Origin of the sequence: Vibrio nigripulchritudo (assembly GCF_027924785.1) — a bacterium.
GTDB lineage: Bacteria > Pseudomonadota > Gammaproteobacteria > Enterobacterales > Vibrionaceae > Vibrio > Vibrio nigripulchritudo.
The window spans coordinates 1,497,619-1,728,304 of sequence record NZ_AP027050.1 but is presented as its reverse complement, the minus strand read 5'-3'; the positions used below and the strand labels follow the sequence as shown (position 1 = coordinate 1,728,304).

Sequence of the window (230,686 nt, the reverse complement as noted above, 5' to 3'; positions counted from 1 at the left end):
TTACAAAATTTAACTAAAACTTTCAGTTCGAGTGTTTTTTGACCATGCTGTCTATCCCTCTGCCCTTTGTTGTGGTTTTACTTCTGGTTGTCTTGTTTGCTTCATTGTCGCAGCGCAAAAACAAATCCTACCTGCCTGCGTTGATCTTTATTGCATGCAGTGCGGTCACAATTAGCCTGGTGGGGCTAAGGTGGACGACGGATTGGGAATGGGTCAGGAACATTCAACCCATAGTGGCATCATTAGTTCCACCTTTGACCTGGTGGTGCTTCACACACGCACTCTCTGGAAAGGGCAAGTGGCAACTTCTTCAAACCCCCGTGGTCGCCTGTGCGGCTTTGCTGATTTCTTATTCCCCAGCGCTTTATGGTTTTGTCGATGTATTTATCGTCTTGGTTTATCTGGGGTATGCGGTGGCGTTATTCCGACTCAATAAGCGTTCATCGGACGTTTGGGAAGGCGTAAAGTTTTCCCAAATGCCCGCGTTCAAAAGTTTACTTTACTTCGCCGCCGGTTTGCTCGCTTTCTCTGCACTGGTGGATATAGCGATAGTGGTCGATTTCGCTCTTTCAGAAGGGAAAAATGTGGTTGCCATCTTGTCGGTAGGGCACAGCTTAATCCTGCCCGTTCTCGCTTATGTTGTGACCGTAGCAAGTGGAAGCGTGGCGGAACCAAGTGAAGCGCTGCCTGTTGTCACTCAGGTAAAATCAACCCGTTTGGAAGAACAGGATGAAAATGAACATCAGGCAGTACTGGATGTGGTTCAGGAACTGCTTTCAGAGCACAATTTGCACGCTGATCCGAACTTAAACCTGAACAAACTGGCAAGGAAGGCTGGCATACCTTCCAGAAAAATCTCGTCTGCGGTGAATGCACTAAAGCAAAGAAACGTTTCCCAATTTATCAACGAGTACCGAATTCAAGATGCCATGAGACTTCTGGAAACCACTAATCACACCGTAACCGAAATCTACGAAATGGTCGGCTTTCACAGCAAATCGAACTTTAACCGTGAATTCAGCCGGGTAACAGAAACCACCCCAAGTCGATATCGCAAACAAGCTTAATCGAAATGGGCACCGATAATACTCGTGCCTAATATTTGTTTAGCGGCTAAATGCTGTTTCCAGAAACTGGATAATGGATTGGCTCATGGCTTTATGAAGTTCATGCCTTGAGCGCTCATTACCATCGTCGCAGACTATCCCGTCCCCTTTGTACTCTTCCTCAATGATAGCCCTGCCAGCAGGCTTGCAAATCTGCATAAAGCTGAAATGGGTTGCGTCTTCATAGCGTTCATAATGAGATAGCTGCGAAGGTATGGCACTGGCAAGGTAGTCCGATTCCAGCTCATGGGGCAGTTGTGCTGTGTTGGTTCCCGCCGCCTGAATCAGAACCGGAATAGCAATGTTACTCAGGCTGTCAGGGGAAAAGCCCCTCGCTAGCCCTAAGTCCAGCGATACCACCGCTTTGAAACGCTTGTCTTTTAGCTGGTTTTTTCCATTAGTCGGCTTATCTAACCCCATTTCTGGCAGCAATTCGCACACTCTGGGGTTTTCATACTTCTGGCATTCATTAGCGAGGTGTTGTGCGTCCACCTCGCCACCTGCTAGGTTGATAACTGTCCATCCACCCATAGAATGCCCAATCGCAGCAATGTGCTGAGAATCGATTTGGTCAGAAAAGGCTGAGTGGTCTAAAAGCCAGTTTAATGAGCGGGACATATCTTGTGGTCTTGCCCACCATTTTGCAGCCTGTTCTGGAGATGTATTAAATGTTGTTGTACCGGGATGATCGGGGGCTGCCACCACGTAACCGGATTTCACCAGTTCTGCTGCCAGCCAGTTGAGGTTTCTCCAACTGCCTCGATAGCCATGAGACAGCAACACCAATGGCGCTGGTTCAGGCTGAGTGGATTTTGCATTCTTTCGAACATCAATGCCTTCAAAAGCAATATTCTCTGCGACTCTTTCAATCGGAACGGACTGATCAACAGTGGGATACCAAAGAGTGATATGAAGATCTCGATCTTGTTCTTTCAGAGTGGTTTGCGTGAAGCCAACATCGTGACCAAAAGCCGATGTAACGGAAAGGGACAGTGCCAATTGCGCAAGGATTAAAGATGTTTTCATACTGGAGTCTCATATTAGGTGAATGAGCACTCACTATGATGGGGAAAGTAAACTCGGGCGTCCTAAATCACGATCCAGGACGCCCGAATACAGGATTTGATACCTGAGTTTACCAGGCTAACAGACCCTAGAGTGTACGCTTTACCTGTTTTAGGAACTGTTCAACTTTGTCTGGTGAAACAATTTCACTTTGATACAAAGAATGCATCCTGAACTTACACTTGCTGGCACAGGCTTCTAGCAATGCGTATTTCAGAATTTTGTATACTGGGCGTCGTAGCACAAACCTGTCAACCCACCAAGGAGCACCAAGTGTGGTGACTGCCGTAACCTTCTTCAGCTTATCTAAATTGGGGGTGATGGCTTTCATGTCTGGGGAATGGTTATAAGCATGACCGGGTACCCAAACGCGATCGAACCATCCTTTCAAAATGGCTGGAAAGTTGAACCACCAGGTCGGAAAAACGAGTACCAGATACTCTGTTTCTTCCAACTGGCGAATGTCGTCTGCGGTTTGTTCAGGCTGAAAGTTCTGGCTGTAATAGCTTCCTCGTTCAGATTCGCTAAGCGCAGGTTCAAAATTTTCTTGATAGAGGTCTTTGACCGTTACTTCATGGCCTTGTTTTTCTAGGTGCTCAATGACGTTTTTAGCCAGATACTGACAAAGGCTGGTTTTTAATGGGTGCGTAACCACGACCAGTGTTTTCATTTTCTCTCCCTGAGATTTATAGGTATACCTTTAGCTGATAATCGTTTCTACCTTAACGCTTTCGATCTTAACGCCGAAACTCCGTATTGAAGGCAGGGTGCAGTTATGGTGCTCTCGAATTACGGCACCGCTCGCATGAGGTTTGTCATGAGTGGTATGCGCGTCCGCCAACAGAGTGATGGGATACCCTAAACCAGCCGCACGGCGCGTCGTGGTATCGACGCAAAACTCTGTCGCGTAGCCGCAAACGTAAAGGTGGTCGATACTCAGATCGTCCAGTACCTCTTTTAGTTCCGTATTGTTGAAAGAGTCGGGAGTATTTTTGTTTACATACTTATCTGATTTCGCCTGAATCAGTTTTTCGTGAACTTGCCAGCCCGGGCTATGACGTTCAACGATAGAATCTGGCGCTTCGTGTCGAATAAAGATGACAGGGATATCGTTTCGGCGCGCCCATTCAGAGGCAGTATTGATCCTTTCTATGACTTCATATGCCTCGTAAGGCTGTGGTTCTGGCTCAATAAGAGCTTGTTGTACATCAATCACAATGAGTGCGGATTTCATGGGCATCCTTGGTTCTAAGGTTATTTTGACCACCACCTATTGCCGTGGCGGTCTGAGAGGCAGTTATTCCAATACCAAGCTGATGGCGATGGCAAGCATCATCACACCAACCAGAAACTCCAGTATTTTCCATGAAGTCGGCTTCTGGAACAATGGCTTAAGCAATCTGGCACCATATCCAAGGCTAAAAAAGAACACGAATGAGGCGTTGATCGCACCCAGAGCAAAATAGAGTTTTGTGGATTCATACTGGGTAGAAATCGAACCCAGCAAAACTACGGTATCTAAGTAAACGTGCGGGTTAAGCCAGGTAAAGGCTAAGCAAATCAGAACGGTTTTCTTCCATGACGATTCAGATTCTCCTGCCAGATTCATGGCATGGGATTCTTTAAACGCCGATTTGAAGCTCAGAAATGCATAGGTAAGTAGAAACGCAGCCCCGCCAAAACGGGCGACTTGTTCGATGATGGGGAATTGCTTAACCAAAACACCAAACCCCGACACTCCCAATGAAATGAGGATGGCATCTGAGCTTGCACAAACCAGACACACCAGAAAGACATGTTGTTTTTTGATGCCCTGTTTAAGCACAAAGGCATTTTGAGAACCGATAGCCAGAATCAAAGACAACCCAAGAGTAAAACCGGCTATGTACGTCGAAAGCATTTGAAATCCTTTTGTTATTGCTTATTGAAGAATAAGAATGCCTGAGAAATGACTAATTACTCAAATAGAAATTTTAATGGTATATAAGAATGTCTAAAGAAAGTAAAAATGTCCCTAAAGTATGCAGCAGATTGATTAAGAAAGGTCTTTAGGTTTTGCTATGATTTGTCGTCAAGATTTTTAGTTAAGGAAAAACAATATGAAAGCTTCTCTTATTGCCGTAGTAATGGCTCTTTTTCTCGGCGGTTGCGCCAAAACTTGGGATGGTGTGAAAGAAGATTCATCTAAGATCTGGAAAGACACCAAAGAGACGATTCACGAGGCGACAGAGTAATTGTATTTATACTCAAGTGACCTCAAGTTGCAGGGCTCAGAGCTTCATATACTGTTTCAGTTCTAGGAAGAGAATGCAGCGGAATGACGAGCCCTTTCCAAATTCTTTGACGACGACATGAGACAGTATATGAGCTCCCAAGGGCGAGTTTAACTGGCTTTCATACTTCGTTACCGATTCTTGATTTAGAACCACTAGATCTGCAAATCGGTGCCTTGCCTGAAAACCAGTTAACACTCGCTGAACCTAGCATCTTGAGGCTACTTGAGTATATGCTAAGTGCACAAACTCACTTAGCCTGATTTAACTTGCTCTAGAACCGATAGGCGTTTTTACGCTGATCGTATGTTAGCCCTTTGGTGTGTTCTCCCCGTTCACCATTGAGGACTAACTGAAAGAACCCTTTAACCACGTCGTTGGTATACACATGGAAAACACCATGCGTGTTATCGACATCCGGTCCATCCGTAAAATCAAAATACGCTGCGTTTTTCGCAGTCAGGTTATGTGCAGTTCTTCCCAGTCTGTCTTTTTGAAAGTTCGCATCAGACCATTTCAAAACACCATCATTTTCATTGATGGTGACATACACGCGTTTTCCCGCTTCAATGTTCTCCACCCAACATGCGTGGTCTGAATTATCAACGTCTGCCTGACACAAAACCACGTTATCGAAAATGCGGGTTTCATCTTCATAAAGGGCATTGTTCACGTAATTCTGGAACAGAAAATTACCGAGGCTGTAGGTCATCAGCGAGAATTTAGTGTGACAGGCTTTCAGTGCGTTTTTATCAAACGGAGCTTTAAGGTATGCGCCAAGTTTTTCGAGCGTGGCGTCTAGTGCACCGATAGACGCCAGCGCGTTTCGCTTAGCTGTTCGATACTCTTTGGTGACAAAGCCCCCCGGATTTGATGGCCAGGAAAATACGATCACTTCTACACCATAAAGCATTTCGATATCATGCGCTTTGTTTAAGCTGGATTCAAAAGACTGGTTGAATCCATGTACAAACAACACACCATTTTTTCCACTGGCTTGCATCGACTGCCGTAATTCGACCAGAGCGTGCTTCGAAGGTAAGTTTTGGTGAGTCAGTTTGGAGGGTTCTTTTAACATGTTTACCTGCCATGTATCCCCGTTTTTCTGTGCTTTCGCCAGCCGGACCTCGTTTGGTCCTTTACTGTTGAACCCTTCTCCAAAGGCTTGATGATCGCCTGTTCCGTTCACAAAGTGGCTTTTCTGAATATTTCGGTTGGTGATCACAAGCATGCTTCCTCCCTTCCCTGACGAGGTTGATAAATTGATGTTTATTTTATCAATAGGAGATAATCAGAAAGTTGCTATGCACTATTCAGGTTTTCAGTGTTTTTTCGTGCTCAAGCATGAGGATAAAAGTATTTGAGCTAATCAAGTAGCACGTAAGTATTGCCCTTTGGTTTGATAAAACTGGAACAGTTCCGCAGAATTGTTCCATATTTAAGTTCAACGTTCAGCGATACACTTTCTTAACTGTCTTGAGCTTAAGCATGGAGAAGAATATGCAGGAAAAGATTCAGAAGGTTCGCTGGGGAATTGCTGGGTTGGGCAATATCGCTCAACGATTCGCAAAGGCGCTGACGGAATATAGCAAGCAGGGTGAACTCTACGCTGTGGCAGCAAGAAGCCCAACTCGGGCAAGTGAATTTGGAAAGAACTACGGTTGTCAGCGGTGTTTTGGAAGCTATGAAGATATGGCTCGTGATCCCGGATTGGATGCGGTGTATGTGGCTACCGTTCACCCGTATCACAAGCCTGTTGTGGAAGTTTTTCTAAAGCACAAAAAGCATGTGTTGGTAGAAAAACCTGCATTTACCAATGTCGCCGACTGGCTGAAAATGCGTGCATTGGCGAAAGAAAATGGGGTTCTGCTGCTTGAAGCGATGAAGACAGTAGCGTTTCCAGCATATCGAGAATTGAAATCTTATTTGGTTACCAACCAATTTTCGTTGACTTCAATTGAAGCGGGTTTTGGCAATTATCACGACTTTGATTTGGACCTGTTTATTTTTAATCCAGATTTGTCAGGCGGCGCGACTCTGGATGTTGGCGTGTATGCGCTCTGGCTGTATTGCGATTTGTGTGACACGCTAGGAGAGAAAGTGCACTCACCTGAAGTGACTTTGAAAACCCATCACCCCGAATCCCAAGTCGATGAAGATGCTCGTTTTGAATTCCATCAAGGCGTGAAAGGGGAGATAGCCGCATCCATTGTGCAGAACCTTCCCAGACAAGCCATTCTGATAGGAAAAGGCGTCACCATTACCATTCAGGATAAATGGTGGAACCCACTAAACATTGACATTACCCATGGTACTGAAACTCTGTCTCTTACTACTCCGGAGAATGGCAATGGGTTTGAATACGAAATCGATCATTTCTCTGAACTGGTATTGCAGGGCAAGCTGGATTCCGACATTTTAAAACCTGCGATTACAGAACGGGTATTGAGGTTGATGGAAGAGGGACTCAAAACGTCTGGATACGGGCACCTAACTTAAAAAACAATGGAAAACCAAAGAAGAAAACTGGAAATATATGAAGGGATCTTTCGTGCGTACGGTCCGGGAGATTCTGCTTGTCAGCTCAGTGAACTTGCGGTGCTACTTCATGTTAGCGAACGTTATGTCCAGACACTTATAAAAAAGCTGGTGGCGCTGGGGTGGCTGAAATGGGAAGCGCAATCTGGTCGAAATAAAAAGGCGACCCTATCCTGTTTGAAAGAACCGATAGACGCGTGTTACCAATTAGCCCAACCAATGGCGGAAAGCGGCAGTGTGGATCAACTTCTGAACTTGCTTGGGTTTGGTGGACGTGATTCAGGCAAAGAGCTGGAAGCATTTCTATCGCGAAGCGATCCTGGCGTACAACGAACTCTGTACATTCCATTTCACCGAGAGCTGGAAAACCTACATCCCTTAAAGTCACTACGGCGGACTGAGCGATTCTTGGTGACTCAGGTTTGCCAGCGCCTGACCAGAATTACTCAAGGAGAGATAAAAGGGGATCTTGCCTATCACTGGCAAAGCAATGCCGACGGGACTTGCTGGCGATTTCAAATTCACAGTGGTGCCAAGTTTCACGATGGAACATCACTGACTGCCAATGACGTGGTACGTTGCCTCAGTGCTTTGATTGGCAGCCGTTACTGGTCTCGGCTCTACCAACATATCAATACCATTAAAGCCCTGTCTCCTGAAGTTATTGAAATACAGCTTAATGGCACAGACTGGCATTTACCGCGTTTGTTTTCACGAGCAGAAACGTCGATTTACAAATCGATTGTCAAAGGTGGTTTAGTGGGATCGGGTGCTTTTTCAGTTGCTGTATTTTCTCCCAAAATGCTTCGACTGGTTCGTCATACCGGCTATACCTACAAAGTTCCTTTCGTCGAACGTGTAGAACTTTGGGTTTACCCTGAATGGGCGGAAAGTAAAGTCTGTGCAGTTAACCAATTGTGCGTAAAGTTGCCTGAAAAAACGCAAAGAATAACCAGTAAAAAGCTCTCCACTTTTATTGAAATTCGTAATTCCAATTCCCTAGATGATTCAAATGAACGAATCAGTTTTGAAGATAACTCCGAGTGCAAAGCTATCTTTCAAAGCCGTCATCCTAAATCAGAGGGAGAAGAGGTGCCTTATGCTCAATACGACAAGGAATTCACCACCGTTTTCTGTAGCGTGATAGAGGAAGATGATTCATTCATATCCTGGCTTTCGTTCCTTACTTTGTTTCCGTTTAAACAGGGTGAATTCGATGTGGAGTTATGCAAAATCCGAAACACGCCAGATCTGAAAGAAGCAGAAAAGTACCTGACAAATTTGTTCCAGAGAGCGCAAAAAGAAGAAGTGCTCACCTTGCTAAAAGATGAGCCATTTCATTTAGAGATCTCACGCAAAGTCGAGAATACAATCGTCAATGGTTTTGGCTGGTGTGAACTTGGAGACGTTTGGGTATCGGATAATATGATACAAAACGGTTTTAAATAGGAATTGATGAAAGTGAAGCAGAATTCAGAAAGGTTAAATAGGTTTCTTAGTGCTGTGGTTCCAGAGCATCCACTGCCAGAAGAATCAATGGAATACTTTTCTGTTTTAGATCGAAAAGACAAAGAGCGGATTTTTTCAGAAGGAGAAACCGTATCCGATGTTCATTTTCTGCTTTCCGGTATTGGTCGCTACTTCTATCTCGATGCAGAGGGAGTTGAGCGCAACAAATCTTTAGTGCGGGCTGGAGGGGCTTTCACCAGTATCAGTTCCATCGTAGAGGGCAGCCCGAGCCCGCTTTATGCTGAAACCATTACTCCCTGCATAACCGCTTCCGTTCCATACTCCAAACTGGTCGAACTCTCAGAGTATGACCTTTTCTGGGCAACTTTCATCCGAAGAATTTACGAAAAACTGGTTTTGAAGAAAGAGCGGCGCGAAGCTGAGCTGTTGATGCTGGATGCAAAAACTCGCTACCAGAATTTTTTGGTGGAATTTGGTGACGAGAGCACTCAAATCCCGTTGCGCCATGTTGCAATGTATTTAGGCATTACCGATGTGACCCTTTCCCGGATTCGCCGAGATATGGGCTTAACATAGGTTAAGGTAGGCAAATCCTTGAACGTTAGACTGGGCGTCATTGTGTGGTCAATGAATTCTAAGGAAATGCCAATGAAAAAGTTACTTCCCCCCTATCTGTTCCTCATTTCTATTATCATCATGGCGTTGGTATGTTGGTCTTTAGGATCTCCGCATCTAATCGGGCAACCCGCCATTTTCTTCGGTGGAGCATTGGTGCTCGCGGGTATTGGTTTGGCTGCCAAAAGCAGTGCTTTATTTCGCAAAGAACAAACCAACATCATGACCTTTGGCGAACCCGACAAACTGGTGACTACCGGGGCATTTAAATACACGCGAAACCCAATGTATCTGGGGTTTACGGTTGCCCTCGTCGGATTTGCAATTTTATTTGGAGCTGCCATTTCCTCATTTGCAATCGTAGGGGTTTTTATACTAATTGCCGACCGTTGGTATATCGCGTTTGAAGAAAACATGATGCGTAGTAAGTTTGGTGAGGAGTACGAAGACTACAGCAAGTCAGTTCGACGCTGGATTTGAAGGCGTCACCCCATCTGATTTTTCCGTCCATGCTGCTTGTGTATAAAGCAGCATTTCATTCTTCACGCTAGCCATTCTTGAGCTTTTAATTAAAGTTTTGGCTTAATGCTAATCGTTGCTAATGTTTTGAATTGTAATGGTTTGAAATGCTCTCTTTTCTCCTAAAATTAAAAATTTAGCTCAACTATTTTTCTCAAGTCTCACAATCAAGTCACTTCCTTGCACTCTTTATTGAGTATGGTCGCTGCATCAATCAGTTCTTCAATTCATGTTCGATTAGACGGAATTTGCTTGCTCATCTTCGAACCGAAGAACTGCATAACAGCAACTAAGGAATCGTCGTGGAAAATAGAACGAATTGGGTGGATTACGCCAAGGGGATAGGGATCATCTTAGTGGTTTACGGGCATGTTGCTCGCGGACTGCAAAACGCCGGGATTGAAATGTCACCGACGCACTTTTCATTGATTGATAGCGTGATTTACAGCTTTCACATGCCTCTGTTTTTCTTTTTGTCGGGGCTGTTTTTCTATCAGTCTTTTGAGAAAAGGGGCTCGAAGAGGTTGATTTTCAGCAAAATAGATACGATTTTCTATCCCTATATTTTGTGGTCGATCCTTCAGGGGGGAATAGAAGCAGTACTGTCTAACTATACCAATGGCAACGTTACTTTTAGCGAAGTATTTGCGCTTCTTTGGGAGCCCCGCGCACAATTCTGGTTCCTGTATGCGCTGTTTCTGGTTTTTGTGGTCAGTACTTTCATTTATTCGTTTGCTGCCCGACCTTTGACGGCGATTCTGTTTGTTGGTACTGCTCTGATCTACGTCTTCAATACCTTTTTACCTGACGTTCAGTTACTGAACTATCTATACCAGAACTTAGTGTATTTCTTCTTCGGTATTGCTTTCAGTGTGTACTCCAGAGAGAGTGTTTTTGCGAAGCCCCAGTTCCTGTTGATCTCCTTTGTCACTTTCGTGGCATTGCAAGCTGGATACCACGGAATATTGGGTATGAACTACAGCCAACGCGGGCTGCTTTCGTTGATTCTAGCTATAAGTTCAATTGTGTTTGTGGTGTCTTTATCTATGGTCTTAGAAAAGCGCTCTTTGCGCTGGCTAAGCTATATCGGGTCAGCATCCATGGGCATTTACCTTATGCACATTCTGGCGGGGAGTGGGGTCCGAGTGGTTCTGACCAAAGTGTTAGGTATTCAGTCTTTTTCAGTCCACCTAATTGTTGGGTGTTTGGTTGCCATTGTGGCTCCTCTTATCGCTCTGAAAATCACCGAAATGATAAAACTAAGGTTTGTTTTTTCTGCACCCATCAGTAAATGGTTTGGTTCAAAAGAAGGCGAAATAAAGTCGCAGTCTGCATAGAAAAATATAATCAGCCAGCCGTTAGGGCTGGTTGAGTGATAAGCGAATTCTTAGGTACTGGTCGAGGTAACCGCATGAAACTCCGGATAAACTGGAGAAAAAGTAATGAAGGTTCCTCAGTATGGCTAATCTCTTTGACAACATTCCATCCCAACTCCCCGAAGAAATCTTTGAAGATCTGGTGAAAACAGAAAACATAAGAATTGAACGTATTCTCTCTAAAGGGCAATCATCACCTGAGTCGGGTTGGTATGACCAGGAAGAAAGTGAATGGATACTGGTTTTATCTGGATATGGCGTTATCGAATTTGAAGACGGTGAAAGTGTCACATTGCAGAAAGGAGACTACTTAAATATTCCTGCACACCAGAAGCACAAAGTTGCAGAAACCTCGCCAAACGAGACCACTGTCTGGCTAGCAATTTTCTACTGAGAAGCAAGTCGCATTCCCCATCCAATAAGTGTTGTTGTCCTAATAAAAAGTTTATCTTTCATGGGGTTATTATTACAGCGAGCTGGATGTCAGATGAAAAAAATTGGGATGAAGTTACTTGGTGGCGGCTTTGTGGTATTTTTAATTGCAGGAAGCCAGTTAGGCTGGTTTGCATCCAGCAACCCCGATTCGTTTCCCAAATTACCAAGTGAACCCGACTTCGCTGTTTCCAACGCTTTCGATGGAAAATGGGTCGGTCGTCGACTCGACGAATCCAACAGCAATATGTGTGAGCGAACAACCATTGAAGGACATGTGGTTGATGGCTTCGTCCATCTGGTTTTAACCTACAATGGCACTTCACTTAAAGGATGGATCTCTGAATCCAACCAGATCAAATTCTATGCAAGCCACCCACAATGGGACTACCGATTCTCAGGTATTGCAGAGGGCAATAAAATCCAGGGAGAATGGAACCTGCAGAATGGACCATGTCATGGCACTTGGTACATTGAACATATACTCAAGTGACCTCAATGTGCAGGATTCAGAGCCTCATATTCTGTTCCAATTCAAGGAAAGAAACGCAGCGGAATGACTTGTCCTTTCCAAGTTTTTTGACGAAGACGTGGGACAGAATATGGGCTCCCAAGGGCGAGTTTAACTGACTTTCATACTGCGTTACCGATTCTTGATTTAGAACCACTAGATCTTCAAATCGGTGTCTTGTCTGAAAGCCATTTAATTCTCGCTGAACCTAGCATCTTGAGGTTACTTGAGTATATAGGGTAACAACTTATATCGGATAGCTTGTCTAAAGTTACTATTTGTTTTATGTCGGTCTATTTGGTTTCATCTGTCTCTTAAAGCTTTATTTTTGTCTTCTATCTTCTCCTAACCTCTATTTTACTATTGTTCAGTGTAAAGACTTTAATCCTATTTTTAGTGCCTATGTCTTAAAGCTTTCTATCTCTCTTATTTATAAAGTATCGAACATTTCAAAGAATTTTTTAAAATTATTATTTTTGAAATTCAATAGGTTACTTTAGATTTAAAGGTTTAATATTAAATATTTTAATATTAAACCTTTAAATCTAAAGTCAGTCTGTGTACTATACGCCTCGTTGTCACGAATGAGACACATCGAGGCTTTTGTATTGCTTTCTGTTTCGAGTGTGGAGCATTAGTTTCAATGACAAATCTTTTGAGTTGAGAGTCTGAATGGATAAGGCTCTCTATGTGAAACATGGACGTCTTAACCAATCAAAGGTTTTAAGATGAAAAAATCTCTTATCGCTCTTTCTCTAGTTTCTGTTTTTTCTGCTGGTGCTTCTGCTGCAACTGCGGAGTTTGAATATTCTACGGTAGACGAAGTACGTAGCTATATCGAATCTAATGTTCGTAATGGTGTGCTTAATGTAAGAACAATTAACAAAGGTGAAGAAGTTATCATTACCGATAGCCAAGATGAGTTTGGTAAAGATGCGATTTCTATTGCGAAAAACCCACATGATGGAAACTATACTATTCACACCGCTTCTGGCCCCAAATTGGTCGAAGTGAATGATAAAGGTGAGATTGTTTCAATTGGTGGGGAGTCTGCTCACATCAATGTTGAAGTCGAAGAAAATAAAGAAATGACGGACAATGCGCATATTGCTGATATGAGCAATCGCATCAAAGAGCTTGAAGAAGCGGGCGAATTTGCAGGAAAAGAAATAATTAATGCTGCGTCTGCTATCGAAGGTCGCGTGGATAGCCTGGAAACACGCTTCAACGATATGGCTGAGCGTCAACACCGTCAAGAAATGCGCATCAACCAAAACGAAGGCAAAATGTCTAACGGTATTGCTGGCGTAGCGGCAATGGCAAACATCCCAACTGTATCTGGTAAAACAACTTTTGGTGCGGGTGTTGGTCACTTCAACGGTTCTAACGCGATTGCAATCGGTGCGAGCACTGGCTTCGAGAATGGTATCTCTCTAAAGGGTTCTCTGTCTTATGCAAAAGGCAAGTGGGATCAGAAAGACGTAGTAGTTGGTGCTGGTATCGGCTACAGCTTCTAAAGGTTTTTTAAAACCGAAGAACATTTCAAGGGCGCATTCGCGCCCTTTCTTATTGAGGTGACTATGTTAACAACAAAATTGATTCAAGCATCAATTGCTGGTGTGAAAGGATACACCAGAACTTTTGATTTCAATTTTTTCAAACTCACGGAAGAGGTTGGGGAACTGGCGGTTGAGATCCAAATCGCTCAGGGTAAGTTACCCGCCGAAAAAGGTGGGGATGATGGTGTTGTTGGCGAAGCCATCGATGTTGCGTTATGCGCACTGGATATCGCGTTTCTGGAACTGAATAAACAAGGAATCAGTAACATTGAAGAGATGGAAACGATCCTTAATCAGGTTGCGAGTTGCAAATTAGCCCGATGGGAAAGAAAACTGGAAAAGCTTCAGAAAGAAGAAGTAATTTCTTAGGTTGAATCAAAGTTTCTGGCAGATGTATCAATACCAACACTTGAATCTACGTGCTACAGCCCACAGTTAATGGTCGTAAGCAAATTATAAGGATTCGATATGTTAGGAAAGTTGAAAGCGTCATTGGGTATTGGAGCGGCAAAGGTCGACACTGTGTTGCAAAACATGAGCGTAACGCAGGGTGATACCTTAAAAGGCACCGTTCATATTCAGGGTGGAGACGTTGAGCAACAAATCGATGCTATTAAACTGAAGCTTTGCACTCAGGTGAAAGTAGAGTCTGACAGTGGCACAAGCTACCCGTCGTTTGTGCTAGGGCACCTACAAGCGGTAGACCCGTTTGTTATTGGTCCGGGGCAGGAAAAGCAGGTTAATTTTGAACTGAAGCTTCACGAAGAAACGCCCGTTACTGCGCTGAACGCCTTACATAATCAATGTCATGTCTGGGTAGAAACAACTCTGGATATCGATTTTGCTATTGATCCAAAAGATCGCGATTTTGTTGAAGTGAAGCCTCTGCCAGTGGTATCGAGCGTGATTTCAGCAATCGAATCAGCAGGCTTTACCATGGTAAAAGCGGATGTTGAAAAAGGGCATCTACGGGCAAACACCTTCCAGTCAAAGTCAGGCTGTTATCAGGAAATCGAATTCCGCAACAACGGATTCGTCACCAGCAAAGAAATCGAGCTTTCATTTATTCTTGATGGAAATATGGTTCATTGTCTGGCTGAAGTGGATCGCGCAATGAGTTTACGCGGCGACCAATACGTCGCTTTCAGCCTGGACCGAAATGCATCTGCCGGGCAAATTCAGGATGCAGTCTCCCGCGTATTGTCGGTATAACCTAACAAGCGAAAACACAAAAGGGCAGTTCTTACTGCCCTTTGTTCATTTCTACTACTGATTATCTCAGCTTTTTCAAAACGTCTTCCATTGTGCTGACAATGGCTTCAACTTTCGCTGCATTGGTTGCGTCTGGGTGTGGTGGTGCCAGTTTTCCTGAGTCGTTATCAAAATACTGTCCGTTAGCGTGCGCGAATTCTTCATTAAGTGAAGCTCGGGTCAGAATTTCCGCGCCGATTCGGATGTCTCCACCGGGAATGCCATAGGCGTCTTTAACCATTTTGCTGCCCAAGAGCGAGCCCGGGTTGACGGCAATAAGAACAGGAGCAGGCTTCGGTAAAGTGTTTGCCAGATGGTGGTTCCAGGCAGTGAGTGCCAGCTTACTTTGCGCATAGGCTGCGTTGTCAGAAAGCTTAGACTGACCGCTCAATGCACCAAGGCTAACAGGAGACTGGGCAGCCGAAGACAAGTTGACGACTCTGCTGTTTCCGTCAAGTAAAGGCAATAGTTCTTTCGTGATCAGGTAAGGCGCGTACGTGTTCACCGCAAAACGAATGTCCAGACCGTCTTCAGTATCGGTATGGGGCGTGGTGTAAACGCCAGCGTTGTTTATCACGACATCAAGGTGGCTGTGTTTGTTTCTAATGTCTGCTATTAAGCCTTTCACTCCACTGATCGTCGACAAATCCGCAACGTATCGCTCGAATGAACCTTCACCACCAAGGCTGGACAGCAGGGATTCGGCATCTGCCAGTTTAGATGGGTTTCGACCATGCAATAGCACGTGGTGCCCGTCCGAATAGAGCATCTTTGCCGTTTCTAAACCAATTCCATCGGTAGCGCCTGTTAGTAAGATTGTTTTTTTCATTGCGATCTGTCCGTTGTGAGAATTTCTGCATGAAATTGTAATTAGTATGTCGTAACTTGATAATAGTGTATTTAATATATTCACTTTCAAAATAATATTGAAAATAAAGCATTATGAATATTGAACATCTCAAACTGTTTTTGCGAGTAGCGGTGACTCACAACATCAGCGTAGCAGGTAAAGAACTCAATCTTTCTCCTGCTGTGGCCAGCTCTTACATCAGTAAGCTGGAAGAAGGGTTAGGTGTCAGGCTGGTGCACCGAACAACGAGGAAAGTTTCTCTCACCGAAGAAGGCAAAATTTTCCAGCCATACGCAGAAGAAGTACTGGCGAGTATTGAAGCGGCGAAAGCTTCTGTTGGGGCAGGGCAAACACATCCCGCGGGAACGCTTAGAGTCACAGCGCCTGCTTCGTTTGGCCGTATGCACCTCATGCCGGTACTTAAAGAGTTTCTGTCTCGCTATCCCGACATCCAACTGGATGTAAGGTTTTCAGATGCGATTGTCGACTTAGTGGAAGGTGGGTTTGACGTTGCGATCAGAAATGCAGAGCTCAAAAACTCCAGCTTGATTGCCCGAAAGCTTGCACCAGATAACCGTATCTTGTGTGCGTCACCTGATTATCTCAAAGAATATGGTGAACCTAAGACACCCGATGAATTAAAAACGCACCAGTGCATCCACTTGATGGGGCTCGACACCTGGCAGTTTGAGTCGGGCGATAAAACGCTGGCAGTCAAAACCTACAGCAATTTCACGGCTGACAATGGAGAAGCCGTGCGGGATGCCTGCGCAGAAGGACTAGGAGTAACTATCAATTCTACCTGGAGCGTGTACAAACACTTAAAGCGTGGCGATTTAGTGCAGATCCTTGCCGATTATCCGCTTAAGTCGGACACCGCGATTTGGGCGGTGTACCCAAGTTCACGCCAGTTAGCACCGAAAGTACGGGTGTTTATCGATTTTCTTGTCGAAAGTTACGGAACGCCTCCGTATTGGGACGACTGTCTGAACAATAAAAACGAAGAAGGAGTTTCGTCATGCTAAATGCCATTCATCACTGCGCTATTATCTGTTCCGACTACGCGGTGTCTAAAGCGTTTTATTGCGACGTATTAGGGTTGGAAGTGGTTGCAGAAAATTATCGTGAAGAAAGGCAATCGTATAAGCTGGATTTACGCTTGCCCAACGGAAACCAGATTGAATTATTCTCCTTTCCAAATCCTCCCCTGAGACCCACACAGCCTGAAGCCAGAGGGCTACGCCACCTCGCATTCTCTGTTGATGATCTAGACCCGGTTATTCGTCATCTTGAAGAAAACAATATTGAAGTGGAACCCGTGCGAGTTGACGAATTTACCGGGTGTCGGTTCACCTTCTTTCAGGATCCTGACGGCTTACCTCTGGAATTGTACGAAATTCGCTAAAATTTACTTAATATGCTGTTTAGATTGAAAAAGTTAGTCTTCTCAGAATTTTTTTAACGAGCAGTATTTATGAGAATAGTGATTATGCGTCACGGGCGACCAGAGCTCGACCTTGATGCATTGAAAAAGCAGAAGTTTTCATCCTTAAAACTGGGAGAAATCGTCGAGCAATACGAACAGTCAGCGCTTGAAAAATCTCAGACCATTCCACATTCCTCACTGGCGATTTCCCAGAGTTGTCAGTTTGCCCTAAGTAGCGACTTGCCCCGAGCCATTGGCTCGATAGAAAAGTTAGGCTTGAAAGAGATTCACGAGACCGATGCCGTTTTTCGCGAATCCCCATTGCCTTATTTTAACTGGTCGTGGCCCTTTTTATCCTTCTTCACATGGGCAGTTGCATTACGCGTCTTATGGCTGTTTGGCTTTGCTACTAATGGTGAGTCAATCAAAACTGCCAGAGCGAGGGCGCAAACCGGAGCCGGAAAACTGCATCAGTATGCGACTGAGCACGGATCGGTTTTTCTGCTTGGGCATGGCATAATGAATCGATTGATCGCCAAAGAACTGAGCTCCAAAGGATGGAAAAAAGTTGAGTCAAATGGCGAAAATTACTGGTCTTACTCGGTTTATGAACGCCTATGAAGTATCAAGTTGTTGAGTTTAAAGAAAAGTACGCCGAAGACATCACCTGTTTTTGGCGTAGCACCATGCAAGAGGTGCTCAATATCAACCCTGTCCATTCGTTTGAGTCTCATCTTCATTTTCTTAGCCACATCCTTCCTCTTTCTTATCGAATCCGTGTTGTCACCAATCATGAAGACCACGCTATTGGCTTTATTGCGTTTAACGAAAAGGAAATCAATCAGCTCTATATTCGATCCGACTATCGAAACCAGGGCATAGGGCATTATTTGGTTCAGCTAGCCAAACAACAGTCATCAGGTTGCCTCGAATTGAGGACTTTTGAAGTCAATCAACGCGCAGTTAGCTTTTACGAGTCTCTTGGGTTTGTTGCATGCGGAGGCAGTTGTGACAATGAAGAGGGGCTCCCAGATATTTTGTTTCGTTGGGTTCAATAGTGTTCTTACTCCTCTGGCTCTTCTACACGAAACCTTGCCTTTAAAGTACAAGATTCAATTTGTTTCACTAATGAGAAAAAATAAATGCTCAAAACATATTTATTCATCTACCTAATTTAAGGATTAAGTTAACTATTTGATTAATAATGCTTTGTTCATACATTTATTACTCAACCAAGCGCATTTAAATATCAAGATATAAGTATCAATTCTAAGATTTATAAAAGAGTAAATCGATTTTCTTTATTGACCACATTTTAAGTAAGGTGTAATCATTACACGTGTACAAGGTGCTAGAAGCCGACTGCATTGGCGCAGTAACCTGTACCGTGTTGTTGCCTGTCGAGCCAAATCAGGTGCACACATTGAGCTCTGATATCAGGATCAGGTCAGCCTCAAAAAATGCATAGCAAAGGTAATGAAGCCTAAATGAATTCGCTGACCCGAATTCATTTAGGCTTTTTTATTTACGGACTTTTTTACTACGAACTTTTTATTTACGAAATAGTGGAACTGGGATTACGTATGGAAACGTATCGCGTCGGATTGCTGTATTCAACAGACGGCACCTATCGAAGGATTGCAAGCAATGCGCTTCTTGGTGCGTCTTATGCCATTGAGCAGGTCAATGCAGATGAGCGCTATCCATTTCGGCTTGAAGGGGTTCATGTGAACCCAAAGGGCAATCTGGATGAGTACATAAACGGCGCGCAATCTCTGCTGAAAAGCGGTATCCGGCACATTGCAGGCACCATAACATCAAGTGCTCGCAAAGAAGTGATCCCGGATGTGCACGAGCATCAGGCATTGCTCTGGTATGGCAGCCCATATGAAGGCTACGAATGCGATGAGCATGTGGTGTATCACGGCGCATGTCCAAACCAGAATCTGCTGCAAATCCTTCGGTATGCGGTTCCTCGTTTTGGAAAACGAGTGGCGCTGCTGGGCTCCAATTATATTTGGGGTTGGGAGAGTAACCGCATTGCTCGTGATGCCATCGACAGTATTGGTGGAGAAATCATCGAGGACACCTACTATCGGTTTGATACCACCGATTTCAGGCTGTCTATCGAGAACATCAAATCGCAGAAACCCGATTTCGTAATCAATAATTTAGTTGGTGAATCCAGCTATGCGTTTTTGCATCAATTGAATGATGCATGGAGCGCCGAATCCCTCCCAGTCTTGAGCAGCAACCTCAGTGAATGTGAGTTAGCAAGCATTCGCGCCTTGCCTAACCTGCGTTTGTTCACGGCATTGACTTTTTTCCAGTCGGTGAACCCCCAATTCACTGAAAAGGTGAAAATGGCCATGTCATGCGGTGAACCGGTCTCAAGTAACTTTGTCGGCGCTTATCTTTCTATTCTGAGTCTGGCGAATGCCATCGCTATTGCAGGAAGTGACGATGTCACGTCTATTCGTGCCGTGTTAGGCAAAGTGTGTACAGACACACCAATGGGGCACACTTTAATGATTGCCAAAAACCAGCACGCGATATTGCCATGCTTTATCGGTGAGCGTGACGGTGATGACTTCAAAACAGTGAAATGTTACCCACCTATCGAACCGAATCCGTATCTGATAGCACAGCAGTTTCTTACTGACATAGAGCGTCTTACGGATATTGAAACAGTGAATAGTTCAGTCAAGCTGAGGGTAGTCAAATGATCAATGCTTCCCTTTCCATCGACAAAATCACTGTGGTTTCCCGAGACGAGCGAGCTTGTGGGCAAATCCGAAAAGCGGCAGAAAGAATGGGCATTGAATGCTACATCACTGATTCTGTCGACAATACGAAAACAGATCTACTGCTTATCGATGTGCAGCACTATTTCAGCGATATGCATACTCAAAAAGCCATTCCGCAGTCACTGCCAATTGTCGGGCTGATTGCCCACGGCTCGCCGACCGAAATTGAGCGCGCCATTGCCATGGGAGCGATGTCGGTTGTGGGTAAGCCCATTCATCAGACGGGGCTGTATGCGGCTTTTCATATGGCACTGAAGCTTTCTCAGCAACAAGCCAAAATGCGCCAAGAGCTAGAAAGTTTGAAGATGCGGCACAAGCTAAGACCTGTCGTTATTCAGGCAGTGATCGGGGTAATGGACAAGCACCAGATCTCCGAGTCACAGGCATACGAATTACTTCGCAGTTATTCTATGCAGCGAAATGTACCTGTTGAGCAGGTATGCATTGAGCTGACTCAGGGCAATGTCGCCTATGAAAGGCTGCGAGGAGAAGGCTAATGTGGAAATCTCTGCTTTCGCGACCATCTGTATGCATTTCGGTAATGATTATTGTAGTGATCGTGTCGCTGGCTTTAGGCGCGTCCATCTTTGCCCCTTACGACCCGACAGAGCAGTTCTTTGAAGGGTTAACCTTAGAGGGGGCACCTCTACCTCCAAACGAAGTCTTTTGGCTAGGAACGGATCTTCTTGGTCGGGACTTACTTTCCCGCATCATTTACGGTTCTCAGACTTCATTACTCATTGGTGTAGTAGCCAATGGGGTGGCGATTCTGGTAGGAACCACGGTAGGTGTGATTGCCGCTTATTTCAAAGGTTGGATTGGCACCGCGCTGATGCGTTTTACCGATTTGATGATGGCATTTCCTGCCTTGCTGCTGGCAATTGCACTGGCTGCCATTTTTACCCCCAGTTTGTGGATAGTGGCGATGGTGATCGCCATGGTGAACTGGGTACAGATTGCCCGAGTGGTGTATTCAGAAACTCTGGCAATCAGCGAGAAAGATTTCATCGCCGCAGAGAAAGCGATTGGCGTACCAGAATGGAAAATTCTGCTTTCTCACATCTTCCCTCATTTAGTGCCCACCATGCTGGTATGGGGAACACTGGGCATTTCAACAACCGTGCTTCTTGAAGCGACGCTGTCTTATCTGGGCATTGGGGTGCAGCCGCCCATTCCAAGTTGGGGAAACATCATTTTTGAAAACCAGACCTACTTTAGCGTTGCTCCCTGGCTGGTGTTCATCCCCGGCAGTGTGATTATTCTGCTGTCCCTTTGCTTCAACATTCTCGGGGATGCTTTGCGTGATGCGCTAGACCCAACGTTAAACGGGAGAGAAGCGGGATGAGTTACTACCTGATCAAACGATTGTTTCACGCCGCTCTGATTCTGCTTGGCGTGACATTCATTACTTATCTTCTACTGTATCTGTTACCGGCGGATCCGGCGCGTCAGATTGCGGGTCGAAGTGCCACGGCAGAAACCGTTGCCAACATACGTGAGCAGTTGGGTTTGAATCTGCCGTTTTACGAACAGTACTGGCGCTACTTAACCAATCTGCTGCAAGGCGATATGGGGCGATCATGGCTACAGAAAACCGAGGTTTCGGAGCTGATCGCGGCACGTTTGCCTGCCTCTTTGCAACTCATGGTTGCGGGGATTGGTGTGGAACTGGTTATCGGATTAAGCCTTGGCATAGTGGCGGCGCTCAAGCGCAATAGCGCGCTGGACAGAGGCTTAATGATCTTCTCTTTTGTGGGCGTTTCTTCGCCCCATTTTGTGGCTGCAATGATGTTTCTTTATCTCTTTGCAGTGCAATGGTCCTGGTTCCCGATTGGTGGGTATGGCGAATGGAAACATCTGGTTCTGCCTGCCATCACACTCGGTGTACTGGGAAGCGGTTGGTATGCGCGAATGATGCGTTCTTCAATGATTGAAGTACTGCATCAGGACTATATCCGGACTGCAAAAGCCAAAGGGCTCAGCCAAACCCGAATCATCTTCCGACATATGATTCCTAATGCGATTTTGCCGATCATCTCAATGATCGCTATCGATATAGGCATCTTCATCGGGGGCATGGTGGTGGTTGAGTCTGTATTTGGATGGCCCGGAATTGGGCAGCTAGCTTGGCAAGCGATTCAGCGTGTTGATATCCCCATTATTGTGGGCGTCACACTGGTCTCTGCAGTTGCCATCGTGTTGGGGAATTTGCTGGCTGATCTCCTCTCACCTTTTGTCGATCCAAGGATTGACCTGAAAAAACTGTAACAAGGACAAGTGTGATGAAAAAGTTAGCAGTAGCGACAGCGCTGTCTTGCGTGATGGCGTCGCCTCTCGCAATGGCAGACATCAAGCAGGGTGGCAGTATGATTGTCACGTACAAGGATGATGTTTCAACACTAGACCCCGCCATTGGTTACGACTGGCAAAACTGGTCGATGATCAAAAGCCTGTTTGATGGCTTGATGGATTACAAACCGGGCACAACCGAGCTGGTGCCAGATCTGGCAGAAAGCTACACCATTTCCGAAGATGGCAAAACCTACACCTTCAAGCTCAAGAAAGGAATCAAATTCCATAACGGCAGAGAAGTCAAAGCCGCCGACATAAAATATTCCATAGAACGAACCGTCAACCCTGCCACACAAAGCCCGGGCGCAGGATTCTTTGGCTCGCTGGAAGGGTTTGATGCCTTTAACGGTGGGCAGTCCAAAGGGTTAGCCAGTATAAAAGCAGTCGATGACTACACGGTGAGTTTCCAACTATCTCGCCCTGATGCCACCTTCTTACATGTATTAGCGATCAACTTTGCGTTTGTGGTTCCGAAAGAATCGGTTGAGAAATGGGGGGCAGATTTCGGTAAACACCCGGTCGGAACGGGTGCATTTAAGCTGGGCGAGTGGAAGCTCGGTCAACAGCTGACGTTTGTCCGAAATTCGGATTACAACAAACCCGGATTGCCTTATCTGGATGAGATACGTTTTGAAGTCGGGCAGGAACCCGTTGTGGCCTTGTTGAGGCTAGAGAAAGGCGAAGTCGATATCGCTGGTGACGGCATTCCGCCGGCTAAGTTCCTGCAAATGAAGAACAGCCCGCAATACAAACCGCTGATCATCGCGGGTGACCAGCTACACACTGGCTACATCACCATGAATGTGAAGATGAAACCCTTTGACAATGTCAAGGTGCGTCAGGCGGTGAATATGGCGATCAACAAACGTCGTATTGTCCAGATCATCAATGGTCGTGCTACTCCAGCCAACCAGCCTCTACCGCCAGCTATGCCTGGTTACTCTCAGAGTTATAAGGGCTACGCCTACGATCCAGATGGTGCTAAAAAGCTACTGGCTGATGCAGGGTTAGGAGATGGGTTCACCACTGAACTTTATGTCGCCAATACCGATCCTCAACCAAGAATTGCCCAGGCTATTCAGCAGGATCTCGCCAAAATTGGTGTGAAAACGGAAATCAAAGCTCTGGCGCAAGCCAATGTGATTGCGGCTGGTGGTGCGGCGGATCAGGCGCCAATGATCTGGTCGGGTGGTATGGCTTGGATTGCTGACTTCCCGGATCCTTCAAACTTCTATGGTCCTATTCTGGGCTGTGGTGGTGCGGTAGATGGAGGATGGAACTGGTCATGGTACTGCAATCAAAGCCTCGATGATCGCGCAGCCAAAGCAGATGCTATGGTATCTGAAAGCCAGCAGTCTGCCCGTATGAAAGAGTGGGAAAGCATTTATGTGGATCTGATGGCAGATGCTCCCTGGGTTCCTGTTTTCAATGAACGCCGTTTTACCATTCGTTCAGAACGCTTAGGTGGTGATACCAGTATCTTCGTCGATCCTGTACACATCCCGGTTAACTACGAAAATGTGTGGGTGAAAGATGTGCAATAACTCATTGATAAAAACCATCCACAGTGTGCACCACCACCATGGATGGAATAACGCCATCGAACCTGCTTTTCGCGTAGGTCGAGGCACAACGCTGGAGTTCGAGTGCCTCGACAGCTCCGGCGGTCAACTGACACGGGCATCCACTGTGGGTGATATTGCCGGGCTGGATTTCGGCAAAATCAACCCAGTGACTGGTCCTATCTATGTCGAAGGGGCAAAACCTGGTGATGTTTTAAAACTCACCATCCACGAATTCAAACCCAGCGGATTTGGCTGGACAGCCAATATCCCAGGGTTTGGTCTGCTAGCGGATCAGTTTGAAACCCCGGCATTGAATCTTTGGTCTTACGATTCTGCGACTCTGGCTCCTGCTGCGTTTAGCACTATGGCAAAAGTGCCACTCAAGCCTTTCGCCGGGACCATCGGAGTTGCTCCTGCTGCCAGCGGCGATCACTCGGTGGTTCCGCCAAGGCGTATTGGTGGAAACATGGACATTCGCGACTTATCGGCAGGGACAACGCTGTATATCCCTATTGAGGTCGAAGGTGCCTTGCTTTCCATCGGTGATACCCATGCCGCTCAAGGGGATGGAGAGGTTTGCGGAACAGCGATTGAAAGCCCGATGAATGTGGTGGTTGAGCTGGACGTTGTAGACAATCTGAAAATACAGACGCCTTATTTCACGACAACGGGCCCTGTGACCCGTCATCTCGATAGCAAAGGCTATCAGGTGACGACAGGTGTGGAACCCGACCTCATGGCAGGCGCAAGAAGTGCAGTGAGTCAGATGATTGACCTGCTTTGTGCACAGCACCATATGTCGCCGGAAGAAGCCTACATGCTTTGCTCGGTGTGTGGTGACTTGCGGATCAGCGAAATCGTGGACATACCAAACTGGCTGGTCTCTTTTTACATACCAAACGTGGTGTTTGAATAAGGTCTAAGTTGAGCTAATAGATACAAGGAAGGGGAAATGGATAAGGCATTATTGTCAGTGGAAAACCTGTCTATTGCGATTGCAGCAGGTCAACACCTTAACCGAGTGGTGGATGATCTTTCGTTTTCAATCGATGCAGGCGAAACCGTGTGTATTGCAGGTGAATCTGGCAGTGGTAAGTCCTTATCCAGCACCGCCATCATGGGGTTACTTCCTCCGGTAGCCAAAGTCTTGGGCGGGAAGATCTGGTTTGAACAACGCGACTTACTGGCTTTCTCTGAGAAGGAGATGCAAGCCATTCGTTGTGACGACATTGCCATGATTTTTCAGGAGCCAATGACCTCCCTAAATCCACTCATGACCGCCGGGCAACAACTGTGTGAGGCAATACGAGCACACAGAGAAGTCGACACAGCAGGTGCCAGAAATATGGCGATCAGCATGCTGGATGCGGTGAAGGTCCCTCACGCTCAAAAACGCTTTGGTCAGTACCCTCATGAGATGTCTGGCGGTATGTTGCAGCGCATCATGATTGCCATGGCGTTAGTGTGTCGCCCTAAAATACTGATTGCCGATGAGCCGACCACAGCTCTGGATGTGACCATTCAGGCTCAGATTCTGACTTTGTTGAATGAGTTGAAAAACGACTTTGATACGGGTGTCTTGATGATCACTCACGATATGGGAGTGGTCGCTGAAATGGCCGATAAAGTCGTGGTAATGAATCAGGGCATTGTTGAAGAGCAATCCGATGTGCGCAGCATCTTTCTTGCCCCATCCAGCAACTACACCCGCGACTTGCTGGCGGCTGTACCTAAGCTTGGGCACGCCAAGCCAGTCGATACGGTGGAACCTGCTTCTCCATTGTTAGAGGTAAAAAATCTGTGTGTGCGTTTTCCCGTGCCGTCCGTCTGGTGGCAAAAAAACAAACTGGAAGTGCGCGCGGTCGAGAATGTGTCGTTCTCGATTCAACCTGGTGAAACTCTGGGGCTGGTCGGGGAAAGTGGTTGTGGCAAATCAACCACAGGGAAAGCGCTAATGAATATGCTGTCATTTGTGGGTAGCGCAAACCTGAATGGAAACGAATTGAACGGGTTAGCGGGCCAGGATTTAAGAGCGATTCGAAAAGATATTCAGATGGTGTTTCAGGACCCATACAGTTCACTGAACCCGAGAAAAACCATCAGACAGCTATTAAGCGAGCCATTGTTGATTCATGGTATCTGCCAGCCTGACGAGGTGGGGCGTTACGTCGCCCAACTTTTAGAGCAGGTCGATATGCTGCCGAATCACATGCATCGCTATCCGCACCAGTTTTCTGGTGGTCAGCGACAGCGCATTGCGATTGCCAGAGCCATCGCTTCTCAACCTAAATTGATCATTGCTGATGAATCGGTGTCGGCGCTCGATGTTTCGGTGCAGGCACAAGTGCTCGAACTGTTGGAAAGGCTGCAAAAGGAAACGGGCGTCAGCTACCTGTTTATCTCTCACGATATGGCGGTGGTCGAGCAGGTCTCTCATCGCGTTGCCGTGATGCATGGCGGAAGAATTGTGGAGATGGGACCAAGAGACGAAGTGCTCAGCTCGCCGCGGCACAGCTACACCCAAAGACTGATGCAGGCTGTGCCAATAGCGGATGTGAACGTGAAACGCGATCTGACTTCGGTTTTATCCCAACACAAAATGCCCGATCCAATTCGCGAAACCTCCGTTGTAGATGAAGCTTTACATTACGAGCAGGTCGGCAACGGGCATATTGTTGCGATGAATTATTAGCACCTGTCACCCCAGATGGCGTCGGCATAGCTTGGAACATCGATGAATGGATTTCGGTTGCCTTGCAGTTCAAAGATGCGCTCGTTTCGTCTTCGTTCCCAGTCTGATGGCTGATCGTTCAAGTGCCATTCCAACAGCGTACAAAGGTGTCCAAATTTGGGCTTTTTAGCCGCTGTAGAACCCCGATGTAAGGTTAAATCTGGAGTGCCGCCAGTATTGCCATCATAAGCAACCGCCATGTAGAAAATCATTCTGGCAACGTCGCCTTTGACCGCTTCTGGTGGTTCAAATGAGTTGTTATCGGCGTGCGCTCCCAAGACTTCTCCATGATCCTGTCCGCCATCATCAAACAGCTTGGAGCCGCGTGAAGAGTTTACTGTAACATCGGCCGGTCTTAAGTGGTGAAGGTCGGTGTACGCCGCCTGTCCCTTGGATGGAAAGCCACGTGATTTTGCCCAGACATGCTCTCTGTTCCAGTGGTCGTTGTTTCTGCCACCTTTATATTTGGACGTTTTGCTCTGTGAGCGCTGAGTGTACAGAAGAATCACGTTATCGGTGTTGAACGGGTCTTCATCGGTGTAGTCGAGCGCTGTATACACTTTCTTATAAGAGAGCTTTTCATGATCTCGAATGATCAGGTTAAGTGCTTGATGAAGCTCTGCTCCGGTTTTTCCCTGCGCATCTGCGTAGTAACTTCCACCCATCAATTCAACCGAATCGGCGTCGCTCTTATCGTCAGGCTGAGCTTCTGAAACTGGGCTTGCGGCTAAAATACCACCCAGCACGATTGCCAGCCGATAACCTGCCTGCTGGATTCTGTTTTTCAGAATAGGTTGGTATTTGTCTTCAAATTCTGCAGAAATGACGCCATCTTCGGGCAATTCCTGATAAATCTGCTGAGTGATTTGGTAAGACTCGTTTGCCCAGTCCAGCGTATTGGAACTCTCCCATGCCTGAGTGTCGATAGCGACCAAGTCATTGTAGAGATCTTCCCCGTATTCCAGCCAGGTCATATCCGACTCATCAATCAACTTGCTGTCAAAGAAACGGTGGAGATTGGAGCTTTTACCATCATGGGTAATATTGACTTTATTACCGCCTAAATCTTCGGCGTAGGAGACGTGTAAGGGTTGGTGAACATCGCCGACAAAATGCCCTAAAAACATCAGAGCTTTGGTCTTGTCATTGAAATACAGAGGGTTACCACTCGGTTTGCCAGCCAGAATATTCTTGTATTCTTCAATTGCAGAAACCACGCAGCCTTTATCGTCACAGCGTTGCGTGAGCTCCACATTCTGAGCCCCTTTTTTTACATTGATGTAGTGATGGGGTTTCGCGCGATCAAATTCTGGGTTGCTTTTAACTTCATCTGCCCAAACACACGCTTCGGCAAAGGTAGGGTATCGAGTGTCTTTCAGCAGGGCTGCGACCTGATCCTGAGATTTTGCAGACATGGCTCGCCATGCGACGTCACAGACTACCTGATGCCCATATTTTCCAAATGCAAATGAGGCAGAAGAAGTTAACAGGCATCCTGCCAATGCAATGAAGGTGATTCCTTTATTGTTCATAGCTATCTATCCAGTTTGTTGATATTGACGTGTTGTTCGACTTATCAACAAAGAGTTTAGAAGCGGATTATTACGTGTCTGTTTGACTATTAAGACAGCTGCATATTCTTGGCAGGAACCAAAAGAAATGTGGTGTGTTGTTTCATTGTTAATACAAAAATCTGGCAGCAACAGACAGAAAAAAGCCCTCCATAGGAGGGCATTAATCATCGCTATATATCAGGGATTATTTATGTATATGTTCCCCTGATTTATTTTAATTATTGCAGAGAATGCTGATGTTCGCTGATAAGCATATCAATTTTTTCTTCTGCTCGGTTTAGTGCCTGAGCATAGCTTTCTTCAGCAGCAAATGGTTCCACCACTTCGTAGTAGCATTTCAGTTTTGGTTCGGTGCCTGACGGGCGAACCACCACACGAGAGCCGTTGCTCAGATGATAGATCAGCACATCACTAACTGGGAAGTTCAGCGCTTTTTCGCTGCCATCTTCAAATGTCTGTTTAGACAGTTTGAAGTCTTCAACACTGGCAATCGTCTGACCCGCAATGGTGGTTGGCGGGTTCGCGCGAAGAGTATCACCAATAGGTGGCGCAGACGGATCAAGCGCAATGCTGTGCTGGGCGTTAACGACCATGCCGTGCTGACGGTAAATTTCTTCTAGCTGGTCCCAAACGGTTTTACCTTGTGCTTTTAGCGCTGCTGCGAGTTGAGCAAACGCTACCAGCGCTGTTAAGCCATCTTTATCCCAGACAAGCGTCCCGACTGTGTAACCCAGCGCTTCTTCATACGCGAACAGGAACTGCTTGTCTTGCGTTTGCTCTTTCATCGCAACATTAGTCAGCCATTTAAAGCCAGTCAGGGTTTTGTAGAACGTACCACCTGCGGCTTCAGCCACTTTTGCGAGCAAGCTGGATGATACGATAGTCGCACCGACCAGTTTCTGGTTGTCATTGGCCTGATTAAGCAGGTAGTGACCGAACAATACGCCCACCTGGTCGCCAGTCAGCATTTTGTAATCGCCGTCTGCCTGGCGTGCAGCAACCGCAAAGCGGTCTGCATCCGGGTCGTTAGCACAAGCAAGCTCAGCATTGTGCTGCTTAGCTTCTGCGATAACCAAATCCATCGCCCCTTTCTCTTCCGGGTTAGGGAAGTTCACAGTAGGGAAGGTGCCATCCGGTTCGCGTTGTGCCGCCACGCTATGAACCTGAGTGAAACCCGCATCAGCCAGAAGGGTCTCAGCCATGTTGGCTCCAACACCATGCATTGCCGTGTAGGCCAGTGAAAGGTTTTCAGGCTGCTGCTTGTTTTGTAGAAGAGGGCTGGAATTCGCTGTGCTGCGATATGTTTGGTAGTAGTCTTCTTTCAGCCAAACCAGTAAGCCTTTTTCTTCAGCTTCTTCAAGTGGCATCAGGTTAAGATCTTTCGCTGCCGCGTCGTCAATTTCTGCTGCAATACCAGAATCGTGCGGTGGGATAATTTGCGCACCGTTTTCCCAGTACACTTTAAAACCGTTGTACTCCGGTGGGTTGTGGCTTGCCGTTACGACAACTGCCGCAGCAGTACCAAGATGCAGAACGCCAAACGCCACGATTGGAGTCGCCGCGACATCGTGAGTCAGATAGACCTTAATGCCCTGAGCGGCAAGAGCTGAAGCTGTGTCATGCGCGAACTGCTTGGAGTCTGGGCGACCATCGTAGCCGATTACCACTCCTTTTGATGCCGCGTCTTGTTGCGATTTCAACAGGTATTGCCCAAGACCAGTGGCAGTTTCCTGAATTACCAGGCGGTTCATGCGGTTTGGACCTGCACCTACAACGCCGCGTAAGCCAGCGGTTCCAAATTCCAGACGACCTTTAAAGCGATCCGCCAGTTCTTCGTTGTGATTACCGCTTTGAAGGGCATTCAGCTCTTCGCGAGTGCGAGGGTCAGGATCTCTTTCCAGCCATCTTGTTATCAAGTCATTCATAGTCTTGTCCTGTTAGAAATGCTTTCAGCCTAAATTAATGTATATCCAATGTCGTTCACACCTTTTTTTGTGGATTAGATCTCACAATGTGGTCGCAATCGATAAAATCGACTCTCCTCATTTTTACCGCATGATTGCAGTTTCAAGTATAGGAAAGCAGTGACATAGGAATGACCCATTTGGCGATCAAAGTCTAATTCCAAAACGTGCGATGTTGCTTAATTCTTGAACAATTGTCGTTAAGAATCTAGGGTTATTAACAAAGCCATAACAAATAGTTAGCAACTTGGAAATAATTTCAAAGTTCTATGGCGTGCTTTCCATCACAGTCCTGTGAGGAAATGCGAAGTGGATCACTGCCTATAAAAACACAAACGGAATTGGGCGGAGATCTGATACTTGCCAGTAACGCGTTGCGCTACCAAACGCGTGAAACGGCAGGTGGAAAAACAGAGGAGAAATCTTTTGAAAAGATTAACGTCTTTGTGTTTGTGGGGAGCGCTAACCCCGTCGGTGGCATGGTCTGGAAGCCAATACAATATGACTCGGGGTGTAACCCGTATTAGTGAGCAGGTTTATGACCTGCATATGCTGATCTTTTACATCTGTGTTGTTATCGCTGTCGTGGTTTTCGGTGTCATGTTTTATGCCATCTTTAAACACCGCAAATCTCAGGGAGCGGTTGCGGCCAACTTCCATGAGAGCACCAAAGTGGAAATTATCTGGACGGTGATTCCCATTTTAATCCTTGTTGCTATGGCTGTGCCTGCAACCACCACGCTGATTGAAATGGAAGACACCAGCCAGTCCGATCTCACGGTCAAAATCACGGGATCTCAGTGGAAATGGCATTACAGCTATTTCGGCGAGGATGTCGAATTTTTCAGCCTTCTTGCAACCTCTTCCAAGCAGATAGAGGGTGACGAGGTAAAAGGGGCCAATTACCTTCTTGAAGTAGACAACCCTCTGGTTCTGCCAATCAATCGCAAAGTCCGATTCCTACTGACGTCAGACGACGTTATCCATTCATGGTGGGTGCCAGACTTTGCCGTCAAGAAAGACACCATTCCCGGATTTATTAACGAAGCCTGGACCCGTATTGACGAACCCGGAGTTTACCGTGGTCAGTGTGCGGAGCTGTGTGGTCGAAATCACGGCTTTATGCCCATCGTGGTACACGCGATGGAAGAACAAGAGTTTGATGAGTGGCTGGTGGCTCAGAAGCTTGCCGCGAAGCAGGCGGCAGAAGAAGCCAAAGCAGCACTCAGCAAAGAACTTTCAATGGACGAGCTGATGGCGATGGGTGAGCAGGTGTATAACGAGCGCTGCGCCGTATGTCATCAGGCAAATGGTCTTGGTGTACCGGGTGTTTTCCCGGCAATGAAAGACAGCCCAGTCACATTGGGAGACATGACCACGCACATTGATGTGGTGTTAAACGGGGTAGCTGGCACGGCAATGCAGGCGTTTGGTAATCAGCTAACGGATGAGCAAATCGCGGCGGTGGTGACCTACGAGCGAAACGCTTGGGGGAATGACAAAGGCGACATGGCGCAGGCATCTGATGTTAACGCGTTGCGTGGCGGGGAGGGACAATGAACAGTTCAACCGATGTAAATTCTCATGAAAACGAACATGATGATCATCATGCAGCGCCGTCTGGCTGGGCTCGTTGGGTGTATTCCACCAACCACAAAGACATAGGTACGCTTTACCTCTGGTTCAGTTTTGCCATGTTCTTGACGGGCGGCTTTATGGCGATGATCATTCGCGCCGAGCTGTTCCAGCCAGGGTTGCAGCTCGTTGATCCTCAGTTCTTTAATCAAATGACCACAGTACACGGTTTGGTGATGGTGTTTGGTGCAGTAATGCCAGCGTTTACCGGGCTGGCAAACTGGATGATCCCAATGATGATTGGCGCTCCAGACATGGCGCTGCCACGCATGAACAACCTGAGTTTCTGGATCTTACCTTTTGCGTTTCTCATCTTGATCAGCTCGTTGTTTATGGAAGGGGGCGGTCCTGACTTTGGCTGGACCTTCTACGCGCCGCTTTCGACCACTTACGGACCAGACAGCACGGCATTGTTTGTGTTTTCTGTCCATATCATGGGTATTAGCTCCATCATGGGCGCAATCAACGTGATTGTGACCATTGTGAATATGCGTGCTCCGGGTATGACGTGGTTTAAGCTTCCTATGTTTGTGTGGACCTGGTTGATTACGGCTTTCTTGTTGATTGCGGTCATGCCCGTGCTGGCAGGCGCGGTCACCATGGTGCTGACAGACAAATACTTTGGTACCAGTTTCTTCGATGCGGCAGGGGGTGGTGACCCAGTGATGTTCCAGCATATTTTCTGGTTCTTCGGGCACCCAGAAGTGTACATCATGATCTTGCCTTCCTTTGGCATCGTATCGGCCATCATTCCCGCCTTCAGCGGTAAGAAGTTATTCGGCTACCACTCTATGGTTTACGCGACCTGTAGTATCGCGTTGTTGTCCTTCCTTGTATGGGCGCACCATATGTTTACCACTGGGATGCCTGTATTTGCTGAACTCTTCTTTATGTATTGCACCATGCTTATCGCGGTGCCGACAGGTGTGAAGGTGTTTAACTGGGTAGCCACCATGTGGCGAGGGGCTCTGACCTTTGAGACGCCAATGCTCTTTACCATTGCGTTCATTGTGCTGTTCACCATCGGTGGATTTTCAGGCTTGATGCTGGCGATTGTCCCAGCGGACTTCCAGTACCACGACACATACTTTGTTGTGGCGCATTTCCATTATGTGCTGGTGTCTGGTGCGGTCTTCTCGATTATGGCGGCGGCGTATTACTGGCTTCCTAAGTGGACGGGGCATATGTACGACCACAAGCTGAGTCTATGGCATTTCTGGTGCTCAGTGATTTCAGTCAATGTGCTGTTCTTCCCTATGCACTTTTTAGGGCTGGCTGGAATGCCCAGACGAATTCCGGATTACGCCATCCAGTTCGCCGACGTGAATCAGATTGTGTCGATAGGCGGTTTTGCCTTTGGTCTGTCGCAGCTCATTTTCTTGTGGCTGGTGATCAAATGCATCAAAGGTGGTGAAAAAGCGGAAGCCAGGGTCTGGGAGCGAGCCGAAGGGCTTGAATGGACAGTGCCAAGCCCAGCGCCTCACCATACATTCAGTCAGCCACCTAAAATCGACTGACAGAGGGCAGAACAATGGAATCGGCAAATCGCTCTAATCGCAAGCTTACCGGATGGTTGCTGCTGAGTGTGGTCGCCATGTTTGGTTTTGGTTTTCTGTTGATCCCGCTGTACGACATCATGTGCGAGCAGTTGGGCATCAATGGTAAACCCAGCAATGAAGCGGTCAGCAGCCCGGTCGGCATGCAGGTAGATACCTCCCGTGTTATCCGGGTTGAGTTTATGGCGCACGTAAAGCCAGACATGCCGTGGACGTTCACACCTGCCAAAAAGGTCATGGATGTTCACCCCGGAGAAGTCATACAGACACGCTACATTGCCACCAACTTAAATCAGGCGGATTTGGTTGGGCAGGCAGTGCCATCGATTGCTCCGGGGAACGGCGCGGCGTATTTCAATAAGATTGAATGCTTTTGTTTTAACCGCCAGCCTCTGGAAGGCAACAAAAGCGCCGAGCTGCCAGTGATTTTCTACATTGAGCCGACGATCCCCGATTCCATTCATACCCTGACTCTCTCTTACACGCTATTCAATATTACAGAGCCCGAAGAACAAAAAACGGTGGCTCTGATTTCACGCTCAGAAACAGATCAAGGAGCGGTGCAATGAGTACACAACACCAAAGTTATTACGTTCCATCCCACAGTATTTGGCCCATTGTTGGGGCTATCGCGCTATTTTTTATTGCCGTAGGGGCAGGGGTAACGGTGCAAAACCTGGAAACGGGCAGCGTCTTCGGGCGTGTGTTCCTGTTCGGTGGGTTTTTTGTCTTTCTGGTGATGTTCATCGGGTGGATGCGTAATGTGATTGGCGAGTCCATGTCTGGGTTCTATTCCAAACAGATAGATATCTCTTTCAGACAGGGGATGAGCTGGTTCATCTTCTCTGAAGTGATGTTCTTCTGCGCATTCTTTGGCGCACTGTTTTATGCCCGAATGGTCGCTGTCCCCTGGCTTGGCGGGGCAGACAACAATGTGATGACTCACGAGGTGTTGTGGCCAAATTTTGAAGCTATGTGGCCGCTCACGCTGACCCCTTCAGGGCAAACCACCGAAGCTATGGGGTGGCAGGGGTTACCTTTGCTTAACACCGTTATTCTTCTGACCTCATCTGTCACTCTGCATATGGCGCACACCAGCTTAGAAAAGAATCATCGAATGGCGCTGGTGGTGTGGTTAGAAATCACCATTATTCTGGCCATCGCTTTCTTGTTCTATCAAGTTGAAGAGTACGTTCATGCCTATCAGGAAATGGGGCTGACCCTGCAATCGGGGATTTATGGCAATACCTTCTTCTTACTGACGGGCTTCCACGGCATGCACGTTCTGTTAGGCACCATATTCCTTTCGGTGCTGCTGGCAAGAATTGCTCACGATCACTTTACCCCAGACAACCATTTCGCGTTTCAGGCTGGCAGCTGGTACTGGCACTTTGTCGATGTGGTTTGGCTCTGCCTGTTTGTCTTTGTCTACGTGTTGTAGGAACCATTAATACGGGCGTGGGTTGGGAACGACCCAGCCTGCTTTTAAAGCCACAAGTAAAAGCACAATAACCAAAGCGGAGAAGATCAGACGACGACCCAGAAAGTGACTGGCAGGTTTATCGCTATCGCCTTTCACCATCACCACTAAAGCGCGACCAAGGTTGAAGATAATGAAACAGAGTGTCAGGACCAGAACCAGTTTAAACAATGAGGCAGCCATGTTGACCTCCTGGGTTGCGTTGACGTTAAAACCAAAATTTTGGTTCGCCCTGATTTTAACTTTGGTGGTATTTACCGTGCTTATCAAGCTGGGTTTCTGGCAATTGGGACGTGGAGAGCAAAAGTTAGACTACGAAAAAGCACTGGCTGATCGCGCCACTATGACGCCCATTACTCTCGATGAGCTGAATACTCAAATCTTAAAGCAACCCGCCAGTCTGGAGTACAACGTTACCGGAACCCGTGTTACCGCAGAAGTACAGCCAACAAGTGACAAGCTGATATTGCTCGATAACCAGATCTGGAATGGCAAAGTTGGGTATCTTGCCCTTCAGCCTGCCAAGGTACTCTCTGGTTATGAGACGTCAGGGAAAACGGTTTTGATTGAACTTGGGTTCGTTGAAACCGGATCCGACCGACGTGTCCTGCCATACGTTGAGACGTTAACATCTATAAGCGCCACTCGGGTTGAAGGACGTGTTTACCAACGACAAATCAATCCGGTCAGCGATCAGCTTTATGCCGAAGCTGGCTGGCCAAAGCGTATTCAAAATCTAAACCTGACTGAATTGGAATCTGAGCTAGGGTTACCGCTACTTCCTTTTGTGATTCAGCCTTCCAACCTTGATATCCGACTGGAACAACCATGGCGGCCTGTTCCTCTCTCTTCTCAAAAACATTTTGGTTACTCGTTGCAATGGTTTTCCATGGCGGCGGTATTCGCATTGATTATGACCATGATTCTGCTCAAGGCGCTCGGTGTGCGTCTGTTACCCAAAGGGGAAAATGATGACAGTACAAAATCTGAATAATGTGCCGTCTCCCAGCGTTAACCGTGGGAGGCTGATATTGATTGCGCTAGTGGCTCTGTTTGCCATGCCCGCTATCGTGGCGAAGTTGATTTTGGAAATGAACTGGTATCAGCCGGGAGTAACCAATAAAGGCATGTTAGTGGAGCCAGAAAGCTATCTTTCCGATTTCAAGATGCCCGGCTCACAGGACAAGCAGTGGCAACTGGGTTATGTGCTTCCCGCTAAGTGCGGTTCTTTATGCCAGCAACAGTTGCACTTGCTTCAACAAAGCTACGTTTCACTGGGAAAGTACCAAGACAGGGTGCAGCCCACGGTTTACGTGACTTCGGAAAGTGATACCTCAATGCTCAATGACTACAGCTTTGAGCGCGTGACATCGACCAGAGCATTTCTGGCGAAATTCGAGCAACAGGAATACATCATCGTGGATCCTCGCGGACAACTGGTGATGCATTATCCAAAGGAAATCAATCCGGATCTTTTGATTCAGCAAAGCAAAGGGCTGATTGCCGACTTTAGGAAGCTACTCAAGCTCTCCCGAGTAGGGTAAGCGTGTTTTTCAGGGATTAGGGGGCGCGTATGAACATCATCAGACTGATTCAAATAAGCCTGATACTGACCTTTTTTGTCATTCTGATGGGTGCCTATACCCGGCTTGCTGATGCGGGTTTGGGCTGCCCTGACTGGCCGGGCTGTTACGGTCACATCAGTGTGCCTACTTCCGAAAAAGCGCTGTCTAAAGCCAGTCAGCTTTACCCGGAAAGCGTGGTTGAACCTTACAAAGCATGGCTGGAAATGATCCACCGTTATCTGGCTGGAACATTGGGAATGATCGTTTTCGCCATAAGCTATCTTACGCTTAAAGCCCGTCATGGTGGTCGGGTGATTCCAGTTAGTCTGTCTCTGCTTGTGGTTTTTCAGGCGGCTTTAGGCGCCTGGACCGTAACCCTCAAATTAATGCCCGTGATTGTGATGCTGCATTTGATCGGGGGCTTTACTCTGTTCAGCTTGCTTTTCCTTCTCTATGCGAGGTTGAAACAGGAAATTGGTTATGAACGAAATGAGGTAGCGCATTTTATGGTGAGCGACGGGCATCCGTCCTCGGTTACTTCAAAACATGATCCTGTTCAGGTAACCAATCCGGCACTGAAGTTTTATGCTGCGGTAGCGCTGATTGTGGTGGTGGTTCAGATTTTACTGGGGGGCTGGACATCCTCCAACTACGCCGCATTGATGTGTACTAGCTTGCCAATTTGCGACGGGAACTGGACCAGTTATCTTAACTTTGCTCAGGCTTTCGATTTCAGGCAGGCGGGTCACACCAATTATGAGTTTGGGGTATTGGATTACAGCGCCCGTATGACCATTCACGTTTCCCACCGTATTGGGGCGTTTGTTACTACCATCGTATTAGTCGGACTGGCGCATCAGCTGTTTCAGCAAACACACATTCAGTTGCGTAAAGGGGCATATTCCCTGATGGTGTTGCTCAGCCTTCAACTTATGCTAGGTATCAGCAATGTGGTATTTAACCTGCCGTTGCCTGTGGCGGTTGCGCACAACCTAGGGGCTGCATTGCTGCTGCTCTGTACGGTTTATATCAATTTTCATGTTTGGCGAAGTGTGTCGGAGCCCTTGGTTGCGCAGGAAAGGAGGTTGTAACGATGGACAAATCAATAACTCAGACTGGCGTTGAAGGTTCAACCTGGCGCGACTACTACACGCTAACCAAGCCAAAAGTGGTGGCACTGATGCTGTTGACGACAGTCGTCGGGATGATTCTGGCCACTGACGGATACTTTCCTCTTACTCAGGCTTTGATCGCCCTGGCAGGAATTGGGCTTATGGCGTCCAGTGCTGCTGCTTTTAACCATCTGGTGGATCGCCGTATCGATGCCATCATGGCGCGAACATATCAGCGCCCTCTGCCCACTGGTCAGGTAAAAGCGGTGAACGCCTTTGCATTCGCTGTGGTACTGGGTGTGTTGGGGTTTGTGGCGCTCTACTGGCAGGTAAATGAATTAACAGCGTGGCTGACATTGGCGAGCCTCGTTGGTTACGCTTTGGTATACACCCTGTATCTCAAACGAGCCACACCACAAAACATCGTCATTGCGGGAATAGCAGGCGCCATGCCGCCTTTGTTGGGTTGGACTGCGGTAACCAACGAACTGCATTCTCATGCCTGGTTGTTGGTGATGATCATCTTTATCTGGACGCCTCCGCATTTCTGGGCTTTGGCTATTCATCGCAAAGAGGACTACTCCCGTGCCGATATTCCAATGTTGCCCGTGACGCACGGTGTGGAATACACAAAGACCAGTATTTTGCTATACACCATCCTGTTGGCAATTGCGTGCCTGTTTCCTGTGTTGGTAGGCATGAGCGGTTTGCTATATCTGATTGCCTCCAGCTTCTTGAGTGCAGGGTTTATCTATAAAGCTTGGAAACTCAAATATCGTGAAGAAGAGGGGGATGCCATGCGTACCTTTATCTTTTCGATTTACCAACTGATGTTCTTATTTGTCGCGTTACTGGCAGACCATTTCCTTCGTTAAAGTATAAATATATTTTCTTATTGGCTCACTGTTGATGTTGGATTTGTGTAGTGCTTTATTCGGGCTTCAAACCTGGTTAGCTGTGTAAGGGAATAAAAATGCATGAAAATTCGCTATTTTTAAGGTTTCTTTATACAAAGTGAATGAAATTTCACTCTTAAAGAAATAGATAATTTTGTTTAATTATTAGTGCAAAATATGTTTCCAAATAACAAGGTCTTACTGATAGATTTCACACAATACCAACAGAACTAGCTGAGTTTTAATCAAATGAGTGTGAAATCTAAACTGGTGACGGCTATCGGGTTTCTGATAGCTTTCACCATCCTCGTCACGTCCGTTATCGGGTACTTCGAATTTAAAACTGCCACCACCGACGACTATCGTAAAAACCTTTCCAATAAATCTTTCCTTGTTGCGAAAGCCGTTGAAGGCAAAATGGATAAATATTTTACCGCGTTGGAAACAGTCGCAGCAGGTATGTCCATAGATGCTACGGGTGATGTGGTTATTGATGAAGCTCTTATCAATACCTTAAAACAAGGGAAAAGCAGCCTGAAAGTGCTGAACATGTATGTAGGTCTGCCAGATGGCACAACTTACGATACGAATGGCTTGATTGCCGATTTCAACGCCAAGCAAAAACAGCGTGAATGGTACATCAAAGGATTCAGTGGCGCGCAACGCACGGTGACTAACCCTTACATGGCAACCACCGGTCACTTGACTATGTCGGTAGTGATTCCGTTTCGCCAGCATGGTGACATTCATGCTGTTATCGGCTTAAGCTTGAAAATGAGCGACATCACCGAGTACATCAACGAACTGTCGGCAGAGCCTAATCTGTTTGTGTCACGCTCCGATGGATTTCTTATGGCGGCAAGCTACCCGGAGTTTATCGGTAAGAACCTGTTTGAGCTGCGCCCCAGCTACCGTCAGTTTGGATCTCATGACAAGAGTGAGCACTCGTATACTGTTCCCGACAAAGGTGACTTTTACGTGGTTTCTTCTCGAATCGAATCTTTAGGCTGGTCTGTGTGGGCTTGGGCAAACTGGGACGACATTAACGAACCTTCCAACACCATGGTATCCATCAACAGCATTGCCGGTCTAATCTTTGCGGTTATTGGCATCGTAGTGGTTTACTTCGCGGTAGAAAAACTGATGTACGGCCCAATTGGTGGCGAACCTAAAGAGATTGAAGAATTCGTTGATCGTATCGCCAAAGGGGATCTGACTAAGGTGCGTCCTTTACAGGGCAACGAGACGGGTGTATACCGCTCAACGCTCATCATGGGTGAAAGCATCAAGCAGATCATCAGTAATATTGATGCTTCTTCTGCGGCACTAACGGATCTTTCTGGTCAGCTTGAATCTTCTTCTAATCAGGTTAATCGTTCTTCAGAATCTCAGATGATGCAGTTGGAGCAGGTCGCGACAGCCATGAATGAAATGACGGCTACGGTCGCTGAAGTGGCACAAAATGCAATGCAGGCATCAACGTCTTCCAATGACGCCAGCGCGTCCTCTTCAAACGGGTTGAGTGTGGTCAGTGAAATGAACGACGACATCAACCTGCTGGTCAGTAACATTCAGAGCGTTCAGTCCTCTATTTTGGAAGTTGAAAAGGAAACCCTGAACGTAGGCGGAATTCTGGACGTGATTCGCGGCATCGCAGAGCAAACTAACCTGTTGGCGCTGAACGCCGCGATTGAAGCTGCACGTGCCGGAGAGCAGGGCAGAGGCTTTGCGGTGGTGGCAGACGAAGTACGTAACCTGGCAAACAAGACGCAGGAAAGCACCAACGAGATCCAGTCGATGATCGCTGTGTTGCAGGAGCAGGCGAAGCAATCCGTTAGCATGATGGAAGAAAACGCCGAAAACGCCAAGAAAACTCTGGTGAAATCAAATGAAGCAAGCCAGTCGCTACAAGTTATTCAAGACGAAATTGGCAAGATTCAGGACATGAACAACCAGATTGCTACTGCCGCTGAAGAACAGTCGCATGTGGCGACAGACATTAATGAAAATGTGGTGAATGTGAACGATCTGGCACGAAACACCGTTCAGGACGTTCAAAGTAATGTTCAGACGGCTATGGAGCTGAACTCCGTATCGAGTGAACTTCAGGCATCGGTGAATCGCTTTAAAGTATAAGTTAACCTCTTAACCCGAGTTCAGGTTAACAAAAGAGCCTCGAAGCATATTCGGGGCTTTTTGTGTTGAAGGTCACGTGCTTTTAGCTTGCTTGCTGCAAATACTTACTCACCAAATCGGCCAGTTCTTCCTTATAGGGTGGCGAGATAAAGCTGGCTTCGATGGCATTTAAGGTAAATTGGGCGAGCTCTTCTTTGGAAGGGGAAAGCGCATCAGAAACCGCTAAAAAATTATCTGTCATGTAGCCTCCAAAATACGCTGGATCGTCAGAGTTAATGGTGACGCACAGCCCCTTGCGCAACAAGTCCACAATATTATGCTCTTTCATATCACCAAACACTTTGAGCTTAGTGTTAGAAAGCGGGCATACAGTCAAAGGAATCCGATCTCTTGCCAGTCTTTCCACTAGCGCTTCGTCATCCACACATCGCACGCCATGATCAATACGAGTGATATGAAGCATATCCAATGCATCGGTGATGTTTTGTGCCGGTCCTTCTTCCCCTGCGTGAGCAACGGTTAAGAAGCCTTCCTTGCTGGCTTTGGCGAACACACGCTCAAATTTTTCCGGTGGATGCCCAACTTCAGAAGAATCCAGACCAACTCCGATGATTTTATCCTTGAACGCAAGTGACTCCTCTAATGTTTTGAAAGCGGCGTCCTCATCCAGATGACGCAAAAAGCACATGATGATCTGACTGCTTATTCCAAGCTCGCTGTTCGCTTTCTCTAGCGCTCTGGAAATACCATTAATGACGGTTTCAAAAGCGATACCTCTGTCGGTATGAGTTTGCGGATCAAAGAAAATCTCGGTATGTACGACGTTGTCCTGTTTACAGCGAAGTAAGTAAGCCCAGGTAAGATCATAAAAGTCCTGTTCGTGGATAAGTACGTTCGCTCCCTGATAGTAAATATCCAGAAAAGACTGCAAGTTGTGAAAGTGATACGCGTCTTTCACTTCCTGAACCGATTGAAATGGAATGGAGACATTGTTGCGTTTTGCCAGCTCAAACATCAGTTCCGGTTCCAGAGAGCCTTCGATGTGCAAGTGCAATTCAACTTTGGGTAATCTGCGGATAAATTCCTGCATAGAAACTCCTTATTGATGACCGTAAACCTCAATGAGATCTCAGGATGTTGTTATGGGAGTGTCTTTAGCATAGCTCAGTGAGTGGATAATTTTTGAGCATAAGGACGAGGTTTTAGACAAAAAAAACCAGCGTATCCGCTGGCTAAGGAAATTGAAGTGACGTTGTTAGTCGGGAAATGAACTCCTGATGCCCTGAAGCTCGTCAAAGTTCTCTAGGAATATTTCGGTGAGTTTCGGGTCGAAGTGTTTCCCTGCTTCTTGTTGGAATAATTCAAAGATTTTCTCGCTCGGCCAGGCATCTTTGTAGCAGCGTTTTGATGCTAAAGCGTCAAACACATCTGCGACGGCCGTAATACGGGCTTCAATAGGAATGTCTTCACCGCTGATTTTATCGGGATAGCCGGAGCCGTCCCATTTCTCATGGTGATACCCCGCTATATTGGCGGCGATATTGAGTATTTCTAAGTTAGACCCTTTTAGAATCTCTGCTCCCACGCTGGCGTGAGACATCATGGTGACCCATTCTTCTGTATCCAGCTTTCCGGGTTTGTTCAACACGGCATCTGGAATGGCGATCTTGCCAATATCATGCAGTGGAGAAGCGAGTTTGATCTTTTCGCACTGCTCAGGAGGCAAGCCAAATTTGCATGCCAGATAGCGCGATATTTCCGCTACGCGTTTAACGTGGCTTCCGGATTCTTTTGAACGCGTTTCGACCACTTCACCCAATCGATATGCGATCTCTTTTTGGGTGTCTCTGACCTCGTTAAGCAGAATCACTTTTTCGTACGCAATGGTGATGTTTCGGATGAAAATATCGAGGATCTCGATGTTTTCTTCGATGCTGTTTTTCGGACAGTGCACCACCAACAGACCAACGCTTTTGTTCACTTTCACCGGGATCAGAAATTCTTCATCTTTCACCTGAATGAAACGGTCTTTGGTTGATGTGACATCGTCCACTGAGCATGAGATGAACTCATTCAGGTCTTTACCGATCAGACCTTCGCCCCCTTCGGAAGAGGCCACGACTTGCCATTTTCCTTCGACTTCCTGTGCAGCAAAGTTAAAGGCATGCACCTCTCCCAAATGCAACAGGGCAGAAAGCTGAGAAAGAATACCGTCCAGCCAGTGTGCACCGTTGTCTTCCACCAGAATGGATGCGGAAGAATTAATGATGGTGTTGAGTCCTTTTTTGGTGTTCTCAATCACCATGATGTCACGGTAAGAACGAAGCGCTGCGCAAAGCGTGGTATTCAGCTTGGTTGCTGTCAGCTCAGTTTTGTTCTTGTAGTCGTTGATCTCGTATTTTTTGATGACTTCTGATTCTGGTGCGTCACCGGGTTGACCGGTTCTCAGAATGATACGACTCGTTTTGTTGCTCTGTTCGACACGCAGCCAGTCAACCAGGTCCAAACCTGCGTGGTTGGACTCCATGACTACGTCAAGAAAGACAACCGCAATGTCGTCATGTTCAGCGAACACTTCTTTGGCTTCCGCGGCGGAATAAGCGTTCAAAAAGTTGAGTTTCTTTCCTAGGTATTCGAAGTCGTTCAGTACAAATTGGGTGACTTTGTGGATATCGGCGTCATCATCGACAATGAGAATTTTCCACGTCTCACGCTCTTCAATTTCTGTTTCTTCTTCATGATCTGAAAAGAGGAATTGATCATCGTTTCCCATCGTTAACCTCGTATCTCAGTCTGTCCCTGTGTAAAGCTTTGTTATCTGACACTCTGTCCTCACGATAACGAGCAGCGCAAAAAGCTTCCTATCTGAATCAAGTGTAGACAAAGTTTTCATTTAAAGCACAAATTCTGCCCGCTCATAAAACTCATCGGGCTGAGAAGCGCCAGAGCACAGGGGTTGAGGGAGAAAATTACTTTCTATATCAAGAAAATCTACGGTCACTGTCTATACTAGATCAGAAAGCGCTAAATTAACCTCTTAGCTCATGGGGTGAACGTAACCTGTACAAGCATTTAGTGCGAATAAAAATACCCAATTCAAAGCAGCAAAAAATTTGAAGCAACGCGATGGCATAAACACCATGAAAGGATGAGGGCAGTAGATGAGCTCAAGCGTTTCAGACAGCAGTAAATCTCAAAGAATGGCGCCAACGCTGAAAACTTTAAACCGCCATAGTCTGGCAGTTCGGTTGCTGATATACATCGTGTTATGCAGTTCTATTCTGGCTGTGGTTATTACCGCCGTTCAGCTCTACTGGGATTACAAGAAAGAAGTGTATGCGCTGCAAAGCTCGATTGTGTCGCTGGAACAAAGTCTTGCCTCCTCAATATCAAACAGTTTGTGGAATCTGGATGAAGAACAAATGCAGATCCAGGCGCGAGGTATTCTGACCGCCGCCAATGTGGAATACGTCGGCATCTTCTCATTTCATAACGGTACGTTAAATTCCGTCGTCGAGTTTGGTGACCAAAGCCTTACCAACGAATACAGCCAGCTATTCAATCTCATCCACAAAGAAGAAAGGATCGGTGGACTGAGAATTGAAGCTTCCTACGACCAGATCTATGGCAAATTGTGGGAAAGGGCGATCATCATCTTAGAAACCCAACTGGTGAAGATATTCCTTGTCGCTATGTGTGTGCTTTATGTTGTTTATCATGTGGTTATCAAGCATATCAATCACATCTCCGTTTTTGTTCAGGGGCATAAATTTGAGCAAAACGGCGAAGAAAATATGCTCCAGTTGGACAGGAACGAGCACAGAGATGAACTGGACACGCTCGTTGCGTCGATCAACTCCTTGCGGCATCGGATAACCAGTGAGCTGAACAAGCGAGTGAAGACCAATTCACAACTGGAATACGAACGCGACTTTACCCGTGTGATTATTCAGTCTTCTCCTTCTTTGATTTGCTCGCTCAACGATAGGTTTGAAATTCAACTGGTGAATTCTGAGGTTGAAGAGCTGCTGGGCATTAAGGAAAGCGACCTTATTGGCAAAAGCTGGTTTGAATATTTTGTCGATGAAGATGTCGAAAAAGAGAGCGAGGATGAGCTGGTACAGAACATTCCAGAATTTGATCTGGTGTTCTCAATGGAAGATCAACACGGCAGCCAGCGGTTCTTGCAATGGCGGGTAGTGGAGAACAAAGAACAGAAACGGGTCATGTGCTTTGGAATAGACGTAACCGAGCTGACCAATGCGGAAAATCAGCTGATTTCTCTCAATCGCGAGCTGGAACAGAAAGTGATGGACAGAACTCGTTCTTTGGAAGAAGCCAATCATGAGCTCTCCGACACTCTGAGCCAGTTGGAAGATACTCAGGAATCTCTTATCGAAGCAGAGAAAATGGCGTCGCTTGGAAGCTTGGTTGGCGGTGTTGCCCATGAAATCAATACTCCACTTGGCATTAGCGTAACTGCGACCAGCTTTATTGATGAGAAAGTCCGCGTTTTGCAAAAAGGTTTCGAGACGGGAAAATTGTCGAAAAGCCAGTTTTCTGCGGCGATTGAGTCGCTAAAAGAATCAACTCAGATCTTGTCAACCAATCTGTCCCGTGCGGAACAATTGATTTCAAGCTTTAAGCAAGTAGCAGTGGATCAAAGCAGTGAGTCTGTGTATCCCTTCAATGTGAAAGAAAATCTGGAAAAAGTACTGCTTTCATTGTCCCATGAGATCAAAGTCGCCCGCGCCAAAGTGGAAGTGGAATGCCCGGACAATATTAATATTGAAAGCTATCCAAGCTGCTACATCCAGATTTATACCAACCTCATTGCTAACAGCATCCGCCACGGATTCGATGAGTGGAAAGGTGACAAAAATATCTTCATCAAGGTTGAAACTCAGGAAGATCACCTGGTAATTCTTTATCGAGATACGGGGCAGGGCGTAGACGAAAGCGTACTTAAGCGTATTTTCGAGCCTTTTGTAACCACTAAGCGCGGAAAGGGTGGCAGTGGGCTAGGGGCAAACATCATTTACAACCTTGTGAACCAGTTATTACAGGGCAAAATCGAGTGCTCCTCAGAGCTCGGAAAAGGGGCAGAATTTGTGATTACTGTGCCGCTTCAACTCAACCTTGAAGAGCAACAAGAATCTGCCTGATCGCATTCCAAACATTTCGTTACTCGCCCTCGTTGTGGTCCCCCGTCACTTAAGATTATATTAATCGATTACATGCTAGCTTGACCCGAATTATGGGGCTTACGGCTTTAAAGACACTGGAAAAGTGTTGAAGGAAAGGACGAGGAAATAAGATGCAAGTCTTGATCATAGATGATGACAATCAGTTTGCGGGAGCATTGGCAGATTACCTGGAACTGAAGGGCGTGGAATGTGATTTCGCTTACAACGGACAGAGCGGATTATCATTGGCGCTTCAAGGAGACAATGATGTCATCATTTTAGACGTAAATATGCCCAAGATGGATGGCTACGAAGTTTGCCGAATGCTACGTGAAGCACGTGTCCAGACTCCGGTACTCATGATGACTGCTTATGACACGGTTGAAGATGAGCTGGAAGGGTTCCGTAGTGGCGTCGATGATTTTGTCGTTAAACCCTGTCCAATGCCCGTTGTTTGGGCAAGGCTTCAGGCTCTTTCCAAACGTACTCAGCCAAATGTGTCTAGCAACCTGAAAATTGGCGACCTTGAGCTCGACCTGAATACACAAGAGGCGTATCGAGCTGGTAAAAAACTCAAGATGACGCCAATTGGCTGGAAGATCCTTCATTACTTAGTGTTGCAAAGCCCGCGCGTTGTCCCACGACCAGAGCTTGAAAATGCGGTTTGGCCGGATGACCCTGTCGAGCCAGGCAATCTGAATGTTCAGCTTAGTAACCTGCGCAAAGTGCTGGATAAGCCTTTCGGTGCTCCTTTGTTGCATACCCGCATTAATGCTGGCATCCAGATTAAGGAACTGGAATGAAAGCCTACTCTATCTCACTGAAAAAAGATCTTATGCAGAAGCTGGTGCTATTCGGCTTCTTCCTTGTCATCGACATGATCATTATCGCCATGGTTCAGTATTCACTGAGCCTGGAAAAAGTCTCAAATACAGCGGCGTGGATGGACGTTCGCGCTATGGTCAGGCATCTGGAAAAAGATCCGGATTCCAGTGTTACCACACTTTCTTCTACTAAAGCTTATCGCAACTGGGAAAGCCTGCCTCAACACATCAAAGAGACATTTGGTTCAGCCGACAAGGTCCATGTTGAAGATGAAACGTCAGTGATGAAAGAGATTAATGGTGAGGAATACCACATCTCCATCATGTCCCATTTACTGAATAATGGTGAATACGTCTATCTGGTGAGCCAGTATCCGGTCGAAGACATTGAGTGGTTGATTGAAGAATTTGCCAGCACCGTTATAGAGCAGAGTATATGGTCGCTCATTTGTTTCTCTGCAATACTCGTTCTGGTGGCACTTTGGTGGATGCGAAGCATAGGTGCACCATTTGTTCACCTTAACCGTTGGGCTTCGACACTTGGTACGCCGAATGAAGAGCCAAGACCCAAATACCGTTTTACTGAACTGAATGAGCTGGCAAAGCAGCTTGAAGACGCCATCGACCGAGTCAGTCGATTCAACGAACGTGAAACCCAGTTTTTACGCCATGCCAGCCACGAACTTCGCACTCCGCTCGCAATCATGCAGGCATCGCTGGACACCATAGACGAACAAATTCCTCCTTCCCGCCCATTAAAGCGCGCCCGTTATGCGCTGGATAACATGCAGTCACTGACTCAGTCATTGCTTTGGCTGGCACGAGAGTCCGGTCAGCCTTTAGAGAAAATGGATCAGGATTTAAGGGGCTGTTGTGAACAGTTGGTGGAAGATCTCGGCTATTTAAGACAGCAGAAATCCCTGTCTGTGAATGTTCAGGGTGAAAGCCAGCTAGATGCAAACCCTGACTTGCTGAAAATCGTGTTAAGTAACCTGATCCGTAATGCATTCCAGTACGCCGAACACGGCGAAGTCGGGATTGAAATCGCAGGTAAATCGGTGTGTATTTCGAATGCGGCAAACTATCAGGGAAGGCAGTCCAGCGGATTTGGGCTTGGTCTGGAACTGGTTAAACGGATTTGTCAGACTCAGCTTTGGGGCTTTGATTTTGCTGCCAAAGACGGCATGGTGTATGTCACCGTTGAGTTTGAAAAACAAAAAGTTCTTAAAGCCTAGGGTCTGTTGACCTTTCGCGGTTAAATTTTGTTCGTGTTCTATGTGGTTTAATCGCGGCGCAAGGTCTTTAGCTTAGTCATTCTAAGCAAATACCTTGCAACAAAGAGTAAAGCGCATAGAACCGAACCCTTCGGGCAGCATTTGTGGCTCCTTTCTACTGTGTTACCGCTTATTGATGTAGGGCGACTACACCGAATAAGCGCTGCCTTGTATAAAGAATCCACAAATTGCTGCAAAAATCAGCTCGAAAGGTCAACAGACCCTAACTTCATTAGAAAGAAAAACGCGCTGAATATCAGCGCGTTTTTTGTTTCCATCGGCAGTGTCTGTTCTCTAAAGAGAGGCTAGGGCACTACTTTCTTTTCCAGAATCTAAGGGTTTGGCAGATTTAATCTCGGATACTAAGACCTTCTCATCAAACGATGTTTTGTTTCTTCCGAACAGCGATGCCCTGAAGCTCTCCGCTTCTACTAAAAGTGCTTCATCAGCGTGGTAGGTTTGTTTCCACACATTGAAAGCACGATCAAACGCAATACCATCTCTACTGCTGATTGCCCTTAGAAGGTCAACTTCTGAACCAGACGACTTTCTGGATGCCTTTTCATTTAAAGCAGGTTTTGATGTGCGTTTGGCTTTAACAAGCAGTGCCAGAGTGATTAACCAGAGCGTCGCAAATCCTGCTGTCAGATAAGGCCAAATGCCTCTGTCGGTTACGGTGACTGTTTCTACTGGGATCTCTGGCTGAATCATAGGGCTAACGGCAATGGCATCACCTTGTTCCACCATGATATTCATACTGGATGCGGTGGAGGTTCGCTCTTCACCATTAATGCTGTCCCACCAACGAATATTCACTTCTGGTAGAGTGAACTCGCCCGCTTCTTTAGCTATCAATACCTGCTTGAGCGTCATGATAATGTCGCCATCATTACCTTGCGAAAATTTCGGCGCTTCGTCATATACACGAATCTGATCTGGATAATCTATCTTCAGATTAGGCAATTGCTGCTGGCTGAGATTTTTCGCGCGTAGAACCAAAGTTCTCTGGATTGGTGTACCCACTTTAGCTTTTAGAGTCGTTGCGTTGATGCGCTCCCCATCTTCATCCTGCCATAGCTGATCCAGAGACAGTGAAGGCGTCGGCAACCACGCTCCCTGATACGAATCGGGCTTTGCGTTGACCTTTAACACTATTGCCGGCGAACTCTTGTCTAGCTGAATCAGTCGAGTGCCACCGTTTCGGGCGCGTTCCACCAGTGCGCCGGTTAATCGCGGTGGATGAACGGTCAGCTGACCAGCACGTTCTGGGATCACGTAAAAAGACTGGTCCACAACAGTGGCTTCCACTCCGTCGATCACGCTTTGGTACTGGTTACTTTCTCCCTTTGGTTCGATTGACAGCCCTTCACCAAATGCTGATTCGATGTTGGTGTTTTGCAACCTTCTTAAGTCGGCTTTGATGATCAGCCTTGCGTGTAATTGAGTTCTTTCTCCTTCATACAGTTCGTCCTTATCCAGACTAGCCGTGAACTGAATGATGTCATCCTGAGTACGACCTTGTGTATTGTTGGTGACCTGAATGGCGATAGGGGCGGTTTTTGCCCCCTCAATTTCGAAGCTGGGGATAGTCAGAATGCCCGTTTTAGTGGCAGCAAGTGCGACTGTCCATTCGCTGCTGACCGAAGAGCGTCCATTGATGTAACGCTGAGCGGAACTAAAACTTGGTCTTCCCATGTAAAAGTTGGGTTGCAGTACAGAGAAATCGACCGCGTTGTTTGATGCACGTGTATTAACGGCGACTTTCAATTGAAACACTTCATCTTTGTTGACAGTTGTTTTGGTCACGGTCGCTGTCGCGACGGTGTTTGCCCATGCCGATGACACGGCGAACATGCTGATGAAAGCCAATGAGAAAAACCAACGAATTAATGACATTGTTTTGCGAATTACCATGTTTGCTCAGACCTCTGCGGTGCTGGGTTTTGCCTTTCCTGTAAAATCATTTGTGCGCGAAGCAAGTTACCTGCGTCGCCCTGTTGCTGAATCTGTTCTAACTGTCGAATTTTAGGGTCGACTTGCTCTGCATTGTCCTGTTGGGACAACTGAGCTGGTGAACGCTCCTGACCTTCCTCTTTTGAAGACATTTCATCCGAATGTTCAGATTCATTCTGTTGCGGAGTGTTCTCCGACTCATCAGCTTTACTTTGCTCTTGCTGCTCTTGCTGCTCTTGCTGCTCTTGCTGCTCTTGGGCGTCATTTGCCTGTTCTGAAGACGGTTGAGGATCGCTACTGCTTTCCTGTTGTTCATCTTGATTTTCAGGCGTGGACTGCTGTTCTGAGTTTTGTTGACTTTGTTGTGAGTCGCTTTGAGAATCCTGCTGTTGCTGTTGCTGTTGCTGTTGCTGTTGCTGTTGCTGTTGCTGTTGCTGTTGCTGTTGCTGTTGCTGTTGCTGTTGCTGTTGCTTGAGCGCGTCTTCAACAACTTTAAGGTTCTTCGCCGCGTCTTGATGATCGGGGTTGGCTTTTAGCACAGATTTGTAACCATCGATGGCTTTTTGCAGCTCCCCTTTTCTGGCATAGGCATTGGAAAGGTTGTATTGCGCATCTGTTCCTTGGACGCCTTCCAAAGTTTCGATGGCTTTGTCATAGTTTCCTGCCTCATACCATGCAGCGCCAGCCCATTCTTTTGACTGGAACTGTTCTGCCGCCTGTTCAAACTCTTTATTCTGAAAAGCTTGAAACGCTGCCTGATCGTCTGTTTGGAATGGCGCAGCTTCTGCCGGAATTGGTTGAGGTAAAACAAAGATCAACAGGGAGAATATGAGTCCCTTACGGAACAGAAACAGGCTAGCCAATACCAATACAGGCAACAGCCAGTAGCCATTGTTGATTCTGTCGCTCACTTCCTGCCCAAGTTCTTCCTGCGCTTCAGAGGCATTAACAGAGAGTCGGGCAATGGCTTCCACGTCTTTACCGTCGCCTCTGAGTGTTGAAAACACCCCACCAGTCTGACGAGCCAGATTCCGGAAACCAGAAAAGTCCGTTTTTGCGATAACCGTGTTGCCACTGGCGGATTTAAGCAGTTCGCCTCCTGGAAGCTGAATAGGCGCACCTTGCTCAGTTCCGACTGCGATGGCAGAAAGACGCCATTTTTCACCCAGAATCTCTGCGATGTCTTCTTGCTGACGTTGAGAAATTTCATCAGCGAGCAGTACGATGTCACCCGCCTGATGCCCCGCATCCGACATCAACTGAACCGCCAACTGGGCGGCAGCTGCCACATTACTTCCTTGCGTTGGCATAATTTCAGGAGAAAGGTCTGGAATCAGGCTGGCAAGTGTGCTGCTGTCTGTGGTTAATGGGCTAATAGTGTATGCCCCGCCAGCAAATGCGACTAAGCCGGTGCTGCCTTCCGTCCAGAGTGGAAGTAAGTCCAGCGCTTTGAATTTCAATTGCTGCAATCGGTTTGGCTTGATGTCGTTTGCATACAAAGAGCGCGACATATCCATAACCAGCACTCGGGCGTGGCTGACATTGAATGCTGGTCGGGTTTGCTTTTCGAAGCTAGGACCGGAAAGGGCGATACAACTCACGATCCAGAATCCGAGCCAGAACAGATGAAAATAGTGTTTTCTTTTTTGACTTACACCCAATGCCTGAGCCAGGTGTGAGGCGATAAGCCCTTTTGAGCCAGAACCCGCTTTTAGCCATAAGGCAATCGCAATGGCAGGTAAAATACCGAGTAGCCATAGTGGGTTCATCAGTTGGAAATCAGCCATGGTTTCTCCTTAGCGTTGCGAGAACCAGTGAAATGAACAGAGAAAATATCAGAGGCAGCCAAAACCATTCTGCTCTTGGTCGCCATGTCTGGCTGGCACTGGAGACGGGTTCTAATGCATTGATGGTATCGTAAATGGTTGCCAGCTCCTGACTATCTCGCGCCCGAAAGTATTGCCCGCCCGTCATGTCGGCAATCTGGATCAGCGTTTTCTCATCCAGATCCTCTGCTGTGTTGACCACACGTTCAAACAAGAAGTCTTTCACCACCATTTCGCCCGCACCCACACCCACGGTGTAGATGGTCGCGTTGTATTCTTTGGCGATGCTTGCCGCTTCAATAGGGTCGATCAAACCAGCGGTATTACTGCCATCACTCAGAAGGACCATCACCCGCTGTGGGGCGTCGCTATCAATGAAGGTTTTCGTGGCTAAACCAATTCCATCACCAATAGCCGTTTTTGTGCCTATCAACTTAAGTACAGTACGATCCAATTGCGACTTTACCGCTTGTCTGTCGAGAGTGAGGGGCGTTTGCAGATAAGCATGATCGGCAAACAGAACCAGACCTAAGCGATCGCCTTTACGTTTGGTGACGAAGTCTCCCACCACTTGCTTTACCGCACTCAGGCGATCGATGTAGTCCCCGTCTTTCTGCATATCTTCCTGGCTCATTGAGTAAGAAAGATCCACAACCAACATCATGTCGCGATGTTCAGGGAAATATTCGACGGGATCGCCAAGCCAGACAGGGCGTGCTGTAGCAGTTACAAGACCCAGCCACATGAGTAGCAAAAGGATCCGCTGCCCGCTTCGATTGGGCGTATGACCTAACTGAGTATCCGGCACGCTGGGTAGCTGGATTGCCTGAGGTTCCTGCGCTTTAGGGGCTAAAAAGTAAACCAGAGCAGGTAGAGGTAAAAGCAAAAATGCCCAAAGCCATTCAAAATCAATCATGACTTCACCTTCTTCAAATTCACTTTAGACTGAGGAGGCAATGCCTGTTTGATCCATTTTTCTGCTTCCTTTAATAGTTCCTGAGAGGGCTCTGCAGAGGCATAGAGTGCGTTGTTCCATTGTTCTGATTTTTCCGCAAAGCGAGACTGACTGTTTTGCGCATCCAAAAACTCGTACCAAGCCTCTCCAGTGAGCGGTGCAACCTGCTCTCGGGGGAAATAGCTGAGTGCTGCTTGTCTGACGATATTCATGGATTCAGACGCCGATGTAATATTTTTGATCTGCTTAAGTGCTTCGCGCTTTGCACGGACTTTTTTCTGGTACTTCTGAAAGAAATAGACACCGAGCGATAATGCGATAACAACAGCCGCAATGAGCGCCCACCATCCCCAGGCAAGTGGCCAGATGCCGGGTTCCTGAGGAAGATGAATGGGGGCCAGTGGAAGAGATTGAGTACTGCCTTGCATTCTAACCTCTGTGTAGTTGTTCCATTAGGCTTTCCCCACATGAAATGTGGCTGAAATGAATGCCTAACTTGTTAAAGCCTGATTTCAGTTTTTCTGAGCGGGACTCAAAATCTTGCTGAAAACTTTGTTTGGTTTTGGAAGATGAAAAGTCGACCCATCGACTGCGCCTGCCATCGCTAACGGCGTTTTGACCCTTGTAGTGAGTGACGCCCTGTTCTAACGGGTCAAAGATCTGAATTGCCCGGATGCGGTTGTGCTGAGCGATTTGACTCAGACGAACAAATTCATCGTCTTCAAACGATAGGAAATCACTCAACAATACGATATCGCTGCCCTTTGGGCATAAGCGATGCAGTGCTTCCAGTGAGGTTGTCCATCCAAGCCCTTCACGTTTCTCTTCGGTTGACTGCAACGATTCATTATGCGCATTGATCAGCGAATCCAGTACATTCAGAACCCCTTTCGCACGGGCGGTTGGCTTGATATCAATCATCTTATGACCGTCAGAAATCACAGCGCCTAGGCGGTCACCAGTTTGAACTGATAGCCAACCAACCAGGCTTGCAAGATGTGCAGCCTGAACAGACTTCAAAAGTAGGGAAGAGCCAAAACGCATACTGCTGCTCAGGTCAATAAACAGGATGACAGGCTGCTCTCTTTCCTCTTCGAAAAGTTTGGTGTGTACTTTTCCTGTACGTGCCGTTACCCGCCAGTCGATAGAGCGAATGTCATCGCCAGCTTGATATTGTCTGACTTCGGCGAAGTTCATTCCTCGTCCTTTCGCCCGGCTTTGATGGCTTCCGCTCAATTGTGACCACAAGCTTTTGGCAGGAGGAAGCCATTTGCAGGTCTGGCTTTTGTAGTAGAGCAGTTCTTCAATAGAAAGAAATGCACCATTGGCGTAAGGTGGCAATTGCGACATGGTTCCCCCTACGCGCTGCCAACCAGAGAGAGTAAGGTTTTCACCGCGTGGTTCGCTGTGATGCCTTGTGCCTGAGCCGAGTAACTCAGCAACATTCTGTGGCGGAGTACAGGGTAAGCCATCACCTGAACATCTTCTGGCGTCACAAAATCGCGACCACTTAACCAGGCGTGTGCTCTGGCTGCGCGATCAAGCGCGATCGTTGCGCGAGGACTCACCCCCATTTCAAGCCAGTTGGCAAGTTCATCGCTGTAAGTCTCTGGTTGTCTTGTCGCCATGATCAAACGGATGATGTATTGCTCGATAGACTCATCCATGTGCAGCGAAAGAGCGTCGTTTCGGGCTGCAAAGATATCTGCTTGGCTAATCTTAACGGGCTGAGCGGTTTCATGATTTAGCGCTTCGCCTCGGTTCAGACGCAAAATAGCCAGTTCGCTCTCGGCATCCGGGTAATCCACTTCAAGGTGAAGCAGGAATCGGTCAAGTTGCGCTTCTGGCAACGGATAGGTGCCTTCCTGCTCAATCGGGTTTTGCGTAGCAATTACCAGAAATAAATCAGGCAGAGCGTAAGTTTTACTACCAGCTGTGACCTGACCTTCCGCCATGGCTTCAAGCATTGCTGCCTGTACTTTTGCAGGAGCACGGTTGATTTCATCAGCCAGAATTAAGGAATGAAAAATAGGACCCTTCTGGAAACTAAACGTGCCTGTTTCCGGACGATAGATATCGGTTCCGGTTAAGTCTGCTGGCAACAAATCAGGGGTGAACTGAACTCGGTGGAAATCGCTTTCAATGCAGTCTGCCAGACACTTTACAGCTCTGGTTTTGGCAAGACCGGGTGGCCCTTCAACCAAAATGTGACCATCTGCCAGTAATGCAACAAGTATTTGCTTAATCAGCTCATTTTGACCAATGACTTGCGAATTTAAATGTGCCTGCAACTGCTGAAATAAGTTCATTTGCATGTCTAAAAGGGCTCCAGTTAACAACTTTGTCGACAAATCCGACTAACAAAAATGAAAAAAGTTCAGCAACAAGATATTGGTTCGTTTAGAAAAATCAAGATTAAAGGCATCGATTCATAAAACGCTTACAAGTAAATTGTAAAAATGTCAGTAAAGGTTCTGTATAATCTGCCGATACGTTACAAACTGTTACCTACTTCAGCCTAACTTTGATTGACAAAAAAAGAACGTTGAAGACTCCTCCTACCCCTAGTTTTAAATAAGGCAAATCTTATGATCGGCTCTCTCTCTATGAGCATTAAACAAAAGATCGTTATTGGTATGGCTTTCGCAGTGCTAGCTTCTACCAGTATCGTTGGCTTTATGGCTCAAAACCAAGCACGTGATGTATTAGAACATCGCCTAGTTCAAATTGAACTTCCTTCCATGCTGAACCTAGTCAGCTCTGAAGTGGATCAGGAAGTCTCTCAGCTTCTTAACGCTGCTGAGCAGATTGCTAACAACACATTCATTCAACAGGCAGTCAGTACAACAGACCGCGATCCGGCAACAGAAAAAATGCTGGTAGAACAATTAAATAATGTTCGCGCTCAGTACAATTTGAATGATGCGTCTGTTGCAAACCGTGAATCCGCGTATTACTGGAACCAAAATGGGTTCCTGCGTCAGTTAAATCGTCAACAGGATGGCTGGTTTTTCGGGTTTACTTCTTCTGGTCAGGAAACCATGGTGAGCGTATTTACTGAAGCAAATGGTGAAGTGAAAATGTTTGCCAACTATCAGATCACCAGTGGTAAAACCATGTCTGGCTTATCTAAGTCTCTGAACGACATGGTTTCTCTTCTTAACAGTTTCCAGATTGAACAGTCCGGTTTTGTCTTTCTGACTGACTCTCAGGGTAAGGTTCAGATTCACAAGCAATCTTCGAAAACCAATACCAACCTTTCTGGAATCTACGGTTCTGAAGCTTCTCAACTACTGAATAAATCTGGCTATAACATTGTTCGCTCTCAATACGACGGTGTAGACGTTTTTGTTGTTAGCCAGTACGTACCTTCAATGGACTGGTTTATCGTCGCGCAGGTGCCGGTAGATGAAGTATTTGCGGAACTTGATTCCACAGCACAGAAGATGATGATTACGACGCTAGTCGTCGCGCTGATCTTCGTAGCATTAAGCCTGATTCTGGCGGGCAGTATTACTAAACCAATTAATGTGATAGCAGAGCGTTTCCGTCAGCTAGGTGAAGGTGACGGCGATTTGGCTCAGCGTATTGAAATTAATGGTAAAGATGAAATCGCGAAGCTGTCTCAGGGCTTTAACGGGTTCATTGAAAAAATCCATAATTCTGTAAAAGAAGTGGCTGAAACCAGTAATGCGCTTCAGATTGCGGCAGAGGGTGTCGCCGAGAAATCGCACATTACCCATGACAACAGTCAGAATCAGCGCGATCAGACCATTCAGGTGGTGACGGCGATTAATGAGATGGGTGCTACCATCAGTGAGATCGCTTCAAATGCAGCAACAGCAGCAGAGACTGCAAGTGGCGCTGAATCAAATACTGAAGATGGTCGTGGCGTTGTTTTCCGTGCCAAAGACGCAATCAGCCGCTTGGCATCGGACATTGAGCACATTGGTGGTGTTGTACAGAAACTGGCAGGCACAACACAGGACATTGGTTCTATTCTGGATGTGATTCGAGACATTTCAGAGCAAACAAACCTGCTGGCATTGAACGCCGCAATCGAAGCAGCGCGCGCAGGTGAGCAAGGGCGTGGATTTGCTGTTGTAGCAGACGAAGTACGAAACCTGGCAAGCCGCACTGCGGATTCAACAGAAGAAATCCAGAAGATGATCAATCAGCTTCAGGCTGACGCACAAGATGCAGTATCTGCAATGGAAGCCGGACAGGCGGTGACCATGGAAGGGGTAGAATCTACCGATCAGGCTGTGGAAGTTCTGGGATTAATTTCTGAAAGTATCAGCGATATTTCAGACAGAAATACTCAGGTTGCAACGGCGACAGAAGAGCAGTCTACCGTGGTGCACACTATTAACGAGAACATTGAGGAAATCAATTCCATCAATGAGCTGACAACGAATACAGCACAAGAGTTGGCAGATGCCAGTGCCGAGCTTCAGTCACTCTCTAAACGACTGGACGCGATGGTGGGTAACTTTAAACTTTAAGATTCTGAGGCACTGATTGTGCCTCGTTTCTTCTGGTTCATGTGCCGAAACTGGAATCTTAAGGCAACTTGAGTATAAAATTACGGAAGTGATTTTGTAAGGTAAAGCGTTATGAGTGATTTTGAAAAAGAACTAGAAGCCATCTCAGAAGAGATGAACAGTGAGCCAGAAGTGAAGCTACCTTCTATTGAAGAGCAGCGTGAGATCGTGGCAAAACTGAAAGAACTGGAAGCCCGCGGAGAGTTGACTCCTGAAATCATGGAAGAATATTTTGGGAAGTTTGTTGAGAAGGGTGCTACCCCAATTCACTAAATTTCTTTTATTAGAGATCATATAAGACATCAAAGCGCCTGTTAGGGCGCTTTTTTATTGCCTAGTAAACAAGACCTTAAATTCGGTGCTGACTTTTCTGTCGGAAGCGACGTCACTCATTCGAAATTTTTGACAATGATTATTGAGATACATATCAATATAATTTAATCGGGCAGTAGTTTGTAAACCTTATACCCAAGTAACCTCAATATGCTAGGTTCAGCGAGAATTAACTGTCTTTCAGACAAGACACCGATTTGAAGATCTAGTGGTTCTAAATCAAGAATCGGTAACGCAGTATGAAAGACAGTTAAACTCGCCCTTGGGAGCCCATATTCTGTTCCATTTCATCGTCAAAGAACTTGGAAAGGACTCGTCATTCCGCTTCGTTCCTGATTTTGAAATAGAGAGGCTTGAACTGAAACAGAATATGAGGCTCTGAATCCTGCATCTTGAGGTCACTTGGGTATATTTATTTTTACAAGAAGATGTGCGCCAAAATAAAAAGTTTGGCGTGATTCAGTCGCAAATAAATACACACACTTAGTGATATTACTCACTTTATTATTGAGTTCTCCATTCGATAAAATTAAGCAAACAGAATTCTCAAATAAAAGATTAAGATTGTCTCAATTGTGAGATTTCTTTTGAATCAATTGGTTAGATAGGCTATTGATACGCATTCTGTTGTATTTGAAGTGCGTGCCTTGACAACGAAAAATATATTAATAACGTATAGAGCTCAATCAGATTGGCATAATAAATATAAGGAACACCGTTGTGTTTACCCTAATAACAAATAACACAATGCAATCGCAGCTGCTTCAGCGATCTTTGGAAGAATCTCTCCATATTTATATGGAAACGCTTCAATTAAAGTCGATATTGGAAAACGAAGATATTCATCTTTCTCTCCCTTCTGATAGCTTCGTTGTCATTGACATGAGCGTAATTTGTGATGAATTCTTATCCAAGTACCTGAAATATAAAAAGCGACATTTCCCTCAATGCCAAGAGGTATTGCTGAATTGTGAAAAGGAATTGGAATACAAATCGCTGATGAATTGGCCAAATCTGGTCGGTGTTTTTTATTTAGACGATTCAATAGACACCTTGTCAAAAGGTATTAATGCTATTCAGAATGGCGATATGTGGTTGAGCCGCAAGCTCGCTCAGGAATACATCGTTTATTATCGCCAGCGTCAGACCAATACCACAAACGACCTTTATTCAAAGCTCACACGGCGCGAACAGCAAATTATTCGCCACTTAGCGAAAGGTGCGACCAACACAGAAATTGCGGACAAGCTTTTTGTTAGTGAGAATACGGTGAAAACCCATCTCCATAATCTGTTTAAGAAAATTCACGCAAAGAATCGACTTCAGGCTCTTATTTGGGCAAAGGAAAACATCAGCCAGGAAGAGCTGGTTTAATTCATTTAAATTTCGCCGAATCAAGTATCTTGAGGATACTTGATTATATATGGTCTACGCTTTTCTAGAGGAAGTCCGCTGGGGGAGCGAGAGTATGGCAGACAATGAAGACAAGCCCGAAAGCTTGCGAAGCAGAGAAGCGATGGTTGATGACCTGCATGAAGAAACCTGGGTTGAGAAGATTGAATCACTTATTCTGCACTTAGAGCAGTCCAATCAAACCCTTCACAAAGAGGTGTTTGAACGCATAAAGTGGACAGATGGAATCAACTGATCTTTGTTCAAAAAAACAGAGCCCGAAAACGGGCTCTGTTTTTTTATATGCCTTTCTCTCTCAACAACCGTTTACAGGCTTTGCCATCTTTATGGAACAAATGACAGCGGTGCGGAGCGATGCCGACGTCAAAATGCATCTCTGTTTCGACTTCGATTGTGTCTGGTGCTCGGTAAATGAACTCGGAGCCGGAATGATCAAGAGTCAGATAAACTTGCGTTTCGTTCCCTAGCTTTTCTACAACCTGAACAATGCCACCGAGTTGCACTTCAGATTCTTCAGCGTCGGTAAGGTGCTCTGGTCTTATTCCCAATACCATCTGTTCTCCACCTACCAGTTCAGAACCATCAACTTGAACCCAGAATGTCTGGTCTTGTGAAGCCTGAACAAGAACACGTTCTGATTCGGCTTTTTCAACCCGTACATCTATGAAGTTCATTTTAGGCGATCCGATAAAACCAGCGACAAACTGGTTTTGAGGGTAGTGATACAGTTCTAGTGGTCTACCTACCTGCGAAACGTAACCTGCATCCAGTACAACGATTTTATCGGCCATTGTCATGGCTTCGACTTGATCGTGCGTAACGTAGATCATGGTGCAGCCCAGCTGCTTCTGCAGTTTGGTGATTTCGCTGCGCATCTGGACTCGTAATGCCGCATCTAAGTTGGATAAGGGTTCATCTAGCAAAAACACATCTGGCTGCGAAACTAAAGTTCGACCAATCGCAACACGCTGGCGTTGTCCTCCGGAAAGGGCTTTCGGCTGTCTTTCTAGCAAATGGCTAAGCTGAAGTATGTCGGCGGCTTTGGTTACGCGCTCTTTTATTTCTCCCTTATCTGCCTTTGCCAACTTCAGACCAAAAGACATATTGTCGTACAGGTTTAAATGAGGGTAGAGCGCATAAGACTGGAAAACCATACCCACTCCACGTTTGGAGGGTTCAACGTCATTCATCCGAGTATCACCAATGAACAGATCGCCAGATGTAATATCTTCAAGACCCGCGATGCACCTTAATAACGTTGATTTTCCGCAACCCGATGGACCAACAAATACGACAAACTCGCCTTGTTCTATATCCAAGTCAATGTTCTTTGAAATTAAAGTATCGCCATAGGCTTTGGATACATTCTTAAGCGTTACGCTTGCCATACTGCTTTCCTTTCTTGTAAATCTTTGAACTATAGGGATAATTCTATCTGTCGGTATTTCCAGCTATTCTAGCCGATTCTCGCACTGTCTGGGTATATTGCCCGAACAGGGATTGAAAAAGATCCTCCTGATTTAAAGGCGGACAGGGGGAGTAGGTGGGGAGGAGTACGCTCTAATCAGTCATCAACGGAAGGCTTTCCCCACCTGAGACTTCTTGGGGCTAGTCACACTAACGTCATATTTTGTGATCTTAATCTTCATATAAACTCCAAATTGATCACGAAAGTGTAATACAGCCCTGAAGGCGTAGTGATTAGGATGATGATGTTTCATTGGAGGTAACGCAGTATTAGCCTTGCACCCTACATATTAAAAAGGATAACAATATGAAAGCTCCCATTCGTGCGATTGCACTTTGCACTCTTGCCTCTATCGGAACTTTACCAGCGTATGCTGCGATTGAAGAAGGTCAGTTAACCATCTGGATTAACGGCGATAAAGGGTATAACGGTCTGGCTGAAGTTGGGAAGCGCTTCGAAGAAGATACCGGAATTAAAGTGACGGTAGCTCACCCTGATTCTTTGCAGGATAAGTTTCCTCAAACGGCGTCAACTGGTGATGGTCCGGACATTGTGTTCTGGGCACACGACCGATTTGGTGGTTATGCGGAGTCGGGTCTATTAGTGGAAGTGAACCCTTCGAAAGAGATCAAAGAGGGCATCGTTGATTTTGCATGGGATGCGGTTACCTACAAAGGCAAATACATTGGTTATCCTGTCGCTGTTGAATCTTTATCACTGATTTACAATAAGGACTTGTTGCCAGCGCCTCCGAAAAACTGGGAAGAAGTTGAAGCCATCAATGCCAAGCTTAAGAAAGAAGGCAAGTCTGCCATTATGTGGAACCTGAAGGAACCTTACTTTACCTGGCCTTTGATGGCGGCAGACGGAGGATACGCGTTTAAGACCAAAACTGGTGGTTATGACGTTAAGAATGCTGGCATCAATAAAGATGGCGTTGCTGCAGCCATGAAATTTGTGAAGTCTCTGGCTGATAAAGGCGTGATTTCTCCTGACATGGATTACTCCGTATCGGAATCTGAATTCAACAAGGGCAACGTAGCGATGACAATTAATGGTCCTTGGGCTTGGGGTAACATTGAAAAATCTGGCATCAACTATGGTGTTGCAACCTTACCTAAATTTAACGGTCAGCCATCTAAACCATTTGTTGGCGTCTTAACCGCGGGGATCAGCACGGCGTCTCCAAATAAAGATCTGGCTGTCGAGTTCATTGAGAGCTACTTACTGACTAACGAAGGGCTACGCACAGTTAACGATGACAAACCGCTTGGTGCTGTTGCTTTGAATTCCTTCCAGCAGGAAATTGCTGCAGATAAACGAATCGCGGCTACCATGACAAACGCACAAAATGGTGAGGTGATGCCAAATATCCCTCAAATGAACGCATTCTGGAGCTCGGCTAAAAATGCTGTGATCAACATCGTCGATGGTCGCCAGAGCGTTGAGTCCGCGTTAAGTGATGCAGAAAAGCAAATGACCAAGTAGATCTAAATGGCGGTACACTCAGGTATTAGGGTGTACCGTCTTTACCATTACTGACTTGATCTTATTCCATGATCACGGTGACTCAGGTCAGCAGACCTCATTATTTGTTTTTTTGCAGGTGCCAATATGCAGTCAGTGTCGAGCGCCGGACACTTCAAAGAACCGGCTTCTCCTTCCTCTTCTACAAAAGGCTCAGCAGTTAAGTGGCTGACTCTGCTTGCTGTATCTTTGCTTAATGGTTACGCAAGTGTCTTGATGTACGCTCAGGGTGAGTTTGCGTTCGCTATATTAACCGTTGTTTTAACAGCACTCGCTATCGCCATTTTTGGCAACAGAAAAGCTTATGCTCATCGTTACATTTACCCCGGTATTGCCGGGATGATTCTGTTCATCATTTTCCCTCTGGTTTATACCGTAGGCTTGGCTTTTACAAACTACAGTGCGAAGAACCAACTGTCTTTCGAAAGAGCTCAGTCGGTGCTTTTGGCACAAACCTTTCAAAGTGGCGAGAGCTATCCTTTTCAGTTGCATTCAATTGACAGTCGTTACCGGATATACGTTAAACAAGGCGATGACTGGTTAGCCTCTCCGGCTATAGATTTCACACAGCCGCCAGCACAAGCCATTCAACTGGAGCCCACTGAACAGTTACGAGGCACTAAAGAGAAGATTAAAACGGTCATCAAGTACAGAAAAACGCTATCTGACCTAACGTTTAATGCGCCAGATGGTGCTTCTTTGACCATGAATGGTCTGAGAAAAATGGGGTCAGTAGCGCCAAGATATTCGTTACTTGAGGATGGAGAATCACTTCACAACAACGAAAATCAACTGACTTACAAACCTAATTTCGATATTGGATATTATCAGCCGTATGAGAATGGAGAATATGTAGGAGACCCCGTATCGCCCGGATTCATTGTTACCATAGGAGCTGCCAACTTTGAACGTGTCTGGAAAGATGAAGGGATAAAAGAACCCTTTATAGGTATCTTCATCTGGACCATTGTTTTCTCGGTGTGTACGGTTGTATTTACTTTGATGATCGGATTGGTGCTTGCGAGTGTCGTTCAATGGGAGGCACTGAAAGGAAGAGCTATCTACCGAGTGATGCTCATTCTTCCTTATGCGGTACCGTCTTTTATCTCAATCCTGATTTTCAAGGGGTTGTTTAATCAGAGTTTTGGTGAAATTAACCTGGTACTGAACGCACTGTTTGGAATCAGTCCGAGTTGGTTCTCGGATCCGTTTCTTGCAAAAGTAATGGTTCTTACAGTGAACACCTGGCTGGGCTTTCCGTACATGATGATTCTTTGTATGGGGCTTTTGAAAGCCATTCCTGATGACCTCTACGAAGCGTCAGCAATTGACGGTGCAGGACCAATTAAGAATTTTGTTCACATCACCTTTCCTTTGATGATCCGACCGCTAACGCCTCTGCTCATTGCGACCTTTGCGTTCAACTTTAATAACTTCGTGATGATCATGTTGTTGACGGAAGGGGGACCAAATCGAATCGGAACATCCGAGCCTGCAGGTTATACCGATCTTTTGGTGAGCTACACCTACCGGATCGCATTTGAAGGTGCTGGAGGTCAGGACTTTGGTCTGGCAAGTGCTATTGCTACCTTGATCTTCCTGTTAGTTGGTGGGCTTGCATTGCTCAACCTAAGATTTACCAAGTTATCAGAGCGATAGGAGAATAATATGCCAATGGTTCAAGGAAAATCGCTCAGGTATCGAGTCTGGGCAACGCATGCCGCATTGTGGCTTTTTCTGGGGTTGATTCTATTCCCACTCGTCATGGTCATTGCGATTTCATTCAGAGAAGGCAATTTTGCTACAGGCGAGATCATTCCATCTAATCCTTCGATGGAACACTGGAAACTGGCACTTGGCTTTTCTGTTACGCATGAAGATGGTTCTGTTACACCACCGCCTTTCCCGGTTTTGCTCTGGTTGTGGAATTCTGTGAAGGTGGCTGCCGTAAGTTCCGTGTTGATTGTGGCTTTGTCTACCACATCAGCCTACGCGTTTGCTCGTTTAAAGTTTGGTGGAAAGGAAACCATACTGAAAGCCATGATGATTTTTCAGATGTTTCCTGCTGTGCTGGCGCTGGTCGCACTTTATGCATTGTTCGATAAGTTAGGGCAATACATTCCCTTTGTTGGTCTAAACACCCATGGAGGGCTTATCTTTTCGTATCTTGGAGGGATAACTTTGCATGTGTGGACGATAAAAGGTTATTTCGAGACCATTGATTCCTCACTGGAAGAAGCTGCAGCCTTGGATGGCGCGACTCCGTGGCAGGCGTTCAGGCTGGTTCTGTTACCACTTTCTGTTCCAATTCTCGCAGTGGTCTTTATTCTGGCATTCATTGCGGCAATCACAGAAGTTCCTGTCGCTTCCTTGCTTCTTTCTGATGTAGAGACCTATACTTTAGCTGTAGGTATGCAACAGTACTTATATCCACAAAATTATCTATGGGGAGATTTCGCTGCAGCGGCTGTTTTATCTGCAATTCCAATTACTATCGTGTTCTTACTCGCGCAAAGGTGGCTAATTGGAGGATTGACAGCGGGTGGAGTTAAAGGATAATAGAGGTTCGTGATTTATTCACGAGTATAATAATCTGTGTACAATCAACAAATTGGTTTGGCCGCTGATCAGTTGATTCAAGTACACAAAAAAATTACTTGGTTACGCATAGCTGGCTGTTAGCCGAGTTCCTTACATTTTGCTGACAGTTTCTTGTAACAACAGCCCGAGCTTTAAGCTTGGGCTTTTTATTTACTGCTATGGAAAGCGTGCATCCGGTAAAGCGTGTGAGCTTTCCAAATTAGAACTTGCTAAAGGAGACTTTGTGAATATAACAGGAAATCTTGACTTGCAAAGGCTGAGCGACACTTAGTAATCAACCTATCAATGAAATTGCGGCTCACTTCAATCTTATTAGTGAGAAAACTGTAAGTGAGGAGTGCTAAAGATTTTCCTTGCTGGATGGAGCCCAACCCAAGTGTTGCATCAATACGTATATGCTCTCCTGATCCAAAGCCACACGACGAAATAAATCCGCAAACACCTCATCACCTCCAAAGCACGTCTGAATGTAGTGGTTGATTTCATTGGATTGATAGCCCTCCACATACAGAGTTCTTACCCACTGATATTCCACTGACTTAAGATTCCGGATTGTCTGTTCACTTAATTTCATCATTGTTGATTAAAAGCTTCTTGCTGTTGTGTATGCTGAATTTTGTTTCCATTGGCAGGAAACTTCGTGCTTTCAGATAAAGGAAGCATCGCACATTGAAGCAAAAATTCGTTAAGAAATGATGACAGTGGGCTTAGTCGAAAATGAGGTTTTTCCGCAAATACAGTGCCTTGGAAATGAGTGGTTTTGTTAGCTACCGTGAAAGAGTTTATGAGCCAAATAAGAAAGAAAATAGCTGTGATATTGCTCACGCTTAAGAATTTTAAGAAGAGCTCACTTTTCGTGCCACAGTGATAAAGTGAGCCATACGTTAAATCAGTTATTTACCTTTAACATGGGCTTCCATCTCAGCACCAATCTGTTTTCTCATTTCCATCAAGCGAATCGCTGATTCTCTGAGTTCGATATCTTCTGGGGTAGAAGGCACCCATTCAGGGACTTGGGTGGGCTGACCATTTTCATCCACTGCCACCATGATAACGATACAGTGCGTAGTGAGTATCTTGGATGCGGATTTTGGGTCTCCCGCCTGCACATCGAGTGCAATGTGCATTGAAGAGCGACCGGTGTATATGACTTTGGCTGTTACTTCTACCAGATTACCTACTCGTATAGGGGCGACAAATCGAATGCCGCCTGCGTAGGCTGTAATGCAGTATTTACCACTCCACCCAGCCGCACAGGCGTATGCGGCGAGGTCAATCCACTTCATTACGGCGCCACCGTGAACTTTGCCACCAAAATTGACGTCTGTCGGTTCAGCCAGAAAGCGTAGTGTTATCTCTCTTTGACTATTGCTCATAAATTCCAATACCAAGTGTTAAAACTTAAGTGTAGCCCAGGGGTATTGGGGGATCTGTGATAGTGGTAACCCAGCGTAAATTAAAGCTCAATTAAATTGAAATAAATCAACAATAAATTGCATATTTATAAGCTTGATGATTATTTTTGCGGTTGATGTCATGCATTCAAATGAATGCAATATGGTAAGTGGCATCGAATATCGTACTGTCTCTACGTTGCAATGACCCTAGCACTTTTTTGGCTGGCATTCTCAGTTTGCACTAATATTCTAGTACTGAGTTTAGAAATGTATTAGAAAGAGGAATTGAGAGAAAAGTTTTATAAATCTACCTTATTAGTATGTGGGTATTTCTCGTCTCAATACTAAGAAAGAAGTTATAAAGGTATATATATAGAATAGTTTTTTTTGCAAAGTCACTTGGCAATTGTATACTCTCAAGTTTCTGCTTACTTTATTAAGTCGGTTGACTAGATAAGAATGATGCTAGAAAACAATGAGTACGGAGATACTCTTACAAAAAAGGCATTAACATAGACTGATGGAAAATTGGTATTAGTATGGATAACGCAAGCAATAAAGCTAATATAATGTTCATTACCAACAAGAATATTCAAAGTAACTATTTCAAGAGTTACGTTGAATCGCATGTGCCACTTACGGTGACAGTGGTAGATTATGATGGCTTAGAAAACGGACTTCTCACGGGACAAGAGTTCATTGCACTTGTGGATTTGAGTGTTAAGGACAACATTGATTGGATCGCCGCAGTATTGGCTAAATCTGAAGAGTTGGCGGCTGTAGTCTTGCTTAATAGTGAGCAAGACATTGAATTTAAAGAGCTAGTTAAGTGGAAGAAACTTCACGGGTGTTTTGGTGCAGGGGACGACTTAGAAAGCGTATGTAATGGATTGTTATCCATTTCTCAGGGAGAAAACTGGTTACCCAGAAAAGTGATTAATCAATTGCTGAGCTTTTATCAAAAAAATGATTCAAGCTACATGGAAGATGAAGCTATTCAGGTGGACCTGACCCGTAGAGAAATAGAAATCCTGGAAACTTTGAAGACGGGCGAATCAAATATTGAAATCGCAGATAAGTTATTCATAAGTGAGCATACTATCAAGTCACATCTCTACAATATCTTCAAGAAAATTGAGGTTAAGAACCGCCTACAAGCTATGGCTTGGGCTAAAAAACACCTGTAACGCCCTTCTTGCTTAAAAACGATGACAAATAGGCACTAGTTTAGGATGAATTGAAGTACTAAATTTAGTGCCTACTAAAATCATTCTTTTAACCACTTAAATAATTTCAATTTTTCGATAAATTATCTACCGAATTATCAATCATAATAACTAATCGCGTAGCTCTTTCTGGCTTTTATGGTTACACTTAACCTGACAGATAATATAGGTATCTATGTTCGTCTGAATGGTTAGGTGTGAATTAATAAGTAAAGAGGTACGCAATTGCGTGTACTTTAAATCAACACAACTATCGGTCAGATATGGATATGGAAAAGAAAGGGCTTGATCCGCTCTTATGAGACTGAGTTTGCTTTCTTATTTCGGTTAGCTGATATTGGGATAATAGGTGGTTCCCTTTTTGTTTTAACCTTGCTTTATGTAGGCGAGTTTAATCGTGATTACAACCTTATTGGTGTTATAGCGATCATCTCGTATCTACTGTGTGCAGAAAGTGCAAACCTCTATCGATCATGGCGTACAAATACGCTCCGGGAGCAGTGCCAACTGACTCTCCTTCCTTGGTTTGTCGCAACCGTAATTCTTCTTGCTTTAGGCTACTTCACAAAAACAGGTGTCGATTTCTCACGTGTCGTTATTGGTGCGTGGTTTGTTGTCGCACCCGTTATCCTAATGCTATGGCGATGTGTTTATCGTTTCGCATTACTTAACCTTCGTAAAAAAGGGTTCAATACCCGTCGGGCCGTAATTATAGGTTTGACTGAACACGGACTAAAGCTGGCACGCGAGATTGAGCGCAACTCTCAACACGGTGTGGTTCTGGAAGGTTTTTACGATGAAAGAAACGCTGAGCGCCTGCAGAAATCGACGTCTTACAAAATTCTAGGAAATGTTGAGAAAGCTTTGGAGCGAGCAAAAAAAGGCGAAATCGAACACGTCTACATTGCGATGCCGCTTCATGCTAACAAGCGAATCTCAGATTTCTTGGCTCGTTTTTCCGACACTACAGCCAATACCTATCTGGTTCCTGATTTCTTCACATACAACCTTCTGCATTCAAGATGGCACCACATCGGCGATGTTCACACACTGAGTGTATTTGATACGCCATTCAATGGTTTCTCTTCGTGGATCAAGCGTCTTGAAGACATCGTTTTGTCTTCCATCATTCTACTGATGATATCACCTGTGCTTCTTGCCGTAGCGTTAGGCGTTAAGCTTTCGTCTCCGGGACCTGTTTTGTTCAAGCAGGACAGATATGGTCTGGATGGAAGAAAGATCAAAGTCTGGAAATTCCGTTCAATGAAAGTGATGGATAACGGCGCGGTAGTTAAGCAAGCCACGAAGAACGATCCGCGTGTTACTCGCTTCGGTTCTTTTATTCGCCGGACGTCATTGGATGAACTTCCTCAGTTTTTTAATGTTCTTCAGGGCTCAATGTCTATCGTTGGTCCAAGGCCTCATGCTGTCAGCCATAACGAAGAGTTTCGTCAAATAGTCGATCGCTACATGCTTCGTCATAAAGTGAAGCCGGGGATTACTGGCTGGGCTCAGGTGAACGGTTACCGAGGCGAAACAGACACCATTGACAAGATGGAAAAACGTGTCGAATTTGACCTTGCGTATATCCAGAATTGGTCGTTTGGCATGGATCTAAAGATCGTATTTCTGACTATATTTAAAGGGTTCACAGGCAAAGCAGCTTATTAACGCAGAGAGCAGTAAGACTATGAAGTATTTCGTAAAACGTTCCTTATGTCTTGTGTCGGGAATAATGGCGTTGGCAAACGTTGCTCCAATCTCAGCTGAACCTTTTGTCACAGAGTCTGGTATTGAAGTTGCTCCTGGGTTCAAAGCCCGGTTTGGTCAGAATGACAACCTGTTGAGAGTGTCTGACTCAAACGATGCGACTTCAACGTCTTTCCTTGTTGTCGACCCCGGTGTGTCTTTGAAGTTTCAACCACGAGAAAACGAGTTTCTTTTATCTTACAGACTCAGTCATGGGCGTTACTTTTCTAGCTCAGAAGACAATTTCACCGACCATTTCTTTGATAGCCGCAACTTGATCAAGCTGGGTTTGCGTCATGCAATCAAAGCCGACTTGAGAGTCGCGAGTTTACATGAGGCTCGCGGTACCGGGCTTACGGAAGGTGATAATACTTCATCAGCCATTGACAGACCGCTGGAATATGTAAATCGCTCTATCGTCACGACATACATTTACGGGGCTCCGGGAGCAAAAGGAAGAATCGAAGCCAAGTTGGGTTACAGCGATTTGGAGTACAAAAATTTTCGCCATCTTGGCGGTGTTTCAGACTCCAGAAGTTCACGCTTCAAAGACTATGACAATCGTTATGCTGGACTGAAGTTTGCGTATCGTTGGTTAACCAACACAAAGGCGATTTTTGAATACGAGATTGCTAAGAAGAATTATGACTTCACTGCAAACGGTGTGCCTTCCCAAGATAGCTTGACCCACAACTACTACGCTGGTCTTGAATGGGATGTTTCTGGGAAAACCTCCGGATATGCCAAGGTCGGTATTCAGGATAAAAACTTCGACGATTCTGACCGTGAAGACTTTACTGGACTCAGTTGGTTAGTGGGGCTGGACTGGAACCCACTGTATCACTCAACCTGGAGTATTCAGACCTCACAAGTGGCTAGGGATCCTGATCAAGATGGGGATTTTGTGAAAGAAACCATCCTGAATGTTGGGTGGAAGCATTACTGGAGACCGCAGATTTATACGCGCGCAACTGCGGTAGTAAGTAATCAGGAATACACCGGTGCATTTCAGAATGGTGTGTTGCGAGACGAACGTGCAGTCGAGTGGTCTGCCAATGTGGGTTACGAGTTTAATGAAATCGTCGACTTCTTTGTTGGGGTTAAAAAGACGAACAAAACATCAAATTGGGAAGGTTACGGTTATGACCAGTTAGTCTGGTCACTTTCTGGTGCCATTGCATATTAGTTGGAGTTATGAAGAAAACATTTTTATCTTTTTTTGTCGCGATGCTCTCTTTGCTGTCCTTTCAGGGGCTAGCGGCATCATTTGCGACAACTTACCAAATCGGACCTGGTGATCGAATTCAGATAAATGTCTATGGCGAGCCGGATCTTTCTTTTAACGAGCTTTTGATTAACTCAAGTGGCACCTTCGATTACCCATACCTAGGCGAAATGGTTGCAAAAGGGAAAACAGCTCAGCAACTTAAACTTGCCATTGAGAAAGGGTTAAAAGGTGATTACCTGATTAACCCTAAAGTGATGGTTAACTTCATTTCTTTTCGTGAAATTTACGTGAATGGAGAAGTGAAGAAGCCAGGCGGTTACGAGTATCAACCTGGATTGACGGTTGATAAAGCCATTGCCCTCGCTGGTGGATTTACCGACAGAGCTGCGCGTAAAAAAATCAATATTACGCCAAATGGCGAAGGGCAGACCCAAAAAGGGGTTCCCCTTGGGCAGTCTGTTAACCCTGGTGACATCATTGTCATTGAGCAAAGTTTCTTCTAAATCATTGAAAATAAGAATTCAAAATCTATGTTAGTGAAAAGTGACGACTTAAAGCGCAATGACGAGTTCATTGATTTAAGTAAATACATTCAGCTAGTTAAAAGGAATTTACTGGCTATCGTTGTCTTTGCTGTTTTTGTTACTGCTTGTGTAACCTTTTACGTATTGACCATTACTCCTGAATTTAAAGCAACATCTACGTTGTTAATTGAAAATCAACAGAAAAAAGTCATATCAATCGAACAGGTAGTTGGTGTCGATACCAGTAAGCAGGAATATTACCAAACGCAATACGAAATCATTCGCTCAAACCGAATTGCAGAAAAAGTGATCAGCGATTTGGGTATTGGTGTGATTGAAAGTGCAAATAATGCGATTTCAAATTCTGGTGAACCTTCTGGGCTGAAAGCTTTTATTAAAAATGCTAAAGAAACGGTATACAACCTACCCGTTTTATCCAACTACATTAAAAAGCCTTTACCTGTGTTGGACGAGCAGCTAGAAGACAGCCACCGTCAGCGAGTGTTGCGTGAATTTAAGAGTAATTTGTCAGTAACTCCGGTTAAGAATACTCAGTTGGTACACATTACTTTCTTATCAAAAGATCCTTTAATGGCTGCCAATGTGGCCAATGCGGTAGGTGAAGCTTACATTCAAAACCACGTTGAGTCTCAATTAGAAGCGAACCAACAAGCCTCTATTTGGATTAACTCTCGTTTGGGTGAGTTGCAGCTCCAATTACAAGCCTCTGAGCTAAAACTGGCTCAGTTTATGGAGCGAGAAGGATTGGTGGATGCCGCTGGTATCGACAGTCTGGCTACCACAGAGCTGACCAACCTTACCAACCAATTGTCTGAAGCCAGAGATCGCCGTTTAGCGGCAGAATCCCTTTACTCTGTACTTCAGAAAAATCGTGATGCCGATCTTTCGAGCCTGTATGCAATCAAGCAGGTCTCTAATCACCCGCAGATTCGCGACATCCGTTCTAATGAAGTGGATGCGGAAAAGCGCGTATTTGAATTATCCAAGCGTTATGGACCTAAACACGACAAGATGATTCGTGCTCAGGCAGAGCTGAAAGCATTACAGAACCGTTCTACTAAGATTCTGAAGCAGCTTGTTGTTGGTATTGAAAAAGAACTGTCAACGGCGTTGGAGCAAGAACGCGGCTTGAAGAGAGAGTTAGAACTGAAAAAGAAAGAATTCCAGTCCGTAACACTCAAGAAAGCCGAGTTTGAAACACTGCGCCGTGAAGTGAACACCAACCGCCAGCTTTATGATTTGTTCCTGACTCGCCAGAAAGAAACATCGGCAACGAGTGACTATCAAAATGCAATAGCCCGCTTTACGGACCGAGCCAGTATCCCATTGGTGCCAGCTAAACCACGCAAGGTGTTGATTATCGCAATTTCAGCGGTGAGCGCATTTATTATTGGCTTAGCAGCAGCATTCATACTTGAGGCAATGCGAAATACGTTTGAGCGTCGTGCCGATGTAGAAGAGAAGGTGGGTCTTACTGGGCTTGGTAGCGTGCCTAAAATTATAGCTAAGAAGTATCGAAAATCTAAGATTGGCGCTGAATTGTTCCTCGATAAAGAACATAAAGACTTTGGCGAATCGATTCGAAGTATTCGTACCTCATTGATACTCAGCCTTATGCAAAGTAAGCGCAAGTGCGTTGCAATAACCTCTCCGATTTCTGGAGAAGGCAAAACCACGGTGTCTGTAGCACTGGCGGAGTCTTTTGCTGCTATGGAAAAAGTGCTTCTTATTGACTGTGACCTACGTAAGCCATCAGTTGGTGAGAGATTCAGTCTTAGCAATGCTCAACCGGGTATGACCAACTACCTCTTGATGGGAGCTGAGTTGGAAGATTGTATTTATCACCATGAAGAGTCAGGGCTGGATGTGATGACATCAGGTCTTTTGATACCAAACCCTCAAGAGCTGCTTGGTTCTGAACAATATAAAGAAATGATTGAATCACTGAGCGAAAAGTATGATCGAATCATCATCGATACTCCGCCAGTGAATGTAGTGAGCGATCCAATGTTGGTGGCTAACGTGACGACGTCTTGCGTCATGGTAGTGAAAGCAAACAGCACCAAGGTCAATCAACTGAATTTCGCGATTTCTCGCATGCTCAAATACAAGAGTGTGATTGAAGGTGTTGTTCTCAATCAGGATCAAAGTAAAACGCAGGATGCTTATCAGTACTACGGCTATGAGCACAGCTAGGTTATAAAAAAATGGAAAATGTAAACACACCATCAGTTGATATTACGATCCTGTCATGGGATCGGATAGACGATACTCTGGACGCTATTGATAGCGCACTTTCACAGCAAGGGATTGACCTTAAAGTGATCGTTGTGGACCAGGGTTCTAAACCTGACGGGCTGGCAAAATTGCGTCAGCATTGTCTTAAAGATTCTAGAATTCAATTAGTTTGTAATCGCCAAAACTTGGGTGTACCTGGAGGTCGAAATCAGGCATCTGACCAGGGCACAGGAGAGTTCATTGTCGCTCTTGATAATGATGCAGAGTTTGTTGATGAGCATCAGCTTGCTAAAGCTTGTGAACTAATGCGTGCTGAGCCAGAGTTAGGTGCCTTGGCGTTCCGAATCTTGCGCTTTGGGAGTCAGGAGGATGACCTGACAAGCTGGTCTTACCATGACAGTGCAAGCCAAGCCGCAGAAACCACTTTTTACACAGATCGATTTGTCGGTGCTGGTCATATGCTGAGAAGAGAAGCATTTGATGGGATAAAAGGTTACGACTCAGACCTGTTCTTCCTTCATGAAGAGGTTGATCTATCTAAGCGACTGATGAACGCTCATTACAAGATCAAGTATTCACCTGAGGTGGTGATTGGTCACAAAGTGTCTGCTGAGCATCGAGTGGCTTGGACCGGTGGTCGTTGGACGTTTGATGTCCGCAACAAAACTTATCTTCATTTCAAGTTCAGAACTTTCCTGCCAACTGCAGTTTTTCATACCGGCATCCTGGTCTGGAGAGGTATTCGTTCTGGTCTTATCTGGTCAACGTTTAAGGGGCTTTTCCAAGGATTTGGAATGGTACCAAAAGCGGTTCGTGCGTGGAAAACTCAACCAGCCGTTGTTTCTGACGCACAAGCAAAGGCATACATGGATTCCTGCTCTCCTACTCAGGGGATGACCGTTATGCAGCGAATCAAAATGCGCCTTCAAAGTGCTAAGCCTGTACCAGTAAAACCAAAGGGATAAAAACGTGGAAAACCTTGCTCCAGTCATTCCATTCAACGAGCAGATTTTGGATTCGTTGAAGCAAACTTTGCTTGATAACTTTCGACCTCATTTAGAGAATCAGGATGCGATTTTCATCGATTATCCTGTTCACCTGAATGTTGGTGACTTACTTATTGCGGAAGGTACAGAAGCGCTATTTCGTGCTTTGAATGTCAATATCGTTGCCCGCATTTCAGAACGAAATCAGGAACGTCTTTTCTATCGTGATATCTCAGAAGACACAGTTTTGGTCCTTCACGGTGGCGGTAATTTCGGCGACCTGTATCCGCATCATCAGTCGCTCCGCGAGCGAGTCATAGAGGCATTTCCAAATAACAAAGTGTTGATCATGCCTCAGTCGGTTCATTACCAGGATCCTTCTCAGTTGACTCAAAAGGTGCCGCTCTTTAAGTCTCATAACAATCTTTATATGTTTGTACGAGATGAGCACTCATTCGACGTAATGAGTGAAGCCTTCGATGATGCACACCTAAAGCTGCTTCCAGATATGGCATTCGCGATGTCAGACCGCTGGAAAGGGATTGTTCGTACTTCCGAGGGGACACTAAGCCTCAGAAGGCGAGACATCGAAGCAACAGATACTGGTGAAGATGGCGACAGATTTGATTGGGATGATCTTTTCAAACCATTTGATGAACGTTGCTACAACATCGCCAGAAGGCTTGCCAGATATGAAAATAAACTGCATTTAAATTTGGGTTTGGATGCATTCTGGAAATGGTACTCCAATCACCTGATCAAAAGGGCGGTTGAGCGATTTACATCCTATAACGTTGTCGATACAGACAGGCTTCATGGCATGATTTTGTCTTTACTTGTTGGTAACGATGTTGTCATGCGTGATAACAGCTACGGCAAACTGCGACGTTATGCTACGTGCTGGCTTGGATTAAAGTTCGATGAGGCCTACGCAGAAGACGCAAAGAAAGCTGCAAATGAATAGCCGTGTTATCAAATTGCTGTGGATTGCATTTGAAAAGTTTGGCATGACAATTGTCTCTATCGCCACGTTTTTCATTTATGCAAAGCTTCTGACTCCGTCAGTATTTGGTATGGCGGTGCTTGCACTGTCTATTGGTCAGGGGGCGGCGTACATTTTTGGCAATCTGTTTGAAGATGCGCTGGTTCAGCATAAAGATCCACAGTCGGTGCACTTTGATACCGCGTTTTGGGGAGGCATTAGCTTAAGTGTTGCCCTAAGTTTTTCGATATTGGTAGTCTGCTGGTTGCTTGCTTTAGACACAGAACTCTTTGGTCTAATTGTATTTTCGTTACTCCACATCATCTTAGTCAGCATGGCATCGCTTTATGTAGCGATACTTCGTCGTACAGGGCGATTTGATACATTGGCAAAACGTTCGATGTTATCTCGCTTAGTTGGAGCCGCTTCAGGAGTTGGTTTGGCCTTGTATGGATTTGACAGTGTCGCTGTGGTTGCCCACTCAGTGATGATTGAAGTTGTCGGTCTGGCTTATCTACTTCTGGTTTCCAACCACAGAATTGGACTGAGCTTTCAGCGCAAAGTCTTTTTTGAGCTAGGTTCTGTTGGTTGGATGCTGTGCGTTCGACGCTTAAGTTGGGACGCTTCAATTCGAGGTATTCCAATTTTGCTCGGAGTGACATCAGGGACAGCGGCAGTCGGTCTGTTCGGATTTGCATGGCGTATGGTTGAAATGCCACGTAGTGCTATTGCAAGTGGGTTGCTCAGTTACGCGTTGCCTGTATTTTCACGTCGACAAAACGAAAAAGAAGAGCTGCGTCAACTGTTCCTGGCATCCACAAAATTCACTGCCATGATAGTCACGCCATTGTTTGTTGGGTTGGCCTTAGTGGCTCCAACGTTTGTTCCCTGGCTGTTTGGTGATAAGTGGTTAGATGCGATTTTACCCACTCAGATCTTTGCCATAGTCGCCGTGATTAGCCTTGCCCGGATCTATGTTCCAGTATCATTTACTGCGGTAGCAAAACCGAGTACAGCTTTGATTTCTGATGTAGTTGCTACATTGGTAGCGTTAGCCACTACCGCATTGCTTGGTGCTACCTACGGTGCGATGGCAGCCGCATTTGGCATGCTTTTACGTGTTTTCGTAACGATGCCGTTTAGTATGAAAGGCTACAACAAAATATTCGGGCTTAGCTGGTTTTACCAGATTAAACCCGTTTCCGCTGCTTGGTTGGCTTCACTTGGAATGACGTTTGCTGTTGTAATCTCAGGGCAGTTTATTGAATCGTCATTAGCGATAATATTTTTAGCCTCCTGTTTGATCGGTGCGGCGAGCTATGTGGTTTGCATGAAATTAGTGTATCCCTCCTGGCAGCAGGATTTCCGCCAATTTCTGAATAGATAAAGTTGAAATGATATGAATAACGTCATTATTTTTTCAAACCATCTTCTTGCCTACTCAGAAACGTTTATCCGATCACAGGGAGAAGCATTAAAGCACTTCAAGGCACAGTATGTAGGGAGTGATCAAGTCGAAAAAGGACTTTCACTTCCTAGTGACCGTACTCATCTTGTTCGAACAGGCATGCTGGGAACTTTGACGGACAAGTTGTTTAAATTGGGTTTCGTGCATCCCAATTTTCTCAGAAGAATGAGAAAGCTCAAACCTGAACTGATTCATGCTCATTTTGGTCCAAATGGAATGACTGCACTATCGCTTGCAGAGAAGCTAGGTGCCCCCCTTGTCGTCACATTTCATGGTCATGACGTCATTGAATCTCCAACAATGGAAAAACATGGGCGCTTGCATATCCGGTATATGGATCGGAGATCGAGACTTGCAGACAATGTGACTCAGTTTATTGCCGTATCGAAGTGGGTAAAAGAAAGAATGGTAAAACTCGGGTTTCCTGAAAGTAAGATCATTCAGCATTACATTGGTATCGATACTCATTTTTTTTCACCAGATGAATCGACTCACCGTGAAAAGATCATTCTTTGCGTTGGGCGCATGACTGCCTACAAAGGGCAACGATTCTTAGTTAAAGCCATGTCTAAAGTTCAAAAACTTGCCCCCGATTACAAGCTGGTGCTGGTTGGAGATGGCCAAGAAAAAGCGCAGCTTGAAGAACTGGCTCAATCCAAAGGAATTCGAGTTGAGTTTACTGGTCGGCAAACACCAGAGCAGGTTAAACAATGGATGCAGAGAGCAAGCGTGTATGTTCAACCTAGCATCAGAATGCCAGATGGAGAGGAAGAAGCGCTTGCCTTAGCTATTGTGGAAGCACAGGCAGTGGGGACGCCCGCTGTGGTTTTCAATACTGGTGGAATGCCTGAGGGCATTATTGATGGTGAGACAGGAACCGTGGTTAGCCAAGAGAACAGTGACGAGTTAGCCGATGCGATTTTGAACCTGTCTTATGACCATGAGCGTTGGGACCGATACAGTAAAAATGCCATTGAGTTTGTGCGTCAGACTCATAACTTAGATAAACAGTGTGTAGCACTTGAGAGTATTTACCAGAATGTGCTGCAGCAGAATTAACAAAATTTAGTAGGGATACGTCAGTGAAACTTTCCGTAATTATTCCATCCTACCAATCTCAAGATAACTTGGGGCGTAACCTGTCGGCTTTGGCTAAGCAGATGGATAAGGTCGATGCAGAGGTATTGGTCGTCGACTGTTCTCCTGGAAATGAAGTCGACCAGATTTGTGCTCAGTACCCGTTTGTCCGTTTGCTCAAAGAAGAAAAACGTTTTAACCCTGGTGGGGGGCGTAATATTGGGGCTAAGTCAGCAAACGGTGATTATCTTGTTTTTGCCGATGCTGATGTTGTCCTGGATGAGCAGGCGCTTCAAAACGTCGCAAAACACGCTTCAGAAGGAGCGAAAATATTTGGTGGCGCGCTGGACCTCGATAAAAAAGGGGATGTAACGCTTACCTCTTACATTGAGCATTACTATTTTAATCATGAAAGCCAGTCTTCTCGCACGCCTACTGAGCGCGCGAATTTAAGCTCGGCGCTTATGATCATCGAGAAAGCACTGTTTGATGAAATAGGTGGATTCAGTGATATTCCACGTATGCAGGACACCGAATTGACGGAAAGACTGGTACGTATGGGGCATACTCTGCATTTCTTCCCTGATGTGATTGGCTATCAGATTCAGGATTCTCCCTTCAAGAAAGTCATCAAAAAAATCTACATAACAGGGAATAATCTCTTCTTCCTCCGTTATCAGAAGAAGGATGGCGGCATGAATAAATGGCTACTTGCACTGCTACTGCCTTTGATGATGCTGGCAAAAATTACTCGGATTAACCTTCGTAATCTCAAGTACGCATTCAGCCCATTCATGCTGCTCGTGTTATGTCCCATCATGTACTTTTGTGGTTTTGCCTGGATGCTGGGCTTTTATAAAGGGATATTCGTCAGTGATGGTATCGCAGCAGGTCGTTAACCATGGGCATTGCATTTTTTTCGCTGACCGTTTCTGAAATGGCGTTTGCTTTTGTCTTCGCGATTTCCGAGATGAACATAGAGTTGCCTTTGGTGGCTATTTCTTTTGCTACCTGTTTGATTGGCGTAGCAAGCCGTGTTGTTTGCTTAAAACAGATTTCTTCGTCCTGGCAGTTGGGTATTCGCCAATCTCTGAATAAAGTCGAAATAATATGAATAACGTCATTATTTTTTCAAATCATCTTCTCGCGCATTCAGAGACATTTATACGGGCTCAGGGAGAAGCTCTTACCCAATATCGAGCACAATATTTTGGTAGTGACAGAGTAGAGTCCGGGCTTCAATTACCAGAAGCGAGAACGCATATAGTGAAATCTGGGATGTTCGGAGTCATAACCGACAGGCTGCTCAAGCTAGGTATAATTTTGCCTAATCTTCTGAGCCGCTTTAAGTCTCTGCGACCAGATCTTATACATGCTCATTTTGGTCCTAATGGATTGACGGCTTTATCTCTTGCCGAAAAATTAGATACTCCGCTAGTTGTAACTTTTCATGGTTTTGATGTGATTGAACGCCCTTCATTGGAAAAGCACGGGCGATTGCACTTGCGGTATATGGATAAGCGTTTTGAACTGGCTGACAGGGCGACTCAGTTTATTGCCGTTTCAGACTCGATTAAAGAACGAATGGTACGCCTTGGGTTTCCTGAAGACAAAATCATACGTCATTACATTGGTATAGATACTGATTTCTTTACGCCCTCTGAAAGCATAAAACGAGAAAAAATCATTTTGTGTGTCGGTCGAATGATTCCAATAAAAGGGCACCGATTTCTGATTGAAGCTATGTCGAAAGTTCAAAAACTTGCCCCTGACTACAAGCTGGTGCTGGTGGGAGATGGTGAAGAAAAAGCCCATCTTGAAAAACTGGCTCACTCAAAAGACATTCAGGTTGAGTTTACTGGTCGGCAGACACCAGAACAGGTCAAACATTGGATGCAAAGAGCAAGCGTGTATGTACAACCAAGCGTCAGAATGCCTAATGGGCAGGAAGAGGCGCTTGCTCTGACTATTGTGGAAGCGCAGGCAGTAGGGACGCCGGCTGTGGTTTTCAATACTGGCGGCATGCCTGAAGCCATTATTGATGGTGAGACTGGGACTGTGGTCAGCGAAGAAAGCGTTGACGAGTTGGCCGATGCGATTGTTAACCTGTCCTATGACCATGAGCGTTGGGACCGATACAGTAAGAATGCGGTCGAGTTTGTTCATAAGACTCACAACTTAGGTAAACAGTGTGCAGCACTTGAAAGCATTTATAAAAATGTGCTGCAGCAGGATTAACTAAATTTAGTAGGGATACGTCAGTGAAACTTTCCGTCATTATTCCATCCTACCTATCTCAAGATCACTTGGGACGTAACCTGACTGCGTTGGCTAAGCAGTTGGATGTGGTTGACGCAGAGGTATTGGTTGTAGATTGTTCACCGGGGATTGAAGTCGACCAGATTTGTGCTCAGTACCCGTTTGTCCGTTTGTTTAAAGAAGAAAAACGTTTTAACCCTGGCGGTGGTCGCAATATAGGGGCTAACGCTGCAAACGGCGATTATCTTGTTTTTGTTGACGCTGATGTTGTTCTGGATGAACAAGCGCTTCAAGACGTTGCAAATCACATAGCAGATGGTGTGAAGATATTCGGTGGTGCACTGGATCTCGACAAAAAAGGAGACCTAACACTGACCTCGTATATCGAGCATTATTATTTTAATAACGAATCCCAGTCCTCTCGCTCGCCAACAGAGCGCGCAAATTTAAGCTCGGCGCTCATGATCATCGAGAAAACGCTGTTTGATGAAGTGGGCGGGTTCACTGATATCTCACGTATGGAAGATACGGAACTGACGGAAAAGCTGGTACGCATGGGTCATACACTGCACTTCTTTCCTGATGTGATTGGCTACCAGATTCAGGATTCTCCCTTCAAGAAAGTCCTTAAAAAAATCTATATAACGGGGAACAATTTGTTCTTCCTTCGTTATCAGAAGAAGGATAGTGGTATGAATAAATGGGTACTTGCGCTACTACTGCCTTTGATGATGCTGGCAAAAATTACTCGAATTAATTTTCGTAATCTCAAATACGCATTCAGCCCATTCATGCTGCTCGTATTATGTCCCGCCATGTATTTTTGTGGTTTTGTCTGGTTGCTGGGCTTTTATAAGGGGATATTCATGAATGACGGCATAGTGGCAGGTCATTACTCATGAGTATTGCAATTTTTTCAATCAGTGATCAGTACCTTAAATTTCATCGTCGTCCTTTTATCAAGGCGATAAGTGAGGAGTTGGGTAATGAAGACACACCTCTGCTTTATTTTAAAAGGCCAAAATGGTTTTTAAAGGCAGACAGTAGCTACAAGACTCCGGAAAAGATTGGCAACGTACAAGTGCTGCCTTTACTTACTTTGCTGCCTGTCAGCTGGACAATGAACAATGCACTTGCTCGCTGGCTCACGGTAACCTTGCCGATTAAGTGGCAAGTAACGAAAGCGGGAAAGCGTTCTGGCAGCAAAGTGAGTTGTCTCTGGTTTTACAAGCCAGACCAATACCTTTATCTAAAAGGGGTTGGGGTGCCGTACGCTTACACTCACTACGACAACTACGATGATGATAAAGAGTATCCGTTTTCTCATTACTCTTCTTATCAGCAGACATTGAAAGCCTGTGTGACTAACAGCGCTGCATGTTTCGCAACCAGCCATCAACTGGTCGAGAAGCTTTCTAAGCTGACTTTACATTCAAATGTACAGTATTTACCTAACGCTGTGGGCAGTGAATGGGTGAATGCATTCGACAGAGAATCTGTCTCAGAAAACGTTATTGGTTTTGTAGGTTCTATCGATCAGTCGACCGATGAGCGTTTAATTGAACAGGTTTGCGAGCGTTATCCTGACATGACCATAATGATGGTAGGAAAGGTTGGAAATGACGCCATTACGGCTCTTTCTCACAAATATTCGAATTTAACGCTGACAGGGCTAGTTCCTTACGAACAATTGCCCAATTTTATGTCCACATTTAAAGTCGGAATATGTCCCTACCGAATGTCTCCTTTCAATCAGTACCGTAACCCTTTGAAGTTATATGAATATTGCGCTGCTGGTATTCCGTCTGTCTCTAGCCAATGTGACTTTGACAAGGAAGGTAAACGACTGGTCCACGTTGTCGAAACGGATGATGAGTTTGTTGATTCAATAGGCAAGGCAATTGAATCTGATACTCCATCAACAAGAGAAAAAAGAAAAGCGTTTGCAAAACAAAACACTTGGGCAGTACGAGCAAAAGAAGCGCTCAACTACATTAAGGCAGCAGTTTAATGAAATTGGAATTTCGTCAGTTCGTTTCAAAAATTACCGTATTTGAATCAACCGATCGGGTTGTTCAACATTGTCGTCAGAATCTTGAAGAAGGAAAACGGCTCAATATTGCATTCCTGAATGCCCATGCTTTTAATCTCGGATGCAGAAATTCGGGCTTTGTCGATTCCATCATGGCGAGCGATCTGGTTTTACGAGATGGTATTGGTGTAAAGATCCTTTTCAAAATGCTGGGTAAGGAGCCTGGATACAACCTCAATGGCACCGATCTCATTCCTGTATTGCTTACTCAGGTGTATCAGGGGAAAAAAGTGGCATTGTTTGGTTCAACAAACAAAGAACTGACGGTTGCCAGACAAAAACTTGAAACTCAGAATGTACAAATAGTGACCGTTCTTGACGGCTTTAAGGAACCCAGTGCATATGTTCAACATCTTGCCGATTACGAGGTTGATTTGGTGGTGATGGCAATGGGGATGCCTAAGCAAGAAGCCGTGTCTAAAATGATATGCGAGACGTATCCAAACATATCGACCATCAACGGTGGAGCTATTGTGGATTTCATAGCTGGTAAGGTTGAAAGAGCACCTGAATGGGTGCAAAAACTCAGCTTAGAGTGGGCTTACCGGTTAATGAGAGAGCCGAAGCGCTTGTTCAATCGATATGTTATTGGAAATGTCACTTTCTTGACCCGAGCTATGATTGTGAAATTGAGTGGATAATATGTTAGTCAGCAGGAAGCGATACTCAGCAGTATTTTTCGTTTGTGCACTTTTGACGATGACTTTTTCTTCGTCAGCCAGCCAAAAAAAAACACTTCAACAAGAAGAATTTATTTCTACAGAAAATCCGGTTTCATTCGTTTACGAGTGTCATCCAGAATTATGGGACAAAGGATCGCTCAGCACGTCTGTAGAGTTCAAGCTGAAGCCTAAAAAAGGCAGGAAGCGCTGTGAAATTGCAGTTCAAAAAGGGCTTGAACGAGACAAACCCTTCTCCTTGAGTTTTCGCTTTTTGGTTAACGATACTTACCAGTATTCCAATCAGTGGCACAGCTATTTCCAAATTCATTCCTTCCCTGACAAAGGAGAAAGCTGGCGTTGCCCAATCATGGCACTAGAAACTAAAAACGGAAAACTCAGAATGTACAACCGCTGGGATCAGAAGAAGATATCCAGCACCAAACGTGGCTCCTGTGCTGCAAATGGTAATTCTATTCGTTCTCGGACGCTTTTCGAAGGTGTGAGCTACGCAGCTAATGTATGGAATCAGTTTAGAATAGAAGGCGTTTTGTCTACTTCTGATAACGAGTGCCTCAAAACTTATTTAAATGGGGTTTTGCTAAGCGAAACCTGCGGCCCAAACACATTTAACGATGCCAAAATGCCATTTTTTAAACTGGGTATTTACAAGCCAACAAGCTGGGATAAGTACCCCGAGATAAGCCTGAAAGTTAAGGATCTGGAGCTTAACTAAGTATGCTGATTCGAAGAGACTCTTTTAATTTTTTCTGTCTGACTGCACTGTTTTATCTGGTACTAGTCCGATCCACTAACATGGGTTTCGGTTACCCGGCTGCTCAACACCTATTGGGTCACATTAGCTATACACCGCAAAAGTTCATGCAGATGGCGCAGCTTGCTCTAATTGCCTTATTCTTTTTCTTTACAGGGAAAAGGTTATTGGCGCAGCTGAGGATCAGCGTTTTGGCATACATCATTATTGCGTTTAGCTTACTTTCGATTTTATTTTCTCCAAACTCAAGTCTCGCCCTTAGATATTTGATCTCAGTTTCTGTTGTTTCGATACCAGTCTTTCTCTATTACCGGTATTACGGACCAGAAGCGCTATACAATACGCTGGTCACCTTTTTTACGGCAGTCGTCGTGCTGAATGTCTTATATGTCATTGTGTTTCCGCAATACGCGATCATGAATGGTGTGCATGCGGGTTCTTGGCGAGGGCTCTTTGTTCATAAAAACGGAGCTGGTTCGTTCTTTGCGGTGATCAGTATTATATTTTTTCAGCGCTGGTGGTTTGAATCAAAACGCAGGGATATGAAACAACTGGGTTTATTCTTGTGTTGTTTGCTAATGGTTATCATGTCTCAGTCGATAACGGCGTTGCTGACAATGGTCATAGTGATGACCACTTTTTTCTTCGTACGTTTTGTAATAGCCAAACCACTGATTCGTCAGAAAATAGTATTGCTGACTTTTTACTCCGTAGGCCTTATTTTCTCAGTGACATTATTGAATGTCTTTCTGTACGACATTCTCATCTTACTCGGGAAAGACCCGACTCTGACAGGTAGAACAGGGCTTTGGGAAGTGCTATTTGGGTTGATATTTGAACGACCGTTGTTCGGGTATGGAATTGGTGTGTTTAGCCGGCCGGAAATCATGTATCAGTATTCCTCGGCGTTTGGTTGGGCGGCGAAAACTACGCACAGTTCCTATATGGATCTCGCTCTTGGTATTGGCATTCCTGGGAGCATAGCTGTATTTATCTGGATAGGTAAAAGTATGTTTTCTGCCCTCATGTCTAAGACAATAACTCACACTTATGAGCAGCAGTTAGCGGTTGCAATTGGGGTAATTACTGGCGGTTTAACTATTGCATCTGCCTCAAGTGGTGTGTTGTTAAGTAACGCTTTCATATGGGTTCTAGTTCTAAGTATGATTTTGTTCTGCCACTCAAGAGAGGTAGAGGATGAAGTTCAACCAGATTAGTTACTCATCTGTGGACTTCGTTGTTGGTTAGGTCGAACAGCCATCTGAATACGTGCAAAAAACTTAGCTTAGAGTGAACTCAGCGGTACTTTTTGTTTGTGCACTTTTGATGATGGCATTTTCTCCTGCCAGCTCCAAAAACAATTCAGTAAAAAGAATTTATTTCTACGGTAAATCCGGTTTCGTTGGTTTATGTATGCACCGACGTTATGGAACAAAGGATCTGGAGCTTAACTAAGTATGCTGATTCGAAGAGATTCTTTTAATTTTTTCTGTCTGACAGCACTGTTTTATCTGGTGTTGATCCGATCAACCAATATGGGATTCGGTTATCCTGCTGCTCAGTATTTAATTAGTAACATCAGTTACACACCGCAAAAGTACATGCAAATGGCACAGCTTGCCCTTATTGCTTTATTCTTTTTCTTTACGGGAAAAAGAATATTGGCACAGATGAGGATCAGTGTATTGGCATACATCATTATTGCGTTCAGCTTACTTTCGATTCTATTTTCTCCAAACTCAAGCCTCGCTCTTAGGTATTTAATCTCGGTTTCTGTTGTTTCGGTGCCTGTCTTTCTTTATTACCGGTATTACGGACCCGAAGTGCTATACAAAACGCTGGTCACCTTTTTTACAGCAGTCGTCGTACTGAATGTCATATATGTGTTCCTGTTTCCACAGTACGCGATCATGAATGGTATACATGCTGGTGCGTGGCGAGGGTTGTTTGTTCATAAAAACGGAGCAGGTTCGTTTTTTGCTGTAATCAGTATTATTTTCCTTCAGCGTTGGTGGTTTGAATCAAAATGTAGAGATTTAAAGCAACTGATTTTATTTTTGTGTTGTTTGCTAATGGTTATTATGTCTCAGTCAATAACAGCATTGTTGACAATGATGGTGGTTATAACCACTTTCTTCTTTGTACGTTTTGTAATAGCCAAACCCATGATTCGCCAGAAAATAGTGTTACTGGCGTTTTACTCCACAGGTCTTATTTTCCTGGTCATTTTATTAAATGCGTTTCTGTACGACATTCTGATATTACTTGGGAGAGATCCAACTCTGACAGGAAGAACAGGGCTATGGGAAGTTCTTTATGGGTTGATATTTGAGCGACCATTGTTCGGGTATGGAATTGGGGTATTTAGCCGACCTGAAATTATGTATCAATATTCGGCGGCGTTTGGTTGGGCTGCAAGATCAACACACAGTTCCTATATGGATCTTGTTCTTGGCATTGGCATTCCTGGGAGTATGGTTGTTATTGTTTGGATAGGTAAATGTATGTTTTCTGCGCTCATGTCCAAGACACTGACTCACACTTATGAACAACAGTTAGCGATTGCAATTAGTGTGATTACGGGGGGGTTAACCATTGCATCTGCGTCAAGTGGGGTATTGCTAAGTAACGCTTTTATATGGGTTCTAGTTCTAAGTATGATTTTGTTCTGCCACTCTAGAGAAGTAGAGGGTGAAGCTCAGCCGGATTAGGCACTAATTCATTAGTTTGGTATGAGTAGAGCTAACTCTTTGATCTACATGTAATTGAACACTTCTTCTTTTATTTTCTTATTTATTGTTACTAATAAAAAAATAGTACTGAGTTTTTTTATTCATTATTTTTTAAAAAATTGGACCAATATTGTCATGCCTAAAATTAGGAAAAGTCACCTTATTTAATTAACCCTTTAATATTAGGTTAGTAAACCCTAATGCTGTAGTCCTATTTTGTCATTATTGTATGTCAGGGCAGTGTCAAATTGATGTTAAGGTCAATATAATTTTTCCTGATATCAATAATCTGGCATCAAAAATAATAAGCCTTATACCTTGATGCTGGTTAACTTGTGTTGTTAATAATTGGAGACATGGAAATGACTACAACTTATGTAGGGACGACGAATACAGATGGCACAGGCTCAGCGTCAGGTCTGAATGCAGGCAACGCTGCTCTTTCTCTTATTGGAACTGGTAGCGTGTCAGCAGATGGTGTAAGCCTAGAATCCACAGGTGGCATATTGAGTGCCACAGTTCTTTCTTCTGATACCTGGAACAAAGCAGGTTATAAGGAAGCAAAAGTAGATGGCAATGATAATCTTGTTTACGTAAACAACTTTGTTGACGTAGATATTGATAATAATAATTCGCAAGGCGCTTCAATCCTGGTAGCAAATGCTAAACGCGGTACGATTGATACGGGCAACGGTAATGATGCAATTACTATTGCTGCGTTTTCAAATAGCTTGAACTGGGGCAATTTATTTGAAGTGAACAGCGGATTTGGTAACGATATTATCACTATTACCCATGCAAAGAATTCCCAATTTACTCGTTTTGAAATAGACGCAGGAGCAGGGAATGACGTTGTGGACGTATCAGGTCTATTAGGTCCAGCTGTCGGCGCAGAGCATCGTTTTGCTGATGGCGGTTCAGGTTTTGATGTACTGAAACTAAGTGGTACGGATACGGTATCATTTGAAAACTTCGAAGTAGTTCGTGGCGCAGGCAAAATTGCACCAGCAGCATTGACCATTGATGACGCATTGCTGGCGGCAAACAACGCGGAAGCAGAAGTCGGCTTCGGTCTTGTGCTGTCCAACATTGATATCACGTTGGATGGCAGCATTCTGGGTCACGACAGTTATGAGCTAACTGCGGATGAAGCAATGTATCTTGACGCTCAAGGTCTGGATGCGGATGACTTCTATTCTGTTACTGTGTACACAGAAGAGGGTGCTTACCAGATTCTGACTTCAGATTCAGACTACGCACCAGCTGTTTAACTGAGTATTACTGAGGGATCGCTTTTTCGAAGCGATCCCTTTTCATACTTAGCTCATGCACAGGTTTGAAATTATTCCCAATGTAACTTTTCGATATGCCCGTTGAATCAAAGGCATCCTATACTCAGGCTTCTTAATTTTTGGTTGTGGCTTTTCTTAACAGCGACAGACAAAAGTTAGGGTGGTTAGGAATAATTATAAAAAACTCGCAGGCAATATACGTCTATGAAACTCTGGTCAACTTTCTCAACGTACCAAAAGAAAAACTTTTTCTATTTTCAAGTTTTCTCGGTATTCGCCAATCTTCTGGTTCTCGTACTGCCAATTTACAGTTTGCAGGTATTCGATCGCGTTCTTTCTTCAAGAAGTACAGACACGTTGCTCTTTCTCGCGTTAATTGCGATTTTCTTGCTGTTAGTGCAAGTTTGTATGGACTATACGCGCCAACAGATTCTCAATAATCTGTCCTCAATTTATGACAGTTCTTTTGGTGAATTGCTGATTCAAAAGAGCTTAGGCTTATCATCTAAAAATGCTGCGGCAGCACACAAAGCCGTTCAAGATCATCAGTTAACGAAACAGTATCTAGCTTCGCCGTTCCATCGCAGTTTGTCAGACCTCCCCTGGACATTTATTTTTATTATCGTTTTGTTTTTGCTGCATCCATTACTGGGCATGTATGCGCTGCTCTCTACCGTGGTATTGGGTGCCGCCAGCGGATTACTGCTTCTCTTTACCCACAAAAATATGAAAGAGGCACGTTCGCTTTCTGTTCAGCATTCCTCTTCTGTTCAAAAGTTATTCAGTAAAGGCAAGTTGCTCAAGTCTTATCAGGCATCCGGAAAAGTCGTTGATCGCTGGAGACAAAAACAGTCAAAAACACTGGAACAGGATGAACGATCTAAGCGAATGACCAACCACGGACAAACGGTACTGAAATTTATTCGCATGTGTGTTCAGGTTGGTGTATTCGCCGTAGGTGCCTGGTTGGTGATTCAGGAACAGATTATGGCCGGTTCTCTGCTGGCTGCTTCCATTCTACTGGCAAGAATCCTCGCCCCAATCGATCAGGGTGCAAGCCAGTACTTTGGCTGGCTAGAATCAAAAGAAGCCTACAAGCGTATTTCCACCATTCTTGCTAGCCATCAGGACGACAATAAGATGGACATCGCAATGGAAGAGATTGAGTTGTCCGTAGACAAGGTTACCTATCGTGGAATCGGTGAGCGATTACTGGTTCACAACATTGGCTTCAATCTCAAGCCCGGACACTGTTTAGCAGTGAAAGGTGCTTCTGGTTCGGGTAAGTCAACGTTACTCAAGCTACTCGCTAACTACTACTCACCCACTCAGGGGCAGGTTCGAGTTAATGGCATCAATGTTGATAAGCTCGATCCAAACCGTCTGGCTCAATCGATTGGTTACTTACCTCAGGTGATAGATGTATTCGATGCCTCGGTATCCGACAATATCAGTGGTTTTGGAGATCATCTCGATCTGGATGTACCTGAAAAAGTAGTGAAAGCCAGCAAAGCGGCACTTTGCCACAGTTTTGTAGCGAAGCTTCCTCAAAGTTATGGAACGACTCTGGGGCTTGAAGGTGTGGAGCTTTCTCGCAGTGAAATGCAGCGTCTTGCGCTCGCCAGATGCTTCTATTATCAGCCCAAACTTCTCATTTTGGATGAACCAACGTCTTTCTTAGATAACGCCATGGTCCAGCAACTGGTTAAGAATCTGGATGAATGGAAAAAGGCGGGGGTAGGAATCATCTTCGTCAGTAATTCACCTCAGATGATGAAATTGGCGGATTACGTGGTTGAGCTGAAAGACGGCGTTATTCACGATGCTTTCGAAAACAAACCCAAACAGAATAAGAATAGCGTGAACATTGCTAGCCATAGCAATTATCAGGCTATTAAGTACTAGGAGCGGTGATATGAAAGATTCTCTCTCCTTAATGACAGATAACAATCGCTTAATTCGTCGTGCGTTAGTATTCCTTGTAGTTAGCTTGGGCTTCTTTGCTACCTGGACATGGTTTGCCAAACTCGATTCTGCCGCTATCGCTTCAGGTATCGTGATTGTTGAAAGTAAGCGTAAGAGCATAGAACACCTTGAAGGTGGCATTGTTGCCGATGTGTATGTCCGCGAAGGACAGCAAGTCGAGAAAGGTGCGCCTCTGATTAAGATCTCAGACATCACTTTTCAGAGCCGCCTTAAGCAGACCCAGTTAACGTGGATCAGCCGTCAGATCGAATACCAGCGTCTGCTGGCAGAGCGAGGCAATCTGGATCGGTTTGTGCCTAATCTGGAAAAGGATTTGTTTCCACATTTGGTGTTGGAAATTGAAACCTTAATCGCGAACCAGCAGTCTCTATTCGCAAGTCGTGTGGACATGCGTAACAAAGAACTGGATATTGTCGATTCGCGTTTGAAACAGACCAAAAATCGCCGAGCATTTTCTTCTCAGATGCTCGCTCAGCGCAAGCAAGCCCTCGAATTCCTTAATGACGAAATTGAGATGCACGATCAACTTCTTGCTGACGGTTTCACCTCACGTCTGAAAGTGCTGGAACTGAAACGATCAGAAGTATTGCTCGTATCTGACATCATTTCAGTTCAGGCAGAACTTGATGGTCAGATTTTGTCTGTTTCAGAGCTTGAGCAGCAAAAGAGTGCCATTCAGCAACGCAACCGATCTGAAGTCGAAACCAAAATTGCAGAAGTTCGCAATGCCCTTATCTCGCTTGAAGCAGAGCTCAAGTTAGCCAGTGATGTGCAGGCGCGAACGGTGGTTAAAAGCCCCGTTAGCGGTGTTGTACTTGGTTTGCAGGTGAACACATCAGGAGAAGTTGTAGGCGCAGGTGAAAGCTTAATGGAAATTGTGCCAGACAACGACAGCCTGATAGTCGAAGCCATAATTAACCCGACGGATATTGATGTAGTGAGAATAGGGCAGCAAGCCTTAATTCGCCTTTCTGCATTTAACTTCCGGACGACGCCACCAGTACATGGTGAAGTGGTTTACATTGATGCAGACAGAATTGAATCCAACGGCGAGGAAGTCAGTGGATTTAAGGTGAAGGTAAAGCTTAACCAAGACGAAATTTCTAAGAATCCAGATCTGGAACTTTATCCGGGTATGCCAGCGGAAGTCTATGTGCTTCTCGAAGAGAAGCGTCCGCTGGACTATCTACTCGAACCACTAAAAGTCAGCCTTCTCAGGGCATTCCGAGAGAGTTGATGACATAACTAAAATCCAATTGAAATATCGCGAGGGTAATGTCGACAGGTCTTGATATACCCACGCGAGTACATTTACCAATAACAATAAAGATATAAATTTTTTGGGCAAGGACCCAAACAGGACTAAGAAACGGAGTTGTAATGATCAAGAAATGCTTATTTCCGGCAGCTGGCTATGGAACGCGCTTTTTACCGGCAACGAAATCAATGCCGAAAGAGATGATGCCTATCGTAAACAAACCTCTTATTGAATACGGGGTTGAGGAAGCGATTCAGGCAGGAATGACGGACATGTGTGTGGTGACAGGGCGTGGTAAACACTCTCTAATGGATCACTTCGACAAAAACTACGAACTGGAGCATCAGATCAGTGGCACTAACAAAGAAGAGCTGCTGATCGACATTCGTGAAATTATTGATGCCGCGAATTTCACCTACATTCGCCAGCGCGAAATGAAAGGTCTGGGTCACGCGATTCTGACAGGACGTGAGCTGGTGGGTGACGAACCTTTTGCTGTGGTTCTTGCTGATGACCTTTGTGTAAACAGAGCGCAAGGCGTGCTCGCTCAAATGGTCGCGCTTTATAAACAGTTCCGCTGTTCTATTGTCGCAGTAGAAGAAGTGCCAGTTGAAGAAACCCACAAATACGGCGTGATCTCGGGTGAGATGATCAAAGACAAGCTCTACCGAGTTGACGACATGGTCGAAAAACCAGAGCCAGGTACAGCACCAAGCAATCTGGCTATCATTGGTCGCTATATTTTGACACCAGACATCTTCGAACTGATCGAGCAAACAGAGCCGGGTAAAGGTGGCGAAATTCAAATTACTGATGCGCTTCTAAAGCAAGCCAAAGCTGGTTGTGTTCTGGCGTACAAGTTTGATGGTCAGCGTTTTGACTGTGGTAGTGTTGAAGGTTACATCGAGGCAACAAACTACTGCTACGAAAATGTTTATTTGCAAGGGCGCTCTTCCGAGCTTGCAAAAGAAGTGACTGGTAAGAAATAATACTCTGAACCGAATTCAGAGAAATATTGAATGAAAAACTTCGATACTCAACAGACCAATCATGCCAATTTCGTGGTTGGTCTGTTTGTTTTGGTCGTGCTAAGCGTTGCTAGCCTTTCGATTTTGAAAAGTGCCGGTCTGCTTTCTGGTGATCTTGGACAGGCAGTTCAGTCACACGACCTGATTTTCCACGTCGCATTTGCCTTGGTACTGGGTGGGTTAGCTGGGCTAGCGAGTCGCGCTTCTAACAAGCCAATGGTCGCGTTATTGCTATTTTTTGTGGTAACAGACGAGTTATTGCAGATTTGGTTACCAACAAGGCAGTTTTCCTGGCTGGATATGGCTTGCAATGTTTTTGGGTGTCTGGCGGGTGTACTGATATGCCATGTCACTTTATTTGCTCATGCTCAATGGTTTAGCCGGTCGACAACCTAAAAATCGCTGTCATTGATTTCTACCTGCTATTACACTTGTGCGATGTTCTAAACGAAAAACAATGACATGCGCATCATTCACACCTCAGACTGGCATCTTGGGCAAAACTTCTACACAAAGAGCAGAAAGAACGAACATCAATCCTTTCTGAACTGGCTCCTCCAACAAATTGAACAGCATAATGTCGATGCGTTGATTGTCGCGGGAGATATCTTCGATACAGGATCTCCCCCAAGTTACGCCCGAGAAATGTATAACCAGTTTGTGGTGCAACTGCAAAAATCAGACTGCACTTTGGTGGTATTGGGAGGAAATCACGATTCAGTATCCGTCCTGAATGAAACCAAGCAAATTCTCGCCTATCTCAATACTCATGTGATTGCCAGTAGCCTAGAACAAAGCCAGGATCAGGTTGTGGAATTGGCAGACGGCAGTGGAAATGTCGGTGCTCTGCTTTGTGCGATCCCGTTTTTACGTCCACGTGATTTAGTCGTTAGCCAGTCAGGAGACTCCTCCACTGATAAAAGGTTAGCAATTGCAGATGCAATTAAAGATCATTACGCCAGTGTTTATCAGGCAGCAGTTGAGAGGCGAAAAGCGTTAGGTGTCGATGTTCCGATTATCGCCACAGGGCATTTAACGGCATTAGGTGTAAAGCAGTCGGAATCTGTACGCGATATTTACATTGGAACACTGGAAGGGTTTACAGCCGACGGCTTCCCGCCCGCTGACTATATTGCTCTGGGGCATATTCATCGCCCGCAGATTGTCGCAAAGCAAGAACACATCCGATACTGTGGTTCCCCCATTCCACTCAGCTTTGACGAATTAAAGTCGAACAAACAGGTGCTTTTGCTCAATTTTGAACATTCCCATTCTCCAGAGATCACGTCGTTAGAAATCCCAAGCTTTCAGCCAATGGCAACTGTATCCGGCTCATTAACAGAGTTGGAAACCGATCTTAAAAAATTTGTAGAGAGTAAAGAAACGGTTTGGTTGAGTATTGAGGTTGAAATCGACGACTACCTGTCAGATTTGCAGCAAAGAATTCAAAAGATGGTAGAAGATCTTCCTGTTGAAGTACTGCAGCTTAAACGAAGCCAGTCCTCAAGGAGAAAAGCGCTCAGTCAGGAACGAAATGAAACGCTGGACGAACTGAGCCCATTAGACGTTTTTACCAAACGCATTGCGCAAGAAGTATTTGAAACGGATGAAGAACTGGCTCGCAAAGCTCGGCTTGAAGAGAAGTTCATTCGCATTGTCGCTGAGGTCGAGGAGGAGAAAAAGTGAAAATACTGTCTCTGAGGCTTAAAAACCTGAACTCTTTAAAAGGTGAATGGAAGATCGACTTCACTCAGTCACCATTCACCGACAATGGTTTGTTCGCGATTACTGGTGCAACGGGTGCAGGAAAAACCACACTTCTTGATGCAATCTGTCTGGCGATTTATCACAAAACGCCTCGGCTTGGTCTGCTAACCCAATCCAGCAACGAAGCCATGACCAGAGGAGAGTCTGAGTGCTGCTCAGAAGTCGAATTTGAGGTAAAAGGAAAAGCCTACCGAGCGTTTTGGAGCATGCGTCGCTCAAGGGGCAAAGCGGACGGAAAGCTTCAAGGTGCAGAAGTGGAGCTTGCGGAGGTGGAAGGCGGAAAAGTGATCGCCTCGCAAGCGAAGAAAAAGCTGGAAGAGGTAGAGCGCATAACCGGGCTGGACTTTGACAGATTCACCAAATCCATGATGCTGTCTCAAGGTCAGTTCGCGGCTTTCCTAAATGCCAAAGAATCCGAACGTGCAGAGTTGTTAGAAGAGTTAACAGGCACCGAGATCTACGGTCTCATATCAGAACGAGTTCACCAGCATTGGTCAGAGTCAAAACAAACCTTGATTGCGTTAGAATCAAGGGCTCAAGGCGTTCAGCTGCTTGATACGGCTTATCGTGAATCGCTAAATGAAGAACTGTCTTCGCTAAAAAACCAGCATGGAACTGCGAAAAAAGAGAAAGAGTCCTTTGATCAATGCGCTAACTGGATAAAAGAAAAAACCGATTTGGCAGCGGAGCTTAGCCAAACGTCGCAATCGCTGATTAATGCTGAAACAGCACTTGCCGAAGCCAAGCCAGAGCTCGATAAACTGGCTGATGCCGAGCCTGCAGAGCAAATCAAACCACTGCATGACAAACTTTCTGACATACATAATACACATCGCCAGTACACGGAATCCCTAGAGAGCCTTCGCAAGCAGGCAACTGAGCTGGAGTCAGAATGCAAGGACGTTGATGCGGAAGTTAAGGTTTCAGAATCGACGTTGCAAAGCACTAAGGTCGCTCAACAGGCGTTAGAAGACCTGATCACACAAACGGTTATCCCTTTGGACAGTGACATTTCACAAGGAAAACAAAAGCAATCGTCCTTGCAGTCTGAAATTCATGAGAAGAACAACAAAAAGCATACACTGGATGCGTCTTACCAACAGCTCACAACCAAACTGAAAGAACAGAGTGACACGATCGCTGAGAGCGAAAAATTCATTGAGCAAAATGCAAATTTGAAAGATGTGGCTCCAAAGCTGGAAGGTTGGAAAGTCCAGCTTACAGGTCTGGAAAATTCAAGCCGCGAACTCACCGAGATTGTTTCAAATCTGTCTTCACTCGGTATTCAGCAAGCTGAGCATATTGAAAAGCAGAAAAAAATAGAATCTGAGTTGGAGCTGGCTCATTCAGAACTCAAATCGAACAAAGAAAAAGAACTTCAACTGAGTTCAAGTCATCAGGCTTTGTCTGGGGCTTCCAGCCTTGAAGAGATGGAAGCTCAACAACAAGCGATGAATCAGCAAGTTATTGTTACCCATCAGTTGCAAGGGTTTCAGGAACGCTGGTCTTTAGTCTCTAATGAGCAACAGCAACTGTCTCAAAAAATGGCTCAGCAAGAGTCTGAACTGAAGCTTCAAAATCAGCAGCGAGACAGCTTGCGGGAACAATACAAATCTCAGAATCAGCTAGCTCAGTCACTTGCTCAACTTGTGACACAGGAAGAACATCTTGCTGTCTACAGAGCTAATCTGAGAGATGACCAGCCATGTCCACTGTGCGGCAGTCTTGAACATCCGATACTTGCTGATGGTGCCGTGTCAGTGCCAGAAACTATTGCACAAAAAGAAGAAGCAGAAAGACGTTTATCCGAGTTAAAGCATCAGGGAGAAGCGCTGTCGGTCGAGATAAAATCTGTTGAGTTCCAACTTTCAGAGAATCAGAGCAAGCTGTCGGCAGGGCAAACGGAACTGGAACAACTCCAGTTGCAGTGGAACCAAAAACTTCCGGCACTAGACACAACCATTGATATTGTTACGCCTTCCAGTGCAGCAATTTTGACAGCAAGCCTAGAAGAAAAGGTCAAAGCCAGTCAGTCTCAGATCAGTCAATTAAAAGCCGCAGAAAAAGCTTTGGAAGAGTCGCAGAAGCAGACTTCCACACTGTCAGAGAAAGCAGTGCAGCTTGAAAATCAGCTTAAGCTTGAAACGAAAGACACCCAATTGATTGAGAAGAAACAACAGGATTTTGCTGAGCGTAAGCAAAAACGTGAGGCTCAACGCTTGGAGCAACGTCAGGAGCTGCAAAGTGCGATGTCTGAAGCGAATCTGAAGGTTCCAGACCAGAATGTCGAACTATGGATTAATGAGCTAAAAGATCAGGTTGACGCGTTTCAGAATAAGGAAAAATACCTTAATGATCTTCGTCATTCGGTTACCCAGCTATTGGCAGAGCAGAAAAATCTCGACTCTCAGCAAAGTGAGTTAACAGATGCTTTAAACCAGTTGCAAAAGCAGTTGGTCGAAACGTCAGATCTGCTTAATGAACGAATAGCGAAACGAGCGGAAGTGTTTGCAAACAAGTCAGTTGACGATGAAAGGCTGAAAGCTCGCGAACAAGTGGCACAGGCAGAAAGAAGCACCGAGCTGATTCAGACTAAGCACAAGTCTCTGAAAGAAAAGCAGGCATCTCTTTCCGGGCAGCAATCTTCAATCAATAAAAGCCTAAGCAATACTGTGGTTTCAAAGAGCCAGATTCAGAGTGAATGGGAACAAGCTTTGTCATCAAGCCCCTTTGATACTGTTGAGCAGTTCCAAAGTGCGTTGTTACCAATCGAGGAAAAAGCTCGCATTCAGCAGCTCAAACAGTCGTTGAATGATTCCGTTACTCAGCTTAAAGCCATTCAGGAAAGCGCTAATCAGAAACTGAGTGCTCTGAACTGCCATGAGAAAGCGCCTGAATGGATTGATATTAAGTTAGAAGACATTCAAAACCAACAGACCGAAGCCCAAAGACATCTTGAAGGGTTGACGAAACGTGAAGGCGAAATCACTCAGGAACTGGTATCCGATGACAAAAGGCGAGAAGAGCAATCTTCATTGTTTGAAGAAATTGAACAGTACCGGGTTGAGTATGATGACATCCAGTATTTGCATTCGATGATCGGCTCCCAGAAGGGCGATAAATTCCGTAAATTTGCCCAAGGTCTGACCCTCGATAACCTGATTTATCTGGCGAACAAACAACTTTCAAGGCTCTATGGTCGATATCAATTGCAAAGAAAGCAAGGGGAAGGGCTTGAGCTGACAGTATTGGATCTTTGGCAGGGCGATAATGAAAGGGACACCAAAACACTATCGGGCGGGGAGAGCTTTCTCGTGAGTCTTGCTCTGGCGCTGGCATTGTCCGATCTGGTGAGCCACAAAACCAGCATAGATTCCTTGTTCCTGGATGAAGGTTTTGGCACCTTAGATGCGCAAACATTGGACATCGCGCTGGATGCGTTAGACAGCCTGAACGCATCCGGAAAAATGATTGGTGTCATCAGCCACATAGAAGCGATGAAAGAACGCATTCCAGTCCAGCTAAAAGTGACCAAGAAGAGTGGTTTAGGTATCAGTGAGTTAGCGCCTGAATATCGCTTTAACCCTTAACTCCGACGACCTTAGAGATCTGATAAGTAATGACAAGAGATAAAACCTCTGAAACCAAAGAATTAAAGCTGGAAAATCAGTTCTGTTTTCCTCTTTACAGTGCAACCAATGCCGTCGTCAGGGCGTATCGTCCTTTACTTGATAAGTTGGACCTGACTTATCCTCAGTACTTGGTCATGATGGTGCTTTGGTCACAAAATGGCATTAACGTCAAAGAGCTAGGGAATAAACTGTATCTGGATTCAGGTACACTGACCCCGTTGCTAAAGCGGCTGGAAGGCAAAGGGCTGGTGGAGAGAAAGCGCGCGCAGCATGATGAACGAGTGCGCGAGCTTCATCTGACACAATCTGGGCAGAAATTAAAAGCACAAGCGGAATCAGTTCCTAAGGAAATGATGTGCTCGCTCGATATGGATCTGGATGATTTGATCACTATGAAGCGATTGTGCGAAAAACTGCTCAATAAAATCGGCTAGCCGTATCGGAACCTTTTGGGTATAGAATTTTCAGGGAGTGAAAATGAACACAGTATTGGTTGAGAATAAGAAGATAAGCCCTTCTAAAGTGTTGTGTGTGGGAAGAAACTACTCGGAGCACATTGCTGAGCTTAATAACAGCATTCCTGACCAAATGGTGGTATTTAACAAGCCAAACAGTTCTATTAGCACGACGCTAACCTCTTATCATCAAGAACCTCTGCACTACGAAGGTGAAATCTGTTTTGTTATCCATAACAGCCAAATTACTCATGTTGGCTTTGGTCTGGATTTAACCAAGCGCGCATTGCAGTCGGAGTTAAAATCTAAGCAACTTCCATGGGAAAGAGCCAAAGCCTTTAATGGAAGTGCTGTTTTCAGTCGATTCATTCCCATTTCCTATGCCGATATCCCAAACCTAACTCTAGAGCTGTTTATTAATTGCGTTCGAGTGCAATCTGGCGGCGTTAAAGACATGATGTTCAAACCGTTAGAAATTGTCGATGAACTGCTTGGATATACTCAACTGGAGGATGGCGATGTGATTATGACAGGCACTCCCAAGGGGGTTGGGACCGTTGAGAAGGGCGATGTGTTTCTCGCCCGAATCAAATGCAATGACAAAACTCTGATTGAAACAGAGTGGGAAGCAAAATAACTTAGCTCGCTTAAATCGGGAGTGGGGTCGAAACGTCAACTAAAACCCCAGCAGGGTCTTCTAGTAGTAAGCGTTTCTGCCCATAAAATGTGGGCTCCGGCGTTTGCAGTACAACGTAGTTGTGCTGTTCAGCAGTCTTGAACACGCCTTCTACGTCTTCAACCACCAAAGTAACAAATAAGCCACTGGCAGCTCCCTGATATCTGGGAGGAACTAGTTCATGCCCTGCGACGATCAAACCCAGCTCAACCTTGCTTTTTGGGTGAATCAATTGAATAAACCATTCACTTTCAAATCCGATTTCAAAGCCAAATAGCTCTTGATAAAACGTTTTAGACGCAAGCAAATTATGGGTGCAAAGCGTGGTCATCAGTCGATCGACAGACATTTCTAGATTCCTTCCATATTGTCCGCTCGCGGTGTGGCGAGCTTTAAGAGCAAGACAATGTTTTAGCATAATTTTATGACCGAAGTAAGAATCTCATTAATCAGATGTTAATCAATATAATAGCCAATCATGTGCAGTGATATTTGTATAACTCTTTGAAATTTTTAAAACAATTCATCAGGTTTGTAGAAATTGCGTATCACAAAATTTGTGCAGCTCCTCTCAAATTAGCCCTCTCAAACATGCGACCATGTGAATAACACATGATGTGAAAGAAAATAAATGGATGTTAAATAAACACTTTTTAGCTGTACTTTCGTTGGCTGTTGTCGGTGGTTGTTCTCACGTTCCCGATACAGAAGTCGCGGATTTCAGCCAATCCGCATCAAACATGCTTGAACACGTATCAGGTGTTGTTAATGAGTATAACGACGCGAAACTACATCGGGATTTAACCCTGCTTGCGGCAAAATACAGTGGCTCTTCCAATGCAAACCTCAAATCTTCAGAGTTCGAACCTTTAGCGGAATTCCAGTTACCCGATTCATCTCCAATTCTTGGTATTTCTAATGCTCTGAGAGAATACGCGAACGCCTTACATCGACTAGCTATAGCCAGCAATGAAGCAGACGTAAGCCTCGCAGCATTCAACTTTTATCAAGCAGCTGAATCTTCGAGCTGGAATGGGCTGAAACCGTCAGAGCAGGAAGCTGGTCTGATTCAAAGTGCGATGGCAACATTGGCGAGTGGATACAGCGAAGAGAAAAAGCAGAGGGTGCTGAAGAGCATCATCGTTTCGTCAGATCCAGCTATTTCTGAACTGAGTGACTCCCTAATGGAGCTCATCAAGAAAAATCAGATAGGCACAGCCATTTACCTCTCACGTTCGTACGTTTTGAGCGAAGAAATACAAGACTTCAACCGTCGTGCAGACATTCGACAATTACCCCTCAACAAAAGCCGTGAAGAAATAGAGCGTTTGTATGAACAATGGGAAACCATGGCGGCAACCCCTTTATTGGTCGAGCAAACACTACAGGCGATTGATACCTTTAAGTCGACACACAATGAGTTGGCGTTGAGCCTGCTAAACGAAACCTTCTCCAAAGCCACATTGATTCAAACGCAGGCAAGAATGAAAGAGGTATCCGCGCGATTTAACACCACTAAGAATCTACTGGCTAGCTGTAAAACAGGCGTAGAAGTTCAAGACAGCAAACTAGTCTGCAAAGGCGAGGCAAAATAAGATGACGGATAAAGTAATCGATGAAATACATGCGAGCCTACAAGCCTTAAACCGAGCCGCAGAGTTGGCTACAGGACAAGAGCAAATAGAAATACGAGAGCAGCAACAAGCCTTGTTTCAGCGTCTGGATCGCTGGATGTTTGAACGCACAGGCAAGGTTTCTGGCGATGTAGATTCTGCTATTGCCTTATTGAAAGATCAGCAGCAAGTTGCGGCACAAGCCGAAGAGGGTCTTAGCGATCACGTAAAACTGCTGGTCATTTCCAAGAAGGTTGTAGAAGCGATCGACAAAATTCTGGATGTGGTTTCCTGACAAACGCCTCAATCTGCTTTCAGTGTTTGTCAGGGTTGAAAATAACTACATGATCACCACGTGATCAAGCACAGCGACAACGTTAGGGTGACCTCGAACAATGATTCGAGACTCAAAAACTCCGGATGGATAGATAATTTTATACGTACTCAAGTTATCGGTGCCTTCAGGAGCGTATCGGTTTTTTCCTGGTCCACCTTTTCCATTTCCAACTCCAGCCAAATCAGAGTAGTCTCCATTGTAGTTTTGCCCGGTTGGGAGCCCATTTTTATGGAGGACACGAATGTCTGTCCATTCACTCCACACTTTATACTGAACGGCAATCTCTCCTTCTTTGGCACGGTTGTAAGACCCTAGAGAAACACTGAGTTGTTTGATTTCGCGTCCACTGGTACTTTCAAACGCAATATTGGCGTTATCTCCTCGCAGCAGCAGTGTAGAACGCCCATTTGATTCTTTCTGGTTGCTGACTGATACGCGGACATTACCAAAGTTCTTTGAGATGTTTTTGCCCCATGCACCAGCATCTGGAGAGTCAGACCCCGTAAGTTCATCGTTAGTGAAGGTCAAAGAAAGCATATTGCCAATTTGAAGACGATTTCTCACAGACCATACGTGACCATTAACCCAAGTGCCGTTTACTTTGCTATCTATACGCCAGTAAAGTGCATCTCGGGCGTCATTGACGTTAATCGCGACTGATCGCTTGCTTCCCATTAGGCTGGAAAATTCGGGGCGGTTAAGAGATGGATCAAAACCATAGGTGAGCTTGAATTCACTCGCGTTCTCATTTTCCCATTTAAGATTAATGGGTTGGTCAAAGAATACTGCCTGACCATTAAAAGGAGAATGAGTGTAGGCTGGGTGGAGACCTCTTGCAATTTGCTTGACCTGGTCTGGAGTCAAAGCATAAGTAAATATCTGGACGTCATCAACATCCATTTTCTCTGAAAGAAATTTTGTTGATGTTTCCCAAATACTTGGGTTCTTTTTGCCTGCGTCGGAATTGGTTGTTCTCATAAACCAAGGTCCATAAGATTCGGTATGTAAGTCTCGCCCTGAGCTATACCAGTAATGTGTACCACCCGGGTAGATACCTCCAAAGTTTTTAGGCAAAGGAACATCTACCATAAATCTTGCTGGATCGCTGTCCAATGCCATTGGTATGGCGTTTCCATCAACATATGTTGTGACGGTATTTGATTCTCGGTTTACCACCCAAGTGATCACGTGAGGTTTGTTATCATTGATGACAACAGCGTCGGGTGACGCATATGCGTGGACCTCATGCGGGCGTTGACTGAAATTCTGCTGAGTGAAAAACTGTCGCCCAACCAATGTCCATCCCAATCCTTTGGCTGGTTCACCTTTCGATACCACCCTATGTTGATTGCCATTGAAATAGGAGAGCGAATAGCCATCATCCAGTTTTCCCTGTCCAACCAATGACAGCTCCTGAATCGTTTTGTGCAGCTGTCCATCACCACCACGGGAAATGAAATCACCATCCTGAGTCAGCGTTAGGGAGACAGAGAAGCTTGATTTCCCCGGAGCGAGCTCATGAGGCATATAATCTCGATGAGTCATGGTGTCATTTTTCTCGTAGACCGTGTCGTAACTGCCTTCCATTAGTACTTGCTGGGTAAAACCGAGGTTAGGGTACTTAGGATTGCGGTGGAGCAGGGAAGTATACTGCTCCTTACCAGCCAGGTTATGAACCTGATCAACACGATATTTTTCTCTCGCGTAAGTTTCTAAGTCATGTCTCTGGTTAAATCGACTCTTCTTGAAAAAGGCGACTCTGGAGTCGGATATAACTTTGACATGAACCTCTGACTCATCTTTCATTCCTGAATCATCAATGATTGTGTAATGAAAGTGGTCGTCTCCCACAAAACCTTTTGGTGCTTGGTAAACCACCTCTCCATTCGGACTCCAACTAACGCTGCCAAAGGCATGAGAGCGGGAATCTACGTGATGGAGTTTGATGCTCCCACCTTTGAGGGGGCCATTGGCATCAAAGTCGTTTTCTAATACGTTAATGGATGACTTCCCATCTCGATGAACATCCAGATGATCAATATTGGCGTTCGGGCTTATTCTTGACTGCAGCGGACCAACAATCGTTCCTCTGGTTGCAGCAGGAGAGGACTTCATTACCGAAATTGCATTAGTAGGAATGAGTTCCACAGCACCCATTACACTATTGGTTTCAGGACCAATGTTGTGACCCAGGTTAAACGCATGACCGATTTCATGAAGGGTGCACCATGCTGACAGGCTGAATTCACAGAAGCTGGTAAGCCCGGCGTTCGCGCCAGAATTTCTTGGACCAGTAAAGTAGTGAAACAGCGAAAACTTCCCTTTCAATGCTTTTCGTAGTGCGCTTTGTTGCTCTCCCTGCGGCACAGAGCCGGATTTTTGCGTGATTAAGCCACCAGGGTAACTAAAACGGATAAGGGCATCTCGCGTAAAAAGATAATCCAGCAGGTTTGCTACGTAGTCCATTCCGCCAATTGCTGATTCCAGATTACTTCCAAAAATCTTGGTGTAGCTGTCTTCCGTTGCGTGGAAGGTAATATCAGCTCGCTGGAGGTAGAACTCATTTTTTCCCGGAATAGGGTTGGTTAATGAAGGCTCGGGCAATTTATGGCTGCTGGAGGTCAGCTGAAGATCAGACGGAGAGCGATTCATATCGTCCAATTGGCTTTTCGTGTTTTTTTGTTGAGTTTCTACATCCAGGTTTTTTATTTCCCAGCTTTTAATCCCCCCATAAAAGACTCGCCCGTAGAATTTATTCTGACCATCAATATATCCCACAATCATAGATTCGGGCTGCCCGATCACTTTACCTCTGTAGCTGCGCACTTCTGGAACGTAATCAAGCAGCTTGATTTGGTTGGAGTCATCTGAATTGAGCACGTAGAACTGTGCGTTTTTCTGTCTTACTGAGAATTTCTCTAGCTCAATCATATAAGGTCGACCAGCGAACTGAATAGTTTTACTAAACGTCTTAGGTAACTGCTCGAACTGATTTATTCCAGTATCTGGAATGTCGGGTTGGGTGGGTTTTGAGTTATTTCCACTGGGTGAGGTTCCGTTTGTAGGGCTAGAAGAATCACCACCACACCCAACCGATAAAGTCGCAATTAAAATGGATAGAACTAAAGGCTTTTTAATCATATTTTCAGCAAAAGCAAGGGATTAGAGCAGGCTGAAAATTATATTTGATTGAATACAGGGCTAGTGTGTAAAGCGTTAAACAAAACGCCATGCTTGATTAAGCTAGGGAAAGATGTCAGCTCCCATAAAGGGAGCTGACAACGTTTTACTTGAGGGAATACACGGATAACGTGCCACTGACTTCGTTCGCTACCAATAGAAGTGGGCGGTTAGTCGGGCTATCTTTTGCGCTTACAAACTTAAACCCTTCCGGAGCTAAATCACCGGCTTCGACATATTGACCAGTGGTCGCGACTGGGTCGGCTTCGTCATCTATCTCAAACTTTACATCAAAATCTCGGTTAACCACATAATCTACAAAGGTCGAGTTGGCTGGGGAAGTAATGTCATAAATGACAAAACCACCCATTCGCTCAAGCCCGACAAATGCGTATGTTCTGCCATCGATTTTGCCAAGAGCCAATCCTTCTGGCTCCACACCTTTATCATCGGAACGGTTGTCCATTTTGTTTTTGGTTTCGTTGGTATTCAGCATAGTCGGATAGTGCTGCGCGACGACTTTTTCAATCTCTCCTGCGCTGTCAAAGACCTGCTTTCCATTCGCATCCCAAATGGAGAATGAGCGTCCTCCGTAGGCGACCACTTTTTCATAAATGCCATCGCCATTTTCGTCGCCCATTGCGGTCGTGACTTTTAAACGACCAAGCTCCGCTTTTGCTAAATGGTTGGCTTGAGGGTGGTTGGGAGCCAGCTTTAGCTTTCCTGCACGGGTTTCTTCGCTGTAGCCAAGGCAACCATCTTCTGCATCAAACTCTTTTCCTCCTGCCTGAAGGCACGTGACTTCGTTCTCAGCATAAAACCAGTAATCTCTGGCGTCTCCTTCATTCGCGGTCACGATGTAATCATTACCTCCAACCTGATAGGCTGCGATCGTATCGGGTTGATACAGGCCATAAACGCCTTCCCACGGACGAACGTTTACCTTGCCGTCTTTGTCGCTGACATCCAGAGCATTCTTAGCCTCGCCATAATCTTTCAAACCTAAACCAGATACCTGAACGATCTTTTCTGCGGCTATGTCGATTTTGGCTACTGCGTTATTTTCTTGCAGGCTGACCCAGGCGTAACGGCTATCTGGGCTGACAGCGATGTATTCTGGCTCAATATCCTGAGCCAATGTTGTTCCTTCTGGGCTGGCATATTTAAACCCTTGGGAAATCAGTTTTGCCTTCTGGTTTTCGAATGTTTTGAATGTCATGTGAGAAGCATTCTGTGCTGGCAGACCGTTCTTCACATTTATCTTAGAAATAGATCCTTCAGGGTCAATTTTGTAGTCTTTGCTTGGCTCACCTTCATTTGCAACCAATGCAGATCGACCATCTGGGGTAAACGTCACCATATCAGGTAATGCACCCACTTCCACAGCATGTAAATACTGCGAGACGTTGTCTTTTAATCGATAGAAAATCACCACGCCCGGCGCTTGTTTGTTTTTGTTGGCAACGGCGACAGCCATAAGATCATCGTGTATTGAAATCGAGTTCGCTCCTCCCAGAGGAACGACTTTCCCGTTTTCGAGTGTCACAGTTTGCGGAAGCAGCAGCGATTTAGCGACGAGGGTATTTGCCGTGGTTGGGTTACTCAATGGCGTTGACGACAATGCAGACAGAGCAAGAATGTCGATTCGGTTTTTGGCGCCATTAACCACATAAGCCATGCCTGAGCGCTTGTCGAAATCGACAATTTCTGTTGCACCTTCACCATAAATGCCAGACTGATAACGTCCGACTAAATCCACTTGAAGAGAATTTGCCTGAGAAACAACAGACACAAAAAAAGCGCTACAAGCGCCCAAAAGAGATAGGGTCTTCATCCTGATATTCCAATATATCCATATACTTTAAGCACTGAGAACCGCAAATACGCAAGCTTCAATACCTTTCAAACTGACTGAAAAGTCAGTGGTAATTTCACAGGTGGATGACTTAGGACCAAGAACCCTAAATATATACCCAAGTGACCGCATCTTGAGGTTACTTGGGTATATCATCATTCACCGCACTAAAGTCTGTGCGGCTTTGATGACACAAAAATGTCAGTTTGATGCGGGTTTTATGATGCTTTTATTACCCGCATTAGAAATATATTTGTGACGTCGTCACTTATTTCGTAATTCACCTAAATACGTATGCCAGTTCGTACTGATGGTGTTGTAGTTGTATTCGCAGTAGCCTTCTCTTTCTTCTCGGTAATCTTTCCCTATTTCATCCAGTAATCCGGCGAATTTTTCTGGATCGCTGCCATATACCAAGCAAAGCGTCTGAAAGTATCGTTGTAAGTTAAAGCTATGTTCGCCTGCGTATTCAACCAATTGGTAATGATCGGGTTGCCCCTCTGTTTCAAAGTCAAACATGTCGGCAGCACTGATAGCCGCGTCTGCGCCGTTTTCAACGTATTCAATCATCACAATCGTCGCGAGGTTGTCTACTGCATCTTCCTCTTTACCTAAGACTGGGATCTGTTTGTCTGCGATGTAAGCGTGTCCAAGCTCGTGCAACAAAGTGTGGAGTACAGTGTCTATCGCGCCTTGTTCAGCCGTCTTACCGTACTTTTTCTCATAACTGTTTTTGGCAAAGTAATTTTGGGCTTCACTGACAAAGAAGTAAGGCATTTGGACGATGTTGGATTCAGGGTCAAAAAGAGGACCGTCGTCTGAGCCGTATTCGATGGTCAGTGGCTTATCAAAGGGAAATAAGTTTTCTCCGAAGCCGACAACTAATTCGTTAACACCACTTGAGACGAGTAGCGACTTTACGGCTTTTTCGTCTTCACTGTTGGGTTCTAAGTAGACGAGTTCAATATTGTTTTTTGCCAATACAGATGCTGAAAGAAAAGCGGTCGCGAGTAGGCTGCCATTAAGTATCCGTTTCATAGGGCTCTCTTATTTTGGGAGTTTTGAGTATAAAAGTAGCATTGACTTTTAAACTGTTGAAAGACAATATTGCGTCGAATTAGACAAAGGAGCCCTTTTATGGCAAAGAAAGGTAAAAAGGTGCAGCCAATATCAGACCAATCTGAAGTGTTGCAGCATGAACATGGTAGGGGAGTGATTCAAGATAACGCCCTGAAAGCGGTAGTAACCAGCGAACTATTTCGAACTAGAGTTGTTAAAGCGAAGAAAGGAAAAGGCAGCTTCAACCGTAAAAACAAACATAAAGGCAAAGAGCCCTATTCAAAGCAAGCTGCATAATACGCTTCTTTTGAATAGGGCTCTTTTTTTGTGGGGTATATGACTTACAGGAACAAGATGCCTGTCCAGACCAGTCCTGCAAGGAGTAAAGCAACAAAAACGGCTGCAGAACCAATGTCTTTTGCGCGTCCACTAAGTTCATTCCATTCCGAACCAAATCGATCCACCACCGCTTCTACCGCAGAGTTAAGCAGTTCAACAATAATGACAAGCAGTACCACACTGATCATGGCAACTTGCTCAAGCGGTGTAACAGGTAAGAAAAATGTCATGGTGCTAAGGAAGATTAGAAGTACCACTTCTTGACGAAAAGCAGCTTCATTTTTCCACGCCGCTTGTAGCCCTTTCATAGAATATCGAGTCGCATGAACCACGCGAGTCAGTCCGGTTGCACCTGGTTTCATTTTTTTCCTACAGTTTCCAAAAAACAAAGAACGCATTGTACCCGATTTGTGAGGTTGGGTGCTATGTTGGATTAAATTGAGGTTTATAAAGAGTTATCGGAATATTTTATTCTTTTTTCATAGGGTTAATTTCATTGACAGCTATGAGTGGTTTCTTACTCTATGTAGCACACGCTTTGGCAATGGATTCTGAAAAATAACAGGTGAGTAACGGATGAACTACGATGTCTTTAATGGGGATGCAGACGGCATTATTGCGCTATTACAACTTCGATTAAAAGAGCCCCGCGACGCGCAGCTGGTAACAGGTGTGAAGCGTGATATAAAGTTGCTTGGTAAAATTGAAGCTCAAAATGGCGATCAGGTCACGGTGCTCGATATCTCCATGGAAAAGAACATAGACGCCTTGCACAAAGCGCTTGAAGCGCAATCTCAAGTTTTCTATGCCGATCATCATCGTCCGGGTGACATCCCTGCGTCTGAATTTCTGCATGCACATATCGATACGGATCCTAATACCTGCACTGCGCTGATAATAGATAAGCTCCTCGAAGGTAAATTCAGGTTATGGGCAATCACTGCAGCTTATGGCGATAATATGATTGCAACCGCGGATGCTTTGGCAGATGAGCAGGGACTCAATGACGAGCAGAAAGCATTGCTCAAAGAATTTGGAACGCTGTTAAATTACAACGGTTATGGCGCTAAAGTGGATGATCTTCACTATCATCCAGCCGATCTTTTCAAAGCGCTACTGCCATTCAGTTCTCCGTTTGATGCCATCAATAGTGCCGAATCCCCATATCACGTTTTAAAAGCAGCTTATGAAGAAGACTTTGCGAACGCATTAGCAGCAAAGCCTGTTCATCAGTCAGATAAGCTGGCGGTTATTCAACTTCCAAATGAGCCTTGGTCTGGCAGAATCAGTGGTGTACTTGGCAACCATCTAGCGAATCAAACCCCTGACTCTGCTCATGCTATCGTGACCCAAAATGCGGATAGCACTTTTACGATCTCACTTAGAGCCCCTTTGAGTAACAAACAAGGTGCAGGGCAAATCTGTAGTGAATTTCCATCCGGTGGAGGTCGAGAAGCGGCGGCTGGTATCAATGCATTGCCAGCGAATTCTTTGAGTGCGTTTATCCAAAGGGTTGAAAGTTTTTACGCATAGGTGCAGCTTCAAAACCAATGAAATAATCTGCGGTTCTTTCTGGTCTGTTTAATGGTTACTGCAAATGGACAATGACCATGAACAAGACCGTTTTTACATCAATACTCTCTGCTAGCTTGATGACTGCGACGGGCGCAACACTATTTGCGTCAAACGCTGTCGCTCAAACCTGGACTCATGAAGGGCAGCCAGCTCAACTTGTCGAGCTGTTCACATCCGAAGGGTGTTCTAGCTGCCCTCCGGCCGACCGCTTTCTTAGCAAATTCCAATCATCTGCCAAACTTTGGAAGGACATTATTCCTGTGGCTTTTCACGTCGACTACTGGGACTACTTAGGCTGGAAAGATGAGTTTGCTCACCCTGCATACAGCCAACGCCAACGACTGTATCGCGCGTATGGCTCTCTGAGTTCGGTATATACACCGGGTTTCGTTGTCGATGGAAATGAGTGGCGCGGTTTTTTCTCCAGAAGCCAGTTACCGGCCAGAGAAGTTAATGATAGAGGTGCCCTTACTTTGAATAAAGAAGGCGATAGTTTCCGTCTGAACTATGACCAAAATGGAAGGTATACGGCTCATCTTGTGCTTTTGGCGATGGATGAACGTACAAAAATTGCAGCAGGAGAGAACAGAGGCAGAGAGCTGGAGCATGACTTTGTTGTACTGAACAAATACCAGCTTACCTCTGAGAAAAAGTGGAACTTTAATGATGTCATGGTCGCAAACAACGCTGATGCCGTTGCGGTTTGGCTGACTAAGGGGAACCAGAGTCAGCCAGTTCAAACCGTTGCGGGTTACTTCCAATAATCTTATGGATGAGTAACAGGGGAAGGGTAGGTGTCATCCGGCTTTGATAATAATCTTGCCCAAATCGCTATCAAAACGATGGAAAAAATCAGCCTTCCCCACAATACGGCGTAGATGTCTGCGCCGAGAAGCAGAATAAGCAAGGTATCCTCAATGATGCTGTGGCAAAGCCCAAGAAAACAGACCACGATAAGAGTGTCGCGTTTGGATACCTTGCCCTGTTTTACTTCATCAATAAGCAGACCAGCACCAAAGCTCAGCCCCAATGTGATGCCAATTATCGTAATGTTGGTGGCTTCTTTTCCTATGGTTAGTCCCTTCATTAATGGAGCGAGAATGAGGTGCAGCAACCGTTCTATGCCAAGCACGCGAAGTAACTTCAAAAGCATCATTAAAACAGAAATGATAAAGAAGATAGAGATCAACATCTTAAGCTGATCCATAGCCCAATCGCTCCAGCCTTCACCGAGAGGTTCGGGCTGCCATAACAGATTGACATTGGATTGCTGCCAGCCCCCAGCCTGATAAACGGAATGCGCCAGCCAGCCGATAACAAGCCCTCCTCCAACGCGAAACACTATCGTCATCCACCAGGGTACGCCAGCGGCTTTCGCAACCGCACCTTCCATAGGGAGTGAGTGTGCGAACAGAATGAGTAGCCCTAAAACCGTAATTTGAGCACCAGTAAAATCTGCCTGACCAGCGACTTCGTAAAATACAGCCATTGCTGTGTAAATATTGGTGAGAATGGCGACAGCCCAGACTAACCCCCATTCTTGTGGTAAGCCTAAAGCTTCCATAAATGGCGAGAGCAAGATTGCCAGCCATTCTGTACCTCCGAGGCTATCAAGAAGTTTAACCACGATAAGGGTAGGGACCATGATCTTCAGCAGAGTCCAGTAAACCCTTAGAATATCCTTTCCCAGTTTAATACCGCCATTCCACAACGCTTTCATTAAATCTTCCTTACTGATTGACCTGTCAACATTTTAAGGGAGTAGTCGAAAAATAATTTTAATTAATTAGGTCTATATTTTTCATAAATTTCTTTTTTAATCTGTTTTTAATAATATTGTTTCTCTGGAGTGTGAGCATAGCATTCATAGCCGTTAGCATAATCTACACCAACTCAAGGGAGGGATGTCGTAAACTGTCGCTTGAATCCCATATATAGATAAGGGTCTTTAAAATGGTACACAGCCGCCAAACTAAAGTGTTATATACCCAAGTGACCTCAAGGTGCAGGATTCAGAGCCTCATATTCTGTTTCAGTTCAAGGAAAAGAACGCAGCGGAATGACCCGTCCTTTCCAAGTTCTTTGACGAAGAGATGAGACAGAATATGGGCTCCCAAGGGCGAGTTTAACTGGCTTTCATACTGCGTTACCGATTCTTGATTTAGAGCCACTAGATCTTCAAATCGGTGTCTTGTCTGAAAAGCCAGTTAATTCTCGCTGAACCTAGCATCTTGAGGTTACTTGGGTATACACCTGAATTGTTCAGAACAACGCTTGCACGATGCTTCATTGTTGATCACAAGAGATAGAACATGGATTAAAGCTTAGAAGGGAATATAAGATGTTTTTAGATAGGCTGGACAAAGCCATTTTACGCCAGTTACAAGAAGATAGCTCGATCACTAATGTAGAGCTATCAAACAAAGTTGGTCTTTCTGCTCCTGCATGTTTTAAAAGAGTTAAGCGATTAAAAGAAGAAGGCGTCATTAGAAAAGAAGTGGCGTTGGTCAATCATGCCAAACTTGGACCTATGATCCATATGGTTGTCGAAGTGTTTATGGAGAGGGATCGCCCTGAAATGAATCGTACGTTCATCGATAAGGTGCGTAAGAGCATTGCAGTGAAAGAATGTTATAAAGTGACGGGAGAGGTGGATTTTGTGTTGCTCATTGACTCGCCAGACATGGAAAGCTACGAAGCACTATGCGAAGAACTGCTTTATTCCGACCCAAATGTAAAAAACTTCACGACGCTCATCTCAATGAACATGGTCAAGTACGACACCAAAATTCAAATTTTCGATTAAAGCCTGTCCACCTTGATTCAAAAATCAGCAAACGGTTGAGTTTGTGAGAAAAAAGTGATGCGAAGGGGTTCCAATTCTCAATACCTATGGCAATATAGAACTCGTTCAACGATGATGCGTGCATCGTATAATGGCTATTACCTCAGCCTTCCAAGCTGATGATGCGGGTTCGATTCCCGCTGCACGCTCCAGATTTTATAGCAAAGCCCACACTTCGGTGTGGGCTTTGCTTTTTGTGTCAGAAAACCATATCTCCCCCTTTTTCGCTCAGCGCGATTTTCAGCTCCCTTACTTATTTAGAAAGCTCTTATTTTTCTTAAAGGCTCATGTTTATCCAACTCGAGGTGAATTATTGAGTGTTTTATCCGTTATGTTCACTGATAAAAACACAACTGTATAGATTTATTTACTGTAAAAATGGTTTTTGTTAATGAATAAATTCGACAATACAGTTAACTTTTAGTCATATAGTCTAATTAAATGATATTAGGTGAATATAAAAATTCAGGTAATATGATCTTGGTTCAAATTTAATAATAAACTCAAATCATATGGAATGATGTTCTGTATGTGTTATTATCTCCGCGAGATAAGGAAGCACTACTGTATATGGAATGGATGTTGCCAACGAAATGGTGGCATTTGTGGAACAAGTGGAGCAACGTCATGAATAGAGACATATCTGAAAAGGCTTTAAATTATTTGTTGGCAGACAATCTAGAGGGGTACAAATCTCACCATCCCTTTGTGAAAGCGTCTTGGCTTGATGACGTTCTGCTTTCTATCCAAATGAATGCTGACCGTTGTACAGAGTTTTTAGGGCAACAGGGAAGTGTGAGAGACGATCGAGAGTATGAATTGATCATGCAACAGTCTATCAAAGCTCGAAATGCGTTTGCCTGTGGCCTTTGGATGTCGAAAGAACCTCTCTATTATCAAATGCGTTTTTTTGAGAATGCCTCTAAAGATGAAGTCTCTTATCTCGTCACGGAAGTTTATCCTCACGTAGAACATACGGATTTTGTACTTTCTGAGTGTGGGGTGTGTTGGAATGATTACTCCAAAGAAATAAAACAGTGGTTAAACTCAGTGTTTTCATGCCCTGCCGCGGTTCAAGATGCAATTGAGCGGATGATGTCTGTTGATGGCTTAGTCAGTGATTCAGACCTCGCTCACTTTCTCAATCTCCAATATTCAAACGGCGTAGACTTGTTCGAACAATTTGATTTTCTCATCAAGATATTACCAACAGATGAGCAAGGCGCATGGGTGGAGTCTGAGCTCTTAGAAGTAATGTTTACGAACCAGCGAGATTGTTTTGCTGACCATCACGGCTTTTATGAACGGTTGCCAATGACATTGGTTAAGAAAGCCTATCAGAGCGATCCGAACTTACCGTTTTGGTACAACAACATTCCATTACTTGCAAAACTGATTGAAGAAAATGATGCAGTTGCGAATGCTGCGTTAAATCATGAAGATTTTAATGGATGCCCAGACAACGAAACAGAGAAATGTTGGCAATACACCATCTTATACATGCTGATAGAAAACAAGTGTCTACGTGCACTGGTAAGACTGAAATCTCTGTATCAGGGGCGTTATAATTTCTGGGGAAAGGCGGGGAAGTGCTTCTTTGAAGAAGACAATAACAAGGTCCTTCCGCAGCTTCAAAAGTACGGTTTAGTGTCTCGGGAAGAAAGGGAGCGATTTCAGTGCTAAGTAACCTGATCTCGGGATAACCATTCCAATACCCTCAGACATAAAAAACGACGGCGCGATGCCGTCGTTTTAAGTTCAAAGAGATGACAGAATTATGCCTTCGATGTTTCTTGAGCTTCTTCTAACTCACAATCTTCAGCAATGAAACCACCCGTCTGGTGAGCCCACAATTGAGCGTAGATACCACCAGAGTTAACCAGCTCCTGGTGAGTGCCTTGTTCCACGACATTCCCTTTGTCCAGAACAATGAGTCGGTCCATGGCTGCAATGGTCGACAAACGGTGAGCGATTGCGATAACCGTTTTTCCTTCCATTAGCTCATTCAGGCTATGTTGAATGGCAGCTTCCACTTCAGAGTCCAGAGCAGACGTCGCTTCGTCCATAATCAATAAAGGCGCATCCTTTAGCAGAACACGAGAGATAGCGATACGCTGGCGCTGACCACCCGATAACTTCACACCTCGCTCACCGACTTGTGCGTCGTAACCTAAATTACCAAACGGGTCGGTCAGCGTTTCAATAAACTCATGTGCTTGTGCCTGACGAGTTGCGTTGATCATGTCATCTTCAGTAGCGTCTGGGTTTCCGTACAGGATGTTATCTCGGATTGAGCGGTGTAACAGAGACGTATCTTGCGTCACCATTCCGATCTTACTGCGTAAGGAGTCCTGGGTAACTTCAGCGATGTTCTGACCGTCGATCTTAATTTTCCCGCCCTCAACATCGTGGAAACGGAGCAACAGGTTTACCAAGGTGGATTTTCCTGCACCTGAACGCCCGACCAGACCGACTTTCTCACCCGGTTTAATATCAAGATTCAGGTTGTTGATTACACCCTTATCTTCGCCGTAATGGAAACTCACGTCTTCGAACTGAATGCCGCCTTTTTCGACAGACAGATCTTTTGCATCTTTCTTATCTTCGATGGCAATGGGTTTGGAAAGTGTGTTTGCACCATCCATCACCGTACCCATATTTTCAAACAGAGCCGTGATTTCCCACATGATCCACATAGACATGCCGTTGATGCGCAAAGCAAGTGCAATGGCGATGGCAATCGCACCTACGCTAATGGCGTTGTCCATCCAAAGGAAGATAGACATACTTGCAACAGCAAAAACCATCAGATAATTAGACACTTCAACGCACACGTCAAAGCCGGTCACTAAACGCATCTGGCGGTGTACCGTATCCAGAAAGCCCTTCATTCCTTCTTCAGCGTAAGCCGTTTCTCGTCTGCTGTGCGAGAACAGTTTAACCGTCGCGATGTTTGTGTAGCTGTCTACGATTCGTCCAGTCATGGTAGAACGTGCGTCAGCCTGCTCTGCCGCCACTTTTTTCAGACGAGGGACAAAGTAAATCTGAATGCTGACGTATGAAATAAGCCAAACCAGCATTGGCAGCATAAGTCGCCAGTCTGCCTGGGCAAGAATGACAACGATGGACGTGAAATACACAGTGACGTACACAAATACGTCAAAGGTTTTCATAACGGTTTCACGCACTGCCAGAGAGGTCTGCATGACCTTGGTGGCGACTCGCCCAGCAAAGTCGTCCTGATAAAATGACAGGCTCTGTTTTAGCAGGTAGCGGTGTGCCATCCACCGAATAGACATAGGGTAGTTACCCAACATAGTCTGGTGTGTCAGTAATGAGTACACCAACACCAGAATAGGCATGGCAACGATCAGCAGAAAACCAAACCACATCAGAGTATCTTTGTTTTCCTGCCAGAACGTTTCTGGATCGCTTTGACCGAGTAAGTCAACTAACTCGCCCATAAAGCCAAACAGAGAAACTTCGATAATGGCAACAATGGTCGCGAAAATCGCCATGATAACGAGTGGGATTTCATACCCTCTCGTGTAGTACCTACAAAAAGCGAATATACCTTTTGGGGGCTGTTCGGGCTCATCCTTTGGAAAAGCTGTGGTAAAGCTTTCGAACAGTTTGAACATAGATCCTTCCTAATAGAAAACCACTCGCCGCATAAGACGCAGGGAGTCGCGCAACTGAAAAAATATTTTTAGTTTGTTTAAGTGAAATTAATAAAGAGGAGAGGAGCTCTTCATGTATTTCTGGCTACTGGAATAAGCAACGACAAGATAAGAGATTGAAGTAGCTCAGAAATATTCTTGATTTCTCGTACACACCACAAGAAATCATGAGGGGCACACTTTACACCAATACTTTCACAATGTAATCAACTAAATGCACCGTATAGAGTGTTTTTTGAGCTTCTTTCTTCTATCTGCTACCTGACGTCTCACATCTGGCGATACTCTATTTCAATGCAATTTATCAGCATAAACATACATTAGTTAAAAACTTATTAACTTGATGCAGCCACCAGAATAATCAGAGAAATGTATTGGTAATAGTATGGTATTCAGAACATTCAAGAAAGTTATGACTATTCATTTATGATATGAGGCTGCACTAAGTAGCCTCTGATTTGCAGCTAAATTTTTGGTTAATTAATGAATTTGCAGTGTTTTGGTCAAGTTTGTCGACTAAACTTAAAAGAATTCAGTGAAAAAGCACTTAACATAGTGTTTACAATTCAAATGTGTTCCATCCAAAGTTGTCAGGGAAAACATGTTTAATTCACCAAATCATAATGTCGATGCCCTCCTGTGTAGCGAGCAGGGTGTTCAAAATGCAAACTGTGTTGTTATGGTTCCGCCAAAGGAATTTGCATTCAACGCCGAAACTGCTCAGGACAATGAGTTCCAGCATTCTGTCAATGAATCTACTGAGGTTATCAGAGAAAAGGCAATGGCAGAGTTTCGCAATATGGTGAAGACGTTAAGACAAAATGGTATTCAGGTTGTTGAGTTTGATTACCCTACAGGTCAGGCTGAAACGCCAGATGCTGTGTTTCCCAACAACTGGTTTAGTACAACTGGCAATGGTGAATTCTTCACTTTTCCAATGGCATGTGAAAACCGCCGACAGGAAGTTCGCTCCAGTGCGTTAATCGAAGCCTTAGAGCAGTCTGGCAGGCAGGTCCATTCAACGAACGAAAGCCTACTTAAGTACACAGATAAACATGCTTACTTAGAAAGCACTGGTGTTATGGTGAAAGACCATATAAACCGAACCTTGTATGCCGCTTTATCCCAACGCTGTGATCGAGAAGTTTTGGAAGACTATGCAGAACAGATAGGTTACGACAGGGTAATCAGCTTTCAGACCGCTTTGCCAGAAACAGGGCACCCTATCTATCACACCAACGTCATGATGGCGATTGGCGAGTCGTTTAGCGTCATTTGTGATGAAGTTATCCCTGAATACGAGCGCCGTTTCGTGATGAAGTCGCTGGCGAAAGATCGTCAGGTGATCAGCATCAGCATTGAGCAGATGAACCAGTTCTGCGGAAACATTCTTGAGCTACAGTCGGTGAATGGCGATAAGCTGATTGCTATGTCTTTGTCTGCGTACAATGCATTCAGCGACACACAACGTACCCAGCTATCTCAGCACGGTAAACTGCTTCCTTTCGATGTTTCTACTATTGAGACCATAGGTGGCGGAAGCGTTCGCTGTATGCTTGGCGAAGTCTTTCTGCCACCACGAGTTGCAACACTCTAGAGTCAACAGACCCTAAGCAGCCTTCATAATAACCTGGTTTTTTCCTGCGTCTTTAGCGCGGTACAGTGCGAGATCAGCCCTCTCAATTGACGAGTGTTGATCTTGCGCTGCTTTGGTCAAGCCAATACTTACCGTTACTTTCAGTTCAATGTCGTTGAAACGGTAATCCGTGTTCTCTATTTCATCTCTTAAATGCTCTAGCCTTTCGAACGCTTCCTGACTCGTTAATGCATCAAACAGAATGCAGAATTCCTCCCCTCCGTAGCGGGCAACACTGATGCCTCTGGGAGCGGAAAACAGGGATCGCATCGTATTGGCAACTTCAATAATGACGTGATCGCCACACTGATGACCATAGGTGTCATTGATGGATTTGAAATTATCAATATCGACAAAGGCCAGATAGCGGTTTGGAGAATCCACAGTCGTACTCAGGTGTCGATACAACTGAGGTTTGTTGTCCAGATTGGTCATGCCATCTTTGTTTTTGAGCTTGTGATTCAGCATAAGATTAGAAAGCGACACTTGGGTAAAATCTCGCACCAGAAGAATCAACGTTCGGTAGGTTGGCAAACTGCAACACAGATAGATAACTCCTGTGAGTTCCCCTTGGTTGATCAATGGAATGGTGTAGTGCCTAGAATCGATTTTCAGGCTTTGCGCCAGTTCATCACCATATTTTGCGGTTTTATAGCTCAAATTAGTCTGGTTACCTAAGCGACTGGCAAGTGACTCACTTTGCAGCATGACTTTAAGATTGCCATGGTAGTCAATGGAAGAAAATGCATGAGTATCGGAGTCATACAGGCATAACTGGACACCATTGTGACTGAAAAACCGCTTGAAGATGTTCTTCATCTGGGTTTTAAACTCCAGCAGGTCTGATGCCCGATTCAGCTTGGCAAGATCCTGATTAAGCTGGAAAGTGATGTAGTTAACCGCAACCGTCAGAAATAACAGGGAAGAAAAAACAATCGCGGTCAGGCTGATTTGATAGGAGCTGGCCAGAATGTCTGCTCGACCCGTTCCGGATACAAACACCCAGTCAAGATCGTTATCTGCATCGAACACCGATATTTTATTGTCTCCCTTGTAGTAATACTCAATCTTTCCGTACCGCACGCCACTGTCTACCCGATCTTCAATGCCTGCACCATAGCTGATGGAGCGAGTACCTACACGCTTAGGGTCGGGGTGAAAAACCAGTCGTTTCTCAGAAGCATCTACAACAAACACATACCCATCTTCCAGAGTTTTTAAGTCTTTGAAATGTTGAGTTGTATAGAGAAGATCAAACTCAATCCAGACGTTAAACAGTAACTTAGGATTGGAATGTTTGACGGCAAACACCCAGTGACCAGGTTCTTTTTCGTAAATCGAAGACACGTAGAATTCGTCACCATAATCGTGAAGCTTTCTCCATGTGAGTGTTTTTTCTGAGCTGTTTGTTAAAGAAGTTCCGTGATAGGAACGATACTGATCTTTCGATTCAGAATGCAGGACGATATCGGAGTAAATAGGCGTTTCCAGCAATATTTGCCGAACGATGTTTTGGTATTCGCGAAAACCCTTTTCCAGCCAAGTTTGTTCAAGAATATAGAACTTGCTGACCGTTGATTCCAAATGAGCCTGAATCAACGAGCTTGCCGTACGAATGTTGGCCTGTGACTGTCGATAAGCCAGTGCCTCTGTTTTTTGCAGTTCTAAATAAGCCAAATAGAACATGCCCGCTATCAAAAATACGATAAACGGACGTATGAATCTGATTAGAAATTTTGGTAAAGCCATAGACGTTTTTTTATTAAAATTTGGGCATAGATCCCATTTTTATTTTCGTCATATTAGACCTAAATTCATGGTGCTTCAATGCAAATTAGTGCACTGCAAACAGAATTTAACAAATCTGTACAAGAAATGAGTTGAGCTAATTTATAAATGTTAATGTGATGTATGTCTAAATTTTAAATTGGGAGTAAAATGCTCCCAAAATTGTTAATTGTGCAAAATCATAAGCGACATAGGGGTAACTAATTGTTCGCCAGAGACCTCTTCGTCGGCTTTATGGTTTAACGACGTATCGCAGATAATTTGCCAGTGTTGATTCTGGGAGTCTGGCAACTTATATCTGGCAGGTACACTGGACTGATTGATCAGGTACAAGAGTTCGTTACCGGTTTCGCCAATGCCAAGGTGGAGGGCAATCGCACTCACCACATTCCAGTCATCGTGTGACATTACCTCTCCATCGGTACGTAGCCAGGAGACTCGATTATCGTTTCGCGTATCACCGCTGAATGCCCGGACGAAAGGCATCATGTATTTTCTTCTTCCCTCAATGACGGTTGCCAGCCAGTCTTTGAAGTGTTTTTGGTTTTCCGTGAGGTTCCAGTTTAACCAGCTCAGTTCATTGTCCTGACAGTACGCGTTGTTGTTACCGTCTTGTGAATGGGAGAGTACGTCTGCCGTTAAAATATGCGGGATCCCAAAACTGAACAGCAAACTCGCCATAAAATTGCGTTTTTGCTTTTCGCGCATCGCTTTGATGAGCATATTGTTCGTTTCGCCCTCAACTCCGTAATTGGCGCTTCGGTTATCTCCATGTCCATCACGGTTACTTTCACCGTTTTTCAGATTGTTTTTGTGTTTATAAGACACCAAATCCTGAAGGGTAAAACCGTCGTGATAGGTGACGTAGTTGATGGTGAGCTTTTCAGGCCAGCGACTGGCTGAGTAAATGTCTCTGGAGCCCATTAAACGTGTAGCAAACTCTTTGAGGTAGCCTTGATCTCCTCGCCAGAAACTCCGGCTAATGTCTCGGAATTTGTCGTTACATTCATTCCAGCCGTCAGGAAAACCACCGACCTGATATCCGTGAGGACCGATATCCCAGGGCTCCGCAATGAGTTTGGTCTCTCGAAGAACAGGATCTTGCCCAACTGCCTGAAAGAAGGAAGCTTTGTGATTAAAGTGATCGCGGTTTCTGCCTAAAGTGGCGGCGAGATCAAATCGAAACCCGTCGATATGATATTCCTCTACCCAATATCTCAAAGTATCCATAACCAAATTCAGGGTTGGCTGGTGGGTGAGGTCGAGAGTATTTCCGCAGCCAGTGTAATTAGAGAACTGTCCTTCATGAGACAGATAATGAAGAGTATCCAGAGTCTTCAGGTTGAATGCGGGTCCATCAATACCCCCTTCAGCAGTATGGTTGTAAACCACATCGAGAATAACTTCGATGCCGTGACGGTGCAGTTCGCGAATGGCTGTTTTAAGCTCAATGACGGCATTTTTTTCCGCATAACGCGGGTCTGGAGCCATAAAGACAAAAGGGTTATACCCCCAGTAATTTTGCATTCCCTGCTCTAACAGGTGAGGTTCATGCATACATGCGGCAATGGGAAGAAGCTGCAAAGTGTTGATGCCCTGCTTCTTATAGAATTCCAGCATGGGTTTGCTAGCCAGAGCAAGATAGGTCCCTTGTTGTGATTCTGCTATCTCGGGGTGGAGCTGAGTCAGCCCCTTTACGTGAGTTTCAAATAAGACCAAATCTTCACGAGGTCGGTTAGGCGATGTAACACCCTGCCAGTCAAAGTCGGTTTGAATAACCACACTTTTGGCAAGCTCCCAACTTTTCTCGGACGTATAGGGAGGAACGTAGTGCAAAGGGGCACTCAATGATTTGGCGTAGGGGTCAGAAATCAGCAATTCATCATCATTGTGGTTTGTGATGTAACCGTATTTTTGACCTGGCTGTATATTTTCAATGTATACCGCTTTTATACCCCGTCGAAAACTGTTCATTGGGTAGCAGACAAATTCATCGTCAGAATCAAACAATGCGAGCTGAATGTCTTCTGCATCAGGTGCGTGAACAGAAAAGTTGCAGCCCATCGAGTCTAGGGTTGCACCAAGCGGAAAAGGACGTGCTTTATTGGTTTCCATATCTCGTTTTGTTCTTTGTTTTTGGCGGCTCGCGTTAATGCTTTCCGCTATACCTACAATTCGTACGCCGAGAACATTCCTCAGCGCTACCTATTGATATGCATAGGTTTGAGTAATAATTTAAGTATGATTTTTAATGACCGTTCGTCAACCTTACTAAGCATTATTTTTTAGAGAAGAAGTATTTCGGTTTGATGTTGCCAGGAGATTTAAATTTTTGAGTTTTATCTCGGTTAGTAGGGGTTCGACATCACAATTTGTATGGGGGATTTGGGTTAATTGATCAAAATGTGTGGTTTGTTTAGCGGACAGAGCCAAAAATCTGAAGGTGATAAATGGCTGATTTTAATGAGCTAGATACGAAAAAGAACTCGAGAGACAATTTTTCAAACAATTCACCCTAAAAATGACACAATAAAACCGTTACACTATAGCCTGTTTTCACCAGCAGCAGCCCCATATGAATGTAATGACCATCGCCATCGGTGCATCCGTAATCTGTCTCGTTTTAGTCGGGATAGGTATGATCACCATCAGCAACAAAAAGCGTGCGGAAGAGAAAGAAAAAATCGCTCGCGAAGCCGCATATAAAAAGGCGATGGAAGCATCAAAAGCCAAAGAACATCAAGAACGGGTTTATAAAGCTGAGACCGGGCACATTCCAACTCAGTTGTTTTTGGCCAAAGAAGCCGAACTGGGTAATCCAAGAGAAGCTTTACACTGGTATGAGCGTGCAGCAAATGCAGACAACGAAATCGCGATGTACAGCGTGGTTCGCTTGTGTAACCGCTTTAGTGATAATCACATGATGAACCTCAAAGGAAAGTATTGGAACAAGGTGATTGAAGCACGTGGTGGTGATAAGCAAGCCCAGTTTGAAGTAGGGTTATGTTTGCTGAAAGGGCATGGTATTGATCAGGATATGCAGAAAGGCATCGACTTGATTGAAGAAGTTGCAGAAGAAGGCAATATCGATGCCCAGCTATACATGAGCGACTGGCACGTTGCGGAATCCAACCCAAATCCCGATGCGACTCTGGCGGCTGAATGGAGCTATCGTGCGGCTCAACAAGGCTCCACTGAGGGTATGATTCGTCTGGGTCGTCATTACGCGGAAGGGCAAGGCGTCGAGCAAAACCAAACCCGAGCAACATACTGGCTTGAGCGTGCAGCTGAAACGGGAAGTGGCAGAGCACAGTACTTTGCCGGAGAGTTGTGGGCAGACACAGACTCTCGTGGTAATGCTCTGGCATACATCTGGTTCTTCTTATCGGCACATTCTGGCTTTGCAAAAGCGAAAAAGCGTCGAGACGAAATTGGCAATGCAATTGGTATCGATGCAATTGTTGGTTTACAGGGGCTAACCAAGCCTATTCAAGCTCGGATGGATGAAGGGAAAATCAAAAAACACTCCATTATTAAAGCTCTGAATAAAATGTATAAGCGTGAAGAATACTTTCCTGAAATTCATGGCGACGAGTTTGTTGTTCGAACGCTCGAGAATACAGAAGAAACCAAGCCAGCCTCTCCTGATTACACTCAGGCAATGACCTAAAAGAATGGATAGAAAAATGCCTCGCAAATTTGCGAGGCATTTTTTTAGCTTTATTTTTCTAAAGACTGACAGACCGCAGCGGTGAAGACGACATCTGTAGAACTGTTTAACGCGGTTTCTGCTGAATCCTGAATCACACCAATGATGAATCCGACCGCGACCACCTGCATCGCCACTTCGTTTGGAATCCCGAACAGGCCACACGCCAAAGGAATAAGCAGTAGAGAACCTCCCGCAACCCCTGACGCCCCACAAGCTGAAACAGCCGCGACGATCGACAGTAACAGTGCCGTCATAATGTCGATTTGAATACCTAAAGTATGAACAGCGGCGAGAGTCAGTACCGTAATAGTGATTGCTGCTCCACCCATGTTAATGGTCGCGCCCAGAGGAATAGAAACTGAGTAAGTATCTTCGTTTAGTTTAAGTTTCGAACACAGGTTCATGTTGACTGGGATATTAGCTGCACTTGAGCGGGTAAAAAATGCCGTCACACCACTTTCTCGCAGGCAGGTAAATACAAGCGGGTAAGGGTTTTGCTTGGTTTTGTAGAAAACAATCAGTGGGTTAATGACCAATGCCATGATCGCCATAGAGCCAAGCAAGACCAGCAACAAGTGCGCGTAGCCAAACAGTGCGTCAAAGCCTGTGTTTGCAAATGTGGATGCCACCAGACCAAAAATACCGAATGGTGCCAGGCGAATAATGAAGCGAACAATCTGAGATACACCATGGCTTAAGTCTTCAAATACCGCTTTTGTCGTATCTGACGCATGGTGAAGCGCCAAACCTAAAGCAACAGCCCAGGCGAGAATACCAATGTAGTTAGCGTTCATTAAAGCGTTGACCGGGTTATCAACCAGCTTAAACAGCAGGGTATGCAACACTTCGGCAATACCTTGTGGAGGCGTCGCGCCCTCTGCTCCCGCTACCAGCGTAAGAGAAGTTGGAAACGCAAAGCTCATGATCACCGCAGTCAGAGCTGCGAAGAATGTACCCAGTAGGTACAACGCAATCACGGGTTTCATATTGGTGTGTTGGTTTTTCTTTTGGTTAGCAATAGAAGCAGCAACAAGAATGAAGACTAAAATGGGAGCGACTGCTTTTAAAGCGCCAACAAAAAGTTCACCCAACATGCTGGCTTGCTTTGCTGTCTCTGGTGAAGTTAATGCCAAAGCAACACCAAAGGTGATGCCAAGAAGTATCTGTATTACGAGGTTGCCGTTTGCAAGGCGAAAGAACAAGGAGGAACTGTTCATGAGATTTCCTGTAAATCTATCGTGTTTTTATAATCATTGATGATGATATAGATAACAGTATTATTGTCTACAATATAAAAGTTATTAATGTAATAAAAATTAGATAATAATGTTAATTGTAGTTTTATATGTTGTATGTTTTGAATTATATGGTTTCTTTGATTTCTAGCCTTCAGCGTCTTACTAAACCAAAGTTAAGTTTTTTGAGAACAGATTCACCTCGCATCAGGTTGATTCGCTGAAAGAAAACTCTGAGCTGTTTAAAAAAGTACCAATAAGCAACTGGTTTTTCATCTAGTCGCGAAATCCAGACTATGCTTAATGAATAAAAAGCAGACGTTACAAGGTTATCGAATGACTATCTTAAGTAGCGTATTGAGTTGGAAAGCTAGGTTAGGCCTGTCCCGTCAGACATTGTTTCTGTTGTGCACCTTAGGTGTTCTGTTCGCGGTGCTATCGTCCCTTTCAAGCGTGTTTTGGGAACACAAGGCAAGCTCAGAAAGAAAAGAGGCCATACTTGCGTCAGTTGATACGTATTTCATTCCTAAAATACAGCAATTTGCCCTGATTCAAGACGCCGTCAAACTGGAAATGGTGGTGAAAGAGCTGTACCGCTTTGCCGAAGTGGATGGCATCAGTGTCGTTCCAGCGGTTAATGATGCACTTCGCTTAGGGCTGTTCTCGTCGGAAAGGTCGACTATCCTCACGTGGACTCTGGAACAGGACGAGTTCTTACCAGAACAAACTTTGACGATCGCACTCGCGAAGCCTGAAAGCACGGTTCAAGATATCGGTTCGATACTTCAACAGGTTCTGTCTCAGGTAGTTATTGCTCTTATTGTGTCCATGTTGGGGTACATGGTTTTAATGAAAAATGTCATAAAACCAGTTCGCCAGATGGCAAGACGAGTCGGTGAAATCGACGAAAACAATCTCCCACGCAAAATTCTCCTCCGTTCTCGGCTGTTTCAGGACGAAGTGACTCAATTTAACGAACGTTACAACAATGCAGTTGATCGCATTCGGGAAACCTTCATTCAGCTTTCAGACAGCTGTCAGCAGGCAGAGATAGCCAAAGCGCGAAAAGGCGAGTTAATGGCGACAATGAGTCATGAGATCCGAAACTCGTTGAACAGCTATGTTGGAATGGTATCGCTGCTAAAAGAAGAACCCAGTAAGCAAGAGCTTAAAGAATTCAGTGAGCTCATCCACAAGGCAACAGGGAATCTACAAGATCTGGTTAACGATATTCATGACATGTCCCAGCTCGAAAACGGTCGGCTGGACATCGTGAAGAAAGACTTCAGCATCAATGATCTGGTGGATGATATTGATGCCATGTTCCGTTCGAAAGCTACAGAGAAAGACTTACTTTTCCAATGTACTTTAGATTCCAGTATCAGCCCTCGCTTGCTTGGTGACAAAAACAGAATTCGTCAGGTGTTACGTAACTTGCTCTCTAACGCCATCAAGTACACCGATAACGGTTACGTCATTCTTGATGTTCAGCATCTGTCTTACGATGAAAGTTCAGAAACCATTCTTTTCGAAGTGAAAGACAGTGGAATAGGGATAGATAAATCCCAACAGGAAGAAATATTCGATCAGGGAAACAGTCAGGATGTGGAACGTGCGACCGCAGGTGTCCGGTTGGGGATCACGCGTAATCTCATTCACTTAATGGGTGGGCAGCTCAAACTGGACAGCGAACCTGGAATTGGCACGCATTTCTCGTTCACTTTGCGCTTTTCTCATTCCGTTGAGCAACCAGTCATTTGTGATGAAGACAACGAAAAGCCGAGAGTGTTGTTGCTGGATGATTACTGCCTGAATATGCGAATCACCTCGATTCAGTTGGATAAGATGGGGTGGGAGTCTACCTGTTGTCAGGACATCAGCCATGTAGGAACCATGCTTCGCACTGCATTAAAGAAAGGGCTTCCTTACCGTCTCTTGGTGATTGATCATGATCTGGCTTACCTTGATAGCTTTGATTTTGTGAAAAAAATCAAGAAAGACATCGGAGAACACAGCCCTGCAATTATGATGATTTCATCGTCTAAATTCGATCACAAAGAAGCGATGAAATTCGGTGTGGATGTTTGTCTGGCTAGACCCTACGAAACCAATCATTTAGAAGACAAGGTTCGGGCTATTTTTGAGCGCCCATCGGTACCCGTTGCCACCTCTGGCGAACATGAACCGTCTCCGATGAAGACGATGCTGAAAGTACTTCTGGTTGAGGATCAGGTTTCCAACCAAGTAGTGATGAAGAAGATGCTGGAGCGCCTCGGTGTTGAAGTGAGCCTTGCAGAGAATGGCAGAGTTGCCGTATCCAAGTGCGCGATAGAACATTACGATTTAGTTCTTATGGATTGTCAGATGCCCGTCATGGATGGGTTTGAAGCAACGTATTCAATTCGGAAGATGGAAGCCAGTTCCAGCCTCAGAGTCCCAATTGTTGCCTTAACAGCAAATGTTTTGGCTGAAGAGAAAAAGCGTTGCTTTGAAGTGGGGATGGACGGTTTTGTGTCCAAACCCGTTAATCTCAGCAAGTTGTCAACGGTGCTGAGAAAGCACGTCGCAAACTTCGAGTTTTTGGTAAAAGACCCCAAACCGACCGAGAAAAAATCGGAATCTCATCGAATGTTGTCTTAGTCCAATGGAGTCATATAGAAAGCCCACAGAATGAAACCTGTGGGCTTGTTGTTTTCAGACAATCATTCAACCTGGTTCTGGCATCACTCCATGGATTTCTGATGCCTGCGATGAGACTGAACGCTTCGATACATCTTGGTCAGTGACTTAAATTTTTGCCTTTGCTCTGCGAGAGTCGCACCATTGCGCTCTTGCTCTCGAAGAAGCTTAAAGTAATTATTCAGTCGCCTTTCCTCTAACTCACCATTCTGAATGGCTTTTTTGATGGCACAACCCGGTTCACTTCCATGCTGACAATCACTAAATCGACATTGCAGCGCTAATTCTTCAATGTCGGAAAAGGTGATGCTCACCCCCTGAGAACAGTCAGCCAGTTGAAGCTCTCTCATCCCAGGTGTGTCCAGAATCAAACCTCCGTTAGGTATCTGATGCATGGATCGAGACGTTGTTGTGTGTCGACCTTTGCTGTCATCTTCCCTAATTCCCGATGTTTTTTGAGAGTTTTTCCCAGAAAGCGTATTGATCAGAGTCGACTTACCTACACCGGAAGAACCGATGACGCCAACCGTGGTACCTGCTTTGCACCAGGGACGAAGCTGCTCGACGCTCAGTTCGTCTAAACCATTAATGGCGGTCACTGTCATCAATGAGTCTAGCTTCTGTGCCTGAGCAAGCAGCTCATTGGTTTGCTCGCTCAAGTCACTCTTAGTCAGCACGACGACTGGCTGAATGCCACTTTCTTTCGCAAGTGCCAGATAACGTTCAATCCGGCTTAAATTAAAGTCGGCATTCAGTGAACTCACAATAAACAGAGTGTCGAGGTTTGCTGCAATTAACTGCTCCTGAACCTTAGTTCCAGCCGCTTTTCTAGAAAGTTGGGAGCTTCGGTCAAGCAGTTTGGCAAACTGATTTTCTAAAGTCAGAAGTACCCAATCACCGACTGTCATTTCAGGAAGACTGGATGTTACAGGTAAAAACACGGAACCCTGCTCAGTCCACACCTCATATTGAGAACGGTGATGAGCAGCAACACGTGCAATACGGTGAATTTCGTAGTCTTCTAAAGTCAGTTGTTGTTGAAAAAATGGTTGCCATCCAAGTTGTGGCAAAGTGTAGTTTAAATTCATTTGTCTTCCCCAGACAACGCGCACACGAATGCGCCATATACAATGGTATTGGGGTCGAATTACATTGGATGTACGTCAGAAAAGACGCATAGACCCCGGCTGAGAATCACCGGGCAACAGAAAGGAATCGCGAATTAAAAGCTAATGAATTTATCGACGAACGTTTTCTTTTGCCGGGTGGGTATTGAATACAATCATCATGTCTCCTTATCTTTGGTAGAAATAAAACAGGAGCTCTGTTTGAGCTCCTGTGCATCATATCGCTGAAACTTTACGTTAGCAACTTAGTGATGATGATCGTGCTTGTGTTTCATGCCTGACATCACCTTCTTAATCGGCGCTTTCAGGGTTTTAACTTCGCCATTTGCAAAAGTTAAAGTCAGGTCTGCAGAATCCCCTTCTTTTAGGGACTTAGTGAGATCAAACAACATGATGTGCAATCCACCTGGCTTTAGGGAAACATCACCATTAGCAGGGATCTCAATGCTGTCTACCTGACGCATTTTCATTACATCGCCTTCAGTAATTACCGTGTGAAGTTCTACACGACCCGCCACAGGTGTTGTGGCAGATACAATGGCACGGTCTTTATCTGAAGTGTTCATGATATGCATAAATGCGGCGCTGGTTGGCGCGTTCGGTGGTGTGGCACGCACATAAGGCTCGTGAATCATCAAATCTTCAGATTTGTGGTTGTGATCATGATGCGCTGCGCCAACCATTGGAGCAAGGGTCAGAGCGGCAAGTAGAAGAGCTTTACGTTTCATCAGCTTATCCTTAATTATTCTTTATAATATCTTTCATAGCAGCCAATACAGGTGCTGGTGAAAGAGCGTGAGGAACTTTAGTAATTAAACTTCCATCGGGCTTCAAAAAGTAGAAATAGGAACTGTGGTCAAGCGTGTATTCCAACGCAGAACCTTCCAGTTCGGTCTTTCTAAAAATAACGCCATATTTGCTGGCTAATGGTTTTGTAACATCTAAAGGTGCAGAAAGCCCTTCGATGTCTTTATGAAAATAAGAAGCGTATTCGCTGGCGAGTTGCGGAGCATCTCGTTCAGGATCCAGCGAAATAAACAGCGGTCTGAACTGATCTTTATCTGCATCGTCCAGTTGATTCAGTGCGCCTGCCAGCATTGCAAGTGAAGTAGGGCAGACATCAGGGCAACGTGTAAAACCGAAGTAAATAACACGAACTCGGCTGTCAGCCTGATCGTAGAGGTTAACAGGTGTTTCGTCGGCTCCGAATAGTGTGACAGAGCTATCAGCAGATTGCGCATTCTGATTAGCTAATTCACTCTGCTGATCAAAATACACCTTTAAAGAAACGCCAAGTGCGAAAGCCACAACCAGCGCCAGTGCCCAGTTTTTATTCATGTGTCATCCTTACTGCAGTTTTTACGTTCTCATCGCCGTTACTGAGTTTACCTAACCAGGTCATGGCATCCAGAGTACAAACAGGCAACATGAGTTCACCTTCGTAGTTGCCATTCCCTTGATTTTCCAACCGGAACTTAACAACCCCCATATCCATTTCAAGCCCTTCCATCTCTAGAGTCAGAGATTGCGCGGTACTTTCCGGCCAGACAACAAAAATACGAGTTGGCTCCAGCGGTTTGGTGGAGTCGTGCTCCAGTACAATGGTGGCACCTTCTGTTTTGCAGGGTTCAGTTGAAAGCATGCAGTATTCCGCAAGATCCACTTCTTGGTCATCAGGTAAGAACTGCGCCAGTATGGTCGGGGCGAAATAACCTGCCAGCATCGCCAGAAAAATTAAAGAAACAGGAATCAGTCTTTGGAGCATGTGTGGTTAAGTTATTAATTTATAAACGCGTGAATGCTAGCACATAGAATACGGTACGTAAGGGTATTTACGTCAGAATGTGACTATCGTGTATTCATTCGAATAATAAATCGGCGAAGGAAATAAGCAAAACGATTGCGTATACTTTATCGAGAGCTGGATCGAGCTACCTGAAAAGAAAAAGGCTCTAAGCGTGAGCGCTTAGAGCCTTTGATAACAACCTTTAAGTGTGTCCTGCTTAATTCTAAAAGCTAAGCCGAACAGTGTTTACACGTGGTTTCTTATTGAATATCCACTGTGTAATCTTCAGCTTCACCGTATCTGAATGTCCCACAAGCACTATTAATTGAGTTGTAGCTCATAATAACGCGCATGGTTGTTTTCCCCTTTTTAGCGGATTCAGGGACATTGAACGTACCGTTTACGCTCCCAGCAGCGGCGGATGAAGTCGCAAATACACTTTCTCCTGCGTCTTCAAAATCACCATCCTGATTCAGGTCGATCCAAACCTTCCAGTGCTCACGATACGTGCTTCCAGAATACCCCGGAGTCAGAGTAAGGCTGTTTTGCCCCGATGTGACAGCAATGGATTTGTTGATCTTAGATTCCGTATGATCGCTGTAGACTGCAGCATTAGATTGATGCGAGAAGTTGCCTACGTCTACTTGCTGGATCCACTCATATCGTGCATTGCCACTCTTTGTGTCACAGTAACCAGTTGCAGGAGGGTTGGTGCCACCCGAGCGGATATTCACAAATTCAGCGGTAATGGGTCCCCAGTTACCTTGTGAGTCTTTCGCTCGCACATATACCATGTGCTTACCCTCGGACAAGCCGGTAGTATCAATAACCCCTGTAACCTGCTCTGTTTTTTGATTAAATCCGTCTACTGCGTTCAGCGCGATTGGTGTCGGATTATTTGCCGTTTCCCAAGGCGGAACATCAATGTAATACTCCGCCGCAGCAATGTTTTGAGAGGGTTCAGCACCATTGCGATTATTGTATCGGGTATCCGAAGCCGTCGCGGTTATAGTGAGTTGAGTACCAGCATTGACGCCAGAGCTAGACGCACCGTTACTGATATTCACTTGAGTTGTGTCAGGACCAGAAGGTGTGACATAAGGCGTTCTGACAACTTTGGCAGCGTAAATCAGAGCTTTCAGGTTGTCGGGCTTGATCTTGTTTTCGTAACTGGTGCAACTTTCAAAGAACTGTTTACCGAGTTCAAAAGTAAACGCAGCCACACCCAGCTCGCCATAGCTCACCCCATCACTAGTGCCGTCTGTTGGGTACAAACCAATGGATTGTGTAGGGTAGTAGTTGTTGAAGTACGCTAGTTTCCGACCAAGAGTCTGTAACTGAGGACCGTTTGGTGCCGCTTGCTGGGTTCCTCCCCATGGCCAGAGCATCAGTTCGCTGTAACTGTGAATATCGAGGTGAATACCGCTGGTATCCAGTGGTGCAGCATCATTGATGTTAGGACCTCGTCGGTCAGGCCATAGGTTTCTTGCGTAAGCCTCAATAACCTTGGTTTCTGGTTCAGATGCCGGGCTAGTTCCGCGATAAGTATTGTCGCATTGATTACCACTTGAACCGTTTGTGGTGCTATTCCAACTGAAAGTAAAGTTCCGATTCAGGTCTGCACCACGCTGATTGCTTGTTGGTCCACAATAATTCGTGTTGGTGTTCTTTCGCCAGGACAGACCGCTTTCTGCCATTTTTCTGCCATCGGGGTTGGACTGAATCATCAGATGAATTTCATGATGATCGAGAATCCAGGTGGCATCAGCGTCATTTCCATACCCTTCGAGTAGGTATCTGGCGAAATCCAGCGTCAGCGCAGCAGTTGTATATTCGCGAGCGTGAATCGCAGAGTTAATGTACAGCGCGGGTTTATTGCCAGCTTTAGCTTTATTCGTCAGCTTCAGCACAAAAATATCATAACCGCCATTTCTCTGAGTCTTCTCAAAGGAATCGCCGACGTCTTTCCACTCCGCCAGATTTGGGTAGGTGGTGGTAAAGCCTCTGGCTACCGAATAGCTTTCTTCAACCGTTTCATAGCAAGAATACCCTGGAATGCCTTGTATCTGACCCGTATTCAGAGGAGCAGAATTAGAGCGAGCGCGACGCTGAATATTGTCGATTCTCTTTTCCAGTTTCTCATTTCTCTTATTGATCCAGTTCTGAGCATCAGAGAACTTGAATCCCAAACGTGTGAGGTCGTTTTTCTCTTCATCCGACACTGACATGATGAAAGTCATCTTAGTCTCATCGGATTCGAGAACTTTGGATTTGAGTGAAATCAGTGCTTTTCGATACAAGTCGGGGTTTGGAGCCTTAACGGTGTAGATACTGGCAGTATCGTTCATTTCCTGACGTATCAAACTTTCGATTTTTTGTGTATCCGGGCTCGCAGCTAACGCGAGATTGGCTGCAATCATCGTCGGCAGAAGTGCAGTGACTGAAAGCAGTACTTTCTTTGTTTTTTCCGTTTTCATTATATTCTCCTGACTGAGGTGTCAGGGTAAAAGGTAAGGCTGAAATATAGACAAATGTCAGAGTATTGTGAGGGAAGCTCGGGTTTCAAAAGTGGACGCAATTTGTGCAATTTACTTTGAAAAATCAGCCGTTTGTTCCAAAAAAAGTGAGATATTGGAGGGAAGAAATTCCTCGTAAACTGGAGGTGTTTAGCTGGTGGGGAGCAAGCGGCGTAATCCTCAAATAAAAATGCCAGTCAGGTTCGCTGACTGGCATATTAGGTAAGATCTTTGGAAATCGAAATTATGATTCAGTTCGCGAACCTACTTTCTCAAGCCCCCAAACCAACCCGATACCTACCAGCATCATTACGATGGCAAGAGTCAGTTGAGACGGTTGTTGAATAACAGATTCGAATTCAAACGGAGACAGATTGTGTTGAACCAATGGCACCTGCTCCCCTTTGGAGTTAGTGCGCCAGGAGATTGTCTCTTTCCATGGCCAGATCTTCGGTAGGGTACCCAACATAAGACCTGTCAAAAACGTCAGCGTGTAGTCTCTGAAGTTTTTCAATAGCCATGAAAGAACATGAGAGAAACTTAGAATACCCACGACACAGCCCAGCATGAATAGCATCAGAACGTCGATCTGTAGCCCTTTTGCCGCAGCCAGAATAGGACCATACATACCCAGCAGCAAAAGAATGAAGCTGCCTGAAATGCCAGGAAGAATCATGGCACAGATAGCAATCATTCCTGCTATGAAGATATTCAAACTGGTATCCGCCATCTGAAGAGGGCTGACAACAGTGATGGTGTAAGCAAAGCCGACGCCTAGCAATAAGAAAACGCCAGTCACGATGTTCTTCTTCTCAACCTGTTTCAGTACATGCACAACTGAAATCAAGATCAGACCGAAGAAGAATGACCAAAGTGGAATCGGGTGTTCAACCAAGAGCCACGAGATAAGTTTGGCAAGCGTCAGAATACTAAGAATGATGCCGCTGAACAGAGTGATAAGGAACAAACCATTGATGTGGTCGAAGGCGGCTTTAAAACCTTCTCTTTTCCAAATGCCGATAATAGAAGGGTTAACACGACGAATGCTTTCCAGAAGCGTGTCGTAAATGCCTGTGATAAATGCGATTGTACCGCCAGACACGCCTGGTACTACGTCGGCAGCACCCATGGCAACACCTTTAAAAAAGGTTTTTAAAAGATTCATTTAGGTCGTTCATTCTCTTCGATAAAAGGTTGAATGGATTATGATATAGAAAACCAATGAAGAAAAGCGACATATTAATGAGGATGTATGTCAGTTGTGTTCAGAGGTGGCGCTATTTTCCGACTGAGTAATGAGTCATTTACAGTAACTTAGATTTTAGTTTTGAAAAGTTGGCACACCCATTGCATTTATACATGTGACCCTTATTAAAGCCGAGGGTCACCTAGCCAACTGACGTTGTTAGTGAACCCGATTTGTTCACAAAAAATATAAGCCAATCGCCCTATTGCGGTTGGCTATTTTTTTGCCTAAACAACCATAAAATCAATATAACCCTCTGTATTTAAAGAATATTTTTAAATATTCATGACATTTCTTTTATCACTCTCATTTTTGTGACAATGGTCGATAAAGCGACTGCAACTGCTGACAATTAAGTCAATACAATATGCGATCTGTTTTACATTTTGCAGTGATTTGCAAAATGGGAATTGCATTATGCGAAAATGAAGAAAAAACTGTGCTCTAGGGCTCAACTTCTTCCCAATTTGGATTTGAATGCACTTCACAAAAGTAAAGATGCGTTGAGTGATTAAAATGGGTTGACAGGACTTAGTCGGAAACAAATGCCCATCGAAATGCCTGATAGAAAGCATTTTTCCCGTCTTTGCCTACTGTCAGTCCATTACTTGAAATTATGTGCTCAATTGGCCAGGTCAACACTTCCTGAATCGACGCTCTAAGGAGAGACATTCTTTCGAATTGAGTTCTGTCAGAAAAGGGAAAAACAGTGCTTTTACCTGCACCAAAAATAACGGTAATCAGGCGCTGAGGTAAGGGTAGATGGGGTTGGTTGGCTAAAAGCAGATCAGGCAGGATTAACGTTCGGCTTTGCGGATCGCAAAAAATCACCTTTCTGGGTGACTTTGAGCCTAACAGAGAGGTTTGAAGCAGTTCACCTTGTAACGATTTATGAGTTTGTGAGGAGAGTGCATCATCGAAATGCAGATCTGAACGCTGCTGAATGACTGTTGGTGTAGCAAGAAACTGCGCCTCGGAATAGGCAAGCCACCATTCAGAAAGTGTAGGGTGATAGGTAGGTGAAGTTACACAGATCTGTTTTATAAGCCCTAGATCAGACAGAGCCAGTTGTAACTGGGTGGTGAGTTCCACCGGATTAATGATGATAAGCATCCCGTCAGAGCGCTTAACCACTATCATCCGGTGAAGGCAGTCAAACCCATGGCGACGAATTCTGGTATCGCAATACCAAAATCTTTTTGGGTGCCACTCAACTAGCATCAGACCTCCTTGTCCGCTTCTTTACGCTTTATGCGTAGCCCATTAAATGCAAAAGATTTTCAGCGGTTTCTATTGCCTGCTTTCTATTGGCAATCGCCAGTTTCTGGTATAGGTTACGAATGTGAGTTTTGATGGTGGTTCCTGCAACATCCAGCTCCTGCGATATCTGTTCATTGCTCAAGCCTGCGTAGATTAACCCTAGAACCTGCCATTCCCTTTGAGTTAGCGGGCTGGTTCGGACCAGTTCCGGAACATTGGGGTGATTCACCAGTTTCTCCACCAATTGTTCATCAAAGTGCACCGATCGGTTTCGGTTTCTGCTACTGATGTCCTTGAGTAGCTGCTGAATACGGTGTTTTTCTAAATCACCTATCTTCTCGTTGCTGAGCAGTTTTTGCAGCGGCGAGATCAAGATTTCACCTTCAATCAGGTAATACCCAACAAGACCTGTCTGAGTGGTCAGCTTAATGGCTTGTTCTAACGCACTTTCGGCAGAAGCCGAATCGCCAAGTTGTATCTGGATAGACGCTTCAACGATCAAGTTTCGATTTTGGTCGGTGACCAAGTTGGCTTTCAATGCCTCGCTTTGCAAAAATGCCAATGTATCTCTAGCCTTTTCAAGCATATTTAAGCTTGCGTAGGCTCTGCAAATGTTTCGCCACTGAAGCTGGCTGAAGTGGTTTCTTGCGTCTGTTGGGCGATGGACGCTACCAAGCCACTGCTCAATCTCTTGTGTTGCTCCTTTCGCCTGCCAGAAAAGCAACAGTGAAAGTGAAGCATTTGCACTCCAGTCAATGTGGTAATCAGAAAGCTGAATCAGGTGCAAAATTTGATCGACATAGCGCGATGCCTTATCCAGTTCTCCTCGTCCAATGGCAATGCGTGCAAGCATAGAGTAGCCATGAAGGTGGTTGCTTTGATCATGTTTACCCAGAACATCCAGACCTCTGTGGACGCAGTCCTCAGCTTCATCCAGTCGGTTCCAGCCCCAAAGTACCTGAGCTCGAATTCTAAGCAAAAATTCGTGAAGCGGAAGCTGGTGTAAATGCTGTTCTTCCACCAGTTTTAATGCGTTGTCCTGAACTTCATAAGCGGCCTGAACGTATCCCTGAGCGATAAGTATTTCACTCTGCTGAAGCAGTGCCCACAAAGCCTGCGGAATGATCTGATACTGTCTCGCCAGTTTTTCGGTCTGCTGCATAAGGGGTAAAGCACGGTCGAGGTGCCCTAATACGTGATTCACTTCCCCCATAACGGAAGTTGCGACTATTCGGCTGCGATAGGTTGTCGCTGAAAGCTGGCTCAGCGCTAAATCTGCCAGCGTCTGCGCTTTCTCGGGTTCATTCTGGTTAATTGCCACCTGCGCAAGTAGGGCATTGACCTGACCTTGGTCATTATTGGTGAGTTCTATATTGTTTAACTTAAGCTGTTGCTCTGCTTCTGTAAGCAGTGAGGCGACCCTATCATACTGGTGCTGGCTCTGAGCTAGCCACGCACGCAGTAGCGCAAGGCTGGGCTGGCTGAATCTTTTTTCGGGTGGTAGATACTCCAACGCTCGATCAAGCAGAGCCAGTTCACCCTTATTGAACATTGCCCAGCCGTGTTTATCCAGTACATCCACAATCAGATCATCATCTTTCGATTTTAAGGCATGACTCAGAGCTTGATCCGGATTTTTCAATGATAGCCAGGCATGAGCAGCAGAGCTATGTAGCTTATTGTCTTGTGCGGGGAGGTGGGTCTGGCGCTCGTGATTCAGAAACTCACCGAACAGGTTGTGGAATCGATACCAGTTCTGTTCTCCTTCAAGAGAATAGATGAATAAGCCGAATCGATTTAGTGTTTCGATCATTCCAAGCGCATCTTCCCGACCTGTTACCTTTGATGCCAGCACATCATTAAACGTATCGAATACGGAGCACTGCATAAGAAACTGGCGGGTTTCTGAATCCAGTAGTTCAAACACCTCTTCGAGTAAATAATCCCAAAGATGCGTATGGTTAAAATCAGACAAGGTTTCAGCAGACTGCACCAGAGACTTTTTCTGATGTTGAGCCTGCAAGGCAAAGAGCTGTAATGCAGAAGGCCAGCCTTCGACATAATGACGCAATGCGTTGGCAGTGGAGTCGTCAATCCCGTCTGCTACACGGAGTTTGAAAAAGCGAGCGGTTTCTTCGTTGTCGAATGCCAGCGAGTCGTTATCTACTTCGATCATCAGATCGCGAACTCTCAAATTAGCCACGCCCAACGGCGGCAGTGCACGGCTGGTTACGACCAGTGTAATGTTGTCTGGCAAATGTTTAAGGAAGAAGCGCATGCCTTCATGGATTTCTTCATTCTCGATACAGTGGTAATCATCCAGAACGACAAAACAGCTTTTTGTAACCTGACTGACTTCAGCAAACACCTCGCTAAACAGAGTCTTAAGGGAGGAAAACTGACGCTTTTCCGCCAGAGACTGAGATTTGCGACAAGCATTATCGGTTGCGACGTTCAATGCCCGCAAAAAGTAGTTCACAAAGCGAAAGCTCTCGTTGTCGCTGTCGTCGATGCTAAACCAGCCAACGTTTGGCTGTTCTTCCAGCCACTGAGCAGCCATCGTCGTTTTGCCATAACCGGCAGGAGAGCGAAATAGAATCAGTTTGTAGTGCGGAGCCTGTTTCAGCAGCTCAAGAACTCTTGGGCGAAGAATGGCGTTGTGCAAGCGTTTAGGGCGAGTAAGTTTAGAGGGAATCCACATAATTTTTCTTATTGATGTTTTCTACGCCGGATACTACGAGGAGGGGTTCTCACCATCCTTGATCGATCTCTTAAATCTAAAGATAGGGGATATTCTGGGGAGGACTACGCCTTAATAGTGTGACTTGGATCTTGTTTATGACTCAACTTTCCAGAGAAAATTAATGAGTAAACACATAAAAAGGGAAATTTATTGCTGTGTAAAGTGACAATAACTGCACCGTATTGATTCATTTGTCGAATAAAATTTGCTTGGGAGCTACTTAAACATTCTCAATGTTGGTTCTATTGCATTAAAAAGGTGAAGTATGTCACCATCCATGAATCGTTTGCACAAGTTTTGCTCATTGGCTCACCAATATCGTTCGCTCTACTACCTACGCCCTTAATCCTCCTCCTCCTCCTCCTTTCATTCAGGATGATGTTTTGCTCGCGTGTTCGGCTGAAGATAAACAACGCTCCGGTCTTTAGGATCAACAGCCCTTAATACGGAGCAACAAATTTTGAACCCAAGTTAGCTTTCTTGTGCTGAATTTTCGTCCGCGGATGGCTCGACTGATTCAGGTTAGCAGCGTCTGGTAGTCCGATGCGTGAGTAGCTTGGGGGGACATGGAAAACCAACAGCGAGAATTCCAAATGAAGCCGACAGAGCACGTGAATTTCAATAAAGAAGAGTTCAAAAACGCAGTAAAAAAGCATTTGGCTGCCACTTATGCGACCACCGTTGAAAATGCATCAGAAAGAGCATGGTATTTGGCGACAGGTCGAGCGCTTGCAGAATTAACTACATTTGACTTACTAGAGACAGAAAACGACCCAAAAATTAAGAATGCCCGAAGCGTTAACTATCTGTCTCTTGAATTTCTGATCGGTCGTCTTACCGGTAACAATCTTATTAGCCTTGGGCTGTATGACGTTGTCGATGAGGCCGTCAAAGAGTTAGGGCAGAACCTGACTGATATTTTAGAAAACGAACGCGATCCGGCACTGGGTAATGGTGGCTTAGGTCGACTTGCCGCCTGCTTTATGGATTCCTGCGCCGCGCAGCAATTCCCGACAGTGGGGTATGGTCTGCACTATGAGTACGGATTGTTCCGTCAGTCTTTTGAAGACTGCCATCAGAAAGAAGCGCCAGATGCATGGGCTGGAGTTGAAGGTTACCCATGGGAAGTCGCGCGTCCGGAACTGGCACAACAAGCCGGATTTTATGGTCACGTGGATGTTTACGTGAATGATGACGGCGTTGAAAAGCGTCGTTGGAAACCGGGGATGTATGTTCAGGGAATGCCTTGGGATATGCCGATTGTCGGATATCAGAGCCGAACCGTTTACCCATTGAGACTCTGGGAATGTCGTGCAATAGCGCCATTCAGTCTTGAAAGCTTTAACAACGGCGATTACTTTGAAGCTCAGCATGCGCTTATCGATGCCGGAAACGTCACTAAGGTGCTATACCCGAACGACAACCACGAAAAAGGCAAAACGCTTCGACTGATGCAACAATACTTCCATGTTCGTTGCTCAATGGCCGATATCCTTCACCGTCATCAGGCAAATGGTCATTCGCTCGAAGACTTACCAAAATACGAAACCATTCAGTTGAACGATACTCACCCGACGGTGGCGATCCCCGAACTGATGCGAGTTCTGGTGGATGAGAACGATTTTGAGTGGGATGATGCCTGGTCGATCTGTACGAAAACCTTCGCTTATACCAACCATACTTTGTTGCCAGAGGCGTTGGAAACCTGGAGCGAAGCGCTTCTGCAACGCTTACTTCCCCGTCATATGGAGATCATCTATCACATTAACCACCTGTTCCTGCACGATGTGAAAGAGAAGTGGCCGGGTGATGTCGATAAGATGCGCAAACTGTCGATCATTGAAGAAGGTACGCACCGCATGGTTCGTATGGCGAACCTTTGTGTTGTCGGATCTTATGCCGTTAATGGTGTGGCCGCGCTTCACTCTGCTCTGGTAAAGAAAGATCTGTTCCCAGAGTTCAACGAGATGTTCCCTGGGCGTTTGCAAAACGTCACAAACGGAGTTACCCCGAGACGCTGGTTGAAGTTCTGTAATCCAGAATTATCTGATTTGATTACCAGTAAGATTGGGGAAGACTGGATTGTTGATCTCGATGAGTTGAGAAAAATAGAAAAATTCGCAGACGATGAAACCTTCCAGCAAGACTTTATGCGTGTGAAGCAAGCTAATAAGCAGCGTCTGGCAGACTGGGTTAAAGAGAATATGGACATTGAGCTGGATACTAACGCCATTTTCGATGTGCAAATCAAGCGTCTGCATGAATACAAGCGTCAGCACTTGAATTTACTACATATTCTGTCGCTTTATCACCGATTGCTTAATGATCCGAAATTCGATATGGCACCCCGCGTCGTATTCTTCGCAGCAAAAGCCGCACCCGGCTACCATCTTGCAAAAGAGATCATCTTCGCCATCAACAAAGTGGCTGAGAAAATCAATAACGACAATCGCGTTAAGCACAAATTGAAAGTGGTGTTCATGCCTGATTACCGTGTAAGCATGGCTGAAATTATCATCCCTGCTGCGGATGTTTCCGAGCAGATTTCGACCGCAGGTAAAGAAGCTTCAGGAACCGGAAACATGAAGCTGGCGCTCAACGGCGCACTGACCATAGGTACGATGGACGGAGCAAACGTAGAGATTCGTGAAGAAGTGGGTGACGACAATATCTACATTTTCGGTTTAGAAGTGGATGAAGTTCAGGCGTTACGTGAGAAAGGCTATAACCCATACGACTACTACCATGCCGACCATTTACTGAAAGCTTCGCTGGATCTTCTAGTTGGGGACGAATTCACTCCGGGGCAGCCGGGACGTCTGGCAGCCACCTATGAAAGCCTGTTAGATGGAGGGGACCCATATCTGGTTCTGGCGGACTTTGCTTCCTACATCAAAGCGCATGAAGATATGGATGCGCAGTACCGAGACGAGAAAGGATGGGCGCGCAAAGCGATTCTGAACACTGCACTAGTGGGTAAATTCAGTTCTGACCGCAGTATTCGAGATTACGTAAACAACATCTGGAAACTGGAAGCAGTAAAACGTTCATAACGCTTGTTGCTGAAACTGTGGATACCGACTTTATCAAGGTATCCACAGTCAGCGAAAAAGAGGGCATAAGTCACCTCCGGAGAAAATAATGAAAGAAGTCCGAAAAACAACGCCAGAGGCTATTAAACAAGTCGCGATCAAAGCGAACATTGCAGAAAAGTACATTAATGCCATGGGGCAGGAAACCGATGTTTCTATTGATACCATTACGCATTTACTAAATTCACTCGGCTACGACGTCTCGAATGACAAGGCTTTGCTAGCATCTGCCGAGAAGAAGCACAAGAAACCGGTTCTCGAACCGATCCTCATTCTGACCGACGATCAGGATGTTCATATTGAACTGAATCTGGGCGCCAGTGCCCGAGAAAGCGAGTTTAGCTGGCGTCTGGAAACCGAAAACGGTGAGATGCTGGAAGGATATCTCCAGTCCCAGATTGTCAGCGACAAACGAAAATCAGGCGGTCCTTTAGTTTTTGCGCTGCCAAACAACCTGTCGTGGGGTTATCACAAACTTAGTATTACTCGTAAACGTCGAAAAGCACCTTATGAGATGACTCTGGTTATTGCCCCTAAGCGCTGCTACAAACAGGAACCTTTGCTGTGCGGCGAAAAAATGTGGGGACCGAGCGTTCAGTTGTACACCTTAAGAACCTCTCATAACTGGGGAATGGGGGACTTTGGCGACCTGAAACAACTCGTGAGTCAGGTAGCGGAGCGTGGTGGTGATTTCATTGGTCTCAACCCGATTCACTCTCTGTTCCCAGCTAACCCTGAAGGCGCAAGCCCGTACAGCCCATCATCTCGTCGCTGGCTAAACGTTCTTTATATTGATGTCAGTTCGGTTCCTGAATTTGCACTTAGCAGCGACGCTCAGGCACTGGTAGGAAGTGTTGAGTTTCAGCAAAGGCTACAGGAAGCCAGAGAATCTCACTGGGTCAACTATAGTGAAGTCTCAGCACTGAAGATGAGTGTCCTGCCCATTCTCTACACAGAATTTAAACGACGTCACCTTGAGAAAAATACCGACCGTGCGACTGAATTCGTTTCGTTTGTTGATCAAGGCGGACAGAGCTTGTTGCAGCAGGCGACCTTTGACGCCCTGCATGCCTATCTTAAGGAAGACGACAGTGATACATGGGGTTGGCCGGTATTTCCTGAAAAATATCGCAAATACCACAGCCCAGCGGTAAGAAAGTTTATTGTCGACCATGAGGATTTGGTTCAGCTACATCTTTACCTGCAGTGGTTAGCAGACTGCCAAATCAAAGAAGCGCAGTTACTTGCAGAAGAGAAGGGTATGCAGGTCGGATTATACCGGGATCTGGCCGTTGGTGTCGCGGATTCAGGCTCTGAAACCTGGGCAGATACGGGAGAACTGTGTCAGGACGTCAGCATAGGGGCTCCGCCAGATATTCTTGGTCCGTTGGGGCAAAACTGGGGGCTTCCACCGTTGAATCCTCAGGAATTGCAAGCGAGAAAGTTCAAGCCATTCATTGAGCTGTTACGAGCTAATATGACCCATTGCGGAGCACTACGAATTGACCATGTTCTTGGTTTATTGCGTCTTTGGTGGGTTCCTAAAGGGCATAACGCATCAGAAGGTGCGTATATCTACTACCCAGTGAAGGAGATGCTGGCACTGCTGGCGTTAGAGAGCCATCGCCACCAGTGCTCCGTTATCGGCGAAGATTTGGGAACCGTGCCTGATGAAATTGTCGAGTTGCTTTCTGAAGCGGGCATTCATTCATACAAAGTGTTCTTCTTCGAAGTGGCGGAAGACGGTGGGTACTTCTCACCTCAACACTATGCTGAGCAGTCGATGTCTGCCCTCTGTACTCACGATATGCCAACCCTGAGAGGTTTCTGGCACTGCGATGACCTCAAAATGGGTGAAGAACTGGGTTTGTACCCCGATGAAGAGCAGCTTAATAAACTGTTTGATGATCGTCTTCGCTCGAAACAAGAGATTCTGAATAGTGTAGCGTGGCATGGTTACTTACCGGAAGGTGTGGGTCGAGATGCCTCTAAAGTCCCGATGGACAGACACCTGAGTGAGGCGCTTCAAATGCACCTTGCTGCCGGTAGCAGTGCGTTACTCAGTATTCAGCTCGAAGATTGGTTAGAGATGGACAAACCCGTCAATATTCCGGGCACTGTGGATGAATACCCTAACTGGCGTCGCAAGTTGTCCTCTAATCTGGATGACATATTTGCCAAGGATAATATCCATCAGTTAGCTGAACGTTTAACAGAACTTAGAAAGCAGCGTTAAACAAAAGCCAGTAGCCTGAATGATGTTTTAGGCTACTAGCATTAATATGCATTGGCTTTCACTTTCTGGCATCCATGCTAGACTGAATCGCTTTCAATATACCTGTGCGGTAACGCTGTCTGATTCAAGCTCAGATGTTATTCATCAGGAAGGGGCTTAACCGCTCACATTTATAATCGTCAGGGGACAAGGCGTTGAATAATAAAACACAATCCAAACAAGCCTATGCCCAACTTTCGCAAGCTGCATTTGCTGATCCATTTTCTTTTCTGGGGCCGTTTAGTCAGGAAGAAGGTATCGCGTTAAGGATCTGGATTCCGGGTGCAGACAATGTTCAGTTGGTATTAGAAGATCAAAATCGCATTCCACTCGAAAGAGAAGAGAACAGCGGTTTTGTATTGAAAGGCGACATGGACCTGAACCATGTTCATTATCGCTTAGCGGTTGACTGGTCTGGCACGGAACAGATCGTCGATGACCCATATCAGTATCACGCGTTATACGCAGAGTACGAAGATTTACATACCCCCAAACAGATGTACCATCAGCTTGGTGCTCAGTTTATCTCCCTCGAACGCGGTGGAAAGCAGGTCAACGGGACTCGCTTTTTGGTCTACGCGCCTCACGCCAGTGCGATAAGCATCGTTGGTGCTTTTAACTACTGGGATGGCAGAAGGCATCCACTGCAAAAGCTGGATTACGGTATCTGGGGGCTATTTATCCCTGACCTGCCAGAAGGCACTCAATACAAATTTGAAATGAAAGGTCCCGACGGGGAAGGGCTGCCACATAAAGCCGATCCTTGGGGTTTCCATTCTGAGCAGCATCCATCATTTGCGTCACTTACTTATGATCACCGCCGATACGACTGGCAGGATGAAACGTGGCAGCAACGCCCAGTCACCCAAAAGCGAAAAGAAGCGCTCTCTTTCTACGAACTTCATGCCGGTTCCTGGAAACGAAACGAGAACGGTGAGTTTCTTAATTATCGTGAACTTGCTGACCAGTTGATCCCTTATCTGGTGGATCTCGGTTACACCCATGTCGAGCTGATGCCAGTATCAGAGCATCCGTTTTACGGATCTTGGGGGTATCAGCCTGTTGGTTTGTTTGCACCAACCAGCCGATTCGGTTCACCGGATGATTTCAAATATTTCGTTGATCAGTGCCATCAGGCAAATATTGGTGTGGTGTTGGACTGGGTTCCTGCCCATTTCCCGTCAGATGATCATGGTCTGGCGAATTTTGATGGTACGCCACTTTTCCACGATCCTGATCCTCGCAGAGGATGGCACCAGGACTGGAATTCATTCATCTATGACATGGGAAAAGAGCACGTCCGTCGCTTCCTGGTTTCTAATGCATTGTACTGGTTTGAACAATTCCATATAGACGGTATTCGTGTGGACGCGGTTGCTTCTATGCTTTATCTCGATTATTCCCGTAGCCACGACCAATGGTTACCTAATATGGATGGTGGAAACGAAAACTACGATGCCATTGCCACTCTGAAATGGATGAATGAGGAAGTGTATAAGCATTTTCCAAATGCCATGACCATCGCAGAGGAATCTACGGCATTTCCCGGAGTTTCCGCTCCCACATTTATGGGTGGTCTGGGATTCGGCTTCAAATGGAACATGGGGTGGATGCACGACAGTCTCTCGTACATTAAAGAAGACCCGGTGCATAGAAAATACCACCACGACACCATCACGTTCCCACTAGTTTATGCACACAGTGAGAACTATGTGCTGTCGCTGTCTCATGATGAAGTCGTGTACGGAAAAGGTTCCATTCACAATAAAATGCCCGGTGATGAGTGGCAGCAAACGGCTAACCTCCGAGCGTACATGGGCTATATGTATGGTCAGCCTGGGAAGAAACTGAATTTCATGGGCGCGGAATTTGGTCAGACGGCCGAATGGAATCATGACGATCAATTGCAATGGTTCTTATTGCAATTTGACCGCCACAAAGGAGTGCAGGATCTGACTCGCGACCTGAATTTCCTCTACCGGAAAGAAAAAGCGTTACACGATCAGGACAGTGACCCTGAAGGTTTTGAGTGGCGACTGCAGGATGCCAAAGATGCGAGTATTCTCGCTCATGAGCGAATCAGTGAGTCTGGAGAGCGTATCTTGATTGTCTCCAACTTTACGCCTGTTCCACACGAGCGATTTCGGCTTGGTGTTCCCAATGAAGGGGCATACGAATTGGTACTGAATACTGATGACACTAAGTACAACGGCAGTGGGTTTGATGTTCACTCAGTTGTTCAAACGGAAAAAGTGGAAAGTGAAGGGCTGGAGCAGTCACTGAACTTGCGAATTCCGCCGCTTTCGACGGTGTTCTATAAGCTAAAATAAGTCGCGTTGTAACCAGATGAAAATAAAAGAGCGAGCCAATTGGCTCGCTCTTTCTTGCTTGCGGGATCTTAAACTCGGAATTGACCTAGCAGACGGCTTACCTGATTACCAACTTGGTTCAGGTTCTCTGCTGAGTCTGTGGTTTCCATGGACTGAGTAAGTGTCTTATCGGAGATATCAGACATGGTATTCACATTTACGCTTACTTCATCAGCTGCGGTAGCCTGCTGACCGGCTGCGCTTGAAATCAGACCGATAGAGTCGTTGATTTGAGCGATAAAGCCGTCGATGGAAGTCAGTGCTTCTTCGGCAGACTGAACTTGAGCAGCGGTTTCTTCTGCATTTGAGCGGCTCTTCGTCATTGCCTGACTCGCACTTTCAGAGCGTTGTTGCAAGCTAACGATGATGTTCTGAATTTCTTCCGTCGATTCCTGCGTTCTGGATGCCAGAGAGCGAACTTCATCAGCTACCACCGCAAATCCACGACCCTGTTCACCTGCACGAGCAGCCTCGATAGCGGCGTTCAGTGCCAACAGGTTGGTTTGTTCTGCAATGCTTCTGATAACATCCAGAACTGTACCAATCTGCTCACTGTCTGAGCGGACTTGCTCTACGGTGTCACTTGCGTCAGAGATTTGTTGGGACAGACTTTGCATCGAAGTAGCTGCTTCAACCACAACGCTTGTACCTTGTGATGCTGCTTCAGCAGTAGACTGTGAAAGCTCCGCCGCTTGCTGAGCGCTATTGCTCACTTCTTGCGCACTTGCTGACATCTCTGTCATCGCAGAGGCTGCCAGTTGAGCCTGAGATTGCTGCTCACGCACTTCCTGTTGCGTACTGCTTGCTTTCACTGTCAACTCTTGCGCAGAGGTAAGCATGCTGGAAGAAGCGGTATTCAGTTCAGTGACGGTTTTTTGAAGTTTCTCGGCAAACGTATTGTAGTTACTCGCCAGCAATGCCAGTTCGTCACTGCCGTTTACAGGGATACGAATGGTCAGGTCACCTTCACCCTGCGCAATGTCTTTAAGCACATCGTTAGTAGACTGAATTTTGCTGGTAATGGCTTTTGTCACCACAAAAGAGACGAGAATACCAACAATCACCGCCGCTGCCGCTAGCATAAACAGCAATGATGTTGATGTTTCCGTATTTGATTTGGCGTGATTGGCGGCGTCGCCCATCGAACCACCTATAGAAGCTCTAAGTTCGGCAACCTTGAGCGCAATTTGAGGACCTACGGTATCTAAAATCTTGATACCATCGTTTCGGTCATAAATCATTTGCGAAACGCTATTTGCAGCAGTCTCATACTGATTTAATAGCTCCTTGGCTTCAGTAGTTAGGCGACGACGCTCGGGATTCTCAAGCGTTCCGAGTAGTGTGTCTAACTCTTTCTCTGAAGCATTGAATTCTTTGTTGAAGCGCTCTACCTGTGCAGGCTGGTTTTCAACTAGGAACTTGGATACGTAAAGACGGGAAAGTAAAAGAGCACGTATCGCACGTCCGGCATGGTAAGCCGCCACGACGTCACCGTCGCGTTTAGCTGTGTCCATTACCTTGGTCAGTTTACGTTCAATCTGTGGACCGTTAGCATTGAGTGTACCGTTAACAAGATCGTTACGGCTGTTCATATTGGTGACCACTGTACCTTTGAATGTGGAAAGGTAAGTAGCCTTCATTTCTTCAATGGATTTCAGCATTTTTACCCGCTCAGGATTTTGAATCTCCTTGTAAGCGCGAGTCATGTCTTCAGTCCATGATGCAGCTTGCTGATCGAATTTATCAACAAACTCCTGTTTCCCCGTTTTTATAAAGTTCTTAACCGTTAAGCGCAGGCCGTAAACACTGTCAGTTACTTCCGCTGCTAGCTCAGTATCTGGGGCTAAATCAAAGGAAATCTTATTCATATCCTGTGACAACCCATTTAACAGATTTGAGCTCACTACAGCGATAGCTATTAATATAGCAATCAGCACAGCCGGCGTTATCGATAATTTTTTAGCAATAGAAATATTGTCCAAACCCATTGTCTTTTCTCCGTAAAAGATAAAGCCGCATTTATTATTCTTCTCATAACTAAAGTAGCAAAAAATGGAACATTCAACATAAAATATGAAAAATATTCTCTGAATAATGGAATAAGCGTCTACATATCATTAGCTTATGATATAAGTTGTATGGAAAGCAATCTAATAGTGGAAAAATATCAAGATTGAGCTAGCTGAAATAATAATCATACGTAAACCAAAATATGAAAATATATTAACAGAATGGTTTTTGCCTATAATTTCGGCGTTATTAATTGTGCTTTTGTATGAAATAACGTTCGCTATATTTACCGAATGATAGTACCCAACAACATCAAAAACGAGTCAAGGTGTATTGTTTTCATAAAAGTTTATTTCATTTAAAGGTCATGGCTTATTCAAGAAAAATACCAATAATAATCATTTGACCTGAATTAATTTGAAATTTTGTTTAAAACATACTTCAGCGCAATCTTTAGCCTGTGATTTGCAAAGAGACTTGGGTATATACTGGTTCAACTCATAAGAAAAACCTGGAAGACAGTGGGCAGAAAACCATATGGAATATCAAATAGAAGCGGTATCGCTGCATAAGCGATTCAAGTCTGTTGTTGCCGTTGAAGAGGTCAGCTTCGGTGTAAGGCAAGGGACATGTTTTGGCTTACTGGGTCCAAACGGAGCAGGGAAAACGACGACACTGGAAATGCTAGAAGGAATAATGCAGCCTACAGGCGGCGAAATTCGATATCGCGGTAAGCCCATCACTAAAGACGTGTATCACCGACTTGGCATCCAATTTCAAAATACGGCATTGCAGGATTACCTTACAGTAGAAGAAACACTCAAGATGTTTGGCGCGTTTTATAGCCGTTCCATGCCTTATGACGAGTTAGTCTCCTTATGTCAGTTATCGGATTTTGTTTCTCAGGATCACCGAAAGCTTTCAGGCGGGCAGAGGCAAAGGCTGCTTCTGGCATTAGCACTCATTAACGACCCAGAGCTGATCTTTCTGGATGAGCCAACGACGGGGCTCGATCCTCATAGCCGACGCTTATTCTGGGATTTGGTGAATAAAATCAAAGCTAATGGCAAAACAGTGTTGCTTACCACGCATTATATGGATGAGGCACAATATCTGTGTGATGAAATAGCCATTATGAACAAAGGCAACATCATTGCGATGGATACGCCGGACAACCTTTTGACTCAACATTTCTCTGGCGCACTTATCAGCCTGCCAGAATCGCATACCGCTAACGCCTCTTTGAATGGCGAGTCGGTGCATTATTCGGAAGGGCGCTGTTTTATTCAGTCAGAAAACGTAGAAAAAACGCTCACAAACTTAATGTCATCCAATATTTCTCTGGAAGGTTTGCAAGTTAAATCCGCAAATCTGGACGACCTGTTTATAAAGCTGACCGGGCACACGCTAATAGAAGAGGAAAGCGAAAATGTTTAGCCGATTTTTAGCCGTGCTTGTCGCACGAAATTATGAGTTTATGCGAGATCGAAGTGCATTGGGTTGGAATTTGGTTTTTCCAATATTAATGGTGATTGGTTTTGCGTTTGTCTTTTCGGACGAAAATAAGGTTTTGTATAAGGTAGGTGTAATAAATCTGTCACATGAAACTTCGACACCATTTCAAGAATTGAAATATTTAGAGTTTATAGAATATAAAGACAGTAAAAATGCTGAGCTTAAATTGCAACAACACAAGATTGACCTGTTGGTCGATTTTAACCAGAAAGCATATTGGATAAATCAATCCTCTTCGAGTGGATACATTGTTGAAAAATTACTCTTAGGACAACAACCTGAATTTATAAAGTACACAATAGACGGAAAAGCCATTCGATATTTAGATTGGGTGGTTCCAGGTATTTTAGGTGTAAATATGATGTTCTCGTGTTTGTTTGGTGTTGGATATGTGATTGTTCGTTACCGGAAAAACTCGGTACTAAAACGGCTCAATGCGACACCTTTGAGAGCCATCGAGTTTTTGTCTGCTCAGGTTTTGTCCCGTCTCGTCATCGTTATGTTTATCAGCTCAGGTATATTCCTAGGTAGCCACCTGATTTTCGATTTCTATATGCTTGGCAGCTTTTTTACTCTGTTTCTGGTGGCATTCCTTGGAACGTCTTCCATCATCTCTCTTGCGCTGTTAATTGCCTGCCGTTCTGAATCTGAAGAATTCATCGGGGGAATGCTCAATTTGATTTCCTGGCCAATGATGATGCTATCGGGTGTTTGGTTCTCACTTGAAGGCAGTCCTCAGTTTATTCAGGAAATGACCAAGATTTTCCCGTTGACGCACATGCTGGAATCCGCCAGAGCAGTCATGCTGGATGGCGCAGGAATCGCAGATATATGGGGGCACCTTGTAACGCTTGCCCTGATGACGGTTGTCTTTCTTCTTGCTGGAGCTTACTTCTTCAAATGGCAGGGAGAAGCCCGTTAACGCTTCATTGATACGTTCAGTAGAAACTTCTCATCCTAATTGACTGAGTACCAAGAGCCCACATCGAAAGAGATGGCAATTTGGCAAGATGATGGCTATTCAGTGAGGATTTAACCAAACGGAGGTGTTTTCGCCTCCGTTTTTGATCTCAGATGAAAAATATCACCTATATTTAAATTATTTGAATCATACCTTTGGGCTATTTCGAAAAGGATTTTTGGGGGTGGCAAATGAGCGAGATACTCATTGTGGACGATGTTGCTGAGAATTTGCATGTATTGCGAAAGATATTGGTGACAGAAGGCTACAAAGTGCGGGCAGCAACATCGGGAGAGCAAGCCATTCAGGGAATGTTGACGAACACTCCTGATATGGTTCTGATGGACATCAATATGCCTGAAATGAGTGGGATTGAAGCATGCAGAGAAATCAAGTCTCACCCTGCGCTGAGCGGTATCCCGATCCTTTTCGTTAGTGCCCATTCTGAAATAGATTTTGTTGTCGATGCGCTCAATGCTGGTGGTGTGGACTACATCTACAAGCCCTATCGAAGTGAAGAGGTGACAGCCAGGGTAAAAACACACCTGAATTTGGCAAAATCCCATCAGGCAATGGTGAACCGCGAAGTGGTCGCGGCCATAGGTGAAATGGTTTCTGGGGTTGCCCACGAGCTGAATACCCCGCTAGGTGTTGCCACAACAGCGTCTTCACACCTTTCTGACCTGTTGCAGACTGTCATTCGTTCCTCCCAGAATCAGACTTTAACCGGCAAAGAACTGAATGAGTTTTTTAAAGCAGCGGAATCGAGCCTGGAAATGAGCAGTCGGAACATCGCCACTGCCTCCAAACAGGTTGATGCCTTTAAAACTGTGGCGGTGGATCAGCTTGAACATCGGGTCAGAGCAGTAAAACTGAATCACTATTTGATGCAATGTGCGTCGTTACTTCGACCAAAGCTGGAAGAGCAAAATATCGAGATGGAAGTGTTCAGCGGTGAGGATGAAATCGATATTGACCCAAGCCCTATTTTCCAGATTGTATCCACGTTGTTGACCAATTCGATACATCACGCCTTTGAGAATATATTCGAAAGGGTCGTGAACCTGAACGTCAGCATTGAAGATCAAGAACTGTGCATGGAGTATTGGGATAACGGCAACGGTGTGTGTACCGATGTTCTGACGAACCTGTTCAAACCGTTCTTTACGACCAAAAAAGGAAGCACTCGCCACATTGGGCTGAGTGCCTCGGTTTTATATACTCTGGTGACCATCAACCTTCACGGAACTCTGTTTGCTTCCAGTGGAGATCGTGGTCTGTATTATGATATCCGCATTCCTATAAGCAGCCTTAGTTAACGGAACAGCACTTTTTTGAGAGGAGTCTTAGACAGGCTCCACACAAACAATACGCTGCAAATGAGTGTTCCGCTCACCAATACAAAATCTCGGGTAAACGCTTCCAATCCTGCAAAACGGACCAGATTGTCGACCAGAATCTGAATAGGAAGATGTGCCACGTAGATACCTAGCACCAGCTTAGAAAGGCTCATCACCCAATCGCGACGTCCCCAGTCTGGATTTGCCAGCAGGATGAAGAATAATCCTGTTGCCCAGATTGGTGTGCCCGCTAGAAAATCATGAGTATTAAATGGCGTTCCATAGGCAGTCAGAATCTCGGCTTCTCCCATATGGAGTGACAATCCAGCCAAAGCTACGATGATGGCAGACTGAATATTCATCGTCAGATTCAATCGACGGATTTCAAAGCCAATCAGTACCATTAATGTGCTGAAAAATGGTCCATTCCGCGTGAAAATTGGGAATTCTATTCCCGTGACTTCTCGATAGCTTCCAGCCAGAACACCAAACACATAAAGACCGCCAGCAATCAGGATCAGTCCTCTCGTCCAGTTAAAGTGCACGCCCACGGCAATAATTGCCACGGCACAAAGCAAACCGGGGATAAACCATAAGTGTACCAGCCCTCCTTCAAAGAAAGTGTTTAGAGGGTTTTGCAATAGCCATTCCCAGTACCCACTGCGTTCTGCAATATACCCATCTGTTAAGAAGGCGTGCCAGTTAAATGGCATCAGCAGGCAAATGACACTCCACACTAACCAGACCTGAATCAAGGGCAAACTGTAGTTTTTGAGTGTGGTAAAAGGATCGCGGCTTAACTTGGGTTGAATAAGAAACCCTGAGAGCAAAAAGAAGAAAGGCACAGCAAAACGGGAAAGCTGATTGAGAGCGTAACCCGTCCAGATTACCGCATCGCTGGCGTTTGGGTGATTTAGCGATTGGCTATGAAGAAATATGATAGCAAACATGGCTATCAGTCGACCCAGCTCCAAACTGGCAATTTTATTGGAATGAACTAACGACATAAAGAACTCACTCTTAGGGTTTATTTCTCGATTTTACCCAGTATTTCATTAGGTTACGCTGAGCCACGTCATAAAACGAAATGGGTTAGATTAAGAGTTCTTAATGAAACGAAAGTTGCCAGATGCGGATAAATTGACATTCACATCAAGCCAAAATGAGTCAGCATTGCAATTCCGACAGAGCAGGTGAGTAATGAGCCTACTGTAGTCAGTGCAATGATGTTGGCGGCTAATGTGGGGTTTCCTCCCATAGCCCTTGCCATCACATAGCTTGCAGCCGCGGTAGGTGACGCCGTCATAAAGAACAGCAACCCTAACTCCATCCCACGATACCCCAGTAATAATCCGCCTCCGACTATAATCAGTGGGCACAAAAAGAGCTTCTGAACCGCGGAAAACCAGGTGGAGTTGATTTCTTTTTTGAGCGAGCGAAGGTTGAGGGAACCGCCAGTACAAAGAAGAGCCAGTGGTAACGTCATGTCTGCAAAGTAACCGCCGGCATGTGAGACGATTTCAGGAATGGGTACGGACAGTGCGTAACATACAAAACCCAGCAGAATAGCGATGATCAGTGGATTCTTAGTGATCGATTTTCCGAACATGGAAAAGGCTTTCAACTTCGAATCCTGTTGTTTTGGGCTTAATGCAATGACCGCCAGAATATTGTAGAGAACGGTAACGGCACCTACATAAAGCGCTGCGTTTGCGACGCCTTGTTCCCCATACATATTTGCCATGTAGGCCAAGCCAATAATAGCTAAGTTAGAACGGAATCCGCCTTGGATAATAACGCCTATGTCACTGGAATCTTTAAAGAACATTTTGGTTGAAGCAAACATGAACAGAAAAAACACCAGATTCGCGGCCAATCCATACAAGGTAAATGGAAGACTTTTTCCCACATCGTAATCGGACTGAACAATGCTCAGAAACAATAACGCTGGTAGCGTGACCTTAAAAACGAGCTTTGAAGCCGTTTCTATAAACTCTTCGTTGATCAGATTCGCTCGTTTCAGAAAGACACCAAGCACCAACATTAAACAGATAGGTCCGGTGATACTGGCAGAAAAAGCGAGCTGTTCGAGCATAAAGACTTCCTAGAAATATGCGATGTGCAAAGTGATTTGGATACAAATGTATCTTCTCGGTAACAGAGATGCCATCGTTTCGCGGTTTTGGTGCCCAATGACAAGCAAGAATCACAAAGATGTTTAAACTATCATTATATCTTTGAGTAATAATTTCAATAAGATGTCATATCATTTAACCATTCTTAGCGTGGTTGAGATTAAATACAGGTTGTAAAAAAGAACGACTGTGCTATTAATAAATAGCGCGAATTGATTCGTTCGCTTTGTCACTTTTGAGAGTTCTGATGAGTAAAGGCAAACTGACCAAAGAAAACATACTGAAAACCGCATTCCATGTCGCCAGCCAAGACGGCTTGGAAAGCCTGACGATTGGTGAGTTAGCCAGGCATTGCAGTATGTCCAAAAGTGGTCTTTACGCGCACTTTAATTCTAAAGAGAACTTGCAGGTTACCGTGATTGAGTATGCGAACCTGATTTTTGCGCAGCGGGTCGTTGAACCTGCAAGAACAAAGTATTCAGACGATATAGAAGCCAAAATCCGGCTGCTGCTTGAAAATTGGCTGACCTGGAATCACTCCTTTCAGGGGAGCTGCATGTTTCTTGATGCATGGCGTAGCGATGCTGAAGAGGGAAATGCTATCCAGAAGAGCCTGGTTGCTGGTATTGAGAAATGGCTTCATTACCTTGAAATCCAGGTCGAGAAAGCCAAGGAGCAAAACATTTTTATGGTCGATCTGGATGCAAAACAGGCAGTTTTTCAGCTCTACGGTGCTTATCTGAGTAGTCAGCTGTTTTATTCTGTAGAGGGAGAGCAAGTGAGCCGTGAACGTTTCTGGTTGAGCGTGAATTTCCTGTTTGATCACTGGCGGAAATAGCAGGGTCTTCAGACCCTAAAACCAAAGACCAAATAAAGACAAGACTGGTTAACCAGTCCATTTTTTTAACTATAAATAGTACGAGCGTTCTATTTTAAGGGAATGACAACACCATGAGTGAGAAGATTTATTTTAACGCATCCAACAAGTTCAGCCTGAAGTGAAGTCTGGTGAACTGTACAACGCGTCTTCACCACACCCTTGCGCCAAAACACGCGATGAAGACAGCGCGAAAGGTGTTGCTGACTCCCGCCAGACTGGCACCTAAAAATCCTACTCCACAAGGGCTAATCAAAGGTACGGTAACGACCAGCCATGGCAAGCTTTCCACCTATCAGTTGGGGAGCGGTCCTGTCTGGGTGCTTACCCATGGGTGGTCAGGCAGTTCCAACCAGTTTTTTCCTTTAATGGAACACATCGCTTCCAAAGGGTACACAGCTTTGGCGTATGACCACCCAGCGCATGGCGAAAGTGAAGGTGAGGTAGGGCATATACCCGCGTTTGTTGAGGGGTTGGATACCGTGCTTGACAGTGTGGATGAATTTGCTGGCATCATTGGACACAGTATGGGGACGGCTTCAGTGCTTGAGAGTCGACACCAAAAGGCAGAAAACTGCCCAGTCATTCTTGTTGCTCCCGTTCTGAACTACCTGGAAAATCTGTTCTCTAGTATTCGTCGTTCTGGGTACTCAATGAGACTGTTCAATGCCGTGGTTGGAGAGGTGGAGCGTCAATATAACTTCCCTATACAATCCATCGATCCCTATGCTCGCCTAATGGCAAGAAAAACGCCGTGTGTCATCGTTCATGATATTGATGACAAATTTACGCCATATTCGGTATCGGAAAAAGCTGGTGAAGAAGCTGAACGTGTTCAACTGGTGACGACGACCGGACAAGGGCACGGCAGGGTAATGAAATCCCCAGAAGTCATGAAGGCATTTGATGGTTTGCTGTAACTAAAACACTGGCTTGCACATTTTTACGGAACAAGGTAAAAACAATCAGTAATTCAAAAACAAGGAAGAAAAATGATTACTGAAAATACCTATTTTGACGGCAAGGTTAAATCACTCGGGTTTGTGCAGGCGAATCAAAATTTAAGTGTTGGGGTGATGGCAGTAGGTGAATATACCTTTGGAACTGAAGCACCAGAAAGAATGACCGTCGTGAAAGGCGATTTGACCGTTCGTGTCATCGGTTCCGAAGAATGGATAACATACGCGTCAGGGGAGTCCTTTGATGTCCCACGTAACTCATCATTTGACCTTAAGGTAGAGCAGCCAACCGCTTACCTGTGCGAGTACCTGTAAAAAAGAAGCCACATAGCCGTCGTAGGGATACGCCGGAGCAGTCTATGTGGCAGAAAAACAAATAAAGATCGAAACCTGATACGGCTTACCAGAACAGTTGGATCAGGTTTTTTCGTTTTTCGTGCTCAAAGCCAGTTTGAGCGAATAGGCTCCAGCGACACTAAAGGCGAAAAAGGCTGGGAAAAGTAACGCGTTAAACGCCCATATCGAAAACAGATAAGCCCCCAAAATCCCACCGATTACAAATCCGAAAAGAAGCGCCATAAATAAGCCGAGTTTCCTGCGGTCAGGTTTTTCACCCCTCAGCCTAGCCCCGAGCAGCAACCCTAAATCAGTAATAATGCCAGTCATATGAGTGGTACGAACTACCGCCCCGCTGTAGGTTGTCACCATGGCATTTTGTAATCCGCAAGCCGCAGAGGCTAAATAGTGACCAGAAATGGATCCTTTGGTAAGAACCCATGCCGCCAGGCTTAAGAGTATGCCTTCCAGGACAAGTGCAATGCCGTAGTGACGACCCAGCTTCAATGCTGTGTTCTGTATGAGCAGCCCACTCACCGCCGCACCAGCTAAAAAAGAGAGGACGACCCAGAGTAAATGCAGTGAACTGGCAGGAGATGAAAGTAACTCAGTCCCGAGCAATGTAAGCGTACCCGAAAGGTGCGATACGGATTGATGCTGGAACCCTAATAAGCCAATAGCATTGACGATACCTGCGATGGCTGCCAGACAAAAGGCACCATATTCAACCCAAGGGGGTAATCGAGTTAGCATATAAAACAACCAGCCTGCTTGAGAAAAAAAGCTATATTAACGCTGAAATAAGAAGTGTGCGCCAGAAAACTACGTTGGATTGATCCAGGGCAACAGCAATCGATTGTCGTTCGCGGTTTCTAGGTACTTTCCGCTGGTTTTGAACTTCCGTTTGCTGAGCGTTGACTGCGCATGTTCAGAATATTGCCCGCCAGCATTAAAATGCCTCCCAACAAAACCCACCAGTCGAGTGTCTCGTTGTATAGCCACATGCCCACAACAGCAATAATAGGTAAGCGGAAGAAATCAAGAGAGACGACCACCCCTGCATCGGCATACAACATGGCTCTCGCAATACAGAAATGAGCGGTTAAACCAGTCAGACCAACAATAAAGAGGTGTAGCCATTCGATGCCCATTGGCATCTGCCAGTCTTGATAAGACAAGACCAACCCAATGGGGAGCTGAATCAAACACATTAAAAATATGATCACTAGCGGCGGTTCTGTTTCGGCGAGATATTTAGTGCACACGTAAGCGGTTGAAAAGCTGATCGCAGCGAGGATGACAACAAATGATGCCGGGTCGAAAATATCTGCCCCCGGTTTAACGATCACCAGAACTCCAATAAACCCGAGCAACAAAGAAAAAGCTTTTACCTTGGTAAATGATTCATTGAGAAACCAGCACGCAATAAGAAGTGTCCAGAGTGGTACCGTGAACTCCAGTGCAAACACATTGGCAAGCGGTAAAAGAGATATGCCGACAAACCATGAATACTGCCCCACAAAGTTGATAAGATTTCTTCCAAGGTGGATGCCCATTTTAGGCGATTTTACTAAATGAAACTGACGAAAATGCGTCAATAACAGGGAGACCAGAATCAGTCCAATAACGCTGCGAGTGAAGACCAGCTGAACGGGCGTGTAAGCTTCACCCAATTCTCTGGCAGAAATTGCCATAAAGGTGAACGAACATAATGTTCCCATCATCCACATTACTGCCTTCATTCACTCTCCTTGGCTTTGGTTATGGTTGCTCTCATCGACGTAGGCTAGTACGTTGAAAATTAATGTCCTTTTAATCAACTAGCATTAACGACCATATAGCAAATGGCTGATTATTTCACCTCGACCAAAGTTTAATGCTCTATGGAGAAAGGGTGACTCGCTGGCTTTTATAGAGCCGGAACATGGTGATGGCATTGATTATTGCAAATGTGCTTTCCATAAGAATGCCACCGACTGATCCAAGGATCAGATTGTGAACCAGCCAGCACAATGTGTTGAGAAGAACGGTGCCACGCATCGCCAGCCCTTCCCATTTGTACATTCCCCATGTAGCAATCGATGTGCTCAAAAGCGTGAGATATTGATGAGGTTCTGAAGCGTTTGGTAAACCCAGAACCCAGATTAGACCGATAAATACCCACATTAGAAACGAAGACTGAGTACGAGTAGAAAAGTAGATCCTCAGGACACTCACTGCACAGGTGGTCGCAGCAGTCATTGCATCCATCAATACAAAATGGGCAACCAGCAATACCTGGAATAAAGCGAGATGGATTCTCATACGGTAGCTGCATTTATGGGCAAACGCAGCTGACCCAAACAGAAAGGCGATAAAGCCCACCAGTTGGGGAATCTCGGACAATTGGTCAAGCATAATTATTTTTGTGAACTAGCGCATACTGACTAAAAACGCATGATAATAAAAAATGGAAACTCTATGTAGGAAATCTCTCACAAATGCTGTAGGAAATGGTGAAAGTTTCGGATGCTACATTAAAGCGCTGACTTAATAACCCTCTGAATATTCTTAAGAATATTAGATGTTACTTATAAGTTATTAAAAGGTTTTTGCTCTGATTAGCCAGAAAAAACTCAATCCGGAGCTAATATTATTCATGCCGACAGGATACGGCGCTGTTCTAAGGAAAGAGCAGTTAAATTGGAATAAAGCACGAAGCTTTATATACAAAGGACAGTCATCAGGGGCGCGCACGGAAGAATTTGGATATACCTACGGAATAGGTTGCTTCGCTACAGGAATAGCGAGGGTAAGGATACAAATGGACACCGCTTTGGAAGGCGCGTAACGGACAGGCAGCAGGATGTTGCAACATTGATGGAGTGAATGACGCGGGATGCGTTAAGTAGCTGGAACGCTGCCAGAAAAACTTAACCCCAACACGAAAGTGTTGGGGTTTTCTTTTTAGAAGTAAAAAATGAACATCACACTTCAGAGATAATATAGAAACGATTTTTACCGTTTCTTTTGGCCATATACATCGCGTTGTCCGCCTGATTGAGGCGCTGCTCGAACTCGCGGATCGGACCAGCAGTCATCACTACACCAATGCTCGCGGACACCGGATGCTCGTCGCAGGTATGTTCTCCACAGGAGCAAACATGCTCAATCTTAGTCAGCAGAGACTGTAAAAGCTGACCAATCTGTTCGTGAGATTGGGCTTCCGTTAATAAAAAGACGAATTCGTCACCGCCGAGTCGCGATGTAATCCCTATCCCTTCAAAGTGTTCACTGATAATAGACGCGATCTGTTTTAAAAACTTATCGCCTTGTTGATGACCAAAGCGATCATTAATGTGTTTGAAGTTGTCTAGATCAAGCAGACAAAGTGCCGTAACTTGCTGGGGTTCTAGCTTTAGGTTCGAAACCTGCTCCTGCAAACTCAAACGATTTACTAGTCCGGTTAATGGATCTTTCATCGCCAAATCCTGCAACACTTCTTTTTGCCTTTGAAGCTGCTCGTTGGCATCTGAAATGACAGACGTTTTGTAAAAGCTATAAACCATCGCACTTAACACAACCAATGTCAGTGCAGAAAATGCAAACAAGACAAGGTAGGGGATCCAGAGAATAGGCATGGTTTGGGTGAAATGAATGTCCAATTGCCAAGTTCTGCCGGGCAATGTTAGTGGAAAGCTATAAGAAAGGTGACCATCGGGTTCATCATTCACCAAAGGAAAGATACGTTTGTTGGTGTCACGAGTCACATCACTCAACACGAAATGAATGTGATCCCGGTTTGCCAGATTGTTCAGAAGCAAACGTTCAGGCTTTACCAGCATTATCACAAAGCCTTTCAAATTGTCTGGTGGGAACACGTTCTTATCGAGAGTTCTGTGATTCTCATGCTGCTGAAATACTGGAAAGTAGATGGCGGTTGCGAGTGGACCGTCTGGGTCTTGCACAATCGAGAATGGGCTGGTGGCATGAATGCGTCTGAACATTGCCGACTGACGAATGGCGTGCTCGTTGTATGGGCGATTAGCCAGCTCTAACCCAATGGCTTTTTTGTTGGGTTGCAGAGGCTCGGTATACATGACTGGAAAGTATACGGCTTGATCCGGAGCTTTCAGCGTTTGCGATGCATTGCTGTTGGTCGTGAAAAAGCCCTTTGGAGCATACCCTTCCTGTTTTAAGTTATATTCAACAAGAAGCCTTTCCGCTTCGGTTATCTTGGGTGCCCACTGTATCGCCAGAATGTTGTACTGAGCACGGAGCATGATTTGTGAAAATTGAGCGAATTCTTTGCGCGACACCTGCTCAGACGCTGAAAACAGGGCTCCGTATGACTCGAGCAGCCCTGTGACATTATCTAGCAGGTACTGTGCTTCAAGGGCCTGAGTGTAAGCAATTTCATACAAGCTGGTTTCAACATTTTGCTTCTCGACAGTCGCAGCGATGCTATAGACAAACCAGGAGCTTAAGCTTCCTAAGCATGTCGTAAATAAAACGAGCAACGCCTGAATACGAGTAAGTTTGACCAACATGGAGTTTGAGAACCAGCAGAATTACGATAACCCTATATTTGCATATGCTAATTTATTTAATAAGTGGCTCAGTGAAATTATTATGAATTCTTGACGCAGTATCACCGACTTCAATACTTTTTTCATAATACGTATTTTTATTGAGAGAATGAAAGTTTTTATTTATCAATAACATGGCGGAATGTGAGGTTAATTCTTTGTTTCTTCGCCTTTTTTGTTTTTGGAACCGAGTGCAACCAATAATGTTGAGTTTCGCCTGCCATAATCAAAAGGGAGCCATGCGTTAAATTAAATTCTTGTTTTTCATCCAGATGTTTGTGTTTAAGAGCAAAACGTCTTGTGTCTCCCAAAGACACTGAAGCAATGACAGGGTTGGTGCCTAACTCTGGTTCATTATCCTGATGCCAGCCCATGGAGTCGCTGCCGTCACGATATAGGTTTGCAAGCACTGAATTAAACTCAACCCCTGAAATTTGCCGGCAACTTTTCTCTAAAGCTCGCAGCTCAGGTGTCCAAGGGTGAGGGTTCATCGTTAACCCCGAATAGGTATAGGATGCGTCGCCATGCCAAGTCTGTAGGCGAGGTTGGAGCACTTTCTTTCCAAATAAAGTGATCCTTTCCTGCTTCCATGGAAGGGAATCAGTGAGCTTTATTTGTAATTTATTAGCATTTAACTCAGTAAGAAAATTGGGGTCCCAGTAGATTTTTGCGTTTGGAAATTCGAACCAGCGACCACTTTCCTCTGTGAACAAGTCATAGTTTTGCAATTGCACCTCCTCCTGTGCTTGGTCCACTCTCTGTTTTATCGTTTTATGCATTCAATATCGTTTTGAATCCACCAACTTTAACAAATATAGAGCGAGTAAGAAGCGAATTATGAGGTACAGGATTCAGTATGTTTTTCTGCCCTGTCAGAGTGTGGCTCTGAAGCGACTCTAATCAATTCAGAGAAGGCGAGGAATAGATGATAAAAGGTGCTGGCTGGGCTTTTGTAGTGAATGGGTAATCCATTTTCATCGACCTGATCAATCCACAGTCCGTGTTCTGCTTCATCAAGATAGAACTTGAATATGTTGTTCACCGCTTCAGAAATGCCAACTCGGTATGTATTTAGCTTGTCCGTTTCCCAAAGCGCAATTTGAGCCTTGAGGTACTCTGTCTGGCACCACAGTCTCGATGTAGAACGAAGGGTTTCACCATCAATGAGCACTTCATCCCGCACTAAGCCATTTTCGTTGTGTCCGTACAGATTAACAAATTGCTGCAGCGTATGAATTTTCTGTCTGGTGTCTTCCCCTGTCATATTTTGATATTGGTTTAAAAGCCATATCCATTCATAGTGATGACCGGGGTCGATACGCTCTGATTTCTCATGCTTAGGGTTCAGTTGAGAATCGAAAAACTCCTGAAGGCAATTTGTGCCCAGAAATTTGTTTTTAAACAATTGATAAAGGTTTTTTGCCCTAGATAGCCAGCGTTGATCCTGAGTAAATTGATAACAAACCAAAGTCGCCTCAAAAAGGTGCATGTGCGGGTTTTGACTTCGCAATACTCTGTTGGTATCGGAAGAAAAATACCCTCCGTTTTGCCTGTCCGACAGATGTTGCTCTAACCATTCAAAGATGGATTCCAGTTGACGTTTGCTCTGCTGGCTGTTGGTCAGGTTAAAGTGCCATGCGTAACCCAAGAGCGCAAAGGCAATATCGTAAGCTTCGGTCTCCGTGCTGTGAGGATCGCGTTTGTTATTGATCGAAAAGAAATAGCCTCCGTTTTCTGATTCAAACTTTGGAAATCCTTTCGTTACGGCAGATTCAATTTGAGGGAGTCCATCGATCATGCCCAGCTTAGTTGCATGGCAATAGACATACACTTGCCGAGGCTGCACCCTGAATCGAATTTCCGGTTCAAAATACGTTTGTCCCGGCGTCAAAAGCCCTTCGACGAATAGCCCATTTTTTTCGTCAAACCCTTTTCCAAGCCATAAAGGTAACGCATGCTGCTCTAGCCATCGGCGACACCGAGCTGCTTGAAATTCAATGCTTTCCATTACTCCTCCATGAGTTCGACCTACGTCATTAAGTGCTCAGCAATGAACCGTGATTCATCAGAACTTCCACAACGAAACAGCTTTAGAAAGGCACTTAGTTACGTTGCGTGGTTTTTCGAATTGATTTTCAAAAATGCGATATTGGTCATTTATTGAACAGTTGCAATGTGAGTCGTTATAAATCATATTAACTACATTATCAATAAAAATGACTCAAATTGATTCATTTTGAGTCAAAGCTAAGAGCCGATGACAGATTCAAATTTATCGAACGAAAACCTTATTCACCGAATGACTCAAAGCAAAGTCAGTCCAACAGAGCGTCGCTTAGTTGAGTACTTGCTTTCTCTATCGGAATACAAGCTGGCGACATTGAGCACGGACGAAATTTGCCAGAATGCCAACGCCAGCAGAGCCACCATCGGGCGTCTTGCAAAAAGGTTCGGCTACACCGGGCAGCGAGAACTCAGAATGGAAATTCTGAAAAGCAGTAGGGCAATGAAAGCGCAGGTTGAGTCAAGCCCAGAAAGCTCGCCAGACTTGTCAGCCAGTGATACGGCGATAGAGGTGGCCCATAAAGTGTTTGGCAATTGTTCCGTTCGCGCATTGCGTTTCTCAGACATGCTGGAGCAGTCTGACGTGCTGGAGAATACGTTAAACGAAATTCTTGCAGCCAGCAGGATCATTACGTTCGGAGTAGGTCAGTCAGCGATTGCAGCTTTCGATTTGTATCAGCGATTACTTCGCATTGGGTTATCCATTCATTGTGATTTGGATTGCCACACCCAGTTGGTTAAGGCATCACTGATGGAAGAAAGTGACCTTGCCATCATCATTTCTTATTCGGGTGTTACCCGGGAGATGGTCGAGGTGGCTCATACCGTCAAAGAGCGCAACAGCAAGCTGTTAGTGGTGACTGCAAAGTCGGGATCTCAGCTCGATGAAATGGCGGATCTGACGGTTCTGACTCCTCCGGGAACAGGGCTGTATGGTATGGATGCGGCGATGAACCGAATGATGCAAATTATGTTTAATGAAGTTATTTATCAATGCCTTGTCGTCGATTCTCCAAGCAGAGTGGTTATAGCTGATCAAGTTAATCGGGCGTTGGATCGTGGAAAACTCTTGAAAGAAACCAAAAGGACAAAAACATGACACAGCATTCTCAGATATCAGAATTAGAGGAGTCTGCGAGGCTCGCTCGAAAATACGTGTTTGATCAGATATACGCGTCTGGATCCGGTCACCCCGGTGGAAGTCTGTCCTGCATAGAAATACTGGTCGCACTTTATCTAGGGCGAGTAAAGCCTGACTCTCAATGGATTCACACAACCGATCGGGACCACATCATTTTATCGAAGGGACATGCCGTTCCTGCCCTTTACTCTGTCCTTGCTTTGGCTGGTTTGATTCCCGTAGATGAACTGAAAACGTTGCGACAACTGGGTTCAAGGCTTCAAGGTCATCCAGACCGCTCTCGTCTGCTTGAAATTGAAATGTCAACCGGCTCACTTGGTCAGGGGTTATCGGTGGGGCTTGGGCAGGCAATTGCTTTGCAAGACATTAATAGTTCGCACTTTGCGTTTGTCGTCTTGGGTGATGGTGAGATGAACAGCGGTCAGGTCTGGGAAGCGATCGCTTACGCCGGAAGTGTCGGGTTAGGAAAATTAGTCGCCATTCTCGATGCAAACGGCATTCAGAACGATGGAAGGGTGGAAGACATTCAGAACCTGCTGCCTTACCGCGAGAAGCTGGAGTCGTTTGGGTGGGCGGTGTACGAAGTGGATGGTCAGTCAATGGAAGAAGTACTGGGCGCTATTCAGTGGGCAACTTCTGATGAGTTGGCAGATAAGCCCAAAGTAGTGATTGCCAATACAACCAAAGGTGCCGGCGTGTCGTTTATGGAAAATCAGGTGGACTGGCACAGTCATGCATTGAGTGATGAAGAGTATCAGGCGGCCTGCAAAGAGGTGATGTCATCATGAATATTGAAACTCCGTTTGAACCCAATAGCTTGGTCTCACTAAGAGACGCATACGCAAAAACCATTATGTCTGTCGGTAATGCCCATGAAAATGTCTATATGCTGGACGCCGACTTGTCTAAATCGACCAAGACTGCTGAATTTGCAAGCCAGTACCCGAATCGCGCCCTCAACATCGGAATTGCTGAGCAGAATATGGTCGGTATCGCGGCAGGGCTTTCTACCATGGGGCTGGTTCCGTTTGTGAATACTTTCGCGGCTTTTCTGACACGACGAGCATGCGACCAAATTGCCATTTCCGTGGCTTATCCAAAACTGAACGTTAAATTCTTTGGATTTCACGGAGGAATCAATTTAGGGGAAGATGGCGCAACGCAACAGGCGGTAGAAGACATCGCCATCATGAGGTCAATCCCAAACATTCGGGTCTATTCTCCCATTGATGCCAATGATCTGGCGTGGGTGGTGAATGACATCATGGCTCACGAAGGTCCAACTTATGTCAGGCTATCACGCTTCCCGTCTCCCACTTTGCTGACTGAAAAATCCAGACCAAAAAATGAAACACCGGCATATCGGGTTATGAAGCCGGGCAGTGACTTAATGGTCATCACCACAGGAACATTAACCTCAAAGCTGCTGGATGCGGCAAAAGTGATGGAAGAGAAGGGTCTCAAAGTTCAGGTGGTAGCGGTGACTCGCATTAAACCTTTAGGTGGTGAACTGGCGGATATCGTGATGAACACTGATGCCCCTGTTGCAGTAGTCGAAGAGCATTCAATTCATGGTGGGCTGGCGGATGCGGTGAGTCAGTTGCTCGATGCCCGTGCCCATTCCCACGTTTTGCATCGGATAGGCGTTCAGGACAGATTTGGAGAGTCCGGTCACCCAGATGCACTACTAGAAGCATTTGAACTGGCGGGTGATCCGCTGGTGAAAAAACTGTCGGCATTGATATCGTGAGTGTCGGCGAATTTGCCTTCTGGCAATTCATGTAGCGGTAAGGATGAGTCGCCAGTAGCTAATTATGGAAAAGGAGTTCAGCAAAATGAAAAGTCGAAGGATAATATCTCTTTCTACACTCTTCATAGCGTTACTGAGTGCACCATTATCAGCGAAAGAGACGGTTACAGTCTGGTCGTGGTTTGTTCAAGGAACCATGCAAAAGTCCATTGAGGCTTTTGAAAAGAACAACCCAGACATTGATGTTAAATACACCTACTACAACTACTCACCAGAGTATCTTACAGCCCTGAAAGCCGGCGCCGTATCGGGAGGGTTACCCGATGTTATCGGTTTGCAGCCGGGGTCGTTTACTCAGCGGTATCGTGAGCACCTTGCCCCTCTGAACGGTTTTGCATCGAAGGAGTGGGGAGACGCCTGGATTAAAAATGTGTTTCCCATAAACGTTCGGCAGATGCGCATGGGGAATCCGGTTGGAGATGAAAACTTCTATATTCTTCCACAAGAATCGCAAGTTTTGGCAATTTGGTACAACCGGAAGATATTTGAACAACTAGGGATAAGTGTTCCGAAAAGCTACAGTCAGTTGGTTTCCGCATCCAAAACGCTCAGTGACAAAGGATACATTCCGATGTTTCAGGGAGCCGCAGATGGATGGCAGAACATCAATGTGTTCCTGATGCTAGCGAATCAGTACTCTCCGGGCTTGATCGAAAAAGCACAATACGGTCAGGCGAAATGGACAGATCCGGCACTTGTGAAAGCGATGAAGTCATGGAAGAAACTGTTTGACGATGGCGTATTCCAAACCGGTGCCCTTGGTGCTCATGCTTACCCGACTGGCGCGCAGCTATTTGCTCAGGGTCGAGTGGGTATGATGGCATTGGGTTCCTGGTGGATGCAGGAAAGTAAGTTTCCACCACCATTGTCTGAATACGTTCAAAACATGGATGGATTTGACTTCTTCCATCTTCCGGCGATGCCTGATTCAGACCGAGCATCACCACCTATTGGTGGTATAGATATTGGTTATGGTCTCACCAAAAACGGTCAGGATAATCCGGCAGCATGGAAGTTTCTGGCGTCTTTAGTGAATGGCGAGGCACTGCAACAGGCACTGAATGACCTTAATGATCTTCCCGCGTTTGAAGGGCATGGACCAAAAGGAGACATCAGCGCTCACGTTCATGACATGTCTGCGCGGTTTATGACAGATCTGGCGGTTGCCGAGAACCAGAGATTTGCAAATCCAACCATTTCTGATGCTCTGGAAAATGCACTTTCCGGTGTGGCTGCGGGCAGTATTTCACCAGAAAAAGCGATGCAGGATATGCAGAACGTCACGGCTAAGGTATTGAAGAAATAAGCGGTAACCAGCAAAGGGCTGGTCTTTCAACAAGACAATTCAGGCTTCAGTTCGCAATGAGTATTTCTGTTTGAAGCCGTCTAAGCTAATAACAAGTAACGCGTAATGCGGCAATTAAGCGATCCCATATCGCGCATTCTCAGCCTGATTACGTTTATACATGAAAGATCAGCCACTTCTGGGGTTGGCAGGTTCTGTTCTATTTTGTCATCAAAAAGCACGTGAATGGCTGACATTACATGCGTCATTTTCTGACCGATTAAGGTGAAACGTCTATGAACTCATTACCTGTAACAAAAGAGGTTGCCAGTTCATACCAACTGTCGTTCATACGGTGGTTGGGTAGATACTCATTTCTGCTTCCGGCAGCGATTATCTTTATGGTGTTTATCGCTTACCCCATTGCCTGGGTATTCACCAAAAGCTTGTTGAGCGAAGGTTCTGGTGGAATCGATCAATTTGTCGGTTTTGAACACTACGTGTCAGTAATGAAGGATCCGGTGTTCTGGACAGTAATGAAGAACATGTTTTTATGGGCTTTGATTACGATTCCTGTCCAGATGCTTATCGGTGGGACGATCGCCTATTTTATCGAATTCTACACCAATCGCTGGCGCGCCTTTTTCAGAACCTGCTTCTTTCTCCCTGTTGTGACATCGGTTTCGGTTGTCAGCCTGATTTGGGTACAGATCTACGCGCCTTACTATGGAATAGGGCAGGAGTACCTGAAGATGATAGGGATTCAACTGTCGAATTCTCCTCTGGGGGATCCCGACTTTGCGATATACGCGCTTATCATAGTGAACATTTGGCAATGGACTGGATTTTCGATGCTGATGTACATCGCTGGGTTAACCAATCTGCCAAGAGAAATACTGGAAGCGGCACGGGTTGATGGAGCTAAAGGGCTTCGCCTGGCGGTATCCATCATTATTCCCATGCTTTCTTCTTCAACAAAATCCTTGCTGATGCTGGGCATCATAGGGACATTGCAGACATTCCCTATCGTCTTCTTAATGACTAATGGCGGACCAAACAGAGCCAGTGAGATTTTTGGCACTTACATTTTCAAGCAGTCATTTGTCATTGGTGATTTAGGCATCGGAGCTGCATTGTCGGTTATGGTTCTGCTGATTGCTTTCATCCTTTCCGTTCTGCAAATCGTCATTCTCGGCAGCCAGCCGGATGGAGAAAAAAGGGGGAAAGACGCATGAAGAAACCCGCCAACAGCGAAATAAGAAGAAGTATCGCGATTCACCTCTCTCTTTTGATTGTGCTGATGATCTGGATGATTCCAGAAGTGTACATGTTTACCATGTCACTTCGTACGCCAGCTCAGGTGTTCGATCCTTCACTGTTCGTATGGCCGATGTCTTTGGATAATTTTGTGACGGTCATTTCTGACAACCCTCTGCACGTCTTCTTTCTTAACAGCGTGATCGTGACGGTAGTGACAGTCGCTATGGTCATCGTTATATCGTCGATGTTCGCTTTTGCCATATCGGTACTCAAGCTGCCGGGATCTCTGGTGATGTACGCCATCTTACTGACCACGCTTATGGTGCCCATCGCTTCGCTGGTATTACCTTTGGCAATTTTGCTCAAAAATTTTGACTGGGTGAATCGGTATCTCGGTCTGATTTTGCCTTATGTCGCGTTAGGTGTTCCTTTTGCCGTAGTGGTTCTCAAGGCGTTCTTTGAAGATTCGCCAAAAGAGCTTTTTGATGCTGCGAAGGTCGATGGATGCAATGCCATGCAGATTTACTGGCATATTGCTCTTCCTTTGGTGCGTCCGGCGCTTGTGTTCGTCGCTATCTGGCAGTTCATAGTCACCTGGAACGAGTTTTTCCTCGCGTTGGTGATCATGACTGAAACGGAAATGAAAACACTGACCATAATTCCGATGCAATATTCGGGCTTCTACATGGCGAATCCGGGCGCTTTGTTTGCCATTCTTTCAATCATCGCTATTCCACTTATCGTGCTTTATATCGTTGTTCAACGGGCATTCGTACGTGGGCTGACTTCCGGGGCTGTAAAAGGTTAATGAACATGGAAAACAAACGATTTTTCGCTGGGATAGACGTGGGCACGTCTTCAATGAAAGCTGTCCTGATAAGTATTTCAGGCTCGGAATGTGCTGTATGTTGGTCGGCGTCGAAACCCTACAACGAATTGTCTGAACCAGAAAGAAACCCCAGCAGATGGGAAGCTGTTGCCTATGACTTATTGCAACAGTTGTTAGCCATCCAGTGCCCGGAGGCAATCGGGTTTACAGGGCAAATGCACACTTTTTGGGCGGTGGATGAATCAGGGAATAGCGTTGCTCCGGTAAAACTGTGGCTGGATATGGATGGCAGCGACGCGTTGGCTAGCGTGAACTATTCTCGCGAGCAATGGCTGGATATGACAGGGAATATTCCACTCCCCGATTTTACCCTTGCCAAATGGCTGTGGGCAGTGTCTCAGGACTCCACATTACCCGATAAAATCGCCAGAATTTACTGCGCAAAAGATGCGGTAAGAAAAGCATTGGCACCCGATTCTTTGTTTGTCACCGATGCGAACGAAGCCGCAGGGATGCAGTGCTTTGACCCAATCACTCGTCAGTGGCAGGCAGACATTCTATCGACAACGAAGCTAACACAACGTGCATTGCCAAAAGTAATAGACGGGCGAGAAGAGGCAGGGAAAATCAGCCTGAAAAGTTCAAGCAGTGAGAACAACACATTGGTTCTTCTTATCGTTGGAGCAGGCGATCAGGCAACAGCAGCGCGAGCCGTTGGCGGGCATCTGGAAGGCACGGTTTCTGTTTCTCTGGGAACCTCAGGGGTACTGTCATTTAATATGAGAAAAGAGCAGTTTCCAAAACAATGGACAGGGGATTTCCACTGGTTTCCTTTCGGGTTTGGAGACACTGAACAGATCATCGGCACGATTCCCTCATTAGGGAGCACGCTGGAATGGTTTATGGGTCTGTATCAAATATCGAGGCAAGAGTTTGGAGTGCTCTCCAGTCAGGCATTAAGCACTACCTCCCAAGTTCATTTTCTGCCGTTTCTCTCTGGCTCTGGTGCTCCACAGCCGAATCACAATGTGCGATCTTCCTGGCATAACGTGTCTCTGAATACAGAACGAGTGGATTTAGTCAGGGCTCTGCTTAATGGCATCGCTTTGGAGTTTTCCGAAATACTGAACCGGGCAGAAGATATCGGAATCAGGGTTGAAAAACTGGTGTTTTCAGGAGGAGGTGCCAGGGTTGAACCCTTACTGGCCGTCATATCAAGCACCTTGGGTGTGCCCTGTTATAAAACGAATGAAACAGAGGCCAGCGCGATTGGTGCGGCTTTGCTTGCTGCTGATTCACAGATGCCAGCCCATGACATCGTGGTTCCAACTTCATCCTTGGAGATGGTTGATACATGTCCGTTATCGTCTGACTACCGTGAACAATGGCGAAGTTACCGAAATCAAGCGATTGAAGCTCAAAAGTAATGGAGAAAGGATATGGCGAATTTAAGTCTGCTCAATGTCTGTAAATCGTTTCGTGACAATCAGGTAATTTCTCCTCTCGACCTAAAAGTTCAAGATGGTGAGTTCTGTGTGCTGGTGGGACCGTCAGGGTGCGGAAAATCCACACTGCTGAGAATCATTGCCGGATTAGAGAAAGTGACCGATGGGCAAGTGTACATCGGCGACGATGATGTGACGGAGCGAGAGCCGGCTGACCGCTCTATTGCGATGGTTTTTCAGTCCTACGCTTTGTACCCACATATGACGGTAGAACGCAACATCGGGTTCGGGCTGGAAATTTCAGGCGTGCCCAAAAAAGAAATTCGTAAACGAGTCCGAACCACATCAGACACCTTGCAAATAACCCATCTACTAAATCGAAAGCCAAGAGAGCTGTCAGGAGGGCAAAGGCAACGGGTGGCGATTGGCCGGGCAATTAGTCGAAATCCCAAACTATTTCTGCTGGATGAACCCTTATCCAATTTGGATGCAGCACTCAGAGTGGGTATGAGGCTTGAGTTGCTAAAGCTGAAGCAGAAGCTTCAGGCGACCATGATTTATGTTACTCATGATCAGACGGAAGCCATGACACTCGCCGATCGAATCGTCATCTTAAACCAAGGCAGAATTGAGCAACAAGGCACGCCTCTGGAAATATTTCACAACCCGGTTAATCGCTTTGTCGCAAGCTTTATTGGTATTCCGGCTATGAATTTTCTTCCAGTAAAAATTACAGACGTACGGAACGAACTGGTCACGTTTAATTTCTTTGGCGCTGAGCACCGTATTCAATGTGAAAGTACGAGTAAGGTAACGGAGAGCATGTCGCTGGGAGTCAGACCTGAGTACTTGTCTCTTTCGCCCGAAGAGTCGGATTTCTCATTTGAAGGGAAACTCTTTGCTGTGGAAATGTTAGGAAGCGAGAGTTACCTCTATCTATATTGTGAAGAGAGAGAAATCATTGTGAAAGGAGGCGAGTCGATAGATGTCTTAGTAGGGCAAACAGTCAAAGTGTATGGCTCTCTTAAAACGAAGTCACCTTTTCGACCAGCATGGAACACGGGTGTCTTCCCGCAAAGATTTTTAGAAAGCTTATTTCGTCTTACTCAAGGCTTTTAAAGGATAGCCTCTGTTGTGCACTTAGGGATACAATGTGCCCTTTCCCAATCAAGGTAAAAAGAATGCAACAACAAGAGTTTGAAACACTGGTTAAAGCTTTAAGCGAGCAAAGTAATCTGCCCGACGCTTTGACTGCACTCAAAGCACATCAGGATGAAGAAGTTGCCCAGGCAGCAGAATCGTTAACCGGACAGTTTGCTTTGGCTGAGGTAGAAGGCGAAAAACGTATTTACCACGTGACTGTTCAGGAAAACGAGCAGGGGGAAGAGCAAGAGTACGTTGAGCACGTAATGAACGAAGGCGATGACGTAATTAAATTTGTTGCCTGGTTCTTCTTTAGTATGTTCGAAATAAAAGAACGAGACACTTATCAGGCGGCGGGTAAAACCTATAAGCAGCCGAAGCGTTCGTAACGTATTGTCGCCGTATACTTGCCCATAAATTTATACTCATCAGTTGGTTACTTGATTTGCAATAAAAGTGTGATCTAGATATTGATTCTGATTTCGTTAAGAGTAAAATGTGCGTCAAATCACATTTATGGAGAAGTCACATGGGTCTAGATCTTGGTTCAGTATACGTCGCCAATCAAATGGCAAAGCGCATGGTTGAAGAGAAACTTTACGGCACACCAACGCCAAAAGTAGAGAAAGTTTCACTGCTTCGCCGAATTGCAACGAAGGTGAAAAAATCCAGGTAAGGATATGGTTATGATCGATGGAGCGAACTAAAAGACCCAATCAAATGATTGGGTCTTTTACGTTGAGTCATAGCTGTCTGCGCAAAGCTTTCTGGGTGTCTAAAGCGCAAAAGAACTAGCTGGCGTTTTTCGATTCCATTTCAATCACATTATCAGGAACTGGGCGCAAGCCGTTTTTTCCGATATGTTCATCCAGGTTGTCAAAGCCACCAATGTACTCTCCATCCAGCCAAATCTGAGGTACTGTCACCGGTGTTTTCTCCCCAATAATGGCTTTAACCTCGGGAATCATTCTATAAAGCGCCGCACTCTCTTTCACAACATCATGGTATTCGTACTTCACGCCCAAATCATCCAACAAACGCTTCGCTTTTACACAGTAAGGGCAGGTAGCTTTGCCATACACAATGTTACCGCGTAATTTGTCGCGCTTAGACCATTCCTGAATCACAGACTGCACTAAGACGCCGCGGTTAAGTGCCTCTCCCTGACTGACGACTTTACCTTCCACGACAAGGATAGGGGCGTGCCATGCACCATATTTTAGTGGCTCCCACCAGTGAGAAAGCCAATCCTTAATCTCCAGATCAATCGGAATGCCCGCTAACTCGGTGTCGAAAGTATCTTGCAGGATATCTTTCGTTAGCGTGCACTCGCCGCAAGGGATGTTGACTTTGAATGGTCCCCAACTCCCACCCCAACGGTAAAGTGTGATTTTGATCGGATTTGGCATGGATATTTCCTCATAATGTGTATTGGATTATTAGATCCGGATAGCGAAAAAAATCTTTCATCTCATAAAAATAAATTTCTTACCTAAAGACAATCAACGGAAGCAACGGGTGTTTCCTGCTCAAAAAATTATAGCAAATAGATAAAACTATCATTTTTATCTAGTGGCTCATTATGTTGCATTTTGGGCTCGAAATGCGGGGTGATATTTAGCTGCGTGAAATAAGGTCAGCCATATTTTGGAAATGCTCACATATTTTGAGGAATGGATTATTTATTCATTGTGCTAATTGTCCCTCTTTATGTGCAATATAAAAAAAGTGGGAAACTTAATTAACTATTAAAGATATTATTTTTAATTAAACTCGTTGCGCTTTTTAGTAAAGTTGAAAACTGTATTTAAATGATAATAGTTTGAATATTTATTGAGCTGTGAGCAATAGCACATTTATTGTTCTTCTTTGTGTTAATGTAAATTGGCTATTAATAACTTTATTTATATGAAACAGGTTTTAATTGCTGTCAGTTGCGCTTTTAGATAAATATATTAGGGACTATATTTTATGAGCAAGGTAAGCTTTAAATTAAAAATGATAATTCTGATTTCGTTATCAGTTTTAATCACTATCGTTACCTCATATCTTAGTGTTAATTACTATATTAGTGAGTACATTTACGAATCTGATGTACAGAAAATAGAGCACAATACAAAGTTATTGAATGAACGAATAGCCGATGAAATGAAGAATGTCGTCTCATTAGCCGTTAGCTCAAATATGATGATTGACACTCCGCAGGAAGTAAAAGAAACCACGATGTTCGATAAGGTCGTTAAGGTGGTTTCAGGTGTTATTGCCGTTGGTGACGAAGGTAGGCTCGAAGGTGAAGAGCGAGATAAGTACCTTAAGATGGCAAAAGCAATGGAATCTAAACTGATTGATGTGAGCCAGGCTTCATTAATTGATGGACAACTTTATTCAACTATTTCCGTAAATAGGGATGGTGGTTCTGCTGATTTCTATACCGTCAATCTAATTATCTTCTCAGATATAATTCGAAAATACGCAATTGAAGGCAGTTATGTGGAACTGATTTCATCGTCTAATCAAACCATCTTTTCGAATAAAATTGATGGCGACTTACAGAAAATAAGCAGCCCTGTTGAAATGGATGGCATGAGCTGGACATTGAATAGCTATGTTGATCTTCAAAATATAAGAGACAACACTGCGCTATTGAATAATGAAATCACGATAGTATTAATACTCATCGGGTTGATTGTTATTGCGTTAAGTACCCTGACTCTGCATCAGGCATTCCGACCATTACTTTCCCTTAAAAATATGGTTGCAGAACTGTCGAATGGTACTGGTGATTTAACTCAAAGGTTGTCTGTTAAATCAAAAGATGAAATTGGTACGATTTCATCCTCGATTAATAAGTTCATTGAAAAACTGCAAGAGAACTTTATAGATGTATCGACTTCCACCCGCAGTATCGATGAGGCTGTTGAGAAACTCAGCACGCAGTCGCAATCTAACCTTTCTACGCTGGATGGTCACACACAAGAGACCGAGCAGGCGATCAGCGCAATCAGCGAGATGAGTGCGACCGCAGACTCGATCGCTGACAGCGCGGTTAAAGCCGCTGAGTTGACAGACACAACCAATATGAATGCCAACGCTTCTAAGCGAACCGTTCAGCAAGCAGTAGAGAACGTGAATTCTCTGATTAATGAAGTGGGTTCTATGTCGACATCCATCAGTACAATGAGCCACGACACTGACCAGATTAACTCCGTATTGCAGGTGATTGGCGATATTGCAGAACAAACCAACTTGCTGGCGTTGAATGCAGCCATTGAAGCGGCAAGAGCTGGTGAGCAGGGACGTGGATTTGCTGTGGTTGCCGATGAAGTTCGTGCTCTGGCAGCAAGAACTCAGGAAAGCACCTCGCAGATTAACGAAATGCTCGGCAAATTGCGTGGTGCAACAGACAATGTTGTATCTGCAATGGAGTCCACTCGCTCAAGTTGTGAAGAAACGGCGCAAAGTACCAATGAGGTCATGGAATCATTGAACCTGGTAACGGATTCTGTTGTGGAGATTAATGAAATTAACTCATTGGTTGCGACAGCAGCGAAAGAGCAAAGTCAGGTGACTGATGAAGTCAGTAAGAATATGGCGGCGATTCAGGAAATCGTGCATCAGCTTAACGACAATGCATCCGACACCTTAACAATCAACCGAGAACTGACGGCTACTTCAGGCAGCTTGAGTGACGTTGTCGGTCGATTTAAAGTCAGCTAATCAAATCAGGTTAACTATGGAATAGGCGCTAAATGCGCCTATTTTTGTTTTTGTCTTAGTATGATCTATATGAGTGACATCCCATATTTTTTATGTATAATCGTGGCGTTACAAAATAATGGAATGTCGTATTGTATGTTTGAATGCTATCACTCATACAAAGCTAATTTGTGTAGTCAAGGAAGAGCCATTGTTCATTACTAAGGTTGTTCAGACGTATGATTACATTGCTCTCTCTTCTAAAATGGGTGGTTCTTTTTGCTTTAGTCAAAGCGGGAATCATCGAAAAATCCACCGTTGAAAAAGTTGCCAAAGGCACGTTTAAAGTGGTTAAAAGTGCATTGCTGATTTCATTTTCTGCTATTTTTGCCTTTGAAAACCAAGCTTTTGCTTACCAGTACAGCCAGGTCGAACGCAAACAGAAAGAACAGACGCTTTCTTCTGATTAATGCAGTGACGAAAGCCAAGCTGGGATAAGACCCCTCAGCTATCTACGTGAAAGGAACTCACATGATCGAGACAGAAAATTTCACTCTGGTTCCTACATCGAAAGATGATCTGGATATCTATCGAGAGCTGCTTTCCTGTTCTGTCGTCACTCGCTACCTGCCATCAGGAAAGCCCTATACCGATGAGCAGATCCATACCAATATCAAAAACCGTATTGCACATTGGGTAAAGCACGGGTTTGGTACATTTACCGTTCTCGACAAAGCTGGTGATGGTAAAAAACTGGGTTATGTTGGTGTAGAAGAGTCCCCTGATCCAACCATCTTTGAAATTCGCTACGCCATCCTACCCGAAACTCAGGGGAGAGGTGTTGCTCAGGAAACAGCGAAAGCCTGCCTAGCGTTTACTTTTGAAAAGAGTAAACTGAGCAAAATATACGGTGTAGCCGTCAATCAAAATTTTGCCTCCATTCGTGTGCTTGAAAAGTTGGGAATGCACCCAGAACCAGAGAGCAACTTCTATGGATTTGATGAACTGGTGTATTTTTCCATTTCAAAGCACTAGTTCAACAGACCCTAGCTATCAATTTGTTCACGTCGTGATAACTTATCCTTAAAGTTTGTCCGTGTTTGTATGGATGGTACTCCGCTATACTTCGCGCGATTAAAGTAAAACAGCTCTGGATTTACGATCCAGCCCGCTAATAGGAATGAACATGACTGAATATGTTGTATGCGCACTGTACAAATTTGTGCGTCTTGAAGATTATGTTGAATTACGTGAGCCTCTTAAGGCTTTGATGGAAAAACACGAAATCCGCGGCACCCTGTTGCTTGCGCAGGAAGGCATCAATGGCACTGTGGCTTCCACTCGTGAAGGCATCGATACGCTTCTTGCCTGGTTTAAACAGGACTCCCGTCTGGCTGATATTGTTTACAAAGAATCCTTTGACGTTGCTCAGCCATTTAACCGCACTAAAGTAAAGCTGAAAAAAGAGATCGTTACTCTAGGTGTAGAAGGTATCGACCCTCGTCATGTGGTGGGTACGTATGTAAAACCTAATGAATGGAATGATCTGATTTCTGATCCTGAAGTTTTTGTCGTGGATACCCGTAACGATTACGAAATCGAAATTGGCACCTTTAAAAACGCTGTAAACCCAAAAACGGACACATTCCGCGAGTTCCCGGATTACGTAGCCGAAAACATGGATCCGGCGAAACACAAAAAAGTGGCGATGTTCTGTACTGGTGGAATCCGCTGTGAAAAGTCGACGGCTTATATGAAAGAGCAGGGCTTTGAAGAGGTTTATCACCTGGAAGGCGGCATTCTTAAGTATTTAGAAGAAGTACCTCAAGAAGAGAGCCTTTGGGAAGGTGACTGTTACGTATTCGATGGACGTGTGGCGGTTAATCACCAGCTCGAGAAAAGTAGCTACGAAATGTGTAACGCATGTCGATTGCCAATCACTGCAGAAGACATGAAATCTGAAGCTTTTGAAAAAGGCGTAAGCTGTCCTAAGTGTGTAGATACCTATACAGAAGAGCAGAAAGCACGTTTCCGTGAGCGCGAGAAGCAAGTTCAACTGGCGCTAAAACGTGGAGAAACTCACGTTGGTGGTGCGGCGGATCAAGTTATCGCTGAGCGAAGAAAAGAAAAACTGGCTCGTAAAGAGCAGCAAAGAAAGTCTAAGTAACAGGCTGAAATAAAAGACACAAATCCCTTTGGCAGAAATGTCGGAGGGATTTTTTGTATCTGAATAAAGCTCATTCTTCTCAAATTGTATTGACGATTTTAATAATACCTCATAACATGTATTTAAAATGCATGTTATGAGGTGATGGTATGGATTTTAAAAGAGTCAGTGAAATTGGTGGAACAGTGATGATTGTTTCTTTGCTCATTATGACGGCTACGTTATTGATCAGTTTTCCGTATGCCAACCACTTCTCCATCATCCAGCAAGCCATTGCTCACATTGGAACTATCATTTTCGCAGGTGTTTTCAAAGTAGGTTACGTCGCCTACATCGTTGGGCGATATGAAAGAAATTTGTCGTTTTAAGAGGTGATTTATGAAAAATGCGTATTTCTATTACTTGGGTCTGGCTGCATTTCTTGGGCTGGTGGCACCATTCCTTGTGCTTTATCTGGCGGTTATGAACTAACCAGGTCAACAGATCCTAATAGCCTAAAGAATATCAATGCCCAGGGAACGGGCGACGTATACGATTATCGCGAACGAAATCATGGTTATAACGACCCCAATTCCGAGCGAAATGAAAAACGGAAATCTTTGCATTAATACTGGAAACGCTAAGAACATGGGAAGGGTGGCGACCACATACCAGAAGGTGTAGAAAGCGTGATTGGAGAGTTTTTCTTTCGGCTGACCTTCCAAATGGAGCCAAATCAGAGCCAGCACGGTTACGAGAGGAAGTGAAGCAACAAGAGCGCCCAACTTATCACTTCTTTTGGCAAGCTCAGATACCAAAACAACAATAGTTGCAGTCAGCAGGTATTTGGTAATTATCCACGCCATAGCAAAGCCTCTCTTAAAGTGTTTTACCGAATGGTACTACAATTATCATACAGTACGTATATTTCTGATTCGGTAAAACAAGATCTAGAAGCAAACCAGTGTATTAAGAGACTATGGCGTGGATTGAAGCGATTCCAATTCGCCGAAAATCATCAGGATTTTGGCAATACCCCAATGTATATTTCGACTTCTTCTTCCGAGAGATACTTCTCGAAGTCCGTATCGTAGGCGCGGTCATATTCGCAGTTTTCGTCCGCAAAAAACGCCCAGACCTGTTGCCAGCACGCTACTACCATCTCCGGCATTTTCCCTTTATTAGAAAACACCAGATATTCACCCGATTTGACAATGTTAGTGCCGAATTCACTGTCATCTGAAAGGTTTGTAGCGCAAGCCGTTACATCAAAATCGCCCAAATGATCCGATTCATAGTTGTGGTAAACCCCACAAACGATGGAATTGCTGGATAGTTTAGGGGCTACCTGACTATAAAAATCCTGCCATAACTGACCGATCTTCAAACCAGAAGTTTTCATTTCATCGTGGTTGTTGGTACGGATAGTGAGTCCTAGCGCCTCAAAGCTTTCAATTTTTTCCATTCTCATAGCGGATTCCTTATTCGGTTGAATTTGCACAGGAGAGAATAAGGAACCCATATGACAAACGATGTCAGGAGGCTTTCATTTTCCAGCCCTGCGCCTGACGCTGAGCCTCCCAAAGTGAACAATATAAGCCCTGATTCTCCAGAAGATCCTGATGTTTACCTCGCTCAACAATACTGCCGTTGTCGAGAACCAAAATCTGATCGGCATGAACAATGGTGTTCAGCCTGTGGGCTATCATAATAACGGTTTTGTTTTTGATTAGCGCATTCAAAGCCTGCTGAATATCGTATTCGTTTTCCGGATCCAGCGAGGCTGTCGCCTCGTCCAGAAGAACAATTGGCGCGTCTTTTAATATGGCTCGGGCGATAGACAACCGCTGCTTTTCACCACCTGATAGTGTCGCTCCACCTTCCCCTATCATGCTATCCAAACCATCTGGTAACTCGCAGATGAAGTCCCAGCAGCAGGTGGCTTTGCATACTTCTTCTACCTGTTCTCTGCTCGGGTTTGTCATTCCAATAGTGATGTTGTTGAAAATGGTGTCATGGAAGAGGTAGACATCTTGAAACACCATGCTGATGTGATCGGCAAGGCATTCGGCAGTCAGGCTGTCTACGGGGTGATCACCAATTCGTACCTGTCCCTGAGGGGCATCCCAGAAACGTGCGATCAAGCTGGTAATGGTGGTCTTTCCGCTACCTGAAGGACCGACCAATGCCGTTAATGTACCGGGTTCACAACGAAAACTGACGGAATTAAGAACGGGTTCCTGGGCATACATAAAGCTCACATTGTCGAACTCAATGGTAGGTTTGAGAGTATCTTGAGTTTGACCTTGTGGTAACTCTGGCGCATCAAGAACTTCCTGAATGCGATTGGCTGCCTGTTGCATAAAGCTATGCTCGGCAAGGAAAATGGCAATAGACATCAAAGGTCTGAAGAAGCGGCTGGACACGATCATAAACAATACAGCCACGTGTGGCTGTAAATCGCCACCAACGTAAAGATAGACCAAAGTCAGAAGCATGGTGGCAAAGCCAAGTTCTACCAGACAAACAAATCCGAGAGGGGCGACTCCGGCTACAAATTCGTGTTTGAGGCTCATTTTTTGAATGTCTTTCAACTGATCATCCAGTTTGGAAAAGCGCTTGCCAGCCAGGTTGTAAGCTTTCAATAGTTTAATGGAAAGAATGTATTCCATTAACGATCCGGTCATCTCCGCGACTTTATCCAGTAAAGCGCGACTAAGGACTGCGCCTGCTTTTTTAAGAAGAACGAAGGTTACGATTGCGATAGGTAGCCCGATACACATCGCTAGGCTTAGGCGCCAGTCCTCGAAGGTCAACCCGATGGCAACTAAAGCAACCAGACTAATGGTAATCACCAATTGCGAGAACAGGTGCGAGAAGATCTGCTCGGTGAAAGTGACGTCCTGAAGCATGGTGGAATTCAGGCTGCCGGGATCCACCCTGAGCAGATAGCCCATTGGAACTCTTTTCAACTTTGCCGCCAGATTACGGCGTATGTTTACTCCGGCATCGTACCCAAATATCTGATTGCTCACCATTACACTACGGGCAACAACAACTCGAACGGCAAACAAGAGAGCCATGATGGCGCAACACACCCAGATGTATTCTAAGTCTGGCGTCGGAGAGAACATTTCTTTTACGACCAGATAGACAAGGACAAAAGGGAGTCCCATTAACAGCGCTTCGCAGAATCCAACAAGGACATTTCGGGTTAGCCCTTCGTTTTGCGTCCCTGTCAGCGTTTTCATTTGATTAAGCATCGATCAGCTCCTCTTCTTTTGTCGACAGGTTCCATTCACGTGAGGCTTGGTGAGAGTGCCACATAGTTCGATAAACCGAGCACTGAGCCAACAGCTCGTGATGGGTGCCCTGTCCGACGAGAGAGCCTTTGTTCAACACTAGAATGGAGTCGGCATCAACAATCGTGGAGAGCCGATGAGCGATCACAATGACCGTTTTGCCTTTCATTAGTGAAGCTAGTGCTTCCTGAATCAAAGCCTGATTGTTAGCGTCGGCGTAAGCAGTAGCTTCATCCAGAATCAGAATAGGAGCGTTCTTTAGCATCGCTCTGGCGATCGCAATGCGCTGCTTTTCACCACCACTTAAGTTTGTGGTTTCACCTAACATGGTCTGATAGCCATGAGGTAACGCCATAATGAAGTCATGAGCCTGAGCGGCTTTTGCTGCATTAATGACATCCTGATCTGATGCCGCGCTGCCCATGGTGATATTGTCATGGACTGACTGACTCAGAATGATACTGTCCTGGAAAACATAAGCCGTATTCTCCATCAGGTAACCGGGTGAAAGGGATCTGATTGGTTGTCCACCAATTCGAATCTCACCCTCGTGGGTATCCCAAAATCTGGCGACCAGCATGGCAAGCGTTGATTTACCCGAACCTGACGGTCCTACAACCGCTGTCATGGTTCCCGGTTCTAGTTTGAAAGACACATCATTCAGTACCAGGTTAGATTCTTCTGAATATCGGAAGCCGACTTGATCGAATTCTACGCCAAAGTTAGAAACCGTTTCGCTCTTGTATGGCTCTGACAGTGGTTCCTGCTTCATCAAAAACTGAAGTCGAGTCACTCCTTCAAATATTTGGCTCAAGTGCCCTGTTAGCATGGTTAAATTGTATAAAGGCTCCATCATGCCCACACCTAACAGGATGCACAGAGTAAAGCTTGCAACGTCCAGTGAACCTTGAGACCAGTAATACACCCCGATAGGGAGTAAGACCACCAATCCACTGTCTAGCAATGTTTTGAAAGCGGCAAAAGGCCAGCCTGCATCCTGAATCCAGCTCACCACTAACTTGTGGTAGCTATCAAGGCTAGTAGTGAATAGCTTGTGTGGTTTTCCACCCGCGTTGAATGCGCGGATGACAGGCATTGCACGCAGGTATTCAGTCACACTCACATTGAGATTTTCTAAAGATTCATGGTAGTGGCGCGATTTTTCTTCAAACCCTTTGTACATACTCATTTGGCTGAAAATGGCCAATGGGATAGGGATCAAAGCAGCCAGTGCCATGCGAACATCAATAAAAAGTAAGAATACAAATACCGCTAAAGGTGTGATGATGGATGTGACCAAATCGGAAATGTGGTGAGCCACAAACAGCTCAACCCGATCGACATCCTCAGACAGAATCTTTTTAATTTCGCCAGAGCTTTTTCGACTGAAAAACCCCATAGGCAGCTTTGCCATATGACCTAACGCCAGTGCGCGAATTCGATACTGAATGGCGAATGCCGATTTGTGTGACAGCATAACTGCACCCAATAGCATCAGGTAGCGACCGATCATGAAAAGCACGGCTAAACCCGCCCAGTTCCATACTTGTGTCGCATCAAACTGGTCACTTAAAAGCTGCTCTAAAACAAGGTAGGCGAAATAAAACGGGGCAAGTGCGCATAAGGCACTTGCCGCCGATAAAATCATAGATAAAACCAACTTGATCTTGTGCTCTGCAGAGACCTGAAAGAGCCAGCGCAAGCTGGTCAGAGCTTCCTGATTCATTGAAGTTCCTTTTTCCTTTTTTCAAACTTAGCCAAGTCTGACGTGAAGAAAGGAAAAGGTCTGCTCAATAAAGGATTTATTTAACTATTTGAAAATAAATATAAAAATAAGAGGTTTTGTCTTAAGGACTGACGTTATCTACTGGGTCAGTTTTAAGTAGTCTCTTGGTGTGAGTCCAAAGTGCTTTCTAAAAGCCACAGAGAAATGACCGTGGTTTTGGTAACCCACTTCGTTAGCTACCTGGATTATATTGCTCCGCTGCTCCAACAAAATTGAGCGCGCTTTTTCCATGCGTTGCTGATGCAGGCAGCCGAAAGCGGTTTGATTGAATATCTCTTTAAAACCCAGTTTGAGTTTGAAATCATTCAAGCCTACTTCATGGGCTAATTCATTAAGGGAAGGTGGCGCTTCCATGCGATTAAGCAGAATATCGCGAGCCTGATGAATCTTGCTCACATCCGTTTGGTTTAACTTACCGGAACAGGTTTGCTTTGGTGCCATTTCCTCTAATGTGAGTGAAAGCAATTGCCAGCTTAGACCACGATATTTAAGAGTTTCTGCTAGTGTCTCGGAAGAGCACGCAAGCAGTTGGTGAGCTATGGCGATGATGGATTCCGTGGCGTCCAGAGTATACAGGAAAGGTCTGGGCTGACTCTGAAAAGCAGGGGAAAAATAGCGCTCAAGTTCTTTGCATTTGTAGCTTTCAATCAGAGCCTGAATAGCATCAAGAGACACATTAATAGAAACGCCCTGAAACTTCTCATCCTGAGAGCGTGTGTAGCCCGATACTTCATCTGCGAAGTATATCGCGACCTTATTTGGAGAGATCAAAAAGCGCCGATCAAGGGAACGTAAATAACACTCGCAGCAGTTTCCGGTGCTGACAAAGATGGTCAGCTCTTTTGGTGCCATTCCCTCTTCAGAATACATCTCAACCGGGCGGTTAAACTTGCCATCGATGATGCCCGTTCTCAATCCGCTATCCAGTTCATACTGATTGACTTTGATGACACCAAAGGAAGTATCCAGACCGTAAAAGCCCGTTTCTCTTACACGGTCATACATTTCAATGTGGTCAAACTGGAAGCGATAGAATCCGTTCATGCTATTGAGAGTAGTTATCATTAATACTGTGAGGTTATTATTTACTCTTCTGTAACACAAGAAAAGATACATTTTTGAGCAGGCAAAATGACATTGGTCTGTCTTTGAACAGCCATTTTGAAAATTTATCAATAACATGCATATTTATATCGAACTTTTGTTGAGTCTTTGTTAATTTGGTACGGAAATTTTGATAGGAGGTCAATGCAATGAAAGTGATTGGCATGATTGGGGGCATGAGCTGGGAATCAACAGTCAGTTATTACCAAGCCATTAACCGATTCACCAACCAGAAGCTAGGTGGCTTTCACTCCGCAAAAATTTGTTTGTATAGCGTTGATTTTTCAGAAATTGAAGAGCTTCAGCGAGCAGGCAATTGGGCTGCAACGGCTACCATACTTTCGGACGCTGCAACGTCGCTTGAATCGGCAGGTGCCGACTGCATTCTTATCTGTACCAACACCATGCACAAAGTTGCGTCAGAAGTTCAGGCGTCGGTCACTATTCCTCTTATCCATATTGCAGATCCAACAGGGCAGGCACTTCAGACTCATGGTGTGAAAAAGGTTGGGTTGCTTGGCACCCGGTTCACCATGGAACAAGAATTCTATCGTAGTCGTATTGAGCAAGAGTTTGGGATATCGGTATTGGTACCTAACCAAGAGCAACAAAACGATGTCCACCGAATTATCTATGAAGAATTATGTCACGGCAAAATCCTCGATACATCCAGAGCCATTTATCTTGATGTGATTCAGTCTCTCAAAGCTGATGGAGCAGAAGCCGTGATTCTTGGCTGTACCGAAATCGCATTGCTGGTTAAACAAGAACATACCGATACCCCCTTGTTTGACACAACAGAGTTGCATGCCTTAAGTGCTGTTGAATTTGCACTTTCCGATTAACCAACGAGTATGACAATGACTGTGAACTTAAACACTGTTGATATTAAAGCTTTTATCCCGACTACAAATTATGAATTGTGTAAGGCGTTTTATCAGGACTTGGGCTTTGAGCTTAAAAATGACATGGGTAATCTTGCGTTTTTCTCTTTAGGGCAGCACAACTTTTTACTTCAAGATTTACCCGAAGCGCAGCATATCTCTGAATTTATGATGCATCTTCAGGTGGAAGATGCAAAAGCCTGGCATCAGGTCTTAACCGAAAAACAAATCAAAGAGAAATATCAGGTGCAGGTAACGCCTGTAGTAGAACAGCCATGGGGAATGCTCGATTTTGTTGTGACAGATCCTTGCGGCGTGTTATGGCGCATTGCACAGAATGTATAGGGAATACCAGTGATTACTTTATATGGGCGAAAAACCTCATTTAACGTTCAGAAAGTGCTTTGGTATCTCGAAGAACTTGGAGTGGAATTTTCGCTAACTGAACTTGGTGGACGCTTTGGCGGGCTAGATGAGCCAGAGTTTGTTCGCCTGAACCCGATGAAGAAAGTCCCGGTTATTGTCGATGACAATCCCAGCTTTGACAGTGAAAGAGTTATCTGGGAATCACACAGTATTCTTCGATATCTGGCAGCGGAATACGGTGAGGCTTTGTCGCCTTTTGAGCGCTCAGAATATGAACGCTGGATGGACTGGTCTCAGGTTGTTTTTCAGCCAGCTTTTATGGGGACCTTCTGGGGTTTCTACCGAATGCCCGCTCACAAGCAGAATCCTGAGCAAATAGAACAGGATATTCAGACTTGCTTAAAAGCGCTGGAAACGATAGAAGAATGTTTAGCAGAGGGCTTCCTTGCAGGAAAACAGCTGTCACTGGCTGACATCTGTGTAGGGGCTGTGCTTTATCGATTAACCGAGCAGGGGCTGGAAATTTCCCTGCCTGAGAAAGTAAACCAATGGTACCTCAAATTAAAACAAAGAAGCGGGTATCAAAAGTGGGTTATGAGTGACTTCTCTGAACTGAAAGCCAGAGAAGATTACTAGGGTCTATTGATCTTTCGTTGCAAAAAATCAGTTTGAAAGGTCAATAACCCAAAACAATTTTCAGGCGAATTATCGTCTTTTATGGAAGCAATTCCCTCATTTGAAAGGGAAAGACTTGGTGCCCGAAAAGCTTGGGTGCATGTGAAGGAGTAAGTTTATGTCGTTGATTGCAAACACACCGGAGCCTCCGTATTACGCGGTGATATTCAGTTCCGTCAAGTCGAAGAATGATGTTGGATATGGTGATGCTGCCGCCAGAATGATGGAGCTCGCAGAAGAGCAACCGGGCTTTTTGGGTGCTGAATCAGCACGTGAAGGCTTGGGTATCACGGTTTCGTACTGGCAGGATCTTGAATCGATCAAACTTTGGAAAGCCAACGCTGAGCACCTGCAAGCTCAGAAGCAAGGCAGGCAGCAGTGGTATTCTGAATACAAAACCCGCATAGCGAAGGTTGAACGTGACTATTCGTTTGAGGAGGCATCATGATCCTCATTCGCCATTACAACGAGCAGGATGCACGTGCAACATGGAAACTCTTTTTCCACACGGTTCGAAAAGTGAACTTAGGGGATTACACGGAAGATGAAGTAAAAGCCTGGGCTCCCGAACGCTTCGAACTTGCACGCTGGCAAAAACGCATGAACGTTATTGAACCTTTCATCGCCGAGCTTGATGGCAGAGTCGTGGGCTATGCTGATCTTCAAAAAGATGGTCTGATTGACCACTTCTTTTGCCATCACATGCATCAGGGTAAAGGCGTCGGCGCCGCGCTGATGAATCATATTTTTTCTGTTGGTCGAGCAAAAGGGATTAAGCGTTTTTACTCTGAAGTCAGTATTACGGCTCGCCCGTTTTATGAGCATTTTGGTTTCGAAGTGATTCAACAACAAGAAGTTGAAATCCGTGGTAAAACACTGACCAATTTCCTGATGGAAAAAACAGTTCAATAGCGCTTTCGGTTGTTAGAGAAAACAAAAATGCTCACCTCTGGTGAGCATTTTTATTGCACTGAAGTTTTCGCAACAAACAGCTATCTAGGCGTATTCCGCCACGAGTCGGTTCCAGTTCTGCTTTTTAAGTTTTAGAGTATGGCGAACCTGCTGGTATCGAATCTTGAGCAGTGAGGCTTCGTACTTTCTCGTCAGATCAGTCTTTTTCGCCTCCATCAATTGCTTCTTCACCTCATAATATTCCTGCATTTGTTTCCACAAGAGATCGTACTCGGCTTGCAACGAACTGAGTAACGTCGCCGATTGAGGCCTGTTCTGAAGCTGAGCTCTGGCTCTTCTTAGCTGCATCTGAATTTTTGCCCGTTCAATTCGAATCGGCGGGCAACGAGTTAACCGGTTCGCCAATCCAACAAACGAAAACAGGCGAATCATCCATTTAGTTGGATCGTATTGCCACCAGTGAATGCCATTACGGTAGTCGTTTTCGAAGATATGGTGGTAATTGTGATACCCCTCACCGAACGTCAGAAAGGCAAGAAAGCCGTTGTCTCGCGCGGTATTTTTATCTGTATAAGGTTGGCTGCCCCAAATGTGGGCCAGAGAATTGATAAAGAACGTAGTGTGATGATTCAGTACCAGACGAACGGCACCAACTACCAATAGCATTCCCCATACGTCTCCATGTATTAATCCAAGCAGGACTGGAACGCCCAGGTTTATAAGAATGGCGAGTGGAACGTAATACTTATGCTGCCACATTACGATGGGGTCTTTCTGTAAGTCGCGGCAATTGGAGTAGTCGGAGTAGGTGGCTTTGTTGTAATGTCTGAGCATCCAGCCAATGTGTGAGAACCAGAATCCACGCTTGGCAGAGTACGGATCTTTGTCGTTGATATCGACGTGACGGTGATGCACCCGGTGATCTGAAGACCAATGTAATGCGCTGTTCTGGAGAGCAAACGCGCCGCCTAACGCAAACACAAATCTCACTACTGGATGAGCATCATACGCTTTATGAGACCAAAGGCGATGGTATCCGGCAGTGATGGAGAGGTTACAAAAGCTAAAAGTCAGTACCAGCCAAAAAGCGTGTTCCCATCCGTAACCAAAGGCATAGCCGTATAGGGGAGCACCGACAACAGCCAGAAGCATACTGATAGAAAATACGCTGACATTCAGCCATATCAGAGGAGGTTTGCTTTCGGTTTCAGACATTTTATTTAATTCCATTTCAGCTTACATGTGTTCACTAGAATATATTCAGCGTACACGTGTAAGTCAAGATTCAAAGTGTAAGAAAATGGAAGTTATGATCGTGTTCTATAAAGCTTAGCAACTAATGGTTGAGCGACAAACTTTGGTTTGCGACCAATGCATTTCTGGATCGAGCGGAATTTAACGGCTAAAGGTCAACAAATCTTGGGGATTGCAATCAAATCAGATATCTAAGTAACATAGTGCTCCGTCTAAAGTGATTGAGAGTGGTTAAAGATGGAGCAAGGTGAAAGAGCCAATGCCATCCTGCACGTATTTGATTGGACTTACCGAGAAGTTGCAGAACATGCGTCAGAGATAAGGTCTCTGGGGTATCGGTCTGTCATGGTTTCTCCCCCGTTAAAATCGATGAAATCTGACCGCGGAAAGTACTGGTGGCAGCGCTATCAGCCGCAGGATTATCGTGTAATAGACAACCCACTTGGCAATACTCTCGATTTTAAAGCTATGATGGCGGAGCTCCACTACCACGATCTCTGGGTTTATGTGGACGTAGTGTTTAATCACATGGCCAACGAGTCGGATATTCGCAGCGACTTACAATTTCCTTCCGATGCAGATATACAAGAATACCAATCAAATCCGGAGCTCTATTCTGAGCTGAGACTGTTCGGCGATCTATCTGTCCCTCTTTTTACTGAGCGAGATTTTATCGAGCCTTTTGGTATTGTCGACTGGCAAGATCAGTGGGAAGTACAAAACGGAAGAATCAGCAGTGGACCGGCTGACCCGGGTTTACCAACATTATCGGATAATTCGCACGTCATTGAACAGCAAAGACTCTATCTAAAAGCGATGAAAGAGATGGGAGTGCGTGGCTTTCGTATTGATGCCGCCAAACACATCAGCCTCAGTCATCTGGAAAAGGTTTGGACGCCAGACATCACCGAGGGCATGCATATCTTCGGAGAAATCATCACAGATGGTGGTGCAACTCGTCAGGAATACGAAGTTTTCCTCAAACCTTACCTGGAAAAAACACAGCTTGCAGCGTACGACTTTCCACTCTTCAACACTCTTTTTAATGCACTAGGTGACAAAGGCAGTTTCGAATCTTTGGTCAACCCTTATGCACTGGGACAGGCTCTGTCTAATCCAAGGGCTGTCACTTTTGCGACCACTCACGACATTCCAAATAATCGCGTGTTTGAAGGTTTGGTGATGTCAGAGTCGAACGAATGGCTGGCTTATGCCTATATTCTTGGGCGTGATGGTGGTGTACCGCTGATTTATGCTGAGCCACCAGAGCGAACTTTTTCAGAAAAAGAGAATATATCTCGTTGGGCGGAAAACTGGCGCAGCCAAAAAATGAAATCTTTATTGGAATTTCATAATTTGACTTACGGTCATCAAATGAAAGTCGAATTTGTAGATAAAGATGTCATTATAATTTCCAGAGATAAAGTGGGGTTAATAGCACTAAACAAAGGTAAAAATATAAAATCTGTTGATGAACTATTAGTGAGTAATACATCAATTGATTATGATTTTAAATGCATTTCCGAATCTCTTGAAATTAAACCGAATAGCTACTTAATCATCTACTCATAATTTGTTGATTGGCTCACTTTATTTTTTATGTGGGTCTCGCGGTTACAATTAATCCTTATATTAAGAGTGGTTATATCAAATTCCTATAAAATATATGTCTTAAATACAAGACATTATTCAAATAACCGTGATCTTTATACGAAGGTGGTATGTATCTCATTACATTTTGTACCACACTGAGAAATGTGGACTATTTTTTAAAATATTTATAGCAAAGTCAGCAGGCTAGAATTAGGTTCTATGAATTTATTACCTACATTCTTATAAAAATAATGGTAGAAAGGCTGATAGGGTTGGAAACATGAAGATCGCAACAAAAATTATTATCGCTTGTTCTTCACTCTGCGCGATAGGCGTTATCGTTAGCGGAAACTTCGTTGCCTGGAGAGCATCAGGGTTATCGGAACAGGCTATTTATGATAGAGCAACTAGCCAACTTATTTCTATTCGGGAAATAAAAAAACGGGAAATCGAAAGTTACTTCGATCAGATTCGATATCAATTAGAAACCTTAGCGGATAATAATTCCACTAAGTCGGCACTTAAAGACTTCACCGCCGCTTTTAATTCTTATCCAGAAAATCGTGTATCTGAATCTGACAGAAATAAACTTAAAAACTATTACAGCAGTGAGTTTGGGAAAACTTACCGGGAAAGTAATGGCCAGAACTCAGCGAACGAGCTCAACCGACTCAGCCAAATAAATGATATCGGTGTTGCTTTACAGGCTCGTTATATTGGCGTTAATTCTAATGGTCTGGGTGAAAAACATCTTTTAGATAAAGATCCACTAAATACCTCATATGATGTTGCTCACGAGCTTTACCATCCCTCTATCCGACACTTTCTTGAAGCGTTTGGATATTACGATATCTTCCTCGTGGATAATTCAGGAAACGTTGTTTATTCAGTATTTAAAGAACTGGACTACGCGACGAACTTAATTTCCGGACCTTATAAAAATAGCGGGTTGGCAGAAGCGTTTAATGGCGCTAAATCACAGGCTAAAAATCAGTTCTTCCTTGTCGACTTTAAACCCTACTATCCATCGTATGAAGCGGCAGCGTCTTTTATGGCGGCTCCGGTTTATGATGGTAACGATAAGCTAGGTGTTCTTGTCTTCCAGATGCCCGTTGATGCGATAAACAGCATCATGACCTACGACGGTAAGTGGGCGGATGCAGGGTTAGGAGCGAGCGGTGAAACGTACCTTGTGGGACCAGATACACTTCTCAGAAGCCAGTCCAGATTCTTGTTAGAAGACAAACCGGGCTATCTGGCAGCACTGACCAGTGCAGGGGTTTCGAATCAAATCGTCTCTGCGATTAGCGACAAAGACAGTGCAATTGGTCGTCAGCCCGTCAATACGGTAGGTAGCCAGGCAGCGCTATCTGGTCAGACAGGTAGTGAGATTATCCTCGATTACCGCGGCGTTCCTGTTCTTTCTGCGTACGGTCCGATCACCGTAGCAGGTCTTAAATGGGCGATTTTGAGTGAAATAGATGAAGCGGAAGCGCTTGCCGATGTAGGCGCACTTAACAGTGCCGTGTTCACCGCTGTAGGTTTAAGTACTGTGATTCTCTTGGTGTTGTCTGCCATTGGCGCTTCCATTGTCGGTGGTGGCATCGCCAGACCAATCAAAGCGGCGGCGGCTCAAATTACTGAGATCAGTGGTTCTAAAGACTTAACGGCAAGACTGGATGAAAAAGGTAAAGATGAAATGTCTGAACTTGCGGTTGCTGTCAATGGGCTCTTCAAGCAGCTTCAAGGCATTATTCGGGAATTCTCAGTGGCAACCAATGAACTGACGGAAAACAGCCAGCATATGTCTACCAGCATGGTTGATACGCGAAATGCCGTGAATGATCAGCACACCAAGTCGGATGCAGTTGCTGCAGCGATTAACGAAATGAGCGCTTCGGTTTCTGAAGTTGCACAGTTTGCCAGTCGTGCGGCTGAGTTTGTGAAGAATGCAAACGATACAGGTAAGCGAAGTGCCATGGTTGGTCGTGAGCTTGGCAATGAGATGGGGCTGCTGACTTCTCAAATGGAAAGCGCTAACGAAGCCATCGAAAGGCTGGTTAAAGAAAGCAACTCCATTGGTGAAGTGCTCGATGTTATTCAGTCAATTGCCGAGCAGACAAACTTACTTGCTTTGAACGCAGCGATAGAAGCGGCTCGGGCAGGTGAGCAAGGTCGAGGGTTTGCTGTGGTGGCTGATGAAGTTCGTTCTCTGGCGAGCCGAACTCAGTCTTCTACTGAAGAGATTCGGGGCAAAATTGAAGCCCTTCAGGGTGAAACTCAGGCTGTGGCATCGGGAATCAATAACGCCAACTCTTCGGTTGAAAAAGGCACAGAAAGTTGTCGTCAGAACACCGAAATGCTGGAGCAGATTACCAACATGCTTACAGAGCTGAACGACATGAACCTGCAGATTGCGACGGCTGCCAATGAGCAATCCACGGTTACAGAGGACATCAGTAACAGCATCACTATGATTGCTGATGCTTCAGTCCGAGTAACAAGCCAGACTAACGATATAGAAGGCGTGGTCAATGGTCTGTCGGATCAGGCGACGGACTTGAACCGCAAAGTGGGTCAGTTCAGATACTAGACCATAGATTCTGGATTCATAAGTCACTAGAAAATGAAAAACAGTGCGTAAATACGCGCTGTTTTTTTATTCTTGGAGTATCTAAGGTCAACAGACCTTAATAGAGAAAGTTCGACTTGTCGTTCAGGTTTCTAAACAGAGTTAAGCAGCATCATCAAAGAAGTCGTAGCTATTGCCGCCATTAGATTTTGCCTGATACATGGCAATGTCCGCAGCCTTAAGAATGTCGACCCAAGTGTCCTGATATTCGCTTGCCAGACAGATACCAATGCTTACACCAACTTTGCAATCCACCGAGCCAACCTTGATAGGTTTAGAGAGAGACTCAATGATTTTCTCAGGCAGAACCTGAGGCTCTTCCTGAGAGTGTTGAATAATGGCAAATTCATCGCCACCCAGACGTGCGATAAAGTCGCCTTCACCACAGGTTTTCAGTAATCGAGCGCTGATGCGTTTGAGAAGCCGGTCTCCCACGTCGTGACCATAAGTGTCATTCACCAGTTTAAAACCGTCCAGATCGAGTAAGAGCACAGTAAATTCGGCGCTGTTTTGACGTTTCAGGTCGATAAGTTGGTTTTGAAGTGCGGCTCGATTGGCAAGCCCGGTAAGAGAGTCATGGTAGGCCAGGTGGCTTATTTTACGTCGATCTTTTAACGTAATGTAAAGCAGAAGGCTGCCACAAATCGCCAGCCCCGCGTAACTGTAACCCATGATGCTGTTCAGACGCACCAGCTCCAAATCTCTGGAATAATTTTTCTCTGAGACTCGCTGAAACTCCTCGTTTAGCAAAGCATTAATGGTTTCGGAGGTTTGCTGACCGTGAGCGAGATATTGTGAAAAATGAATCTCGTTAAAAGAATCCAGTGTGGGGTCAAGTTCTTTAAAAGATTCAAAAGTATCGACAATAATTTCAAGCCGTCCCTGTCTTTCCATTAAATTTGCAGACTCGGAACCGACAAGTAATATTTCGAAGGCAGACCAGGTTAAGTCATAGCTGGTCAGCAGCTCGTCTACTTCAATTAGCCCTCTGAAATAATTCTCTGCGTCATTCATGTATTCCTGATGCAGTAGCATTAACTGAACAATAGCCCGCCCGGTGGAGTGCTCGTTAACCGCCAGCAGATCCAGGCTTTTGACTATTTGAGTCACACTAACAACGGCACAAAGGGTAAACAGGATCGCTACAGTCAGTAATACAGGAGTCTGAAGACGGCTTGGTAGCGGCATTCTTAGGGCTCCTCACTGAAGACATCAATGGTTACGAGTTGCCAAACCATGTAATCATTGAAAATTTGTGCTTCAAGCTCTTTGTGGTGGTCTTTTGGCAGTATTAGCCACAATGGACCTTTACCCCTTACTGTCATCTTTTTTCCGTTATCTTCCCAAGCCAAGATGGGTTTGAACTGGCGAATGCGCTCGAAGTCAACCGTCACCTGATATTTATCCAGCGCTTTTAAGGTCAGCCAAGAACCTTTTGCCTTGGCATCGTTAAGAATATCTTCAAGAGTCGGACCCTTGTAGCTATGCGCTTCATTGGTCCATGGGGTATTAGTGGTAATCAACAATTGTGGGAACGACTGAATTTGTTGCAACGAATATTTTCGGCTTTTTTCCACCTGACCAGAAACGGTCAGTATCGTTCTATCACTTTGTGCTAAAGTAAGTGCCGAAAATATAAGTAAAAAAATAAAAACGAACGCGTTTTTAAAATTTAAGAACATGTCCCCTCCGCGGAAAGCTTTACGAAATTATTGTTGATGTTTTTATTATTTTAGAGCGAAACGCCTTTCAGGTGTATGAATTTTGAGATTTGTCTTGTAAACAAGAATAGCATACGGCTCAACTTGTTATGAACGAATCTAGTGTGAAAATTCCACGCGTGTGTTAACAACTCGTCATAATTAAATCTCTTCTCAAGGAAAATATTTTATCTTGTGGCTCAAAATTCATATTTTTCCATATTAAGTTTAGGAAATAATTAGAAAAAACGAATGCCAAAATGATTTAAATACACAATTTTTATGAAGTTATTTTTATATATATGCACTGCATGCAATGTGTGTGTTCACACTATTCATCAGTTAATACTATTTAACTGCATTAAAACTATAAAATTAAATAGTGAGTTTTGAACTCGATCACACATGACTATAAAGTATTAAGGAATTGGAATCGGTATCATCCTTAGGTGAGTTAAAATTTCGGCTTAGCCAAATGTGATACTAAATCCATATCTAAACTCATATTTAATTTGAAGCTCATATTTTAAGAGGATGCTCCCCCCTAGATGTATAAATTTATTCACTTGCTGCGTTGGATAATTCCATTGGTGGTAACGCTGTTTTTGGTGGCTAAAGCTCAGGGAGAGGAAGCGCTAACGGCTGAAGAAAAGCTATTTCTTGAACGTCATCCCGTTTGGAAGGTTCATTCGGAAGATTATTGGCCGCCGTTCAACTATCGTGAATTTGGTGAGCGGAAAGGCTACTCGACCGAGCTTATCCTCTTACTGGCTCAGCAGGTCGGGAGTAGGGTTAAGTTTGTTGACGTAGCAGACTGGACAGAAGCGCTGGAAAAACTGAAAGCGCGGGAGATCGACATCATCTCCAACATGACCCCAACTTCAGAGGGAAAGCAGTTTGCGACCTTTACCGATTCAAAAGTTTTTGCCGTAACCAACGCATTGCTATTTAGTGACTCTGTCACTTCCGTGACCAGCTTGTCTGATCTCATCGGCAAAACACTGGCGGTGGTTAAAGGCGCGGCAGAAATTCCCGTGATTAGGGAAAATTATCCAGACATACGATTAATAGAAACTCAGGATACGCTTCACTCCATCGAGAAGGTGATCAGTGGTGGGGCGGATGCAGCAATGGACAGTGAACAAGTGCTGCGCTTTTATCTTGAAAATTACATCGATTCTCCGCTTCGTGTGTTCTCGTTGGCAGACAATGCCAACCTCGGTACTTATTTCCAGACGCTGGCGGTGCGAAGCGACAGACCGCAACTGGCATCAATTCTGGACAAAGCGTATCGCTCTCTTTCACCAGAGACCATTCAGTCACTAAAACGCAAATGGCTGACCAATAATCAGGCAAACAAAGTCAATGTTCTTAATCTCAACCGAGAAGATCGAAACTATCTGAATAAAAAGCAACGCGTTCGATACTGTATTCATCCGGATTTCTTGCCTGTGGAAGGCGTATTGGATGGTAAACCTCAGGGCATGACTGGCGAATATGTGCAGTTCTTTGAAAAAAGCCTGAACATCAAATTCGAACATGTGCCCACCTCAAGCTGGGAAGAATCTTTAAAAGCTGTCGATTCCGGAGCCTGTGACATTTTAAGCCTGAGTCGCCCTGTTAAGTCTCGCCTGAACTATCTGGTTTACACTCAGCCTTACTTATCTTTACCTGTTGCGGTTGCGATACACCAGAATACCCCTTACGCCGCCGAAATCAGCGCACTGGCAGGGCGCTACATTGGTTTCAATCGCAATCATGGACTGGCGGATGAATTTCAGGCTCGCTATCCAGACATCAATTTTGTGCCCGTAGACTCGGCATATACCGGTTTGCAGATGGTCGAAAACAAAGAGCTGTTTGGCTTCATTGGCGCTTTGCCCGTTGTGACTTATCACCTGCAGCACTACTTCCCGAATCTAATGGTGGGGAGCCGCATGAATCAGGCGTTTCCGCTGAGCGTTGGTGTCAGCCGAGATGAAGCCCAGCTTGCCGAAATTCTGAATAAGGCGATAGAGAACATGGATATTCGCCTGCATTCTTCCATTCTGAATTCCTGGACACCTGTGAACTATAAGCCAGTCAGCGATAATCGTTTGGTTTGGGCGGTACTGGTGATTGGTTGTATTGTCGTGGGTGCCATGGGGTACAGCTACTACGTTTTGCAAGTGAAGTACAGGAAGTTGGAAGAACTCTCTACCAAAGACAGGCTCACAGGGCTGTACAACCGCTATACCATTGATACCGTGCTGGCGGAGCAGGTCGCGCAGTTTGGGTTCAGCCGAAAGCCGTTCAGCGTCATTCTGGGCGATATTGATCATTTCAAAATTCTGAATGACCACTACGGTCACCTAATTGGAGATCAGGCGTTAATCACCATGTCCCGTTTGTTTGAAAGCCACATATCAGGCTCTGATCTGGTAGGGCGTTGGGGTGGTGAAGAACTCATTGTGATATGCCCGGGTCAGACCGAAGAACAAGCGTCTTACCTGGCAGAAACGCTAAGAAGAGCGGTTAACTCGGAGCAATTCGAAGAAGTTGGCTCCATGAGTTGTAGCTTTGGCGTTGCGCAATACTTCCCAAAACACACGTTGACAGACTTAATGCAGCGTGCGGACAGGGCGCTTTATCAATCCAAACGAATGGGTCGCAACACTGTTACCAGTTACACCGACTTTCACTTAGAGCATAAAGGGAAAGGGCATGATATTTGATGAAAATTTCAGCCTGAGACCTGTTCCTTATTACGCCCGAAAGCGAACTCTAGCTCTGGGGCTAGTATTAGTTGGGTTGACCTTTTTTTCCGCCAGTATGCAGGCTGGTGGGGTAGTCTGGAACGGGCTTTCCAGCTCTGAATTTGTCTGGGTTGTTCTCATCGGAAACCTGATGCTCGCCACTTATGCTGGGGTATTAGGGTATATCGGCTCTACCACCGGGCTGTCTACCCACCTGTTAACTCATTTCTCATTTGGTCACAAAGGATCGTGGCTGCCGTCACTTATTTTGGGGGGAACCCAGGTTGGCTGGTTTGGTGTTGGTGTTGCAATGTTTGCCATCCCGGTCAGTAAGGTAACAGGCGTTGATGTAAAAATACTGATTGCGGTAAGCGGGCTACTGATGGTGAGCACCGCTTACTTTGGTATGTCTGCTTTGATATTCCTGTCTGCCATTGCCGTCCCTGCCATACTTTTGTTTGGTGGTTATTCGGTAAAATGTGCACTGGAAACGTTCAGCGTGGGCGCGCTTTATGGTGAGCTTGGCGATATGCAGAACAAACTGACGATGTCGGAAGCGTTAACTTTAGTGGTGGGAACCTTTGTCAGTGCCGCGACATTAAGTGCCGATTTCCTTCGCTTTGCAAAGAACCACAAGAAGGCACTATTCATCACCGCTCTGGCTTTCTTCGCAGGTAATACCGTGATGTTTGTTCTTGGTGCTCTCAGCAGTTACAGCATCGGTTATGCTGATCTGTTTGATACGATGCTGGCGCAGGGCTTGCTGATTCCTGCCATCGTTGTTCTGGGGCTGAATATCTGGACCACTAACGACAACGCTCTGTATGCTTCAGGTTTGGCATTTTCTAATATCACCCGATTGCCAAGTCATCATTTGTCGGTACTCAACGGTTTTCTCGGAACCATATTCGCCCTGTGGCTGCATGATCATTTCATTGATTGGTTACACTTCCTTTCGATAGCGATTCCACCTGTTGGTGGCGTTATCATTGCGGATTATCTGACACGCCGCAGAGAATATCTGGATTATGCCAACGTCGAGTTTGAAGAAATAAACTGGTGTGGGATAGCTGCCGTAGCGCTAGGTGTGTTTGGCGCGCTGACGATTCCGGGTATAGGTCCGGTAAACGCGGTGATCGTAGCCATGACCTCTTACTGGGTGCTACAGTTTAAACCAGTGAAAGCGTGGGTATCTCGCTCAATATAACCACAAAAGGTTAACCGAAATAAGGCAAGAAGAATGGATTCTCAAATCGTACTCATCGAAGACGACGACATCGTTCGTCAGGCGACAAGCCAATGGCTGCAACTGGCAGGCTTTTCGGTGACGGAGTTTGCCGATGGTACATCTGCATTAGAAGGGATCTCTCCCACCTTCACCGGTGTGATCGTCAGTGATGTCAGGCTGCCAGATTCTGATGGTCTGACTCTGATGAATGCCATTTTGAACCGAGTCCCTAATGTGCCAATCGTGTTGGTGACAGGGCATGGTGATGTGGACATGGCGGTTAAAGCGCTGCGAGAAGGAGCTTATGATTTTCTGGAAAAGCCTTTCGACCCAGACAGATTGATTGACACCGTCAGTGATGCTTTCTCTTCTTTGCAGGCGAAGAAAGAGAGTCAGCAGCGTCTAGATTATCTGGAGCAGTTGGATGGATTAGAGCAAATTTTGATTGGTCAGAGTGAAGTTATGGTGAACCTCCGACAGCAATTAGCCAAAATTGCAGCCATGGATACCAATGTAATCGTTTATGGTGAAACAGGGTGTGGTAAAGAACTGGTAGCTAACTGCCTTCACAAACTGAGCAGACGGAGCGTGCACCGGTTTGTTCCAATAAACTGCTCCGCCATTCCAGAAAACCTGTTCGAAAGTGAGTTGTTTGGACATGAAGCCGGTGCCTTCACTGGGGCAGGAAAGCAGCGAATAGGGAAGCTGGAATACGCCGACAGAGGCACTTTGTTTCTGGATGAAATAGAAAGCATGCCGCTTTCAATGCAGGTGAAAGTGCTCAGGACTTTGCAAGAACACACCGTCGAAAGGGTAGGAGCTAATCAGCCCATCAATATAGATTTGAGAGTTGTCGCAGCTGCTAAAGACAATCTGTTTGATCACCCAAATTTCCGCCAAGATCTCTATTACCGTTTGAACGTTGCTCAACTGACTCTTCCCCCTCTCAGAGAACGAGATAAAGACGTTGTGCTTCTGTTTGAACACTACTCCCGTCAGGCAAATTCAAGCTGTAGACCAGCTACACTGAGCGACAAACAAACGCTGCTGAGTTATGGCTGGCCAGGCAATGTACGTGAACTCAAGAATGTGGCGACGCGTTTTGCGCATGATGATCTGTCTGTTGCTGACATACTTTCTGAATCTGCATCACTGAGCTCTGAGCCGGTCGTTAATACGCTTTCTCTGGCAACTCAGGTACACAATTTCGAAAGAAAAGTGATCGATAAATCGCTAAGAGAGCACAAAGGGAATATCACTCAGGTGATGGCTGAACTCGACCTACCTCGCCGAACCCTTAATCAAAAAATGCAAAAGTACGGGTTAAGCCGACAAGATTATTTGGGTAAGTAAGGGACTGCAAAAACACTCATTAAACTCCCCCAGACGCGCGAGTTTGAAATGAGCAAAATTTTGCCTATCACGGCAAGCTCTTCAGTTTAAAGGTCAAAATATTGCCCAGAGGTCAGTTTTAACAAGGAATTTACAATTGATCGAATGAGCAAGATCTTGCTCATTCATTTCCTATCTAATCAGCACATTTTTGCTCATTTCTACTACTGAAAATTATTTAATTAAATAAAAACAAAGATTTATGTTTTGGCATGTAAGTTGCCATGTAGGGAGAAACAACAATCTCACCAAATTGAATTTGAGTGAGTCAATAACCCTACATGGAGCGTAAACATGTTAAAAAACAAACTTGTGAAATCCCTTCTTCTTGCCTCGACACTTGCAGCTTCGGTAACCGGCGTTGCGAATGCAGCAGAAAATCGCAGCTACATACTGGCGACAGCATCCACCGGTGGTACTTATTACCCTGTCGGTGTAGCACTTGCGACGCTAAGTAAAATTAAACTTGAACCCAAACATAAGTTTGCGCTTTCTGCCATCAGCTCTGCCGGGTCTGGTGAGAACGTAAAACTTCTGCGCGAAAACGAAGCTCAGTTTGCGATTCTGCAAGGGTTGTATGGCGCATGGGCGTGGAATGGCGAAGGTAAAGTGAAACAGTCTGGTCCTCAGAAAAACCTGCGCTCTGTCACCATGTTGTGGCAAAACGTTGAGCACTTTGTAGTGCGTTCAAAATTCGCAAAAACAGGGACAGTAAGCGATCTTGCAGAGCTGAATGGCAAGAAGTTTTCTATTGGTAAGAAAAACTCAGGGACTGAAGGTTCCGGTCGTCAGATCATGTCTGGCCTGAATGTGGATCCGGATAAATTCAATCTGGCTTACCTAGGTTATGGTGCGAGTGCAGATGCGCTGCAAAACGGAGCGATTGATGGTATGAACACTCCGGCAGGTGTACCAGTGAGCGCGGTGACTCGTGCCTATGCCGCTTTAGGTAACCAAATTCAAATCCTGAACTTTACCGATGAGCAAATCAAGGAAGCGAACAACGGTTATGAGCTTTGGACTCGCTTTGTGATTCCTGCGAACACCTACCCGGGTCAGGAAAAAGACATCAACACCATCGCACAACCTAACTTCTTAGCCGTACGTGATGACATCAGCGATGATGACGTGTATCTGCTGACTAAGACCATTTATGAAAACCTGACGTTCCTGAATGGCATTCACAAAGCAACGAAAGCAATGGCGATTGAAAAAGCGATTGCTGGCTTGCCTGTACCGCTTCACCCAGGCGCGGCGCGTTACTACAAAGAACAGGGCATCGCGATTCCTTCTCACCTCATCGTTCAATAATACCTGACTCAGGTTACTGTTCCTGAGCCGGTGTCCCCCCGCCCGGCTCGGGAATAGATTGTCTGCAGTACATGAGGAATACATCATGGAAGATAAAAAAGACGTCGATCTGGCGCAATTTGAGCTGCCCATTCGAACCGATTTTCCCTGGTTGACGACGTTGATTACCGCCGTAGGCATTGTGCTGGCGGGATTACATATTTGGTTTAATACACTGGCGACGTTACCCGAATTGTGGGTATCCGCGACACACTTTGCGGGTTTTTCCGTTGTTTGCGCCTTGCTTTATCCTGCTCGAAAAAGTTGGAAGAAAAGTCGTTTCGCGCTAGCAATAGACATGGTTGTCGCAGCGGCAGCAGTTTCCTGTCTGATCTACATTCCTCTGGCGGAAGATGCGCTCTATGATCGAGGGGTGAAATTTGTCACCTCCGATTGGGTGTTCTCCATCATCAGTATTGTGGTGGTGCTTGAAATCATCCGTCGTACCATCGGTTGGTTTATCCCAGTGCTTATTGTGATTTCCCTTACCTATGTGGTTTGGTGGGGTCAGTGGGTTCCGGGTGTGTTTCATTTTCCGGGTCTTAGCGCAGAAACACTGTTGTACCGCAGCTTCTATTCTTCGGAAGGCATGTTCGGAACCATTTCCCGAATCAGCTGGAGCTACGTATTCATGTTCATCCTGTTTGGCGCGTTTTTAGTTCGCTCGGGAGCAGGGGACTTCATTATCGACGTGTCTCGCGCTGCGGCGAACAAAGTCATTGGCGGACCGGGATTTGTTGCGGTAATGGGCTCTGGTCTGATGGGATCCGTATCGGGATCCAGTGTGGCGAACACGGTATCAACAGGGGTGATCACCATTCCCTTGATGCAGAGAGCAGGCTTTCCATCACGATTTGCAGCAGGGGTGGAAGCCGCAGCATCTACCGGAGGGCAGTTGATGCCTCCTGTTATGGGAGCGGGTGCGTTTATCATGGCTTCCTATACGCAAATTCCTTACGTCGATATTGTCGCAGTATCGATTGTGCCAGCAATGATCTACTTTCTGTCGGTAGCCTTCTTTGTTCGTATCGAAGCCAAGCGCAGTGGCGTTCATCAGGTCGATTCCAATAGCGAACCCGTTCTCAAAGTACTGGCGAGTGGGTGGCACTACCTGATTCCGCTGGTGGTACTGGTTTACTTGCTGGTATCGGGTTTCACGCCGACTTATGCCGCGGGAATTTCGATTGTATCTGTGGTGGTTGCATCCTGGCTATCGCCGAACAAGATGGGCATAAAAGCCATATTCGAAGCGCTGGCACAAGGTTCGAGAAACATGGCGACAACGGCAGTACTACTCACGGGTATTGGTTTGGTTATCAATGTGATCAGTACAACCGGAGTAGGGAACACCTTCTCTCTGATGATCAATGAGTGGGCGAGTGGTTCACTGTTGATTATGTTGCTGCTGATCGCATTAGCCTCTCTTATTTTAGGTATGGGGCTTCCGGTAACTGCGGCATACATAGTGTTGGGTACGTTGTCCGCGCCTGCGTTGTACAACCTGATTGCTCAGGACCAGCTTTTGGATATGCTGGCGTTAGGGCAATTGCCAGAAGAGGCGAAAGCCATCTTTATGTTGGCGGCACCCGACCAACTGGCGGCACTCAATTCGCCGATGTCTGTTGAACAGGCACAGAACCTGATTGCGTTAGTGCCCGCCGACTTCCTGCCTACTTTGTTAGAACAGGCGATTGGCATGGAGAAAGTTGGCCTGGCTTTACTTGCGGCGCATCTGATCATTTTCTGGCTATCGCAAGACAGTAACGTTACCCCGCCAGTATGTTTAACCGCGTTTGCCGCAGCGACCATAGCCAGAACTCCGCCTATGCGAACGGGACTGACGGCGTGGAAAATTGCCAAAGGTTTGTACATTGTTCCAGTCATCATGGCTTATACCGCGTTAGTGAGTTGGGATCCGGTTGCGGTGATCACTATCGGTATATTCTCGGTATTTGGCGTATACGCTCTGATAGCGGCATTAGAAGGTTACTTAGAGTCTACGCTGAGCTGGTGGATGAGAATACTGGTCGCAGCACTTGGTGTCGTCATGATGTGGCCTGAAATACCACTCGCGGTTCGTCTTGTAGCACTGGCATCGTTTGTCGCGCTGTTTTATCACAGCTATCGGGCTGAAAATAAATCGTATACATTGGAGACAGATTAAGAAGCAGGCGAAAGCCTGCTTTTTCATTGGAGGAAATCTATTTATACAGGCTAAATTTTTTGGTGATGGTATGAAGTTCTTCTGAGTTGCCAAACAAGCAGATACCCAAATAGTTTAAATCTGACTCAGGCGTATCTTTGGTGCGCCTCTGCTGTTCATCTGAACCACCTTCAATCATGGTGTCGGTGAAGTCAGTAAATGTAATATTGTTCTCTAACGCCCCCTCTCTTAACTTACGTAGCTTATTAGAATTGTCCGCTCTGAGAACAATAAAAGGGTAATGACTCATATTTGGATGAATATTGCCATCCTTATCCTCATAATCGACATAACATGCATTCCCTTTTTCTAATAGATCAGCAAGAGCGACACTCAAGTGCCCCAGAACATTGAGTGCTCTGCCAGTTTCCACTTTCTTGTTTAATACGGCGACAAAACGTTTTTGAGTGTCATTTGGTAAACCCGACAAATTGGCATCCTCTGTTAAGTAAATTATCTACATCATTATATTTTGAGATACACTGAATGTTCTTGCTTATATTGTTATTGAAGTTCACATGGAGCAATAAAATTTGAATATAGATAGAATTGGGGAAAGAATATTGCAAAAGCTCCATTTGGATGGACGAATCACTAATGCCGAGCTTGCAGCTAAAGTAGGGCTTTCACCGTCTGCTTGTTTAAGACGAGTACAGGAACTGGAACGTACGGGTGTTATCAAAGGGTACAGGGTTTCTCTGGATAGCGAGCTCGTTGATCGAGGATTTATCGTCTACGTGAGTATTGGTCTCTCTACCCATACCAGAAGTGCACAAAAGGAGTTTGAAGATGCGATCGCTTTATCTTCAGAAGTGAGTGAATGCCACAATGTAACGGGTGAATTTGAGTACCTTTTACGTATCGAGACGAAAGATATAAAAGCCTACAAAGCGTTTCATGCCGATACTTTGGGTATTCTTCCTTATGTTGCCACGATAACGACGCATGTAGTGATGGACTCACCAAAAGATGAACGTTCTTAATGAGTTGGTGTGTATTTGAGTTTTCTTGTTCTATGCCGTTATTGCCAAGTGATATGTCTTTAAGGCAAGTAAAGAAAGGCTCTAATTCTCCTTCTTTAGACTCAAAGAAAACGTCATGCCAGCACTCCAATCTGGTGTGGCGTTTTTATTTTCTGCACTTTGCCCTGCGTTGTTTCTAGCCCAGACCTTTCCCTGCATTTCCTTCATGCTGTTGGCTGATATTGCCAGCCCCAAGCCCAGTCCTTTTCCTACTTTTTTGCTTGTGTAGAAAGGTTCAAACATGTGAGTCAAAGCTTCATCGGACGAGCCCATACCGTTATCCATGATATGAAGTTCCACCCTGTCATCATTGGTTGTACCCCAGATGGAAAGTTTAGGAGACTGTGTTTTATCCATGGCATCCACTGCATTTGAAATCAGGTTCCCGATAACCAGAGTTAGCCGGTGAGGATCTCCTAGTGCATAGGGAAGGTTGGGTTCCCAGTTTTGAACAACCTCAACCTTTTCCAGAGCATCTGCATGTAAGGTCAGCGCTTCTTCAGTCGCAGAGGTTAACGAAACCGGGACCAATTCCTGAGAACGATTATAAGAGAAGGTTTTCAGCTCGGATGTCATCGCAGCCATTCGATCAATCAGGCTATCCACCAAGCTCATATTGGCTTTCAGCTGTTCGGTTTGGTTTCGTTCTATTAACAAACCACTGCTGGATAATAAGGTTCGGATTCCGGTCAAAGGCTGGTTCAGCTCATGAGTAATGGCACTCGACATTCTCCCGAGGGCTGCCATCTTACTGCTTTGAACCAGTTCATCCTGCGCAGCTTCCAGTTCGATGGTCCGTGCCCTGACTCGCTCTTCCAGTTCATGATTGACTTTTTGCAGCGCGTTTTCCGCTTTCTTTCTTTTGCTAATGTCGATCAGCGTGACCAGATAACCCGACTGCGCACCAAACGTTATGTAAGTCAGAGAGAACAGAACAGGAAAACGGGAACCATCACTTCGCTGCGCCATGACCTCAACCGCACTTAATTCAGCGATGTCCTTGTGTTTAGAGAGATCTTTCAGCATCGACATAACGGTAGTGTTACCAACCATGGTTTCAAAAAGCTGCCACGCTTCCATGTTGGTTGCCAGTGGTTCGGAAAGACCAAAGTATCGCAGCGCCATAGGATTGATGTATGCCACGCGTCCTTGTTCCGTCAGCATCAGAAGACCGACATCAGTTTTTGAGATTATCGAGCGTAGCTGTCGCTCTGAATCGGAAATCGCCTGCTGCAATGCTTCTCTGGAACGGATTTTCTGTCGTCGCTCGATGGTGAGCAATACCACCACAACCACCAGCAACATTAAGATGGCAGCAATTAGGGTGACGGTATTTACTGTGTCGTCCAGCTCCTTAATGGGCGTTAAATAGTGAATGTTCCATTTTAAGTCGTCGAGGTTAACGCTTTGAACCAGATAGGGGCTGCGCTCAAAATCCACAAGATTCACTTCGGTGCCGTCGGGAAGCAGAAATGGGCGCAGGGAAGGCATGCTGTCTTTGCCAAGCTGATTATTCAGAATCGATTGAGCGCTGGAGAGGAAAAAGCGTTTGTGCTGATCTGAGATCAAGAGGAACTCATTGTTGGCCAGCCATGATTCCGACAACGTTTCCAGATTGATTCTCGCGACGGCAATACCAATCAGCCCAGTACTGCCATAAATGGGTGCGGCTCGGTAGTACCTTGCCTGCCCCTGAGACAGGTAGCTCAGGGTAACGACTTCGCCACCTAGTTGCTGCATCAAAGACTGAATGGCTAAACCATCCGATTCACGCCACTGATAAACCGGGCTGCTGCTGGCCACTAAACTGGCTTTGGCATTCAACAGGTGCCAGCCACGGGTTTGCGAAGCCTTATCAAGCTGAGCAAGATAGGTTTCCACCACGCCTAACTGTGTTGTATCGCCCTCTAGCAACGCGCGACTTGGCTCATGTTCAGCAATCAGATAGGGAAGAAAGTCGTATCTTGCCAGCGTTCTCCGTATATCACCAACGTAGATCAGGAGCCGGTCTTGTCCATTCATGTGGGTACGATCCAGCAACCAGCCTTTTGCTGTGTCTCGAACAAACAATAAGGTCAGGCTCATTGCCAGAATAACCAACAATATTACAGGTAGCTTTCGAAGGGGTCGTGACAACTTCTTGTCCTCAGTCACTAATTGAACAAGAGTTTAGCAAAAGTGCTGTTGCTGGTAGCCAAGGTGTAACAAAATTGTGAAACAAAACATAAGATTAAATACTGGTAAAGGTAGGCGAAACACATGCAATACGATTACGTGATTTTGGGCGGTGGCATTGTTGGTGTGTCTACCGCATGGCAGCTCAAACAGCGCGAGCCAGGAGCGGATATCTTATTGATTGAGAAAGAGCAAAAGCTGGCACAGCACCAGACAGGGCATAACAGTGGCGTTATTCATGCTGGTGTTTATTACGCGCCGGGCAGTCTGAAAGCACAGTTTTGCCGAGAGGGTGTGGAAGCAACCAAATCTTTCTGCGCCAAACACGACATTCCGGTCGAAAACTGCGGAAAGTTACTGGTGGCGACAACCCCGCTGGAAGTGACCCGAATGGAAGCTCTGTTCGAACGCTGTCAGACCAACGGTATTGATGTTGAAATGCTTAACCAGGAGGAACTGAAAGTAAGAGAGCCTAATATCACTGGCTTGGGCGCTATTTACGTTTCCACAACCAGTATTGTTAGCTATACCCAAGTCTGTAATGCCATGGCTGAAGAGTTTACAGTGATGGGGGGAGAGATTCGCTACGGCTCTGCGGTAACGGATTTGGATGAAAATGCGGAAAGAGTCGAAGTAGAAATCAATCAGAAAGAGCGTATCCAATCCTCATTTCTGATTGCCTGTTGTGGCCTAATGGCAGACAGAGTAGCGACATTGATGGATCTTCCCGTCGAATTCCAGATCGTTCCATTTCGCGGTGAATACTACCGACTGGCGCCAAAACACAATCAGGTGGTAAATCATCTGATTTATCCCATTCCGGATCCGGATCTGCCATTTCTGGGCGTCCATCTGACACGTATGATTGATGGCAGCGTAACGGTAGGTCCAAATGCGGTGCAAGGCTGGAAAAGGGAAGGGTATGGAAAACTCAACTTTAGCGTGAAAGATACTCTGGAAATGGTTCAGTTCTCGGGTTTTTGGCGTGTGCTTGCTAAGCACTTTAAAACCGGTCTGGCTGAGACTCGAAACTCCTGGTGGAAGCCCGGATATTTAAAACTGGTGAACAAGTATTGCCCGAGTATTGAACTGGATGATCTTGAACCTTATCCGGCGGGTATTCGGGCTCAGGCGGTATTGAAAGACGGCACCTTAGTACATGATTTTCTATTTATAGAATCCAAACGCAGTTTGCACGTGTGTAATGCGCCTTCTCCTGCAGCGACGTCTGCAATCCCTATCGGTAACTACATTTGTGACAAGGTGAAAAGCAAAAATGCCTGACGTGGGTCAGGCATTTTTCGGTAACCAGAGTCAAAAGACCCTTTACAGAAATCAGACGATGAATTTACTCATCACCTCGTCCTGATCCCTTACATGTTGAGTCTGCAACGCCATTGCCTCGTTTGCCCCTTCAGCGGCGGTAGCTACCTGTTCAGACAAATCTTTGATGTTAATGGTGTTGTTGTTGATCTCTTCCGCCACCAGACTCTGTTCTTCAGCGGCGGATGCAATCTGAATATTCATGTCGCTGATCTGCTGAATAGCGCCACGGATACGCTCCAGAGCAATGTTCGCTTCCTGTGCTTTCTGAACGGTATCATCGGCGGTTTCTTTGCTTTGCCCCATGGCACTGGCAACCGCTGTTGCGCCAGACTGAAGCTGTTCAATCATGTTGCGGATTTCAGTTGTCGACTCCTGAGTACGTTGTGCCAGCGTACGAACTTCGTCTGCCACCACCGCAAATCCGCGACCTGATTCCCCTGCACGCGCCGCTTCAATCGCAGCATTCAATGCCAGCAAGTTGGTCTGGTCGGCGATGTCGTTGATCACCTCCAGAATGGTTTCGATGTTCGAGGTTGCCGACTCAAGTTGTCTCACCTGTTCTACTGCTTCATCAATACGGGTCGACAGATCACTGATTGCCTGAGTGGTGTAGCCTACCACTTTGGTTCCGTCTTCTGTCGCACTATCCGCTTCTTTCGCAGCCGAAGCAGCGCCCTGCGCATTGGTTGCGACGTCAGAAGAGGTGGTTGCCATTTCATTCATTGCAGTCGCCAGTTGCTCAAGTTCCTGCATCTGAGTGTTCATGGCAGTTGCGGAATCCTGAGCACCTTGCGCCGTTGTTTCCGTTACACTGCGAATGCTGTCACTGATTTCTTTAGTCCGCTGAATGCGTTGCTGGAGTGTTTCAGCAAACGTATTGAACCCCGATGCAAGCAAGGCAAATTCCGCATCGGTATTGGTGTCTAACCTTTTGGTCAGATCCCCTTGACCGCAAGCCATATCTTGAATGGCGTCGTTTAATGAATCCAACGGGCGCATAAGTACTTTGATTAAGAAAAGCAGCGCAAAAATGCTGATGACCAAAGCGACAAGGGTATAAACGATCGAATGATTACGCAGGTCGGTCACCGCGGAGTAAGCGATGCTTTCATCCAGCATTACGCCCACATACCAGTCTTCACCCGGAATTTTAGAAAAATCTGTCGCATAGAGCTGACCTTCTAACTCTATCTCTTGAGTTTCTTCAGAAATAGACACATTGGGTAAGAAGGTATTCATTTGCTTACCGTTCTTATCAACATCTGGGTGAGCAATGATGGTGCCGTCACCGGCCACAATAAACAGGAATCCAGCATTGAAGAGGTCAACTTTGTTCACGACCTCCGCCAAACCTGCAAGGCTTACATCGTAGAAGATGGCCCCGGCAAAACTGCCGTTTTCGCGCACAGGCACAGCGATAGAAACCAGAATCTCGCCAGTTGCTGAGTCAGCGTATGGCGCAGTGATGATAAGTTTGCCTGCATTCTTGGCGTCGATGTACCAAGGGCGGCGTCTTGGATCCCAGTCCGAACCTGGGTTCCAGCCTGGGTCATTATTTACGTTAGAGCCGTCATTTTCATAACCCAGTCCTGCCAGCAAAAAGTTTTGTTTGATGCTTGCCTGACTGATAACGCCTTCAACATAGTCGCGATTACGCAGATCTGCCTGAAGCATGTCAGTGGCATACTGCGACAGTTCTTTTTTGCCTTTTATGTCTGCTGCGACCGTGTTTCGAACCCCGTCTACAATTTCACTCACGCTTTCGGTGACTTGATGCTCCAGCTCAGATTTCATAGAGAAATACTGCTGGGCAGTCAGAACGCTAAGAATGATCAACAGTAATATCGAAGAAGCAGCAACAACCTTATGGCTAAATTTCATAGTTATCCCTCTACCACTTCCAAACGAATTCGTTGCGTTTGGATAAAGTACTTTTAGATACCCACTACCTCAGAACAAGGTGGGTAAGAATATTATTATTAGTGGTTACTACCGAAACTGAGTTTTTAGTTAGTAACGAGTAGAGTATGACGTATATCTTAAATATTTCTTACAAAATATTCACCTTATTTTGTGATTTTATGTCGATTGTTGAATTAATTCGTGATTCGAAAATTCATCGTTTTTCTGACAGGCTCTCAAAGTTCAGGGAAAAGTTCACTAAATGACTTGAATTACAGGCACTTTTCGAAAACCCCATCTACGCTTAATTTATACCCTTGCGATCTGACTTGGCTTATTTAACCAATGAATCAGGTTGATTAAAGAATATATTTGGACGTTATATTCCGGGCTGGGGGATGCGCTAAACAATACGCTCTTAGTTGAAACGTTAGATTTCAACGAGAGCGGAAATAATAAGAAAGGAGTCACGATATGGAACATGTGCTGATAATAGGTGGAACAAAAGGTATTGGTTTGGCTTTAGCAAAACAACTTGCTGAATCTAATCAATATCAGGTGACGATCACTGGGCGAAGTTTGAAATCCATCGAGCAGGCTCAGGCAAAAATAGAAAACGGATTCGTCAATGGTCACTTTATGGAGCTCTCCAACACAGAAAGTGTTCAGAAGCTCGCAGCACATATCGACCATATCGATCACTTGGTGTTAGTCGGAAGTGGCGCCGTCGCTTGGGGACCGATAGTTGCCACGTCTCTCAATGCCATTTCGAACGCTTTTGATGTTAAAGCGCTGGGTTATCTTCGGGTGATTCAGGCAATGGCTAAGAAGCTTTCCAAAGAAGGGTCGATAACGCTGTTTGGTGGTGTTGCCGGAAGAAAAGGCATGCTGGACACAGGTGGTGTTGCTATGGTCAACGGCGCACTACAAGCTCTGACCAAAACGCTTGCTATTGAGCTTGCACCAAGGCGGGTTAACCTAATTTCCCCTGGTCTGACGGAAACCGATGCGTTTTCTAACATGCCAATGGATGTAAGAGACAGCATGTTTGATGTTGCCGCTAAAATGCTCCCCGTCGGGCGAATAGGGAATGCCAATGAAATTGCCGCGTTGACCCGTTCAGTAATGGAAAGTGGGTTTATGACAGGTTCAATTATTGATGTAGACGGTGGGGCAAGCCTGTAGCTCGCCCCTTACATGTCAATTTATTTGGGAGCCACTAATTGTAGATTGGTGGCTCTTTTCTTTTTCTGATAGGAAGCTGTAATAGCGCGAATATGATCAGAGCGTAAAGCATTGCCCATCCCAGGCAGGCGAAAACCAGAACACAGAGAACCAGAGACAGCCACGCCAGATTTTTAGAAAAACCGGTCAACAACTTCACTGCCGACAACATGGCGAGCAGGTAGATAAGGACGAAAATGCCATTGGCCAGTTTCACAAACATTTCCAGATCCAGTCCAACCACGCGTCCAAATAGCAGGGAAAGCAACAGGGTAATACTGATTACATAAGTCGCGTTTGCAGGTACACCTCGGTTTGAAAGCTGAGCGAGCTTTCCCTCTGGCTTGTATTGACGAGCCTGACTCCAGAGCATGCGAGAGAGGCTTTGAAGATACAGATTCACGCTGGCGAAGCAGGCAAAAAATGCCACGACGCTGATTATGATTTTACTTTGTACACCGAAGAGCTGCTCTGTAATCCAAGGAATAGCTCCCGTTTCCATTTCAACACTTCCATAAGCCTGAAATTTGATGACTACAACAGAATACGCCCAGTAAGTTAAACCAGCAACAAAGCAGCCCAGCACAATAGCAATGGGGAAATCCCGCTTTGGATTTTTAAACTCTTCACCCATGTGGGCAAAGGCTTCGATACCCACAAAGCACCAGAACATAACCGCCAGTGCGGAGCCAACCGAAACCCAGTCGACAGAGGAGAAAGAGGGCATGGTGAGATCGGAAGGTTGAACCTCACCCTGCCAAAAAAACAAAATGATCAGGGTAAACAAACTCAGGGCAATCACGGTCTGGAGTTGAGAAGATGACTTACTGCCCAGAAGATTCACGCCCAATAGCAAGGCAACGGTTAAGCATTCTGCAAGAAACTGACTTCGGATGGCTTCCGGAAGCCAGGGCGTAGCGAAACTGGCGGCTAATGAAACCGCAGCGGGAACTCCTACAGGGATGACGGACAAAAACAGCCAGGCAACACTTCGCTCTAACTTGGCGTTAAAAGCCAGCCTAACAAAATGTGCCGTACCTCCAGCATTGGGGAAATGTCTTCCTAACATGGCAAAGGTGAGGGCGATGGGGCAAATCGCGATAAAGAGAATGAGCCAGGACCACAAGGACGCTTTATCCGCAATTCCGGCGGTGATTGCCGGGATCATAAACAAACCTGTGCCAAGTAACGTCGTGGACAACTGCCCAATACCAGAAAATAGGGTGATTTCTTTTTTTAATTCTTGCAATGCCTAATCCTTTAGAGAAACTTTAATGATGCATTTCACTTTCAGGCTATCTTTTTTATTAATAAGATACATCTGGCAAAGTGACGAAAGACGCCGTTAAAATGACACATTTCGCTGACACTTTGTGTCAGTGGTTAAAATAACAATACAGGAAAGCAATTGGATAAGTTTGATAAGGAAATTCTCGCTATTTTGGCAGAAGATGGTCGATGCTCAGTGAGCGATATTGCGCGCGAAGTGAATTTGTCTCGCAGCGCGGTAACGTCAAGGATGAAAAAGCTGGAAGAAGATGGCGTCATTCTTGGCTACCACGTGAAAATCGCACCACCAGAATCTTCAATTAATGCCTATATCGCGCTCTATTTTGACACTTCTCGCGCTGAACACAGCTGTGACAAGTACGGTTCAAAAGTCGGGGAAATACCCGAAGTGAAATGGGCACACGCGATAAGCGGTGAAACCGATATGATGGTTTACATCGAAGCCCCTAGCATGAAGCGCCTGAACGAAATTCGGGATGAACTTCAGGCACTGCCGCATCTCAAACACCTGATTACCCACACTGTGCTGACTGAATTCTTTAATCGCCGCTTTTAATGCGGCGCTTGCTTACCCTTAGTAGCTTTCCCTACATAATGTGTTGCAGCTAACTCCGAAAATCTTCTGAGCCCTTTTTGCCAGTGCCTTGTTGGGGCAAACCGTGAAAAGCTCAGTCGTACACACTGTTTAAATTGATCGCCTGTGGCAAAGACCGAACCCGGGAAAATGCTGATTTTCTCTTTTGAGCATTGCTCATACAAAAGGTCACTGTCCATACCTTCTGGAAACTCAATCCAGCATAAATAGTTGCCGTTTGATACGTTCATCGAGTACTGATCTTTCAAGGCAGGTTGTTCGTCCAGTGACTCTCTAAGCCAGGTCACAAACTGCTTTTGCTTTTTGGCATAGTTACGACGAATCTTCATCAGGTGCTGGCGATATTTCCCTGTAGACAAAAACTCGCCAACGGCTGTCTGAATGAGATTGAGCGATCCCATGTTATCGCTGAGAAGTCTTTTCTCTATCACACTTCGATAGCGTCCGGCGACCAGCCAACCCAGTCGAAGGCGAGAATCCAGCGTTTTAGACAACGAGCTGCAATAAACCACTCGCCCTCGCGTATCCAATGCTGCCAGAGACGGTAGTCTGGTATCGAAGTAGAGTTCTCCGAATACATCATCTTCAATTATTGGCAACTCGCCAGAGACATCCAACAAGCGTTGCCTTGCTTCTAATGGTATGACGGAGTTGGTTGGATTGCTGTAATTGGGAGTCACTAGCAGTGCTTTTATCTGCCATTTCTGGAGAGCCTGTTCAACGGCATCTACATCAATGCCTGTAACCGGGCAACTGGGGATCTCGATAACTTTCAGATCCAAAGATTCCATCAACAATAAGTTGCCAAAGTAACAGGGAGATTCAACGGCAACGATGTCACCGGGAGAGGTCAGTGCCTGCAAGCTCAAACTGATGGCCTGCTGCGCTCCATGCGTGACGAGGATGTCACGCTCATTGCACTCAATCCCGTTGTCCAGGCAAAGGCTTCTGAGTTGAGTCACCAGCTTATGGTTACCGGGAGGCAACTGATAATGGCTTGGGATATGGGCTTGATACCGGCTTTGGCGTCCGATTTCGGCATACAGCGTTTTAATGGCAGGAAAGTCAGTATCAGGATGAGCGCAACCCGCAGGCATTTGATGGTTTGCCAATGGGGTTTCAAGAAACTTCTTAGTGGTTTCCAGCAGGTCGACATACCCCGGCGCATCGACCTGAGAAGGTGCGTTTGACCTGGTTTCCTCTCGCACGCGATAGCCAGATCGTGGTTCTGCATAGAGTGTTCGTGCGGCTTCGAGTTCCTGATACGCGCGTATAATCGTATTGCGAGAAACAGAGAGCTCCATACTGAGTGTTCTGATTGACGGAACTTTCTCCCCAGCTAACCAACGGTTTTTGGCTATCTGAGTGTGAATATACTCAATGACTTCCTGATACTTTTTGCTTCCCATCACTCGCCTTCTAATCTGTACCCATCAATATGCGATCAACTGTACCTTTTTTGTAAATCTGTATCCAATAAAGTGTGCATAAAACAATAAAAGGAGAGAGTTATGCCAACAAGATGGATTCCGTGGATCTTTGTTGTTTTGTGGGCGTCAGGATTTGTCGGATCTAAGTTGGGGCTGGAGTACACCGACCCCGCAACGCTGCTTACTGTAAGAACCGGACTGAATGTACTGATTCTCAGCACCTTAGTCGTATTACTAAGGCGCAAAGCTCTGCCAGCCCGAAAAGCGATGCATGCCTGCATTTCTGGTTTGATGATTCACGGTATGTATCTGGGAGGGACTTATGTCGCCATCAAGCTTGGTATGCCAGCCAGTTTAAGCGCACTTCTGGTTGGGTTACAGCCCATTCTAACGGCGGTGGTTTTGGTGGTTGTCGGGACCACAGTGCTGCGCCCACTCCAATGGGGCGGTTTAATGCTTGGATTGGTCGGAATTTTCCTTGTGCTGCATGGCAAGATGGAATGGGTGGACGACTCCAATAAGCTGGGTTCCTATGCCGCGATAATCATCGCTTTATTAGGCATAACCTTTGGCACTCTCTATCAAAAGAAATTCTGTCAGGGAACCGATTTGGTTACTTGCGTAACTTGGCAATATCTCGCATCCCTGATTTTGTTTGCAGGCACGGCGTGGGTATTTGAGCCTCTTTATATTCACTGGACCCCCACATTTGTAGCGACGTTGACCTGGCTTGTGATTGTGTTGTCAGTACTGGCGGTATTGCTGTTGCTCTACATGGTCGAGCACGGCGAATCGGAAAAAGTGGCTTCTACGTTTTACCTTGTGCCACCTGTCACAGCGATTCAGGCGTGGCTGCTCTTCGATGAAAGCTTTGATTTGATGGGAGTAGTAGGGTTCGGATGTGCCGCATTAGCGGTTTATCTGGTGGCTTCCAAAGGAAAGCCCAGAGTTGCCGCCTCTGAAGAGACGGCTAAGTCAAAATGTGTTTCTTAGCCAGCCCAATGTAAATAACAAACCACCTATATGAATAGGTGGTTTACACATTATGTTCAGCCGTTACTAATTAATTTGCAGGGGGAGTGGGAGCCCGAGTATCTAAGCTAAGATCCTGAAGATTAGAAAGCCTTAACGCATAGCGATCCAGTTCTACCTGAACCTCTTGATCAAACTCTTTTTCTAACTGCGATAAGTTCGTTTCATAATCCTTCTGTTTTTGTTTCTGAACCAATAACTGGGTTTCCGACGTTACGGCTAGGTCGATGGTATTCATTAGCTCAGACCATTTAGCTAAGCGGCTCCCGTTGTTTTGCGAGAACAGTAAAGGGTCGCTTTCTAACTGATTCTGCCAGTATGTTTTCATTGTCGATAGTTTGCTTGTGTCTCCACTTTGTGAAGGTGTGCATAAACCACTGCCGTCTCGGACTCCTTCAGAAGAACTTTTAAGCACATCACAGAGTGCCAGTTTTGCTTTCTTGGCATTCTCTTTTTGCACTTCCAGTTTTCCGGTTAATACTGCTTCATCTTCTTGGGGTTTAGCCTCTTCGATTTGTGCCTTTTTATCCGAATAACTTTGCTTAATGTCTTTTAGAGCCAAAATGGTTTCTTGTCTGAGAGTAGTAACCTGTTTTTCAGCAATATCGTTTGATGTGCTGGCTGAGTCGCCAAAGGCAATGCTCTCTGCAAAAGCGGTGAGTCTTTTGGATGACTCTAAGCTGTTGATCGAGACGGGTGTGGCGGTTCCTGAAGCGATCTTTGCCGCAGAAGACAATGCTTTGAGAGAAAGATCCTGATAAGCCTTTAGTAATTCTTCGGGGTTAGAATCAAAGCTTTTTAAGGACCAGTTACCTATGTCGTCCTTAACAAAGGCTGTTGCTACGTCTCCCATCCCGGAACTGTGTACGTGGTTAATCCGCTGCCAGTACTGTTCGCTCAATAGTGCGTCGGCCAAATTAGGTTCTGCGAACCTGTCTGCTCGTTTGAAGTTGCATGGCTCGTTTTTGATTGTTGTAGGAAGCGTGTCGCTGGTGTTGTAGCAGTACTCGATAAACAGCGATGGTGACGCTTCAGCCAAATAAGCACTGAGGGGTAACAAATGGCGATTTTCGCCTTTAAGCTGCTGTAACAAGAGTTCACTACGGGAGAGAAGGTTACGAGCCAGAACGACGGTTCTTTCTATGCCAATACCGTCTATTTCCTTGGTATCTTTCCACAATGCTTCGGAGTATGCATTCTGAAGTACCCGGCTTGCGCAATATGCATAACCTTCTAAAGCAAGCGCTTTGGTATCAGGGCTTCCACTGAGAAAGGGCTCTCTTGGTTCGAATTTTTGAGTGGTATCGATAAGCGGATAGCTAGCGGCTTTATCTTTACCTGAGTATCTTTTTACTTTGTCAACTTTACCGTCTTTCAAGCTTACCGATACACGTACCTGTTCTTTGCATGATGGGAGAAGTTGGGCGAGAGCTTCTATCTCTTGCCACTGAACTTCTTTTGATTTGGACAGCGGTCCCTGATAAACGTCTACCGCAACTTCCATAGAGCTGCCCGCGCAGCCTGAAAGAGCGAACACTAAGGCAATGAGAGCGTAAAATTTATTCATTTTATTTTTCCTCCCCATCAGCTTCCGGTTGGTCTTCAAGTGACTGAATTAATTCGTCTACCTTAGTTTCCCATTCTTGTTCTGCTCTCAGGAAAGATATTTGAGAACGAAGTATGCGTTGAATTTCATCCTGATACGGTTTCTCATTCAGGCGTGTTTGATTGTGCGCTTGCGTCATTTTTTGCGACAGTTCGGACATTGTCGATATCAGAGGTTTCTCTGAGGTATACATTGCGAGCAAAAGCCTTTCTTCCGGATCGAAATGTTTCCAACCCTCGGGACCAAGAATCAGAAAACCATGATTGCGTGAGAATCCGGGCGGGCAATCGCTCCTTGAATAGGTGGTTTGTGCAACCTCTCTGGCGTGCTGTTGCTTTGTTTCGTCGGTAATAAATTCAGCAAATACAGAGTTTGCGGATATTACCCCAGAGTCTGGGAGAAAGTTCTCTTGCTGGGCTGAGGTGAGAGCTTGAAATGAAGCCTGCTTTCGGATGCTGTTTTTATCTGCTTCAGATAAAGAAATAGGGGGGATCACTTTGGTATGACCGTAAAGAAATTTGAATATTTCTTCTTTGGCACTCTCAAGCTGATTTCTCTGGTTTCGATAACTGCTGATCAGCTCGATGTCTCTGTCTTTTTCGGCTTTTTTTTCTTCGGCTGCTAACTTTTCTTCAATTTTTTCAATAGCAAGAGTAATGTCGGATAACTTGGATTGTTGTTCCGATGAAGCGTTAATACTCGCTTGATTGCCTGATGATACCAAGTCGAATTTGTTTGTGTTTTTGTTGAAGGTGACGGTACTGGAAAAAGGGTCAATTTGACTTGCTAGTAACGTACCTGCTTCAAACTTCACATTGCTCCATTCACTTGCTTTACCAGTTAAAGTAAAGCGGTACAAAGTATCACTAAGCATGTATTTGTTGCTGTTTAGCCCGTCCCTATTCGATAGCATTTTAGGCTTTGGTGGCTCACAGGTATTGATGACCCTGAAAAAATAGTTGGTTTTAAACCTAACCCAGTCTTCCTTGTGATTAGGTAAATTTCCGTGACGCCATTTCACATTCGATGACATACAACCCGTTAAAATGAACGTACTGAGGAAAATAAAAAAACCGATTTTGTTGATCATTCACGCCTCCTTGCGTTTATACCCAATTAAACCGATTGAATAGTATAAAAGCTGCGTTATATAAAATTGTGATATGCATCCAATAAACTATATGAATGTAAATTTTATGTTAATTTTTATTTTTCTCAATAAGTTGACGGTCCAGCCATTTTGGATGCTAAGAAAGCTTGCAAGTGGGTGGTGCTAAATGAGAAAGTGTCGGGCTCTTGCGGTTAGAAAGAAAAGGAAGTACCGATGACGTTCAGCGTTTGGCTATCTTTGTTTGCCATTTGTTTACTTGGAGCAATGTCTCCGGGCCCAAGCTTAGTGATGGTTTCTAAGCATACTCTGGCTGGTGGGCGAGTGAATGGGTTAGCAGCGGCGTGGGCGCATGCGATTGGCATTGGAATTTATGCACTAATTACCATTGTTGGTTTAGCCGTGGTATTGCAGCAGTCACCGATATTATTTAAAACCATCAGTTATGCTGGTGCCGCATACTTGGCTTACTTAGGGTTCAATGCACTAAGATCCAAAGGTGGTGTCGCTGCGCGCCTGGAAGCGGGAGAAAAGGTATCAATTCTTGCTTCAGCCCGAGAGGGTTTTCTGATTTCCATTCTTAGCCCCAAAATAGCTCTGTTCTTCATTGCGTTATTCAGCCAGTTTGTGGCATTGGGTAACGATCTCTTTAATCAGTTTGTGATTGTTGCGACGCCTCTTATTGTCGATGGTGTGTGGTATACGCTGATTACGTTGTTGCTTTCCATGCCTTTGGTTATCGACAAAATTCGTCAGAGAGCCGTGCTGATTGACCGTATTTCAGGCGTTATTCTTATCGCGCTTGCACTTCGCGTTGTGTGGGTCGTCTGACCCACACGCAACAATTTCCTTCCCTGTCAGGTCTTATCTTTTAAGCGTTACCGATTCTTGATTTAGAACCACTAGATCTTTAAATCAGCGTCTTGTCTGAGCGCCAGTTGATTCTCTCTGAACCAAGCATTTTGGGATTACTTGGGTATAAATCGAATATATATGACTATAGGTTTATATATGATTTGGGATGATGGACTGGATATATATATTTTTGCTTACTATTTTTGTAGTCATATCGCTCAAAAATAGTGAGAAATGTGGTTAGTTTTGCTTTACTGTATTAAAACTATAACAGTTAAGGGCAGTAAGCCTGTAAAACTGAACAACAAGATGAGGTGAATTGGGCGTCAGTCCAAATGGAAATCACCCGAAAATGGAAGAATTTACACTCAAGGAGGGAAGAGTGGAACTAAGACAAGCCGAGTATCAGGATTACGAACGCATCGCCCAGCTTCACGCGAAAAGCTGGCAGCAAAATTACCGAGGATTGGTAACCGACGCCTATCTCGATCAGTACGCAGAAGATGACAGAATTGTTGTCTGGCAAACCAGACTGACCAACCCTTCATTTAATCAAAATGTGCTTATTCTCGAAAACGAAGGTGAGCTTTGCGGTTTCATCTGTGTTTATGGCAATCACAATTTTGAATATGGCACCATCATAGACAACCTTCACATCGATTCTGCTTATCAAGGGCACGGTTTAGGCACTAAGCTGATGCTGGAAGCCGCCAAATGGGCAGAGAAGTACTTTCCAGATTCTGGTGTTTATTTGGAAGTTCTTGACCAGAACGTTGCGGCTAAACATTTCTATCTGGCATTGGGAGCCACACAGTCTCACCTGAGTGACTGGAAAGCACCGTGTGGGTCGAAAGTTAAAGAAGCGGTATTTACCTGGACATCGCCTTCTATTCTGCTGCGAAAAGCAGAAACGTTTGTCTAACTTTTAAGTTCAAAAGTCATATCGATAAAACTCGGTGTCGCCCGTGCCGTCTGAGGTTTTGGTGAAGCCGAGTTTTAGCAGTAGTGAAGCTGAAGCAACATTCGAGGTTTCAACTCCGCCTACTATTGATTTTGTTTCGGTGTAATCTGCACACCACCGAAGCAGTCCGTTCAGCATTTCTTTCGCAAACCCTTTCCCCTGAAAAGACTCTCCAAGCAAATATCCCAGATGCAGATTTTCTTTGTCTTCCTGATACAAAAATACAAAGCCCATCAGTTCATTGCTTTCTATAGGCATTACAGAAAGAACCTGACCTTCTGAGAGTGCATTAGTTAGCCAGTTCTTTGCGGATTCTGAGTTTTCAATTCCCTGAAAATGAGGCGGAAGGGCATGGGTGACTGCTGGAGTAAGAATGCCAGGGATCTGCTGTAGAAAGTCGGGCTTACTGGCATCCGTAAGTTCAACTTTATTAATCTGAAGCCGATCTGTCTGAAATAGCTGCATGTTTTTCACGGGATCACTCCGAGGGGTAAGTACGATTCCCCATAATATACGTTTCAGAGACTGTTCTGTCGTCGCCAAGGCTCATCAAAACGAACAATTTCTCTTCCAGCGTTTTGGCTTGGTTCATTCGGAATTTCATTAGTTGGGTTGCATGAAGATCCAGCACCACAAAATCCGCCTCTTTACCCACGGCAAGGTTTCCGATTTTGTCATCCAGATGCAGAGCTTTGGCTCCGCCTAATGTAGCTAAATACAGGGACTTTAATGGGTGAAGCTTTTCCTGTTGTAGCTGCATGATTTTGTACGCTTCACTCATGGTTTGCAAAATAGAGAAGCTGGTGCCTGCACCTACGTCCGTGCCCATGCCTACTCGAATACCAAATTCTTCCATTTTGTTAAGCCTAAACAGCCCGGAACCTAGAAAAAGGTTGGAGGTCGGGCAGAATGCAATCGCTGATTCTGTCTCTGCCAGACGGTGGCATTCACAATCTGACAGATGAATGCCATGCGCAAATACAGAACGTTTATGCAGCAAACCGTAGTGATCGTATACATCCAGATAGCTTTTGCGTTCCGGAAACAACTCCATTACCCAGTCGATTTCTTTCTGGTTTTCTGAAAGGTGCGTATGCATGTAAACGTCTGGATATTCTTCTAAAAGCTTACCTACGGTGGCCAGTTGATCGTTGGTGCTGGTAGGTGCAAACCTTGGTGTGACGGCGTAATGCAAGCGAGAGCGTTTATGCCATTTCTCTATTAGCGCTTTCGAATCGGTGTAGCCGGATTCAGGCGTATCGGTTAATGATTCTGGCGCATTTCTGTCCATCAGCACTTTGCCCGCAATCATTCTTAAATTCCGTTTCTCGGCTTCTTCGAAAAAAACATCTACCGATGCTTTATGAACGGTGCCAAACACAAGCGCGGTTGTAGTGCCGTTACTTGCCAGCTCATCCAGAAAAAGGGTGGCCACTTGCCGTGCGTATTCAGGGTCTTTAAATCGAAGTTCCTCTGGAAAGGTGTAGTTTTCCAGCCAATCAAGCAACTGCTTACCATAAGACGCGATCATTCCGGTTTGTGGGTAGTGGATGTGCGTATCGATAAAACCTGAAGTGATGAGCTTGTTCTCAAATTCAGTAACTTCTATGGTTTCAGGTAGTGTTGTTAACAGCTGTTCTGCTTCGCCAATCTGGGTCACTAACCCGTCCTCAACAACCACGATACCGTCTTCAAAATATTGATAGGAGTGTTCTAACCCTACTTCCTGTGGGTCAGCCACACTGTGTAGCACCGCGCTTCGAAAAGCGTGTGTTTTTGTTGTCATTTTGCTTCCTTTTGCCTTACGTCCGTTAGGCTTGTTTTTGTTGTATTTTATGGGACAAGTTGTTTGATGAAGGCTGAGTCTTACTGCGAATTCTGGCTTCTTCTGCCTGATAGTGAGCAATCAGTTCAGCAGCGACCGATACGGCAATTTCCGCAGGAAGTTTTCCTGGAACATCGCTGAGCCCAATGGGGCTGGTCATTGTTTCGAGCTGACTGTCCTTATAGCCTCGCTGTTTCAGCCTCATGTCGAACTTCTTGCGTTTGGTTGCAGAACCAATGACTCCGAAGTAGCAACTGTCCTCTCTATCAAGAATAGCTCTTGTCAGGTCAAAATCGAGCTGGTGGTTGTGAGTCATCACCAGAAAGTAGCTGTTTTCATGGGCAAAGTTGACTTCGCCAACTGGGTCGTCACTGACCAGAACCTCGACATTAGCTGGTGTGTTGCTAGGAAACTCGTGTTCACGTTGATCAATCCATGTGATCTCAAAGTCCAGAGTGGCGACAACGTTAACCAGTGCCTTGGCGACGTGTCCGGCACCAAAAAGATACAGGTGCCTTTTGCGTGTTCCGATGGGTTCAAAACAAAGCGTTGCCATGCCTCCACAGCACTGACCCAAACGCGCCCCAAGATTGAACGTTTCAACGTTGACGTCGGTTGCCTTGTCTTCGAGCATTTGCCTGGCCATTTGGGTAGCAAGATGCTCAAGGTGACCGCCCCCAATGGTGGCGATTAACCTGTCTTCAGTTATCAGCATTTTGGTGCCGACTCCGCGGGGAACTGATCCGCGCTCATCAAGCACTGTAACCATTACGCAGGCTTGATTCGCTTTCTCAAGTTTTGCCAGTTCCTGAATCCAGTTGTCGTTGTACATAACTTTCCCTCGCGGATCCTATTATTTCTCTGATGCTGTCTCAGGTTTTGTTTGTGGTGTTAGCTGTGGCATTCGTACCTTCTCAATCGCCATCAACACGCGCTCTGGCGTGGCTGGCGCATCCAAATGAGGTCGGGCATCTCCCACGGCAACGGAACTGATTGCATTTTTCAGTGCGCTCCAGACAGACATGGCAAGCATAAATGGCGGCTCGCCCACTGCTTTAGAGTGAAACACCGTGTCTTCCGGGTTTTGTCGGTTTTGCAGTAGGTGCGTCCTGAAATCAATCGGCATATCAGCAACCGCCGGGATTTTGTAGCTGGCGGGTCCACTGGTGGTCAGCCGACCTTTGTCATTCCACACCAGTTCCTCGGTGGTAAGCCACCCAGCACCTTGAACAAATGCGCCTTCAACCTGACCAATGTCGATGGCTGGGTTCAGAGATGCGCCTACGTCATGCAATAGATCTGCTCGTAGAATTTTGTACTCTCCCGTAAGCGTATCTACAATCACTTCCGAGCAGGACGCCCCGTAAGCAAAGTAGTAAAACGGTCTGCCCTGAGCTTTCTCATGGTCATAGTAGATTTTGGGGGTGCGATAAAATCCAGTGCTGGAAAGAGAAATTTGGTTGAAGTATGCCAACTGGATGAACTCATCGAACTCAATGAGATTCTCACCAGCCTGAATCACACCATTTTTAAACTTCACCTTTTCGGGCACTACTTTGAAGTGTTCCGCCGCAAAATTTACCAGTCGTACTTTGATATTTCGGGCAGCATTTTGCGCCGCTTTACCATTCAGGTCCGTACCTGATGATGCTGCTGTCGGAGAGGTATTGGGTACTTTTTCAGTGTTGGTTGCAGTGATTTGAATACGGCTGATATCGACCTGAAACTCTTCCGCAACAATTTGCGCTACTTTCGTATTCAGCCCTTGCCCCATCTCTGTACCACCGTGGTTAAGGTGGATACTGCCATCAGTATAAATGTGAATCAGAGCTCCCGCCTGATTGAGGAACGAAGCAGTAAACGAAATACCAAACTTCACTGGGGTAATGGCCAGCCCTTTTTTCAATATCGGGCTTTGCTGGTTAAAGGCGTCGATTTCTTTCCGGCGTTTATGGTATTCACAGCTTTCCACCAACTGCTCGGTGATTTCAGGCATGAAGTCGCTGTCTTCCACTGTTTGAAAGTAGTGGGTAACGTTTCTTTCGTCTTTTCCGTAGTAGTTTGCGCGTCTCACATCAAGCGCGTCTTTTTTCAGACAGCTCGCTATCTCATCCATGATGTGCTCAATGGTCATCATGCCTTGAGGGCCGCCAAAGCCGCGAAATGCCGTGTTTGACGCCGTATTGGTTTTACAGCGATAACCGGTCACCGTCGCATCCCCAAGGTAGTAAGCGTTGTCGGAATGAAACATTGCCCGATCAACAATAGAGCTGGAAAGATCCGGCGAATATCCGCAGTTACCTGCGACATCTATCTCAATGCCTGTAATGACCCCAGCGTCATCAAACCCAACCTTGTATCGGTTAAAAAATGGGTGGCGTTTGCCCGTCATCATCATGTCGTCGGATCTGGACATTCGCATTTTGGTCGGACGACCCGTTAACTTGGCGACAACCGACGCCATGCAAGCCTGATAGGAAGACTGAGTTTCTTTTCCGCCGAAGCCACCTCCCATTCTTCGCACGTCGATCAGGACTTTGTGCATAGGTACACCAAGTACGCTGGCAACGAGCTTTTGAATTTCGGTTGGGTTTTGGGTGGAGGAGTGGACAATCATGCCATCATCTTCTGTGGGCATGACCGTAGCGATTTGAGTTTCAAGATAAAAGTGCTCTTGCCCACCAACGTGTAGGCTGCCTTCTAATACATGTTTGGCTTTGGCGAGGGCAGCTTTGGAGTCCCCGCGCTTTTGCTGGTGGGTATCGGTAACAAACAGGCGTTTTTCGAGTGCTTCTTCCACATCCAGAACAGCAGGCAACACCTCATATTCGATCTGTGCAGCTTGCGCGGCTTGCCTTGCGACGTCAATGTTTTCCGCTGCAACAGCAATAACTGGTTGTCCAACGTATTCGACTTTGCCGTCTGCGAGCAGAGGATCCCCGGGGAAAATTGCACCTATATCCAAATTACCGGGTACGTCTTCACTGCTTATCGCAATCGCAACACCTTCGAATTCATAGCAGGGGGTGAGGTCGATACTCAGAATGTTTGCGTGAGCATGTGGGCTGAGTAGGGCGTACACATGAAGCTGATTTGGGAATTCCAGCTTGTCGTCGATATAAATCGCTTCGCCAGTAACCTGTTTTGACGCGCTGTCGTGTTTGACGCTTTTACCTACGCCAGTTTTTAGATCCTGTTTGAACAGAGCCACCATCTCTTCGTGGCTCATAGCTGTTTTCGGCGCGCTAGACATAAGACGTTACCCTGGTTTCGATTTGGTTGTGTGGATGAGTGGACTCAATGTAAAAACGTCGCAACAGGTTTGCGGCTGACAAAGCGCGATACTCTCTGGTTGCGCGGAAATCGCTCAGAGGTTCGAAGTCATCCACGAGCTTCTTCATCGCATCAAGAATGCTATTTTCATTCCAGTCCTGACCAATCAACGCGTTTTCACAGTGCTTTGCACGCTTAGGGATCTCTGCCATTCCGCCAAAAGCAATACACGCTCGGGTCACTTTTCCATTCTGAATCGTCAGGTTGAACGCGCCACAAACGGCAGAAATGTCGTCATCCAGTCGTTTAGAAAGCTTATAAGCCTTAAAGGTATGTTCAGGTTGCAGCAGAGGGATGTGAATCGATTCAATAAATTCACCGGGCTTTTGCGCCGTGACCTTGTATCGAATGAAGTAGTCTTCCAGAAGCAGAATTCGGGTTTCATTGCCACATCTTAGGGCGACTTTTGCACCTAATGCGATCAGCAATGGAGGAGAATCGCCAATCGGGGAGGCGTTTGCAATGTTGCCACCGAGTGATCCCTGATTTCGTATCTGAAGCGAAGCAAAGCGGTGAAGCAGTTCACCAAAGTCTGGGAAGTGTTGAGAAAGTGCTTGATAAGCGTTGCTGAGTGTCACATTCGCGCCAATCACAAGGCTATCATCCACAAGCTTGCACTCTTTCATATTGGCAACAGAAGCTAAGCTGATGAGTGTTTGAATGGGTTTGTGAAATTGCGTGACTTCAAGTGCGAGATCGGTTCCACCCGCGACAAGTCTGGCATCTGGATTAGCCACAAGTAGCGACGCCAGTTCATCCGTTGAGGTAGGCAGATAAGATTGAAAATTCCCAAAGGTAAGCTCACCTTTCTGAGCCGAAAGCTGATTAAGGTGCGCAATGGTTTTTTCTTCTAATGCAGAAAACTGATCTCTCAGGTTTTGATTGCTATTGAGTGAAAGCGCCGCATCAACAATCGGCCGGTAACCAGTGCAGCGGCAAAGGTTACCCGACAACGCCTCCATGACATCGTGTTTTGTCACTTTTGGTCTGTTTTTCAGTAAGGCAAACATCGACATAATGAAGCCGGGGGTACAAAAACCGCATTGTGAGCCGTGGAACTCCACCATAGCTTGCTGAACTGGGTGAAGGCAGCCGCTGGGGTCTTTAAGATCTTCTACAGTGATTAACTGTTTGCCATGAAGTGATGAAACAAACGTCAGACAAGAGTTCACTGATTGATAAACCAATCTCCCATCAACGACTTCCCCAAGTACCACAGTACACGCACCGCAGTCCCCGGAGCCACAACCTTCTTTTGTTCCCGTTTTCCTTAACTGGGTTCTCAGGTACTGCAAAACGGTGGTATTGGGAGACAGATCTTCAATGTGTTGTACAGACTGGTTTAACAAAAACGATATCACGAGTCCTCCTGCGTGATAAAAAACTGACCTATTGGTCAAGTTTTGAATAATCTGACCAGAAGGTCAACATTTTGTTAACAAATGAAGAGTTCGTCTTAAAGATTGGATAAATGGGTCACTTGGATATAAATAACTATAAACATTACTGAGTGATTGCCGTTAAAGAATAGCTGGTTGAATATCGTCCACTGTATTAGAGCGTTTTCGTGTTGGTGTAATCCTGATTTCATGGCTCTTACCAAAAACAGATGTTAAGCAAGTTTCACCGGCTAAATTATGCGTCTTGACATTAGTTGATTAAATATCTCTAGTTTCAGACAGTTACGGTTCGCCTATCTAGGATTAATAGATATGAAAAACATCACTTTCTTGCTTGCCACACTTTTATCTACTTCCACCCTCGCAGCTAACCACCATTTGGGCATCAAACTTGGTGGAGCAGCCATTAATAATGATGATTCAGGCGATGTGGGGGTTGCAGCCCAATTCGAATATGCCTATCAATTTCATCCCAATTTTTCTGCTGAAATTGGTTATGCAACCGCTTCGGGAGTGACCAACGCCATTGTGACCGGTGCACTTACCGACAACACAGAAACGTTTGAGTATGATGCGACCTTTGCTGGTTTGAAGGCTAACATTGCTCCGGTGGGCTTTTTCAATTTTTATGCGATGGGCGGTGTCAGCCATTCCGATCTGCAACGCACACTCAAGCCTAAGTCTGGTGGAGCAGAAACGGTTGAACACCACAAAGGAGTAAACCCATATTTTGGAGGTGGTGCAGAGCTCATCATGCTGGATACATTTAGCCTCAGCTTGGACTATCGTCGCTTTATGTTTGAAAACAGCTATTACTCAGACACCATCTTAGCCGGGCTTAATTTCCGATTTTAAAATCAGCCCTCTCGACGAAAGAATAGGGAACTGGCTTTCAGACAATACGCCGATTTGAATATCTAGTGATTCCAAATCAAGCAATCGGTAACACAGTATGAAAGCCAGTTAAATTCGCTGTTGAGAGATCACCGGGTATATCTTGAAAACTTGAGTAATCATGTAAGCGTGTGGCTTACTGATGCTTACAGTAGAGGTGTCTGTTTCTGTGTTAGGGTCTGCCGTATTTTTTAGGAGAAGACCATGAAATCTGACAGTAATAAAAAGCCTCTTTTTAACCCGAACTATTACACCGTTATCGAGAGTAATAAAGTAAGGTGGATGTTCTTAATCGCATTTATAATTGCATTGTTCGTGATTAAACTTAATTTTTAGTTATTAACGAGGGTAAAATAGTCGGGCTTACATGGATTAAATGAAACCCTAATACCAAAGTTAATATTTTAATCATAGTGTAAGTTTGTCCTGTCTGTTATTTTTGTTATAATATAACATATCTTTAATTTTTATTTAAATAAACTATTTCACCCTGTCTGTTGTTATGGATTTGTCATTTTTTAAAATTCGTTCTTCTAATGATTGGTTTTAACTTGCTGTAAAATATAGATATTAATTTCTATGTTATCTCAGTGTTTGGTTATGTCATTAAATAATCATTGCTCAATATTAAGATTTGTCATTCAAAGCGATTTTATCTCTGTGACTTCTAGTCAATGATGAGTAAATAAGAAAGTAAAATTAAATATATCCTCATTTCGTTAATTGAAATTCTCAATGTCTCTATTAATAATATTGACACCACTTCATTTTAATTTGATAGATAGTGTGTTGGGTTTTAAAACTTATATAACTTAGAGAAATATATCTTCTCTAAGTTTTTACCGTACTTAAAACTTAATTATAGGCTTATTTCTATAAGCCTAAATGCTGTGAAGTGGGTTCAAAAAATATATGGAGATAATAATGAAACTAAATGTAGTTATACCCGTATCTGTATTAACCTTGACTCCAATAATCGCTGTTGGTGCCAGTGAATCAGATGTAAATGCAACTGTGCCGATCCTGGATACACAGCAAACCCATATTATTGGGACGAATGATGTTGTGTCTTACGATGTAAAATCACTAGATGGCGGTGAAGCGGCGGTTTTCCAGGGCGATATTGTGCTGGGTAATGCCAAAGATGTACAGAACTTGGGTGTTCAACCGATGCGCTTTGCTAACGAAGGTGAAGTGACGGGGTATGCGTCGTGGAGTGGTCACGCTAAGTGGCCAAATGGCGTTGTTCCATACACCATTGCAAGCAACATCCCTGCTCACGATGTCGCCTCAATTAAAGAGGGGATGCGCTGGATAGAGAACGTATCGAACGTCCGCTTTGTTGAAAGAAGCAATCAGACTGGTTACGTACGCATCATTCGGGATCGAGGCTGTTATTCGTCGGTGGGTTACACTGGTCGAGCGCAAAACCTGTCAATTGGTCAGGGCTGTGGCACGCCGGGTATCGTGGCTCACGAATTTCTGCATGCGTTAGGTTTCTGGCATGAACAGTCGCGTGCAGACCGTGATCAGTACGTAAACATCCACTGGAACAATATTGAACAGGGTAAAGAGCACAACTTCCGCAAGAAAGGAGCAGTGACGACGTCTATCGGTCCTTACGATGTTCGCTCCATCATGCATTACTCTTACCGATCTTTCAGTGTTAACGGTCAGCCGACCATCACTTCTAAAGATACCTCTGTGCCGAACAATCAGCTAGGTCAGCGCCAGCGTTTGACTGAGCATGATATTGCAGCACTTCAAGAAACTTATGGTGGCGGTGGTACCACCCCACCAAATCCAGGCGGTCCGGAGCCGATTAATGAAACTCTTACCAATGTAGGAGTAGAACGCGGTGCATGGCATCATCACGTTCAGGAGATCGGTAGTGGATATAAGAAGCTGACGATCACTACATCGGGCGGTTCTGGCGACGTAGATTTGTACGTTCGAAAAGGTTCTCAGCCTACGCTTTCACAGCATGACTGCCGACCTTGGCGCAATGGTAATGCTGAGAGCTGTGTGATTGATAACCCGGGAGCGGGTAAGTGGCATATTGGTATAAATGGCTACCGTGCGAGTTCAGGTGTCACTGTTACCATCAAAGCTGAGTAATTCCGCTTAGTTCAAAACAACATTCCTTCATGCAAACAAAAGCCAGCCTGTTGAATAGGCTGGCTTTTTATTGTTGTTACAGGCGCGAGTAATTTAAATTTTTGATACGTCGTAGCCAGATTCTCTTAACAAATCACGTTCTTGTTTGATCAATTGAGCGCGATCTTCAATCAGTTCATGTAGCGCCTGAGAAGGTTTCGCCGCGAAGGATTTAAAATCTTCAAACGATTCTGCGGCTTCCACCTCTTTAAACATGGCACTTACTGCATTGCGCGCTTCACATGGGTCGGAGTCAGTTTTAAAGTAATCGACGCTATTCACAGCGTGTTTCATTTCTGCCAGAAGCTCTGCCGGGCTGTTGTCCAAAGCAATCAGCATGTAGTTGTTCAGCACGCGTTTAGCAAACAACAATTCTTTCAGTGGGATATCACGCCCGCTCACAATTAGGGACTGGCTGAGAATCGTATTTGAACTCATGGTTTTTCCTTAAACGAAAACAAAGGTTGGGCTAAGTAAAAGAAGTTAAGATTGCATAACTTTCTGCATAATTTCAATATTTATCTAATTCGTATCAGTGAAGTACAAACGTGAGCGTGAAATACAGAGTGGCAGGTTGAGAGCGTCCTTGCTCTCAGGCTAGATATTGAATGGTGGTTCTTAACCTTTGTAAGGGTACGCAAAGATGTCGTTATTGTTTCTGCGGTTTGGCTGACCCCAGGCATTGAGAGCGACAACAGGTTTACCATTTGCATCTAACACGAGTTCACCTGCAGCATCTAATTCGTAGAACGACTTAACGTCCTGAGCAATATTCCACTGCTCTACGATTTTTCCTGAATTGTTAAAGCGGAAGATATCGATGTGACCCGTTCCAAACTCATTGTCTGAACCCACTTCGAGATGTTTAGAGTGGACCAGGACCATATCACCCATAGCGATGGCTTTCGCCGGAGTACGAACGAAACGCTTATTCTGTCGAGCCGCTTCTTCCAGGCTATTTATGTGATCAAATTTACTGACTTGTGCGTCGGCTGTGTAGGCTATGAAATTGTCTGCCAGCAGGTATTCCAATTTAACGCTGTCTTCTAAGTTATTGTATGTATTCACAAAGTACAATGCACGTTTGCGGTTGTGCTCTCTGTTTTGATTAGAGTCCATATTTACTTCAGGACCGGTAAAGTCCAGGTTCGGGCTCATGGTTTGATAGTGATCCCAGTGCTCGACCAGTTTGCCATTTTCAGTTCGCCAAATGTCGATGTACACATCCGTCGACACTTCGCCATTTTCATCCGTGGTTGCCCATGAAGAATGAATCGCTACGTAATCGTCCTCGGCTATTGTTCTAAGAACCTTGATTTCAGTTGTGTCTCTAATACCTTGAAGGTACTCAGTTAACTCGTTGAAAAGAGGTTCCGCACCATCGGGATAGTCAGGAGAGTGCTGAATGTAAACGTCTCTGTCGACGTAGTTGTAATAAGTATCGTATTTGTGCTCGATCAGTGTTTCCTGGTAGAAGCCTTCCGCTGCAAACATAGATGCCATTGTTTCTGCAGAATAACGATATCGATTCTGATAGGACTGACCAGGGAAGCGAATTGGCTGATGTGCTTGAGACTGCTGAGAATACGACGCGACGCGTTGTTCGCCTGGGAAGTAAATTCTTTCGCCTTGCTGAGCAATGGCAGTACCAGACAGCGCTGCCATAATTAGGCTTGATAGTATGAGTTTCTTAGACATTTTTCTGTTCCTTATTATCATCTTGGGAGAAAACTCATCCTATTGAGTGTCTGAATGTCAAACAATATGACCATATGAATAGGTAATATGCACAAAACCGATTTCTTAGCGATAGATGGAAAGCTGCTGACCCAGTTTCTTGCCATCTACGACTTCCAGTCTGTATCGCGGGCTGCTCAGCATCTGAATATCAACCAATCTTCTGCCAGCCACGCATTGGAAAGGCTCAGAAAAATCCTTGATGATCCCTTATTTGTAAGAAGTGGAAGAGGGCTTATTCCCACAGAAAGGGCTGATACAGTAGCGCTTGATGCACGGGTTGTGCTCGCCAAACTTGAAGCCATGACGATCGACATGACTTACGATCCGTCAATGGACAAAGGTGAGTTCACCATCATGGCGAATGACTATGAGATTGAACACATTATCAAACCAGTATTCCCTATTTTTCAAAAGCAAGCGCCAGAGTTGACGATTCGTATCGTGCACGCCATTTCAGGGTTGGATATTCCAACGGCGTTAAGAGAAGGTGTCGCGGATCTCGCCATTAACCCGGACATCGATATTGATGCCACAGACATTCGTCAAAAACGCTTAATCTCGGATCACGATGTGGTGTATTACGACCCCGATTTTCGAAGCGCTCCGCAGTCGCTCGATGAATACTGCCAAGCTCGGCATGGGATCATCGTGTTAGGAGACATCAAGAAGACAGAGGCAGACAGCCAAATCATCGCTAAAGGTAAACAAAGAAAGATCGCCGTAAAAACTGGGTCGTTTAACGTATTGGCGAGCTTGATTCGTGGTACCGATATCATTACCACCATGCCTTCTAATCTTGCCGATTCCATTTTCAAAGGGTTAGCACACTGCCCCGCACCAGTGGATCTGACACCGTATTCAATTGTTCAACTGTGGCACCAACAAAATAGCCATTCTGCGCGTCACAAGTGGGTACGTGAAACCATCCAGTCGCCCTTTAGTACTGCAAAGTAGAAATAAACCAAGTCGAAATACATTCTTTACAGTCCAACTTCGTTATGTGGGTCTGATGACCGTAATTGCATATTATGGCAGCCTTGAAGCGTCAAATTCAGGGGTAAGAAAACGCCCGACTTAAAATAACGAAGGAATGTAAAATGAAAAATGCTATTTTTGGACTTTCTGTCCTTATGCTTGCTGGCTGTGCCAGCCAACCACAATCAACTGATACGGCAACAACGGATCTGAATTCTTCTCAGTGTGTGGGCAGTGTCGATTTACCTGAAAGACTCGCTCCGTATTTCGAAGTTGTAGAAGATGAAGCCTTGCTAAGCAGCGCGTTGGGTGCCCCTGAAGAAGGGAAACTGTGTCAGGGTAAGGTGTACCAAAGCAAAGCTGGAACTCAGGTGACTCTATATCGCGCCTGGAATAGTACCAACCCATACAGCCAGTTTGGTCAGTGGTGGGCATACGATTTACCCGCGGGAAAGGTTGCCAAATACCGAGAAGACTATGAGATCTGTTATCAGTGGTCTCCTTTGGACAAATTAGTCACGTGTGAGTTAAAGGCAGGCACCAAAGTGGTTATTGGAACAGGGCAGAGTGCAAAATGTTCAGAATACCTGACCTACGATGTATCTGAATCGCAGCAAGTGTATATTGAAAACAGTCAGGACGCGGTTGCCAATTGCGCCGTGAAAGACGGAATTCTGGCTTGGGAATAGTTAGGTAAATAGGCTCTAGGAAACAAGATATGAGTAGAGGCGAGCAGCGTTTGAGGGATTTGAAAGGATTTGGTCCTAAAAGTGAGGAAATTCTGGCAACGGTGGGTATCCACTCCGTTGATGATTTCATGCTCGCCGATTCTTATGAACTTTATGCAAAGCTGAAAGCAAAAGTTAAAGGCACGGGGTTGAACTCCATCTACGCCATAATCGGAGCCAAGGAAAATATCGACTGGCGAGAAGTCGCTAAACAGCGCAAAACCGAAGTCTTAATGCGTTTAGACGAGATGGGGCTCGCGCCAAAGTAAAAAAATGCTTAAAAATAGCGTCACTTGTGGCGCTATTTCTTTCTGCATCGCAAATTCCGCAAGTATGCTGAAACTTCACTTCAGCCTGACACCCAGCCACAGATAGCATTGTCCAATGCCTTAGTGGTTTAAAAAGGAATTCAAATGCGCCCATCGACCGGATTATCCAAACTGTTTTTATCTCTCTCGATTCTTTCACTTCCCGTAATCGGTGCTCAAAAAAGCGTTTGCTTTGGAACAACCTCAAATGGGTCTTTAGAGGGAGGGGTAAAACTTCCACTCTATGGAGAAAACTTCGAAACCTACAGTTATACCGCAAGCGTAGCAGGGCGAACCTACGTACATTCTGAAGTGAAAGCCATTATCCTTTCTGCTTACAAGAATCTGGAGCAATCGCACCCAGACAAGGTATTCAAATACGCTGAAACAGGCTTTGAGGAAGGTGGAAAATTCAGCCCACACAAAACACACCGCAATGGCT

Annotated in this window: 198 protein-coding genes and 1 tRNA gene (1 of these 199 cut by a window edge); 129 read left to right on the top strand and 70 right to left on the bottom strand. The window is 45.3% G+C overall.

Annotated elements, in window-relative coordinates:
* Window positions 1–44: 44 nt before the first annotated feature.
* Complete coding sequence (locus tag QMG91_RS26090) at window positions 45–1,067, top strand: helix-turn-helix domain-containing protein (RefSeq protein WP_281832743.1); 1,023 nt, start codon at window positions 45–47, stop codon at window positions 1,065–1,067.
* A gap of 39 nt (window positions 1,068–1,106) precedes the next feature.
* Here QMG91_RS26090 and QMG91_RS26085 read toward each other — a convergent pair whose 3' ends face one another.
* The 4 genes from QMG91_RS26085 to QMG91_RS26070 form a co-directional block, all read right to left on the bottom strand.
* The gene (locus tag QMG91_RS26085) at window positions 1,107–2,132 is read right to left on the bottom strand and encodes an alpha/beta hydrolase family protein (RefSeq protein WP_281830938.1); all 1,026 of its coding nucleotides are present in this window, start codon (window positions 2,130–2,132) and stop codon (window positions 1,107–1,109) included.
* Between the two features lie 127 nt (window positions 2,133–2,259).
* Window positions 2,260–2,841 carry an NAD(P)H-dependent oxidoreductase gene (locus QMG91_RS26080; RefSeq protein WP_281830936.1) on the bottom strand — a complete coding sequence of 194 codons (582 nt, stop codon included), beginning with the start codon at window positions 2,839–2,841 and terminating at the stop codon, window positions 2,260–2,262.
* Window positions 2,842–2,871: 30 nt separating this feature from the next.
* On the bottom strand, window positions 2,872–3,405 hold the full coding sequence (locus tag QMG91_RS26075) for a cysteine hydrolase family protein (protein ID WP_281830934.1): 534 nt from the start codon (window positions 3,403–3,405) through the stop codon (window positions 2,872–2,874).
* Window positions 3,406–3,468: 63 nt separating this feature from the next.
* Entirely contained in the window at window positions 3,469–4,071 is a 603-nt protein-coding gene (locus QMG91_RS26070; protein WP_223097952.1) for a LysE/ArgO family amino acid transporter, read from the bottom strand.
* 199 nt (window positions 4,072–4,270) lie between these two features.
* On the opposite strand from QMG91_RS26070, the gene QMG91_RS26065 reads away from it, so the two are divergent.
* Window positions 4,271–4,405 (top strand): hypothetical protein, encoded by a 135-nt coding sequence (locus QMG91_RS26065; RefSeq protein WP_004405896.1) that lies wholly within the window; start codon window positions 4,271–4,273, stop codon window positions 4,403–4,405.
* A gap of 313 nt (window positions 4,406–4,718) precedes the next feature.
* On the opposite strand, the gene QMG91_RS26060 is transcribed toward QMG91_RS26065, so the two are convergent.
* On the bottom strand, window positions 4,719–5,675 hold the full coding sequence (locus QMG91_RS26060; protein WP_281830931.1) for an alpha/beta hydrolase: 957 nt from the start codon (window positions 5,673–5,675) through the stop codon (window positions 4,719–4,721).
* 269 nt (window positions 5,676–5,944) lie between these two features.
* Here QMG91_RS26060 and QMG91_RS26055 point away from each other — a divergent pair, with 269 nt between their 5' ends.
* From QMG91_RS26055 to QMG91_RS26010, 10 genes are all read left to right on the top strand, one after another.
* Complete coding sequence (locus QMG91_RS26055; protein ID WP_281830929.1) at window positions 5,945–6,943, top strand: Gfo/Idh/MocA family protein; 999 nt, start codon at window positions 5,945–5,947, stop codon at window positions 6,941–6,943.
* A 6-nt stretch (window positions 6,944–6,949) separates the two neighbouring features.
* The gene (locus tag QMG91_RS26050) at window positions 6,950–8,431 is read left to right on the top strand and encodes an SgrR family transcriptional regulator (protein WP_281830927.1); all 1,482 of its coding nucleotides are present in this window, start codon (window positions 6,950–6,952) and stop codon (window positions 8,429–8,431) included.
* Window positions 8,432–8,437: 6 nt separating this feature from the next.
* Window positions 8,438–9,028, top strand: coding sequence for a Crp/Fnr family transcriptional regulator (locus QMG91_RS26045; protein WP_022561838.1), 591 nt, complete (start codon window positions 8,438–8,440; stop codon window positions 9,026–9,028).
* 72 nt (window positions 9,029–9,100) lie between these two features.
* The gene (locus QMG91_RS26040; protein WP_281830925.1) at window positions 9,101–9,547 is read left to right on the top strand and encodes a methyltransferase family protein; all 447 of its coding nucleotides are present in this window, start codon (window positions 9,101–9,103) and stop codon (window positions 9,545–9,547) included.
* A gap of 341 nt (window positions 9,548–9,888) precedes the next feature.
* Complete coding sequence (locus QMG91_RS26035) at window positions 9,889–10,923, top strand: acyltransferase family protein (protein WP_281830924.1); 1,035 nt, start codon at window positions 9,889–9,891, stop codon at window positions 10,921–10,923.
* A 121-nt stretch (window positions 10,924–11,044) separates the two neighbouring features.
* The gene (locus QMG91_RS26030; RefSeq protein ID WP_223097938.1) at window positions 11,045–11,356 is read left to right on the top strand and encodes a cupin domain-containing protein; all 312 of its coding nucleotides are present in this window, start codon (window positions 11,045–11,047) and stop codon (window positions 11,354–11,356) included.
* A gap of 93 nt (window positions 11,357–11,449) precedes the next feature.
* Complete coding sequence (locus QMG91_RS26025; protein ID WP_281830921.1) at window positions 11,450–11,887, top strand: hypothetical protein; 438 nt, start codon at window positions 11,450–11,452, stop codon at window positions 11,885–11,887.
* 746 nt (window positions 11,888–12,633) lie between these two features.
* Window positions 12,634–13,422, top strand: a complete 789-nt coding sequence (locus QMG91_RS26020; protein ID WP_281830919.1) for a YadA C-terminal domain-containing protein — start codon at window positions 12,634–12,636, stop codon at window positions 13,420–13,422.
* Window positions 13,423–13,485: 63 nt separating this feature from the next.
* On the top strand, window positions 13,486–13,833 hold the full coding sequence (locus QMG91_RS26015; RefSeq protein ID WP_281830918.1) for a hypothetical protein: 348 nt from the start codon (window positions 13,486–13,488) through the stop codon (window positions 13,831–13,833).
* Window positions 13,834–13,932: 99 nt separating this feature from the next.
* Window positions 13,933–14,676, top strand: coding sequence for a sporulation protein (locus QMG91_RS26010; protein WP_281830917.1), 744 nt, complete (start codon window positions 13,933–13,935; stop codon window positions 14,674–14,676).
* A 61-nt stretch (window positions 14,677–14,737) separates the two neighbouring features.
* Here the strand turns inward: QMG91_RS26010 and QMG91_RS26005 are convergent, their stop codons facing one another.
* Complete coding sequence (locus QMG91_RS26005) at window positions 14,738–15,544, bottom strand: SDR family NAD(P)-dependent oxidoreductase (RefSeq protein WP_281830915.1); 807 nt, start codon at window positions 15,542–15,544, stop codon at window positions 14,738–14,740.
* A 113-nt stretch (window positions 15,545–15,657) separates the two neighbouring features.
* Between QMG91_RS26005 and QMG91_RS26000 the strand changes: the two genes are divergently transcribed.
* The 11 genes from QMG91_RS26000 (at window position 15,658) to QMG91_RS25950 (ending at window position 26,407) form a co-directional block, all read left to right on the top strand.
* The gene (locus QMG91_RS26000) at window positions 15,658–16,590 is read left to right on the top strand and encodes a LysR family transcriptional regulator (protein ID WP_022561828.1); all 933 of its coding nucleotides are present in this window, start codon (window positions 15,658–15,660) and stop codon (window positions 16,588–16,590) included.
* Window positions 16,584–16,970, top strand: coding sequence for an SMU1112c/YaeR family gloxylase I-like metalloprotein (gloA2, locus tag QMG91_RS25995; protein WP_004405913.1), 387 nt, complete (start codon window positions 16,584–16,586; stop codon window positions 16,968–16,970). Before QMG91_RS26000 ends, gloA2 begins: the two co-directional genes overlap by 7 nt.
* 69 nt (window positions 16,971–17,039) lie before the next feature.
* Window positions 17,040–17,612, top strand: coding sequence for a hypothetical protein (locus tag QMG91_RS25990; RefSeq protein WP_022561827.1), 573 nt, complete (start codon window positions 17,040–17,042; stop codon window positions 17,610–17,612).
* A complete protein-coding gene (locus QMG91_RS25985) occupies window positions 17,609–18,049 on the top strand; it encodes a GNAT family N-acetyltransferase (protein WP_281830913.1) in 441 nt (146 codons plus the stop codon). Before QMG91_RS25990 ends, QMG91_RS25985 begins: the two co-directional genes overlap by 4 nt.
* A gap of 525 nt (window positions 18,050–18,574) precedes the next feature.
* The gene (locus QMG91_RS25980) at window positions 18,575–19,717 is read left to right on the top strand and encodes a transporter substrate-binding domain-containing protein (RefSeq protein WP_281830912.1); all 1,143 of its coding nucleotides are present in this window, start codon (window positions 18,575–18,577) and stop codon (window positions 19,715–19,717) included.
* A complete protein-coding gene (locus QMG91_RS25975; protein WP_281830910.1) occupies window positions 19,714–20,295 on the top strand; it encodes an ANTAR domain-containing response regulator in 582 nt (193 codons plus the stop codon). The genes QMG91_RS25980 and QMG91_RS25975 overlap by 4 nt, the downstream gene beginning before the upstream one ends.
* A complete protein-coding gene (locus QMG91_RS25970) occupies window positions 20,295–21,143 on the top strand; it encodes an ABC transporter permease (protein ID WP_281830908.1) in 849 nt (282 codons plus the stop codon). Before QMG91_RS25975 ends, QMG91_RS25970 begins: the two co-directional genes overlap by 1 nt.
* Window positions 21,140–22,066, top strand: a complete 927-nt coding sequence (locus QMG91_RS25965) for an ABC transporter permease (RefSeq protein WP_004405921.1) — start codon at window positions 21,140–21,142, stop codon at window positions 22,064–22,066. The genes QMG91_RS25970 and QMG91_RS25965 overlap by 4 nt, the downstream gene beginning before the upstream one ends.
* Before the next feature lie 14 nt (window positions 22,067–22,080).
* Window positions 22,081–23,694: an ABC transporter substrate-binding protein gene (locus QMG91_RS25960; protein WP_281830906.1), complete on the top strand. Its 1,614-nt coding sequence runs from the start codon at window positions 22,081–22,083 to the stop codon at window positions 23,692–23,694.
* A complete protein-coding gene (locus tag QMG91_RS25955) occupies window positions 23,684–24,631 on the top strand; it encodes an acetamidase/formamidase family protein (protein WP_281830904.1) in 948 nt (315 codons plus the stop codon). Before QMG91_RS25960 ends, QMG91_RS25955 begins: the two co-directional genes overlap by 11 nt.
* A 36-nt stretch (window positions 24,632–24,667) precedes the next feature.
* Entirely contained in the window at window positions 24,668–26,407 is a 1,740-nt protein-coding gene (locus QMG91_RS25950; protein WP_281830902.1) for an ABC transporter ATP-binding protein, read from the top strand.
* Here QMG91_RS25950 and QMG91_RS25945 read toward each other — a convergent pair.
* A complete protein-coding gene (locus tag QMG91_RS25945) occupies window positions 26,404–27,978 on the bottom strand; it encodes a S1/P1 nuclease (protein WP_281830901.1) in 1,575 nt (524 codons plus the stop codon). The genes QMG91_RS25950 and QMG91_RS25945 overlap by 4 nt on opposite strands.
* 260 nt (window positions 27,979–28,238) lie before the next feature.
* Window positions 28,239–29,945 (bottom strand): phospho-sugar mutase, encoded by a 1,707-nt coding sequence (locus QMG91_RS25940; protein WP_281830900.1) that lies wholly within the window; start codon window positions 29,943–29,945, stop codon window positions 28,239–28,241.
* A 483-nt stretch (window positions 29,946–30,428) separates the two neighbouring features.
* On the opposite strand from QMG91_RS25940, the gene coxB reads away from it, so the two are divergent.
* From coxB to QMG91_RS25920, 4 genes are read left to right on the top strand one after another with little or no spacing between them, the layout of a single operon-like run.
* The gene (gene coxB / locus QMG91_RS25935) at window positions 30,429–31,544 is read left to right on the top strand and encodes a cytochrome c oxidase subunit II (protein ID WP_446001665.1); all 1,116 of its coding nucleotides are present in this window, start codon (window positions 30,429–30,431) and stop codon (window positions 31,542–31,544) included.
* Complete coding sequence (gene ctaD, locus QMG91_RS25930; RefSeq protein ID WP_022561816.1) at window positions 31,541–33,136, top strand: cytochrome c oxidase subunit I; 1,596 nt, start codon at window positions 31,541–31,543, stop codon at window positions 33,134–33,136. Before coxB ends, ctaD begins: the two co-directional genes overlap by 4 nt.
* Before the next feature lie 14 nt (window positions 33,137–33,150).
* The gene (locus QMG91_RS25925; protein WP_004399355.1) at window positions 33,151–33,744 is read left to right on the top strand and encodes a cytochrome c oxidase assembly protein; all 594 of its coding nucleotides are present in this window, start codon (window positions 33,151–33,153) and stop codon (window positions 33,742–33,744) included.
* Window positions 33,741–34,616, top strand: a complete 876-nt coding sequence (locus QMG91_RS25920; protein WP_004399354.1) for a cytochrome c oxidase subunit 3 — start codon at window positions 33,741–33,743, stop codon at window positions 34,614–34,616. The genes QMG91_RS25925 and QMG91_RS25920 overlap by 4 nt, the downstream gene beginning before the upstream one ends.
* Before the next feature lie 6 nt (window positions 34,617–34,622).
* Here the strand turns inward: QMG91_RS25920 and QMG91_RS25915 are convergent, their stop codons facing one another.
* Window positions 34,623–34,838 (bottom strand): DUF2909 domain-containing protein, encoded by a 216-nt coding sequence (locus QMG91_RS25915; RefSeq protein ID WP_004399352.1) that lies wholly within the window; start codon window positions 34,836–34,838, stop codon window positions 34,623–34,625.
* Between QMG91_RS25915 and QMG91_RS25910 the strand changes: the two genes are divergently transcribed.
* The 5 genes from QMG91_RS25910 (at window position 34,837) to QMG91_RS25890 (ending at window position 40,364) form a co-directional block, all read left to right on the top strand.
* Window positions 34,837–35,649: an SURF1 family protein gene (locus tag QMG91_RS25910; protein ID WP_281830898.1), complete on the top strand. Its 813-nt coding sequence runs from the start codon at window positions 34,837–34,839 to the stop codon at window positions 35,647–35,649. The two genes, QMG91_RS25915 and QMG91_RS25910, sit on opposite strands and share 2 nt — an antisense overlap.
* Complete coding sequence (locus QMG91_RS25905; protein ID WP_281832740.1) at window positions 35,627–36,199, top strand: hypothetical protein; 573 nt, start codon at window positions 35,627–35,629, stop codon at window positions 36,197–36,199. The genes QMG91_RS25910 and QMG91_RS25905 overlap by 23 nt, the downstream gene beginning before the upstream one ends.
* Before the next feature lie 29 nt (window positions 36,200–36,228).
* The gene (locus QMG91_RS25900) at window positions 36,229–37,311 is read left to right on the top strand and encodes a COX15/CtaA family protein (RefSeq protein ID WP_281830896.1); all 1,083 of its coding nucleotides are present in this window, start codon (window positions 36,229–36,231) and stop codon (window positions 37,309–37,311) included.
* A gap of 2 nt (window positions 37,312–37,313) precedes the next feature.
* Window positions 37,314–38,207 carry a heme o synthase gene (cyoE, locus tag QMG91_RS25895; protein ID WP_004399345.1) on the top strand — a complete coding sequence of 298 codons (894 nt, stop codon included), beginning with the start codon at window positions 37,314–37,316 and terminating at the stop codon, window positions 38,205–38,207.
* Window positions 38,208–38,477: 270 nt separating this feature from the next.
* Entirely contained in the window at window positions 38,478–40,364 is a 1,887-nt protein-coding gene (locus QMG91_RS25890) for a methyl-accepting chemotaxis protein (RefSeq protein WP_281830895.1), read from the top strand.
* 82 nt (window positions 40,365–40,446) lie between these two features.
* Here the strand turns inward: QMG91_RS25890 and QMG91_RS25885 are convergent, their stop codons facing one another.
* Entirely contained in the window at window positions 40,447–41,454 is a 1,008-nt protein-coding gene (locus QMG91_RS25885) for an adenosine deaminase (RefSeq protein ID WP_281830893.1), read from the bottom strand.
* Window positions 41,455–41,619: 165 nt separating this feature from the next.
* A complete protein-coding gene (locus tag QMG91_RS25880) occupies window positions 41,620–43,137 on the bottom strand; it encodes an HD domain-containing phosphohydrolase (RefSeq protein WP_004399342.1) in 1,518 nt (505 codons plus the stop codon).
* Between the two features lie 388 nt (window positions 43,138–43,525).
* Here QMG91_RS25880 and QMG91_RS25875 point away from each other — a divergent pair, with 388 nt between their 5' ends.
* The 3 genes from QMG91_RS25875 (at window position 43,526) to QMG91_RS25865 (ending at window position 47,609) form a co-directional block, all read left to right on the top strand.
* Window positions 43,526–45,529, top strand: a complete 2,004-nt coding sequence (locus tag QMG91_RS25875) for an ATP-binding protein (protein WP_281830891.1) — start codon at window positions 43,526–43,528, stop codon at window positions 45,527–45,529.
* Between the two features lie 152 nt (window positions 45,530–45,681).
* The gene (locus QMG91_RS25870) at window positions 45,682–46,353 is read left to right on the top strand and encodes a response regulator transcription factor (RefSeq protein WP_004399340.1); all 672 of its coding nucleotides are present in this window, start codon (window positions 45,682–45,684) and stop codon (window positions 46,351–46,353) included.
* The gene (locus QMG91_RS25865; RefSeq protein WP_022561809.1) at window positions 46,350–47,609 is read left to right on the top strand and encodes a sensor histidine kinase; all 1,260 of its coding nucleotides are present in this window, start codon (window positions 46,350–46,352) and stop codon (window positions 47,607–47,609) included. Before QMG91_RS25870 ends, QMG91_RS25865 begins: the two co-directional genes overlap by 4 nt.
* Window positions 47,610–47,942: 333 nt before the next feature.
* Here QMG91_RS25865 and QMG91_RS25860 read toward each other — a convergent pair whose 3' ends face one another.
* The 6 genes from QMG91_RS25860 to QMG91_RS25835 are packed head-to-tail and all read right to left on the bottom strand — an operon-like array spanning window position 47,943 to window position 54,697.
* Window positions 47,943–49,544, bottom strand: coding sequence for a BatD family protein (locus tag QMG91_RS25860; RefSeq protein ID WP_281830889.1), 1,602 nt, complete (start codon window positions 49,542–49,544; stop codon window positions 47,943–47,945).
* An 11-nt stretch (window positions 49,545–49,555) separates the two neighbouring features.
* Complete coding sequence (locus tag QMG91_RS25855; protein ID WP_281870274.1) at window positions 49,556–51,388, bottom strand: vWA domain-containing protein; 1,833 nt, start codon at window positions 51,386–51,388, stop codon at window positions 49,556–49,558.
* On the bottom strand, window positions 51,381–52,343 hold the full coding sequence (locus tag QMG91_RS25850; RefSeq protein ID WP_281830885.1) for a vWA domain-containing protein: 963 nt from the start codon (window positions 52,341–52,343) through the stop codon (window positions 51,381–51,383). Before QMG91_RS25850 ends, QMG91_RS25855 begins: the two co-directional genes overlap by 8 nt.
* A complete protein-coding gene (locus tag QMG91_RS25845; protein ID WP_281830883.1) occupies window positions 52,340–52,810 on the bottom strand; it encodes a DUF4381 domain-containing protein in 471 nt (156 codons plus the stop codon). The genes QMG91_RS25850 and QMG91_RS25845 overlap by 4 nt, the downstream gene beginning before the upstream one ends.
* 1 nt (window position 52,811) lies before the next feature.
* Window positions 52,812–53,732 carry a DUF58 domain-containing protein gene (locus QMG91_RS25840; protein WP_281830881.1) on the bottom strand — a complete coding sequence of 307 codons (921 nt, stop codon included), beginning with the start codon at window positions 53,730–53,732 and terminating at the stop codon, window positions 52,812–52,814.
* 8 nt (window positions 53,733–53,740) lie between these two features.
* Window positions 53,741–54,697 carry an AAA family ATPase gene (locus QMG91_RS25835; RefSeq protein ID WP_045964877.1) on the bottom strand — a complete coding sequence of 319 codons (957 nt, stop codon included), beginning with the start codon at window positions 54,695–54,697 and terminating at the stop codon, window positions 53,741–53,743.
* A 273-nt stretch (window positions 54,698–54,970) separates the two neighbouring features.
* On the opposite strand from QMG91_RS25835, the gene QMG91_RS25830 reads away from it, so the two are divergent.
* The 4 genes from QMG91_RS25830 (at window position 54,971) to QMG91_RS25815 (ending at window position 58,907) form a co-directional block, all read left to right on the top strand.
* Window positions 54,971–56,887 carry a methyl-accepting chemotaxis protein gene (locus QMG91_RS25830; RefSeq protein ID WP_004399960.1) on the top strand — a complete coding sequence of 639 codons (1,917 nt, stop codon included), beginning with the start codon at window positions 54,971–54,973 and terminating at the stop codon, window positions 56,885–56,887.
* Window positions 56,888–56,998: 111 nt separating this feature from the next.
* The gene (locus QMG91_RS25825) at window positions 56,999–57,199 is read left to right on the top strand and encodes a restriction endonuclease subunit S (protein ID WP_281830878.1); all 201 of its coding nucleotides are present in this window, start codon (window positions 56,999–57,001) and stop codon (window positions 57,197–57,199) included.
* 780 nt (window positions 57,200–57,979) lie between these two features.
* A complete protein-coding gene (locus QMG91_RS25820; protein ID WP_022561802.1) occupies window positions 57,980–58,633 on the top strand; it encodes a LuxR C-terminal-related transcriptional regulator in 654 nt (217 codons plus the stop codon).
* Window positions 58,634–58,727: 94 nt separating this feature from the next.
* On the top strand, window positions 58,728–58,907 hold the full coding sequence (locus QMG91_RS25815) for a hypothetical protein (protein ID WP_004399955.1): 180 nt from the start codon (window positions 58,728–58,730) through the stop codon (window positions 58,905–58,907).
* 43 nt (window positions 58,908–58,950) lie between these two features.
* On the opposite strand, the gene malK is transcribed toward QMG91_RS25815, so the two are convergent.
* The gene (gene malK, locus QMG91_RS25810) at window positions 58,951–60,060 is read right to left on the bottom strand and encodes a maltose/maltodextrin ABC transporter ATP-binding protein MalK (protein ID WP_281830876.1); all 1,110 of its coding nucleotides are present in this window, start codon (window positions 60,058–60,060) and stop codon (window positions 58,951–58,953) included.
* Between the two features lie 386 nt (window positions 60,061–60,446).
* On the opposite strand from malK, the gene malE reads away from it, so the two are divergent.
* The 3 genes from malE (at window position 60,447) to malG (ending at window position 64,226) form a co-directional block, all read left to right on the top strand.
* Window positions 60,447–61,628, top strand: coding sequence for a maltose/maltodextrin ABC transporter substrate-binding protein MalE (malE, locus tag QMG91_RS25805; RefSeq protein ID WP_281830874.1), 1,182 nt, complete (start codon window positions 60,447–60,449; stop codon window positions 61,626–61,628).
* 126 nt (window positions 61,629–61,754) lie between these two features.
* Window positions 61,755–63,326, top strand: coding sequence for a maltose ABC transporter permease MalF (gene malF, locus QMG91_RS25800; protein WP_281830872.1), 1,572 nt, complete (start codon window positions 61,755–61,757; stop codon window positions 63,324–63,326).
* A 9-nt stretch (window positions 63,327–63,335) separates the two neighbouring features.
* On the top strand, window positions 63,336–64,226 hold the full coding sequence (malG, locus tag QMG91_RS25795; RefSeq protein WP_281830870.1) for a maltose ABC transporter permease MalG: 891 nt from the start codon (window positions 63,336–63,338) through the stop codon (window positions 64,224–64,226).
* A gap of 382 nt (window positions 64,227–64,608) precedes the next feature.
* Here the strand turns inward: malG and QMG91_RS25790 are convergent, their stop codons facing one another.
* A complete protein-coding gene (locus QMG91_RS25790; protein ID WP_022561796.1) occupies window positions 64,609–64,845 on the bottom strand; it encodes a hypothetical protein in 237 nt (78 codons plus the stop codon).
* Window positions 64,846–65,161: 316 nt separating this feature from the next.
* Complete coding sequence (locus QMG91_RS25785) at window positions 65,162–65,644, bottom strand: acyl-CoA thioesterase (protein WP_281830868.1); 483 nt, start codon at window positions 65,642–65,644, stop codon at window positions 65,162–65,164.
* Window positions 65,645–66,204: 560 nt separating this feature from the next.
* Here QMG91_RS25785 and QMG91_RS25780 point away from each other — a divergent pair.
* The 27 genes from QMG91_RS25780 (at window position 66,205) to QMG91_RS25650 (ending at window position 97,736) form a co-directional block, all read left to right on the top strand.
* On the top strand, window positions 66,205–66,852 hold the full coding sequence (locus tag QMG91_RS25780) for a LuxR C-terminal-related transcriptional regulator (protein WP_022561795.1): 648 nt from the start codon (window positions 66,205–66,207) through the stop codon (window positions 66,850–66,852).
* A 324-nt stretch (window positions 66,853–67,176) separates the two neighbouring features.
* Entirely contained in the window at window positions 67,177–68,562 is a 1,386-nt protein-coding gene (locus tag QMG91_RS25775) for an undecaprenyl-phosphate glucose phosphotransferase (protein ID WP_409351272.1), read from the top strand.
* Window positions 68,563–68,581: 19 nt separating this feature from the next.
* The gene (locus tag QMG91_RS25770; RefSeq protein WP_281830866.1) at window positions 68,582–69,826 is read left to right on the top strand and encodes an outer membrane beta-barrel protein; all 1,245 of its coding nucleotides are present in this window, start codon (window positions 68,582–68,584) and stop codon (window positions 69,824–69,826) included.
* A gap of 8 nt (window positions 69,827–69,834) precedes the next feature.
* On the top strand, window positions 69,835–70,371 hold the full coding sequence (locus QMG91_RS25765; protein WP_004401477.1) for a polysaccharide biosynthesis/export family protein: 537 nt from the start codon (window positions 69,835–69,837) through the stop codon (window positions 70,369–70,371).
* 27 nt (window positions 70,372–70,398) lie between these two features.
* A complete protein-coding gene (locus QMG91_RS25760) occupies window positions 70,399–72,609 on the top strand; it encodes a GumC family protein (protein ID WP_281830864.1) in 2,211 nt (736 codons plus the stop codon).
* A gap of 11 nt (window positions 72,610–72,620) precedes the next feature.
* Complete coding sequence (locus tag QMG91_RS25755; RefSeq protein WP_281830862.1) at window positions 72,621–73,616, top strand: glycosyltransferase family 2 protein; 996 nt, start codon at window positions 72,621–72,623, stop codon at window positions 73,614–73,616.
* Window positions 73,617–73,620: 4 nt separating this feature from the next.
* Entirely contained in the window at window positions 73,621–74,601 is a 981-nt protein-coding gene (locus tag QMG91_RS25750) for a polysaccharide pyruvyl transferase family protein (RefSeq protein WP_281830860.1), read from the top strand.
* Window positions 74,594–76,006: an oligosaccharide flippase family protein gene (locus QMG91_RS25745; RefSeq protein ID WP_281830859.1), complete on the top strand. Its 1,413-nt coding sequence runs from the start codon at window positions 74,594–74,596 to the stop codon at window positions 76,004–76,006. The genes QMG91_RS25750 and QMG91_RS25745 overlap by 8 nt, the downstream gene beginning before the upstream one ends.
* A 12-nt stretch (window positions 76,007–76,018) precedes the next feature.
* The gene (locus tag QMG91_RS25740) at window positions 76,019–77,146 is read left to right on the top strand and encodes a glycosyltransferase (RefSeq protein WP_281830858.1); all 1,128 of its coding nucleotides are present in this window, start codon (window positions 76,019–76,021) and stop codon (window positions 77,144–77,146) included.
* A 23-nt stretch (window positions 77,147–77,169) separates the two neighbouring features.
* Window positions 77,170–78,063, top strand: coding sequence for a glycosyltransferase family 2 protein (locus QMG91_RS25735; protein ID WP_281830857.1), 894 nt, complete (start codon window positions 77,170–77,172; stop codon window positions 78,061–78,063).
* Window positions 78,064–78,065: 2 nt separating this feature from the next.
* Window positions 78,066–78,278: a hypothetical protein gene (locus QMG91_RS25730; RefSeq protein ID WP_045964905.1), complete on the top strand. Its 213-nt coding sequence runs from the start codon at window positions 78,066–78,068 to the stop codon at window positions 78,276–78,278.
* Window positions 78,275–79,402: a glycosyltransferase gene (locus QMG91_RS25725; RefSeq protein ID WP_045964907.1), complete on the top strand. Its 1,128-nt coding sequence runs from the start codon at window positions 78,275–78,277 to the stop codon at window positions 79,400–79,402. Before QMG91_RS25730 ends, QMG91_RS25725 begins: the two co-directional genes overlap by 4 nt.
* Before the next feature lie 23 nt (window positions 79,403–79,425).
* Window positions 79,426–80,325 carry a glycosyltransferase family 2 protein gene (locus QMG91_RS25720; RefSeq protein WP_045964909.1) on the top strand — a complete coding sequence of 300 codons (900 nt, stop codon included), beginning with the start codon at window positions 79,426–79,428 and terminating at the stop codon, window positions 80,323–80,325.
* Entirely contained in the window at window positions 80,322–81,434 is a 1,113-nt protein-coding gene (locus QMG91_RS25715; protein WP_281830855.1) for a glycosyltransferase, read from the top strand. The genes QMG91_RS25720 and QMG91_RS25715 overlap by 4 nt, the downstream gene beginning before the upstream one ends.
* The gene (locus QMG91_RS25710) at window positions 81,434–82,156 is read left to right on the top strand and encodes a WecB/TagA/CpsF family glycosyltransferase (RefSeq protein ID WP_281830854.1); all 723 of its coding nucleotides are present in this window, start codon (window positions 81,434–81,436) and stop codon (window positions 82,154–82,156) included. The genes QMG91_RS25715 and QMG91_RS25710 overlap by 1 nt, the downstream gene beginning before the upstream one ends.
* 1 nt (window position 82,157) lies before the next feature.
* Window positions 82,158–82,910 carry a heparin lyase I family protein gene (locus tag QMG91_RS25705; RefSeq protein ID WP_045964912.1) on the top strand — a complete coding sequence of 251 codons (753 nt, stop codon included), beginning with the start codon at window positions 82,158–82,160 and terminating at the stop codon, window positions 82,908–82,910.
* Window positions 82,911–83,062: 152 nt separating this feature from the next.
* Window positions 83,063–84,166: an O-antigen ligase family protein gene (locus QMG91_RS25700; RefSeq protein WP_281830851.1), complete on the top strand. Its 1,104-nt coding sequence runs from the start codon at window positions 83,063–83,065 to the stop codon at window positions 84,164–84,166.
* A gap of 390 nt (window positions 84,167–84,556) precedes the next feature.
* The gene (locus tag QMG91_RS25695) at window positions 84,557–85,660 is read left to right on the top strand and encodes an O-antigen ligase family protein (protein WP_239445648.1); all 1,104 of its coding nucleotides are present in this window, start codon (window positions 84,557–84,559) and stop codon (window positions 85,658–85,660) included.
* Between the two features lie 383 nt (window positions 85,661–86,043).
* On the top strand, window positions 86,044–86,952 hold the full coding sequence (locus QMG91_RS25690) for a hypothetical protein (protein WP_022561780.1): 909 nt from the start codon (window positions 86,044–86,046) through the stop codon (window positions 86,950–86,952).
* A 225-nt stretch (window positions 86,953–87,177) separates the two neighbouring features.
* A complete protein-coding gene (locus QMG91_RS25685) occupies window positions 87,178–88,878 on the top strand; it encodes an ATP-binding cassette domain-containing protein (protein WP_004405807.1) in 1,701 nt (566 codons plus the stop codon).
* Window positions 88,879–88,888: 10 nt separating this feature from the next.
* Entirely contained in the window at window positions 88,889–90,196 is a 1,308-nt protein-coding gene (locus tag QMG91_RS25680) for an HlyD family type I secretion periplasmic adaptor subunit (protein WP_004405806.1), read from the top strand.
* Window positions 90,197–90,339: 143 nt separating this feature from the next.
* Complete coding sequence (gene galU / locus QMG91_RS25675) at window positions 90,340–91,206, top strand: UTP--glucose-1-phosphate uridylyltransferase GalU (protein ID WP_022561778.1); 867 nt, start codon at window positions 90,340–90,342, stop codon at window positions 91,204–91,206.
* Between the two features lie 30 nt (window positions 91,207–91,236).
* On the top strand, window positions 91,237–91,641 hold the full coding sequence (locus QMG91_RS25670; protein WP_281830849.1) for a VanZ family protein: 405 nt from the start codon (window positions 91,237–91,239) through the stop codon (window positions 91,639–91,641).
* 66 nt (window positions 91,642–91,707) lie between these two features.
* The gene (gene sbcD, locus QMG91_RS25665; RefSeq protein WP_281830848.1) at window positions 91,708–92,931 is read left to right on the top strand and encodes an exonuclease subunit SbcD; all 1,224 of its coding nucleotides are present in this window, start codon (window positions 91,708–91,710) and stop codon (window positions 92,929–92,931) included.
* Complete coding sequence (locus QMG91_RS25660) at window positions 92,928–96,602, top strand: AAA family ATPase (RefSeq protein ID WP_281830846.1); 3,675 nt, start codon at window positions 92,928–92,930, stop codon at window positions 96,600–96,602. Before sbcD ends, QMG91_RS25660 begins: the two co-directional genes overlap by 4 nt.
* 29 nt (window positions 96,603–96,631) lie before the next feature.
* Window positions 96,632–97,078, top strand: a complete 447-nt coding sequence (locus tag QMG91_RS25655) for a MarR family winged helix-turn-helix transcriptional regulator (RefSeq protein ID WP_022561774.1) — start codon at window positions 96,632–96,634, stop codon at window positions 97,076–97,078.
* A gap of 43 nt (window positions 97,079–97,121) precedes the next feature.
* The gene (locus QMG91_RS25650) at window positions 97,122–97,736 is read left to right on the top strand and encodes a fumarylacetoacetate hydrolase family protein (RefSeq protein ID WP_200767782.1); all 615 of its coding nucleotides are present in this window, start codon (window positions 97,122–97,124) and stop codon (window positions 97,734–97,736) included.
* A gap of 10 nt (window positions 97,737–97,746) precedes the next feature.
* Here the strand turns inward: QMG91_RS25650 and QMG91_RS25645 are convergent, their stop codons facing one another.
* Window positions 97,747–98,124 (bottom strand): VOC family protein, encoded by a 378-nt coding sequence (locus QMG91_RS25645; RefSeq protein WP_004405796.1) that lies wholly within the window; start codon window positions 98,122–98,124, stop codon window positions 97,747–97,749.
* A gap of 286 nt (window positions 98,125–98,410) precedes the next feature.
* Between QMG91_RS25645 and QMG91_RS25640 the strand changes: the two genes are divergently transcribed.
* Both QMG91_RS25640 and QMG91_RS25635 read left to right on the top strand, forming a co-directional pair.
* Complete coding sequence (locus QMG91_RS25640; RefSeq protein ID WP_281830842.1) at window positions 98,411–99,370, top strand: hypothetical protein; 960 nt, start codon at window positions 98,411–98,413, stop codon at window positions 99,368–99,370.
* A gap of 1 nt (window position 99,371) precedes the next feature.
* On the top strand, window positions 99,372–99,683 hold the full coding sequence (locus QMG91_RS25635; RefSeq protein ID WP_022561771.1) for a hypothetical protein: 312 nt from the start codon (window positions 99,372–99,374) through the stop codon (window positions 99,681–99,683).
* Between the two features lie 45 nt (window positions 99,684–99,728).
* Here the strand turns inward: QMG91_RS25635 and QMG91_RS25630 are convergent, their stop codons facing one another.
* The 3 genes from QMG91_RS25630 to QMG91_RS25620 form a co-directional block, all read right to left on the bottom strand.
* A complete protein-coding gene (locus QMG91_RS25630) occupies window positions 99,729–102,866 on the bottom strand; it encodes an Ig-like domain-containing protein (RefSeq protein ID WP_281830839.1) in 3,138 nt (1,045 codons plus the stop codon).
* A gap of 145 nt (window positions 102,867–103,011) precedes the next feature.
* Complete coding sequence (locus QMG91_RS25625; protein ID WP_281830837.1) at window positions 103,012–104,739, bottom strand: choice-of-anchor I family protein; 1,728 nt, start codon at window positions 104,737–104,739, stop codon at window positions 103,012–103,014.
* A gap of 285 nt (window positions 104,740–105,024) precedes the next feature.
* Complete coding sequence (locus QMG91_RS25620) at window positions 105,025–105,798, bottom strand: DUF4344 domain-containing metallopeptidase (RefSeq protein WP_281830835.1); 774 nt, start codon at window positions 105,796–105,798, stop codon at window positions 105,025–105,027.
* A 99-nt stretch (window positions 105,799–105,897) separates the two neighbouring features.
* On the opposite strand from QMG91_RS25620, the gene QMG91_RS25615 reads away from it, so the two are divergent.
* Entirely contained in the window at window positions 105,898–106,116 is a 219-nt protein-coding gene (locus QMG91_RS25615; RefSeq protein ID WP_004405786.1) for an alternative ribosome-rescue factor A, read from the top strand.
* 44 nt (window positions 106,117–106,160) lie between these two features.
* On the opposite strand, the gene QMG91_RS25610 is transcribed toward QMG91_RS25615, so the two are convergent.
* The gene (locus QMG91_RS25610; RefSeq protein ID WP_004405785.1) at window positions 106,161–106,520 is read right to left on the bottom strand and encodes a diacylglycerol kinase; all 360 of its coding nucleotides are present in this window, start codon (window positions 106,518–106,520) and stop codon (window positions 106,161–106,163) included.
* Between the two features lie 214 nt (window positions 106,521–106,734).
* Here QMG91_RS25610 and QMG91_RS25605 point away from each other — a divergent pair, with 214 nt between their 5' ends.
* Together QMG91_RS25605 and QMG91_RS25600 are read left to right on the top strand one after the other, a co-directional pair.
* Window positions 106,735–107,691 (top strand): DHH family phosphoesterase, encoded by a 957-nt coding sequence (locus QMG91_RS25605; RefSeq protein ID WP_281830833.1) that lies wholly within the window; start codon window positions 106,735–106,737, stop codon window positions 107,689–107,691.
* Window positions 107,692–107,768: 77 nt separating this feature from the next.
* Window positions 107,769–108,497, top strand: coding sequence for a DUF1223 domain-containing protein (locus QMG91_RS25600; RefSeq protein ID WP_409351271.1), 729 nt, complete (start codon window positions 107,769–107,771; stop codon window positions 108,495–108,497).
* Between the two features lie 2 nt (window positions 108,498–108,499).
* Here QMG91_RS25600 and QMG91_RS25595 read toward each other — a convergent pair whose 3' ends face one another.
* Window positions 108,500–109,453 carry a nucleoside recognition domain-containing protein gene (locus QMG91_RS25595; protein ID WP_281830831.1) on the bottom strand — a complete coding sequence of 318 codons (954 nt, stop codon included), beginning with the start codon at window positions 109,451–109,453 and terminating at the stop codon, window positions 108,500–108,502.
* Between the two features lie 621 nt (window positions 109,454–110,074).
* On the opposite strand from QMG91_RS25595, the gene QMG91_RS25590 reads away from it, so the two are divergent.
* From QMG91_RS25590 to QMG91_RS25580, 3 genes are all read left to right on the top strand, one after another.
* Window positions 110,075–110,539 (top strand): Lrp/AsnC family transcriptional regulator, encoded by a 465-nt coding sequence (locus QMG91_RS25590; protein ID WP_004405777.1) that lies wholly within the window; start codon window positions 110,075–110,077, stop codon window positions 110,537–110,539.
* A gap of 116 nt (window positions 110,540–110,655) precedes the next feature.
* Window positions 110,656–110,730 (top strand) — tRNA-Gly (locus tag QMG91_RS25585).
* Between the two features lie 475 nt (window positions 110,731–111,205).
* On the top strand, window positions 111,206–112,261 hold the full coding sequence (locus QMG91_RS25580; protein ID WP_281830829.1) for a hypothetical protein: 1,056 nt from the start codon (window positions 111,206–111,208) through the stop codon (window positions 112,259–112,261).
* A 92-nt stretch (window positions 112,262–112,353) separates the two neighbouring features.
* Here the strand turns inward: QMG91_RS25580 and QMG91_RS25575 are convergent, their stop codons facing one another.
* On the bottom strand, window positions 112,354–114,219 hold the full coding sequence (locus QMG91_RS25575; protein ID WP_281830828.1) for an ABC transporter ATP-binding protein: 1,866 nt from the start codon (window positions 114,217–114,219) through the stop codon (window positions 112,354–112,356).
* Between the two features lie 640 nt (window positions 114,220–114,859).
* Here QMG91_RS25575 and QMG91_RS25570 point away from each other — a divergent pair.
* The gene (locus QMG91_RS25570; protein WP_281830826.1) at window positions 114,860–115,855 is read left to right on the top strand and encodes an arginine deiminase-related protein; all 996 of its coding nucleotides are present in this window, start codon (window positions 114,860–114,862) and stop codon (window positions 115,853–115,855) included.
* Window positions 115,856–115,867: 12 nt separating this feature from the next.
* On the opposite strand, the gene QMG91_RS25565 is transcribed toward QMG91_RS25570, so the two are convergent.
* Window positions 115,868–117,643 (bottom strand): diguanylate cyclase domain-containing protein, encoded by a 1,776-nt coding sequence (locus tag QMG91_RS25565; protein ID WP_281830825.1) that lies wholly within the window; start codon window positions 117,641–117,643, stop codon window positions 115,868–115,870.
* A 204-nt stretch (window positions 117,644–117,847) separates the two neighbouring features.
* Window positions 117,848–119,797: a glycogen debranching protein GlgX gene (gene glgX / locus QMG91_RS25560; RefSeq protein WP_281830824.1), complete on the bottom strand. Its 1,950-nt coding sequence runs from the start codon at window positions 119,795–119,797 to the stop codon at window positions 117,848–117,850.
* Window positions 119,798–120,257: 460 nt separating this feature from the next.
* On the opposite strand from glgX, the gene QMG91_RS25555 reads away from it, so the two are divergent.
* Complete coding sequence (locus QMG91_RS25555; RefSeq protein ID WP_281830822.1) at window positions 120,258–121,352, top strand: tetratricopeptide repeat protein; 1,095 nt, start codon at window positions 120,258–120,260, stop codon at window positions 121,350–121,352.
* A gap of 50 nt (window positions 121,353–121,402) precedes the next feature.
* Here the strand turns inward: QMG91_RS25555 and sstT are convergent, their stop codons facing one another.
* Window positions 121,403–122,611, bottom strand: a complete 1,209-nt coding sequence (gene sstT, locus QMG91_RS25550) for a serine/threonine transporter SstT (protein ID WP_281830820.1) — start codon at window positions 122,609–122,611, stop codon at window positions 121,403–121,405.
* Between the two features lie 354 nt (window positions 122,612–122,965).
* Between sstT and QMG91_RS25545 the strand changes: the two genes are divergently transcribed.
* Window positions 122,966–125,269 carry a response regulator gene (locus tag QMG91_RS25545; protein ID WP_281830818.1) on the top strand — a complete coding sequence of 768 codons (2,304 nt, stop codon included), beginning with the start codon at window positions 122,966–122,968 and terminating at the stop codon, window positions 125,267–125,269.
* A gap of 83 nt (window positions 125,270–125,352) precedes the next feature.
* Here QMG91_RS25545 and rsgA read toward each other — a convergent pair whose 3' ends face one another.
* The 8 genes from rsgA to malT form a co-directional block, all read right to left on the bottom strand.
* A complete protein-coding gene (gene rsgA / locus QMG91_RS25540) occupies window positions 125,353–126,396 on the bottom strand; it encodes a ribosome small subunit-dependent GTPase A (RefSeq protein ID WP_281830816.1) in 1,044 nt (347 codons plus the stop codon).
* Between the two features lie 284 nt (window positions 126,397–126,680).
* Complete coding sequence (locus QMG91_RS25535) at window positions 126,681–127,163, bottom strand: copper chaperone PCu(A)C (protein WP_281830815.1); 483 nt, start codon at window positions 127,161–127,163, stop codon at window positions 126,681–126,683.
* Window positions 127,164–127,173: 10 nt separating this feature from the next.
* The gene (locus QMG91_RS25530; protein ID WP_281830814.1) at window positions 127,174–127,773 is read right to left on the bottom strand and encodes an SCO family protein; all 600 of its coding nucleotides are present in this window, start codon (window positions 127,771–127,773) and stop codon (window positions 127,174–127,176) included.
* Window positions 127,766–128,200, bottom strand: a complete 435-nt coding sequence (locus QMG91_RS25525) for a hypothetical protein (protein WP_004407336.1) — start codon at window positions 128,198–128,200, stop codon at window positions 127,766–127,768. Before QMG91_RS25525 ends, QMG91_RS25530 begins: the two co-directional genes overlap by 8 nt.
* Window positions 128,201–128,481: 281 nt before the next feature.
* Window positions 128,482–130,698: a M14 family zinc carboxypeptidase gene (locus QMG91_RS25520; protein WP_281830811.1), complete on the bottom strand. Its 2,217-nt coding sequence runs from the start codon at window positions 130,696–130,698 to the stop codon at window positions 128,482–128,484.
* A gap of 283 nt (window positions 130,699–130,981) precedes the next feature.
* Window positions 130,982–131,902: a polyprenyl-phosphate transporter gene (locus QMG91_RS25515; RefSeq protein ID WP_045964957.1), complete on the bottom strand. Its 921-nt coding sequence runs from the start codon at window positions 131,900–131,902 to the stop codon at window positions 130,982–130,984.
* A 612-nt stretch (window positions 131,903–132,514) separates the two neighbouring features.
* Window positions 132,515–133,204 (bottom strand): hypothetical protein, encoded by a 690-nt coding sequence (locus tag QMG91_RS25510; RefSeq protein ID WP_281830808.1) that lies wholly within the window; start codon window positions 133,202–133,204, stop codon window positions 132,515–132,517.
* Between the two features lie 28 nt (window positions 133,205–133,232).
* Window positions 133,233–135,944 carry an HTH-type transcriptional regulator MalT gene (malT, locus tag QMG91_RS25505; RefSeq protein ID WP_281830806.1) on the bottom strand — a complete coding sequence of 904 codons (2,712 nt, stop codon included), beginning with the start codon at window positions 135,942–135,944 and terminating at the stop codon, window positions 133,233–133,235.
* Between the two features lie 635 nt (window positions 135,945–136,579).
* Between malT and QMG91_RS25500 the strand changes: the two genes are divergently transcribed.
* From QMG91_RS25500 to glgB, 3 genes are all read left to right on the top strand, one after another.
* Window positions 136,580–139,039 carry a glycogen/starch/alpha-glucan phosphorylase gene (locus QMG91_RS25500; protein ID WP_281832736.1) on the top strand — a complete coding sequence of 820 codons (2,460 nt, stop codon included), beginning with the start codon at window positions 136,580–136,582 and terminating at the stop codon, window positions 139,037–139,039.
* Window positions 139,040–139,127: 88 nt separating this feature from the next.
* Window positions 139,128–141,314, top strand: a complete 2,187-nt coding sequence (gene malQ, locus QMG91_RS25495; RefSeq protein WP_281830805.1) for a 4-alpha-glucanotransferase — start codon at window positions 139,128–139,130, stop codon at window positions 141,312–141,314.
* 194 nt (window positions 141,315–141,508) lie between these two features.
* The gene (glgB, locus tag QMG91_RS25490) at window positions 141,509–143,683 is read left to right on the top strand and encodes a 1,4-alpha-glucan branching protein GlgB (RefSeq protein ID WP_281830803.1); all 2,175 of its coding nucleotides are present in this window, start codon (window positions 141,509–141,511) and stop codon (window positions 143,681–143,683) included.
* 68 nt (window positions 143,684–143,751) lie between these two features.
* On the opposite strand, the gene QMG91_RS25485 is transcribed toward glgB, so the two are convergent.
* On the bottom strand, window positions 143,752–145,590 hold the full coding sequence (locus QMG91_RS25485; RefSeq protein WP_281830801.1) for a methyl-accepting chemotaxis protein: 1,839 nt from the start codon (window positions 145,588–145,590) through the stop codon (window positions 143,752–143,754).
* Window positions 145,591–146,269: 679 nt separating this feature from the next.
* Here QMG91_RS25485 and QMG91_RS25480 point away from each other — a divergent pair.
* From QMG91_RS25480 to QMG91_RS25470, 3 genes are all read left to right on the top strand, one after another.
* A complete protein-coding gene (locus tag QMG91_RS25480) occupies window positions 146,270–147,169 on the top strand; it encodes an ABC transporter ATP-binding protein (RefSeq protein WP_022561746.1) in 900 nt (299 codons plus the stop codon).
* Window positions 147,162–148,169: an ABC transporter permease gene (locus tag QMG91_RS25475; protein ID WP_022561745.1), complete on the top strand. Its 1,008-nt coding sequence runs from the start codon at window positions 147,162–147,164 to the stop codon at window positions 148,167–148,169. Before QMG91_RS25480 ends, QMG91_RS25475 begins: the two co-directional genes overlap by 8 nt.
* A 230-nt stretch (window positions 148,170–148,399) precedes the next feature.
* Window positions 148,400–149,527, top strand: coding sequence for a hybrid sensor histidine kinase/response regulator (locus QMG91_RS25470; protein WP_004408342.1), 1,128 nt, complete (start codon window positions 148,400–148,402; stop codon window positions 149,525–149,527).
* Here QMG91_RS25470 and QMG91_RS25465 read toward each other — a convergent pair.
* Complete coding sequence (locus QMG91_RS25465; protein WP_281830798.1) at window positions 149,524–150,555, bottom strand: acyltransferase; 1,032 nt, start codon at window positions 150,553–150,555, stop codon at window positions 149,524–149,526. The two genes, QMG91_RS25470 and QMG91_RS25465, sit on opposite strands and share 4 nt — an antisense overlap.
* Before the next feature lie 140 nt (window positions 150,556–150,695).
* Window positions 150,696–151,643 (bottom strand): AEC family transporter, encoded by a 948-nt coding sequence (locus tag QMG91_RS25460; protein ID WP_281830797.1) that lies wholly within the window; start codon window positions 151,641–151,643, stop codon window positions 150,696–150,698.
* Window positions 151,644–151,930: 287 nt separating this feature from the next.
* Between QMG91_RS25460 and QMG91_RS25455 the strand changes: the two genes are divergently transcribed.
* From QMG91_RS25455 to ppnP, 3 genes are all read left to right on the top strand, one after another.
* Complete coding sequence (locus tag QMG91_RS25455; RefSeq protein WP_022591263.1) at window positions 151,931–152,521, top strand: TetR/AcrR family transcriptional regulator; 591 nt, start codon at window positions 151,931–151,933, stop codon at window positions 152,519–152,521.
* A 167-nt stretch (window positions 152,522–152,688) separates the two neighbouring features.
* Window positions 152,689–153,480 (top strand): alpha/beta hydrolase, encoded by a 792-nt coding sequence (locus QMG91_RS25450; protein ID WP_281870364.1) that lies wholly within the window; start codon window positions 152,689–152,691, stop codon window positions 153,478–153,480.
* Window positions 153,481–153,552: 72 nt separating this feature from the next.
* On the top strand, window positions 153,553–153,834 hold the full coding sequence (gene ppnP / locus QMG91_RS25445) for a pyrimidine/purine nucleoside phosphorylase (protein WP_004408333.1): 282 nt from the start codon (window positions 153,553–153,555) through the stop codon (window positions 153,832–153,834).
* Window positions 153,835–153,936: 102 nt separating this feature from the next.
* On the opposite strand, the gene QMG91_RS25440 is transcribed toward ppnP, so the two are convergent.
* From QMG91_RS25440 to QMG91_RS25415, 6 genes are all read right to left on the bottom strand, one after another.
* Window positions 153,937–154,608, bottom strand: coding sequence for a YoaK family protein (locus tag QMG91_RS25440; RefSeq protein WP_281830792.1), 672 nt, complete (start codon window positions 154,606–154,608; stop codon window positions 153,937–153,939).
* A gap of 119 nt (window positions 154,609–154,727) precedes the next feature.
* Entirely contained in the window at window positions 154,728–155,597 is an 870-nt protein-coding gene (locus tag QMG91_RS25435) for a DMT family transporter (protein ID WP_281830790.1), read from the bottom strand.
* Between the two features lie 139 nt (window positions 155,598–155,736).
* Window positions 155,737–156,252: a YgjV family protein gene (locus tag QMG91_RS25430; protein ID WP_281830789.1), complete on the bottom strand. Its 516-nt coding sequence runs from the start codon at window positions 156,250–156,252 to the stop codon at window positions 155,737–155,739.
* A 569-nt stretch (window positions 156,253–156,821) separates the two neighbouring features.
* Window positions 156,822–158,384, bottom strand: coding sequence for a diguanylate cyclase (locus tag QMG91_RS25425; RefSeq protein WP_022602437.1), 1,563 nt, complete (start codon window positions 158,382–158,384; stop codon window positions 156,822–156,824).
* A gap of 158 nt (window positions 158,385–158,542) precedes the next feature.
* Complete coding sequence (locus QMG91_RS25420) at window positions 158,543–159,157, bottom strand: alpha-ketoglutarate-dependent dioxygenase AlkB family protein (protein ID WP_281832734.1); 615 nt, start codon at window positions 159,155–159,157, stop codon at window positions 158,543–158,545.
* Window positions 159,158–159,258: 101 nt separating this feature from the next.
* On the bottom strand, window positions 159,259–160,431 hold the full coding sequence (locus QMG91_RS25415) for an AGE family epimerase/isomerase (protein ID WP_281830787.1): 1,173 nt from the start codon (window positions 160,429–160,431) through the stop codon (window positions 159,259–159,261).
* A gap of 249 nt (window positions 160,432–160,680) precedes the next feature.
* Here QMG91_RS25415 and QMG91_RS25410 point away from each other — a divergent pair, with 249 nt between their 5' ends.
* The 10 genes from QMG91_RS25410 to QMG91_RS25365 all read left to right on the top strand — a co-directional run bounded on the left by QMG91_RS25410 (window position 160,681) and on the right by QMG91_RS25365 (window position 170,076).
* Complete coding sequence (locus QMG91_RS25410) at window positions 160,681–161,586, top strand: MurR/RpiR family transcriptional regulator (RefSeq protein ID WP_004408322.1); 906 nt, start codon at window positions 160,681–160,683, stop codon at window positions 161,584–161,586.
* The gene (locus QMG91_RS25405) at window positions 161,583–162,416 is read left to right on the top strand and encodes a transketolase (RefSeq protein ID WP_281830785.1); all 834 of its coding nucleotides are present in this window, start codon (window positions 161,583–161,585) and stop codon (window positions 162,414–162,416) included. The genes QMG91_RS25410 and QMG91_RS25405 overlap by 4 nt, the downstream gene beginning before the upstream one ends.
* Window positions 162,413–163,378 carry a transketolase family protein gene (locus QMG91_RS25400; protein WP_022602440.1) on the top strand — a complete coding sequence of 322 codons (966 nt, stop codon included), beginning with the start codon at window positions 162,413–162,415 and terminating at the stop codon, window positions 163,376–163,378. Before QMG91_RS25405 ends, QMG91_RS25400 begins: the two co-directional genes overlap by 4 nt.
* A gap of 85 nt (window positions 163,379–163,463) precedes the next feature.
* Window positions 163,464–164,744, top strand: a complete 1,281-nt coding sequence (locus QMG91_RS25395) for an ABC transporter substrate-binding protein (RefSeq protein WP_022591275.1) — start codon at window positions 163,464–163,466, stop codon at window positions 164,742–164,744.
* A gap of 275 nt (window positions 164,745–165,019) precedes the next feature.
* The gene (locus tag QMG91_RS25390; protein WP_281830782.1) at window positions 165,020–165,958 is read left to right on the top strand and encodes a carbohydrate ABC transporter permease; all 939 of its coding nucleotides are present in this window, start codon (window positions 165,020–165,022) and stop codon (window positions 165,956–165,958) included.
* Window positions 165,955–166,791 (top strand): carbohydrate ABC transporter permease, encoded by an 837-nt coding sequence (locus QMG91_RS25385; RefSeq protein WP_022599303.1) that lies wholly within the window; start codon window positions 165,955–165,957, stop codon window positions 166,789–166,791. Before QMG91_RS25390 ends, QMG91_RS25385 begins: the two co-directional genes overlap by 4 nt.
* Before the next feature lie 5 nt (window positions 166,792–166,796).
* Window positions 166,797–168,239, top strand: a complete 1,443-nt coding sequence (locus tag QMG91_RS25380) for an FGGY family carbohydrate kinase (RefSeq protein ID WP_281830780.1) — start codon at window positions 166,797–166,799, stop codon at window positions 168,237–168,239.
* Between the two features lie 12 nt (window positions 168,240–168,251).
* Window positions 168,252–169,376, top strand: coding sequence for an ABC transporter ATP-binding protein (locus QMG91_RS25375; protein WP_281870270.1), 1,125 nt, complete (start codon window positions 168,252–168,254; stop codon window positions 169,374–169,376).
* A 62-nt stretch (window positions 169,377–169,438) separates the two neighbouring features.
* Complete coding sequence (locus QMG91_RS25370) at window positions 169,439–169,789, top strand: hypothetical protein (protein WP_004408689.1); 351 nt, start codon at window positions 169,439–169,441, stop codon at window positions 169,787–169,789.
* Between the two features lie 140 nt (window positions 169,790–169,929).
* Complete coding sequence (locus QMG91_RS25365; protein WP_004408694.1) at window positions 169,930–170,076, top strand: hypothetical protein; 147 nt, start codon at window positions 169,930–169,932, stop codon at window positions 170,074–170,076.
* Window positions 170,077–170,191: 115 nt separating this feature from the next.
* On the opposite strand, the gene QMG91_RS25360 is transcribed toward QMG91_RS25365, so the two are convergent.
* Window positions 170,192–170,809: a glutaredoxin domain-containing protein gene (locus QMG91_RS25360; RefSeq protein ID WP_004408695.1), complete on the bottom strand. Its 618-nt coding sequence runs from the start codon at window positions 170,807–170,809 to the stop codon at window positions 170,192–170,194.
* A 562-nt stretch (window positions 170,810–171,371) separates the two neighbouring features.
* Between QMG91_RS25360 and QMG91_RS25355 the strand changes: the two genes are divergently transcribed.
* The 5 genes from QMG91_RS25355 (at window position 171,372) to QMG91_RS25335 (ending at window position 175,631) form a co-directional block, all read left to right on the top strand.
* The gene (locus QMG91_RS25355; RefSeq protein ID WP_281830777.1) at window positions 171,372–173,117 is read left to right on the top strand and encodes a methyl-accepting chemotaxis protein; all 1,746 of its coding nucleotides are present in this window, start codon (window positions 171,372–171,374) and stop codon (window positions 173,115–173,117) included.
* Window positions 173,118–173,335: 218 nt separating this feature from the next.
* On the top strand, window positions 173,336–173,566 hold the full coding sequence (locus tag QMG91_RS25350) for a hypothetical protein (protein ID WP_004408699.1): 231 nt from the start codon (window positions 173,336–173,338) through the stop codon (window positions 173,564–173,566).
* A 61-nt stretch (window positions 173,567–173,627) separates the two neighbouring features.
* Window positions 173,628–174,131, top strand: a complete 504-nt coding sequence (locus tag QMG91_RS25345; RefSeq protein ID WP_281830776.1) for a GNAT family N-acetyltransferase — start codon at window positions 173,628–173,630, stop codon at window positions 174,129–174,131.
* A 151-nt stretch (window positions 174,132–174,282) separates the two neighbouring features.
* Entirely contained in the window at window positions 174,283–175,263 is a 981-nt protein-coding gene (gene trhO, locus QMG91_RS25340) for an oxygen-dependent tRNA uridine(34) hydroxylase TrhO (protein ID WP_004408702.1), read from the top strand.
* A gap of 149 nt (window positions 175,264–175,412) precedes the next feature.
* Window positions 175,413–175,631, top strand: a complete 219-nt coding sequence (locus QMG91_RS25335; RefSeq protein ID WP_004408703.1) for a hypothetical protein — start codon at window positions 175,413–175,415, stop codon at window positions 175,629–175,631.
* A gap of 126 nt (window positions 175,632–175,757) precedes the next feature.
* On the opposite strand, the gene QMG91_RS25330 is transcribed toward QMG91_RS25335, so the two are convergent.
* From QMG91_RS25330 to QMG91_RS25310, 5 genes are all read right to left on the bottom strand, one after another.
* Complete coding sequence (locus QMG91_RS25330; RefSeq protein WP_004408705.1) at window positions 175,758–176,108, bottom strand: DUF3147 family protein; 351 nt, start codon at window positions 176,106–176,108, stop codon at window positions 175,758–175,760.
* A 152-nt stretch (window positions 176,109–176,260) separates the two neighbouring features.
* Window positions 176,261–176,713, bottom strand: coding sequence for a GyrI-like domain-containing protein (locus tag QMG91_RS25325; protein ID WP_281830774.1), 453 nt, complete (start codon window positions 176,711–176,713; stop codon window positions 176,261–176,263).
* A 64-nt stretch (window positions 176,714–176,777) separates the two neighbouring features.
* On the bottom strand, window positions 176,778–178,505 hold the full coding sequence (locus QMG91_RS25320) for an ABC transporter ATP-binding protein (protein ID WP_281830773.1): 1,728 nt from the start codon (window positions 178,503–178,505) through the stop codon (window positions 176,778–176,780).
* Window positions 178,498–180,270 (bottom strand): ABC transporter ATP-binding protein, encoded by a 1,773-nt coding sequence (locus tag QMG91_RS25315; protein ID WP_281830771.1) that lies wholly within the window; start codon window positions 180,268–180,270, stop codon window positions 178,498–178,500. Before QMG91_RS25315 ends, QMG91_RS25320 begins: the two co-directional genes overlap by 8 nt.
* Before the next feature lie 138 nt (window positions 180,271–180,408).
* Entirely contained in the window at window positions 180,409–181,395 is a 987-nt protein-coding gene (locus tag QMG91_RS25310; RefSeq protein ID WP_158091134.1) for a helix-turn-helix domain-containing protein, read from the bottom strand.
* Between the two features lie 188 nt (window positions 181,396–181,583).
* Here QMG91_RS25310 and QMG91_RS25305 point away from each other — a divergent pair, with 188 nt between their 5' ends.
* The 5 genes from QMG91_RS25305 (at window position 181,584) to QMG91_RS25285 (ending at window position 184,271) form a co-directional block, all read left to right on the top strand.
* A complete protein-coding gene (locus tag QMG91_RS25305) occupies window positions 181,584–182,279 on the top strand; it encodes an aspartate/glutamate racemase family protein (protein WP_281830769.1) in 696 nt (231 codons plus the stop codon).
* A 15-nt stretch (window positions 182,280–182,294) separates the two neighbouring features.
* Window positions 182,295–182,663, top strand: coding sequence for a VOC family protein (locus tag QMG91_RS25300; RefSeq protein ID WP_038123323.1), 369 nt, complete (start codon window positions 182,295–182,297; stop codon window positions 182,661–182,663).
* A 9-nt stretch (window positions 182,664–182,672) separates the two neighbouring features.
* The gene (locus tag QMG91_RS25295; protein ID WP_281870269.1) at window positions 182,673–183,320 is read left to right on the top strand and encodes a glutathione S-transferase family protein; all 648 of its coding nucleotides are present in this window, start codon (window positions 182,673–182,675) and stop codon (window positions 183,318–183,320) included.
* Between the two features lie 157 nt (window positions 183,321–183,477).
* Window positions 183,478–183,807: an antibiotic biosynthesis monooxygenase family protein gene (locus QMG91_RS25290; protein WP_022591288.1), complete on the top strand. Its 330-nt coding sequence runs from the start codon at window positions 183,478–183,480 to the stop codon at window positions 183,805–183,807.
* Window positions 183,804–184,271, top strand: coding sequence for a GNAT family N-acetyltransferase (locus QMG91_RS25285; protein ID WP_004408719.1), 468 nt, complete (start codon window positions 183,804–183,806; stop codon window positions 184,269–184,271). The genes QMG91_RS25290 and QMG91_RS25285 overlap by 4 nt, the downstream gene beginning before the upstream one ends.
* An 84-nt stretch (window positions 184,272–184,355) precedes the next feature.
* On the opposite strand, the gene QMG91_RS25280 is transcribed toward QMG91_RS25285, so the two are convergent.
* On the bottom strand, window positions 184,356–185,486 hold the full coding sequence (locus QMG91_RS25280) for a fatty acid desaturase (RefSeq protein WP_281830766.1): 1,131 nt from the start codon (window positions 185,484–185,486) through the stop codon (window positions 184,356–184,358).
* A 276-nt stretch (window positions 185,487–185,762) separates the two neighbouring features.
* Between QMG91_RS25280 and QMG91_RS25275 the strand changes: the two genes are divergently transcribed.
* Window positions 185,763–187,097 carry an alpha-amylase family protein gene (locus QMG91_RS25275; protein WP_281830764.1) on the top strand — a complete coding sequence of 445 codons (1,335 nt, stop codon included), beginning with the start codon at window positions 185,763–185,765 and terminating at the stop codon, window positions 187,095–187,097.
* Between the two features lie 301 nt (window positions 187,098–187,398).
* Complete coding sequence (locus QMG91_RS25270) at window positions 187,399–189,711, top strand: methyl-accepting chemotaxis protein (protein ID WP_281830763.1); 2,313 nt, start codon at window positions 187,399–187,401, stop codon at window positions 189,709–189,711.
* Between the two features lie 141 nt (window positions 189,712–189,852).
* Here the strand turns inward: QMG91_RS25270 and QMG91_RS25265 are convergent, their stop codons facing one another.
* Window positions 189,853–190,938, bottom strand: a complete 1,086-nt coding sequence (locus QMG91_RS25265; protein WP_004402662.1) for a diguanylate cyclase domain-containing protein — start codon at window positions 190,936–190,938, stop codon at window positions 189,853–189,855.
* 2 nt (window positions 190,939–190,940) lie between these two features.
* Window positions 190,941–191,432: a putative pterin-binding protein gene (locus QMG91_RS25260; RefSeq protein ID WP_281830760.1), complete on the bottom strand. Its 492-nt coding sequence runs from the start codon at window positions 191,430–191,432 to the stop codon at window positions 190,941–190,943.
* Window positions 191,433–191,998: 566 nt separating this feature from the next.
* Here QMG91_RS25260 and QMG91_RS25255 point away from each other — a divergent pair.
* From QMG91_RS25255 to QMG91_RS25235, 5 genes are all read left to right on the top strand, one after another.
* Window positions 191,999–194,164: a transporter substrate-binding domain-containing diguanylate cyclase gene (locus QMG91_RS25255; RefSeq protein WP_281830759.1), complete on the top strand. Its 2,166-nt coding sequence runs from the start codon at window positions 191,999–192,001 to the stop codon at window positions 194,162–194,164.
* On the top strand, window positions 194,154–195,392 hold the full coding sequence (gene codB, locus QMG91_RS25250; RefSeq protein WP_281830758.1) for a cytosine permease: 1,239 nt from the start codon (window positions 194,154–194,156) through the stop codon (window positions 195,390–195,392). Before QMG91_RS25255 ends, codB begins: the two co-directional genes overlap by 11 nt.
* 33 nt (window positions 195,393–195,425) lie before the next feature.
* Window positions 195,426–196,766: a sigma-54-dependent transcriptional regulator gene (locus QMG91_RS25245; RefSeq protein ID WP_281830757.1), complete on the top strand. Its 1,341-nt coding sequence runs from the start codon at window positions 195,426–195,428 to the stop codon at window positions 196,764–196,766.
* A 333-nt stretch (window positions 196,767–197,099) separates the two neighbouring features.
* Window positions 197,100–198,116, top strand: a complete 1,017-nt coding sequence (locus QMG91_RS25240; RefSeq protein WP_022599282.1) for a TAXI family TRAP transporter solute-binding subunit — start codon at window positions 197,100–197,102, stop codon at window positions 198,114–198,116.
* Between the two features lie 85 nt (window positions 198,117–198,201).
* Window positions 198,202–200,319 carry a TRAP transporter permease gene (locus QMG91_RS25235; protein ID WP_281830754.1) on the top strand — a complete coding sequence of 706 codons (2,118 nt, stop codon included), beginning with the start codon at window positions 198,202–198,204 and terminating at the stop codon, window positions 200,317–200,319.
* Window positions 200,320–200,356: 37 nt separating this feature from the next.
* Here QMG91_RS25235 and QMG91_RS25230 read toward each other — a convergent pair whose 3' ends face one another.
* Window positions 200,357–200,788 carry a DUF2000 domain-containing protein gene (locus tag QMG91_RS25230; protein WP_281830752.1) on the bottom strand — a complete coding sequence of 144 codons (432 nt, stop codon included), beginning with the start codon at window positions 200,786–200,788 and terminating at the stop codon, window positions 200,357–200,359.
* 109 nt (window positions 200,789–200,897) lie between these two features.
* Here QMG91_RS25230 and QMG91_RS25225 point away from each other — a divergent pair, with 109 nt between their 5' ends.
* Entirely contained in the window at window positions 200,898–201,341 is a 444-nt protein-coding gene (locus QMG91_RS25225) for an Lrp/AsnC family transcriptional regulator (RefSeq protein WP_281832732.1), read from the top strand.
* 81 nt (window positions 201,342–201,422) lie between these two features.
* Here QMG91_RS25225 and QMG91_RS25220 read toward each other — a convergent pair whose 3' ends face one another.
* Window positions 201,423–203,516, bottom strand: a complete 2,094-nt coding sequence (locus tag QMG91_RS25220; RefSeq protein ID WP_281830751.1) for a sensor histidine kinase — start codon at window positions 203,514–203,516, stop codon at window positions 201,423–201,425.
* Window positions 203,517–203,639: 123 nt separating this feature from the next.
* On the opposite strand from QMG91_RS25220, the gene lhgO reads away from it, so the two are divergent.
* Window positions 203,640–204,839: an L-2-hydroxyglutarate oxidase gene (gene lhgO, locus QMG91_RS25215; RefSeq protein WP_281830750.1), complete on the top strand. Its 1,200-nt coding sequence runs from the start codon at window positions 203,640–203,642 to the stop codon at window positions 204,837–204,839.
* 51 nt (window positions 204,840–204,890) lie between these two features.
* On the opposite strand, the gene QMG91_RS25210 is transcribed toward lhgO, so the two are convergent.
* Window positions 204,891–206,762, bottom strand: a complete 1,872-nt coding sequence (locus QMG91_RS25210) for a methyl-accepting chemotaxis protein (protein WP_004408745.1) — start codon at window positions 206,760–206,762, stop codon at window positions 204,891–204,893.
* Between the two features lie 495 nt (window positions 206,763–207,257).
* Between QMG91_RS25210 and QMG91_RS25205 the strand changes: the two genes are divergently transcribed.
* Entirely contained in the window at window positions 207,258–207,968 is a 711-nt protein-coding gene (locus QMG91_RS25205; RefSeq protein WP_281830749.1) for an SDR family oxidoreductase, read from the top strand.
* Window positions 207,969–208,002: 34 nt separating this feature from the next.
* On the opposite strand, the gene yjeH is transcribed toward QMG91_RS25205, so the two are convergent.
* Entirely contained in the window at window positions 208,003–209,256 is a 1,254-nt protein-coding gene (gene yjeH / locus QMG91_RS25200) for an L-methionine/branched-chain amino acid transporter (RefSeq protein ID WP_281830748.1), read from the bottom strand.
* A gap of 159 nt (window positions 209,257–209,415) precedes the next feature.
* Here yjeH and QMG91_RS25195 point away from each other — a divergent pair, with 159 nt between their 5' ends.
* The gene (locus tag QMG91_RS25195; RefSeq protein WP_004408753.1) at window positions 209,416–209,853 is read left to right on the top strand and encodes an Lrp/AsnC family transcriptional regulator; all 438 of its coding nucleotides are present in this window, start codon (window positions 209,416–209,418) and stop codon (window positions 209,851–209,853) included.
* Here the strand turns inward: QMG91_RS25195 and QMG91_RS25190 are convergent.
* Window positions 209,850–211,301 (bottom strand): aminotransferase-like domain-containing protein, encoded by a 1,452-nt coding sequence (locus QMG91_RS25190; protein WP_281830747.1) that lies wholly within the window; start codon window positions 211,299–211,301, stop codon window positions 209,850–209,852. The genes QMG91_RS25195 and QMG91_RS25190 overlap by 4 nt on opposite strands.
* A gap of 102 nt (window positions 211,302–211,403) precedes the next feature.
* Here QMG91_RS25190 and QMG91_RS25185 point away from each other — a divergent pair, with 102 nt between their 5' ends.
* On the top strand, window positions 211,404–212,315 hold the full coding sequence (locus QMG91_RS25185) for a DMT family transporter (RefSeq protein WP_281830745.1): 912 nt from the start codon (window positions 211,404–211,406) through the stop codon (window positions 212,313–212,315).
* A 70-nt stretch (window positions 212,316–212,385) separates the two neighbouring features.
* Here QMG91_RS25185 and QMG91_RS25180 read toward each other — a convergent pair whose 3' ends face one another.
* Window positions 212,386–213,921, bottom strand: a complete 1,536-nt coding sequence (locus QMG91_RS25180) for a hypothetical protein (protein ID WP_281830743.1) — start codon at window positions 213,919–213,921, stop codon at window positions 212,386–212,388.
* Between the two features lies 1 nt (window position 213,922).
* Complete coding sequence (locus QMG91_RS25175) at window positions 213,923–215,050, bottom strand: hypothetical protein (protein ID WP_281830741.1); 1,128 nt, start codon at window positions 215,048–215,050, stop codon at window positions 213,923–213,925.
* A gap of 234 nt (window positions 215,051–215,284) precedes the next feature.
* Here QMG91_RS25175 and QMG91_RS25170 point away from each other — a divergent pair, with 234 nt between their 5' ends.
* Together QMG91_RS25170 and QMG91_RS25165 are read left to right on the top strand one after the other, a co-directional pair.
* Complete coding sequence (locus QMG91_RS25170; protein WP_022597861.1) at window positions 215,285–215,899, top strand: LysE family translocator; 615 nt, start codon at window positions 215,285–215,287, stop codon at window positions 215,897–215,899.
* A 406-nt stretch (window positions 215,900–216,305) separates the two neighbouring features.
* Window positions 216,306–216,845 carry a GNAT family N-acetyltransferase gene (locus QMG91_RS25165; protein ID WP_022561699.1) on the top strand — a complete coding sequence of 180 codons (540 nt, stop codon included), beginning with the start codon at window positions 216,306–216,308 and terminating at the stop codon, window positions 216,843–216,845.
* Window positions 216,846–216,854: 9 nt separating this feature from the next.
* Here the strand turns inward: QMG91_RS25165 and QMG91_RS25160 are convergent, their stop codons facing one another.
* Genes QMG91_RS25160 through xdhA form a run of 5 tightly spaced genes read right to left on the bottom strand, consistent with a single transcriptional unit; the run spans window position 216,855 to window position 223,403 of the window.
* Window positions 216,855–217,349, bottom strand: a complete 495-nt coding sequence (locus tag QMG91_RS25160; protein WP_281832729.1) for a GNAT family N-acetyltransferase — start codon at window positions 217,347–217,349, stop codon at window positions 216,855–216,857.
* A gap of 13 nt (window positions 217,350–217,362) precedes the next feature.
* Complete coding sequence (gene guaD / locus QMG91_RS25155) at window positions 217,363–218,670, bottom strand: guanine deaminase (RefSeq protein WP_281870267.1); 1,308 nt, start codon at window positions 218,668–218,670, stop codon at window positions 217,363–217,365.
* A gap of 25 nt (window positions 218,671–218,695) precedes the next feature.
* Window positions 218,696–219,541 (bottom strand): xanthine dehydrogenase accessory protein XdhC, encoded by an 846-nt coding sequence (gene xdhC / locus QMG91_RS25150; RefSeq protein ID WP_281830737.1) that lies wholly within the window; start codon window positions 219,539–219,541, stop codon window positions 218,696–218,698.
* A 21-nt stretch (window positions 219,542–219,562) separates the two neighbouring features.
* Window positions 219,563–221,962 (bottom strand): xanthine dehydrogenase molybdopterin binding subunit, encoded by a 2,400-nt coding sequence (gene xdhB / locus QMG91_RS25145; protein ID WP_281830735.1) that lies wholly within the window; start codon window positions 221,960–221,962, stop codon window positions 219,563–219,565.
* The gene (gene xdhA, locus QMG91_RS25140) at window positions 221,955–223,403 is read right to left on the bottom strand and encodes a xanthine dehydrogenase small subunit (protein ID WP_281830733.1); all 1,449 of its coding nucleotides are present in this window, start codon (window positions 223,401–223,403) and stop codon (window positions 221,955–221,957) included. Before xdhA ends, xdhB begins: the two co-directional genes overlap by 8 nt.
* A gap of 351 nt (window positions 223,404–223,754) precedes the next feature.
* Between xdhA and QMG91_RS25135 the strand changes: the two genes are divergently transcribed.
* Both QMG91_RS25135 and QMG91_RS25130 read left to right on the top strand, forming a co-directional pair.
* A complete protein-coding gene (locus QMG91_RS25135; protein ID WP_223097724.1) occupies window positions 223,755–224,297 on the top strand; it encodes an outer membrane beta-barrel protein in 543 nt (180 codons plus the stop codon).
* A 963-nt stretch (window positions 224,298–225,260) separates the two neighbouring features.
* Window positions 225,261–226,454, top strand: a complete 1,194-nt coding sequence (locus tag QMG91_RS25130; protein WP_281830731.1) for a M12 family metallopeptidase — start codon at window positions 225,261–225,263, stop codon at window positions 226,452–226,454.
* 93 nt (window positions 226,455–226,547) lie between these two features.
* On the opposite strand, the gene QMG91_RS25125 is transcribed toward QMG91_RS25130, so the two are convergent.
* A complete protein-coding gene (locus tag QMG91_RS25125) occupies window positions 226,548–226,931 on the bottom strand; it encodes a hypothetical protein (protein WP_004397992.1) in 384 nt (127 codons plus the stop codon).
* A 180-nt stretch (window positions 226,932–227,111) separates the two neighbouring features.
* Window positions 227,112–228,191 carry an ester cyclase gene (locus QMG91_RS25120; RefSeq protein ID WP_281830730.1) on the bottom strand — a complete coding sequence of 360 codons (1,080 nt, stop codon included), beginning with the start codon at window positions 228,189–228,191 and terminating at the stop codon, window positions 227,112–227,114.
* Window positions 228,192–228,278: 87 nt separating this feature from the next.
* On the opposite strand from QMG91_RS25120, the gene QMG91_RS25115 reads away from it, so the two are divergent.
* The 4 genes from QMG91_RS25115 to QMG91_RS25100 all read left to right on the top strand — a co-directional run.
* The gene (locus tag QMG91_RS25115) at window positions 228,279–229,187 is read left to right on the top strand and encodes a LysR family transcriptional regulator (protein ID WP_200767716.1); all 909 of its coding nucleotides are present in this window, start codon (window positions 228,279–228,281) and stop codon (window positions 229,185–229,187) included.
* 143 nt (window positions 229,188–229,330) lie between these two features.
* The gene (locus QMG91_RS25110; RefSeq protein WP_281830729.1) at window positions 229,331–229,897 is read left to right on the top strand and encodes a hypothetical protein; all 567 of its coding nucleotides are present in this window, start codon (window positions 229,331–229,333) and stop codon (window positions 229,895–229,897) included.
* A 29-nt stretch (window positions 229,898–229,926) separates the two neighbouring features.
* Entirely contained in the window at window positions 229,927–230,205 is a 279-nt protein-coding gene (locus QMG91_RS25105) for a TfoX/Sxy family DNA transformation protein (RefSeq protein WP_281830727.1), read from the top strand.
* Between the two features lie 144 nt (window positions 230,206–230,349).
* Window positions 230,350–230,686 carry the 5' portion of a penicillin-insensitive murein endopeptidase gene (locus QMG91_RS25100; RefSeq protein WP_281830726.1) on the top strand. The gene runs 356 nt beyond the window's last position, so only the first 337 of its 693 coding nucleotides appear in the window; it begins with the start codon at window positions 230,350–230,352; its stop codon lies off the right edge, out of view.

Coding starts and splice junctions, on each gene's coding strand:
- QMG91_RS25920 (WP_004399354.1), top strand. CDS start 33,741: ATGAGTACACAACACCAAAGTTATTACGTTCCATCCCACAGTATTTGG.
- QMG91_RS26020 (WP_281830919.1), top strand. CDS start 12,634: ATGAAAAAATCTCTTATCGCTCTTTCTCTAGTTTCTGTTTTTTCTGCT.
- QMG91_RS25485 (WP_281830801.1), bottom strand. CDS start 145,590: ATGAATAAGATTTCCTTTGATTTAGCCCCAGATACTGAGCTAGCAGCG.
- rsgA (WP_281830816.1), bottom strand. CDS start 126,396: ATGAATTTAAACTACACTTTGCCACAACTTGGATGGCAACCATTTTTT.
- malG (WP_281830870.1), top strand. CDS start 63,336: ATGCCAATGGTTCAAGGAAAATCGCTCAGGTATCGAGTCTGGGCAACG.
- QMG91_RS25755 (WP_281830862.1), top strand. CDS start 72,621: ATGGAAAATGTAAACACACCATCAGTTGATATTACGATCCTGTCATGG.
- QMG91_RS26080 (WP_281830936.1), bottom strand. CDS start 2,841: ATGAAAACACTGGTCGTGGTTACGCACCCATTAAAAACCAGCCTTTGT.
- QMG91_RS25530 (WP_281830814.1), bottom strand. CDS start 127,773: ATGAATAAAAACTGGGCACTGGCGCTGGTTGTGGCTTTCGCACTTGGC.
- malK (WP_281830876.1), bottom strand. CDS start 60,060: ATGGCAAGCGTAACGCTTAAGAATGTATCCAAAGCCTATGGCGATACT.
- QMG91_RS25255 (WP_281830759.1), top strand. CDS start 191,999: ATGTATAAATTTATTCACTTGCTGCGTTGGATAATTCCATTGGTGGTA.
- QMG91_RS25825 (WP_281830878.1), top strand. CDS start 56,999: ATGAGTGATTTTGAAAAAGAACTAGAAGCCATCTCAGAAGAGATGAAC.
- QMG91_RS26065 (WP_004405896.1), top strand. CDS start 4,271: ATGAAAGCTTCTCTTATTGCCGTAGTAATGGCTCTTTTTCTCGGCGGT.
- malE (WP_281830874.1), top strand. CDS start 60,447: ATGAAAGCTCCCATTCGTGCGATTGCACTTTGCACTCTTGCCTCTATC.
- QMG91_RS25845 (WP_281830883.1), bottom strand. CDS start 52,810: ATGCAAGGCAGTACTCAATCTCTTCCACTGGCCCCCATTCATCTTCCT.
- QMG91_RS25350 (WP_004408699.1), top strand. CDS start 173,336: ATGATTACATTGCTCTCTCTTCTAAAATGGGTGGTTCTTTTTGCTTTA.
- QMG91_RS25280 (WP_281830766.1), bottom strand. CDS start 185,486: ATGTCTGAAACCGAAAGCAAACCTCCTCTGATATGGCTGAATGTCAGC.
- QMG91_RS25690 (WP_022561780.1), top strand. CDS start 86,044: ATGACTACAACTTATGTAGGGACGACGAATACAGATGGCACAGGCTCA.
- QMG91_RS25620 (WP_281830835.1), bottom strand. CDS start 105,798: ATGAAACGGATACTTAATGGCAGCCTACTCGCGACCGCTTTTCTTTCA.
- glgX (WP_281830824.1), bottom strand. CDS start 119,797: ATGGAAACCAATAAAGCACGTCCTTTTCCGCTTGGTGCAACCCTAGAC.
- QMG91_RS25365 (WP_004408694.1), top strand. CDS start 169,930: ATGGGTCTAGATCTTGGTTCAGTATACGTCGCCAATCAAATGGCAAAG.
- QMG91_RS26040 (WP_281830925.1), top strand. CDS start 9,101: ATGAAAAAGTTACTTCCCCCCTATCTGTTCCTCATTTCTATTATCATC.
- QMG91_RS25595 (WP_281830831.1), bottom strand. CDS start 109,453: ATGAAAGCGTTGTGGAATGGCGGTATTAAACTGGGAAAGGATATTCTA.
- QMG91_RS25290 (WP_022591288.1), top strand. CDS start 183,478: ATGTCGTTGATTGCAAACACACCGGAGCCTCCGTATTACGCGGTGATA.
- QMG91_RS25815 (WP_004399955.1), top strand. CDS start 58,728: ATGGCAGACAATGAAGACAAGCCCGAAAGCTTGCGAAGCAGAGAAGCG.
- QMG91_RS25685 (WP_004405807.1), top strand. CDS start 87,178: ATGAAACTCTGGTCAACTTTCTCAACGTACCAAAAGAAAAACTTTTTC.
- QMG91_RS25285 (WP_004408719.1), top strand. CDS start 183,804: ATGATCCTCATTCGCCATTACAACGAGCAGGATGCACGTGCAACATGG.
- QMG91_RS25970 (WP_281830908.1), top strand. CDS start 20,295: ATGTGGAAATCTCTGCTTTCGCGACCATCTGTATGCATTTCGGTAATG.
- QMG91_RS25950 (WP_281830902.1), top strand. CDS start 24,668: ATGGATAAGGCATTATTGTCAGTGGAAAACCTGTCTATTGCGATTGCA.
- QMG91_RS25210 (WP_004408745.1), bottom strand. CDS start 206,762: ATGAAATTTAGCCATAAGGTTGTTGCTGCTTCTTCGATATTACTGTTG.
- QMG91_RS26000 (WP_022561828.1), top strand. CDS start 15,658: ATGAATATTGAACATCTCAAACTGTTTTTGCGAGTAGCGGTGACTCAC.
- QMG91_RS25500 (WP_281832736.1), top strand. CDS start 136,580: ATGAAGCCGACAGAGCACGTGAATTTCAATAAAGAAGAGTTCAAAAAC.
- QMG91_RS25460 (WP_281830797.1), bottom strand. CDS start 151,643: ATGCTCGAACAGCTCGCTTTTTCTGCCAGTATCACCGGACCTATCTGT.
- QMG91_RS25355 (WP_281830777.1), top strand. CDS start 171,372: ATGAGCAAGGTAAGCTTTAAATTAAAAATGATAATTCTGATTTCGTTA.
- QMG91_RS25615 (WP_004405786.1), top strand. CDS start 105,898: ATGGCAAAGAAAGGTAAAAAGGTGCAGCCAATATCAGACCAATCTGAA.
- QMG91_RS25670 (WP_281830849.1), top strand. CDS start 91,237: ATGAAAAACTTCGATACTCAACAGACCAATCATGCCAATTTCGTGGTT.
- QMG91_RS25760 (WP_281830864.1), top strand. CDS start 70,399: ATGTTAGTGAAAAGTGACGACTTAAAGCGCAATGACGAGTTCATTGAT.
- QMG91_RS25270 (WP_281830763.1), top strand. CDS start 187,399: ATGAAGATCGCAACAAAAATTATTATCGCTTGTTCTTCACTCTGCGCG.
- QMG91_RS25835 (WP_045964877.1), bottom strand. CDS start 54,697: ATGCAAATGAACTTATTTCAGCAGTTGCAGGCACATTTAAATTCGCAA.
- QMG91_RS26055 (WP_281830929.1), top strand. CDS start 5,945: ATGCAGGAAAAGATTCAGAAGGTTCGCTGGGGAATTGCTGGGTTGGGC.
- lhgO (WP_281830750.1), top strand. CDS start 203,640: ATGCAATACGATTACGTGATTTTGGGCGGTGGCATTGTTGGTGTGTCT.
- QMG91_RS25890 (WP_281830895.1), top strand. CDS start 38,478: ATGAGTGTGAAATCTAAACTGGTGACGGCTATCGGGTTTCTGATAGCT.
- QMG91_RS25385 (WP_022599303.1), top strand. CDS start 165,955: ATGAAGAAACCCGCCAACAGCGAAATAAGAAGAAGTATCGCGATTCAC.
- QMG91_RS25190 (WP_281830747.1), bottom strand. CDS start 211,301: ATGGGAAGCAAAAAGTATCAGGAAGTCATTGAGTATATTCACACTCAG.
- gloA2 (WP_004405913.1), top strand. CDS start 16,584: ATGCTAAATGCCATTCATCACTGCGCTATTATCTGTTCCGACTACGCG.
- QMG91_RS25430 (WP_281830789.1), bottom strand. CDS start 156,252: ATGCTTGACCAATTGTCCGAGATTCCCCAACTGGTGGGCTTTATCGCC.
- QMG91_RS25310 (WP_158091134.1), bottom strand. CDS start 181,395: ATGATAACTACTCTCAATAGCATGAACGGATTCTATCGCTTCCAGTTT.
- QMG91_RS25885 (WP_281830893.1), bottom strand. CDS start 41,454: ATGCAGGAATTTATCCGCAGATTACCCAAAGTTGAATTGCACTTGCAC.
- QMG91_RS25475 (WP_022561745.1), top strand. CDS start 147,162: ATGTTTAGCCGATTTTTAGCCGTGCTTGTCGCACGAAATTATGAGTTT.
- QMG91_RS25170 (WP_022597861.1), top strand. CDS start 215,285: ATGACGTTCAGCGTTTGGCTATCTTTGTTTGCCATTTGTTTACTTGGA.
- sstT (WP_281830820.1), bottom strand. CDS start 122,611: ATGAACAGTTCCTCCTTGTTCTTTCGCCTTGCAAACGGCAACCTCGTA.
- QMG91_RS26010 (WP_281830917.1), top strand. CDS start 13,933: ATGTTAGGAAAGTTGAAAGCGTCATTGGGTATTGGAGCGGCAAAGGTC.
- QMG91_RS25300 (WP_038123323.1), top strand. CDS start 182,295: ATGACTGTGAACTTAAACACTGTTGATATTAAAGCTTTTATCCCGACT.
- QMG91_RS25305 (WP_281830769.1), top strand. CDS start 181,584: ATGAAAGTGATTGGCATGATTGGGGGCATGAGCTGGGAATCAACAGTC.
- QMG91_RS25875 (WP_281830891.1), top strand. CDS start 43,526: ATGAGCTCAAGCGTTTCAGACAGCAGTAAATCTCAAAGAATGGCGCCA.
- QMG91_RS25900 (WP_281830896.1), top strand. CDS start 36,229: ATGAACATCATCAGACTGATTCAAATAAGCCTGATACTGACCTTTTTT.
- QMG91_RS25955 (WP_281830904.1), top strand. CDS start 23,684: ATGTGCAATAACTCATTGATAAAAACCATCCACAGTGTGCACCACCAC.
- QMG91_RS25480 (WP_022561746.1), top strand. CDS start 146,270: ATGGAATATCAAATAGAAGCGGTATCGCTGCATAAGCGATTCAAGTCT.
- QMG91_RS25395 (WP_022591275.1), top strand. CDS start 163,464: ATGAAAAGTCGAAGGATAATATCTCTTTCTACACTCTTCATAGCGTTA.
- QMG91_RS25115 (WP_200767716.1), top strand. CDS start 228,279: ATGCACAAAACCGATTTCTTAGCGATAGATGGAAAGCTGCTGACCCAG.
- QMG91_RS25175 (WP_281830741.1), bottom strand. CDS start 215,050: ATGATCAACAAAATCGGTTTTTTTATTTTCCTCAGTACGTTCATTTTA.
- QMG91_RS25655 (WP_022561774.1), top strand. CDS start 96,632: ATGACAAGAGATAAAACCTCTGAAACCAAAGAATTAAAGCTGGAAAAT.
- QMG91_RS25380 (WP_281830780.1), top strand. CDS start 166,797: ATGGAAAACAAACGATTTTTCGCTGGGATAGACGTGGGCACGTCTTCA.
- QMG91_RS25840 (WP_281830881.1), bottom strand. CDS start 53,732: ATGTCGCAATTGCCACCTTACGCCAATGGTGCATTTCTTTCTATTGAA.
- QMG91_RS25265 (WP_004402662.1), bottom strand. CDS start 190,938: ATGCCGCTACCAAGCCGTCTTCAGACTCCTGTATTACTGACTGTAGCG.
- trhO (WP_004408702.1), top strand. CDS start 174,283: ATGACTGAATATGTTGTATGCGCACTGTACAAATTTGTGCGTCTTGAA.
- QMG91_RS25680 (WP_004405806.1), top strand. CDS start 88,889: ATGAAAGATTCTCTCTCCTTAATGACAGATAACAATCGCTTAATTCGT.
- QMG91_RS25940 (WP_281830900.1), bottom strand. CDS start 29,945: ATGAATGACTTGATAACAAGATGGCTGGAAAGAGATCCTGACCCTCGC.
- QMG91_RS25245 (WP_281830757.1), top strand. CDS start 195,426: ATGGATTCTCAAATCGTACTCATCGAAGACGACGACATCGTTCGTCAG.
- QMG91_RS25110 (WP_281830729.1), top strand. CDS start 229,331: ATGAAAAATGCTATTTTTGGACTTTCTGTCCTTATGCTTGCTGGCTGT.
- QMG91_RS25600 (WP_409351271.1), top strand. CDS start 107,769: ATGAACAAGACCGTTTTTACATCAATACTCTCTGCTAGCTTGATGACT.
- QMG91_RS25780 (WP_022561795.1), top strand. CDS start 66,205: ATGGATAACGCAAGCAATAAAGCTAATATAATGTTCATTACCAACAAG.
- QMG91_RS25605 (WP_281830833.1), top strand. CDS start 106,735: ATGAACTACGATGTCTTTAATGGGGATGCAGACGGCATTATTGCGCTA.
- QMG91_RS25710 (WP_281830854.1), top strand. CDS start 81,434: ATGAAATTGGAATTTCGTCAGTTCGTTTCAAAAATTACCGTATTTGAA.
- malT (WP_281830806.1), bottom strand. CDS start 135,944: ATGTGGATTCCCTCTAAACTTACTCGCCCTAAACGCTTGCACAACGCC.
- QMG91_RS25130 (WP_281830731.1), top strand. CDS start 225,261: ATGAAACTAAATGTAGTTATACCCGTATCTGTATTAACCTTGACTCCA.
- QMG91_RS25535 (WP_281830815.1), bottom strand. CDS start 127,163: ATGAAACGTAAAGCTCTTCTACTTGCCGCTCTGACCCTTGCTCCAATG.
- QMG91_RS25985 (WP_281830913.1), top strand. CDS start 17,609: ATGAAGTATCAAGTTGTTGAGTTTAAAGAAAAGTACGCCGAAGACATC.
- sbcD (WP_281830848.1), top strand. CDS start 91,708: ATGCGCATCATTCACACCTCAGACTGGCATCTTGGGCAAAACTTCTAC.
- QMG91_RS25915 (WP_004399352.1), bottom strand. CDS start 34,838: ATGGCTGCCTCATTGTTTAAACTGGTTCTGGTCCTGACACTCTGTTTC.
- QMG91_RS25700 (WP_281830851.1), top strand. CDS start 83,063: ATGGCGCAGCTTGCTCTAATTGCCTTATTCTTTTTCTTTACAGGGAAA.
- QMG91_RS25765 (WP_004401477.1), top strand. CDS start 69,835: ATGAAGAAAACATTTTTATCTTTTTTTGTCGCGATGCTCTCTTTGCTG.
- QMG91_RS25435 (WP_281830790.1), bottom strand. CDS start 155,597: ATGAAGGCAGTAATGTGGATGATGGGAACATTATGTTCGTTCACCTTT.
- QMG91_RS26085 (WP_281830938.1), bottom strand. CDS start 2,132: ATGAAAACATCTTTAATCCTTGCGCAATTGGCACTGTCCCTTTCCGTT.
- QMG91_RS25870 (WP_004399340.1), top strand. CDS start 45,682: ATGCAAGTCTTGATCATAGATGATGACAATCAGTTTGCGGGAGCATTG.
- QMG91_RS26045 (WP_022561838.1), top strand. CDS start 8,438: ATGAAAGTGAAGCAGAATTCAGAAAGGTTAAATAGGTTTCTTAGTGCT.
- QMG91_RS25975 (WP_281830910.1), top strand. CDS start 19,714: ATGATCAATGCTTCCCTTTCCATCGACAAAATCACTGTGGTTTCCCGA.
- ctaD (WP_022561816.1), top strand. CDS start 31,541: ATGAACAGTTCAACCGATGTAAATTCTCATGAAAACGAACATGATGAT.
- QMG91_RS25980 (WP_281830912.1), top strand. CDS start 18,575: ATGGAAACGTATCGCGTCGGATTGCTGTATTCAACAGACGGCACCTAT.
- QMG91_RS25590 (WP_004405777.1), top strand. CDS start 110,075: ATGTTTTTAGATAGGCTGGACAAAGCCATTTTACGCCAGTTACAAGAA.
- QMG91_RS25630 (WP_281830839.1), bottom strand. CDS start 102,866: ATGATTAAAAAGCCTTTAGTTCTATCCATTTTAATTGCGACTTTATCG.
- QMG91_RS25180 (WP_281830743.1), bottom strand. CDS start 213,921: ATGAATAAATTTTACGCTCTCATTGCCTTAGTGTTCGCTCTTTCAGGC.
- codB (WP_281830758.1), top strand. CDS start 194,154: ATGATATTTGATGAAAATTTCAGCCTGAGACCTGTTCCTTATTACGCC.
- QMG91_RS25520 (WP_281830811.1), bottom strand. CDS start 130,698: ATGAAAACGGAAAAAACAAAGAAAGTACTGCTTTCAGTCACTGCACTT.
- QMG91_RS25425 (WP_022602437.1), bottom strand. CDS start 158,384: ATGTTGGTCAAACTTACTCGTATTCAGGCGTTGCTCGTTTTATTTACG.
- QMG91_RS26030 (WP_223097938.1), top strand. CDS start 11,045: ATGGCTAATCTCTTTGACAACATTCCATCCCAACTCCCCGAAGAAATC.
- QMG91_RS25260 (WP_281830760.1), bottom strand. CDS start 191,432: ATGTTCTTAAATTTTAAAAACGCGTTCGTTTTTATTTTTTTACTTATA.
- QMG91_RS25695 (WP_239445648.1), top strand. CDS start 84,557: ATGGCACAGCTTGCCCTTATTGCTTTATTCTTTTTCTTTACGGGAAAA.
- QMG91_RS25185 (WP_281830745.1), top strand. CDS start 211,404: ATGCCAACAAGATGGATTCCGTGGATCTTTGTTGTTTTGTGGGCGTCA.
- QMG91_RS25525 (WP_004407336.1), bottom strand. CDS start 128,200: ATGCTCCAAAGACTGATTCCTGTTTCTTTAATTTTTCTGGCGATGCTG.
- QMG91_RS26050 (WP_281830927.1), top strand. CDS start 6,950: ATGGAAAACCAAAGAAGAAAACTGGAAATATATGAAGGGATCTTTCGT.
- QMG91_RS25390 (WP_281830782.1), top strand. CDS start 165,020: ATGAACTCATTACCTGTAACAAAAGAGGTTGCCAGTTCATACCAACTG.
- galU (WP_022561778.1), top strand. CDS start 90,340: ATGATCAAGAAATGCTTATTTCCGGCAGCTGGCTATGGAACGCGCTTT.
- QMG91_RS25960 (WP_281830906.1), top strand. CDS start 22,081: ATGAAAAAGTTAGCAGTAGCGACAGCGCTGTCTTGCGTGATGGCGTCG.
- QMG91_RS25880 (WP_004399342.1), bottom strand. CDS start 43,137: ATGGGAAACGATGATCAATTCCTCTTTTCAGATCATGAAGAAGAAACA.
- QMG91_RS25415 (WP_281830787.1), bottom strand. CDS start 160,431: ATGGAAAGCATTGAATTTCAAGCAGCTCGGTGTCGCCGATGGCTAGAG.
- QMG91_RS25465 (WP_281830798.1), bottom strand. CDS start 150,555: ATGTCGTTAGTTCATTCCAATAAAATTGCCAGTTTGGAGCTGGGTCGA.
- QMG91_RS26025 (WP_281830921.1), top strand. CDS start 11,450: ATGAAAAAAATTGGGATGAAGTTACTTGGTGGCGGCTTTGTGGTATTT.
- QMG91_RS25125 (WP_004397992.1), bottom strand. CDS start 226,931: ATGAGTTCAAATACGATTCTCAGCCAGTCCCTAATTGTGAGCGGGCGT.
- QMG91_RS25855 (WP_281870274.1), bottom strand. CDS start 51,388: ATGGCTGATTTCCAACTGATGAACCCACTATGGCTACTCGGTATTTTA.
- QMG91_RS25965 (WP_004405921.1), top strand. CDS start 21,140: ATGAGTTACTACCTGATCAAACGATTGTTTCACGCCGCTCTGATTCTG.
- ppnP (WP_004408333.1), top strand. CDS start 153,553: ATGATTACTGAAAATACCTATTTTGACGGCAAGGTTAAATCACTCGGG.
- guaD (WP_281870267.1), bottom strand. CDS start 218,670: ATGACAACAAAAACACACGCTTTTCGAAGCGCGGTGCTACACAGTGTG.
- QMG91_RS25205 (WP_281830749.1), top strand. CDS start 207,258: ATGGAACATGTGCTGATAATAGGTGGAACAAAAGGTATTGGTTTGGCT.
- QMG91_RS25625 (WP_281830837.1), bottom strand. CDS start 104,739: ATGAAGACCCTATCTCTTTTGGGCGCTTGTAGCGCTTTTTTTGTGTCT.
- QMG91_RS25320 (WP_281830773.1), bottom strand. CDS start 178,505: ATGCTTAATCAAATGAAAACGCTGACAGGGACGCAAAACGAAGGGCTA.
- QMG91_RS25575 (WP_281830828.1), bottom strand. CDS start 114,219: ATGTTCAAACTGTTCGAAAGCTTTACCACAGCTTTTCCAAAGGATGAG.
- QMG91_RS25335 (WP_004408703.1), top strand. CDS start 175,413: ATGGATTTTAAAAGAGTCAGTGAAATTGGTGGAACAGTGATGATTGTT.
- malQ (WP_281830805.1), top strand. CDS start 139,128: ATGAAAGAAGTCCGAAAAACAACGCCAGAGGCTATTAAACAAGTCGCG.
- QMG91_RS25830 (WP_004399960.1), top strand. CDS start 54,971: ATGATCGGCTCTCTCTCTATGAGCATTAAACAAAAGATCGTTATTGGT.
- QMG91_RS25850 (WP_281830885.1), bottom strand. CDS start 52,343: ATGATTGATTTTGAATGGCTTTGGGCATTTTTGCTTTTACCTCTACCT.
- xdhB (WP_281830735.1), bottom strand. CDS start 221,962: ATGTCTAGCGCGCCGAAAACAGCTATGAGCCACGAAGAGATGGTGGCT.
- QMG91_RS25515 (WP_045964957.1), bottom strand. CDS start 131,902: ATGAATCTTTTAAAAACCTTTTTTAAAGGTGTTGCCATGGGTGCTGCC.
- QMG91_RS25745 (WP_281830859.1), top strand. CDS start 74,594: ATGAATAGCCGTGTTATCAAATTGCTGTGGATTGCATTTGAAAAGTTT.
- QMG91_RS25645 (WP_004405796.1), bottom strand. CDS start 98,124: ATGTCTGTCGATCGACTGATGACCACGCTTTGCACCCATAATTTGCTT.
- QMG91_RS25725 (WP_045964907.1), top strand. CDS start 78,275: ATGAATAACGTCATTATTTTTTCAAATCATCTTCTCGCGCATTCAGAG.
- QMG91_RS25315 (WP_281830771.1), bottom strand. CDS start 180,270: ATGAATCAGGAAGCTCTGACCAGCTTGCGCTGGCTCTTTCAGGTCTCT.
- QMG91_RS25770 (WP_281830866.1), top strand. CDS start 68,582: ATGAAGTATTTCGTAAAACGTTCCTTATGTCTTGTGTCGGGAATAATG.
- QMG91_RS25785 (WP_281830868.1), bottom strand. CDS start 65,644: ATGAGCAATAGTCAAAGAGAGATAACACTACGCTTTCTGGCTGAACCG.
- QMG91_RS25240 (WP_022599282.1), top strand. CDS start 197,100: ATGTTAAAAAACAAACTTGTGAAATCCCTTCTTCTTGCCTCGACACTT.
- QMG91_RS25405 (WP_281830785.1), top strand. CDS start 161,583: ATGACACAGCATTCTCAGATATCAGAATTAGAGGAGTCTGCGAGGCTC.
- QMG91_RS25990 (WP_022561827.1), top strand. CDS start 17,040: ATGAGAATAGTGATTATGCGTCACGGGCGACCAGAGCTCGACCTTGAT.
- QMG91_RS25740 (WP_281830858.1), top strand. CDS start 76,019: ATGAATAACGTCATTATTTTTTCAAACCATCTTCTTGCCTACTCAGAA.
- QMG91_RS25455 (WP_022591263.1), top strand. CDS start 151,931: ATGAGTAAAGGCAAACTGACCAAAGAAAACATACTGAAAACCGCATTC.
- QMG91_RS25330 (WP_004408705.1), bottom strand. CDS start 176,108: ATGGCGTGGATAATTACCAAATACCTGCTGACTGCAACTATTGTTGTT.
- QMG91_RS26060 (WP_281830931.1), bottom strand. CDS start 5,675: ATGCTTGTGATCACCAACCGAAATATTCAGAAAAGCCACTTTGTGAAC.
- QMG91_RS25120 (WP_281830730.1), bottom strand. CDS start 228,191: ATGTCTAAGAAACTCATACTATCAAGCCTAATTATGGCAGCGCTGTCT.
- QMG91_RS25375 (WP_281870270.1), top strand. CDS start 168,252: ATGGCGAATTTAAGTCTGCTCAATGTCTGTAAATCGTTTCGTGACAAT.
- QMG91_RS25730 (WP_045964905.1), top strand. CDS start 78,066: ATGGGCATTGCATTTTTTTCGCTGACCGTTTCTGAAATGGCGTTTGCT.
- QMG91_RS25325 (WP_281830774.1), bottom strand. CDS start 176,713: ATGAGAATGGAAAAAATTGAAAGCTTTGAGGCGCTAGGACTCACTATC.
- QMG91_RS25545 (WP_281830818.1), top strand. CDS start 122,966: ATGACTATCTTAAGTAGCGTATTGAGTTGGAAAGCTAGGTTAGGCCTG.
- QMG91_RS26070 (WP_223097952.1), bottom strand. CDS start 4,071: ATGCTTTCGACGTACATAGCCGGTTTTACTCTTGGGTTGTCTTTGATT.
- QMG91_RS25715 (WP_281830855.1), top strand. CDS start 80,322: ATGAGTATTGCAATTTTTTCAATCAGTGATCAGTACCTTAAATTTCAT.
- QMG91_RS25860 (WP_281830889.1), bottom strand. CDS start 49,544: ATGTCATTAATTCGTTGGTTTTTCTCATTGGCTTTCATCAGCATGTTC.
- QMG91_RS25160 (WP_281832729.1), bottom strand. CDS start 217,349: ATGCAGCTATTTCAGACAGATCGGCTTCAGATTAATAAAGTTGAACTT.
- QMG91_RS25945 (WP_281830901.1), bottom strand. CDS start 27,978: ATGAACAATAAAGGAATCACCTTCATTGCATTGGCAGGATGCCTGTTA.
- xdhC (WP_281830737.1), bottom strand. CDS start 219,541: ATGTACAACGACAACTGGATTCAGGAACTGGCAAAACTTGAGAAAGCG.
- QMG91_RS25610 (WP_004405785.1), bottom strand. CDS start 106,520: ATGAAACCAGGTGCAACCGGACTGACTCGCGTGGTTCATGCGACTCGA.
- QMG91_RS25345 (WP_281830776.1), top strand. CDS start 173,628: ATGATCGAGACAGAAAATTTCACTCTGGTTCCTACATCGAAAGATGAT.
- QMG91_RS25910 (WP_281830898.1), top strand. CDS start 34,837: ATGTTGACCTCCTGGGTTGCGTTGACGTTAAAACCAAAATTTTGGTTC.
- QMG91_RS25135 (WP_223097724.1), top strand. CDS start 223,755: ATGAAAAACATCACTTTCTTGCTTGCCACACTTTTATCTACTTCCACC.
- QMG91_RS25705 (WP_045964912.1), top strand. CDS start 82,158: ATGTTAGTCAGCAGGAAGCGATACTCAGCAGTATTTTTCGTTTGTGCA.
- QMG91_RS25635 (WP_022561771.1), top strand. CDS start 99,372: ATGACGGATAAAGTAATCGATGAAATACATGCGAGCCTACAAGCCTTA.
- QMG91_RS25640 (WP_281830842.1), top strand. CDS start 98,411: ATGTTAAATAAACACTTTTTAGCTGTACTTTCGTTGGCTGTTGTCGGT.
- QMG91_RS25360 (WP_004408695.1), bottom strand. CDS start 170,809: ATGCCAAATCCGATCAAAATCACACTTTACCGTTGGGGTGGGAGTTGG.
- QMG91_RS26075 (WP_281830934.1), bottom strand. CDS start 3,405: ATGAAATCCGCACTCATTGTGATTGATGTACAACAAGCTCTTATTGAG.
- QMG91_RS25275 (WP_281830764.1), top strand. CDS start 185,763: ATGGAGCAAGGTGAAAGAGCCAATGCCATCCTGCACGTATTTGATTGG.
- QMG91_RS25650 (WP_200767782.1), top strand. CDS start 97,122: ATGAACACAGTATTGGTTGAGAATAAGAAGATAAGCCCTTCTAAAGTG.
- QMG91_RS25510 (WP_281830808.1), bottom strand. CDS start 133,204: ATGCTAGTTGAGTGGCACCCAAAAAGATTTTGGTATTGCGATACCAGA.
- QMG91_RS25905 (WP_281832740.1), top strand. CDS start 35,627: ATGACAGTACAAAATCTGAATAATGTGCCGTCTCCCAGCGTTAACCGT.
- QMG91_RS25470 (WP_004408342.1), top strand. CDS start 148,400: ATGAGCGAGATACTCATTGTGGACGATGTTGCTGAGAATTTGCATGTA.
- QMG91_RS25790 (WP_022561796.1), bottom strand. CDS start 64,845: ATGATGAAATTAAGTGAACAGACAATCCGGAATCTTAAGTCAGTGGAA.
- QMG91_RS25565 (WP_281830825.1), bottom strand. CDS start 117,643: ATGGCTTTACCAAAATTTCTAATCAGATTCATACGTCCGTTTATCGTA.
- QMG91_RS25865 (WP_022561809.1), top strand. CDS start 46,350: ATGAAAGCCTACTCTATCTCACTGAAAAAAGATCTTATGCAGAAGCTG.
- malF (WP_281830872.1), top strand. CDS start 61,755: ATGCAGTCAGTGTCGAGCGCCGGACACTTCAAAGAACCGGCTTCTCCT.
- QMG91_RS25555 (WP_281830822.1), top strand. CDS start 120,258: ATGAATGTAATGACCATCGCCATCGGTGCATCCGTAATCTGTCTCGTT.
- QMG91_RS26090 (WP_281832743.1), top strand. CDS start 45: ATGCTGTCTATCCCTCTGCCCTTTGTTGTGGTTTTACTTCTGGTTGTC.
- QMG91_RS25925 (WP_004399355.1), top strand. CDS start 33,151: ATGGAATCGGCAAATCGCTCTAATCGCAAGCTTACCGGATGGTTGCTG.
- QMG91_RS25570 (WP_281830826.1), top strand. CDS start 114,860: ATGTTTAATTCACCAAATCATAATGTCGATGCCCTCCTGTGTAGCGAG.
- QMG91_RS25370 (WP_004408689.1), top strand. CDS start 169,439: ATGCAACAACAAGAGTTTGAAACACTGGTTAAAGCTTTAAGCGAGCAA.
- QMG91_RS25105 (WP_281830727.1), top strand. CDS start 229,927: ATGAGTAGAGGCGAGCAGCGTTTGAGGGATTTGAAAGGATTTGGTCCT.
- QMG91_RS25400 (WP_022602440.1), top strand. CDS start 162,413: ATGAATATTGAAACTCCGTTTGAACCCAATAGCTTGGTCTCACTAAGA.
- cyoE (WP_004399345.1), top strand. CDS start 37,314: ATGGACAAATCAATAACTCAGACTGGCGTTGAAGGTTCAACCTGGCGC.
- QMG91_RS25580 (WP_281830829.1), top strand. CDS start 111,206: ATGAATAGAGACATATCTGAAAAGGCTTTAAATTATTTGTTGGCAGAC.
- QMG91_RS26005 (WP_281830915.1), bottom strand. CDS start 15,544: ATGAAAAAAACAATCTTACTAACAGGCGCTACCGATGGAATTGGTTTA.
- QMG91_RS25410 (WP_004408322.1), top strand. CDS start 160,681: ATGACAGATTCAAATTTATCGAACGAAAACCTTATTCACCGAATGACT.
- QMG91_RS25440 (WP_281830792.1), bottom strand. CDS start 154,608: ATGCTAACTCGATTACCCCCTTGGGTTGAATATGGTGCCTTTTGTCTG.
- QMG91_RS25235 (WP_281830754.1), top strand. CDS start 198,202: ATGGAAGATAAAAAAGACGTCGATCTGGCGCAATTTGAGCTGCCCATT.
- QMG91_RS26015 (WP_281830918.1), top strand. CDS start 13,486: ATGTTAACAACAAAATTGATTCAAGCATCAATTGCTGGTGTGAAAGGA.